The organism is Amycolatopsis sp. lyj-109 (genome assembly GCF_046548995.1).
Classification (GTDB): Bacteria; Actinomycetota; Actinomycetes; order Mycobacteriales; family Pseudonocardiaceae; genus Amycolatopsis.
Window position 1 is genome coordinate 1 of the sequence record NZ_JAJPWR010000020.1, and the last position, 171,720, is coordinate 171,720.

Here is a 171,720-nt window from a genome sequence, read left to right on the forward strand (position 1 = left end):
AATGGAAGCACAGTAATGTGTTGTCGAGTTGACTGGTACTAATAGGCCGAGGACTTGTCTACAAAGATGTTACGCATCCACTCTACGGTTCTGAAACACCACACCAGCACATGGTGTGTGTTGTTTCGGAGTGTTTCGGTGGTTATAGCGTCAGGGAAACGCCCGGTCCCATTCCGAACCCGGAAGCTAAGCCTGACAGCGCCGATGGTACTGCAACCGAAGGGTTGTGGGAGAGTAGGACACCGCCGAACTTACCTTCCGTACGGCCCGTTAGGATAGCCAGTTGGCTGCCCTAACGGGCCGTACGCGTATGTCCAGAACAAGATTTTTTCCACGGCAGGAGGCCAGGTGTCCGAGTTCGGTCGACGAGACTCAAGCGATGATGGGTCCGGCCGGTCGGCACGCCGGGACGAAGGCTCCCGGGGCCGGTCGGACGGATCCGGGGGAGACCGGCGCGGCGCGCGGCAGGACCGCGGTGGCCGCGACAGCACCCACCAGGGCCGCCCGCGCCGCGACGACCAGGGCGTCCGCGGCGGCGGCAAGCCCTTCCGCGGCGGCGACGGTCCCCGCGACCGCGACCAGCGCGGAGGGTACGCAGGTCAGAGCCGCAGCAGCGGCGGCCGCGACGACCGCAAGGGCGGGTACGGCAGCCGCGACTCCGGCGGCCGGCCGGGCGGCAGCCGCTTCTCCGACGGCCCGAGCCGCACCGGTGGCGGCCGCTCCGACGACCGGGGCGCCGGCCGATCGGGCAGCCGGTACGAGGACCGGGGCAACAGCCGCTCCGGGACCCGCAGTGACAGCCCGGGCCGCAGCTACGAGGACCGGGGCGGCCGGCCGCAGGGCAAATCTTCGTACGGCGACCGCAAGCCCCGCTGGGACAACCGCCGCGACGACGACCGCAGCAGCCGCCCGGGTGGCTCCCGCTCGGACGACCGCGGCCGTGGCGACGATTCGCGTGGCGCCCGGACGGGTGGTTTCCGTTCGGATGACCGGGGCCGTGGCGACGATTCGCGTGGCAGCCGCCCGGGTGGTTTCCGCTCCGACGACCGGGGCCGTGGCGGCAGCGACTCGCGCGGCGGTGGCTACCAGCGCCGCGACGACGACCGTGGTCCCCGTGCCGGCGGCTTCCGCTCCGACGACCGCGGCCGTGGTGGCAGCGACCGTCGCGATGACTCGCGCGGTGGTTACCAGCGCCGTGATGACGACCGTGGTGCGCGGACCGGTGGTTTCCGGTCCGACGACCGCAGCCGCGGTGGCAGTGATCGCCGCGACGACTCGCGTGGCGGTGGCTACCAGCGCCGCGATGACGACCGGGGCGCCCGTACCGGCGGCTTCCGCTCCGACGACCGCAGCCGCAGTGGCAGCGATCGCCGCGACGACTCCCGTACCGGTGGCAGCCAGCGCCGCGATGACCGCGGTGGCCGGACCGGTGGTTTCCGTTCGGATGACCGGAGCCGTGGCGGCAGCGACTCGCGCCGCGACGATGACCGTGGTGCGCGGACCGGTGGTTTCCGGTCCGACGACCGCGGCCGCAGTGGCAGCGACCGTCGTGACGATGACCGTGGTGCCCGGACCGGCGGCTTCCGGTCCGACGACCGGGACCGTCGGGACGACTCGCGGGGCGACTCGCGGGGCGAACGCCCCAGCCACCAGCGCCGCGACGACGACCGTGGGGCCCGGACCGGGGGTTTCCGGTCCGACGACCGCGGCCGGGCCGGCGACGACCGTCGGGATGACTCGCGGGGTGACCGTGGCAGCTACCAGCGCCGCGACGACTCCCGCAGCGACAGCCGCGACTCCCGTGACTCCCGCAGCGACAGCCGTGACTCCCGTGAGAACCGCGGCGAGCGCACCGGTGGCGGCTTCCGCGACTCCGGCAAGCGCTACGACCGCGACAACACCAGCCGGCCCCAAGGCGACCGCACGGACCGTCCCCACCGGGAGACGCGGCCCAAGGTCGGCGGCCCGCTCGACGACGAGGCCCTTGCCAAGGAACTCCTCGAGGCGCCCGAACTCCCCGAGGAGATCGAGTTCTCCGACCTCGACGAGGAAGTCCGCCGCGAGCTGCGGACCCTGCCGAAGGGCCTGGCCGAGACCGTCGGGAAGCACCTCGTCGCCGCTGGTGGCCTGCTCGACAGCGATCCCGAGGCCGCCCTCGAGCACGCCAAGTACGCCAAGGCCAAGGCGTCGCGCATCCCGATCGTGCGCGAGGCGCTCGGCCTGGTCGCCTACCACGTCGGCAACTGGTCCGAAGCCCTGTCCGAGCTGCGGGCCGTCCGCCGGATGACCCGGACCGACGACCACATCGCCATCATCGCCGACGCCGAGCGCGCGCTCGGCCGTCCCGAGCGGGCCCTCGACCTCTCGAAGGAGGTCGATTCGACGAAGCTCGCGAAGGCCACCCAGGTCGAGCTCGCGATCGTCGCGGCCGGGGCGCGGCGGGACCTCGGGCAGCTCGACGCCGCCGTCGTCTCGCTGCAGGGTGACGACCTCAAGGCCGAGAAGCGCGACCCGTGGAGCGCTCGCCTCTTCTACGCCTACGCCGACAACCTCGCGGCCGCCGGGCGCAAGGACGAGGCCATCCGGTGGTTCCTCAACGCCGCCGAGGCCGACGCCGAGGACGAGACCGACGCCGCCGAGCGGGCCGCCGACCTGTCGAACGAAGACAGGGACAACGCGGACAAGAGCAGCGCCGCCGAGGACAACCCCACCAAGGAAAAGGACGCCGAAAAAACCGATGAGTGACGCTCTCCTCGCGGCCTACGACGCGGTCCTCTTCGACCTCGACGGCACCGTCTACCACGGCACCCGGGTGATCCCGGGTGCCCCGGAGACGGTGCGGGCCGCGCGGGAGCACGGCACGCCGGTCCGGTTCGTCACGAACAACGCCTCCAAGGCACCCGACGAGGTCGTGGCGCACCTCACCGGGCTCGGCATCCCCACCGAGACCGCCGAGGTGCACACCAGCGCCCAGGCCGGCGTGCAGTTGCTGAAGGAACGGCTCGAGCCCGGCGCCGAGGTCCTCGTCGTCGGTACCGAGTCGCTCGCCGCCGAGGTGACCGGGGCCGGGCTGAAGCCGGTGCGGGAGAACGGCGACGGCGTCCGGGCCGTCGTGCAGGGGCACTCGCCGGACAACACGTGGGCCGCGCTGGCCGAGGCCTGCCTGGCCATCCGCGCCGGCGCGCTGTGGGTGGCCTGCAACGTCGATGCGACGCTGCCCAGCGAGCGCGGGCTGCTGCCCGGCAACGGCTCGATGGTCGCCGCGCTGCGCACCGCCGCCGACGTCGAACCGCTCGTCGCCGGGAAGCCGCAGCCGTTGCTGTTCGACGCCGCCGCGCGGTCGGCCGGCGCGGAACGGCCGCTGGTCGTCGGCGACCGGCTCGACACCGACATCGCCGGGGCGGTCGCCGCGGGCATCGACTCGCTGGTCGTCCTGTCGGGCGTCGCGACGCCGAAGCAGCTGATCGAGGCCGGCCCGGCCGAGCGCGGGACGTACCTCGCGCACGACCTCACCGCGCTCACCGAAGCGGCCGAGGACCTCCGGATCGGGCCGAGGCCGGGCTGGACCGTCACCGTCCGGGACGGCGTCCTCGTCGCGGACGGCGACGGCGACGACCTGGACCTGCTCCGCGCGCTGTGCCACACGGCCTGGGAGACCGGCGTCACCGAACTCGGCGAGCGCGCCGAGGCCCGGCTGCCCTGACTGATACCGTTTGCACTGTGCAGGACCATCCCTACCCCGTCCCGGGCCCGCCGCCCGGTTCGTTCTCGCAGCAGACCGACCCGCGGGCCGGCGTCGACGAAGCCGTCGCCGGGCTGGACGACCTGGACGCGCTGCCGCTCGCGGAGCACGTCGAGCGCTTCGACGCCGTGCACACCGAGTTGACGGTCGCCCTGTCCAGCATCGACAAGGTCTGATCGGCGTGCCCAAGCGGGCCCGCCTCGACGCGGAACTGGTTCGGCGCGGTCTCGCCCGGTCGCGCGAGCAGGCGTCGGCCCTCATCGGCGACGGCAAGGTCACCGTGCGCGGCATGGTCGCGTCCAAGCCCGCCACCGGCGTCGAGTCCGACGCGCCGATCGTGGTCAAGGACGAGGACGACCCCGGCTGGGCCTCGCGCGGGGCGCACAAGCTCCTCGGTGCGCTGGAAGCGTTCACGGAGCTGAGCGTCGAAGGCAAGCGCTGCCTCGACGCCGGCGCGTCCACCGGCGGCTTCACCGACGTCCTGCTGCGCGGCGGCGCCGCGACCGTGATCGCCGCCGATGTCGGCCGCGGGCTGCTCGACTGGCGGATCCGCACCGACGAACGGGTAGTGGTCATGGATCGCACGAACGTCCGCAACCTCACGCCCGACGACCTCGGCGGGCAGGTCGACCTCGTCGTCGGCGACCTCTCGTTCATCTCGCTCAAGCTCGTGCTGCCCGCGCTCGCGGCCTGCGCGCGCGAGGGCGCCGATCTGGTGCCGATGGTGAAGCCGCAGTTCGAGGTGGGCAAGGACCGCCTCGGCAGCGGCGGCGTCGTCCGCGACCCGGAGCTGCGCGCCGAATCCGTGCTCACCGTCATCGGCGAGGCCGCGAAACTCGGGCTCGCCCTGCGCGGGGTGACCGCCAGCCCGCTGCCCGGGCCGTCCGGGAACGTCGAGTACTTCGTGTGGCTCACCAAAGCCGGTGTCACCGGAGAAAACGTGGCCGAGTCCACTGTGGACGCGGTAGACAGGTCTGAGGCCGAGCGGCTCGTCCGAACCGCCGTCGAGGAAGGGCCCGCATGACCACCGAACGTGAAGTGCTCCTCATGGTGCACCCCGATCGCGAAGCGACGGGCGAAGCCGCGCGCGAGGTTTCGGCACGCTTCGCCAAGGCCGGCATCCGGATCCGGGTGACCGAGCACGACGTCTGCGCGCTGATCAACCCCGAACAGCACGGTGTCGGCGCGATCTGCACCGTCGTCGACCCGGACGACAACCCCGCCGCTGGCGTCGAGCTGGTCTTCGTCCTCGGGGGCGACGGCACGCTGCTGCGCGCGGCCGAGCTGGCCCGGCCCGCCGGGGTGCCGGTGCTCGGGGTGAACCTCGGGCGCGTCGGCTTCCTCGCCGAAGCCGACTCCGACGCGCTCGCCGACACCGTCCAGCGCGTGGTCGACGGCGACTACCAGGTCGAAGAGCGGATGACCATCGACGTCACGGTCACCCACGACGGTGAAGAGCTCGCCCGCACCTGGGCACTCAACGAAGCCAGCGTCGAGAAGAGCACCCGGGAGCGGGTGCTGGACGCGCTGATCGAGGTCGACGGCCGTCCGGTGTCCGCCTTCGGCTGCGACGGTGTGCTGTGCGCCACACCCACCGGCTCGACCGCGTACGCGTTCTCGGCGGGCGGCCCGATCATCTGGCCGGACGTCCAGGCGCTGCTGGTGGTGCCGAGCAACGCGCACGCGATGTTCGCGCGGCCGCTGGTCGTCTCCCGCGATTCGGTGATCACCGTCGGGATCGACCCGGACGGCTCGTCGGCGGTGCTGACCTGCGACGGGGCCCGCCCGATCGACCTGCCGCCGGGCGCGCGGGTGCGCGTGACCTGCGGGACGACGCCGGTGCGGCTGGTCCGGCTGTGGGACGGCCCGTTCACCGACCGCCTGGTCCAGAAGTTCTCGCTGCCGGTGAAGAGCTGGCGCGAGCGCCACGCGCGTCCCTGCGAGGATGACCCGCTCGACGCTTAATTCGAACATATCGGCGACGCGCCGGGGTCCCGGGCGCGCAGAGTGTCGGTGGTGGCCGCTACCGTAGGCGGCGTGCTGGCCGAGATGCGCATCCAGGGCCTCGGAGTCATCGAGGACGCCCTGCTGGAACTGCACGCGGGTTTCACCGTGGTGACCGGTGAGACGGGTGCGGGCAAGACCATGGTCGTCACCGGGCTGCACCTGCTGTCCGGGGGCCGCGCCGAGGTGTCCAAGGTCCGGACGGGAATGCTCAAGGCATTCGTGGAAGGGCGGTTCACCTACTCCGGCGTCGAAGGCGCCGAACGGATCGTCGCCGATTCGGGTGCGGACGTGGACGAGGACGGCAGCGTGATCGCGCTGCGCGCGATCGCCGTCGACGGGCGGTCCCGCGCCCACCTCGGCGGCCGGTCCGTGCCGGTCGGCGTGCTCGCGGAGCTGTCCGAACAGCTGATCGCGGTGCACGGGCAGAACGATCAGCTGCGGCTGCTGCGGCCGGCCGAGCAGCGCGCGGTGATCGACCGGTTCGCCGGCGATGCCGTCGCGAAGCCGTTGCGGGCGTACCAGGAAATCCGGTCCGAGTGGCTGGCCGTGATCGCCGAGCTGACCGAACGGTCGACGCGGTCGCGGGAGATGGCCCAGCAGGCCGATCTGCTCAAGCACGGGCTGACCGAGATCGACGCCGTCGCGCCGGAACCGGGCGAGGACGTCGAGCTCACGGCGCAGATCAAGCGGCTCGCGGCGGCCGACGAGCTGCGCGCGGCGGCGACCGAGGCGCACGTCGCGGTATCCGGCTCCCCGGACGGCGACCCGGACGCTCCGGGAGCGGCCGGCCTGGTCTCCGAGGCGCTGCGGCGGCTTTCGACGTCCGAGGACGCCGTGCTGCGCGAGCTGGCGCCGCGGCTGGAGGAGGCGTCGGTGCTGCTCGCCGACGTCGGGTCCGAGCTGGGCAACTACGTCGAGACGCTGGACGCCGACCCGGCGCTGCTGGAGCGGGTGCTGGCGCGCCAGGCCGACCTCAAGCGGCTGACCCGCAAGTACGCGGCGGACGTCGACGGCGTGCTGGCCTGGGCCGACGACGCCCGGCGCCGGCTGGAAACCATGGACACGTCGGAAGAAGCGCTCGCCGAGCTGGCACTGCGGCGCGACCACCTCGCGATCCAGCTGGCCGCGCACGCGGCCGAGGTGTCGGGCGCGCGCGCGACGGCGGCGGCCGATCTGGCGGCGGAGATCACCCGCGAGCTGTCGGGGCTGGCGATGGGCCAGGCGGCGATCGAGGTGACGGTCGAGCAGCGCCCGGCCGAGCACGGCGACACGCACGCGCTGACGATCGACGGCCGCGCGGTGCACGCGGGCACGGACGGCGTCGACGACGTCGAGCTGCTGCTGCGCGCGCACGACGGCGCGCCGCCGCTGCCGGTCCACAAGGCCGCCTCGGGCGGTGAGCTGTCGCGGGTGATGCTGGCGATCGAGGTGGTCCTGGCCCACGCGGACACGGTCCAGACACTGGTGTTCGACGAGGTCGACGCGGGAGTGGGCGGCCGCGCGGCGATCGAGATCGGCCGGCGGCTGGCCCGGCTGGCCCGGACGCACCAGGTTCTGGTGGTGACCCACCTGCCGCAGGTGGCCGCGTTCGCGGATCAGCACCTGGTGGTGGACAAGGGGCACAGCGGCGGGGTCACCCGAAGCGGTGTGAAGAACCTGAGCCAGGCCGAGCGGGTGAGCGAGCTGGCCCGGATGCTCGCGGGCATGGACAACGAGACGGGCCGGGCGCACGCGGAGGAACTGCTGGCGACGGCGGAGAAGGACAAGGCGGAGTTCGAGCCGAAGAAGAAGCGCGCGGTGAAGAAGAAGTAGCCGGGCTGCCGGCTTGGCGGGTGGGGCTCGAGGTGCCCCACCCGACGCGGCTCAGCAGGCGTCCGGGTCCTCGACACCCGGCGGCGGGGTGAACAGCTCCTCGAAGGTCTGGTCGACGAGCTCGAGCACGTTGCCGAACGGGTCTTCGCAGAAGCAGAACCACGACTTCGGCCCCACCTGGTGGATCTTGCTGCGCTGGCGGCCGCCGAAAAGGGCGATGCGGCTGGCCGTCTCCGTCACGTCGAGGCACGTGAAGCAGATGTGGAAGATTCCGGTGCGCCAGTAGTCGAAGTTTTCGGCGCGGCGCTCGGCGACCGGGCCGGTGAATTCGAACAATTCGATTCCGGTGCCGCCCGGCATGACCATGTGCGCGATCCGGGCGCTCTGCCAGCCCTCGCCGTAGATGTCCGACGCGGGCCCGCCGCCGGGCGCGTCGCTGCTGATGGAGAACGGGCCGAGCAGGAGCTTGAGGCCGAAGACCTGCTCGTACCAGGCAACCGCGCGGTCGAGGTCGGTCACCGACAGGGCGGCGTGGTTGAAGCCGGTCCGCACGGCGGGCGGGGCGAGGCGCTCGAGCGCGGCGAGCCGCGGTGCCGGGACGGCGGGCAGGGTGGGCACGCCCGGAACCACACCGGTTCCGGGAACGCCGACATCGCTGGGCTGCGTGGGCAAACTCCTGGGTGGCATGAGAAACGCTCGGTGGCGCAATGCGATCACCCCCCATGAGGATGCATTGCACAGCCGTCGGCTGTGCGACCAAGTATCGGCGGTCCCCGCGCGCGCGTGAGCACCTCGGAGAGCCCTCGGCGGCCACGGAAGGTTCTCGCGGGCGACGGGGTTGGACGCCGTTCTCGAACCGGTCGGCACCCGACCCTGCCGGACACCCTGAACGCCACCCGGGTGCACGGGACCGTCTGCTTCACCGGCATGTTGTCCAACCAGTGGACGATCTCGAACTTCTATCCGATCGGCTACCTTCCCGCCGGGGTGCGGTTGACCGCTTATGGTGGTGAGGCGGACGACCTGCCCGCCCCCGTTCTCCAGCGCCACCTCGACCGGATCGCCGCCGGCGAAACAAGCCTCGGCCCGGTCGAGGTGTACTCGATGGCGGAGATCCGGCAGGCGCACGACGACCTGGAGCACAACCGGACGGCGGGCAAGCTCGTCGTGCTGACCGGCCGATCGGAGGGAGCCGCCCCGTGATGCTGCCGCCGCCCGCCGATGTCGAAGCCCAGCTCGCCGCCGCGCGGCGGGAGAGCGACCTCGATCGCTACCTCGGCCTGCTCGCGGGCGAGGAGCTGTTCGTGCCGATCCGGCGGGTGGACGCCCGGAACATCCTCGACGAGCGGGCGGAAACCTTCCCGAACGTCTACTTCGAGACCGGCGGCGACGAGTTCCTGCAGGTCTTCACCCGGGGCGCGCTGCCGGACTTCGGCCCGGACATCGTGGCCATGAGCGGCGCGCTCGACTGGGCGGTCGACGGCGTCGGGCGGCACGAGCGCGTCGTGTTCAACCGCGGCACCCGCGGCGAGTGGCGGCTGCCGGGGGCGACGCTGCAGCCGTGGCTCGACGCGCACACGGGCGACGTCACGCCCCTGGAGGAGCAGGTCGAGCGGCTGATCACCGCGCCGTACGGGCACCTCGAAGGGCCCATCGCGCACGCGCTGGCCTGCGGCGCGCACCTGGCCGTGCTCAACGCGGCGCCCTGGAACCTCCTCGACGGCCGGTACCACGACTACGTCGCCGAAGTGCGCACCCTGCGGGACTGGTGGGGCGTGCCCGACCCGGCCGGCTGGCGCGCGACCATGACCGGCCTGATCGGTGACGGCTATGCCCTGACACCCGGCAACCTGGTCCTGATGCTGCGCCTGCGGTTCGCCGCCGAGTACGGGCTGCCCGGCGCCGAGTTCGACCCGCTGACCTGGGCGCAGCTGGTGGACCGGTGGTGCACCGAGAACGACGCCGCGGACCAGGCCGGCGAACTGCGCGACACCGTCCGCCGGGTGTCCCGGTACGAACGACGGCTCCGCGCCGACGGCCTGGTCGACCCGGACGGCTGCGTGACGACGGCGCTGTCCTGGGACGTCGGCCGCGCGGTCACCATCGCCCGCGCCGGGCTGGCGGCCGGGTACTGCGACGCGCTGAGCGCCGAGCTGATGGTGCTCGAAGCCGGATCGCTGGCCCGTCGCTACCACCAGTCATGGGCCGACCTGTCGGCGGGGTACGTCATGGGCCGGGTGCTGGATGCCGGCGAGGACGAGTTCGGCGAGTGGTACCCGGCGGCCGTGCGCGTCCACCACCAGCTCCTTCAGGATCCGGCCAGCCCCTGGCTGAACCTCGATTTCGGCTCGCTGTCGGAGGAGTCCGAGGCCTGACCCGCGCGGGGGATGGCGACCGGGCTCACCACAACGAGTCACGGCGGCTACGGCGTGGCGTACGTCGTCCCACGAGCAAATTTGTCACCATCGGCCACATGAAGCTCACGGGTCTGCTCACGCGGAATCAGGAACCCCTGCCGGGGATCACCGGGGTCGCCCGGGTCGACCGCCGCACCCGGGAGCTCCTGCGCCGGATCAGTCCCGGCGACATCGTCGTGCTCGACCAGCTGGACCTCGACCGCGCGACGGCCGACGCCCTGGTCGAGGCCGAGGTCGCGGGCGTGGTCAACGCGTCGCCGTCGATCTCCGGCCGGTTCCCGAACATGGGCCCCGAGATCCTCGTCGCGGCCGGCGTCCCGCTCGTCGATTCGGTCGGCAGCGAGCTGCTGCGCTCGATCAAGGACGGCACGAAGCTGCGGCTGCTCGACGGCGTCGTCTACATCGGCGAGCGGCAGGTCGCCTCCGGCATCGAGCAGACCACCGAGAGCGTCGCCGACCAGATGATCGAGGCCAAGGCCGGGATGTCGACGCAGCTGGAGGCGTTCTCGGCGAACACGATCGAGTTCCTGCGCCGCGAACGCACCCTGATCCTCGACGGCGTCGGCGTCCCCGAGCTGAAGGTGCCGCTGCGGGACCGGCACGTGCTGGTCGTCGCGGGCGGCAACGGGCACGCCGAGGACCTCAAGAAGCTCAAGAAGTACATCGCCGAGCACCGCCCGGTGCTGATCGGCGTCGACGCCGGCGCCGACACCCTGCGCGTGCAGGGCTACCGGCCGGACGTCGTCGTCGGCGACCCCACCGGCATCGGCACCGCGACCCTGCGCGGCGGCGGCGAGGTTGTCGTGCCCGCCGCGCCGGACGGACACGCGCCCGGCGTCGAGCGCATCCAGGACCTCGGCATCGGCGCGGTGACGTTCCCCGCGTCCGGCAACGCCGAAGACCTGGCGCTGCTGCTGGCCGACGCGCACGGCGCCAGCCTGGTCGTGACCGTCGGGTTCCAGGCCACGCTGCGCGAGTTCCTCGACCACGGCCGGTCCGGCTCGAACCCCTCGACGTTCCTGACCCGGCTGAAGCTCGGCACGAAGCTCGTCGACGGCAAAGCGGTGGCGACGCTGCACCGCAACCGGGTGTCCATCGGCGCGGTCGTCCTGCTCGTGCTCGCCGCGGTCGTGGTGGTCGCCGCGGCGCTGCTGGTGTCCGATGTGGGCTCGGTCTACCTGGACTGGCTGAAGGACACCTGGAGTTCGTTCGTCGTCTGGGTCAAGGGATTGTTCACGTGATTTCGCTGCGGTACCACGTAGTTTCCATCGCCGCCTGCTTCCTCGCGCTGGCCGTCGGGGTCGTGCTCGGCTCGACGGCGCTCAACGGCACGCTGCTGTCCGGGCTGGCGGGGGAGAAGAAGGACCTCGGCAGCCAGGTCGCAGACCTGGAGGCGCAGCGCAACGCGCTCAACGCCCGGCTGACCGACGCCGACGCCTTCGCCGGCTCGATGGGCCCGAAGGTCGTCGCCGGCACGCTGGACAAGCGGTCGGTGGTGCTGGTGACCACCGAAGACGCGCGCCCGGCCGACCGGGACGCGCTCAAGCAGCTGATCGGCCAGGCCGGCGCCTCGGTGACCGGCGAGGTGCAGCTGACGGCGGCGTTCGCCGACCCGGACAAGGCCGACCAGCTCCGCGACGTCGTCACGCGGCTGCAGCCGGCCGGCTCGAAGTTCCCGACCGCGGGTGACTCGGGCACGCTCGCCGGCGCGCTGCTCGGTTCGGTGCTGCTGCTGGACAAGACGACGGCGAAACCGCAGTCCTCGCCCGAGGAACTGGCGGCCGCGCTGAGCGGGCTCACCGACGGCGGGTTCGTCAAGGCGGGCCAGGACGTCAAGCCCGCCCAGCTGGCCGTCGTCCTCACCGGCGCCCAGGCGACCGGCGACGGCGCGGGCGACCGGGCGGCGACGATCGCCCGGTTCACGACGCAACTCGACCGCAGCGGCGCCGGCACGGTCCTGGCGGGCGATGCCGGTTCGGCGGACGGCACCGGCGCGCTGGGCGTGGTCCGGGCGGACACCTCGGCGACGTCGATTCTGTCCACAGTGGACAACGCGGACACGTCGGCCGGCCGGGTGAGCACCATCCTGGCGTTGAAGGAACAGCTCGACGGCGGCGCGGGCCGCTACGGCGTGGCGGGCAACGCCCAGGCCCCCGCCCCGGGCGTCACCGCACCGGCCGGCAACTGACGCAGTCTGCCGCGGCTTGTCGTGAGTGGTAATTAGGGTTCTAACCCGAATTACCACTCACGAGGGCCTACCGCAGGGGCGGGTCCAGCGGGAAGCAGGACACCCGCACCGGCCAGGTGTCGCCGCCCGCGGGCAGTGGCATTTGCTTCAACGCCGCCGCCGCGTCGGTGTCGTGCGCCTCGTCGGCCGCCGCGTGGAAGATGTCCGCCGCGATCGACTGGTCGAACACGCCGATCTGCTGGTGGGGCCAGGCTTCCGCGCCGTGCAGCGCGCCCGGGATCAGCTGGTCGACGACCTTCCGCAGCGTCACGCCGTTCGCCGTCCGGTACTTCCAGACGTCGACGCCGAGGTTCTTCCCGACCTCCGCCATCCGGCCCCACGCCGTCAGGTTGAAGTTGACGTAGTGCCACGACATCGTGCGCGACAGTTCCAGGGGCTGGCTGCCGTCGGCGGCGAACTGCACCGGGAAGCGCTTCTGCTCCGCGTCGAGCACGATCTTCTTCGCTTCGGAACGCTTGCCCAGGTACGCCGAGATCGTCGCGTTCTGCATGTCGAGGAAGATGCCGTGGTTGTTGGTGGCGGCCAGTTCCAGCTTCGCCTGCGGGCTCGTCTGCATCCAGTCGAGGTACCGCGTCAGCCAGGCCTTGATCCCCGAGCGGTCCTTCCCGGTCCAGCCCGGCGCGCCGCCGTCGAGCAGGGCGAACGCGTCCATCAGCTGGCTGAACGACTGGGTCGAGTCGATGATCCCGGTGCCGCTGACGGTGTTCCGGCACGGGACGATCTGCGAGTACGTCATGTTGGGGTTCATCCGGGTGGCCGGGTCGAGGAACCACGTCCGGATGTCCAGCGCCGCCCGTTTCGCGTACTTCGCGTCGCCCGTGTAGTACCAGGCCAGCGAGAGGTAGTACATCGCGTCCCACGCCCACATCCGGTACGTGTGATCGGTGATCGCGTCGGCCTCCGGGTTGCGCTGGCCGTCCTTGCTGACGTACGGGCAGCCCTGCGGGTTCTCCGGTGTCTTCGGCTGGCTCGCCCACCAGTAGGGCGCTTGGCTCGTGTAGTCGTGCTTGTCGCCGCTCGGGGGCGCGGACGGCTTGTCCATGACCGACCACGGCCCGGCCGTGAGCGCGGTGTTCGCCTTGTCCAGCACCACTTTCAGCGCCTCGCGCTGGGCGGTGGTGGCGTGCCCGCCGCGGATCGCCTGCCGGATGCCCGCGAGCTTGGCGCCGTCGGTGACGATCGTGTGCGGTGGCGACGCGGCCACCGCCGTCCCGCTCACCGGGACCAGGACCATGCTCGCCGACAACGCCAGTGCGCCCAATGCCCTTCGCACTTCGACCGCCCTTCCGGGGACGTCAAAATCCCCACTCGTCACCGGGCGGCGGTACGGCTGCAGGGATTCTGACCGGGCGAAGCGGCGGATGTCAATCAGGCCAGGTGCGGCGCTTGTCCAACGGCCGCGCGTACGACCCCGCCCGGCTCGTCTTCAACCCCAGCGCCACCAGGGACTCGGCGAGCCGGACCGCGGCCGCGACGCCGTCGATGACGGGAATGTCCAACATCGTTGCGATCTTCCGGTCCAGGCCGGTCATCCCGGCGCAGCCGAGCACCAGCACCTCCGCCCCGGCGTCCCGCGCGCGGCGGCCGGCGGTGAGCAACGCCGACTCCGTGCGGCGGTCGTCGTTCAGCTCCAGGACCCCGAGCCCGGCGCCGGTGACCGTGACGCAGTTCTGCGCGACCCCGGCGGCGTGCAGGCTGTCCTCGATCAGGCCGCACGTCCGGTCCAAAGTGGTCACCACGCCGTAGCGGCGGCCGAGCAGGCACGCCAGGTGCGCGGCGGCCTCGGTGATGTCGACGACCGGGACGTCCAGCAGCTCGCGCGCCCCCTCGCGGCCGTGTTCGCCGAACCCGGCGAGCACGACCGCGTCGAACGGTTCGTCCAGTCCCCGCAACAGGTCCAGCACCGCCGCGGCGGACAGGAAGCTGTCCAGCCAGCCCTCGGCCGACTCCGGGCCCCAGCGCGGCGTCTTCGCGAGGATCTCGGTGCCGGGGCTCGCGGCCGCGCGGGCCCCGGCTGCGATCTCCTTCGTCATCGCCTCGGTGGTGTTGCAGTTGGTGACGACGATCCTCATCGGTGCTTCCTCGACACCACGAAGTAGAGGGCGGCGGACGACGCCGTGCCGATGAACCACGAGTACGGCGCGGCCGGCGCGAAGTACGGCACCAGCGCGATCACCGCGGCCAGCGCGGCGGTCGGGAAGAACGTCACCAGGGCACGCGGGTTCACCCGGGGGTAGATCCCGCCGTCGACGAACAGCTGGGCGACGTCGACCTTGCCGCGCCGGATCAGGTAGTAGTCGACGATCATGATGCCGAACAGCGGGCCGAGGAACGCGCCGAGCCCGCCGAGGAAGTAGTTGACCACGGCCGGCGAGGAGTACAGCTTCCACGGCAGCACGCACAGGGCCGCGACCGCGCTGATCATCCCGCCGACGGTGAAGCTGATCCGCTTCGGCCAGATGTTGGCCAGGTCGTAGGCGGGGGAGACGAAGTTTGCGACGATGTTGACGCCCATGGTGGCGATGGCGAAGGTGAGCGCACCGACGATGAGCACCGGCGTGTTGTGCACCTTGGACAGCAGCTCGGCCGGGTCGGTGATCGCCTCGCCGAACACCTGCATGCTGCCCGCGGTGACGACGACCGACAGCAGCGCGAACGCCGTCGAGTTGATCGGCAGGCCCCAGAAGTTGCCGCGCTTCACGGTCTTCTGGTCCGGGGCGAACCGCGAGAAGTCGCAGAAGTTGAGCATGAGCGTGCCGTAGGTGGCCAGGATGAGCCCGGCCGCGCCGAACCACTGCCGGATCTGCTCCCCGGTGGACAGCTGTTTCGGGCTGCTGGTGAAGGAGATGTTCCAGTTCCCCGCGGCGAGGATCCAGACGGCGAGGGCGATCATCACGACCCAGATCGCCGGGCCGCACCAGTCCTGGAACTTGCGCACCGACTCCATGCCGCGGGTCAGGATCAGCGCCTGGACCGCCCACAGCGCGACGAAGCAGATCCAGCCGAGGGCGTGCAGGCCCAGGAAACCGTGTTCGGTCAGGGGTTTCAGGCCCGGGTCGATGGCGAGCACGAGCAGCGTGATGGCCACGCTCGCGAGGTAGGTCTGGATGCCGTACCAGAAGATCGCGATGACCGCCCGGATCAGCGCGGGCAGGTTCGCGCCGAACGTGCCGAAGCTGATCCGCGCCACGACCGGGAACGGCACGCCGGTGCGCTGGCCGATCCGGCCCATCAGGTTCATGCCGGCGTAGATGATGATGAACCCGAACAGCAGCGCGGTGAACACCTGCCAGGCCGAGAGCCCGAGCACGAACAGGCCGGCCGCGAAGGTGTAGTTGCCGAGGTTGTGCACGTCGGACATCCACAGCGCGAAGATGTCGTAGACCTTCCACCGGCGTTCCTTCGCCGGCGCCAGGTCTTCGTTCCACAGCCGGGGGTCCGGCGGCGGGGTCGTCTCTTGGGACGGTTCGGTGAGCGGGGCGCCGGTCATGCGGGGCCCTCCGATCGACGTGCGGGGACGGCGATTTGGGATACCAAACTTTGGAATCCCAAATATCACCCCGGTGTCGGGCCGAGTCAACCCTCCGGCCGATAAACTCGTGTTACGGCCGGTTACGGCGGTGTTGAAGGAGAGGCGCGGTGAACGAGCGGCAACCCCTCGCGGCCACCCGGCAGCGGGTGCGCGAGGAGCTGCGCGAACGGATCCTGACCGGCCGGCTCCGCCCGGGGGACAGGCTGGTCGAGCGCGAGCTGGCCGAAGACCTCGGCGTCTCCCGGGTGCCGGTGCGCGAGGCCATCCGCAGCCTGGAGGCCGAGGGCTTCCTCGTCGTCCAGTCGCCGCGGCGGGTCGTGGTCCGGCAGCTGGCGCGGGTCGACGTCGAAGAGCTGTTCGACGTCCGCGAGGCGCTCGAAGGCCTGGCTGCGGGGCTGGCGGCCGAGCGTGCGGGCGCGGCCGGGCTCAAGGGGCTCGCCCGCGTCCTCGCCGACGCCGCGCGCGCCACGGCCCGAGGGGACGCTGCCCGGATCACCGAGCTGAACTCGCGCTTCCACGACGAGATCGTCGCCATCGCGGGCAACTCGCTGCTCTCCACCATGCTCCAGCCCCTCGAGGGCAGGCTCCGCTGGCTCACGAGCCAGAACGAGCACTGGATCGAGCTGCTCGACGAGCACCGCCGGCTCTACGAGGCGATCGCTTCGGGCGACGCGGAACGCGCGAAGGCGTCCGCGGTCGAGCACGTGCGCGTCAACCGCGAGGTGACCCTGCGGGCGTTGTTCCCCCAGATCACAGCTTGATGACGAAGGTCACGCTGCGTACCAGACAGCTCACGCGTTAACATGATCGCGGAGCCTTCGCTCTCTGAGCTGAAGTGGCATATCCAACAGCCTGCAAAGCCCCGGCCAACAGGCGCTTCCCAGGGACTTCATGGGAAATTCACAGAATGGGTGGCAAGTCTGACAACGTGAACCACGCCGACGACGGTGCCGGATCGGCGGCACGATGACCACTGCCCAGGCCACGCTCGAGGCCCCCGCCCGCGGTACGAGATCGGGCGGCAAAGCGCCCTACCTCCACCAGATCGACCTGTTCCGGTTGATCACGTTCGCCTGCGTCATCCTCATCCACGTGGTGGGCGCGACGAACTTCGCGCAGGACGTCGGCGCCAACGCCGTCGAGACGCCGCTGCACTTCACCCGTGAGGCCTTCTTCGCGCTCACCGGGTTCGTGCTGGTGTTCCAGAACCGTGGCCGCGAATTCACCGCCGGCGACTTCTGGCGACGGCGGCTCCCGCTGGTCGCGACGCCCTACCTCGCGTGGTCGATGTTCTTCTGGGCGTACGGCCTGGTGACCGGAGAGCAGCAGCCGGGCTCGCTCGAGGCGTCCATGCGCCTGCTGCTCAAGGACCTCGTCACCGGCGGGGCCTGGTACCACCTGTACTTCCTGCTGGTGACGATGCAGGTCTACCTGCTGTTCCCGGTGCTGATGAAGCTGCTGCGGGCGACCGAGGGCAAGCACAAGTGGCTGCTGCTCGGCAGCGGCCTGGTGCAGGTCGGCGTGACGCTGTTCATGACCTACCAGCCGTTCGGCGTCGGCTACGAGACGATCACCCACCTGTACGGCACGATCCTGCCGTACCAGTTCTACACGCTGTTCGGCGCCGTGGTGGCCATGCACTTCGAGACCGTGCACGCCTGGGCGGGGCGGCACCGGCTGCTGCTCGGCGGCGCGTTCGTGGCGGTGCTCGCGGGCACCGAGTGGTACTACTTCCGGACTGTCCACAGCGGAACTTTCCCTCAGGTGGCCAGCGACCCGTTCCAGCCGTACCTGATCCCGTGGTTCCTCACCGTCATCGCGGCGATCTACGCGTTCGCGACGAGGTGGGCGGCACGTCGCCGGGAAGGCAGCCGCGGGGCCCGGGTGGTCTCGTGGGCGGCGAACCGGTCGTTCAGCATCTTCCTCGTGCACCCGCTCGCGCTGGCGCTGCTCGGGCCGGCGATCCCGCACGTCGCCGAGCGGTTCGGCGCGCCGTGGCTCAGTGTGATCATCTACCTGGCGACGATCACCCTGACCATCGTGATCGTGGAGGTCCTGCGGCGGCTGCCGGGCAGCCGGGCGCTCACCGGGCGCCCGCGGCTGCGTGCGGCGAAGGTTGCGGCTTAGGTCACCCAGGTGGGTGGCCGGGGTCATATCCGGCGTCTCGGGCATGTCACAGCGCGCGGATCCGCAGCCGTGGGATATGCTGGCGGCCCGTGGGACTTCAGTCACGGGCAACCAAGTACGTTTTTGTCACCGGAGGCGTTGCCTCCTCTCTGGGTAAGGGACTCACGGCTTCCAGCCTGGGTCAGCTCCTTACCGCACGCGGGCTTCGCGTCACGATGCAGAAGCTCGACCCCTATCTCAACGTCGACCCCGGGACGATGAACCCGTTCCAGCACGGTGAGGTGTTCGTCACCGACGATGGTGCCGAGACCGATCTCGACATCGGGCACTACGAGCGGTTCCTCGACCGCGACCTCGACGGCAAGGCCAACGTCACGACCGGCCAGGTCTACTCCGAGGTGATCGCCAAGGAGCGCCGCGGCGAGTACCTCGGCGACACCGTGCAGGTCATTCCGCACATCACCGACGAGATCAAGGCCCGGATCACCGCGGCCGCCGAGCCCGACGAAACCGGCCAGTCGCCGGACGTCGTCATCACCGAGGTCGGCGGCACGGTCGGCGACATCGAGTCCCTGCCGTTCCTGGAGGCCTGCCGCCAGGTCCGCCACGACGTCGGCCGCGACCACTGCTTCTTCCTGCACGTCTCGCTGGTGCCGTACCTGGCGCCGTCGGGCGAGCTCAAGACGAAGCCGACCCAGCACTCGGTCGCCGCGCTGCGCAACATCGGTATCCAGCCCGACGCGCTGGTCTGCCGGGCCGACCGGGAGATCCCGGAGGACCTCAAGCGCAAGATCGGCCTGATGTGCGACGTCGACACCGAGGCCGTCATCGCCTGTCCGGACGCGCGGTCCATCTACGACATCCCGAAGGTGCTGCACCGTGAGGCGCTCGACGCCTACGTGGTCCGCCGCCTCGGGCTGCCGTTCCGCGATGTCGACTGGACGGTGTGGGGCGACCTGCTCGACCGCGTGCACAACCCGAGCGAGGTCGTGCGGATCGCCGTGGTCGGCAAGTACATCGACCTGCCGGACGCCTACCTCTCGGTTACCGAGGCCCTGCGTGCGGGCGGGTTCGCCCACCGCGCCAAGGTCGAGATCGTCTGGGTGGCCTCCGACGACGCGCAGACCGCGTCCGGGGCCGCGTCCGTGTTGTCCGATGTGGACGGTGTGCTGATCCCGGGCGGGTTCGGCATCCGCGGCATCGAGGGCAAGGTCGGCGCGATCGAGTACGCGCGCACCCGCGGTGTCCCGCTGCTCGGCCTGTGCCTCGGCCTGCAGTGCATGGTCATCGAGGCCGCCCGGCACCTGGCCGGGATCACGGACGCCGGGTCGTCGGAGTTCGACGAGAACACCAAGCACGCGGTGATCTCGACCATGGCCGACCAGCGCGACGTCGTCGCGGGGGAGCGGGACATGGGCGGCACCATGCGGCTCGGCGCCTACCCGGCGAAGCTCAAGGCGGGTTCGCAGGTCGCCAAGGCCTACGGCACCACCGAGGTCTCCGAGCGGCACCGGCACCGCTACGAGGTCAACAACACCTACCGCAAGCAGCTCTCGGACGCGGGCCTGGTCTTCTCCGGCACCTCGCCGGACGACCGCCTGGTCGAGTTCGTCGAACTGCCGGCCGACAAGCACCCGTTCTTCGTCGGCACCCAGGCGCACCCGGAGCTCAAGAGCCGCCCGACCCGGCCGCACCCGCTGTTCAGCGCGTTCGTCAAGGCCGTCGTCGACCGCAAGGTCGCCGAGCGGCTGCCGGTCGAGCTGCCCGAGGCCCCGGTGGCGGCCCGGTGACCGCGCCGGGCGAGCACGAGTTCAGCGTCGCGGCCAGCCGGGACGTCCACATCGGACGTGTCGTCGGCCTGCGGATCGACGACGTCGTGATGCCGGGCGGCGACACCGCGGTCCGCGAGGTGATCGAGCACCTCGGCGCGGTGGCGATCGTCGCGCTGGACGACGAGCAGCAGGTCACGCTCATCCACCAGTACCGGCACCCGATCGGGCACCGGCTGTGGGAGCTGCCCGCGGGCCTGATCGACCACCTCGGCGAGGACCCGGTCGGCACGGCCGAGCGTGAGCTGGTCGAAGAGGTCGGCCTGGCCGCCGACGACTGGGTGACCCTGGTCGACGTCGCGGCGTCGCCCGGTTTCACCGACGAGGTCGTGCGGGTCTTCCTGGCCCGCGGACTGTCCGATGTGGACCGCGAGGTGCTCGGCGAGGAGGAGGCGGACCTGGTCATCCGCAAGTTCCCGCTCACCGAGGCGGTCCGGATGGCCCTGGCGGGCGAGCTGATCAACGGCGCCACGGTGTCCGGGGTGCTGGCCGCGCACGCGGTGCTCACGGGCACGGCGTCGCCGCGGCCGGCCGACGCCCCCTGGGAGGACCGCCCGACAGCGTTCGCCAAGCGCAAGCAACCCTGACCTGCTCCGCTGCGCCCCTGACCTCGGCAAGTTCGTGAAGGCCACCTTGAGGAACTACAAGTTCCTCAAGGTGGCCTTCACGAACTTCGGCTCAGGGGCGGAGGGGGCGGCCTTCGGCGTCCGTGCCTCCGTTGGCCAGGATGACGATGCCGTCGATGATCGGCCACAGCACGCCGACCCCGGTGCAGAAGGTGGCGAAGAGCTGGAGCACCCCGAGGGTGGTCTGGCCGGTGTAGAACCGGCCGATGCCGAAGGGCAGCAGGATCTGCAATACCCCGGCCACCGTCCTCGACCGGTGCGAGTACGGCACGGGCATGGGCATCGACGGCGCGTACGGCACCGGGGCAGGTGGCGGCGCATACGGGTCCGGCCCGTACATCGGCAGCTGTGTGGTGGGTTGCGCGTACGCCGGCGGTGGCCCGAAGAAGCCCGGGTGGGGGTGCGGCAGGTCGCGGAACAGCGGCCGCAGCTCGCCCAGCGTCGCCGCCGCGTAGGCGTCGGTCACCCGCGTCTCGTACTCGTCCGGCGTGATGCGGCCCATGCCGAAGTGATCGGCGAGCAACCTCGCCGCTTCCTCCCGCTCGGCCGTGCCGATGCGGAGCGCATCCGACTCCATGAATCCACGGTAACCGCGTGGAGCCGGGAGCGGGGTTTCTCCCCGGTCACGAGTGTCCGGCGGCCTAAGGTGACGGCGTGGCCTCCAGCCCGCACAGCACCGACGGCGTGATCGCCGCGTACCTCGACCACCTGGTCGTCGAACGCGGGACCGCGCGCAACACCCTGGACAGCTACGCCCGCGACCTGCGCCGGTACGCCGCGCACCTGGACGGCCTGGGCATCGCGAAGATCGCCGACGTCACGTCCGCGCACGTCACGGCCTTCGGTGCCGCCCTGCGCGAGGGCGACGACGAGCACCGGCCCCTGGCCGCGTCGTCGGCCGCCCGGGCCCTGGTCGCCGTGCGGGGCCTGCACAAGTTCGTGCACGCAGAGGGCCTCACCGAGCACAACCCGGCCCGCGAAGTCCGGCCGCCGACGCCGGCGAAGCGGCTGCCCAAGGCGCTGCCGGTCGACGACGTGCTGCGGCTGCTCGAGACGCCGCCGCCGGACGGCGAGCGCCCGCTGCGCGACCGGGCGCTGCTGGAGCTGCTCTACTCGACCGGGGCGCGGATCTCCGAGGCGGTCGGCCTGGACGTCGACGACGTCGACGACGCCGAGCGCACGGTGCTGCTCGACGGCAAGGGCGGCAAGCAGCGGCTGGTGCCGATCGGCCGTCCCGCGCTCGCGGCGCTGCACGCCTACACCGTCCGCGCCCGCCCGGCGCTCGCCGCCCACGGCCGGGGCACCGCGGCGCTGTTCCTCAACGCCCGCGGCAGCCGGCTCTCGCGGCAGAGCGCGTGGCAGGTCCTCAAGGACACCGCCGGACGGGCGGGCATCACCGCCGTCGTGTCGCCGCACACCCTCCGCCACTCCTTCGCCACGCACCTGCTCGAAGGCGGCGCCGATGTCCGGGTCGTCCAAGAACTTCTCGGCCACGCCTCGGTGACGACGACCCAGGTGTACACGCTGGTCACGGTCAACACGCTGCGCGAGGTGTACGCCACGGCGCACCCGCGAGCGTTGGGCTAGACGGCCCTATAAACGGGCAAGGGCCTTCCCAACCTGCACCGAAGGTCGAGTGACATTGCCCCCTCGGGTCCGGCGCGTTGCTTTGCCGGGGCTCCGACTCCGGACATAGGCTGCCGGGGACTTCGCCGACTAAGGAGCCTTCTCGCCATGTCGACACCGAACCAGCCGGCCGACCCGGCCGAGTCCGCCGGGTCGGCGGCGGCGAACCTCAGCCAGGTCACCATCGCCACCCCGGCCCGCCACGAGGGCGACGATCCGAGAGAGCGCAACGGCAAGAAGGTCAAGCTCGAGGGCATCGGGCCGACCGGCCGCCCGATCCGTGAGCACCCCGATCCGGCGCCGCTGGACAAGCACGGCCCGGCCAAGATCATGGCGATGTGCAACCAGAAGGGCGGCGTCGGCAAGACGACGTCGACCATCAACCTGGGCGCCGCGCTCGCCGAGTACGGGCGCAAGGTGCTGCTCGTCGACTTCGACCCGCAGGGCGCGCTCGCCGTCGGTCTCGGCATCCAGCCGCACGAACTGGACCAGACGGTCTACAACGCGATCATGGAGCGGGCGGTCAGTGCCACCGACGTGCTGCTGAAAACCCGCGTCGACGGCGTTGACCTGCTGCCGAGCAACATCGACCTGTCCGCCGCGGAGGTCCAGCTCGTCGCCGAGGTAGGGCGCGAGCACACGTTGTTACGGGTCCTTCGTCCGGTCATGAACGACTACGACTATGTTCTTGTCGACTGCCAGCCCTCGCTCGGCTTGCTCACGGTGAACGCGCTGACTGCCGCGGACGGCGTGATCATCCCGCTGGAGTGCGAGTTCTTCAGTCTCCGAGGCGTCGCGCTCCTGATCGACACGATCGAGAAGGTGCAGGAACGCCTCAACCCCAAACTGGACATAGTCGGGATTCTCGCCACCATGTACGACCCGAGAACCCTGCACTCGAAGGAGGTCATGGCTCGCGTGGTGGAGGCATTCGGCGAGACCGTGTTCGACACGGTCATCAACCGCACGGTGCGGTTCCCCGAGACGACGGTCGTGGGTGAGCCGATCACGACCTGGGCGCCCAAGTCGGCCGGCGCGGCGGCGTACCGCCAGCTGGCCCGCGAGGTGATCGCTCGGTGAGCAGGCGCGCCTCCCTGCCCGGAGCGTCGGAACTCTTCCGCCTTACCTCCAGCCCCAAGCTCGACCTCCCGTCCCAGGCGCCGCCCGAGCCCCCCGAGCCCGTCGAAACGGCCAAGCCCTCGGGCAACGGCCGGGGCGACCAGCTCGCGCGCAGCGCGGCCCCGCACGGCTCGGGCCGGACCAAGCACGACGCGAAGATCACCGTGTACGTCTCCGGCGACGAACTCGTCGCCATGGAGCAGGCGCGGCTGACGCTGCGCGCGAAGCACGACCTGGTCGTCGACCGCGGCCGGCTGGTCCGCGAAGCCGTCGCGGTGCTGCTGGCGGACTTCGACCAGAACGGCGAGGAATCAGTGCTGGTGCAGCGGCTGCGGGTGGTCGGCTCAGACGGCGGCGAAACCGAGGGCTGATGGACGAGCCGGCACCGGCTCCGGAGGAACAGGTACCCGAAGAGCACCAGACGGTGCACGGCGGGATGATCCCCGAAGGCGTCAACACCGAAGAACTGAGCACGTCGAAGTTCAAGGTGCGGCTGGCCAACTTCGAAGGGCCGTTCGACCTGCTGCTGCAGCTGATCTCGCAGCACCAGCTCGACGTCACCGAAGTGGCGCTGCACCGGGTCACCGACGACTTCCTCGCCTACACGCGCGCGCTGGGCACCGACTGGAACCTCGACGAGACGACGGAGTTCCTGGTCATCGCGGCCACGCTCTTGGATTTGAAGGCGGCGCGGCTGCTGCCGTCGGCCGAGGTGGAGAGCGAAGACGACCTCGCGCTGCTCGAAGCCCGCGACCTGCTGTTCGCGCGGATCCTGCAGTACCGCGCGTACAAGCAGGTGGCGGCGCTGTTCGGCGAGCTGGAACAGAACGCCCTGCGGCGCTACCCGCGGTCGGTGGCCCTGGAAGAGCGGTTCATCGGGCTGCTGCCGGAGGTCATGCTGGGCGTGACGCCGCAGAAGTTCGCCGACATCGCGGTGGCGGTGTTCCGCCCGAAGCCGCCGCCGACGGTGTCGATCGCCCACATCCACATGGGCCGCATCTCGGTGCGCGAGCACGCGGCGATCCTGCGGGTGATGCTGGCCGAACGGGGCCAGGCGACGTTCGGCGAGCTGGTCGACGACTGCGAGCACACGGTGGAGATCGTGGCGCGCTTCCTGGCGCTGCTGGAGCTCTACCGCGAGGCGACGGTCCAGTTCGAGCAGAGCGAGGCACTGGCCGAGCTGCACGTCCGCTGGACGGGCGGCTCGAAGGAAGAAGCCTCCGCGGCGGCCGAGCTGGACCGCTCCGCCGGAGACGAAGAGGAGTACGGGTGAGCCCCGAAGAACACGAGCCTGCCGAGTCCGAGGTCCCGGCGGCCACGGCACCGGAGCCCGATGCGGAGCTTTCACGTGAAAGCTCCGCCCACGCGGAACCCGAGATCGAGGTCGACGCGGAGCTTTCACGTGAAAGCGGCGGGGCTGACGAACCCGAGGTCGGTGCTGAGGGGCCCGAGTCGGGCCTGGTCGCCGCCGGGGACGCCGACTCCCTGCCCGACCTCACCTCCGACGAGGCGCTCGAAGCCGCCCTCGAGGCGCTTCTGCTCATCGTCGACTCTCCGGCAGGCGAAGAACTGCTCGCCGACACCCTCGGCCAGCCCAAGGCGCGGATCATCGTCGCCCTCCGCACCATGGCGCAGAAGTTCACCGACCGGACCTCCGGGATCGACCTGCGGCGCGTCGGCGAAGGGTGGCGGTTCTACACTAGGGACGTCTACGCCCCGTTCGTGGAGAAGCTCCTGCTGGACGGCCAGCGGTCGAAGCTGACCAGGGCCGCGCTGGAGAGCCTCGCCGTGATCGCGTACCGGCAGCCGGTGACCCGGGCCAGGGTCGCCGCGGTGCGCGGCGTGAACGTGGACGGCGTGATCCGGACGCTCCTCGCGCGCGGCCTCATCGAAGAGATGGGGACCGATCCCGAGACGACCGGCACGCTGTACGTGACGACCGAGCTGTTCCTGGAGCGACTGGGGCTGTCGTCACTGAACGACTTGCCTGCCATCGCTCCGTTGCTACCCGAAGTGGACACCATCGATGACATCCAGTGAACACCCCGACGGCATCCGGCTGCAGAAGGTCCTTTCGCAGGCCGGGGTCGCCTCGCGGCGCGCGGCGGAGGACCTGATCGTCGCCGGCCGGGTCGAGGTGGACGGCCAGATCGTCACCGAGCTGGGCCGCCGCGTCAACCCCGACGAGGCGGTCATCCACGTCGACGGCACCCGCGTGAACCTGCGCGACGACCTGATCTACCTCGCCCTGAACAAGCCCAAGGGCGTGCACTCGACGATGTCGGACGACCGTGGCCGCCCGTGCGTCGGTGACTACCTGGCCGGCCGCTACGAAGAGACGCCCGGTGTCGTGCACGTCGGCCGGCTCGACGAGAACACCGAGGGCCTGCTGCTGCTGACCAACGACGGCGACCTCGGGCACCGGCTGATGCACCCGTCCTACCAGGTGCTCAAGACCTACCTCGCCGAGGTCGACGGCCTGGTGCCGCGCGGGCTCGGCAAGGAGCTGCGCAAGGGCTGGGAGCTGCCGGACGGCATCGTCAAGGTCGACCAGTTCCGCGTCAAGGACATGCACTCCGGCAAGTCGCTGGTCGAGCTGGTGATCCACGAGGGCAAGAAGCACATCGTGCGCCGCCTGCTCAAGGACACCGGCCACCCGGTGCTCAAGCTGGTCCGCACCGCGGTCGGCGACGTCCAGCTCGGCAGCCAGCGCGTCGGCTCGATCCGGCGGCTGACGAAGACCGAGGTCGGTGCGCTCTACCGCAACGTCGAGCTCTGACACCGGGCGGCGACGCCGACGGCGGTGCGCCGCACGGCCGGGAGGGACTCCGGCACGGCCGCCGAGCTACTCCGATCGAGCGGCCCGCCGGGATCCCCGACTTTCCGCGGTGGCGGGGTGGTTTCGCGCGTCCCTAGCGTGAGCGGCATGCGAACCGGTGTGGTGTGCGGGATCCTCGCGGTGTTCCTGTCCGGCACGGTGGTGGTCCCCGCCGCCGCGGCCACACCGGCGAGCGAACCGGTCTACGACTACGCGAAGGCGGTCCGCGAGACCGTCTGGGTCGACATCGGCCGCGACGGTGACGGTGACGGCCGCTCCGACCGCGTCGCCGCCGACATCGTCCGGCCGGGTGAAGCGCCGTCCCGCGTTCCGGTGATCATGGACGCCAGCCCGTATTACTCGTGCTGCGGCCGCGGCAACGAGAGCGAGCTGAAGTCCTACGACAGCGCCGGGAAGCCGGTGAAGTTCCCGCTGTTCTACGACAACTACTTCGTCCCGCGGGGCTACGCCGTGGTGCTGGTCGACCTGGCCGGGACGAACCGCTCGGCCGGCTGCGCGGACGTCGGCGGCGCCTCCGACGTCGACTCCGCCCGCAAGGTCGTCGACTGGCTGAACGGCCGCGCGACCGGCTACAGCGCGAAGACCGGCGGCAGCGCGGTGACCGCGGGCTGGAGCACCGGGAACGTCGGGATGATTGGCAAGTCCTACGACGGCACGATCGCCAACGGCGTCGCGGCGACCGGCGTCGCGGGCCTGAAGACCATCGTCCCGATCTCGGCGATCAGCTCCTGGTACGACTACTACCGCTCCGACGGCGCGACCTTCGGCTTCAACCCGGCGGGCCTGGCGCAGACGGTCGAAGCCCGCAACAGCGGGCAGAACTGCTCGGCGCAGAACCAGGTCCTGACCCAGGGCGCCACCGCGAACGGCGACTACGGGCCGCTCTGGGCGGACCGGGACTACGTCACGCGGGCGGGCACCGTGCGGGCCAGCGTGCTGCTGTCCCACGGCGTCAACGACCTCAACGTCAAGACCATCCACTTCGGACAGTGGTGGGCCGCGCTGAACGTCGAGAAGAAGATCTGGCTCGCCCAGACCGGGCACGTCGACCCGTTCGACTACCGGCGCGCGGACTGGGTCGACCTGCTGCACCGGTGGTTCGACCACTACCTGCTCGGGATCGACAACGGCGTCCAGAACGGCCCGATGGCCAGCGTCGAGCGGCAGCCGGACCAGTGGGCCGACCAGAGCGCGTACCCGGCGGCCGGTGTGGTGGCGACGACGCTGCGGCCGCACACCTCCGGCACGCTGGGCACTTCTCCGGCGTCCGGGACCGCGTCCTTCACCGACAACCCCGGCCTGGGGGAAGACACCTGGGTGACCAACCCGGGCAGTGCCGCTTTGACGTACTCGACCGGGGCCCTGGCCTCGGACCTGCAGGTCTCCGGCACGACGTCGGTGACCGTGACGGCGACGCCGAGCACGTCGTCGGCGCGGGTGTCGGCGCTGCTCGTGGACCTCGGCCCGGCGACGATCCGCAACTTCGCCGGCAGCGGCGAGGGGATCAAGACGGGGACGTCGGAGACCTGCTGGGGCTCGTCGACGTCCGGCGACGACGCTTGCTACCGGGTGGCGTCGGCGGACGTGAAGAAGGTGAGCTACACGATCCTCAGCCGCGGCTGGGCGGACCTGGCGAACTACGCGTCCCTTTCGCAGGAACGGCCGTTGACGCCGGGAACGGCGTACCCGATGACGTTCCGGCTGGCGTCCACGGACCACATCGTGCCCCGCGGCCACGCACTGGCGCTGATCATCGGCGGCACGGACGGCAGTTTCATCCGCGGACCCGCCCAGCCGGGCCGGGTGACGCTGGACCTGGCCCGGACGTCGGCGTCGGTGCCGCTCGCGGGCGTGGTGCCGGCCGCGACGACCCACCCGGCCTTCGACACAGACGCGTTCGTCGCCTCCTCGGCCCGGGCGGACCTGCGCTAGTCAGCCTCGGCCCGAGCGCCCCAAGGCGGCCTTGGTTGCGTCTGACGCACCGAAGGCCGCCTTGGGTGCGTGAGACGCACCGAAGGCCGCCTTGGGGCGCTCGAGACGGACCGGACCTGCGTCAGTTGGCTTCGGCGGGGGCCGTCCGAGTGGCCGTTTTCCGTTGCAGGGCGCGGGCGATCGGCTCGACGACGCGGGCCGCCGTCGGGCCGAGGATCGCCATCAGCAGGACGTACGCCGTGGCCAAGGCCGCCAGTTCCCCGGTGACCGCGCCCGCCGTCACCGCCAGGCCGGCGATGACGATCGAGAACTCGCCGCGCGCGACCAGCGCCGCCCCGGCCCGGGCCCGGCCCATCTTCCCGATGCCCTGGCGGCGGGCCGCCCACCAGCCGGTGGCGACCTTCGTCAGCGTCGTCACGACCGCCAGCACGATCGCCCAGCCGAGCACCGGCGGGATCGACGCCGGGTTCGTGTTGAGCCCGAAGACCACGAAGAACACCGCGGCGAACAGGTCACGCAGCGGTTCGAGCATGCGCGTCGCGTTCTCCGCCGTCGAGCCCGAGATCGCGATGCCGAGCAGGAACGCGCCGACCGCGGCCGACACCTGCATCGCCGAGGCCAGCCCGGCGACCAGCAGTGCCGCGCCGAGCACCTTGAGCAGGAACACCTCGCGGTCCGGGCTGTCGACGGCGGCCGAGACGTACCGGCCGAACTTGAGCGCGACCACCAGCACCACGGTGATCACCAGCAGCGAGATGCCGACGGCCTCCAGGCCGCCGAGCAGCGAGACACCGCCCAGCACCGCGGTGAGGATCGGCAGGTAGAGCGCCATCGCGAGGTCTTCGAACACGAGGATCGAGAGCACCACCGGCGTCTCGCGGTTGCCGAGCCGGCCGAGGTCGCCGAGGACCTTCGCGACGATCCCGGACGACGAGATGTACGTGACGCCCGCCATCACCATCGCGCCGACCGGACCCCAGCCCAGCAGCAGCGCGACGGCCGCGCCGGGCGCCGCGTTGAGGACGATGTCGAGCAGGCCCGCCGTCCAGGACCGGCGGAGCCCGGTGAACAGCTCGGCCGCGGAGTACTCGAGCCCGAGCAGGAGCAACAGCAGCACGACGCCGATTTCGCCGGCCAGGTGCGTGAAGCCGCCGATGTCGGTCAGCGGGATCAGGCCACCGGAGCCGAAGCAGAGGCCGCCGAGCAGGTAGAGCGGGATGGGGGAGAGGCCGATCTTGCCGGCCAGGCGCCCGAGCACGCCCAGCACGAAGAAGACCGCCCCCAGCTCGATCAGGGACAGCGCGGTGTGGTCCATCGGCCGCTCAGCCGTACTTGAGGATCTTGGCGGCGGCTTCGAGACCCTCGCCCGTGCCGACCGCGACCAGCAGGTCGCCCCCGGTCAACGTGAAGTCCGGCGTCGGCGACGGGTGCACCTGGCCGGCCCGCGCCACCGCGACCACCGAGACGCCGGTGCGGGTGCGCATCGCGGTGTCGCCGAGCGTCCGGCCGTCGAACGGGCCGGACGGCTTGATCGGCAGCTGCCGCGTGCTGATCCCCGGCAGGTCGCGGTGCTCCTCCGTCAGCTGCGCGACCAGCTGCGGCGCACCGAGCAGGTTGGCCAGCGCGCCGGCCTCGTCCGCGGTGAGCGGGATCGAGGCGGCGCAGGCATCGGGATCGTCCGATTTGGACACGATCAGCTCGATGTGACCGTCCCGCTGGGTGACGACGCCGATGCGGCGGCCGGTACGGGTGGCGAAGTCCTTGCGGACCCCGATGCCGGGCAGAGGAGTTACTTCGACGTTCACCCAACCACCGTAACCCAGGTGTCCGATTCGCGGGATTTCAGCCGAGCAGCAGCAGGAGGGCGGCAACGACCATCACCGCGCTCGTGAGGCCGTGGACGCCGAAGGCAATGGCCTTCTTCCCCCGGTGGCGCAGGATGATCAGCATGTCGAAGAAGGGCCAGACGGCTGCCGTGAGCATGACCCAGCCCAGCGCGTGCGGGTCGCCGTAGATCATCAGGGCCAGCGGGATCAGGCCGGCCCCGACGTCGCGGCCGCCCTTGACGTTCAGGAAGCTGGTGGCGTTCTCGGGGACGCCGTCGAAGCCGAAGCCGGCGGCGATCTTCGCCGGTGCGAAGAGGTAGCTGAGGCCGATGTAGATGATTCCGAGCGCGACGATCGCGGTGAGGACGTAGCCGGTGACGAGCATGGGGTTCCCTCCAGAGTTTCTAGCATCGCTAGGATTGCTAGCAACGCTAACTTAGCGGCGCTAGTTTGTCTAGCAGTGCTAGCCTGTGACGTATGACCCAGCGACAACGGCGTGTGCGTGACCGGACCGAGCGGGGGCGGCGGATCGTCGCGGCGGCACGTGAGCTGGCCGAGGCGGAAGGCTGGGACGCGGTCACCACCCGGCGGCTCGCGGCCCTGATCGAGTACAGCCAGCCGGTGCTCTACAGCCACTTCCCCGGCGGCAAGGACGCGATCATGGCGGCGGCCGCGCTGGAAGGCTTCGCCGAGCTGGTCGCGGTGCTGGAAACGGCCCGCCCCGGCGGCCTGGCGGGGGTGGCGGAGGCGTACGTGACGTTCGCCGAGGCGAAGCCGGCGTTGTACGACGCGATGTTCACGCTGGCTTCGGAGCTCCCGTTCGCCCGGGACGACACCCCCGAGGTGATGAAGGCGAACTTCGCCGAGCTCTTGGCGGTCATCGAGCCGGTGGCGGGGACGCAGAACGCCGGTCCGCTGACCGAGGTGTTCTGGAGCACGTTGCACGGGCTGGTGACCCTCGACCGCGGGCAGCGGCTGTCGCCGGAGCACCGTGACGAGCGCCTCGCGCTCGTGGTGGCGCGCTTCGGCACGCGGGGCGACTGATCTCCTCCGCACCGCGACCGGCAGAATGGGGGACGACGCCGAACGGGACGAGAACGCGAGGAGAATGCCGGTGACGGGAGCCCTACGTGGTGTGGTCGCGCTGGACGGCCCGTCGGGGACCGGGAAGACCACCGTCGCCCGCAAGCTCGCCCAGCGCCTCGGGGCCGGCTACCTCGACACCGGTGCCATGTACCGGATGGTCACCCTCGCCGTGCTGCGCGCCGGTGTCGACCCGGCCGACGCGAACGCCGTCGCCGCCGTTGCCGATCGCGCCGAGTTCAGCATCGGCACCAGCCCCGACCGGCCCGAGATCCGCCTGGCCGGCGCGGACGTCGCCGCCGACATCCGCGGGCCCGAGGTCACCAAGGCCGTCTCGCCGGTCTCGGCCGTGCCGCACGTGCGTGAGCTGCTGGTCGCGCGGCAGCGGCAGATCATCGAGGACGTCGTCGGGCACCGCGGCGGGATCGTCGTCGAGGGCCGGGACATCGGCACCGTCGTCACGCCCGACTCGCCGCTCAAGGTCTTCCTGACCGCGTCGGCCGACGTCCGCGCGTCCCGCCGCAGCACCCAGGACACCGCGGCCGGTCGCCGGTCGTCGGTCGCCGACGCCCTGGCCAGCGTCGAGCGCCGCGACCACCTCGACTCGACCCGCGCCGCTTCGCCGCTGCGCGCGGCCGACGACGCCGTGCACGTCGACACCTCCGAGCTGTCGATCGACCAGGTGATCGTCGCCCTCAGCGAGCTCGCCAGCCACCGCGGCCTGCTGGCGGGGTGCAACGCCGAGGTAGCGCGATGACTGATGGGTCTGGGGCCAAGTCCCAGACCCCGGCCGGGGGGCAAGCCCCCCTGGACCCCCCGAAAGCGAGGGTTGACGGACTCCCCGAGGGATCCGTCGGCGCACTCCACGACGCCGGGCGGGTCTTCGCCCGGTACCATCTGCGATCGGCCTTCCGCATCCGCGTGCACGGCCGTGAGCGCGTCCCCGCCACCGGGTCGCTGCTCGTGATCGCCAACCACAGCTCCATGATCGAACCGCAGCTGATCTTCGGAATGCTTCCGCGGCGTTCGGCGTTCCTGGTCAAAGCCGAGATGTTCGGCGGGATCGTCGGCAAGTTCATGCTGGCGATCGGGCAGATCCCGGTCAAGCGCGGCGAGATCGACCGCAAACCGCTGCTGACCGCGGTCGGCGTGCTCAAGGACGGCGGCGTCGTCGGGATCTTCCCCGAAGGCACCCGCGGTGCCGGGGACGTCGGCGCGGCCGAACGCGGCGCGGCCTGGCTGGTCCGGGCCTCCGGCGCGACCGTGCTCCCGGTCGCGACGCGGGGCACGCTCAAGCCGGCCGACGGCAAACGGCGCTGGCGCCCGCGCGTGGACATCCTCGTGGGGGAGCCGTTCACGCCGAAGGTCGGTCCCGGGAAAACCGGGCTCGACCAGGGCACCGAAGAGCTGCGCGGTGAGCTCGCGGCGCTCGTGAAGACTTTGGACGATTGGCGTTCCGAAAACGGATTCGGCTCGCCATAAGGGAAATTGGGTAGTGATGGCAGTGTATGATTCCGCCTCCGCGGGAAAGAGTGCGTCGGCGGAGCTAGACAGCGCTGGCGAAATCGACGGCACCTGGTCGGAAGAGACCGAGTTCGCCGCGCTCGACGCGCAGATCGAGGCGGCCGAGCTGGCCGAGGAGGCCGCGCTGGCGCAGCCGGTGCTCGCCGTCGTCGGCCGGCCCAACGTGGGCAAGTCGACGCTGGTCAACCGCATCCTCGGCCGCCGCGAAGCCGTGGTGCAGGACGTGCCGGGCGTGACCCGCGACCGCGTCGCCTACGACGCCTACTGGGGCGGGCGCAAGTTCACCCTGGTCGACACGGGCGGCTGGGAACCGGACGCGACCGGGCTGCAGGCCTCCGTCGCCGCGCAGGCCGAGCTGGCCATGCAGACCGCGGACGCGGTGCTGCTGGTGATCGACGCCTCGGTCGGCGCCACGGCCACCGACGAAGCCGTCTCCAGGGTGCTGCGCCGCTCGAAGAAGCCGGTCCTGCTGGCCGCGAACAAGGTCGACGACGACCGGCTGCTCGCGGACACCGCGTCGCTGTGGTCGCTCGGCCTCGGCGAGCCGCACCCGGTCAGCGCGCTGCACGGCCGCAGCTCGGGCGACCTGCTCGACGCGATCCTCAAGGCCCTGCCCGAAACGCCGCGCGAAGGCGGTGCCGCGACGTCGGGCCCGCGGCGCGTCGCGCTGGTCGGCAAGCCGAACGTCGGCAAGTCGAGCCTGCTCAACAAGCTTTCGGGCGAGGAGCGCTCGGTCGTCGACTCGGTCGCGGGCACCACTGTCGACCCGGTCGACTCGCTGGTCGAGCTGGACGGCGACACCTGGCGGTTCGTCGACACGGCGGGCCTGCGCAAGCGCGTCAACTTCGCCGCGGGCGCCGAGTATTACGCGTCGCTGCGCACCAAGACCGCGATCGACGCGGCCGAGGTCGCGATCGTGCTGCTGGACGCGGCCGAGCCGCTGTCCGAGCAGGATCTGCGGGTGCTGACCATGGTCGTCGAGGCCGGCCGCGCCTGCGTGCTGGCGTTCAACAAGTGGGACCTGGTCGACGAGGACCGCCGTCACGCGATGGTCCGCGAGCTGGACCGCGGCCTGGTCCGCGTGCCGTGGGCGGAGAAGGTCAACATCTCGGCCCTGACCGGCCGCTCGGTGCGCAAGCTCGCACCGGCCCTGCGGACCGCGCTGAAGTCGTGGGACCAGCGGGTGCCGACCGGCCAGCTCAACGCGTGGCTGTCCGACCTGATCGCGGCCACCCCGCCGCCGGTCCGCTCCGGCAAGCAGCCGAAGGTCCTGTTCGCGACGCAGGCCGGCATCCGCCCGCCGACGCTGGTGTTGTTCACCACCGGCTTCCTCGAGGCGGGCTACCGCCGGTTCATCGAGCGCAAGTTCCGCGAGCAGTTCGGCTTCACCGGCAGCCCCGTCCGGGTGAACGTCCGGGTCCGCGAAAAGAAGGCAAAGCCGAAGGTCGGCGGAAAAGCCGCCCGAACCCGGTGATTTCCCGACCCGTTTCGGACGACACGCGTGATTGAAGGGTCGACACGCGTGATCAGAGGGTCGACACGGCGAATCTACGGCCGTACGTCGTGTCGACCTTTCAATCACGCGTGTCGACCCCTCCGTCACGGTGGTTCGTCCGGCTCGGGGTGAGGTCCGACACCCTTGCGTGATCCGAGGGATATCTTTCGTTCATCTTGCGTTAGAGTGGAAGGTCGTTGCGGGCGCCTCAATCGGAGAGCAAGCCCGGTTAAGGCTCCCGAAAGGTGAGTGGTGGGCTTGCGCGCCCATGGTTTTGTCCTGTCCGGGGTGAGTGGCCGATGACCGTCACGATCGAACCTGCCGGTTCCGCCGCCGAGGTGACGGCCGAGGTGACGCTGGCCCCGGTTGCCGACCGGGCGCTGTTCTGGTCCGGTCTCGGCACCGGCGAGCGCACCCTGCTCGACGTCCTCGCCGCCACCGCCGAGCGCCACCCGAACGCGGCCGCGATCGACGACGGCACCACCACCCTGACCTACCGGCGGCTCCTCGACGAGATCGACGTCTACGGGCGCCGCCTCAAGAACTACGGCGTCGGCCTCGGCGACCGCGTCGGCATCCGGATCTCCTCCGGCACCGCCGAGCTGTACATCGCCATCCTCGCCACGCTGTCCGTCGGCGCCGCGTACGTGCCGGTCGACGCCGACGACCCGGACGAGCGCGCCGAGCTGGTCTTCGAAGAGGCGCAGGTCGCCGCGGTCGCCACCGACGGCAAGATCAACATCCACTCCACGCCCGGTGGCCGTGAGGGCCGGCCCGGCCCGGCCGACGACGCGTGGATCATCTTCACCTCCGGCTCCACCGGCAAGCCCAAGGGCGTCGCGGTCACCCACGCGAGTGCCGCCGCCTTCGTCGACGCCGAGGCCGAGCTCTTCCTCACCGACGAGCCGATCGGTCCCGGCGACCGCGTCCTGGCCGGCCTGAGCGTCGCCTTCGACGCCTCCTGCGAAGAGATGTGGCTGGCCTGGCGGCACGGCGCCTGCCTGGTCCCGGCGCCCCGCGCGCTGGTCCGCACCGGCGTCGACCTCGGCCCGTGGCTGGTCGCGCAGCGCATCACCGTCGTCTCCACCGTGCCGACGCTGGCCGCGCTGTGGCCCGCCGACGCGCTCGAAGACGTCCGCCTGCTCATCTTCGGCGGCGAGGCCTGCCCGCCGGAGCTGGCCGAGCGGGTCGCCGTCGAAGGCCGCGAAGTCTGGAACACCTACGGCCCGACCGAAGCCACCGTCGTCGCCTGCGCCGCGCAGCTGACCGGCGACGGCCCGGTCCGCATCGGCCTGCCGCTCGTCGGCTGGCAGCTCGCCGTGGTCAACGACGACGGGGAGCCGGTCGCCATAGGCGAGACCGGCGAGCTCGTCATCGGCGGCGTCGGCCTGGCCCGCTACCTCGACGCGGCCAAGGACGCCGAAAAGTTCGCGCCGCTGCCGTCGCTGGGCTGGCAGCGCGCCTACCGCTCCGGCGACATGGTCCGCGCCGAAGGGGAAGGCCTGCTGTTCCTCGGCCGCCTCGACGAGCAGGTCAAGCTCGGCGGCCGCCGCATCGAGCTGGGCGAGGTCGACGCCGCGCTGCAGGCTCTGCCGGGTGTGCAGGGCGCCGCCGCCGCGGTCCGCCGCACCAAGGCGGGCAACCAGGTCCTCGTCGGGTACGTCGTCCCGGGCAGCGAACCCTTCGACCACGAGCAGGCCGCGACGCGCCTGCGCGAGCACCTGCCCGCCGCACTGGTGCCGCTGCTGGCCGTCGTCGACGACCTGCCGACCCGCACCTCCGGCAAGGTCGACCGCAACGCCCTCCCGTGGCCACTGTCCACTGTGGAGGCTTCCGGGCTGACCCCGACCGAGACGTGGCTCGCCGAAGGCTGGGCCGAGATCATCGGTGTGTCGGTCGACAGCCCGAAGGCGGACTTCTTCACCCACGGCGGCGGCAGCCTGACCGCCGCCCAGGTGGTCGCCCGCATCCGCACCCGGCACCCGCAGGTGTCGGTCGCCGACGTCTACGCCCACCCCAGGCTGGGCGCGCTGGCCGCGATGCTCGACGCGCTGAGCGGCCAGGCCACCGAGCGCCGGGACATCGCGCCGACGAAGCGTCGCGCCGGCGTCGTCCAGACGCTGCTGATGGTCCCGCTGATGGGCCTGGTCGGGCTGCGCTGGGCGACGCTCGCCGCCGCGCTGTCGAACGTCCTGTCGCTGCTCGGGTTCGCCTGGGCGCCGACGCTGAGCTGGGCCTGGATCGGCCTGGCCTGGGTGGCGCTGTTCAGCCCGGCCGGCCGGATCGCGATCGCCGCGGGCGGCGCGCGCGTGCTGCTGTCGGGCGTGCGTCCCGGCACCTACCCGCGCGGTGGCAGTGTCCACTTGCGACTGTGGACGGCCGAGAAGCTCGCCGAGTTCAGCGGCGCGGACAGCGTCGCCGGCGCGTCCTGGATGACGACGTACGCGAAGGCGCTCGGCGCGCGGATCGGCAAGGACGTCGACCTGCACTCGCCGCCGCCGGTCACCGGCTTCCTCAAGCTGGGCCGCGGTGCCGCGATCGAGCCCGAGGTCGACCTCACCGGCCATTGGGTCGACGGCGACGTCGTGCACATCGGCAAGGTCCACGTCGGCGCGGAGGCCCGCGTCGGCGCGCGCAGCACGCTGTTCCCCGGTGTCCGCATCGGCAAGGGCGCGGAGATCGCGGCCGGGTCGACCGTCCGCGGTGTGGTCAAGGCCGGTCAGCACTTCGCCGGTTCGCCCGCCGCCCCCGTCGGCAAGGACGCGAAGGACGCGCTGAAGTGGCCGTCGAGCCGGCCGCCGCGGTCGCACTTCTGGGCCGCCGTCTTCGGCGTGACCTCCCTGGCCCTCGGCTTCGTGCCCGGCGTGGCCGCGCTGGCCGGCGTCGCCGTGCTCGGCTACGCGATCGCCGGTGCGCCGACGCTGCTCGACGCGTTCGTCCGGGCGCTGATCTTCGTCCCGGCCGCGACGGCCGCGTACTTCCTGGCCTACATGCTGCTGGTGCTGGTCGGCGTCCGGTCGCTGAGCATCGGCATGGTCGAGGGCTACCACCCGGTGCACGGCCGCGTCGCGTGGCAGGTCTGGGCCACCGAACGCCTGATGAGCATGGCCCGCGAAGGCCTGTTCCCGCTGTACGCCAGCCTGTTCACGCCGGTGTGGCTGCGGCTGCTCGGCGCGAAGGTCGGCCGCAACGTCGAGGCGTCGACCGTGCTCGCCCTGCCGAAGATGACCAAGGTCGACAGCGGCGCGTTCCTGGCCGACGACACCATGGTCGCCACCTACGAGCTCGGCCACGGCTGGCTGCACGTCGCCCCGGCCCGGATCGGCAAGCAGGCCTTCCTCGGCAACTCGGGGATGACCGCGCCCGGCCGCTCGGTGCCCAAGCGCGGCCTGGTCGGCGTCCTGTCGTCGACGCCGCTGAAGGCCAAGAAGGGCTCGTCGTACCTGGGCATGCCGCCGCTGCCGGTCCGCCGCGCGATCGGCGACGCCGACACGAGTCGCACCTACACCCCGGCGCTGCACCTCAAGGCGGCGCGGGCGCTGGTCGAGCTGTGCCGGATCGTCCCGGTCATGTGCGGCGTCGCGCTGACCGTCGTGGTCGCCTTCGGCCTGCTGTGGACGGCGACGGCGTTCGGCTTCGGCGTCGCCGCGCTGCTGGCCGGGCCCGCCCTGCTGGCCGCCGGGATCGTCGCGGCGCTGACGGCGACGGCGATGAAGTGGCTGCTGGTCGGCAAGTTCCGCGAGGTCGACCACCCGCTGTGGAGCTCCTTCGTCTGGCGCAACGAGCTGGCCGACACCTTCGTCGAAGCCCTCGCGGTGCCGTGGCTGATCGGCTCGCTCGGCGGCACGCCGCTGCTGAGCGCGTGGCTGCGCACGATGGGCGTCAAGATCGGCCGCGGGGTCTGGCTGGAGACGTACTGGCTGCCCGAGGCCGACCTCGTCGAGCTCGGCGACGGCGCGACGATCAACCGCGGCTGCGTCGTCCAGACGCACCTGTTCCACGACCGGATCATGAGCATGTCCCGGGTGACCCTCGGTGAAGGCGCGACGCTCGGCCCGCACGGCATCGTGCTGCCGGGCGCGGGCATCGGCGCCCGGACGACGGTCGGCCCGGGCTCGCTGGTGACCCGCGGCGACGAGGTGCCGGCCGACACCCGCTGGCTGGGCAACCCGATCTCCGCGTGGCCGGGTAAGTAGGCCGGTAAGTAACGAAAGCAGGGCCAGGCGCGCCGGACTCACCCGTCCGTGCGAGCCTGGTTCCAGCACGCACGACGAAAGGTTCGCCACGGGTGATTTCGAAGGCTCCCGCTCCCGGCGCGGACACCTCCGGCGACCCTTACCTGCCCGCCCACGGCAACGGCGGGTACCGGACCCGGCACTACGACCTGAGCCTCGACTACAAGGTCGCGCCGAACCGGCTCTCGGCCTCCGCGGTGATCACCGCGGAGGCGACGCAGGCGCTTTCCCGCGTCAGCCTCGACTTCGGCGAGTTCCGGATCAACCGGGTGCTCGTCGACGGCAAGCCCGCGAAGTACCTCAAGCGCGGCACCAAGCTGCACGTCAAGCCGGCGAAGTCGATCCCGGCGGGTGGGGCGTTCATCGTCGAGGTCCACTACGTCGGCAACCCGCGCCCGGTGGGGAGCCGCTGGGGTGACGTCGGCTGGGACGAGCTGACCGACGGCGCACTGGTGGCGAGCCAGCCGGTCGGGGCGCCGTCGTGGTTCCCGTGCAACGACCACCCGTCGGACAAGGCGGCGTACCGGGTGAGCGTGACGACGGCGTCGCCGTACCTGGTCGCGGTGACCGGCACCCTGGTCGAGCGCTCGACGTCGGCGAGCACGACGCGCTGGGTCTTCGAGCGGCCCGAGCCGACGGCGACCTACCTGATGAGCGTCCAGATCGGCCGCTACGACGACGTCGAACTGACCGGCCGCGGCTGGGGATCACCCGCCGGCGTGGGCGCGCGCCTGCTGACCCTCGGCTTCGGGCGTGGCGGCGTCGAGTCGGTCGCGTCGGCGGTGCCGCAGCGCGCGGCCGTGCCCCCGCGGCTGCGGCGCGCGTTCGAGCGGGACTTCGGGCGGCAGGGCCGGATGATGGAGTTCCTGCAGAGGCTGTTCGGCTCGTACCCGTTCGGCGAGTACGTCATCGTGATCACCGACGACGACCTCGACGACCCGATCGAGGCCCAGGGCATGGCGATCTTCGGCGCCAACCACGTCGACGGCCGCCGCACCCACGAGCGGCTCGTGCTGCACGAACTGGCCCACCAGTGGTTCGGCAACAGCCTGACGGTGGCGGATTGGCGCCACATCTGGCTGAACGAGGGCTTCGCGACGTACGCGGAGTGGCTGTGGTCGGAGGAGTCGGGCGGCCTGTCCGCTTCGGCGCTGGCCCGCAGCTGGCACGCGCGGATCAAGGCCAAGCCCGCGGACGTGCGGATTGCCGACCCCGGGGTGGCCCGGATGTTCGACGAGCGCGTCTACAAGCGTGGCGGGTTGACGCTGCACGCGCTGCGGGCGGAGATCGGGGACCCGGCCTTCTTCGCGTTGCTGAAGTCGTGGGCCGAGGAGCACCGGCACGGGCTGGTCACGACGGAGCAGTTCGTGGCGGCGGCGGAGGCACACGCCGGGCGCTCGCTGGGCGCGTTCTTCACCCGCTGGCTGCACACCCCGGCGCTCCCCCCGCTTCCCTGAGAGAAGCCGCGGCCCGGAGGGTCGTGAGTGGTAATGAGGGTTCTAACCCGAATTACCACTCACGAGGGCCGCGGCAGACTGGGGGCGGCAGATAGGTCGGATGTCTCTGCCGCTTTCTGAGTGAACTCCTCTGGTCTTTTGGGCATCTCTCTGCAAGTATGACCGGACGCCGCCGCGTGATCTCGCCGAAACGTCGTATGAGTTCGGAGGATGCTTCATGGACGCAGTGTCCCGGCGGACGGTGCTCCGCTCTGCCTCGGTCCTGGCCGGGGCCGCCGCCTTCGGGGGGTTGTGGGCCCGAGCGGCCCCGCCGGCGCTCGCCGGAACCAACCCCCACCGGGACGTCGCCGGAGATGCGCGGATGCGCTGGCGGCGGCTGCCGAAGAACTGGCAGGAAGGTCCCTTCCTCGCCAACGGCTACCTCGGCGCCCAGGTCTACGCCGGGAAGACGCCGAACACGCTCAAGTTCATGCTGAGCCACACCCAGGTCCAGGACCAGCGCATCCAGTGGGAAGCCGGCATCGGGCTCTCCCGCCTGCCCATCGGCTACCTCACCCTCACCCTGGCCGGCGCGATCACCGCCGTCGACTGGACGCTCGACCTCTACAACGCCGAGCTCGGCGGCACCATCACCACCACCCAGGGCTCGGTCGCCTTCTCCGCCGTCGTGCACAATGACCTCGGCGTGCTGCTCGTCTCGCTGACGCCCAGCGCCGGCGAAGCCACCACCGCCTGGGCGTTCCAGCCGTTGGAGTCGGCGACCACCCGGACCGTCCGCAAGCCGCCCGAGTACGTCGCCAACCCGGCGCCCGAAACCGGTGACGGCTACTGCGCGCAGCCCATGCTCGCCGGCGGCGGGTACACCACGGCCTGGCAGGAGCGCACGGTCGGCACGAAACGGCTGCTCGCCGCCGCCGTCGCCTACAGCTTCCCGGGCACCACGCACACCGCGGACGCGCGCAACGCCGTCCGGAAAGCGCTTGCCGCCCGCCCGGACGCGCTGCTCGCCCGGCACCGCCACTGGTGGAACGACTACCACCGGCGCAGTTTCGTTTCGGTGCCCGACAAGCAGGTGCAGCGGTTCTACTGGATCCAGCTGTACAAGATCGCTTCCGCCACCCGCGCGGACGGGCCGGTCGTGTCCGAATGGGGCCCGTGGTTCCCCGAGGTCGGCAACAGCTGGACCGCGGTCTGGTGGAACCTCAACGTCCAGGTCACCTACCCGATCGTCAACAGCACCAACCACCCCGAACTCGACGCCGTCACCGAGACCTTCCGGCGCGACCACGCGAACCTCGAGGTGTCCGTCCCGCCCGCGTACCGCGACGGTGACACGTTCGCCCTCTCGCACCCGGGTGACTGGCGGCTGCGCCCCGGCGGCACGCGCTCGGTGGGCGTCCCCGGGACGACGTCCAAGACCGACCAGACCGGGAACCTGTTGTGGGGCCTGCACAACGTCTGGCTGGCCTACCGGCACCACATGGACAAACGCGTGCTCCGCGATGTCCTGTACCCGACGCTGGCGAAGGCGCTGAACTTCTACCGCCACTTCCTGGTCACCGGCCCGGACGGCTCGCTGCACCTGCCGCTGACCCGGTCGCCGGAGTACGCCGACGCGCCTGACTGTACCTACGACCTGTCGCTGATCCGGTGGGCGGCCCGCACGCTCGTCGACACCGCCCGGATCCTCTGCCTCGACGAACCGCGCGTGCCGACCTGGCGGGAGATCGGCGCGAAACTCGTGCCGTACCACGAAGACCCGGCGAACGGCGTGCTGATCGGCGACGGCGTCCCGCTGGCCGCCTCGCACCGGCACTTCTCGCACCTGCTGTGGCTGTATCCGTTGCGGGAGAAGGTCTGGGACGTCCCGGGCGACCGCGACCTCATGACGCGCACCTTCACGCACTGGGCCGCCGACCAGACGGCCTGGCACGGCTACAGCTACGCGGCCGCGTCGTCGATGAACTCGGTGATGGACGCGCCCGAAGAAGCGTTGCGGTACCTGAAGTTCTTCCTCGACCGGAACGTCGTGGCCGACACCGAGCTGACCGCGAACACGATGTACCGCGAGGGCTCCAACTTCGCGATCGAGAGCCCGATCACCGCCGCGCAGTCCGTGGTGGACATGCTGATGCAGGGCTCCGGCGGCGTGCTCAAGGTCTTCCCGTCGGTGTCGGCGACCTGGCGCGACGCCTCGATCGCCGGGCTGCGCGCGGAAGGCGCGTTCCTCGTGGACGCCTCCCGCCGCGGCGGCCGGACCGAGTTCGTCCGCGTGCACAGCGAAGCCGGCGAGCCCCTGGTCCTGCAGCACGGCGTCGCCGGGGACGTCGACGTCCGCGACGAGCACGGCCGCCGGCTGCCGTGGCGGGCGGCCGGGCCCGGCCGGGTCGCGATCGGGCTGCGCCGCGGCGGCACCGCCGTCGTCACCCCGCGGGGCGGGCGGCCGGACTTCGGGCCGCGGGACGTCCCCGCGCTCGGCCCCGCACCGGCGTGGGGCCTGCCGAGCTGAAATCCGCTTTCGACAAGGAGGTCGAATGGACATCACCCGCAGAACCGTGCTCGGTGGCGCGCTCGCCGGGATCGCCGCCGGTGCGGCGGGCATCACGCCCGCCTTCGCCGACGAGCCCGGCAGTGACGACTTCGGCTGGGCCGGCTTTCTGGCCACCGCGGACCTGTACTGGCGGCGGTTGCCGAAGACCTGGTACGAGGGCCCGTTCCTGGGCAACGGGTTCCTCGGCTCCGGCATCTACGCCGAGCCGGGGCGGAACGCGATCCGGTTCAACGTCCAGCACAGCCAGGTCCAGGACCACCGCCCGGAGTTCGGCTCGCTGTTCGGCCTCGCGAGGCTGCCGATCGGGTACTTCACGCTCGAACCGGTCGGCGCGATCACCGCGATCGACTGGCGGATGGACCTGTGGAACGCCGAGCTGACCGGCACGATCACGACCGCGGCGGGGAGCCTGAGCCTGCGCGCGATCGTCCACACGGGACAGCCGCTGCTCGCCGTGGAAATCCGCGCTTCCGAAGGGGAGCGGGCGTTCAAGTGGGTGTTCCACCCGGCAGCGGCGGTCAGCCCGCGCGCCGACCCGGTGTGGAACAAGCCGCCGCCGGCGGGGTACACGGCGAACCCGCCGGTGCAGCTGTCGGCGAGCGGTGACACGCACCTGGCCGTCCAGCCGCTGCTGGCCGGTGGCGAGCACGTGACGGCCTGGCGTGAGGTCACCCGCGGCGGCGCACGCACGCTGTACACGTCGGTGGCCTGGTCGCACCCGGAGAAGACGTCGGTGGCGCGGGCGCTGGGCACGGTCCGCCGGGTACGGGAGTTCGCCGCGCTCACCCAGGACCACCGGCGCTGGTGGCACGACTACTACCGAGCGAGCTTCCTGTCCATTCCGGACACCCGGCTGCAGAGCTTCTACTGGATCCAGCTGTACAAGGTCGCCTCGGCGGCGCGGCGCGAGGCGCCGGTGATGGCGACGTCCGGGCCGTGGCTGGAGAACACGCCGTGGCCGGCGACCTGGTGGAACCTCAACGTCCAGCTCGAATACTGGCTGATCCAGGGCTCGAACCACCTGGAGCTGGATGCGGTCAGCTTCGCGCTGGACAAGTACCGGGCCAACCTGACGAGCCAGGTCGCGCAGCCGTACCAGGCCGATTCGGCGGGCATCCCGCGAACGACGGACATGACGCTGCTCAACGGCGTCTCGAACGCCACCAGCGGGTTCCCGGTCGGGATCCCGGGGCGGGACACGCCGACGCCGGAGGTCGGCAACCTGACCTGGGCGCTGCACAACGTCTGGCTGTCCTACCGGCACACGATGGACCGATCCCTCCTCCGGAGCACGCTGGTCCCGTTGCTGCGCAAGGCGATCAACTACTACCTGCACTTCCTCGCGCCGGGGCCGGACGGGAAGCTGCACCTCCCGCCGACGTTCTCCCCCGAGTACGGCGTCAACGCCCCGGACTGCAACTACGACCTCTCGCTGATCCGCTGGGGCTGCAAGACGCTGCTGCAGACGGCGCCGTCCGATCCGCTGGCGCCGCGGTGGCGGACCGTCCTGGCGACGCTGGTGGACTACCCGGCCGACGGCAACGGCTACATGATCGGCGCCGGGGTGCCGTTCGCGAAGTCGCACCGGCACTACTCGCACCTGCTGCAGGTCTACCCGCTCTACGACGTCACCTGGGAGCAGCCGGAGCACCGGGCGATCATCGAGACGTCGCTGAACCACTGGGTCGGCTTCGAAGGCGCGCTGCAGGGCTACACGTTCACCGGGGCGGCGTCGATCTCGGCGCAGATGCTGCGCGGCGAGCAGGCCGCGTTCTACCTCGGCGAACTGCAGCGGCGGTACATCCAGCCGAACACGATGTACAAGGAATCCGGGCCGGTCATCGAGACACCGCTGTCGGCGGCGAAGTCCCTGCAGGACATGCTGGTGCAGAGCTGGGGCGGCGTGCTGCGGCTGTTCCCGGCGGTGCCCGCGGCCTGGGGCGACGTCGCGCTGCGGGACTTCCGCACCGAAGGCGCGTTCCTGCTCAGCGCGTCCCGCACCGGTGGGAAGACGCGCTGGCTGAAGGTGCACAGTGAGGCCGGGGCGCCGTGCGTGCTGCGGCCGGGCATCGACGGCGAGCTCGCGGTGACGGACGCGCGGGGCCGGGCGCGGCGCTGGCGGCGGCTGGCCGGCGGGGACGTCCAGGTCGAACTGGGGTGCGGCGAGGACGCGTTCGTCTACCGGAAGGGCGACCGGCCCGACTTCGGCGTCCGGCCGGTCGCGCCGGGCGGGGCGAGCGTGCCGTGGGGGCTGCCGTGATCCGCGTTTTCGCCACGGAGAGGCGGCCCTGACGGCACTATGGTGCTCTCCGACGAAGGGGAGCGTGGATGAGCGAGCCGGACGGCAGACCGGGGCCCGGCCAACCGCCGTACCAGTACCCGCGGTGGCAGCCGCCGGCGCCGCCGAAGCAGACGTCCCCGGCCGCCATGGTGCTGATCACCGGGTCGGCCGGGGTCGTCATCCTGATGGTGCTGGCGTTCCTGGCCTGGGGGTATCCCGGGTTCCTGCGCGAGCCGGACGGCAAGGGGGACGTCGCGCCGGGGCACTGGCCCGCCGCGTCGATGACGGTCGTGCCCTCGACGTCCGCGGCGCCGAGCACCCTGGTGACGCTGCCGGGCGGCCGGGCCCCGATGCCGAAGCGGGCGAAGCCGCTGGCCGACCCGGTGACGTGCGCGTTCACCCCCGACCCGGGCTCACCGGCGCCGAAGAAGGTCGCGCTGCCGCCCGACGGCCCGGCGTCGTCGACCGGGACCGTCGACGTCCGGCTCGCGACGACCGCCGGCGCCATCGGGCTGACCCTGGACCGCGCGCTGGCGCCGTGCACCGTGGTGAACTTCCTGAGCCTGGCTCGGCAAGGCTTCTACGACGGCACGTCGTGCCACCGGCTGTCGGTGACCACCGGGCTGCAGATGCTCCAGTGCGGCGACCCGGTCGGCGACGGCACCGGCGGCCCGGGCTACACGATCCGCGACGAGCTGTTCCCCGGGCTGACGTACGGCCGCGGCGTCCTCGCGATGGCGAAGACGACCGCACCGGACTCCGGCGGCTCCCAGTTCTTCCTGGTCTACGGCGAGAACAACATCCCGCCCGAGTACACGGTCTTCGGCAGCATCGACGACCCGGGCCTGCAAACCCTCGACACGATCGCCCGCCGCGGAATCGACCCGGCAAAACCGGGAATCGGCGACGGCAGCGGCCCCCCGAAGGTCCCCGTCACCCTCACCGGGGTCGACACCCCGTGACGGAACCGCCGACACGCGTGATTGGAGGGTCGACACGCGTGATGGAGAGGTCGACACGAGCTGCCGCGGCCGGTTCGCCGTGTCGTCGCTTCAATCACGCGAGTTGACCCTCTGATCACGCGAGTTGACCCTTCACTCACGGTCGAGGAGGTGGCGGAGGGCGGTGAGGAGGGTTGCCGCGGGGGTGGGGGACGGGGTGGGGTGGCGGAACGCGATGTAGGCGTCGGGGCGGATCAGGAGGCAGCCGTCCTCGGCGATGCCGCTGAGGCGGGACCAGTCGCCGTAGGCGTCGCGGACGCCCGGGTCGCCGATGCGGACCGTCCGCAGGTCGAGGCCCAGCTCGGCGCCGACCTTGGCCGCCGCGTCGCGCCAGGGCGTGCCGGACAGGCCGGTCAGGACCGTCCAGCGGCCGCCGCCCACGAGGTCCAAAGTGGACACGCGACGGCCGTGCGGCCCGACCAGCCACGCGTGCGGCAGCTTCGCCCCCGGTTCGGTGCTCGGCCGGTGGAACAGCTCGGGATCGCGGTCGGGAGCCGATGGGACGCCGTCGGGCAGCACCGCGCCGGAGGAGTACCGCTGGTCCAGCTCGACGCCGTGCGCGTTGAACTCGTAGTGCTTGAGCTCGATCGCTTCCTCCAGTTCACGCCGTTTCCGCGCGCCCTCGGCCGTGGGCGCGAGGCAGGTCTCGAGCCCAGCCGTGATGCCGTCGGCGTCGGTGTCGCCGGAGATGCCGAGCGCGGCGAAGATCGGCCCGAACTGGTCGCGGCTGAGGTTCGCCCGGTCGACGATCTGCTTGCCGACCGGCGCGCGTTCGGCGGTGTAGCTGTCCAGCAGCGCCTCGCCCGCCTCGCCGCGCAGTACCATCGCGAGCTTCCACGCCAGGTTGTAGGAGTCCTGGACGGACGTGTTCGACCCCAGCCCGTTCGACGGCGGGTGCCGGTGCACGGCGTCCCCGGCGCAGAACACCCGGCCGCTGCGGTACTCGGTCGCGTAGTTGTGGTTGACCGTCCACAGTGACGTCGAGGTGATCTCGACGTCCAGCGAAGGGTCGCCGACCAGGTCCCGCACCAGCCGCGTCGCTTCCTCGGCGTCGACCTCCGGAGGCGGCTGGGCGATGTCGTAACCCCAGGTCAGCAGCCACTCGTTCCACGGCCGCACCATCCGCACCAGGCCCATCCCGATCCCGCCGAGGTGCGCGCCCGGCCGCATCACCCAGTACAGCACGCTCGGCCGGTGGGCCACGTACCGCGCGAGGTCGGCGGTGAACGTGATGTTCATGCTGCCCGCCTTGCCGGTCTGCCCGGCGATCGGCAGCCCGGCCTGCTCGGCGACGCGGCTGCGGGCGCCGTCCGCGCCGATGAGGTACCTGGCGCGCAGGGTGAACTCGTCGCCGCGCACCCGGTCGCGGAACCGCACGTCGACCCCGGAATCGTCCTGGGTGAAGGAAAGAAACTCCGTGTCCAGCCGCAGTTTCGCGCCGCGCGCGGCGGCTTCGCTCGCCAGGATCGGCTCCAGGTAGGTCTGCGGCAGGTCGATCATGTGACACGGGCTCGCGGCGGTGTACTCGGACGCCGAGCGGTCGCCGGTGCCCCAGCTGGCGATCCGGCCGATCTCCGGCCCGGTCAGCGACGTGCAGAGCACGGTGTCGCCCATCAGCTCCGGTGGCGTCCCCACGGCGAGGGCCTTGTCCTCGACGCCGAGATCGCGCAGCACCTCCATGGTCCGCTGGTTGGTGATGTGGGCGCGGGGCGTGTTGGCCGTCCAGCCGTACTTGGTGGCCAGCACGGTCGGCACGCCGTAGGTGGCGAGCAGCAGCGCCGCGGAACCACCGGCCGGGCCGCTGCCGACCACGATGACGTCGGTGTCGTAACTCATGCGTCGCTCCCTGAGATGCGGAAGGTGAAGTCGAGTCCTTCGGTGAAGTCGACGATCAGGCCGTCCTTGACGCCGAACACGGTGTCCGAGTCGAGGTACTCCCCGCCGGCGACGAACAGCTGCGTGATCAGCGTGCGGTAGCCGGGTTTGGCGATCATGAAGTGCACGTGCGGCGCCCGGTAGGGATGCCGCCCGACGGCGTCGAGCATCAGCCCGACCGGCCCGTCGGCCGGGATCGGGTACGCGCTCGGCACGATCGTCCGGAAGCGCAGCCGGCCATCGGCGTCGGTGCGGAAGCGGGCCCGCAGCACCGGCCCGTCGACGTCGGGCAGCTGGACGTCGTAGAAACCGTCCTCATTGGACTGCCAGACGTCGACGATCGCGTCCGCGACCGGCACGTCCGAGGTGTCGACCACGCGGATGTCCGCCGACAGCGGAGTCCCGGGCAGGCCGTCCGCGAGGTCGGCGCCCTGCGGCGTCTCCGGCGGGCCGTCGACGTAGAACGGGCCGAGGACGGCCGACGGCGTCGTGTCCGGCGTCCGCGAGTTGGTCAGGACGTCGACGACGCTCGACACGCCGAGGGTGTCCGACAGCAGGATGAACTCCTGGCGCGTGTCGGTGGTGAGGTGCCCGGCGCGGGTCAGGAAGCCGATCGCGTACTCCCACTCGTCCTGGGTGAGGTCGGTGCGGATCGCGTAGCCGTGCAGCGTCTCGACGAGGTCGGTCAGCAGCAGCCGGACCCGGTCCGGCGCCCCGGCGAAGCTGTCGACGACCTGCCGCGTGAGCGCCTTGAGGCTCGGCGGCAAGGCGGGGCGGGTGCCGTGCAAGGCAGTGCGCAACAAGTCGGCTTCCGGCTCGCCCTCGACATCGGCTTCGGTGAGGCCCAGCTCGGCCAGCGAATGCGGGATCGGCAGGGACGCGGCCAGCTCGAACACCGCACCAGCGTCGTCGAGGCCCTGGCGCGCCATGACGTACGGGAGGAGGACGGCGTGGGTTTCGGCGTGCGGCAGCCCGAACTTGCCGCCGAGGTGGTGGCACAGCCGGTGGTGCAGGCCCATCTTCACCGCGTCGAGACACGTCCCCGCGAGCCAGGCGCCGCGCAGCGCGTCGGTGCGGGCGTCCACATCGGACGGATCGGCCGCGATCCGCGGCAGGGCACCGGTGAGCAGCCTGGTCGCCTCCGCGGCGAGCAGGTCGGTCATCGGGTTGGCGTCCGGGGCGTAGCGCGCCTCGACGGCGTGGGCGAGCGCGTTGAGCCCGCTGGCCGCCGAAACGGGCACCGGCAGCTCGAGGGTGAGCCCGACGTCGTAGAGGACGGTTTCCGGCCGGACCTGCGGAGTTCTCTGCGTGGTCTTGCGGCCGTCGGCCGTCTCGCCGAGGACGGACGTCAGCTCGGACCCCGCGTAGGTCGTCGGGACGATCAGCTGCGGCAGGCCGGTCCGCAGCGCGATCGCCTTGGCCAGCCCGGTCGACGAGCCGCCACCGATCGCGACGACACCGTCGACGTCGTTGTCCGCGACGACCTTGAGCGCGCGTTCGGTGACGTCGACCGGCGTGTGCATGGTGGCGTCTTCGAACCGCGCGGCCAGCCGGGGGCCGAGCGCCGCCGCGGCCCGGTCGCCGTGGCGCGGGCGGCCGATCAGCAGGACGCGGCCGAGCCCCAGCCGGTCGGCCTCCGCACCCAGGGTGTCGAGCGAGCCGAAGACCACCCGGACGGGGTTCGCGGCGTAGCTGAACGAGGTCATGCGAGGCAGTATCCGGTCGCCGTGTGGCCCGGTCCTGCACGTTCGTGCTGCACAACGGCACGAAACGCGCGTGTGACATTCGGGGCTTCGCCCCGGCCGGGGGCTCCGCCACCCGGACCCCCGCAAGACAGTGTGTGTCAGCCCGAGCGGCGCAGCGCGGCCGGCGTGGTACCTAGCTGGGCGCGCAGCACCCGCGTCAGGTGCTCCTGGTGGGAGAACCCGCACCGGACGGCGATCTCGGCGATCGGGTCGTCGCCCGTACGCAGCAGCAGCCCGGCCTGTTCGACGCGCAGCCGCAGCAGGTAGCGGTGTGGCGGCAGGCCGGTGCGGGCCTTGAACCGGCGGGAGAACTGGCTGACGCTCAGCCGGGCGAGCGCGGCCAGGTCGGCCAGCGGCACCGGCTCGGCCAGCCGTTCGGCCATCAGGTCGCGGACCCGCGCGAACTGGCGGTCGGACAGGCCGCGGGCCGGCTCGGGCCCGGGAACCCGGCCGGCGCGGTGGTGGCGCACGAGCTGGGCGGCGACGAGCGCGCCGAGCTGGTCGGCGTAGGTGCGGGCGCCCGGCTCCCAGGTGCGGACGACGCCGTCGAGGCCGAGCACGAGCTGTTCGAGCAGGGGATCGCGGCTGCCGAGCTCCTCGGCGAGCCGCACGGGCGCGTGCTCCCCGGCGGCATCCTGCACGGCGTCGTCGGAGAGGTAGACGTGCACGGTGTCGAGCGGGCCGCCGAGCTCGACGGACAGCTCGGCGTGCGACGGCTGCAGGAAGAGCCCGCCGGCGGGCATCCGCCGACTCTGTTCGCGCGCGGTCCCGACCCCGCGCCGGACGGTGACGGGGCCGTCGAGGTGCAGGATCAGCTGGTGGCTGTGGGCGGGCCCGAACTCGGCGCGGTAGGGGCGTTCCCGTTGCCGGGAGACGTAGACGCGGTCCCAGCCGAGGCCGGCGCTGGTCCGGTCGGGACGGACCCAGGGCAGCGCGAGGATGCCGTTGGTGTCGGCCAGTCCGAGTTCGCCCACGCTGCCTCCTCGACGTCGAGGCTGATCGCGATGGTACCCGCCCTACGCTGTTCGGCCGGCCGCCGTCGTGCCGCCGCTGCGATGGCCCGAGCGCAGTGAATGACTCATTCCTGGCGTCGGATGCCAGGAATGAGTCATTCACTGCATCCGGACAGCCGCTGCCGCTGATCAGCCGGCGAATCCGGTCAGAGGTCCAGTACGAGCCGCGCTGACCGCGCGCGTGACACGCACGGGTACATCCGGCCCGGAGCGGCGCCGATGTCGTCGCGGTGCTCGGGTTCGCCCTCGACGACCAGGACCTCGCAGCTGCCGCACACGCCTTCCCGGCACGCGGACGGCACCGGACGCCCGGCGTGGTTCAGCGCGTCCAGCAGGGACTCGTCCGCCGGGACCTGGATCGTGCCCCCGGAGCGGGCGCACACCACCTCGAACGGGGTGTCCGGCCCGAACGTCCGCCGGGTGGGCTCGAAACGCTCGGTGTGCACCCGCGGGAACACCGCCTCGGCCGCGTCCACCATCGACGCCGGGCCGCAGCAGTACACCTCCGCGGCCGGGAACTCCGCCGCCAGGGCCGCGAGATCCGGGCGCCCGAGCCGCACGCGTTCGCCGTACTCCGAAGCGAGTTCCGCGGCGAACGCCCGGCCCGCGTACGCCAGCGTCACCGCCGCGCCGGAAGCGACCGCGGCACGCAGCATCGGCACGATGGGCGTGATCCCGATCCCGCCCGCCACGAACAGGTACTCCGGCGCCGGAAGCAGGGGAAAGTGGTTGCGGGGCAGCGAAACCGTCAGCGTCCGGCCCGGCTGCAGGAACAGGTGGACGTACTCCGAGCCGCCGCGGCTCAGCGGGTCGTGGCGGACCGCGATGCGGTAGGCCGACAGGTCAGCGGGGTCGCCGCACAGCGAGTACTGCCGCGTCAGCCAGTTCGGCAGCTCCAGGTCGATGTGCGCGCCCGGCTCCCACGGGGCCAGCGGACCTTCGTCGCCGCGCAGGACCAGCGAGACGACGTCGTCGGTGACGTGGTCGACGCGCTCCAGGATGGTCTTCTGCATCTCAGTACAGCCTCCGGTAGCCGTCTTCGAGGAGCTGGTCGAGCAGGCCTGGGTCGATGTTCATCTTCTCGGCGGCGATCTCGCCGGCCGACGGCAGTTCGGCGGCCAGCGCCTGGCTCGCCGGGTCCCACAGGCGCGAGCGGATCAGCGCGCGGCCGCAGTGGAAGTACACCTCGGCGACGTCGACGACGATCGCCAGCATCGGGGCCTTCGCCTCGGTGCGCATCCGGGCCAGCACGTCCGGGTCGTCGGTGACGTACGCGCTTCCGTTGACCCGCAACGTCTCCCGCATGCCGGGGACGAAGAACAACAGGCCGACACCGTCGTTCTCGCCGATGTTGCGGAAGGAGTCGGCGATCTTGTTGCCGGGCCGGTCGGGCAGCGCGAGCGTGCGCTCGTCGAGGACCTTGACGAAGCCGGGGTAGTCGCCGCGGGGTGAGCAGTCGGCGCGGCCCGCGGCGTCCGCGGTGGCCAGCGTCAGGAACGGCGAGTGCGCGATGAAGCGGCGGGCGGGCCCGTCGATGCGGTCGCCGATCTTGGCCTTGATCATCTCTTCCGGCTCGCCCAGCCGGGCCCGCACCTCGGCCACGGAGACGTGGCGCAGCGTGTTTGTGCTGGTCATGACACAATTATGAGCAAATATTCAGATCTTGACTACTCGCTTTCCCGGAGGGATCCGTGCCGTCGGACCAGCGCCGCATCCAGCCACGTAAACAGCCGCGTCAGGTACGCGCCGAGCTGACCCGGCAGCGGATCCTGACCGCGGCTGCTCACGTTTTCGCCGACCACGGTTACGCCGCCGGCACCACCAACCGCATCGCCGAGCGCGCCGGCATCTCGATCGGCTCGCTGTACCAGTACTTCCCGAACAAGGACGCGATCCTCGCCGAGCTGCTGACCCGGCACCTCGACGACGGCGTGGCGGCCGCGGCGAAGGTCCTGACCGGCCCGCTGCCCGGTCCGATCGAGGACATCTTCCGCGTCTTCGTCCGGCTCACGGTGGAATCCCACCGCGACGACCCCCACCTGCTGCGCATGCTGCTCGAGCAGGCCCCGCGGTCGGACGAGCTGCTCGAGCGGGTCGGCCGGATGAAGCGGACCATGGTCGGCTACACCCGCGACCTCCTGGCGGGCCACCCCGAAGTCCACGTCGCCGACCTCGGCACGGCGGCCCGCCTGGTCATCGCCACGGTTGAGCTGGTCGTCCACGACCTGCTGGCCGAGCCCGACCCGATCGACGCCCGGCGGCTCGAGGACGAGCTGGTCGCGATGCTGACCCGGTACGTCAGGGGGTGAACTGGTAGGCGCCGGCGTCGATCCGGGTGCCGACCGGGTTGCCGTCGACGTCGACGCTCGCGTACTTCGTGACGCCGAGTCCGATCGCGGGGCTGCCGGTCTTGAGGATCAGGTTCGTCGCGGAGGTGAACTTCGGGTCCGCGACCTTGTCCGTCGCGCCCGGGGTGAACTGCCGCTGGCCGCCGAAGAAGACGTTGTGGTCGGTCGCGGTCCAGCCGGTGTCGGCGTACCCGATCTTCATGGCGGCCTGGATGACGTTCTGGGTCAGCTTCAGCGTCTGGTTGGTGCAGCCGCCGTAGCAGACGAACCCTTCGGATTCCGCGTTGCTCAACCGGACGGAGTTGTTGCGGAAGACCGTGCCGGTCACCGGGCCGTTGCCGTCCTGGGCACCGCGCGTCACGATGCCGCCGCGCGTCTTGGCGCCGAAGACCGCGTTGTACTCGTAGACGTTGTTGCGGGACACGCCGTCCGGGTCCTTCGCGTCGGTGCCGAGCTCGGTGAAGGACTCGTTGTCCTCGGAAATGTTGTGGTGGATGATGTTGTCCGAGCCCCAGAAGACCTCGACCGCGGCGCCGTCGAGGCCGCCGAAGTCGTCGCTCACCGCGATGGACCCGCTGATCCGGTTCCAGCCGATGTCGGAGCCGTTGCCCTGCACCAGGATGGCGAACGCGCCGGAGTCGTCGTTGCCACCCGGCGTCACGACGGTCATGTGGTTGTTGTCGACGAGGTCGTTCTGGGTGACCTCGGTGCCGTCGGCGCTCGGCGCGATGTAGACGCCCGCGCCGGCGCCGGTGATGTAGTTCGAGAGGACTTTGTCGTGGTCGCCGCCGACCTCGACGCCGGCCCACGAGCAGCGCCCGGCATCGGCCGCGACGCCGACCTGCAGGTCCTGCACGGTGATGTAGTCGCCGGGCAGGTTGACGCACGCTTCGCCGTTGCCCTGGACGATCGGGCGCGCGCCGTCACCGTAGGCGCCGATCGTGACGGGCGCGCCGTCCGACCCCTTGCCGAAGACGCTGAGCCCGCCGGACCAGGTCCGGCCGCGGCGCAGCAGCACGGTTTCGCCGGGTTTCAGTTCGGTGGCGGCGACTTTGGCGAGTGACTTCCAGGGCGCGGCCTGGGTTCCGGCGGCGTTGTCGTTGCCGAGGGCCTGGTCGACGTAGTAGGTGTTCGGCACGGCGGCGGCCGCGTCGGTGGCGGTGACCGTGGTGGCGGTGGCGGCCGTGAGGGCGGCGAACACGCCGAGCGAGAGCAGTTTCCACTGGTTCGACATGGCCCGCGACGCTAACCCGGGGACGTACACGGGCCGTACAAGTCAGCCGAGCCGTTTCATGATCGCTTCCGCTTCGGCCGGGCTGAGGGCGAGCACGTCCTCGTGGCGGAGGCCGCGCCAGATGTCGTCCAGCCTGCGGGTCGGCTCCCACCGGCCGTGCCCGGCGTACCGTTTTCCGAACCACTTGTCGCCCGCGTCGGTCGCGACGAGGAGGCGTGTGCCGGCTATGTCGAAGGTCTCCTCGCACGTGTCGTAGATTCCGAAGTACCAGACGTCGCCGCCCCATTCGTGAAGCTGCTTCGATTGACGAACTCGCCGGGCCAGGTGGTAGGCGAGGACGAGTCCCGCGCCCGGGGAGACGTCCCTGACCGTCCGGTGCTCCCTGCCGACCGCTTCGAGCTCACGCCCCAGGGGAACGGGTTCCCACCGGAGGTTCGGCGTGAAGGCCTCGGCGACGCCCGGCATGCGCCGCACCACGGCGACAGGGTGGGACTGTCCGTCCTCGGCCACGAACCAGTGCGACTCCCCTTCGGCTTGGGCCGGGAGGTCGTCGCGGATGACGGTGAACCTCATGACTGCTCCCCCTTCACCAAGTTGGCCGATCATGCGCCCGCCCGGCGGAGACGTCCGGCGGCCTGGCTGCGGACCGCGTCACCGCAGACCGGGCGGTCGCCGTGCAACGCTTCCCAGCGAGCGTTGTGCAGGGCGGGCCACAGGCCGGCCGCCCACGCGATCTCCTGCTCTTCGGGGGAGAACCGGCGCTTCCGGAACTCCTGGTAGGCGGCCAGGAACGCCGCCGAGCTCTCGATCGGCGCCAACGTCGGCGGCGTCGCGTTGGCGAACGCCCCGGATGCCGCGCCCGCCAACGCGGCTTCCGGTTGCCACGCCAGGCTGTCCCAGTCGTCCACCGCCCAGATCTCCCCGTCGCGCCAGCGGAGGTTCTGGGCTTCGAAGTCGGCGTGGCCCAGCACGCACGGCAGGTCCGCGGCCAGCAAACGTTTGCGCGCCCGGACGGCCGTCTCGGTCACCACCGCGGGCACCACGCTCTGGTCGCGCGAGTCCAGGAAACCGAGCGACGGCCACAGTCCCGGGTCCGCGTGGTCCCACCGCGCCCACCGCGGGTTCGGCAGCGGCGGCGGGACCGCCACGCTCGTCAGCTCGGCCATCACCTGGGCGAACACCGCCGCATAGCGCACGGCGACGTCCGGAGTGTCGCCCGGAAACAGGACGCCGCCGGGCCGGAACTCCTCGGCGTGCACCGCCAGCTTGCCGACGGTGGTCGCCGGCGTCAGCGGCCGGGGGCACGGGAACCCGCGCTCCGCCAATGCGGTCTGCGCCGCGACGCACGCCGCGGCCCGGCCGTCGTCCTCGCGGGCCTTGACCACGACCTCCCGCCCGTCGGCCAGCCGCAGCCCGGCGACCTCCGACAGGGACCGCCGCTCGAACAGCACCGCGGCCGGCGCGGCACCCAGGTGGGCCGTGCACCAGGACGGCAGCCAGTCCACTCAGCGGTCCCTGGTCAGCAGCGCCGCCTGGGTGCGGCTCGTCACGCCCAGCTTGGCCAGCACGTTGCCGACGTGCACCTTCACCGTCCGCTCCGCCAGCCGCAGCCGGGTCGCTATGTCGCGATTGGACAGTCCCTCGCCGAGCAGCTCCAGGACGTCCCGCTCCCGCGGCGTCAGCGCACCGCCGCCGCTCAGGGCCGCGGCCGCCGCCGGGCTCAGGGCCGTCACGCCCTGGTGGGCCGCCCTGATGGCCGCCGCGAGTTCGTCGCCCGAAGCGTCCTTGAGCACGAACCCCGCCGCGCCCGCGCCGAGCGCTTCGCGGATCTCCCGGGGCCGGCCGACCGTCGTCAGCATCAGCACCCGTGGCCCCGACGGCCCGAGCCGGCGCAGGACTGCGAGGCCGTCCATCCCGGGCAGGTACAGGTCGAGCAGCACGACATCGGCTTCGACGGACGACTCGAGCAACTCCCGTCCGCTCGCGTACTGCGCCACCACCGCGAGGTCCGGCTGCGCGCCCAGGATCAGCGCGAGGCCCTCGCGCACCAGCGCGTGGTCGTCGACGACCTGAACCCGGATCACGCTCGCACTCTAGTGTCCCGACAGTAGAGTCCCGACAGTACTGTCGGCGCATGCGCCAGTCTCTCGGCACGACGGCGGCGGTGGCCGCGGTGTTCTTCGCCAGCGGCGCGTGGACGCCGCAGCAGGGGTGGCTCGCGGCCGGGCTCAGCGCGGCCCAGCTGATCCCGCTGCTGTGGGCCCGCCGCGCCCCGGCCCTCGTGCTCGCCGTGGTGACCCTTGCGACCGCCGGGCACCTGCTGCTCGACCAGCCGCGCAACACGATGTACGTGCCGGTGCTGCTCGCCCTCTACAGCACGCCCCAGCGGTGGCTCGCGGCCGCCGCGGCGCTGGTGGTCGGGGCCGCCGTCTTCCCGGCGAAGGGTCCGCTCGACGGCACGGTCCTCGCCGTGACGATCGCCGCGGTCGCCTGGCTGCTGGGTGCCGAACGCCGTCGCGCGCTCGCCGAGCGGGCCGAGCGCGCGGCCCGGCGGCTGCACGACACGCTCGCCCAGACCACGGCCGTGATGCTCGTGCAGGCCGAGACGCTGCGCGCGGTCGGCGACCTGACCGACGCCGACCGCGCACGCCTCGACACCCTGCTGGCCGCCGGCCGGGGCGCGCTCACGCTCGTCCGTCGCACGCTGGACGATCTGCGCGACGACGCCGAACGCGCCCCCGACCTCGCCGAGGTGCTGGCCCGGCTCCGCACCGCGGGGCTGGTGCTCGACCGCGACCCGGTGCTGCCCGCGCTGCCGCGGCCGGTGCGGGACCTGGCCGAGCGGTTCATCGCCGAGACGGCGGTGAACGCCTTGCGCCACAACGGTCCCGGCGTCCGGCTCCGGCTCGGCGTCGAAAGCGGGGAGCGGGTGACGATCACCGCGCGGAACACGCTGAAGGGAACGCCGGACACCGGCGGCGGCTACGGGCTGGCCGGGCTCGCGGAACAGGCCGCGGCGGCCGGGGGAGCGCTGACCCACGGCCCGCGCGACGGCGAATGGGTGGTCAGTGTCGTGCTGCCAGCAGCTGCGACACGGTCACGAACCGATAGCCGCGCTGCTTGAGCCCGTCGAGGATCGGCCCGAGCGCGCCGCGGGTCTGCTCGCGCGCCGGGTACATCGCGTGCAGCAGCACGATCGAGCCCGGCCGGACCTGGTCGACGGTCGTCTTCTCGATGGTGGCGGCGTCGGGGGTGCCGGCGGAGTCCGGTTCGACGTCCCAGGTGACCGTCGTGCGGTTGTGCGACGCGAGGTAGCGGGGCAGGGCGAAGAGCTTCTTGCCGTTCGGCGGCCGGAAGAGGATGTCGCCGGTGTAGCCGGTGGTGCGGATGAGGGCGTCGGTGGCTTCGACCTCGTCGGCGACCCACGACGGCGTCACGCCGATCATCCGGTCGTGGCTGAAGCTGTGGTTGCCGATCTCGTGCCCGGCGGCGGCGATGTCGCGGGCGAGGTCCGGGTGCGCGGCGATGTCCCGGCCGATGAGGAAGAAGGTCGCCGGCACCTGACGGCTCTTCAGTGCGTCGAGGATCGGTTTCGTGCCCGCGGGATCGGGTCCGTCGTCGAAGGTGAGGGCGACGAGCTTTTCGCCGGTGTCGACCCGGTTCACGAGGGTGCCGAAGAACTGGAACGTCCGGGAGCCGGCGACCTGCAGCAGTGCGTAGGCGCCGCCGATGACGACGACCAGCGCGCTCGCCACGACGATCGACCACTTCCGGGCGCGGCGGGATTTCAAGATCATGACCGCCACCCTGGCGGGGGTGCCGGGGCCGGGGAAGCCGCAAAGGTACTAGTACCCGTCAGCATATGTTGACGCCCTCCCTTGTGTCAGCATATGCTGACACGGTGAGTTTGACGACCGATCTCGACCACGCCGTGCGCAGTACCGACCCGGACGTCGCGCTGCGGGCCGTCGCGCGGCTGCGGCGGCTGACCGAGCAGCTCGAGGCCGACCAGGTGGCCGCCGCGCGGCGGGCCGGCTGGTCGTGGCAGGACATCGCCGGGCGGCTCGGCGTCACCAAGCAGACCGTGCACCGCAAGCACCGCGGCCGGGAGGGCTGATGTTCCAGGGCGACCATCCCGCGGTGGGGCGGGTGATGCGGCGGGCGTCCGGCCTGGCGCGGGAACTCGGGCACCCCCGGGTCGGGAGCGAACACCTGCTGCTCGCGCTCACCGAAGGGCCGCTGTCCGGCCTCGGCGGCGTCGAGCAGGTCGTGCGCCGGGCCGCCCCGGACGGCGCGGGCGCGGCTGCCGACCGGGAGGCGCTGGCCGCACTCGGCGTCGACCTCGGGCCGCTACCGGGTGTCCTCGCGGACCGGCCGCCGGCCACGGAGCAGCTGTTCCCGCTGGGAGCGGGGAAGACCCGGCGGCGGTGCGCCCGGGCAGTCCCACCGATCGGCCTGGACCTCCAAGCCGCCTACGGCGCGTCCCTGCGGCTGGCGCTCGCCCGCCGGGAACGCGAGCACCGCGTCGAACACCTCGCCTTGGCGCTCGTCGCGCTCGATCCCGGCGCCGAGTGGGTGATGCGCGCCGCCGGGGCCGACCGCCGGGACCTGCTCGCGCGTCTCGCTTCGGCCTTTCCGCCGCCTCGGCGCAACCGGCTGCTGCGGGCCGAACGCCGGGTGGGGTGCCGGTCGAGGTGCCGGGACATCGTGCGCCGCTACCAGCACACGACGGGCCGGACGGTGGTTGCGCCGGCAGCGTTGACAGCCCTGGTGCGCTGACCTCGGCCCCGCTTGTTGTCCGGTCGCCAGCGCCACATTGGGTGCATCTGACGGTGCTGTTGGCGAAGTCGTCGGATGCGGTAGTCGGGTGGTCTGCCGCGGCTGTCGTGAGTGGTATTTAGGGTTCTAACCCGAAATACCACTCACGACAAGCCGCGGCAGGACGGTAAGCCGGACCCTGGCCCGACTTCGCCAACAACTGGCCCGACTTCGCCAACAGCATGGGCCCCCCAAAAAAACGCCACTGGGGCGTTTGGGGTGGGCGTCAGAGCGGGTTGAAGACGCCCAGGGGCGCGGTGCAGAAGGGGCCGCCGAGGTACTCGGCCGCCGGTCCCGTCGGGGCCGGCTTGGACGCCAGCTGGTCCGCGTACACCTCGGCGTCGTCCAGCGACTTGTAGCCCAGCGCCTCGGCCTCCGCCAGCGAGTAGATCCGGCGCGTGTTGTCCGAGACGCCCCAGATCAGCCGGTACCCCGGCGAAGGCGCCGAAAGGCACGCCTCGAACAGTCGCGCGCCGTCGTCCGGCGACAGCCAGGTCGTCAGCCCGCGCGGGCCCAGCGGCAGCGGCGTCTCGAAGCACGAGCCGATCCGGATCACGATCACGTCCATGCCGAACCGGGAGTGGTACAGGCTCCCGAGTGCCTCGATCGCCGCCTTCGAGACGCCGTAGTACGTGTCCGGCCGCGGGGACGAGTCGGCAGGCAGGTCCGAATCCACCCGGCGGAAGCCCACCGCGTGGTTGCTCGACGCCAGGATCACCCGCTGGATCCCCGCGGCCCGCGCCGCCTCCAGAACCTTCTGCGTCCCGTTGATGTTGACGTCGAGCGTCGCCTCCCACGAGTTCTCGCGGCTGTGCCCGCCCAGGTGGATCAGCGCGTCGACGCCTTCGCACGCCGCCGCCATCGCCGACGCGTCGGTGACCGAAGCGGTCACGATCTCCTCGCTGTCGGAAGAAGCCGTCTGCGGGGCCAGGTCGAGCAGGCGCAGCACCCGGCCCGGGCGCCGCAGGCGGGGGCGCATCAGGGTGCCGACGACGCCCGCCGACCCGGTGATGAGCACGCGCTGGTCCGTCATGGGATTCCTTTCAACCAGAAGAGTCAACGGATGCCGGCCCGGCGCAGCTGCTGCCCGAGCTCGGCGGTGGTCTCGGCGAGCAGCTCGCCGACGCGGCGGGCGTCGTCGTCGGTCACCTGGGCGATGGGCATCGAGCAGCTGATCGCGTCGGTGCCCGGGATGCGGTAGGGGATCACCGCGGCGACGCACCGGACGCCCAGCGTGCCTTCCTCGACCTCGGCGGCGTACCCGCGTTCGCGGATCGCGGCGAACTCGGCGTGCAGGCCTTCGAGCGTGATGATGGTGTTCGGCGTCAGCGCGGGCAGCGTCGCCGGCATCAGCGCCTCGATCTCGTCGTGGGTCAGCTCGGCCAGCAGCGCCTTGCCCAGCGCGGTCGCGTGCGCGGGCAGCGTGCGCCCGACGCGGGAGACCAGGTGCGTCGAGCGCTGCGACTCGCGCGTCTCCAGGTAGACGACCTCGGTGCCGTTGCGGCGCGCGAAGTGCGCGGTGAAGCCGGTCTTCTCGCGGATGCGCTCCAGCGCTTCGGTGGCGAACGGGACGACGGCGTCGCGGTCCAGGTACGCCGTGCCGCAGATCAACGCGCGGACGCCGAGGCGGTAGCGGGCCGTGTTCGTGTCCGCCTCCAGCCAGCCGGCTTCCAGCAACGTCCGCAGCAGGCCGTGCAGCGACGAACGCGGGAAGCCGGTGCGCGCGTGCAGGTCCGACAGCGACAGCCAGACGTCGTTCGCCGCGAAGGTCTCGATGAGGTCGACGGCCCGGCGCGCGGACTTGACGCCCGAGGTCTCGGCGGGCGCGCCGTCGGCCGCCGCCGAGTTGTCCACCTTCTGCGGCATTTGTGCGCCTCCGTCCGGCCGTTGACTTGTGACCCCGGCCATATTAGCGTCCCGAACAACGTTCTTATGGATGAACATAATCACTATAACAGACTCCGTTCATAGATGTGAACAGCGACACCACATCGACGTGGACGCGGAAAGGGGCCTGCGGTGCACGCACTCGACTGGGCGATGGTCTGCGCGTATTTCGCGCTGATGATCGTGATCGGCTGGTGGTCACACAAGAGAGTCAGTGACGTCAAGGACTTCTTCACGGCCGGCGGCAAGATGCCGTGGTGGCTGGCGGGCATCTCGCACCACATGTCCGGCTACAGCGCCGTGCTCTTCGTCGCGTACGCGGGCGTGGCGTACACCACCGGCGTCACCGTGTACTTCTGGGGCTTCGCCAGCATCGGCATCGGCGTGGGCATCGGCAGCTGGCTGTTCGCCGCCCGCTGGAACCGGTTGCGCTCGAAGCTCGGCGTCGCCTCGCCGCTGGAGTACCTGGCCAAGCGGTACAACGTGCCGACGCAGCAGGCGCTGGCCTGGAGCGGCAGCCTGCTGAAGATCTTCGACATCGCGGCCAAGTGGTTCGCCGTCGCGACACTGCTGCACGTCTTCGCCGGCCTGGACTACAACCTCGGCATCCTCATCACCGGCGCGGTCACCCTGGTCTACTGCACCATCGGCGGCCTGTGGGCCGACGCGCTCACCGACTTCGGCCAGTTCGTCATCCAGGCCATCGCCGCGATCGTGATGATCGTCGTGGTGCTCGGCAAGCTGGGCGGGATCTCGGCGCTCTGGACGATGTGGGACAAGCTGCCCGAAAGCCACATCGACCCGGTGACGTCCAAGTACACCACCATCTTCCTGCTCGTCTACGTGCTGGTGAAGACGCTGGAGTACAACGGAGGCATGTGGAACCTGGCGCAGCGGTACATGGCCGCGCCGACCACCCAGGAAGCCAAGCGCGGCGCGCGGCTGTCGTCGGCGCTGTACCTGCTGTGGCCGCTGGTGCTGATGTTCCCGATGTTCGCGGCCCCGCTGCTCATCCCGGGCGTCAAGGACCCGACGCAGTCGTACGCGATCATGACCACGACGTTCCTGCCGCCGGGCCTGGTCGGCCTGGTGCTGGCCGGGATCTTCTCGCACACCATGGCGATGGTCTCCTCCGACGCCAACGCGATCTCCGCGGTGATCACCCGCGACATGATCCCGGCGATGTTCCGCCGCACCCGGCAGTGGACCGACGTCCAGGGCCTGAAGGCGGCCCGGATCACCACGGTCGTGTTCGTCGCGCTGACCATGCTCGTGGCCACCCAGGCGCAGAACCTCGGCGGCGTGCTGCAGATCGTCGTCAACTGGGTCGCCGCGCTGATGGGCCCGATCTCCATCCCGCTGCTGCTGGGCATGCTGCCGTGGTTCCGCAAGTGCGGCCCGCGCGCCGCGCTGATCTCCTGGGCGGGCGGCCTGATCGACTACGCGCTGGTGTACTACGTCTTCAAGGCGAACCAGACCGTGCTCGTCGCGACGCCGATCCTGGTTTCGCTCGTGCTCTACATCGGCCTCGGGCGGCTCGCCCCCGAGCACAGCGCTGACGCAGACGAGATCATCGACACCGTGAACGCCGCCGACGACGACGTCGACCGGAAGAAGGAAGGCACGACCGTGCCCGCCTGACGAAGGCCACACCCGGCCGCACCCGAAAAAGGACGAGAGAGCAGAAAACTGATGGCACAGAACGAGATCGAGCTGGACGGCCTGCTGGCGTTCCCCCTCACCCCGTTCACCGAGGACCTCGAGGTCAACCTCGACGCGCTCGCGGAGAACGTGGAGAGCCACATCGCGGCGGGCGCCGGTGCGCTGTTCGTCGCGTGCGGCACCGGCGAGTTCAGCTCGCTCTCGCCTGCCGAGCACGCCTCGGTGCTCGCCCGGACCCGGGAGGTGGCCGACGGCCGCGTCCCGGTCTGGGTGGGTGCCGGTGGCGGCGCGGCGTCGGCGCGGGCCGGCATCGCGGCGGCCCAGGCGGGCGGTGCGGACGGCGTCCTGCTGCTGCCGCCGTACCTGGTCACCGGACCGTCGGCGGGGCTGGTCGACTTCGTCTCCTACGCCGTCGGGGACTCGTCCGTGCCGGTCATCGTCTACCACCGCGGCACCGGCGTGTTCACCGCGCCCGCGGCGGCTTCGCTGCTGGACATCCCGTCGGTCGTGGGCTTGAAGGACGGCTACGGCGACGTCGAGGTGATGACCCGGATCATCACGACGATCCGGTCGCTGGACACCGAGCGGTCGCGGAACTTCCTGTTCTTCAACGGGTTGCCCACCGCGGAGGTCTCGGCCAAGGCCTACGCCGCGATCGGCGTCGCCCGGTACTCCTCGGCGGTGCACTGCTTCGCCCCGGAGATCGCGCACCGCTTCCACCGCGCCCTCGCCGAAGGCGACACGCGGGTGATGGACGCCCTGCTCGCCGGGTTCTACCTGCCGCTGGTGACGCTGCGGGACGAGACGCCCGGCTTCGCCGTCTCGCTGGTGAAGGCCGCCGCCCGGCTGCGCGGCGACAAGGTCGGCCCGGTCCGGCCGCCGCTCGTCGAGCCGACGCCGGAACAGATCCGCCGGCTCGAGAAGGTCGTGGAGGACGGCTTCGTGACGCTGAAGGGGCTCGGCTGATGCAGATCCTCGACGTGGTGCTGACCCCGGTCGCCTTCGCGGACCCGCCGCTGCTCAACGTCATGGGCGTGCACGAGCCGTTCGCACTGCGCAGCGTCGTCCAGGTCAAGTGCGAGGACGGGATCGTCGGGCTCGGCGAGTCCTACGGCGACGACGCCTTCCTCGGCGAGGTGCGCAAGGTGCTGCCGCGGCTGCGCGGCCACGACGTGTTCGACCTGCCCGGCCTGCAGCGGCTGGTCGCGGAGGCGCTGTCGGAGACGGTGCTGACCGACGCGCACGGCCTGATCGGCGGCTTCTCGATCCGCAAGACGATCGCGAGCGTGTACTCGCTGTTCGAGGTCGCCTGCCTGGACGCGCAGGGCCACTTCCTCGGCCGTCCGGTGACCGACCTGCTCGGCGGCAAGGCCCGCGACGCCGTCGAGTTCTCCGCCTACCTGTTCTACAAGTACGGCAAGCACATCGACGGCCGCGAGGACTCCTGGGGCGAGATCACCACGCCCGAGGCGCTGGTCGGGTCGGCGAAGCGGATGTTCGACGAGTACGGCTTCCGCTCGATCAAGCTCAAGGGCGGGGTCTACGAGCCGGCCCAGGAGGTCGACGGCGTCCGTGCGCTGGCCGAGGCCTTCCCCGGGCACCCGCTGCGGATCGACCCGAACGGCGCCTGGACGGTCGAGACGAGCATCCGGGTGGCGTCCGAACTGGACGGTGTGCTCGAGTACCTGGAAGACCCGACGCCCGGCATCGAAGGCATGGCTCGAGTCGCCGCCGAAGCGTCGATGCCGCTGGCCACCAACATGTGCGTGGTCAACTACGGCGACGTCGAGCCGGGCTTCCGGGCGCGCGCGATCGGCGTGCTGCTGTCGGACCACCACTTCTGGGGCGGGCTGCGGGCCACGCAGTCGCTGTCGGTGACGTGCGAGAGCTTCGGCGTCGGCCTGTCGATGCACTCCAACAGCCACCTCGGGATCAGCCTGGCCGCGATGGTGCAGGTCGCCGCGGCGACGCCGCACCTGACCTACGCCTGCGACACGCACTGGCCGTGGAAGGTCGAGGACGTCATCGAACCGGGCGTGCTGGCGTTCACCGACGGCGCCGTCGCGGTGCCCGCCACCCCGGGGCTCGGGATCACGCTCGACGAGGACGCGCTGGCTCGCCTGCACGAAAACTACGTCCGATGTGGACTGACCAAGCGGGACGACGGGACTTACATGCGGAAGTACGTGCCCGGGTTCGAAGCGAACACGGCGAGGTGGTGAGCCGGTGAAGGTGACGGGATACGCCTACCCCTGGGACGTCCTGGAATCCGGGTTCGTTTCGCGGGTGCAGAATCTCGGCGTCGACGAGGTGGCCGTGGCGCTGTCGTACCACAGCGCCCGCGCGGCGACGCCGTGGTCGCCGTCCCGGACGGCCGTCGTGGCGCGCCACGCGGCGTTCTACCGGCCGGTGCCCGAGAGCTGGGGCGGGCTTCAACCGTCCACTCCGGACTGGGTCTCGTCCGGGGATTCCGGGGGTGACGCCGTCCGGCTGCTCAACGAGGCCGGTGTCCCGGCCGCCGGCTGGATCGTGCTGACCCACAACTCCCAGCTCGGCTACGCGCACCCGGACGTCGTGGTCCGCAACTGCTTCGGCGAGGCTTACCCGTGGGCGCTGTGCCCGTCGCAGCCCGCGGTGCGCGAGTACGCGGCGAAGGTGACCGCGGAGGCCGTCGCGGGGCTGGAGCTGGCGACGGTGATCCTCGAGGCGTGCGGCCCGCTCGGTGCGGTGCACCAGCACCAGCACGAGAAGACCGACGGCGTGTGGGCGCCCGCGGTGGCCCGGCTGCTGTCGATCTGCTGCTGCGACGCCTGCGCTTCTTCGTGGGACGTCGATGCGGACACCGTCCGGGCCCAACTTGTCGAGGAGGTCCGGCGGCTGATCGCGACCGGCGACCTCGGCGTTTCCGGTGACCGGTTGCCGCCGGAACTCACCCAGCTGCTGCTGCGGGTCCGGCAGCAGGCGACCGACGAGCTGCGGGCCGCGGTTTTGGCGACGCTGCCTGCGGGCATCCGGATCGTGCTGCACGGCGCGCTCGACCCGTGGGTCACCGGCGCGCTGCCCGGGCTGACGCCGTCGGCGCCCGACGACGTCGACGCGGTCGTAGTGTTCGGGTGGGCCCCCGCCACGGGTGCCGAGGCCGTCGCGGCGGCCCGGGAAGCCCTGCCCGAACGCGTGGCGATCGCGAGTTACATCACGGCGGTCGCCGTCGCGCCGGTGCCGGACATCGCCGCGTACGTCGGCGAGCTGGCCAAGGCCGGTGCCGCCGAGCTGCACCTGTACCACCTCGGCCTGGCCGGTCCGGGTCGCTGGGGCGACCTGGAAACGGCCACCGCCGCCGCCCATGAGAACTGAGACATCCGGGGTCGAACCCCGGACCCCGCCGGGGGCCCGCCCCCGGACCGGAAATGTGATCGAGGAGCTGTTCCACCGATGAGCCAGGCCACCGACGCCGCCACGCTCGAGAAGATCCTGGCGGGAGCCGCCGACGCCGCCCGTCCCGCCGCCGAGGCGACCCCGGCCGAACGCGCCGGCTGGCTGACCGCCGTCGCCGACGCCCTCGACGCCGCCGCGGGCGAACTGGTCCCGCTGGCGCACGCCGAGACGCACCTGCCGGAGACGCCGCGGCTGGCGGGAGAGCTGAAGCGCACGACGTTCCAGCTGCGCCTGTTCGCCGAGGTCCTGTCCGACGGCGAGTACCTCGGCGCCACCGTCGACCACGCCGACCCGGACTGGCCGATGGGCCCGCGCCCGGACATCCGCCGCGTCAAGACCGCGATCGGGCCGGTGCTGGTCTTCGCGGCCAGCAACTTCCCGTTCGCGTTCAGCGTCGCCGGTGGGGACACCGCCTCCGCGCTGGCCGCGGGCTGCCCGGTGGTCCTCAAGGCCCACCCCGGGCACCCGGAGCTGTCCGCGCAGAGCGGCTCGGTCGTGCGGGAGGCGCTGATCAAGGCGGGCGCCCCGGCCGCTCTGTTCAACGTGATCTTCGGCCAGGAGGAAGGCGTCACGGCGCTGAAGGACCCGCGGATCGCGGCGGCGTCCTTCACCGGCTCGATCCCCGGCGGGCGGGCGCTGTTCGACATCGCGAACGCGCGGCCGCGGCCGATCCCGTTCTACGGCGAGCTGGGCAGCGTCAACCCGGTCGTGGTCACCGAGGCCGCGATCGCCGCGCGCGGGGAAGCGGTGGCCAAGGGCTACGCCGGGTCGTTCACCCTCGGCGCCGGCCAGTTCTGCACCAAGCCGGGCCTGCTGTTCCTGCCGGAGGACCACGGCCTGACCGACACGCTGCGCGCGGCGCTTTCCGGGGCGGCCGCCCAGCCGATGCTCAACGACCGGATCGCTTCGGGATACGCGTCGAAGCTTTCGGCGCTGCGGGAGGTGCCGGGCGTGGAGGTCGTGTCTTCGTCGGCATCTTCCTCGCCCGCGTTCACCCCGACCCTGCTGGCGACCACCGGCAAGCAGTTCCTCGAGGGCGGCGCCACGGTGCACGAGGAGTGTTTCGGGCCGGCGTCGCTGATCGTCACCTACGCCGACCAGGCCGAGCTGCTGCGCCTGCTGGAGGTGATCGAACCGGGGCTCACCGCCACGATCCACGGCGAGGAGTCCGATGCGGACTGGCTCCGGCCGGTACTGCCGTCACTGGCCCGCATCGCCGGCCGGCTGCTGTGGAACGACTGGCCCACCGGGGTGACGGTGAGCTGGGCCCAGCAGCACGGCGGCCCGTACCCGGCCACGACGGCCCCGACGACGACGTCCGTCGGCACCGCGGCGATCGAGCGGTTCCTGCGCCCGATCGCCTGGCAGGGCTTCCCGGACGCCCTGCTGCCCGAGCCCCTGCAGGAGGCCAACCCCTGGCAGCTGCCCCGCCGCACCGACGGCTCCCGCCCCTGACCGACCCCGGGCACTTTCACGTGAAAGTGCCCGGGGTGTCCGCCGCCGCACAACTGAATCCCTGTCCCCGCAAGCCAAGGATGTCTTGATCCTGGGAGGCATTGTCATGCCCGTGAACCGGAGAAATGCCCTGCGCGGTGGTGCCCTGGCGGCCGCTTCCACCGTGCTCCTGACCCGCCCGGCCTTCGCCGCGGCCGCGGCGAATCCCGCGGCGATTCCGGTGAAAGCGGCCGGCCCGGTGCCCGCCGCGACCGCGTCGATCGTCGCCGCGTACCGGCAGCTGCAGACCGGTATCAACCGGCCGTCGCCGGAACGCACCGAGGCGCTGGCCAACCTCGGCCGCGTCGCCAAAGCCTACAACGCGAGCCTGTCCGTCGCCGGCGGCGGTGCTCCACTGTGGACGGACCTGCCGCTCGGACCGGGCAGCGACTACACGACGTCGATGTACGCGCGGCTGCGCGCGATCGCCGTCGACTGGGGCACCCCGGGCGGTGCGCTGTCCGGTGACCCGGTGGTGCTCGACCGCATCAAAACCGCACTGGGCCTCATCAACGCCAGCCAGTACCACGAAAACGTCGGCGAAATCGGCAACTGGTACACCTACGAAATCGGCATCCCGTACTACCTGCTGCACACGCTGTCGGTGGTCGCCGACCAGCTCACCGCGGAACAGCTGGCTCGCTACCTCGCGCCGGTCAAGCGGTTCGTCGGCAACCCGAACCTGCGCGCGAACAACCCGTCGGTGGTCGAAACCGGCGCCAACCGTGCGGACAAAGCGCTCATCTCGATCGTCTCGGGTGCGATGCTCGGCGACACGGCGTGGATCAAGACCGGCATCGACGCGCTCACCGACGTCGCGGGCGGGGGCGCTGCGAGCGTCGTCGCAAAACTGGACCGCGCGGCGGGCGACGGCTTTCACGTCGACGGCTCGTTCATCCAGCACGACACCATCCCGTACCCCGGGCACTACGGCATCGTGCTGCTGACCGCGCTCGCCGGGGCCATCCACGTCACGCAGGGCACCGGATACGCGCTCCCGCAGCCGCTGAAGGACAAGATCTACGCGCTCGTCGCGGACAGCTTCGCGCCCTTCGTCTACGCGGGCGCGCTGATGGAGCCGGTGCGCGGGCGGATGCTGTCGCGGCAGGGGGAGACCGGTCACGACATCGGCCACCAGCTCACGGTCGCGACGCTGGTGCTGGCCCGGACGGCGCCGGGCAAGACGAAGACCGACCTCAACGCGCTCGCCGCGAAGTGGATCAAGGAAGGCACGTTCGCGCCGTTCCTGAAGATCCCGGACCCGGAGCGGTTCGCGCCCGGCCCGGACCTGGTGGCGACGCCGGGTATCGAGTTCGCGCAGGACATGCTGGCGTCGGGCGCGCGTCCGACGCGGGTCGAGGCGACGCACCGGATCTTCGGCCAGCAGGACCGGCTGGTCCACGTCACCGAGGGGTGGTCGGCCTCGCTGGGCGTCAGCTCGACGCGGATTTCGCGCTACGAGGCCATCAACGGCCAGAACCTCAAGGGCTACCACGTCGGCGACGGCGTGCTCTACATGTTTCTGCCGAACGCCAAGGGCCACTACACCGACGCCTACTGGCCGACGGTCGACCCGCTGCTGCTGCCGGGCACGACCGAGCACGACGGTCCGGTCGATCCCAAGTTCGGCGGCGTGCCGGTGGGCCCGAACGCCCACACCGGCGGCGTCCGCTGGGACGCGCGGCACGGCGCCCACGCGATCGACTTCAAGAACTGGGACGGCTCGCTGGTCGCGAAGAAGTCGTGGTTCTTCACCCCGGACGGGATCGTCTGCCTCGGCGCCGGGATCACCGGCACGTCCGCCGCCGCGGTCCGCACGACGATCGAGAACCGCAACCTCGGCGAGGGCGGCCGTGGGACGCTGCTGGCCGACGGCCGGCGCGTCGCCACCGACCTCGGGAAAGCTTCCGCGTTGCGGCGGCCGCGCTGGGTGCACCTGGAGAACGTCGGCGGGTACGTGGTCCTCGACGACGCTTCGGTGACGGCGGTGCGCGAGGATCGGACGGGCGCGTGGCGCGACATCGACACGGGCGCCAACACCAAGGGCACCACGACGCCGAACACCCGCCGGTACCAGAAGCTGGTGCTCGAACACGGCGTCAAGCCGACGGACGCGAAGTACGCGTACGCGGTGCTGCCGGGCGCTTCGGTGATCGACACGCTGACGGCGTCCTGGGCATGGCGCGTGCTGGCGAACACCCCGGTGGTGCAGGCGATCCGGCTGGCCGGCGGCACGGTGCTGGCGAACTTCTTCGCGGCGGGCTCGGTCGGCGACCTCACCGTGTCGGGCCCGGCGTCGGTCGCGATCGGGCGGTGCGGGGCCCGGACCCAGCTGGCGGTGTCGGATCCGACGCAGCTTCAGGACAGCGTGACGGTGACGGTGCGCGGCCGGGCCGTTGTGGTGCCGGTGAAGGGCGCATTCGGTGCCACCAAGGTGGTCCTGGCGTAAGACCTCCCCGCCGGGCCGGTGCCCCGACCCGGTCCGGCGGGGTCCCCACCTCGGTTGGGCTGCCGTCAGTGACCGAGCACGTGGACGTCCTGATCGTGGGCGCCGGCCTGTCCGGCATCGGCGCGGCCTGCCGGCTGCAGGAACGGTTGCCGGGCAAGACGTACGCGGTGCTGGAAGCGCGTGACACGATCGGCGGCACCTGGGACCTGTTCCTGTACCTGTGCAGCGGTTACTACTCGTACGAGTCCGGGCCGTCGTCGACTTCCCGGGCCGCGAGGAGTTCGCCGGGGAGATCGTGCACCCACAGCACTGGCCGGATTCGCCGGACTACACGGGCAAGCGGATCGTGGTGATCGGCAGCGGCGCGACGGCGGTGACGCTGGTCCCGGCGCTCGCGCTGCAGCGCTCGCCGTCGTCCGCGGCCGATCGTGGACCTGCAGTCGGGGTACATCAAGAGGGCCGCCTCCGGCCTGCCGAAGCAGGGCGGGCGACGGCCCTGGATGATGCGCCAGAACTTTCTGCTGGACCTGGCCGACATGCGGTTCGGTCGCGTGGACGACGGGGTGCTGCGCTTCGGCCGCGCCGCCGCGATGCGCTGAGGTCCTTCATTTTCGGGCAGCGGAAGGACCGCCTCTGCGGGTGGTGTTCCGTGTCCGCCGGCTCCTGGTGATCGATTTTCCGCCGTGTCACGGTGGTGAACACACGCCATCACGTGATCAGGGAGGAAACACTGATGCGACTTGTTCTCCTGGCGAAATCGGCGGCCGTCGCGCTCGCCGTGCTGAGCGGCGGCCTCGCCGTCACCGCGCCGGCTTCGGCCGCGACCGCGGGGGTGGTCGGCCCGGCGTCGACGCAAGCCGGCCTCGCCTTCACCGCGCCCAACGACCTGCATTCGGGCGACTGCACGCTGTTCCACGGGGCGACCTGGGTCCTGAACCCGGACGGCACGGCCTCGTTCGACGGCACGGTCACCAGCAGCGACGACCACGACGCCTGGCTGATGTGGGTCCACGTGCTGGACCGCAACGGCGCCGAGCTCGGCCTGGTGGGCAACAGCTTCCCGAACACGCCGGACCCGAACGAGTTCGCCCGGAACCTGCCGGACAGCAGCCTCCAGTACCGGTTCCTGGCAACGGGCCACTTCCCGTCGTCCTGGTACGGCCTGATCGGCTACCTGCGGCTCGAGTACCGCTGCTGACGGTGTGCGCCGAGGGGCATCTCGCGTGATTGGGGAGTCATCTCGCGTGATTGGGGAGTCATCTCGCGTGATTGGAGGGGCATCACGGGTGATGCCCGGCCAGTCACGCGTGATGCCCCTTGGCACATGGCCGGGCCCCGGCGGTGTTGTGTTCCGGCGTCAGCCTTGGCGGGCCTTCGAGCGGGGGTTGTCCTTGTTGATCACCAGCACCTTTGTCCCCCGGCGGATGACCTGGGCGCCCGGCTGGCGGGCGAGCGAGCGGAGCGAGCTGCGGACCTTCATGGCGAGCCGTCCTTCCTGCGGGAGTTGTCGTCCCGCACTCCGGTCAACCGCCTGGTCGTCAGTTTCATTCCGCAACTCAGCTGGTCTCCCGGGCGACCCACCCTTGCAGGTCGTCGCCGCGGATGGCCGCGGCCATCAGCTCCGGGAACTGGTCCGGGGTGCACGCGAAGGCCGGAATGCCCAGCTCGGCCAGGGCCGCCGCGTTCTCGTGGTCGTACGACGGTGCGCCCGAGTCCGACAGCGCCAGCAGCGTCACCACCTGGACGCCCGCGCCGGCCAGTTCGGTGATGCGGTGCAGCAGCTCGTCGGAGTCGCCGCCCTCGTAGAGGTCGCTGATCAGCACCAGCAACGTCCGCTCCGGGCGCTCGACCAGGCCCTGGCAGTACGCGATCGCCCGGTTGATGTCCGTGCCGCCGCCCAGCTGGGTGCCGAACAGGACGTCGACCGGGTCGGCGAGGTGCTCGGTCAGGTCCGCGACCTCCGTGTCGAACGCGACGAACGACGTCTTCAACGCCCGCATCGACGCCAGCACCGCGCCGAACAGCCCCGAATACACGACTGACTCCGCCATCGACCCCGACTGGTCGACGGCCAGGATCACGTCCCGCTGCACCGCCTGCTGCCGCCGGCCGAAGCCGATCAGCTTCTCCGGGACGATCGTGCGCAGGTCGGGGGAGTAGTGCTTGAGGTTCGCGTGGATCGTGCGCGCCCAGTCGACGTCGCCGGGACGCGGCCGGTGCGTCTGCGACGCCTTGTCCAGCGCGCCCCGGATCGCCGCGCGGGTGCGTTCGGCGAGCCGCTCCTCGAGCTCGGTGACGACCTTGCGGACCACCTCCCGCGCGGTTTCCTTGGTCTCCTCAGGCAGCACGCCGTTCAGCGACAGCAGGGTGCCGACCAGGTGCACGTCCGGCTCGACCGCCGCCAGCAGCTCCTTCTCCAGCAGCATCCGGGTGAGCCCGAGCCGGTCGACCGCGTCGCGCTGCATGACCTGCACGACGGTGCTCGGGAAGTAGCGCCGGATGTCGCCCAGCCAGCGCGCGACCCGCGGCGCCGACGCGCCCAGGTTCGCGCTGCGCGGCCCGCCCGTGGCCTCTTCGTCGGGCTTGTCGTAGAGGGCGGCCAGCACCGCGTCCACCCCACTGTCCTCATCGGACAGTTGAGCGTCCTCCAGCCCGGACCCCGGCCCGGCGCCGTCCCCGCCCAGCACCAGCCGCCAGCGCCGCACCCGGTCCGTGTCCGCGGTACTCATGCCCCCACCCCCAAGAGCGTCGCCAGGACCGGCAGCACGCGCTCGGCCCGGCCCTCGTCCAGTTCGCCGGCCACGGCCACCGTGCGCCCGGAGCCGGTGAGCCCGGCCGCGCGCTGCCCGATCGCCCGCTTTTCGGGCCCGCTGAACGCGCCGAAAGTGCGACGCAACAACGGAAGCACCTCGGTGAAGACGTCGGCGTGGATGCCGGCCAGCCACGCGTCGATCACCCGCAGCAGGCCTTCGTCGTGCACCAGCAGCAGCGCGCCGCCGTCGAAGAACCCTTCGACGTACGCCGCGCCCGCCGACGGTGTGACGCCCGGCGTGAGGGCCCGGCCCAGCCGCAGTTCGATGTCGAGCGCGTCGAACAGCCCGGCGTCGTGCAGGATCCGGCTGAGCCGTCCGGCCAGCAGCGGCGGCAGCGACGGCCGCTCCGCCAGCCGGGCCAGCGCCGCCAGCCAGCGCTCCTTCGCCTCGTCACCCAGCAGGGAGGTCGCGTCGTGCACCCCGTCGACCAGCTGGGCCAGCCGGGCCGCGGCGTCGTCGTCGATGCCGTGGGCCGCCGGCGGCAGGCCGGCGCAGATCCGGTCCAGCATCCGGTCGGCGACCGTCCGCAGCGCGCCGGTGTCGGTGCCGCGGACGTTGCCGTACCGGGTCGCCCTGGCCAGCGCGGGCAGGGCCGACATCAGCCGGGCGACGTCCGCGTCCGCCGCCGCCCGGGCGTCGAGCGCCGCGAGGGCTTCGGGCAGTGCCTCCGGCAGGTCGGCGAGCAGGCAGTTCTCGACGGCCGTGGTGACCTCGTCCAGCGGCGGCGTGCCTTCGACGGTGCCGCGGACCACGGCGGTGGCCGCCGACGGCACGGTGGTGCCGTACACCGCGGCCGCGACCAGGTCGACCTCGAACGACGGCTCCCAGCACAGCACCCACGTCTCACGGAAGGTGCCTCGGTTCCGCCGCGCCGACGCCTCCCGGCTGCCCCACTCGATGCCGAGGATCCGCAGCCGGTGCAGCAGCTTCGAGCGGTCGAGCCCGCCCGGCGTCCGCAGGTCGAGGTCGAGCTCCTTGACCTCCGGGTCCTTCTTGAGCCGCAGGCGTTTCGCGGTCGCGGTCAGGTCCGCGGCCAGCGGCGGCTGCGGGACGCGGTCGGGCACTTCGCCGAGCCGCTCGCCGACCACCAGCCGCCGGGTGACCAGCTCGACCTGCACCTCGTCCCCGCCGCACAGCACGGACCGGGTGGCTTCGGTGACCTCGGCGAGCCCGGCCGACGACCGGCCCCGCAGCGTGGCCAGCGTCTCGGCGAGCCGGACCGCCTCGATGACGTGCGCGGTCGAGACGGGCAGGTCCTCCTCCCGCAGCACCGCGGCCACCCCGGCCAGCCAGCGCGCGGTGACGTCGCCGGCCGTGGTGAAGAGGTGGTGGTACCAGCCCGGCGACCGCACGCCCGCGCCGTAACCGCTGGCCGTGGCGAGGCGCCCGTGCGTCCACGGCACCCAGGTGCAGGCGACCTTCCGCTTCGGGAGTCCTTTGAGGACGGCCTGGTCGTGGGACGCCGGCGGCAGCGGGTCGGCCAGCGCGGGCACGTGCCAGGCGCCGCAGACGACGGCGATGTTCTCGAAGCCGTCCTTGCGGGTGCGGCGCAGCACCGAGCGCATGTAGGCCTCGCGGCGGGCTTCGTTGCCCTGCGGGGGTTCTTCGTCCTCCCGCACGGCGCTCATCGCCTCGGCGATCACCTCGAACGGGCTTTCGGTGTCCCGCCGTGACTCGACGACGTCGTCCCACCAGCGTTCCGGGTCGTCGTAACCGCCGGCCGAGGCCAGCAGGGCGAGGGGATCGACCGGCGGGCCGGTGTGCTCGTCCGGCGCCGCGGCGAAGGTGTGCGCGGCCGGGAGGTCGCAGAACCGCACCGGGATCCCGGCCTCGCGGGCGTAGGCGAGCGCCTGCCACTCGGGGCTGAAGACGGCGAACGGCCAGAACGCGGCGCGCGAGACGTCGTCGGCGGCGTAGGCGAGCAGCGCCACCGGCGGCTGCATGGCCGGGTCTTCGGTGAGCTCGACCAGCGCGTCGGCTTCTGGTGGGCCCTCGATGAGGACGACGTCGGGTTCGAGTTCGGCGAGCCGGGTCGCCACGGCCCGGGCGGATCCCGGGCCGTGGTGGCGGATGCCGAGCAGGTGGGTGGCCGTCACGAAAGCTCCTGGCCGGCCCGGTAGAAGTCGGCCCAGCCGTCGCGCTCGCGGACCACGGTCTCCAGGTATTCGATCCAGATCGCGCGGTCGGCCACCGGGTCCTTGACGACGGCGCCGTGGATGCCCGCCGCGACGTCGTGCGGGCGCAGGACTCCGTCGCCGAAGTGGGTGGCCAGGGCGAGCCCGCCGGTGAGCACGCTGATCGCCTCCGCGGTCGACAGCGTGCCGGACGGCGACTTCACCGCGGTGCGGCCGTCTTCGGTGCGGCCCGAGCGCAGCTCGCGGAAGATCGTGACGACCCGGCGGATCTCGGAGAGCTCGGCGGCTTCGGCGGGCAGCTGCAGCGAGGTGCCCAGCTCGGCGACCCGCCTACTGACGATCTCCACTTCGGCCTCGGCGCTGTCCGGCAGCGGCAGGACGACCGTGTTGAACCGCCGCCGCAACGCGCTGGAGAGCTCGTTGACGCCCTTGTCGCGGTTGTTCGCCGTCGCGATCAGGTTGAAGCCCGGCCGCGCCTGCACCTCGGTGGCCAGCTCCGGGACCGGCAGCGTCTTCTCGGACAGGATGGTGATCAGCGAGTCCTGGACGTCCGCGGGGAGGCGCGTCAGCTCTTCGAGCCGGGCCAGTTTGCCGTCCCGCATCGCGCGCAGCACCGGGCTTTCGACCAGCGCGGCCGCGCTCGGGCCCTCGGCGATCAGCCGGGCGTAGTTCCAGCCGTAGCGGATCGACTCCTCGGACGTGCCCGCGGTGCCCTGGACCAGCAGCGTCGAGTCGCCGCTGATGGCGGCGGAGAGGTGTTCGGACACCCACGTCTTCGCCGTGCCGGGGACGCCGAGCAGCAGCAGCGCGCGATCGGTGGCGAGGGTGGCGACGGCGACCTCGATCAGCCGCCGCGGGCCGACGTACTTCGGGGTGATCACGGTGCCGTCCGGCAGGGTGCCGCCGAGCAGGTACTCGACGACGGCCCACGGTGAGAGGTTCCAATTGGGCGGCTTGGCCCGGTCGTCGGCGGCGGCCAGCGCGGCCAGCTCGGCGGCGTGGTCCTGTTCGGCGTGCGGCCGGAGGACGGTGGGGGCGGTCATGCGAGCTCCTCGTACATTTCGCGGCGGAAGTTCAGCGTTTCGGTGAGCGCCCGGCGCCAGGGCCCGGCGTCCATGGTCAGGCGGGTGGTGGCCAGCGGGTGGCGCAGGCACGGCGGCGGGACGGCGCGCGCGATCACGACGGCGGCGTGCGAGACCAGGCGGTGGTCGTCCTGGCGGGCGATCCAGTCGAGCAGCGCGGTGCCGAGTTCCTTCGTCCACGGCCGGGGCAGTTCGTGCACCAGCCGCGCGAACGATTCGACGGGCAGCCGGCTCACCAGGTGCCCGATGGTGGCGGCCTGGCCGACCGGGCTCAGCACGCCGAGAAGCGGCGGCGTGGTGCGCCCGCCGGGGTCGGCGCCGATGAGCGCCTGTGCCCAGGTTTCGTCACGCTGGCGCAGGGCGGCGGTGGCCCAGGAGTCCCGCAGCACGGCGGCCGGGCAGCCCTCGACGGTCATCCGCACGACCTCCGCGGGCGGGCCGAATTCGGTCCAGAAGGCGAGGGGCGCGGCCGCGACGAGGGTGCGCAGCCGGACGGTGCCGTCGCCGCGTTCGCCGTGGGGGAGGGCGACGGTGAGCACCCGGTTCCGGCGGTGGACCAGGGGGCGCAGCCGTTCGGCCATGCTTTCGCCGTAGCGGGTGCCGGGCAGCCGCCCGAGCAGATCGGCGGCCTGTTCCCGGACGGCGGCGGCCCGATCGGTGAGGGCAGCTTCGAGGAAGGCTTCGTCGCCGGCTCGGACGTGCCCGGCGAGGACGCCGAGGAAGTCGGCCCGGACGTCGGCAGGTTCGGTTTTCCAGGAGGTGGTGAGGGCTTCGCGCGCGGCGTCCGGGTCTTGGGCGAGGTGCGTGGCGAGCCACCGGCGGCGCTGGGCCAGGCTGCCGTACTGCCAGACGTCGGCTTGGGCTTCCGCGGGCGCGGAAAGGAAAGCCCAGTCGGGGTTCCGCTGCCCGAGCCAGGCGCCGGTCGGCCCGGCGACCGCGACCAGGGGGCCCCGGAGGGCGGCTTTGGTGCGGGCGGCCTCAGCCAGCAGCGGCAGGATTTCGGGTGGGACGCGGTGGCCGGTGCCGGCGACGATGCCGAGCCACTCGAGCAGGAGGTCGGGGTGACTGGCGGCGAGGAGGCGGCCGAGCCGTTCCCGGGCGAGCGGCGGAACGAAGGGGCGCTCGTCTTCGAGGGCGACGGGGAGCGGCCGGACGTCGCGCAGCGGCTGCCGCCCGGCCCGCCGGTAGACGGTGAGCACGGCCGCGGCGGCGAGCAGCTGCTCGGCGGGGTCGCCGCGGTCGGCGACGAGGTCCTGGACGGCCGCCGGCTGGGCGGAGGCGTCCAGGGTGCGCCGCCGGGTGCCGAGGAGGGCGGTGCCGACGAGATCTTCCCAGGCTTTCACGGGCGGACCTCCGATTTTCCGACGCGGTGCGGGAAATGGACGTTCACAGCCGCACCGCCCGGCCGTCGTGCCAGCACGTCAGCGGCCTCAACCCCGACTGACTCCACTCGCCCGCCACCGTCAGCGGGCGGCCCGCCGACAAGGCCAGCAATGACCACGGGAACGCGTACGGCACCAGCGGCATCGCCGTTCCGTCCTTTTCGGACAGACACCAGCCGCCGGCGTGCTCGGCCGGGGTGACGCCCGACAGCAGCACCGGCCAGCGTTCCAGCCACGGGTCCGCCGCCATCGCCTGTGCGTGCGCCGCCAGGGCGTCCGGGATCGAACCGCCGTCGGCCGTGGGGGCCGCGAGGGGGATTCCGCGCTCCGCCACCAACGCCCGCAGCGGCGCCGCGCCCGGGTGGAACGCCAGCTCCGCCGTCAGGTGGTGGCCCGGTGGCAGCGATGCGTCGAGGGGACGGCCCGGTGGCGCGAACGACAACACCAGCGCGTCCCGGCCGGTGCCGAGACCGCGCAACCACGTCCGGCGGGTGAGCAGCCGGTCGTTCTCCTCGTCCGCCGCGCCGGTGATCAGCCATTCGTCCGCGACGCGCTCGCCGCTTTCCAGGACCCGGGCCGTCTCCACCGAAAAGCCGAGCCGCGTGCGGACCGTTTCCGCCAACGCGGGTGGCAGCGACTCAAGGCGCGTGGCCGCGTCGGCGAGCAGGTACAGCTGGGACAGCTCGGCCAGCAGCGCCTCCGGCCAGTCCCGGCGGCCGACGATCCCCGCCGCCCGGCGCAGGCCGCCCGCGAGGCCCGAAGCCTGGGCGTCGACCATGCGGGCCGCGACCGTGCGCAGCTCTTCGCCCCCGCTGCGCTCGAAGCCCGCGAAACCGGCTCCGATCCGGTCGGTGAGCCAGACCTTCAGCTCCGCGACGCCGCCTTCGACGCGTGCCGCCCGGTCGGCAGCACGGCGGGCGGCAGCCTCTTCGTCCTTCGGGCCCGCCGTCTCCGCGCGTTTCTCCGCCCGGCGGGCCCGGTCGGCGCGTTCGGCCAGCCACGTGTGCACCCACTCCGGCGGCTCCGCGGCGTCGACGCGCCCGGCGGCCCAGAGCAGCAGCAGCCCCAGCGTGTGCTTGCACGGGAACTTCCGGCTGGGACAGGAACACCGGAACGCGGGCTCGGCCAGCTCGACGCACGTCTGGTACGGCTTCTTGCCACTGCCTTGGCAGAAGCCCCACACGGCGTCTTCGGACGCGCCCGCGCCCGACCACCGCGCCGGCGTGGCGAGCACCCGGCCCGCCTTCTCCGACGCGGGATCCGGTGCCAGCCCGGCCACGTGTTCCGCGGTCCACGGCACTGCCGTCACCACCTGTCCCCCCACTGTTCGCCCCTCGCTTTCCGGTCCTTGCTGAAGCATGCCAGCAGCCACCGACATTTTTCGGGGGCTCGGGTGGCGGAGCCCCCGACCTGGGGCGGAGCCCCAGATGTCACCGACAATTTCCGGAAGTCGAGTATTCTAGTGCTAGAGTATGGCCGTGCTGACCGACGCGGAACTCACGGTGCTCGGCCTGGTGGCCGAGCGGCCGAGACACGGCTACGAGCTGGACGAGGTCGTCTCCGAACGCGGCATGCGCGACTGGACGGCGCTCGGCTTCAGCTCGATCTACTACGTCCTGGGCAAACTCCGCGACCGCGGCCTGGTCACCGAGGTCGAAGGGGAACGCGCACACGCCAAGGCCAAGAAGACGTTCACGGTCACCGAAGCGGGCCGGACGGCGTGCGCGTCGGCCGCCGAAGCCGCCATCGCGGAGCTGCGACCGGTGCACCCGCCGGTGCTCGTCGGCCTGGCGAACAGCCCGGCCGTCCCGCCCGAACGGCTCGCGGCGGCGCTGGTCCGGCGCGCGGAGGCGATCGGGGAGCGGCTGGCCGAGGTGCGGCGCGCGGCCGCGGCCCAGGACCACGCTCCGCCGTTCGTCCGGGCGATCTTCGACTACTCCGTTGCGCAACTCGAGGCGGAAGCCCGGTGGCTGGAAGGAATGATCTGATGCCGTACGACCTCAAGAAGGACCTCAAGCAGCTCTACGCGCCCAAGAACACCGACTGGGCCCTGGTGGACGTGCCCGAGCAGCAGTTCCTCGCGATCGACGGCCGCGGCAACCCGAACACGGCGGAGAGCTACCGGAAGGCCGTCGAGGCGCTCTACACCTTCGCGTACACGATCAAGATGGCGGCGAAGCAGCGTGGTGAGGACTTCGTCGTGGGGCCGTTGGAAGGCCTGTGGTGGGCTGCCGACTATGCGGCGTTCACCGTGCGCGCCAAGGACTCCTGGCAGTGGACGATGCTCATCGCGCAGCCTTCGCGGATCGGGGAGGACGCCGTCGAGGACGCCCGGGAAACGGTGCGGCGCAAGAAGAAGCTGGACGCGCCGGTCCGGCTGGAGAAGCTGCACGAAGGCCGGTGCGCGCAGGTGCTCCACGTCGGGGCGTACGACGACGAAGGCCCGTTGCTGGCCCGCCTGCACGACGAATACCTGGCGGAGCAAGGGCTGAAGCCGACCGGGTTGCACCACGAGGTGTACCTCAGCGACCCGCGGCGCGTCGAACCCGCGAAGCTGAGAACGGTCCTGCGTCAGCCGGTCGGCTGACCTCAGTACTCGCTGGTCGCCGGCCAGGTGTCGTCGTGGAGGAGGCGCTTGAGGATCTTGCCCGTCGCGTTGCGCGGCAGGTCCGCCACGAAATACACGTCCCGCGGCACCGCGAACCGGGCCAGGCGGTGGTGGATGTACTGCCGGATGTCCTCCGCGTGCAGCGACGCGCCCCGCCGCGGGACGACGTACGCCGCCAGGCGCTGGCCCCACTCGGCGTCGGCCACGCCGACCACCGCCGCGTCGTGGACGCCCGGGAGCGCCACCAAAGCCTCTTCCACCGGACGCGGGAACACGTTCTCGCCGCCCGAGACGATCATCTCGTCGGCGCGGCCGGTGACGAACAGGCGGCCCGCCGCGTCCAGGTAGCCGACGTCGCCGCTGGCCATCATGTCCGCCGCGCGGGCCGGGTCGGTTCCGCTCGTGTAGCCCTCGAACAGCATGTCGTTGCCGACGAAGATCTGGCCCTCGCCGCCCGGGGGCACCGGCTTGCGCTCCTCGTCCAGGATCGCCAGCCGCGTGCCGAGCGGGCAGCGGCCGGCCGTCGTCGGGGCCGCGCGCAGGTCGGCCGGGTCGGCGATGCTGGCCCAGGACACTTCGGTGGAGCCGTAGAAGTTGTAGAGGACTTCGCCGAAGGTGTCCATGAACGACGTCACGAAGGCGCCGGACATCGCCGAGCCGCTGCTGGCCACGATCCGCAGCGACGACAGGTCGTAGCGCGCGCGGACCCGCTCGGGCAGGTCCATGATCCGCTGCAGCATGATCGGCACGGCGAACAGCGCGTCGCACTTCTGCTCGGCGATCGTCCGCAACGTCTCTTCGGCGTCGAACTTGCGGGTCAGCGCGAGCGACGCCCGCAGCGCCATGCCGATCTGCATCGCCGCGAGGCCCCACGTGTGGAACAGCGGCGCCGCCACGAGCAGCCGGTCGCCGGCGCGCAGCGGAATCCGGTCGAGGATCGCCGCGGCGGTGCCCAGCCCCTTCGGGGTGGGACGCCGCGCGCCCTTCGGCGTCCCGGTGGTGCCGGAGGTGAGCACGATCAGCCGGCCCGGTCGTTCGACCGGCTTCGGGCGGTCGGCGGGCGCGGCCTGGATCAGCTCGTCGACGGTGGGGTAGCCGGCGTCGGCGTCCGGCCAGGTGCTGATCCGGGCGAAGTCGCCGGGCACGTTCGCGATGGTCTGCGCGAACTCGTCGTCGGCCAGCACGGCGGACGGCTGGTGCTCGGCGAGGACGTCCTTCACCGAGGCGGCGGACAGTCCGGTGTTCAGCAGGATGACGTCGGCGCCGAGCTTGCTGGCGGCGACGAACGACTCGATCATCGCGGCGTGGTTGCGGCACATCAGCGCGATCCGGTCGCGCTCGACGACGCCGAGTTCGCTCAGCGCGTTGGCGAGCCGGTCGCTGCGCTCCTGGACCTGGCGGAAGGTGCGGAAGCTGCGCTCGTCGTGCAGGGCGGGCTCGTCGGGGACGCGGGCCGCCGCGGCCTGGTAGCCGCCCGCGACCGTGGCGCCCCACTGCGCGAGGGAGTTCAGCTGGCGCGCCAGCTTGTCCGGCCGCCCGGCGCTGAGCACGCCGGCCCGCAGCAGGATGCTCGTCGTGCGCAGCTTGGTGGCCTTGTTGGTCTCGCCGTCGGTCTCGGGGTCGGCTTCCCCGGCCAGGTGCAGGTCGAGGCGACGGCCGAGGGCGCGGACGTCCTTCTTGATCGAGGAGACCAGCTCCAGGTGCGACGGCGGCAGCATCATCCGCACGAACAGCTCGGTCTTGCCGCCGGCCAGTGGTCTCAGCTCCAGCGACACCCAGGTGCCCTCGTCGGGGACCCCGCACCACACGACGTGCTCGCCCGGCCGGTAGACGACCGCCTGCATCTGCGTCTCGAGCATCGGTCCCCGCGTGGGGACGATCCGGATCGCGCCCTTCGGGCCGCGCCCGCGCCCGGCCGGCTCCTGGATCTCGCACCAGCTGATCTCCGGCACGAACCGCGAGTACCACTCCGGCGATCCGACGATCTGCCACACCACATCGGGGGAGTGCCCCACAACCGCACTCGCCTCGACCACATCGTCACGCATTGTCTGCCCTCACCGAAGTGTCACCGAACGCACGTTCAGGTCACGGAGGCGTCACAGTAGCAGCAAACGGGTGATCAGGGATACTCCGAACGGCCAGATACCGGCGGGTAACGGACACTCGGAGTATGTCCTCCGGGTGTCCATTGTAGATCGATTAACGGCGTTTACCAAGCATGGTCGCGAATGGACCGTTCGACGTGATCGACGGGGAAGGTGCGGAGATCGCGCATGCTTTTCCGGGAGGCGCGGACGCCGGAGGGGGTATTTGCGACATCGAGGCACATAGCGGGCAGCAGGCTTGCCGTCACGTTCCGTAGCGGGCGACCAACTCCGCGCCGAGCCGGGCCAGTTCGGCCTTCACCGACTCCGGGCTCTCCACCTCGACCAGCGCACCCCACCCGGCCAGCTCCTGCGCGATCATCACCGGCGCCGGCGCGGCGACCCGGGCGCGAACCCGCTCCCCGGGCAACTCCGCGACCAGCTCGCAGTGCCGTCCGAACCGGTCCCGCAGTACCCGGAAGTGCCGCCGGTCGAGCACCACGTCCGCGCTGAGCAGGGAACGGCGCTTCTCCACCTCCTCGACGACCTCCTGCCACACCGTTGTCAGCTCCAGGTCCGACGGACGGTCCGCGGGCTCGCCGGTCGAAACGGCCGAGACGATCCGGTCGACGCGGAACGTGCGGCGGCCCTTCGCCGTCCCCGCGACCAGGTACCAGACGTCGTCCTTGTCGACCAGGCCCCACGGGTCCACGAGCCGCTCCGGCTTCTCGCGGCCGCCGTAGGTGAGAAGGACCCGGCGGCGGGCGATGACGGCGTCGCGCAGCAGCGAGACCATCGGCGGCCGCTCCTTCGGGTGCTCGCCCCAGCCCGCCTGGTCGACGACGATCGCGTCCGCCGCCGCCTCGGCGTCCGCCCGGAACGTGCCCGGCAGCGCGCCCATCAGCTTCCGCAGCGCCGACTTGACCTCGGGGGCTCCCGCCGCGGCCGGTCCGGCCAGCAGGAACAGCGCCTGCGCCTCGCCGGCGCTCAGGCCCGAGAGATCGGTGCGCGCGCCGCCGACGAGCTGCCAACCGCCGCCGCGGCCGGGCTGCGGGTAGACCGGTACGCCGGCCGCCGAAAGGGCTTCGAGGTCGCGGCGGGCGGTGGCGACGGAGATCTCCAGCTCCGTCGCCAGCTCGGCGGCCGTGACGCGGCCGCGTGTCTGCATCAGCAGCAAGGTGGCCACGAGGCGGTCGGCGCGCATGGACGCAGTGTCGCATCCGGCCGGGGCCCCGCTCCTTTCCGGCGGACCTGACAATTAGTTGTCAGTACTGGGTCAATAGCGGAAACCGGGGCTCCGTCGGCCTAGGCTTGGCCGCCCGCGTGATCGCCAGGCGCGGGGTATTCGCGCGAACCAAAGGAAACTCGGTGACGAACGACCCCCATTCCCGGCAACACGTTCACAACAGCGACGGTGGGACGGTGTTCGCCAATCAAGGCGGCGACCAGACCATATACACGGAGTCCGTCAAGGACCACCTCCAGAACGGTCTGATGGCCCTCAAAGGCCGCATGTACGCCAAGGCGGTCAGCGAGTTCGAGGAATTCCTCAGCGACGCGCGGAAAGCCGGTGCGCAGAAGCTGCCCGAGGCCCAGCGGGACCTCGCCACCGGGCACTTCTGCGCGGCGCTGGCCATGTTGGACGGCCGCCCGCCCAACGACCGCTCACCCGAACAGATCGACCGCGTCGAAGCCCACATCGAGCAGGCCGCCGGCTACGGCGACGTCGTGGTGACCCACCAGGCCAACGTGTTGTGGGCCCTGGTGAAGGACGACTACTACACGGCGATCGGCATGCAGCCCAAGCCGCCGGCTGCGGCCGACCTGGCCGCCAGTATCGGGCAGCTGCAGCCCGCGCAGCTCGAACCGCTGGTCACGCACGTGAAGCGGGCGCAGGGCCGGACCTTCAAGCTGCTGCAGGAGCGAGCGGGCGAGTTCGGCATGGTCGCGGCGGCGGAACCCGAGCAGGCGCCCGTGGTCCGCGACTTCGACCCGGCCCGCGGGGAAGCGGTCCGGCGCTACTTCGTGCGCACGCCGCGCCACCGCAGCGCGGCACCCGGCGCCATCGCGCTCACGGTCGCGGGGCTCAGCGTGATCCTGGCCGCGGCGGCGCACAACGCCGGCAGTCTCCTGCTGCTCGCCATCACCTACTTCGCCGGGAAGTGGGGCTGGCAGAAGGTACAGCAGTACCGCACCTACCTGAAGCGGTACGCGGCCGCGGAACCCAAGCCGAGCGACGCGCAGATGGACGCTTGGCTGTCGGGGGACATCGCTGCGCTGCAGGCCAAGGCGAGCCGGCAGGTCCGGCTGGTGGCGACGACCAAGCACGAAGGCGGCGACCTCGTCTACCCGATCCAGGCCGTGGTCGGCGTGGCGTCGCCGTCGGGGCCCATCGCGGACTCGTTGCGCGTCCGGCGCGGCGACGACCACCGGTGGCGCGCCAACCACTACGACATCCTGATCCTGTTCCTGACCAACGACCTGATCAGCCTCTACCGGTGCGCCCTCGACTTCCACACCGGTGAGCCCGTCTACGAGCAGATCACCGAATGGCACTACCGCGACATCGTGGGCGTCTCCACCGACCGGATCGCCATGCCCGCGTCGATCACCGCGCTGTTCCGCAAGGTCGACGAGCTGTTCGAGCACGACGTCGACGGCGAGTACGAGAAGTACGCCGACATCCCCTACGCCCAGGAGTTCACGATCTCGATCGTCAACGGCCAGCGGGTCAACCTGAACACCGGCTTCGGTGAAACGCTCGGTTCCGACAACGAAATCGCCTGGCGGAACAACGAACGCGCGCTCACCATCATCAAGAAGATGGTCCGGGCGCGGCACACCTCCGCCTAGCGGGGGCCGGCCTGCCGGTGGCGCGGGGCCACCGGCAGGCCGTCACATCGAGATGTTCTGGTCGCCGCCCTGGTTGACGATCGTGAGGCCCCCGTGGGAAACGACGTTCTGGTCGAGGCCGCGCGCGGGCCGGGACGCGGAACGCGGGGGCAGTTCGGGCGTCCGGCCCCGGACGGGCTTGACGTACGGCGCCTGGCCGGTCAGCACCCGGATCAGGGACTCGCCGCCGGCGACGGTGAAATCGGTGACGTCGTAGTGGTCGGCCGTCTGCGGCTGCAGGAATGCCGGGATCTCGGCCGGGGTGTGGCCCGGCAGCACCACCGGAAGGATCTTGCGCGTCCACGTCGGCCGGTCGCTGTGCAGTTTTTCGCGCAGCAATGCCGCTTCCGACTGCAGGCCGCGGTTGTCTCCGGCCGAAGCGTAACCGTCCGCGACTTCGCGGTACCGTTCCGAGGCGACGACAATGACGTAATCGGCGTTTTCGATGCTGCCGATGGCCCACGTGTACCAGTCCCGGCGATGGGCCAGTTTCCACTGGTCCAGGGTCACGTCGACACCGTTTCGCTCAAGGAACTCGCTGAAGGCGAGCACGTGATCTTTGTGCTCGGGTGAATCGTGGGTGTACGACACGAAGACCCGCGCCGGGTCGCTTCTCGGCATGCCTCGAACAATAGCATTTCCGGCCGGAAAGAATGGGGAAGAAGACGGTCGCGCAAAGTGCTCACTTGGTGAGCACTTTGCTCCTGCATGATGGCACCACACCGCTTGAGAGGAGCAGGACATGCTGCGAGGGATGGCCACCGTCACCTACTACGCCGAAGACCACGAGGCCGCGAAGGCCTGGTACGCGGAGTTCCTGGGGATCGAGCCGTACTTCAACGTCCCGGGGTACTCGGAGTTCCGGATCGGCGACTACCAGCACGAACTCGGCATCATCGACCGCAAGTACGCCCCCTTCACGCACACCGAGCCGGGCGGCGAGATCGTCCGCTGGCACGTCGACAACCTCGAAGCGACGTTCGCGCGCCTGCTGGAGCTGGGCGCGAAGGAGTACGAGCCGATCATCGAACGCGGGCCCGGCTTCGTGACGGCGTCCGTCGTCGACCCGTTCGGCAACATCCTGGGGATCATGACGAACGTGCACTACCTCGCGGTGCTGGCGGAACGGTCATGAGCCCATGTGGGCCCGCACCACTGGATCTTGCCGAGGTGTAGCTCCCGCGCACATGGCTGGCGACCGGCGTCACGCTTACCGTTCCGGTCCATGACCAGCGATCTGGACGGGCGCACCGCCCTCGTCACCGGCGGTGCCGGCGGTATCGGCCTCGCCTGCGTCCGCGCCCTCGCCGCGGCCGGGGCCAAGGTGCACGTCGTCGACTTGGACCTCGGCCGGGCCGAGGCCGCCGCCGGCGAGGTCGGGGGGTGGGCGCACGCCGCCGACCTCACCGACCCCGCCGCGATCGGCGGCCTGCCCGCCGAGGTCGACGTGCTGGTCAACAACGCCGGCGTCCAGCACGTCGCGCCGATCCAGGACTTCCCGCCCGAGGCGTTCACCCACATCCAGAGCCTGATGGTGACCGCTCCCTTCCTGCTGATCCGCCGGACGCTGCCGTCGATGTACGCCCGCGGCTGGGGCCGGATCGTCAACATGTCGAGCGTCCACGGCCTGCGCGCCTCCGCGTACAAGTCCGCCTACGTCGCCGCCAAGCACGGGCTCGAAGGACTCTCGAAGGTCGCCGCGCTCGAAGGTGCCGAACACGGCGTCACCAGCAACTGCGTGAACCCCGGGTACGTCCGCACGCCGCTCGTCGACGGCCAGATCGACGCCCAGGCCGCCGAGCACGACATCCCGCGCGCGGACGTCGTCGCCGAGGTCCTCCTCAAGCGGGCCGCGATCAAGAAGCTCATCGAGCCCGAGGACGTCGCTTCCCTGGTGGTGTGGCTGTGCTCGCCGCACGCCGGTCACCTCACCGGGGCGTCCATCCCCCTCGACGGCGGCTGGACCGCCGCTTGACCACCAGACCGCCGCTCAACCACAAGGAAGTGGAGCCCGCAGTGAGCCAACCCCACCGGTCGGCGATCGCCAAGATCGTCGGCGCGAGCCTGATCGGCACCACCATCGAGTGGTACGACTTCTTCCTCTACACCTCGGCCGCCGCCCTCGTCTTCAACAAGCTGTTCTTCCCGACGGCGAGCCCGCTCACCGGCACGCTGCTGGCGTTCCTGACCTACGCCGTCGGATTCCTCGCCCGCCCGATCGGCGGCCTGGTCTTCGGCCACTTCGGCGACCGCCTCGGCCGGAAGAAACTGCTGATCCTCAGCCTCGTCCTGATGGGCGGCTCGACCTGCCTGATGGGTGTCCTGCCGACGTACGCGACCGCGGGCGTCGCGGCTCCGCTGCTGCTCACGCTGCTTCGGCTCGTCCAGGGCTTCGCGCTCGGCGGCGAGTGGGGCGGTGCCGTCCTGATCGTCTCCGAACACGGTGACGACCGCCGCCGCGGGTTCTGGGCGAGCTGGCCGCAGTGCGGTGCGCCCGGCGGAAACCTGCTGGCCACCGCCGTCCTGGCGATCCTGTCCGCGACGCAGTCCGACGCGACGTTCATGTCCTGGGGCTGGCGCGTCCCGTTCCTGCTCTCGGGCGTGCTGCTGCTGATCGGCCTGTGGATCCGGCTGGCCGTCTCCGAGTCCCCGGTGTTCCTCGCCGCCCAGCGGCAGGCCGAAGCGCGCGCCGACAAGCACGTGCCGGTCGTCGACGTCTTCCGCAACAACCGGCGGCAGGTGCTGATCACCATCGGCGCCCGGATGGCGGAGAACGTCTCGTACTACGTGATCACCGCGTTCATCCTGGTGTACGTCACGACCGGGCTGCACCTGCCGAAGGGCGTCGGCCTGACCGCGGTGCTCATCGGCTCGGCCGTGCACTTCGTGACGATCCCGCTGTGGGGTGCGCTGTCGGACCGCGTCGGACGCCGTCCGGTCTACCTGTTCGGCGCGATCGGGATGGCGTTGTGGGGCTTCGCGTTCTTCGCGCTGCTCGACACGAAGTCGACGGCGATGATCGTGCTGGCCACGACGATCGGGCTGGTGCTGCACGGCGCGATGTACGGCCCGCAGGCCGCGTTCTTCGCCGAGCAGTTCCCGACCCGGGTGCGCTACACCGGCCTTTCGGTCGGCGGGCAGCTGTCGTCGATCGCCGCCGGGGCCGTCGCCCCGCTGATCGCCGTCGCGCTGTTCTCCAGCTGGGGCAGCACCGTGCCGGTGTCGCTGTACGTCGCGGCGATGTGCGTGATCACGGTGATCGCGCTGCTCGCGGCCCGCGAAACCCGCGGCGAATCGCTGCACGACGATGTCGAAGCGGAGAAGGCGGCCGTTTCGCCCTAGCATGACGGCCGTGACCGCACCCTCGGACGCGCTGCGCCGGCTGCTCGACCTGCTCGCCTCCGGGGCGAGCACCGAGCAGCTGGCGCACGTCGTCGTGGCCGCCCGCGCCGGGGGCGCCCTCGACGCGGCCGACCTGGCCGCGCTGGCCAGCGCGGGCGAGCTGGCCCTGCGGATCCGCGAGACCCTGGCCGAGCACCGGCGGCGCGAAGCCCAGCTCACCGCGCTGTTCGAGACCGCGAGCGAGCTCGCCGCACTGTCCGATCCGGACACCGTGCTGCGCTCGATCGTCCGGCGGGCGCGGGCACTGCTCGGCGTCGACGTCTCCTACCTGAGCCTCAACAACGAAGCCGAGGGCAAGACCTACATCCGGGTCAGCGACGGCTCGGTGTCGGCCGAATTCCAGCAGATCGTGCTGGGCTTGGGGGAGGGGCTCGGCGGGCTGGTCGCGCAGACCGCGCGGCCGTATGCGACGTCGGACTACTTCACCGACGACCGGTTCAAGCACACGCGCCACATCGACTCCGGCGTCGAAGACGAGGGCCTGACCGCCATCCTCGGCGTCCCGCTCGCCATCGGCCCGAAGGTGCTGGGCGTGCTCTTCGCGTCCGACCGCGCCGTTCGCGAGTTCTCCGCCGACGAGGTGGCGCTGCTGTCGTCGCTCGCCGACCACGCGGCGATCGCCCTGGACAGCGCGAACCTCCTGGACCAGACCCGCCGCGCGGTCGCCGAGCTCAACGAGGCCAACGCGACGATGGAACGCGCCGAGGACGCGCACGACCGGCTGACCGACCTCGTCCTGCGTGGCGGCGACCTGCCGGACGTCGCCGACGCCGTCGCGGCCGTGCTGCACGGAGACCTCACGGTCTACGACGCCGACGGCACGCTCCTGGCCAGTTCGGCGGCTGCGGTGGCGCTCGACCCGGCTCCGTTCGACCAAGACGTGCTGGCCGTGGCCCGCACCACCGGGCGGGCGGTGTCCACAAAAGACAGTTGGGTGTGCGCGGTGCAGGCTGGCCCCGAACTGCTCGGCAGCCTGGTGCTGGCCGGCCGGGCCGGGCTGAGCGACCCCGACCGGCGGCTGTTCGAACGCGCCGGCGTCGTGACGGCGTTGCTGCTGATGCTGCGGCGGTCGGTGGTGCGCGCCGAAGACGAGGTCCGCGGCGAACTGCTGACCGACCTGCTCACCGCGCCCGGCCGCAATCCCCGGGCGTTGCTGGCCCGCGGCCGCCGCCTGGGCATCGACCTGTCGGCCCCGCACGCGGTGCTGGTCGCGCACGCGGACGGCGGCTCGCGGCGGCGCGTGGCGAGCGCGGCCGCCCGGCACGCGACGCTGGTCGGGGTGCACGCCGAAGAGGTCGTCCTGCTCGCGACCGGCGACCCGGACGAGTTGGCCCGCCGCGTCGCGGCCGACCTCGGCTCGGCCACCGGCCGTCCGGTCACGGTGGGCGCGGCGGGGCCGGCGAGCGGCCTGTCGGCGATCGCGGACGCGCACGCGGAGGCGGCCCGCTGTGTCCGGGCACTGCTGGCACTGGGCCGGACGGGCGAGGGCGCGGCGATGGCCGGACTGGGGTTCCTCGGCCAGCTCCTCGGCGACCGCGCGGACCTGGACGCGTTCGTCCGCCAGACACTGGGCCCGGTCCTGGACTACGACGAGCGTCGCGGCACCGAGCTGGTCGCGACGCTGCGGGCGTACTTCGCGAACGGCTCGCAGCTGGCGCGGACGAAGGATGTGCTGCACGTCCACGTGAACACGGTGGTGCAGCGGCTGGAGCGGGTGGCGTCGCTGCTGGGCGAGGATTGGCAGGCGCCGGACCGGGCGCTGGAGATCCAGCTGGCGTTGCGGCTGCACCGGCTGCAGAATTGACCGTCCGTGTGCGGCCTACCTGGGCAGCAGCTCCGGGAATGTCCCCGGAAGCTGAGCCAGTCTGTCGGCCGCGCAGGTGATCCGGTAGTGATCGGTGGTCCGCAAGGCCGTGCGGACTCGCTCGGGTTGCTGCTCCGCGGACTGTGTCCCCAGCGCCGTCATCGCCAATCGGACGAGATCGGGACCGTACGCCGCGGACAAACCGAGATCGGCGGCGGTGAACCACTCCGCGGTCGAGCTGCGGGCCACCGCGAGCACTCCGGGCTCGGCGGTCTTTTCGTAGCTCACCAGCAGTTTCGCGGCTGTGTGGCCCGAACACCGCGTTCCGCTCGCCTCGGCCACGGACTGGACCGTGTACTGAGCTCGTGGTTGGCCGTCCTGACGGTCGGTGGTTTCGGACAACGGCCGGTCCGGCAACGGGCAGCCGGCCGGCGACCATCCGGCACGCACCGCCACGAGTGCCGGAAAGCCGATGGCGCGGAGCGACTCACCCGGCAGAAGCATGCACTGGTCGTTCGCCACGACCGTCAAGCCGGACGCGGCGCAGACCCGGACGACCGTCGTCTTTCCCGCTCCCCTTGCGCCGGTGACGAGAATGCCATGTCCGTCGCTGTCCACTACGCCCGCGTGGCAGTTGACGCCGCCCAAACCCACCAAGGCGACCTTGAAAACGGCCCGGACCACGTTGATCACGCGTAGTACGGTCGTCGTCGCGGTATCGCCGCGGCGGATGAGCACCCGCCGTCCGTCGAGGCGCCGATATCCCGCTTCGGTGTCATCTGTGGCGGCTTCTCGGCGTCCCACGACTTCGAGGCGAGGGAACCGGTCCGGGACGGTGTCCGCTTCCACTGCCCAATACGGCTCGACGAAGGCAGACAGCAGCGGCTGCTCCTCCGCCTGCAACCCGTGGACCTCGACGGTCGGGGAGCCCGATTCCGCCAAGGCGCGGATGCGCAGGCAACTGCCCATGGCTACAGTGAAACGCAGTCACCGTCCGCGGGCAACCGGACACCCGGCCACTCGCGTTCGCGGACCTCATCGCTCAGGTGGGTCGCAATGATCCGGGTGGCCGGGTATTGTCCGGCGAGCTCCACCAGATCCGACATTCCCATGTGACCACCGCGAGGCCCGGCGAACGAGCCGTCGAGTACGGCGGTAGCCGCCTTGGAGACAATGTGGTGGACGCCTTCACACAATTCCGAGTCGCCGGAGAAGCCGGCCGCGACAACGCCGTCGTGGACGAGGTAGCCGAAGGCCGGCGCGATGGAATGGGTGACGGGCACGGCTTGGACGGTGTACCTGTCCACCTTCAGCTCGCCGCCATCATTCGGCCACTCGTGGAAGGCGACCCGCGAATTTTCCCGTACTTTGGCCCATGATTCCGGATAAGCCAGTTTGAAGAGGGTTTCGACGCGCTCTTCGAGGCCGTTCGGGCCCGCCAGGTGGAAGTCCTGCTCCTGCACCTGCCGCAAGCCCAGTTCGAGGAGGAGGAAGACGACATCGAAGTAGTGGTCCGCGTGGAAGTGACTGATCAGGCACCCGCGGAGTGATCCAGGGCTCACCGAGCATCGGCGAATGGCTTTCACGGATCCGTTCGGGACGTCGACGAGGAGCCGATCGTCGATCAACGTGCACGCGCTGAGGTGCGGCGTGAGGATCGAACCGGTTCCGACCAGGCGCAACTTCATTCGTGGGGCAGCCTTCCGATAGCGATCACGGGAAGAAGATGAAGAACACTTGCTGAACCGCCAGCGTGGCGACGAACATCATGATCGCCGCTGTGAGCCACCGGTGGGCCTTCCCCAGGGCGTCGTACCTGGAGCGAAGGTTGCGGGAGAGTTCGACGGCCTGCACGGCGAGTTCGTGGATGTATTGCTCTTCGGTGATTTCAACGAACTTGCTGTGCGCCTCGTCGGGCTGCAGGTTCACGAAAGTCCCGAAGAACAGGATGTGCTTTCGGCTGCGCTTCGACCTTGTGCGCTTCGACAATTTCTTGATCACGTTGAGGTCTTCGATCAGGGCCAGCGCGGCACAGATCAGCGCGGCAAGACCGAGCAGGCGCACCGGAACGCGAGTGGACGGGCTGACCAGGAAGATCTGGATCACCAGAACGATGACGCCGGACGCGGCCGTGGCGCAGATCGTCGACTTGGTCGTCAGCTGGTTTCGTCGGTGCTCGAAGGTCTGGAGTACCAGCTGCCCCACTTGCACCGGCAGCGTTTCCGGAGCCGCCGGCTGTTCGGCCGGAAGCTCCGGCTGACGCCGCTTGAACAACACCACGTCACCCACTCGTTCGATCACCGCCGCGGCCCGCCGGCGACCACGAGCTCCGCCAGCAGGACCTCCACCAGGTCCGCCACCCTTCGTGCACTTGAGCACCACTCGTCATCCGCCTGGTCGGCGAGTGCTGCTCGTGTGTCCGGTGAGCTCTTGGCGACGCGGTAGCGTACCAAGGCCTTCAAACAGACACTCAACAGGAACACGGGCCAGGATGCCACCCCGCCCCGACTTGCGAAATCTCGTTCGATTCGCTCGGCCACGTCGGCCAGCCCGAGCCCCAGCGCGTCCGCGTAGAGGGACGCGAGCTCGGTGAAGCCGGGTGCACTGCGCGCTCTCCGCTCCGAGAAAACCGGGTCGATCAGGACCACCCGTTCGGGCAGCACGAAGATATTCGCGGCATGCAAATCGCCGTGAATGACCGGCCGCCAGCCGGCGCCGGACGGTTTCGACAGCAGCCGGCGACCGACAGCGAGGAGCCGTTCGGCAAGCGCGGCAAGCGTGTCCCCGCGAAGAAGTGCTGCCTGCTTGCCGACGTTCTCGATCAATTCCACGCCGGAAAGCGCGGCCGGGAGCGGTGCTGCGTTCGAAACCGACTGCAGATACGTGACACGGGCGATGACGCGATCGAGCTGGGCGAGGTCGAACGGGTTGGCGTCGAACAGGTCCAATAACCGCTTCTCGCCGGGGAGCCGCTCCATGGCCAAGATCCCCCGGTCCGCCGAAGCCAGTTCGGCTGCGTGGTACCGGCATTCGAGGTTACCGCATCGAGCGAGCCAATCGTGGCGGCGCCGGGTTCGTTCCAGCGGTTCGCGGGTGAACATCTTGAAGACGCGGGTTCTGGTGAACGCGAGGACGCTCGCAGACCGGTCGACGAGTTCCTCGACGTGCTCGCCCGACAGCGTGGCCACGTGTTTCTCGAAGGCGGCCCGCAGTTCCTCAGACATGGAGGTACGCCCTGGACTGGGCTTCGAACAAGCGTGAAGCGATGCCGATCAAGTCGGGTGGGTGGAAGACGCTGCCGCGCCGGACGATCCCCGTCGGCTCGCCGCTGAAGAACTCGCCATTGCCCTTGACGATGCACAGCGTGGTGTCGGATACGGTCTTCAGCTCGCGGACGTCGATGCCGAGCTCTTCGCCCACGGCCACCTCCTCCGCCAGTACGGCTTCGACGGTGTCGGCTGGCACGCTCAGCTTCTCCCAGGTGACCTTGGCCTGGCCGCGCCGGACGAGCCGCTGCAACCGCACGTGGTGCACACCCATTGCGGCGAGCCGGCGCACGGTGCGGTCGACCGAATCGAGGTTGCGTGCCGTGATGAGCACGCTCACCCGCACCCGGGCGCCTGTTTCGACCAGACCGAGCAGGTTGTCGACCAGCACGTCATGCGGGACACCCGGTCGGCACCGCCGGAAGACGTCCGCGTCGACGGAGTCGAAAGACAGGTCGAACCAGTCGAAGGCCGCGGACAGGGCGGGGATGTCCATGGGGAACATGCCACTGGTCCGGAGCAGTGCGCCCGCGCCTCGTTCCCTGACGAGCAGGCCGAGTTCACGCAGGTCCTCGCGCAGCAAGGGCTCGCCGCCGCCGAATCCGAATCGCGCGGTGCCGTGATCGAGTAGCGCTTCGATGACGGCCTTGAGCGAATTCGTCGGCCAGTCCCGGTCATGCTCTTCGATGAGGCAGTACGGGCACTTGCCCGGGCACCGGTTCGTGGGCTCGAAGCACACACTGAGCAGACGTGGTCGGACATCGCCGCCGAGAACCACCCGGTCGAGGTCCGGGAGGTACTGCAGCCTAAGCCGTTCGGTCTCGCCGGCACACGCTTTGCCCCCCATGCGCTTCTCCGTCCCGGGTGAGCTCACAAAGCGTTCGATCCTATCCGGGGGGAGAGCGGTGACGCCAGGACTGACGGGCGAAGTCCGGGATATGTCAGGAAATTGGCCAGAAACCGACCGCAGGCGACCGAGCATTCCGGTCCGAATCCTCTAGCACTGCCCGTCGGCGAGGACCCAGTAACCCGGGGACGTCTCCCGCAGCGCGTGGACGGTGAAGGTGTTCCACAGCCCCATCGCCTGGTTCGAGCCGTTCGCGTACGTCTGCCCGGCGCTCTGGTGCGCGCGGCCCGCCTGCGTGTGGGCGTAGTTGCTGGCGCTCACGCAGGTACCCGCCGGAGCGGTCGTGGAGGTCGACGGCGGCGTCGTCGGGGTGTCCGATCCGCCGTCCAGCCCGAAGAAGACGCCTGTGTAGTAGCTGGAACAGATGCCGGCGAGGAAGTACGCGCCGGTGCTGCCGCACTGCGTGGTGCCGGTGCCGGGGTCGACCGCGGTGCCGTGCCCCATCCCGGCGATCGAGTACAGCTGCACCTTGCCGCCGTAGTTCGTCAGGGTCGTGCCGCCGGGCAGGGACTGCGTGCTCGTCGGGGTCTGGGAGACGCCGTGCACCGCGGTCCACTGGTCGCGCAGTTCGGTGCCGTTGACCGGGTAGACGGTGTAGTCGCCGGTGCCCTGCCAGATCGCCACGCGCGGCCACGGCCCGCGGTAGCCGGGGTTCTGCGCCGTGACCTTCGCCGCCCACTGCGCCGGCGTCAGGTGCTGGTCGTTCTGCTGGCAGCTCGACGTCTGCGCGATGCCGGTGGCGCACTGCGCGGGCAGGCCGGCGTTGATGCCGCCGCCGGCGAAGACGTCCGGGTAGGCGGCGAGCAGGTCGGCCGCCATCCCGCCGCCGGCCGACAAGCCGGTCACGAACACGCGCGAGGCGTCCGAGCCGTGGTCGGAGACCGCCTTGTCCACCATGGACCTGATCGACGCCGCTTCGCCCTTACCGCGCGTGTCGTCGGCGGGATCGAACCAGGTGAAGCACTTCAGCGAGTTGTTCGCCGTCGACGTCTGCGGGAACACCACCTCGAACCGCCACCGGTCGGCCAGCTCGGGCCAGCCGGAGTGGGCGTAGTAGTCCGTGGCGCTCTGCGTGCAGCCGTGCAGCGCGACGACCACCGGACGGCCGGCCTCGAGCCCGGTGGGGGTGAAGGTGTACATCGCCAGTGCGCCGGGATTGGCGCCGAAGGACGGGATCTGGACGAGGGACGACGGCGGCGGATCGGCGGCGGCCACCCCGACGGTGGTGAGGACGGCGGCGGTGATCGCGGCGAGTCCGGCGAAGGCGAGCTTGCGCATGGTGGGTTCCTTCTCGTCGTTGAGAGGGGCTCCAGCGACGCTAAGGCGGCCGTGCGGTGGGAGACCATGTGGCCGTCCACCACATCGGCTCGCCCGTTCATGGTGGCCGGCGGGATGGCTCTCGCGTGCCGCACGCGGTTGGGTTCCGGGTATCGCTACGAGGCGGAGGTGGACCGTGCGGGGTTGGCTGGTTGGGGTTCTGGCGGGTGCGCTCGCGGTGGCGCTGCCCGCGCCGGCGTCGGCTTCGGCCGGGCGCGGTTGCCCGGTGGACGTGCCGGGCGCTGAAGTGGCCGTGTCCGGATGCCTGGACGACCTGACGACGACCGGCACGCTCGCGTCCGGCCACACCGTCGAGGCGGACTGGGCCGGGCTGACTTCGGCGGGACTGCCCACCTTCGGCGCGGTGCCCGGCGTGCAGGTCGACGGCTACTTCCCGGACACGTCCACGGCGAACACCAACCACGGCTGGAACCACGACGCGCAGTTCGTGCTGCGCCTGCCGGACCGGTGGAACGGCGGCCTGGTGGTCTCCGGCTCGCCCGGCGTCCGGCGGCAGTACGCGAACGACCGCGCGCTCGGCGACCAGGCGCTCGCGGAAGGCTACGCGTTCGCCGCGACCGACAAGGGCAACACCGGCGCGGCGTTCTTCACCGACGGCGTCCGCCCCGGAGACGCCCTGGCGGAGTGGAACGCGCGCGTCACGCAGTTGACGCTCGCCGCCCGGTCCGCCGCGGCCCGGCACTACGGCCGTCCGGTCTCGAAGACCCTCGCCGCCGGGCTCTCCAACGGCGGGTACCTCGTGCGGTGGCAGCTGGAGAACCGGCCGTGGCTCTACGACGGCGGTGTCGACTGGGAGGGGACGCTGTGGCGTGCCGATGGGCCGAACCTGCTCACGTTCCTGCCGCCGGCGCTGCGGGCGTACCCGGCGTACGCGGCGGGGTCGGCGGCGGCGCACCAGTCCATTGTGGACGCCGGGTTCGCGCCGGGGTCGGAGTTCCTGTGGGACTACCACTACCGCGTCTACTGGGACCTGACCCAGCGGATCTACCGCGAAGAGGTCGACCCGTCGTTCGACGGCTCGCTTCAGGCCGGTACCCCGTTCTGCGCATCGGGAACGCCGGCCTGTGACGCCGACTACGCGTATGCGTCCCGGCCGCCTTCCGTGGCGCGGGCGGTCGAGCGGATCTCGCTGACCGGGCGGATCGGCAAGCCGCTGCTGACGCTGCACGGCACGCTCGACACGCTGCTGCCGATCACCCGCGACTCCGACGTGTACGACCGGATGATCACCGCGGCCGGGCGCGGGGCGCTGCACCGGTACTACCGGATCGAGGGCGGCAACCACGTCGACGGGCTCGTCGACGCCTTCCCGGACCGGCTGCGCCCGCTGGGCCCGTGCTTCCGGACGGCGTTCGACGCGCTCGGCGGGTGGCTGCGCGGCGTGCGTCCGCCGGTGTCGGCGACGATCGCCCGCCCCGCCGGGGCGACCCCGGCGGAGCTGGCCCGCACCTGCTCCCTGGGCTGACCAAGCGCCCCAATGTGGCCTTGGTTGCGTCAGACGCACCCAAGGCGGCCTTCGGTGCGTCTGACGCACCGAAGGCCGCCTTGGGGCGCTTGGTCAGTCGCCCTTGATGAGGTGGTTGGCCAGTGCTGGGCTGAACGTGCCCGCCGGGATGCCCGCGCCGTGGCCGCAGCTGCCGTCGGAGTCGCCGGGGACCTTGATCCACAGCTGCATCTCCGGGCCGCCGCCGAGCTGGGACGTCGCGCCGAGCTTGCGCTTCGGCGGGTTGCACCACAGCTTGTCGTCGGGGTTGCCGTGGCCGGCGCCGTTGCGGCTGCTGTCCACCACGAACGGGGCCGCATAGCCCAGCGCCGAGCCGACGGCCTTGCCGTAGGTCGTCGACTCGGCCGTGGTGTAGAAGTTGGACACGTTCAGCACGAACCCGTGGATGGACTGCACGCCCACCGACTTCAGCCGCGAGGCCATCGTCGCGGCCGGGATCCAGGTCGCGTTGCCGCCGTCCAGGTACGCCCACGTGTTCGGCGCCTTCTGCGCGAACTGCGTCGCGGCGAACTTCAGCAGGTCGAGGCGGGTTTGGCGGGCGTCGCCGGGCAGGCAGTCGAGCTGGGCGAGCGCGTCCGGCTCGATGATCACGATCGCCGGCTTGCCGCCGATTCCGTCGGCGAACGCGGAGATCCAGTCGCGGTAGGCCTGCGGGCTGCCGGCGCCGCCGGTCGACTCGCCGCCGCAGTCGCGGCCGGGGATGTTGTAGGCGACCAGGACGGGCAGCTTGTCGGCGACGTCGGCGGCGTAGGTGTAGGAGTCGACAGTGGCGCGGATGTCGCCGCTCCAGTTGCCGAACCAGCGGGCGCCGGGCTTGGTCGCGACGGAGGACTTGATCGGCCCGGCGAGGCTGTCGTCCGGGTGGTCGCGGACCCATACCGCCGGGTTGGAGTCCGGGTCGACGTAGAAGCCGTTCGTCTTCTCGAGTGGATTGCCGTCCGCGGCGAAGGCGGGGGACGTGGGGGCGAGCCCGGTGAGCGCCAGCGTGGCGGCCACGAGCCAGGTCTGGATGCGCATTTCCGCAGTTTGCCGCCGGGGTGTACACGAATCGTACAAAGAAGCGGTGAACCGGATCGAACCAGCGTCCGTACTACTGAGTGAGAGGCGCGGTCTACCCGCCGCGAAACCCGTGCTGAGCTGCAGTTTTACCGTCCGGACGGTCGACCCCGTTCGGCCGCTTGCGGGAACGTCGACCGTCATTCATGATGTCTCCGGGGTCCGCGAAAATTCGTTAATGTCGAATATCCAGGTGTCGGCCATGCTGCGGAAGAACCGTCCGTCCGGAAGTGAACGTCATGCTCCTACCTGTGCCCGGGGCCGCCTGATGGCCGTCGACCTGCCGGGTCTCGCGATCGTCGCCGGGCTGCTGTTGCCGGCCTTCGCCGCGGCGGCCTGGGCGCTCACCCTGGAACGGCGGCGGCCGCGCCGTCAGCCTGCCGCCGCGGAGCCGGAGCCGGAACCGGACTTCACCGTGGCCGGGATCCGGTCGCGCCTCCTCCGCGAGGTGGCCGCGCGGAAGCTGGCCGACGCGGGCACGGTCGCCCTGCCGACGCTGCCGATCCCGGCCCAGACCCGCCGTGAACCGGCACAGACACAGACTCGCCGTGAACCGGCACAGGCACAGACCCGCCGTGAACCGCTCTCGCCCCGGCTGCCGTTGCGTGTGGTGGGGGTCCTCCCCCCACCGGCCCCGGCGACGGCCGGGTTCGCGGCGCCGAGGTTCGCATTCGCACCTCCGGACACGGACCTGCTGCGCCGCATCCTCGACGGGCTGCGCAGACTGGACTAGCCGCGGCCGCAGGCGATCACGAACCGAGCGCCGCCGGTGACTCGGCGTCCGGGATCAGCAGCCGGGGCGCGCCCGAGCCGCCGGCCGGGACCGACCAGACGTCCGCGTGGCCCGGGCCGCGGGGCAGGCCGTAGCCGATCGTGTGGTCGTCGAGCCAGGCGGGCTGGTCGTCGACGCTGCGGGTTTCCGCCAGCGGCGTCACCTTCGAGGCCGCCAGATCCAGCACCGACAGTCGCCAGCCCTTGGCCGGGTCGCCGTCCACGGCGGACTTGAACGCCACCCGCGTCCCGTCCGGGGACAGCGAGGGGCACTCGACGTTCTCGTGCAGCGTGCGGATCGTGTGCGCGGCGAAGTCGCCGGCGACCAGGTAGCGGTGACCGGCCGTCGACATCGTCGCGTAGAAGTGGCGGTCGTCGCGGGTGAACGTCACGCCCCAGAAGTTGAGGTCGGCGGCCTGGTACGGCTTGCCGTCGAGCGTCACCGCGTAGTCCTCGAGGGTCCCGGCCAGGTCGCCGGTCGCCGTGTCGAGGATGCCGGCGCGGGTGGAGAACAGGCCGCCGTTGTACGAATCGCCGGTGACGAACACGGTCCACGCGAGCATCCGGCCGCTCGCCGACACCCGTGCCCGGTTCGGCAGCCCGACCAGCGGGATCTCCCGCCGCACCGCCAGCCCCCGGTCGAGCACCGCCAGCTGGTAGGTGGTCAGGTCGCCGTCCTGGCGCAGGCAGAGCCCGGTGCCGCCGGCGGCGTACACCCGCGCGCACGACAGCGGTGACACCGTCCGCGGGCCGCCGGGGTCGCCCGCGGCCACCGTGGCGACGTGCCCGCGGTCGGCGTCGGCGGTGCTGCGGAACAGCAGCCGCGGGCCGGGGTCGAGGCTGACCGCGCCGGTCGGGGTGACGTCGTGGCTGCGCGCGCTCGCGAACCCGACGTAGGCGACCGCGGCCCCGGCGAGCACGAGCACGCCGATGACCGCGATGAGGATCCGGGTCTTCACGCCGGCACCTTCCGTGGGCCGAGGACCGCGAATGTCACGGCGATCGCGACCACGGCACCGCCCGCCGCGACGGCGATGGCGAGGTCCGCGCCCCAGAACTGCCAGGCGAGTCCGAACAGGACGGACGAGGCGAAGTAGGCAAGCGCTTGCGCGGTCTGGATGAGCGAAATCCCCGTGGTGCGCAGCGACTCCGGCAGCAGGGGGCCGGCCAGCGCCATGAGGACGCCGTCGGTCGCCGCGTAGAACGCGCCGTACAACGCGAGCGACGCCGCGAACAGCGGCCAGCCGGACACCGGCCCGGCCAGCAGCAGGTAGACCAGCGCCAGCGCGCCGTACCCGCCGAGTACCACCGGCAGCCGCCCGACCCGGTCGGCGAGCGCACCCAGGGGCGCGGCGAGCAGCAGGTAGCTGAGGTTCGTGCCGACGGCGAGCAGCGGGAACCAGCCGGTGGCGATGTCCTCCTTGTGCTGCAGCAGCAGGTAGACGAAGCCGTCGCCGACCGTGGCCAGCCCGAGCACGCACGCGGCCACGAGTAGCCGCCGCACCCCGCTGCCGCGCAGCAACGCGGCCGCCGCCCGCGGCGAGACCGGGGTCGCGGCCTCTTTCGGCGTCCGGCGGTCGCGGACGAACAGCACCAGCAGCAGCACACCGATCGCGGCGATGCAGAAGCTGACGACGAACACCGCGTCGAAGGCCTCGGGGTCGGTGGCGCCGACGGCGGCCAGCACGGCGAGCGCGACCAGTGGCCCGGCGAACGCGCCCACGCTGTCCATCGCGCGGTGCACGCCGAAGGCCCGCCCGAGCAGCGGTTCGGGGGCCGACAGCGTGATCAGCGCATCCCGCGGCGCCGTCCGCAGGCCCTTGCCGGCGCGGTCGAGCGTGATCACCGCGCCGATCGCGGTCGCCGACGCCCCGGCCGCGAGCAGGCCGAGCTTCGCCACGGCGGACAGTGCGTAGCCGGCACCGGCCACGACCTTGCGCCGCCGGACCCGGTCGGCGACGTACCCGCCGGCGACCCGCAGCAACGCCGTCGCGCCGGTGTAGAGGCCGTCGAACAGCCCGTACGCGGCGGGACTCAGGTGCAGGCCGAGGACCAGGTACACCGGCAGGACCGCGGTCACCATCTCCGAGGAGACGTCGGTGACCAGGCTGACGGCACCCAGCGCGAAGACGTTCGCGCCGACCGCCGAGAGCTTGCCCTTCGCGGCGTGCTTCGGAGCGACCCTGCTGGTGGCGAGGTACACGCGGTTACTGCCAGACGTCGAGGATCGGCGACTTGCTCGCGGCGTTGCCGATGCCGGGCAGGCCGTAGGCCGCCTCGATGGTGCGCAGCACGGTGTAGTGGTTGATCGATTCGCTGTAGCTGCCGACCTTGACGCCGGCGCCGGTGAAGCTCGTGAAGATCTGGTTGACCGACGTGCCGCTGTCCTCGTCGAAGGTGGTGATCAGCAGGCTGTTGTGCGTCTTGGCCCACTGGGCGTAGGTGTCGAGGTTCTTCTTCAGCCAGGTGTCGCCGGTGCCGATGCCGCAGTCGTGCATGTCGTTGCACATATCGGGCGTAACGAACGAAACGGTCGGCAGCTGGGTGAAGTCGGACGGGAAGCTCGAGAACCGGACGTTGCTCGCGGCGGGGACGTTCGAGAAGTCGACCCAGCTGTTGTGCTTGCGGCGGTAGGTGCCGCTGGAGCAGCCGGTGTAGCCGTCCGAGGGCATGGCTTCGGAGTAGCCCTTGAAGGTCTTGCCCGCGTCGAGCACCTGGCGGCCGAGGTTGGCCTTCGCGCCGAGGTTGGCGGGGCAGCTGTCGTCGGTGACGCCCTGCGTCGCGCCGGAGAAGAGGGCGACGTAGTTGGGCTGGCTCGGGTGGGTGATCGCGAAGGAGTTCGTGAACTTCGCGCTCTGCGAGGCGAGGGTGGTGAAGTAGGGCGCGCTGGAACTGCCGTTGATCGAGGAGTACTTCTTGTTCTCGAACATGACGAGGACGATGTGGTCGAACGCCGGAACCGCCGCGGCGGTCGGCCGGATGGCGGTGGGCTCGTCCGTTCCGGTGACGGCGGCCGCGGTGACCGCACCGGCGGTGACCAGGGTGGCCGCGGCGAACGCGGCGAAGATCCGCTTGCGGATCATGGGTCCTCCAGCACTGAGGGGGTGGGCGCCTCATGGTGCCCACGGCAGGGGGCCGGTTCGTGAGGTGCTGTGGTCCGGCTCGTGAACACCAGGAAACCTCCGGCGGACAACGGAAAGAGTGAGTGAATGGCTGTCCGGTGTCAACCTCCTTTGGTTGGAGCGTCAGGGCTTTGACAGGTCGTTCCCAGCTCGTTCAAAGGATCGGCGCCGACACTCGGTGCCATGGAACCCACCACCCCGGCCGGACCCGCCCGCCGCGAGCAGGGACGCCGCAAGGCCGCGCTGGCCACGGCGGCCGCCGCGGTACTGGGCGCGGCAGCAGTCGGCGCCATCGGCTTCGGCCTCTCGACGGCGTCGGCCTCGACTGACACGACGCAGAACTCCACGACTTCGACGGACACCCAGGATCAGCTCCAAGCGCCGGACAGCGGCTTGAGCAGCGGATCCGGCCAGGCACACACCGGTTCGGGTGCGTCGTGACCACGGCTTTCCCGGCACTGGGCACGACGGCTGAGCTCGTGGTGACGGACCCGGCCCGTCTGGAGGCGGCGGTCGCGGTGCTGCGGGAGGAACTGGCGGCCATCGACATGGCGTGCAGCCGGTTCCGGACGGACTCGGAGATCTCGCTGCTGCACGAGGCGGCCGGGCGGCAGGTCCGGGTCGGGCCGTTGCTGGCGGAAGCGCTGGGGGTGGCGTTGCGAGCGGCTCGGCTGACCGAGGGGCTGGTCGACCCCACGGTGGGGGCGGCGGTGCGGGCGCTGGGCTACGACCGTGACTTCGCTTCGGTTGCCGCTGACCGGAACACCGCGGTTTCGCAGCTCGTCGTGAGTGAGAAACAGTGTTCTAACGCTGTTTCTCACTCACGACCGGGCGCGTGCCCCGCCCCTGGCTGGCACCGGATCCTCTTCGACCCGGCCCGGCGGCTCGTCGTCCTTCCGCGGGACGTGCACCTCGATCTCGGCGCGACCGCCAAGGCCCTCGCCGCCGACCGGGCCGCCCGGCGGATCCACGCCACTGTCGGCTGCGGAGCCCTCGTCAACCTCGGGGGCGATCTGCGGGCCGCCGGCCCCCTGCCGCCCGGCGGCTGGCAGATCGCCCTCGGCGACGACCACGCCGAAGCCGTCAGCCGGCCGGACGCCACCGTCGCCCTCCACCGTGACGGTGCGCTCGCCACCTCCGGTACCACCCGGCGGCGCTGGCGCCACGGCGGCCGGACCGTGCACCACATCGTCGACCCGCGCACCGGCGACGTCCCCGAAGCGCGCTGGCGCACCGTCACCGTCGCCGCGAAGTCCACTGTGGACGCCAACACCGCGAGCACCGCGGCGATCGTCCTCGGTGCCGGCGCACCCGGCTGGCTCGAGCGAAGACGGCTCCCCGCCCGGCTGGTCGGTGTCGACGGCGACGTCGTCACGACGCCCGGCTGGCCCGGCGAACGGGAAGCGGCATGAGCTCCGCGGTGTGGTACTTCAGCCGCGCGACCGGACTCGTTTCGCTGGTGCTCTTCACCGGCGTCGTCGTCCTCGGCGCGCTCGGCGCCGGGCGGTTCGCCACGCGCGAATGGCCGCGGTTCGCCGTCGCCGCCGTCCACCGGAACCTCGCGCTGACCAGCCTGGCCTTCCTCGCGGCGCACATCGCGTCGGCCGTCCTCGACGGGTACGTCCCGCTCGGCTGGCTCGACGTCGTCGTCCCGTTCGGCGCGGGCTACCGGCCGCTGTGGGTCGGGCTCGGGGCCGTCGCGATCGACCTGCTGCTCGCGATCGTCGTCACCAGCCTCGTGCGCACCCGGCTGCCGGCGCGGGCCTGGCGCGCCGTGCACTGGCTGGCCTACCTGTGCTGGCCGGTCGCGCTGGTGCACGGCTTCGGCATGGCCGAAGACGACGCCGCCTACGGCTGGATCGTCGCCCTCGACGTGCTGTGCGCGCTGGCCGTGCTCGGCGCCGCCGGTTACCGCGCGACCCACGTCCGCACGTTCGCTGCCCTGGGAGGCACCCGATGAGCATCCTGCCCCCGCACCGGCTGGACCTGGCCGGCCACCGGCGCCGCAACGGCGTCGTGCCGTGGGTCGCCTACCACGATGACGCCGGCCGCGACCGGCTGATCGCCGCCGTCGAGTCGGCGGACCTGCGCGGCCGCGGCGGCGCGGGCTTCCCGACGGCGGTGAAGCTGCGCGCGGCCCGGTCCAAGCGCTCGATCGTCGTCGCGAACGGGTGCGAAGGCGATCCGCTCAGCCGGAAGGACGGTGCGCTGCTCACGCTTTCGCCACACCTCGTCCTCGACGGCCTGCAGCTCGCCGCGCACGCCATCGGCGCCGCCGAGGCCGTCCTCTGCGTGCACACCGGCAGCCCGGTGCTGCCGAGCGTGGCCGCGGCCCTCGCCGAGCGCGAAGACCGGGTGCCGGTGCGGGTCGCGGAGGTCCCGCGCCGGTACGTCGCCAGCGAGGAGACCGCGCTCGTGCGGTACCTGACGTCGGGGGACGCGCGGCCGCTCGGCAAGCTGCCGCGGCCCGCCGAACGCGGGGTGCGCGGGCGCCCGACCCTGGTGTCCAATGTGGAGACACTGGCGCAGCTGGCGTCGGTGGTCCTGCTGGGGCCGCACCACTATCGCGCGTCCCGGACCGAACTCGTCACGGTGACCGGCGCGGTCCGGCAGCCCGGCGTCGTCGAGGTGGCCGCGGGGACGTCCCTGGCCGGCGTGCTGGCCGCGGCGGGCGGCGAGGCGGAGCCGGTGCAGGCGGTGCTCGCGGGCGGGTACGGCGGGACGTGGACGGCGGAGCTCGGCGGCGGGGTGCCGGGGATTCCGGCGGTCCACCTGCTGCCGGTGCGGGCGTGCGGGCTGGAGTACACGGCGAAGGTACTGGCGTTCCTGGCGGCGGAGTCGGCCCGGCAGTGCGGGCCGTGCACGTTCGGCCTGCCCTCGATCGCGGCGGACTTCGCGGAGCTGATCCACGGCGGTCCCGCGACGGCCCGGCTGGCCCGCCGCCTTCCGCTGCTGGCCGGCCGAGGGGCGTGCGCCCACCCGGACGGCGCGGCCCGGCTCGCGGCGAGTGCGTTGCGCGTGTTCGACGCGGACGTCCGCGCGCACCAGGCCGGCGGCCGGTGCCGGGTCCCGGCGGGTGTCGCGTGAAGGTGACGGTGGCTCCGATCGAGTGTCGCGCGCACGGGTTGTGCGCGGACCTGCTGCCGGAGCTGGTGCGGCTCGACGAGTGGGGCTACCCGGTCGTGGCGTCCGGCCCGGTACCCGCGGAACTGGTGGCGGACGCCCGTCGGGCGGCGGCGGCGTGCCCGGCGCTGGCGTTGCGGCTGCGGAAGGACCCCAGTGATGGGTAATCCGGTCGTGCGGCCGCGGGAGAGCCGTTAGCCTTCGCCACCATGGACGGCAAGCTCATCGACCGGCTCCGCGGCGCCCGGCGGGTCGCCGCGCTGACCGGGGCGGGCATCTCCACCGCCTCCGGGATTCCCGACTACCGCGGCCCCGAAGGCGTCTGGACGCGCACGCCGAGCGCGGTGAACGCCTTCACGCTCGAGAACTTCATGGCCGGCGCCGACGTGCGCCGCGAGTTCTGGCGCGCGTACGCAGGGCACGCCGCCTGGCGCGCCGAACCGAACGCGGCCCATCGCGCGCTGGCGGAGCTCGACAGCGCGGGCGTCGCCGTCCGGGTGCTCACCCAGAACGTCGACGGCCTGCACCAGCGGGCCGGCCTCGCCGCGCGCAAGGTCCTCGAGCTGCACGGAAGCATGCACACCACGCGGTGCACCGCGTGCGCGGCCGGGTTCCCGACCAAAGAGATCCTCGAGGCGGGCGACGACGACCCGGCGTGCCCGCGCTGCGGCGGCATCCTCAAGCTCGACGTCGTCCTCTTCGGACAGCTGCTGGATGGCGAAGTCCTCGGCCAGGCAAGGAACATCGCGGCGGCGAGCGGGCTCTTCCTGGCCATCGGCAGCACGCTGCAGGTCGAGCCGGCGGCGTCGCTGTGCACGGTCGCCGTCCGGGCCGGAGCGACGCTGGTCGTCGTCAACCGCGACCCGACGCCGTACGACGACGACGCCGCATTCGTGCTGCGGGACGACATCGAGGCCGTCGTTCCGGAACTCTGTGCCGCGGTGAGCGGGTGATCCGCGAAGCCCGCGACGACGACTGGCCCGCGATCTGGCCGATCATCCACGACGTCGTCACCGAGCGGCGCACGTTTCCGTACGACCCGGCGATGACCGAGCCCGACGCGCGGCAGGTGTGGCTGCGCGACCCGCCGGCCCGCGTGGTCGTCGCCTTGGACGGCGACCGGGTGACGGGCACGGCGAACATGTACGCCAACCGGCCGGGGCCCGGCAGTCACATCGCATCGGGCAGCGTGATGGTGGCGAAGGAGGCACGCGGCGCGGGTGTGGGGCGGGCGCTCACGACGGACATGATCGGCTGGGCCCGGCGGACCGGCTTCGCGGCGATCCAGTTCAACGCGGTCGTCGACGTGAACGTGGCCGCCGTCCGCCTGTACGAGAGCCTGGGGTTCGTGACCCTCGGAACGGCGCCCGGCGCCTTCCGCCACCCGGTCGCCGGGGACGTCGGGCTGCGCATCATGTGGCTGGACTTGCGCTGACCCGCCCGCCGAACCGCCAGGTGTGAACTTCGACGGCGGCGTACCGATCCCCGGTGAGGATGGTCCTGGCCTCGCTCGGGCTAGCCGCTCTGGTCAGCGCGGCGGTGCCGAGCCAGGCGGTGCCGTCGTCGGACAGGAGCGGTCCGTGGGCGATCATGCGGGTCGCGTACCGGTCCATGTAGGACCAATTCGCTTCCAGCGTTTCTTGCCGCAGTGCCAATGACCCGGGGCGGTCGCGGTGGTAGCAGAAGAACTCCACGGACTACGCGCTCGCCTGATCAGTCGGGTAACCGGAAACGTCCGACAGTTCTTCGGCGAAGATCGTGTCGATCTTCCGGCTCGCGGTCCGCAGTTTCGCCACGCTCGCGAGGAGCAGCGCGAACGCGGCGGCGGGCACCGCCAGCAGCACGGGAGGCCACCCGAAGCCGAGGACGGCGACGGCGCAGATCACCGCGGTGACCAGGAAGACTGCCCGGCCGGCGACCCGCGGCCACGCGGGACGGGGCTTGGCGTGCCGGCCGCTCGATGTGCGGAAAACCGGCCGCGCGAGGACAGCGTGGACAATCATCCAGACCTCCGGAAGTGATCGCCTGGCCGGTCGGGAGGGGATTCCCGGCGGCGGCACCGTGAAGTGAGTCGGGCCGGAGCGGGCTCCGGTTACCTGTCGTTATTGCTTCGAGTCCCAATTCACGAAATCGAATTACCGGCCATTCCGGACCCTTTTTCGCACTAGGGCCGTTGGACCCGGATTCGCGCGCCGGAGGTCCCGCTCAGGAGTCGTGGCCCTTGCCTTTGCCCTTGCCGGGGTTGTCCGTCTTCTCGGTCTTCTCGGGCTTGCCGGTTTTCGACGGCTCAGCGGTGGTCGCCGGGGTTGCGGAGGTGACGGCGGCGGGCTCGAGCGAGGCCGGTGCGCTGGGACCCGGCCGCGGATCCGTGCTCCCGGGGCCGGAGTGCGGAACCGGTGTGCCGGATTCCCCAAGGGGAGCCGACGACGCAGGCGTGCCGGATGCGGCGGGAGAGTTCGCGACGGGTGCCTGGGCGGGCGAGCCGGTCCCGGTCTCCTGCTCGAACAACAGCATCGCGGCCACGGCCGCCACGGCGGCGGCGGTCAGGCCCGCCGCAGCCGCCAGCCGGCGGCGCCGGGAACTGCCGGCCGGAGGTGAGGTGACGGCCGCGACGTCGTGGAGGCGGGTCGGAGCCTCGGCCGCGGCGATGTCGAACTCGCCTCGGTGTACCGGCGCCGCGCCGACGGCGGCCTCCTTGGGGGGAACCGGGCTCGGGACAGAGGTTGCGTCCGCAGCACCCGGAACCGCTGCCGGGCGGCGGCGCGGGCTGAGCTGCGTTCTGCTCCACGGCAACGTCGGCGGCGGCGCGTGCATCATGTCCAGCACCTTCGCGGCCGTCGGCCGGTCGGCGGGCTCGCGCTGCGTCATCCGGCGCAACGTGTACGCCAACGCCGCCGGTGCGTCCTCCGGGATCCGCGGTGGTCTCGTCAGCCGGGCCATGGCCGCCTCGACCATGGTGCCCGGGTACTCCCGTTGTCCCGTCAGGCATTCCAGCAGGATCAGGCCCAGCGCGTACACGTCCGCCGGTGGGCCCGCCGGCTCGCCCGACACCTGCTCCGGCGCCAGGTACGCCGCCGTACCCGGGATCAGGCCGGTGCCGGTGATGTGGGTGGCGTCGAGGGCGTGGGCGATGCCGAAGTCGCCGATCAGGGGACCGTCCGCGGACAGGAACACGTTGGCCGGCTTCAGATCGCGGTGCACGATGCGCCGCGCGTGGACGTGGGCCAGCGCCTCGGCGAGCCCGTCGGCCAGCGCCGTCACGTCCGCCGCCGGCAGCGGGCCGCCCAGCAGGCGCTCCGCGAGGTTCTCGCCTTCGACGAGCTGCATCACCAGGTACGTCCGGCCGTTCTCGGTGCCGCTGTCCAGCAACGTCACCACGCCCGGATGGCTGATGCTGCCCTGGATCGTCATCTCGCGCAGCCGGCGCCGCTGGTCGAGCGCCACCGCGTCGCGGTCGTAGATCTTGACGGCGACCTCGCGGGTCAGCCGCACGTCGTGGGCGCGGTAGACGCGGGCCGTGGCGCCGCTGCCGATCAGCCTGCCGACCTCGTAGCGGCCGCCGAGCAGCCCTGGCGGCCGCTCGTCGTCGAGGGCACTGCGCGGGGTGATGGTGAATTCGCCGAGCGCGTAGTGGCCGCGAGTGACCTCTGCCCCGTCGTCAGTCGGCGGGCGCCCCGTTCTCCCGGCTTCGTCGGCCACGGGCGGCAAGTACCCCGGTCCCGCGAACGGCAAACGTCGGAAGATCACGAAGAAAGTATCGTCCGGGGACCCGCCGACGTGACAGTCAGGCTCGAGCGAACGCGTCCACGCCGGTGAGCTGGGCCGACAGCGTCCACAGGCGCGCGGCCTGCTCGCGGTCGACGGCGTACCGGCGGACCCCGGAGGCGGCGAGGCCCTCGGCGTCGTCCGGCGCGAGCTCGGCGACGTCGCAGTCCTCCAGGTACAGCCCGCCGAGCCCGGCCAGCTGCGGCGAGGTCGCGGCCCAGACCGTGGTCGCGGCGCCCTGCTCGGGGGTCTTGAACTCGACCAGGTGGTTGCCGGCTTCGTCGATCCAGCCGCGTTCGATCATTTCTTCCCGCGGCAGGTGGCGCTGCAGGGGTGTCATGATGCCGCCGGGGTGGAGCGCGAACGCGTGGACGTCCTTCTCGGCGCCCAGCCGGTCGAGCTGGACGGCGAAGAGCACGTTCGCCGTCTTGGCCTGCCCGTAGGCCTGCCACTTCTCGTAGCCGCTCTCGAACTGGACGTCGTCCCAGCGGATCGGCGAGTAGTGGTGGCCGCGCGAGGACAGCGAAACCACGCGGGCACCCTCGGCGATCGCCGGCCACAGCCGGTTGACCAGCGCGAAGTGGCCGAGGTGGTTGGTGGCGAACTGGGCCTCCCAGCCGGGGCCGACGCGGGTCTCCGGGCAGGCCATGATGCCGGCGTTGGCGATGACGAGGTCGATCCGCCGTCCGGTCGCGAGGAACCGGTCGGCGAAGGCCCGCACGCTGTCGAGGTCGCCCAGGTCCAGCTCGTCGATCTCGACGTTCTCGAAGCCGGCGAGCGCTTCCTCGGCGGTCTCGCGGCGGCGGGCCGGGACGACGACGTGGGCGCCTGCGCCGGTCAGCGCGCGGGTGGTTTCGAGGCCGATCCCGGAGTACCCGCCGGTGACGACGGCGAGCTTCCCGGTGAGGTCGACGCCTGCGATGGCTTCGGCGGCCGTGGTGGTGGCGCCGAAGCCCGAACCGATCTTGTGCTGTGCGATGGTCATGGATCCGACGTTACGAGCTGGAGTGCACTCCAGCGCAAATCGCGGCCGGGGCCGAAACGGGGGACAATCTCCGGTGAGAGGCGCAGCCGACCCAGGAAGGCTCTGATGTCCGACTACTACGGGAACCAGCCCCAGGACGTCCGCCCGGGGATCGATGCGCGCCGCCTGTGGGCGGGCGGCGTGGCGACGGCGGTGGTCGCGGCCCTGCTCGCGGTCGTCGGGCTGCTGATCGCACGCGGGATCTTCGAGGTCGAAGTGCTCGCCCCAAAAGGCGAAGGCGTCTGGGGCAACGCGAGCACCACGACGTACGCGCTGGTCGCCGCCGCGGTGGCCCTGCTCGCCACCGGGCTGATGCACCTGCTGAGCGTGGCGACGCCGGCGCCGTCGCAGTTCTTCGGCTGGATCATGGTGCTGGTGACGCTGATCGCCGTGGTACTGCCGCTGACGCTGACGGTGGCGCCGAGCGCGAAGATCGCCACGGCGGCGATCAACCTGGTGATCGGCCTGGTCATCGCCGCGGTGGTGAACAGCATGGCGGCCAGCGCCCGCACGCTGCACCGGCGCCGCAGTCAGCAGAGCGCCGCGCCGCCGCCGCCGACCCGGCAGCAGTGGACCCAGGAGGACCCGCCGACCCGGTACTACGACCGGTGACCGCCGTGGACATCCGGGAGACCAACCGCCGGGTGATCGCGCAGTTCCGCACGGGCGGCGAGGTCGAGGGCATGCACCGCGAGCGCCTGGCGCTGCTGACGACGACGGGCCGGACCTCGGGGGAGCCCCGCACGGTCCCGATGATGGTCCACCGCGCCGGCGACCGGTGGCTGGTGGTGGCGTCCAACGTCGGCGCGTCCCGGCACCCGGACTGGTACCTGAACCTGGAGGCCGACCCGCGGGTGCGGGTCGAGGTGGACGGCCGCGAGTTCGACGCCGAGGCGCTGCCGCTGCTCGGCGCCGACTACGTGCGGACGTGGACGGCGCTGGAGAAGGAGTACCCGTTCCTGGCCGACCACCAGGCCAAGGCCCGGCAGGCCAGGCGGGTGATCCCGATCGTGGAACTGTCCGAAGAGGACTGACGCGCCGCCGGCTTCGTGAAGGCCACCTTGAGGAACTTAAAGTTCGTGAAGGTGGCCTTCACGAATTGTGGGGCTACTTGCTCGCCACCCGGCGGTACCGCGCCGTCGCCAGCGGGGCGAAGATCGCGATGATCGCCACGCAGCACAGGATCGAGTACAGCGCCGCGTTCTCCGCCGGCCAGCCCGTCGGCGGGGTGCCGAAGCGGTTGCCGAACAAATCGCGAGTCGCGTTGATCACCGCTGTGAACGGGTTCCAGTCCGCGATCGCCTTCAGGAACGCCGGGAGCGTGTCGGTCGGGACGAACGCCGAGGAGATGAAGCTCAGCGGGAACATCCAGATCAGGCCCGCGCTCTGCGCGACCTCCACACTGCGCGCCGCCAGGCCGATCAGGGCGCCGACCCAGGACAGGGCCCACGCGAACATCAGTATCACCAGGTAGCCGAGCAGCGCGTCCCAGAAGCTGCCGCGGATGCGCCAGCCCACCAGCAGGCCGCACGCCGACATCACGACCAGCGCCACCACGCTGACCACCAGGTCCGACGTCGTGCGGCCGAGGACCACCGCGATGCGGGACATCGGCAGCGAGCGGAACCGGTCGATGATGCCCTTCTGCAGGTCGTTGGCGAAGCCGATGACCGTGAACGCCGAGTTGAACGCCACCGTCTGGGCGAAGATCCCGGCGATGAGGAACTCGCGGTACGCCGCGCCGCCCGCTTCGCCGCCGATCGCGTTGCCGAAGACGTAGGCGAACAGCAGGACGAACATGATCGGCTGCAGCGTCGCCGCCATCAGCCAGTCGGGGTTGCGGCGGACGTTCATCAGGTTGCGCCACGTGACGATGCCGCCGTCGGAGATGCCCTTCGCGAACGCGTTCACTTCGCCACCTCCCCGGCGGACTCGGCGGATTCGGCCGGCGAGGCGCCGTGGCCGGTCAGGGACAGGAAGACGTCGTCCAGCGTCGGCCGGTGCAGGCCGACGTCCTGGACCGTGATGCCGTGGGAGTCGAGCCGCCGCAACGCCTCGATCAGCGCCTTCGGCCCGGTGTCGACGAGGATTTCGGCCCGCCGCGTGTGGTCGTCCCCGGACGGTTCGCCGGTGCCCACCTCGCGCAGCACGGCCAACGTCGCCGGCAGGTCCGCGGCGGAGGCGACGACCAGCTCCAGGCGCTCGCCGCCGGTCTGGGCCTTCAGCTCGTCCGCCGTGCCGCGCGCGATCACCCGGCCGTGGTCGATCACCACGATCGAGTCGGCGAGCTGGTCGGCCTCTTCGAGGTACTGCGTGGTCAGCAGCACGGTCGTGCCGTCGGCCACGAGCTCCTTGATGACCTCCCAGGTGTCGAGCCGCCCGCCCGGGTCGAGGCCGGTGGTGGGCTCGTCCAGCACGACGACGGTCGGCTCCGCGACCAGCGCACCGGCCAGGTCCAGCCGGCGGCGCATGCCGCCGGAATAGCCCTTCGCGGGGCGGTCGGCGGCCTCCTCGAGCCGGAACCGGGTGAGCAGCTCCCGGGCGCGCGTGCGGGCCGCGGCCTTCTTCCGGCCGTAGAGCCGCCCGACCATGTAGAGGTTCTCGAACCCGGTGAGGTTTTCGTCGACGGCCGCGTACTGGCCGGACAGCCCGATCCGCCGCCGCACCTCGTCCGGCTCGGCGAGCACGTCGTACCCGGCCACGTGCGCCGACCCCGAGTCCGGGCGCAGCAGCGTGGTCAGGATGCGCACGGTGGTGGTCTTGCCGGCGCCGTTCGGGCCGAGCAGGCCGAGCACCTGCCCGGCCGGGATGTCGAGGTCGACGCCGTCCAGCGCGCGCGTCGAACCGTAGGTCTTCACGAGCCCGCGTACCCGGACGGCGGTGTCCGGTTCCGGCTGTGGCATGGCGGCTCCCCCCTTCAGGTGACCCCGACAAGCTAGGCCAACCTGCCCGGTTTGTCCTCCGGGTTTATCCCTGAGCCGCCGAAAGCGTGACGGCGAACTCCGGCGGCGTCCGCAGCGACTGGAACACGACGCAGTAGCGCTCGGTCAGCTTCTTCAGGGTGGCGAGCTCTTCGTCGGAAGCGTCGGTGTCCAGGTCGAACGACAGCCGGATGGCGCGGAAGCCCACCGGCGCGTCCTTCGCGACGGCGAGGGTGCCGCGGAAGTCGAGGTCGCCCTCGGCCCGGACGCGTCCGCCGCGGACGGCGAGCCCGAGCGACGTCGCGACGGCCCGCAGCGTCACCCCCGCGCACGCGACGAGCGCTTCGAGCAGCATGTCGCCCGAACAGGCGAGGGTGCCGTCCCCGCCGGTGGCCGGGTGCAACCCGGCTTCGACGACCGCGCGGCCGGTTTCGACCTTGCAGGAGATGCCGAGGCCGTCCAGTTCGGCGTCGGCGTGCAGGGTGACGAGCGCGCTTTCCGGGGCCTCGCGGTACTTGTCCTTCAGCGGTGCTTGGGTCGCGCGCAGCTCTTCGGTGTCCATGCGCCGATTCTGCTCCGGAAAACGCCGGGGCGGGGAGACCGCAGTCTCCCCGCCCCGGCGGTTCAGCGATTCAGTTTCAGCTCAGGGTGACGGCCACGTCGTCGATGACGAACGAGGTCTGCAGCGAGCTGTCTTCGGTGCCGGTGAACTTCAGCGCGAGGGTGCCGCCGGCCGCCGACGAGACGTCGATGGTCTTGAGCGCGTACCCGGACGCCTTGTTCAGGTTGGAGTAGCTGCCCAGCGTCGCGCTGCCGTTGGTCACGGTCAGCTTGTCGTAGGCGGTGGAGGTGGTCGTCTCCGCGGTGTCGATGTGCAGGTAGAACGTCAGGCTGGCGTGGCAGCCCGCCGGGATGCTCACCGACTGCGCGATCGACTCGGTGTGCGTCGTGCCGTAGCCGTCCAGCCAGGACGAGTACGTGCCACCGTGCGCGGCCTGGCCCTGCGAGCCCCACTGGCCGATGGAGGCGGTGGTGCCGGTCCAGCTGCCGCTGCCCGACTCGAAGCCGCCGTTGGTGATCTTCTGGCCGGAGCAGCCGCCGGTGGTGCCGACGGTCCAGCTGAACGACGCCGTGCCGGAGTGGCTGGCGCTGTCGGTCGCCGTCACCGTGACGTTCGAGGTGCCCGCGGTGGTCGCGGTGCCCGAGATCGTGCCGGTGGAGGAGTTGATCGACAGGCCGGCCGGCAGGCCGGAGGCCGACCAGGTGTACGGCGCCGTGCCGCCGGAAGCCGACAGCGGCAGGTTCACCGAAGCGCCGGTCACGGTGGACTGGTTGCCCGGGCTGGACACGGTGACCGTGCCGGTCGCCGAGCACGTCGGGTCGGCCGACTGCGCCGGCACGCTGATCGCGTCCCACGCCGCCTTGACGGTGTTGAACTCGGCGCAGCTGCCCGGGAACAGGTTCTTCGCCGCGGTCAGCGTCCAGGTGCGGTACTTCAGGTACGAGCTGCTGGTGGTCTTGAGCAGCATCGCGTTGTAGAAGATCTTCACCGCGGTCTGGACGCCGAGGCCGGTGATGGTGGAGCTGTTGCACGTGGTGCTGGTGGGCTGCCCGTTGGTCGGGTTCGTGCCCTCGGCCAGCAGGTAGAACCAGTGGTTGCCGGGGCCGGCGGCCGCGTGCACCTCACCGTTGGGAACGCTGCTGTCGTAGCAGTTCTTGTCGCCCAGCGCCGACGGGTTGTACATGTTGCGGATCGGGCCGGAACCGACCAGGTTGACCTGCTCGCCGACGAGGAAGTCGGGCTGGTCGTAGGGAGCCGGCTCGTTCGCGAACCACTCGGTCGCCGCGCCGAAGACGTCCGCGACGAACTCCTGGGTGCCCGAGCCCGAGATGCCGCCCGGGGTGTGGTCGTCGATGCCGTGGCCGTGCTCGTGCGCCACGACGTCGATCGAGCCGATCCAGCCGCCGGCGGTGTTCTTGCCGATCTGGACCTGGCTGCCGTCGTAGTAGGCGTTCTGGTCGTTCAGGCCGACGCGGATCGGCCAGCCGCCGCCGCTGCCGTCGAAGCCGTTGCGGCCCAGCCACTGCGAGAGCATCTTGTTCTCGGTCTGGGCGGCGAACAGCGCGTCGACGCAGCCGGTCTCCTTGTTCGACGCGGTGCCGTTGCCCCAGAGGTCGTCCGTCCCGCTGAAGGTGGTGTTGTTGGCCGCGTCCTGGCAGGACGTGTTGGTGATGGCCGGGTCCTTCAGCGAGTACGTGCTGCCCGAGTGCGTGGTGTCGAGGTGCACCGGGTTCGGCCCGTTCCACGCGCTGGTGCCGTCACCGTTGAGAACGTGCTCCTGGGTCTTGAGCACCTTGCCGGTGGCGGCGTCGACGATGACGTCGAGCCGGCTCGGGCCCTCGGCGTCGCGGCCGACGACGGTGCTCTTCCACGCCAGCGTCGGCGTGCCGAGCGCGTAGACGACCTGCTGCGCGGGGCTGACGCTGTCCACCGCGGACAGCTGCTGCCGCGCGGTCGCCTCGGCCGCGGCCTTCGAGACCTTCGCCGTGGTGGTGGCCAGGTTGATGGTCTGGTCCTGCGCGACGGAGGTGCCGAGCACCTGGCCCGTCGAGTCGGTGGCGACGACGAAGTCGCCACCCACCACGGCCAGGCCCTTGTAGCTGCGCTCGTAGGGGATGTACTTCAGCCCGTTGGTGGCGGCGATCGCCTTCTGGGCCACGAAAACGTCGTCCGCGCTTGCGTGCAGCGCGGCGGGCCTGCTCGCCACGAGCCCGGCCGCCGCCGACACGGCCAGGGTCTGGGCATCCGGGACGGCGTTCGGGGTGACGGGCTGGGCCTGGGCGGTGGTGGTCGTGCACACCGCGGCGATCAGCGCGCCGCTCGCGGCCAAGACGAATGGACGTCTCAGTTGCATCGAAGGATCTCCTCCGGGCAGGGCGAACCGGCCCGGGGTCGAGCCGGGCCGAGAACGGGGACGATGGGGAAAAACGGTGCGGCTTAGCGGAAATCAGCATCCGGTGCCGAAGCCTCGTGAACAAGCGACGAACGTACGGTCTTATCTGCATGTCGCAATACATCCCAAATAGGACATTTGACACCATTGGGATGCGCGACCTTGACTGTCCACTGAGGACTTGAAAAGGATCACCGCCGTTCGGACGATCTTCACTGCGCTCTCGGGGGTCCGGGTGGCGGAGTCCCCGGCTCGGGGCGAAGCCCGGATGTCACTGCGTCCGAGATGATGAAGGCCCCTTCGCCGATCCGGCGAAGGGGCCTTCGGTGGTGCTGGTGTCAGGCGGTCTTCTCACGCTTCGGGAGCTTCCAGCCCGGGCGCACGAAGTGGCACGTGTACCCGTTCGGGATGCGCTGCAGGTAGTCCTGGTGCTCCGGCTCGGCCTCCCAGAAGTCACCCACCGGGCTGACCTCGGTGACGACCTTGCCCGGCCACAGTCCCGACGCCTCGACGTCGGCGATCGTGTCCTCGGCGACCCGCTTCTGCTCGTCGTTCTCGAAGAAGATCGCCGAGCGGTAGCTCAGGCCGATGTCGTTGCCCTGGCGGTCCTTCGTCGTCGGGTCGTGCACCTGGAAGAAGAACTCGAGCAGGTCGCGGAACGTGGTCTGCGCGGGGTCGTAGCTCACCTCGATGGCCTCGGCGTGCGTGCCGTGGTTGCGGTAGGTGGCGTTCGGGACGTCGCCGCCGCTGTAACCGACCCGGGTCGAGATCACCCCGGGCTGACGGCGGAACAGCTCCTGCATGCCCCAGAAGCAGCCGCCGGCCAGGACGGCCCTTTCGGTTGACGTGGTCACGGCGTCACTCCTTCTTCTCGTGCGGTGCTACCGCCCGTTACAACTGCCCCGGCCCTCTGATGATTCCACGCGGGTATTACGGAAGCCTGACGTGACGTGGGACGATGGTCCCGGACGGGATGACTCCCGGGAGGCGCGATGATGCGCGACGACGACATCGCCTCGGAACGCGACGGCGGCGTGCTGGTCGTCGAGATGCGTGGCGAGCCGAGCATCGCGACGGTGCTGCGCTGGGCGACGGTGCTCGACACCGCCCTGTGCGAACTGCCGTGGCCACGGCTGCTGGTGATCGACCTCGGCCCGCTGGACTTCCTCTCCGAGCGCGGGGGGCGCGGCCTGCTCGGGGCCCTGGATCGCTGCCGCGACCGGGGGCAGCCGGGGTGCCTGGTCGCGGCGCCTGGTACCGGGGTGGAGCGGGTGGTCCGCCGAATGCGCCTGGGGGAGCGGGTCCCGGTGTTCCCGGACCGGCTGGCGACGATCGTCGCCTACCAGCCGGTCGAGGTGCGCTGGCTGCTCTGCTGAGCGTCAGCCGAGGCCGTAGGTCTGCGGGTAGTCCACCGTGCAGACGAGGGCGTCGCGGCGGGCGCGGCCACCGGCCGGGGCGATCAGCGGGCTGGCGGTGTGCAGGAACCGCGCGTCCTCGAACACGATGAGCTGCCCCGGCTCCAGCCGCTGGCGGTGAACCGCCGTGTCCGGGGCCTCGGGGCGGAAGAGCGTCGTCTCCGCCCCGGTTCCGGCGCGGTCCACGACGTAGACGAAGACGAACTCCTCGCCGTCGGCGTGCGGGCGCGTCACGACGTTGGTGAACGTCCGGAAGAGGTTGACGCCGAACGTCCCGCGCGGCCGGCGGCGGCCTTCCGGGATGAGGCCCAGCGCGGCGCGGATCCAGGCCGCGAACAGCACGTCGTGCGCCACCGGGGTGCGGGCGTACTCGCGCCGCTCCGGGCGGCCGCCGCGGTCCTCGATGGCGATCTCGGGGTGCTCGGCCAGCTCCGGCGTCTCACCGTGCCACGTGTATTCGACGACGTCCCGGGCCCGCTCGCGGTCGGCGGGGATGTCGCCGGGGTAGCAGCGCAGGACGTCCGGGGTGAAGTACGTGCGCAGGAGGTGGTCTCGCAGGCACGCGCCGGGCAGGCCGAGCTCGTCGTCGGACACGACGAGGTAGCCGTCGGTGTCGAGCCGCTTCCGGTACAGGTGGAGTTCTTCGCCTGCGGGAACGGGAAAATCGAAAGCCATGCGTGGGTCCCAACGTGAAGGGAAGGGGATCAGCCGAACTGCGCGGACTGAATTTCGCGGATCAGCGCGCGGCTTTCGTCGGGCTCCAGGGAGGCCGCCACGAGGGCGTCGTGGTAACCGCGGTAGTGCTCGACCGTCTTGGCGATCTCGATGTGCCGGAACCCGGCGTGGGTTTCGATGTGCACGATGTCGCGGTCGAGCTCGTTCTCGAACTCGAAGTAGGCGTACATGCAGCTCATCGAGAACAGCGGGGGATGGGCGAAGGGGAAGACGCGCAGTTCGATGTTCGGCGCCGTCGACCGCTCGACCAGGTGGTCCAGCTGGGCGTGCATGATCTCGCGGGAGCCGACGACCTGGCGCAGGGCGGACTCGTGGGTCACCGCGACCAGCCGCAGCGGTCCCATGTCCTCGCGCTCGGCGAGGACGTGCTTGCGGTGTTCCCGCAGTTCGACGAGCCGGTCGACCTCCTCGGCCGACCACCACGGCTCGTGCGTCGAATACTGGGCTCTGGCGTAGTCGGGGGTCTGCAGGAGCACCGGCAGGAGCGGGATCGTGTAGATCCGGGCGACCGTCGCTTCGGACTCGTACGCGAGGTGGGCGTCGAGTCCGGGGGTCGCCGTGGTCTGCGAGTAGTCGGTCCACCAGCCCTGCCGCCCGGACGCCCGCACCCAGCGCATCAGCTGATCGGCCAGCTTCGTGTTCTCGATGCCGTAGAAGCGGATCAGGTCGCGGACGTCCCTGGCCTGCGGGCTGCCCTGCGCGTTCTCGAGCCGGGACAGCTTCGACGTCGAGATCAGCAGCGCTTCGGCGACCTCTTCGAGGGTCCGGCCGGACTCGTCACGCAGGTTCTTGAGCGTGTCCGCGATCCGGCGGCGCGGCACGATCGGACCTTGCGTGGGGGCCATGGAACCTTCGTTCTCGCGGTGGGCCGTTCGCGGTGGGACCCAACTTGTGGGTTTCCCACCGCGCCGCGACCATACTCCCTCCGGCCGGCTATGGGTGGAAGCCACCCCCTGGGCGCGTCAATTGGTGGATTTTTGCTGGTCAGATGCAGGCTGGGCCGAACGGGTGTTCCACCATGGGATTCCTCCGTGGGAATTGCAAAGCAGGCCATCCCGGAGTGACACTTGCAAGACAGGCCGAAGCCAGGTCGGGACCCTGCACAGTGAGGACGCACCAGGACGACGACAGAGGACCGGACCGGCCGGCGGACGGCGCCGAGGGGAAGGGAATTGCCATGTTGTTCGTGCTGAGACCGGGTGTGTTCGTCCGGGTGCTGGCCGCCACCGCCTTCGTGGCCGTCCTGCTCTTCCTGCTGCTCGGCGGCCTCGGTTCGGGCCCGTCCGGCTCGTCCGGCACGCCGCCCGCGGATCCCACCGGCGGGAGCAGCGACCTGCTCGCGCGCACCGCGCCCACGCCGTACGTCGTGGCCGGGACGGGCAAGAACGGCCTCAACGTCCGCTCCTGCGCGGCCGCGACGTGCCGGCGGGTCGGCTGGGTCGCGGAGCGCGCCACGTTCGAGGCGGAGTGCTGGACGCACGGCACGCCCGCGTCCGGGGACGACCGGTGGCTGCGCGGCACCGTCGCCGGGCGCACCGGCTACGCGGCCGCACACTTCCTCAGCGGCAACGGGGCGCCGGAGTGCGGGACGAACTCCGCGCGCCGGACGTAAGGGCGCGACAGTGCTTTGATCGTGACGGTGCCTTGATCGTGACAGCGCGGCCGGGCGAGCGGGGCTTACTCGCCGCGCATCGAGCGGCGGATCTCGGCCAGCCTGTCCTTGGCCGCCTGGTCGCGGTCGGCGATCTTCTTGTCGAGGGTCTCGGCGGTGTTCTCGGTGCCGAGACCGGCGACGTCGACCGAGCCGAGCGACGTGCTGTACCGGTTCTCGATCTTGTCGCGGACGAAGTCGAAGCTCGGCACCCCGCCCTCGCTGTAGTCCGGGTCCGGCAGCGGCGGCGACGGGATCGCCAGCGCCGCGGTGGGGGTGTCGTCGACGATTTCGCCCTCGACCACGTTCGGGTCGCCGTCGGGAGTGCTCATCTCCCGACCTTAGCGCCGGTGTGGGCAGTCCTGCCGCGACCAGTGGGTAATTCGGCCGTGGGCCCGGCTGTCGCGGTGGGGAATTCTCGACGCGCACAGCCGGTGTCCGGAGGGAGCAGACCATGAGTGCCGGGGCCTACCGCGCCGAAACGGCCGAGATGGGGGCAGTCGTCAGGGCGGTCGAAGACGTCGGGTCGTCCTTCCTGTCGGCCACCCGCGACCTGGAAGGCCTGGTGCTGGACGCGTTGTCGTTCGCCGGCATCGGCAGCGGTGTCGCGGCCGCCAACTCGGCGCTGCACTCGACGCTGGGCAGTGCCCTGCAGAAACTCCTGCATCTCCTGACGAACGTGAACCAGAACGTCCAGAAGGTCGCGGACGGTTACCGCGCCGCCGACTCCGACGTCGCCCAGGCCTACGGCGGTGGCGGGCAGGGCGGGGGTGGCGGGGGTGGCGCTGCCGCCGCGGCACCGCCGCCGCAGCTCGACGCCCGGGTCGTCGACTCGATCATGCGGTCCGAAGGCGCGACCGGGGAACAGGGCGGCGTGCCCGAGGCCTACGGTTTCCGGCAGAACATGCACAACGGCTACGACCGGATCATCGCCGCGCGCGAGCAGTACGGGATCGGCAGCGCCGAGGAACGCGCCGTCGTCGCGGACCTGATGACCGCGAACGCGCGCACCGCCGGCGCGCTGAACTTCACCGATCCCGGCACCCAGGCCGCGATCATGTCCGGGGCGCACATGCGCGGCGCCGGCGGCGTCCGCGCGATCCTCAACCACATGGCGGGCGACGACATCGTGCGCAGCTCGCGCACGCTGAGCGACGCCGCCGTCCAGCACGTCCAGGGGCTGACACCGGAGCAGTTCCAGCAGGAGTTCCGCGACGCCCGCGTCGAATACGACCGCCAGGTCTACGGCGCGACGACGACCACCCAAGGCGGGCACACGCAGAACTGGTGGGACCGCTACGGCACCGGCCTGACCCGCCGCTACGACCGTGAGCAGGCCGAGTTCCTCGGGCTTTCGCAGCCGCAGAACTGATTCTCCGGTTCTCCGGGCTCTCCGGATTCGAAGATCGCCCGAATGGGCACTCTCGTTGGGTAGCCGAACGACAACGGGAGGCACACGATGAACCGGAGGATGATCGCACTTCTGGGCGGGGTCGCCGCAATGGCGGGGACCGTGGCGTTCGCGGGAACGGCCGAGGCGGCGTCGACGCCGTGCAGTGCCGAAGCGAAGGCCTGCGTCCAGCGCAGTTCGAATACGGCGTGGTTGACCGACGGCGCCGGGAACGTCACCTACGGCGGCGTCCCGATCACCGTGGGGCTGCCGAAGTACCCGACCCCGCTGGGGAAGTTCCACGTGCAGTACAAGGACATCGACCACTACAGCAAGCAGTACAACGGGCCGATGCCGTACTCGGTGTTCTTCACCACCACCGGGGTCGCGTTCCACCAGGGCAGCCTGAAGGTCAAGTCCCATGGGTGCGTGCACCTTTCGCACGCTGCCGCGGTGAAGTTCTACAGCTCGCTGCACCCGGGTGACGTCGTCGAGGTCGTGCCCTGATCCGCCCGTCCCGGACGGTCGAGGAGCGCGCCGGTGACGGCGCCGAACACCAGATGATCCAGGATTTGCGGCCCGCGCGGCAAACCCCGTACGGCGGGGTGGGCGCGGGCCGCGATCCCGAGGTCCAGTGCCGCGATGGCCAGCCCCGCGACCGCGCCGCCGCCGGCCCCGAGCCGGCGGTGCCGCGCGATCGTGGCGAGCACGCCGGTCCAGAAGGCGGAGACTGCGACGTGCGCGATCAGCCCGGCGGCGACGCCGGGCCGGTCGCGTCGTCCCGGTAGTAGGGTGCCCGCCGCGCGGGTGGCTGCCAGGACGTCACCGCCGGTGAAGAGCGCGTGCGCGGTCGACGGTATACCGCTGACGACCGCGGCGACGGCACCCGCACGGGTCGGCTTCATCCGGCCAGGTACGCCGCCACCCGGATCCGCAGGCCGCGGACGCGGGGGAGGGCGATGGTGAACGTCCGCGCCGGCCGGTAGCCGGGCCACGGGTCGCCGTGGGTGCAGGGGCCGGCGAAGTACACGAAGCCGTCTTCGTCGTCGTAGTGGCCTGGAGACCAGACGGCCGCGTCGCCCGCATGACGGTCCGGGCAGGTGGCTCGGGCGATCCAGTAGGCATCGTGCTTCATGACGCGGCGCAACTGCGCGGCAAACCCCGCCAGCTCGGCCTCCGGCAGGCCGAGACCGCGTCCGCTCCACACCCGCGGCGTGCGTTCCGACGTGCGCGCGGGGCAGCCGAAGATGACCGCGGCGGCGGTGTACTGCCGGGTCCAGCGGGCGTTTTTCGGGGCCTGCGCGGCGAAATCGGGTCCGCCGGTGAGTTCCAGCGTCATGGGGGAACGATAGTCGATCAAGCGGCGACGGGTACCGCCGCGCGGGTGCCGATCTCTGCCCACATAGTGTATACAGTATCCAGTAGCCTGGCGAAGGAGGCCGTTTTGTATACAGTCACCAATCCGGCGACGGGTGAGCTGGTCGACGAAATCCCGAACGCGGCCGACGAGGAGGTCCGCGTCGCGATCGACCGGGTGCACCGCGGGTACGCGGCCTGGCGGGCCCGGCCGGTCGCCGAACGCGCCGCGATCGTGCTGCGCGCGGCGGAGTTGTTCGCCGAGCGCGCGGACGAGCTCGCTGCGGTCATGACCTTGGAGATGGGCAAGCGGATCAACGAAGGCCGCGGCGAGGTCGGCGTCGTCGCGGACATCTTCCGGTACTACGGAGAGCGCGGCCCGGACCTGCTGGCGGACGAGCCCCTGGCGATCCGCGGCGGCGAGGCGGTGCTGACGAAGGAGCCGATCGGGGCGCTGCTGGGCGTGATGCCGTGGAACTTCCCGTGCTACCAGGTCGCGCGGTTCGTGGCGCCGAACCTGGTGCTGGGCAACACGATCCTGCTGAAGCACGCGTCGATCTGCCCACGCTCGGCGGCCGGGATCGAGTCGGTGCTGCGGGACGCCGGCGTGCCTGCGGATGCGTACGTGAACGTGTTCGCGTCGAGCCGCCAGGTCCCGTGGATGCTCGCGGACCCGCGTCTGGTCGGAGTATCGCTCACGGGCAGTGAGCAGGCGGGCATCTCGGTGGCGGCCGAAGCCGGCCGCAACCTCAAGAAGTGCGTTCTCGAGCTGGGCGGCTCGGACCCGCTGATCGTGCTGGACACCGACGACCTGGACGAAACGGTCAGGACCATCGCGACGGCCCGGATGCGCAACTGCGGCCAGTCGTGCAACGCACCGAAGCGCATCATCGTGCTGGGCGAGCTGTACGAGGAGTTCACCGACCGGTTCGCCAAGCGCGTGACGGAGTACTACGTCCCAGGCGACCCCGCGGACCCGTCGACAACCCTGCCCCCACTGGCTTCCGCAGCGGCGGCCGACGAGGTGGCGGCCCAGATAGCGACGGCAATCCGCGAAGGAGCAACGCTGCGCGCGGGCGGTCACCGCGTTCCAGGCCCGGGGGCGTACGTGGAGGCCACGGTCCTGACGGACGTGACACCGGAAATGGCGGCGTACCACGAGGAGATCTTCGGCCCGGTGGCCTTGGTGTTCCGGGCGTCGTCGGAGACGGAGGCGTTGTCACTGGCGAACGACACGCCATTCGGGTTGGGGGCAAGTGTGTTCGCTGCCGACCGGGCACGGGCGGCCCGCGTGGCGCGGGGGATCGAGGCGGGGATGGTGTACGTGAACAAGTCGGGCGGCTCGGAGGCGGATTTGCCGTTCGGCGGGATCAAGCGGTCGGGCATCGGGCGGGAGCTGGGGGCGTTGGGGATCGAGGAGTTCATGAACAAGAAACCGATCCGCCTCTGACCTGCTGTTTTGTTGCGTTTGGCCCCGTCAGGCCGTCACGGAATCCTGGGCCGTCTGCTGCGGTCGGCGGGGCTTCCGGGCGCAGACCGCCCACCGGGCCCACCAGGAGCGCAGGAACCGCCAGCACCACTGGTCGAACGAGACCGAGTCGATCGCCCACCACACCGCCAAGACGATCACGAGACTGCCGAGAATGATCGCCAGAGAGAGCCAGCCGACCAATTCGCACCAGGCGTACACAGCGACCACGGCAAAGCTGGTCCGCCACCGCGTCACCACCTGCGCGAGCATCCAGACCACGGCCTTGCACAGCCACCACAGGGCCACGAACACCACGGCCGCCGCAGCCAAGGCTTCCAGGATCGACGCCAGGGCAAGACCGATCTTGTGCAGCACCCACACACCGAGTCCCAGACCAGCCAGGGCCACTGCCGCGAAGCCGGGATTCATCACCGACCACCCCGCTTCACGTCGATGCCCAGCGGCAGCATCCCCGAGCAGGGAGCGCACTTGGTATCACCGGGCAGCAGCTCGCGAATCGTTTGCAGGAGGCGCAACGCGTTCGGGTGCCCCCCGTTACCTTTTTCGCCCGTTGTCATCGTTTAGCGTTGTCATTGTTCACTTCCGCTGGTTGTGGACAGCGCAGGAGCGGCGAGGTTGGTAGCCAGGTTCCGCTTCTGCGCCTTGACGGATCACACGCACTCAAAACAGGACATGCTTCATCGCCGCACGTCATAGCGTGCGCTTTTTCCGATACTGTTGACTTTCCGGTCGTCTACATGCGACTAATCAGTGGCCTTGCCTTTCGCTTGCAGTTCGGCCGAGATCTCACCCGCTTGCCGCTCCTCGTACCCGGCCCAGTACAACGCCTCATGGTGATGTCCTCGGTCGACGTCGGCGACGGCCTTGTACAGCCGTGCGTTGCCGAGGCGGAACGCCAGCCACACCGACGAGTTCGCGTCGCTCGGTGGCCGGCGGTCCATCACGACCTCGTGGGCGTCCCGCAGTGTCTTCGGCTCAGCCTTGCGCACGGTCACGCCTCCCCGCGCGGGCTTCCAGCAGCGTCGCCAGGTCCTCGGCGTGGTCGCGGAGCCGGCGAAGGAACACCGTGCATCCCGTCCAGGCGGTCTGGTCCTCCGGCGGCACCAGCGTCACCACGCACAGCCCACCCGACAGCACCAGGACCGGCGGATGTGACACGCCCGTCCCGGTCTCCTCCACCGTCACCTCGGTACCCGCGCCCACGGTCCAGCGCAGCCCCAGCCCGTCCCACGTTGCCGTCATGTTGTTCCCATTCCCGGGCCAGGTCGGCGAACCCCTCGGCCGCCGACTCCAACGCCGCCACACACCACCACGGCAACCCGCGCACCTGCGCCAGCTCGTGCCACGCCCGCGACACCCGCCTCGCAGCGTTCGCCGTGTTCGTCGCACTCATCGGCGACAGCACCGCACGGCCGTGCTCCCACGCGGCCATGTAGTCCCGATACGCCTGCTCCCACGCTTCGACCCGCTCGCGGAAGCCCATGCCTGTCACGCCGCCTTCGCCGTCTCACCGGACCCACCGGACCGAGACGGCTTCGCATTGCTGGTGGCCTGCTTGAACCCGGTCGCGCGGAACACGTAGGACTGGTACTTGAACTCGCCCTGCCCAGCCACGCGCGGTTCCGCCGTCAGGCCGTCCAGCTCGATCGGCCGCATCCCGGGCAGTGCCTCCGAGGTGGTCGGCACGGGCTGGACGTCGGCGAGAAGAGTGATCTCGAATGAGGCCCGCTTCGCGCGCGTCTCCGCCGGGTCGGTGACCATCACCTTCCACTGCCGCTTACCCGTGATCTCGTCGACCCGCTGCCGCACCGGGCGATTGGCGGCCCGGTCCTCACGCGACTGGTATTCGTTGTCCGGCGACACCTCGCCCACCATCACCAAGCCCTGCGGAAACGCGTCGTCGAAGTCGATACCGAACCGGTGTCCCTTGTCGATAGCCATGCTGAATCCCTTATGTCGTCTGTTAGTCGGTTACTTCGGGCGGCTCGCCGCCTCGTGCCGCTGCGGCTTCCAGTACCGCGCTCACCTCGTCCAGTTCCCTCCGCAGTACGGCAATAGCGTCGGAGTCCACGAGCAGGACCACCGGGAACGCCTTGCCGAACCGGACCTCCGCGCGGTTTGCGTACGTCAGCGCCCGGACACGAATCGGCAGATCAGCCGTGACGTGGATCTGAACCGTGTCGCGCATGCCACGCCGCGCCTACGCCGCACGTCGGCGAGGTACCGCCCGCTTGTCCAAGCCAGCCGGCCGGACAGTGGTTTCAATGGTCACGCCTACCTCCTCGGTGTCCTGGCACCGGGCCTGCCCCGGCAACCTGACACCCAGACTCCGCCAAAAGGCGGGACGTGATCACCACGTGGCAGGACATCTCGGGACGTCCCTGGTACTGTCGAAGACGTCCCTACACGTCCCAAGGGGTGGCGATGCCGAACGAACGCCTGCGTGACGCGCTACTACGCAACGGCCTGACCTTGGAGCAGGTCGCCAAGGCCGTCGGGGTGGATCAGAAGACTGTCGAGCGCTGGATCACCAAGAACCGGACGCCCTACCCCAAGCACCGGCACAAGATCGCCGCCATGGCGCGCGAGTCAGAGACCTACCTGTGGCCGGACTCCGTGGACCCGGAGCGCAAGGCCGAGACGGCCGCCGCCGAGCTTGTGCAGGTCTTCCCCCACCGCAACGCCGTCCCCGTTGAGCTGTGGGACCGGCTGATCAAGGACACATCCGAGACCGTCGAGATCCTGGTACACGCGGCTCTGTTCCTGGTCGAACGTCCGCGGTTCATCAAGGACCTGGCCACCAAGGCAGCGGCCGACGCGAAGATCCGGCTCGTGTTCGGAGACCCCGAGGGGGACAGCGTCGCCCTGCGCGGCGAGGAAGAGCAGCTCGGAGACGGGACGCTTGGGGCGCGCATCCGCAACGCCCTGGCGTTCTACCGACCGCTGGTTGGCATTGACGGTGTGGAGATGCGGTTTCACAACACGACGCTCTATAACTCGATCTTCCGGTTCGACGACGAGATGATCATCAACACGCACGTCTACGGGTTCCAGGGAGCCCACGCCCCATCCCTCCACCTGCGGCGACTGTCAGCCGGCGATCTCTTCGAGACCTACTCGGAGAGCTTCGAGTCAGTCTGGAACCTCGCCAAGCCGGCCACCTTCTAGGAGGCAGCATGACCCGAGTCGACTACTACAACGACCCGAACGCGCCAAAGGCGAACAGCATCGCAGTGGCGGTGTCGGCGTTCATCCAGGACGACGAAGGCCGAATCTTAATGATCAGGCGTACCGACAACAATTTGTACTCGATCCCCGGCGGCCAACTCGAACTCGGCGAAACACTGTCGCAAGCCGCCGTACGTGAGGTGCGCGAAGAAACCGGTATCGAATGCGAAGTCACGGGGGTCGTCGGCCTGTACTCCGATCCAAACCACGTCATTGCGTACGACGATGGCGAGGTGCGACAGGAGTTCTCCATATGCTTCGCAGCAATTGCCCTAAGCGGCCAGCCTCGCACCAGTTCAGAAAGCAAAGAAGTTCTATGGGTGCTACCCGAAACCCTTGAACAACTTTCGATCCATCCATCTATACGACTTCGAATTGATCACGCTCAATCTGGAACTAAAGTCCACTTCGGCTAGGAGTAGTTTGCAATTTTCCAATCGTGGAGTTTGCGTGAAATATTCACGCATGTAACAACTTGCCTCCGGGAATCGATTTAGATCTAAACACGACGGAGGCGCACTCAATATGGACCTAGTCGCATTCTCGCTTGAAGGTTACAAGAGATTTGTCCAGAAGACATCCGTCAAACTTCAGGGCAAGTTGATCGCTATTGTTGGACCAAATGAAGCCGGCAAGAGTTCACTGCTCGGAGCCATGGCACACCTTCACAACAGGGACTCCTTTGAGGTTCGGGAGCGACCAAGGCGGAGTTCGCATTTACCGGAGGCTACCTGGCATTTTCTCTTGGATCAGGAAGATAAAAGCAAGCTAGCATCCGTTCATGATACTGCACACATTGAGAGACTTGTAATAAGCAAACGAACAGATGGAAGTCCAGTTTGGCACTTCATGCCACGCAATCCATCGCGCGATATCTCACGCCGAAAGGTCTGCGCAAAACTGCTCGGCAAATTCGAGGAAATGAGATTTTTTCGGGAAACCCATACGACCATCGGCGACGGCAGTGATCTGTCAGTCTACGACTTCACACTTGAAATACTGCAGTCAAATCGAGAAACCTTAACAGTGCAAGAGATTGACCATTTGCAAAATGTGTTGGGAGTAATTCGACAGGTCTCAAAAAGCCGTCAAGACGATGCCCTACAAGCAGCAGAATCGATTGACCAGGTCGATGACCACGCTGCAGAACTTGTTCAGGTGCTAACGCAGCAGATTAGAATCGAACAAGAACCTGAGCCGTGGCAGCTTGCCTGCGATGCGCTAGAGTCGTCAATTCCGCGGGTGATCATATTTGCCGCATCAGATCGAGAACTGGCGTCAGAATACGACTTAGAGCAAGTCGCAGCCAACCCTCCTCCTGCTTTGAAGCATCTCGCAAAAATGGCCGACCTGGACCTCGGTGCACTCTACACTGAATCTTCGTCGAGAGCTGTGGCAGATGTTGGGACCAGGAGGAATGCGGCCAATCAAAGGCTACTTGAGATATTTAGCCAGAGCTGGAACCAGCAAGGAATCGCCATCCAGTTCGAAGTGCAAGGGAACATCCTTCATGTCCAGGTCACAACACCGGAAGACTCCGGGTTGTCAGACATCCAAGACCGGAGTGACGGTATTCGATGGTTTGCGGCGCTTCTTGCATTTACGTATGGCGTCACGAACAAGCCAATTCTACTAGTCGACGAGATCGAGACTCATCTACATTACGACGCTCAAGCGGACTTGATATCTGTGCTCGCCAGACAAAAGTTTGCATCAAAGGTTATTTACACCACCCACTCCTTTGGCTGCCTTCCATACGATCTTGGCACGGGCGTTAGAGTCGTTCAGCCCCTGGATGCGGCCACTTCAAAATTAGAGAACGGATTCTGGAGGGGAGGCGCCGGGTTTTCGCCTTTGCTTGCAAGCATGGGTGCAGCGGCGATGTCATTCACCCCCACCAGACGAGCGGTGATCGCGGAAGGGGCCGCCGACGCCATCTTGTTACCCGTCCTTCTGCGTCAATCCAGCAAGAAAGATTACCTTGGATTTCAGGTCGCCCCAGGTCTGTCTAGCGTTGCCTCTTCAGGGGTCGGAGAATTAAATCTCGAAGCAGCGCGAGTCGGGTTTGTTGTTGACGGCGATAATGGCGGCAAAGCCATCGCAAAGATGCTCCAAGATGCGGGAGTAGACAAGAGTCTGATCGCACTACTGCAGGATATTTCCTCCGAACCGACGACGGGCCTGGAAGTCGAAGACTTCATTAATCCCAAAATATACGCGACTGCGATAAACGAAGAGTTGCGCTGCTGGAATGAAATAGGTGAGCAGATAACAGAAGCGGAGCTTGGCGACGCACTGCGCACCAAGCTTCTCAAGCAGTGGTGCGACTTGCATTCATATTCGGTACCAGACAAGGTTGCTGTAGCTCAACGCATCGCAGATATGTCCGCGGACCACTTGGTCTACCAGGAAGACCGCGCAGGGATCCTGCAAGAGCTGCTGGCCAGACTGAATTCGATAGTGCAGGTTTCATCGGACTAGACCTCGAACATCTGCCGAACTTCGCTCTATGGGATCAAGGCACGTCACCACCCGTGCGGCGGGCTCGCCCTCATGCGACACGGACGGCCTGCCGCTCCGCTTCGGCCGCCGGTCGCCGGGCGGCCCGCCGAAGGGCCGGCCGCGCACGCGCGCCGCCGCGAGCTGGTTGATCCAGTCGTCCTCATACGGCCAGAGACGTCGGCGAGTCGATCAGTGGCACGCGGACCAGGCACAACCTGGTGGCCGCTCCCTCGCCAGCGATCGTTTAACACCGGCTGACCGCCATCAAGGGCGCCTACGGCGTCGCTGCGCGATGGACGCAAGCGCCCACCCTTGACACCGGTCCTCCGGCGCTAACAGCGGCGGGGACGAGGAAGACGGGGAAGGGCTGCCACCTGGCCAGATAGGCACAGCGGCGGCACGGAGCCAGGCCGTCTACAGGCCGTCAGACGTCCAGACAGGCCCGGACGCGACCGGACCCAACAGACACAAAAGAGCAGGTCAGAGGCGGTGTGCCCAAGAACGTCCCCAGGCCCGTCGACCGCCTGGATAGTTCATGAACAAAAAACCGATACGCCTCTGACCGGCCCGGCGGCGGGGTCATCCCCCGGGCTCCCCGAGCAGGACACGCACCTCCACTGCCCGCGCAACTCCGTATACGCGACCAAAGCCGCGTCCAAGTGCGTCACCGCTCCCAGTAGGAGCTCGCCGCCGCCCGGCGGCGGCAGCTGGCCCGCGCTCGGCGGCGGGGAAGCCGGCGGAGTTGTCAGAACACTGATAATCCTGCTGGATGACCTTCCTCCCCCGGGGTGGTGTCGTTCAACGGCGCCCTCCCGACCTGCAGTTTACCGTCCGTTAGCCTGTTCGGTCGATTGCGGTGGAGTCGATCACGGTGTCGAATAATCGCCTAGAAGGATTAATCGCCGTGAGGAGTTGGCTGTGCACTGGGGGACCGCGCTCGAAGACGGAGGGGCGGCGGGGCTTGTTCGGCCGTACTTCCGCACCCACGGCCGAACGCGTCCGACGCGTGACCTTCCCGTCGAGACGCTCGTCTCGACCACCGCGCGCGGACGGGCCATGACGCGCGGGAGCACGCCGGAAGAGTCGGAAATTTGCGTGTTGTGCCGCACTTCGCAGTCGGTGGCCGAGGTCGCCGCCCGGCGGCGGCTGCCGCTCGGCGTGGCGCGGGTCCTGCTCTCCGATCTCGCCGACCGCGGTCTCGTCGCCGTGCACACCGCGAAGCGGGGCAACGGCAACCGGCCGAACATGGACCTGATGAAGCGCATCCTGCACGGCCTCAGCCGGCTGTGAACTCGAGCGGCGGCAACGGGTAGTTGCGGCCACCTCGATGAGCTTTCCCGGGGCAGCAGGGCGGTCAGCCGGGGCCGGCGGGCCGAACGGGATCGGGGGTCGGCGCACCGCGCGCAGCCGCAGCGCTGCATGAACGCACCGAACAGGCGTGGCGAGAGATTGGCGATGAGGCCGGGCGGGAAGTTGTCGAACCCGTCGCACGACGCGGGTGTCGACGCCGGCCAGAGTGACGTCACGCAGGTCGAGACGCTTCAGGAACTCCGTGAGCAGCCGCGCGAAGCCGGGGCGGCGTCGGGACGATGCCTCCTGCATTCCGTGGCCGACCGCCGGTACCCGGCCCGAGCCGGTTCGTCGGTAGCGTTGTCCACGACGGACAGCTTGGCACGGGGAGGGTGCGGCGATGCGGGTACTGGTGACCGGCGGCAACGCGGGGATCGGCTACTTCGCCGCCGAGCAGCTGGCTTCGGCGGGCGCGGAGGTGGTGATCGGCAGCCGCGACCCGGCCAAGGCGCAGGCCGCGACCGAGTCGATCCGCTCGCGGGTTGCCGGCGCGAAGGTCGAGCACGTCCGGCTGGACCTGGCGGACCTCGGGTCGCTCAAACCGGACGTGGGAGTGCTGGAGGCCGTCCTGTGCAACGCCGGTGTCGCGCTCGACGAGCCGCCGCGGCGGGAAACCCCGGACGGGCACGAGCTGATGTTCGGCACCAACCACCTCGGCCACTTCGCGCTGGTCGCGCGGCTGATGCCGGTGTTGGCCCCGGCCGCGCGGATCGTCACCACGGGCAGCTTCGCGGCGAAGTCGTCTCGCCTCGACTTTCTCGATCTCCAGAGTGAGCGCGACTACCAGCCGAAGCGCGCTTACGAGCGGTCGAAACTGGCCCAGATGCTGTTCGCGCTCGAACTCGACCGGCGGCTGCGGGCGGCGGGCTCCGCGCGGGGTCAGCGTCCTCGCCCACCCCGGCGGCGCGCTCGACGCGCTGACGCCGTCACGGCCACCGGTGCACACCCGCACGGCCGGCGCGTGGCTGCGCGGGCTGCCGGCCCGGGTGTTGTTGCACGGCAAGGATGCCGGGGCGCGGCCCGCCGTGCGCGCGGTCCTCGATCCGGACGTCGAGGGCGGCCAGCTGTGGGGCCCGCGCGTGCTCGGCCTGCGCGGCCGGCCGCGGCTCGAACGTCGGTGGGTCACCCTGACCGACGACGCCGCCGCGGCGCGGTTGTGGACGGAGAGCGTGGCGCTGACCGGGCTGGACCCGCTCGGCTAGGTGTCGTCGTCCCCGCCGGTGACGTTGCCGACGCTGGCGGGCACACCCTTGATCATGTCGACGACGGTCTTGCCGGCCAGGCCCGACTTGCCGAACCACGGGTCGGTCATGACCTTGATGGCCGACTCGAACTTTTCGGCGCCTTCCTTGCCGAAAAGCTTGCCGAGCTCGTGCACGGAGAAGTTGCTGATCTTGTCGAACTTCTGCATGATCCCGGGCGTCACACCGTCCATTTGGGACAGCTTGGTCTTGATGACGTCGGTCATCTGGTCGGTGAACGGCTTGTGCGGCTTGGGGTCGGGGGTGAGCGAGGAGGACGAAGGTGCGGGCTCGGGCTTCGGTTCCCGGACCTGCCGTTCGAGCAGGAGGTGGAAGTCTTCGCCTGGCCCCAGGTTCGGTTGCACGAATCGACTCCTCGACGCGCCGGCCCGCGCGGCCGGATCCCATGAGCGGCAGGTTAGCGCACAGCTGATGGTCATCGGGTGTTAGCCGGGAGTGTGCCTGGTTGTCTCCTGGATGGTGCCCCCGGACACCCGATCGTCGGCGAGTTCCTCCGCGACGTCGTGCTCGCCACGAAGTACTCCGGGCCCGGCTTCGGCGGCGGCGTCCCGCGCTCGGACCCGCGCCGCCGCAGCAACGGCCGCAAGAACATGATCGCCTCGCTGGAGGCGTCGCTGCGGCGGCTGAGCGTCGACCACGTCGAACTGTGCTGGCTGCACATCTGAGACGGCTGAACCCCGGCCGAAGAGGCGCTGGCGGCGTTCGGCGACCCGCGCCGCTGATCGGCGCGCACACCGGAGCAGCTCACCGAAACCCTGGACGCGCTCGCGCTCGCGCTGACCGACGCCCAGCTCGAGCGGCTGACCGAGGTGAGCGTGCCCGCACTGCCGTTCCCGCACGGCATCCTGGCCCGGCTCAACGCAGGTCTGCCGCGCTGAGAACCGGCTCGGCGAACGTCTTGAATGACTCATTCAAGACGTCCGACGCCAGGAATGAGTCATTCAAGACGTCCGGCCGGCGGTAGTCTACAGTGGACGGTCGGCGGCCCGGGCGGCCCGCTCGACCTCCGCGTGCCGGGCGGCCCAGAATTCCGCGTCGCGGTGGCCGTCGGTGGCGAGCGAGCCGTCGAGCTGCTCTCGCAGGATGTCGGCGTGCCCGGCGTGCCGACTGGTCTCGGTGAGCACGTGCACCAGGATGTTGAACAGCAGCACGTCGGGGCGGGGCCACCAGGGCACGTGACCGGGCGTGTCGACGGCGAGCGCGGCGATCGTCGCGTCGGAGTGGGCCGACACCCGCCGGTAGCGGTCGATGATCTCCGCGCGGGTCTCGTGCTCGGTCGCCCACATGTCCGTCCCGCGCGCCTCGAGGTCGTCCCACCGGGGCATCGGCTCGGGGAACGGCCGGCCGAAGATGTCGCCGAAGTACCGCGCCTCGGTCAGGGTCAGGTGCTTGACGAGACCGAGCAGGTTGGTGCCGGTCGTGGTGAGGGGACGGCGGACGTCGTACTCGCCGAGCCCGTCGAGTTTCCCGACCAGCTCTTCGCGGACCTCGCGCAGGTCGCCGTGCAGGTAGTCCTTCGCGAACTCGTCGATCATGGTTCCAGCCTGCCAGATCAGCCCACCGGCACGCCGCGCACCGCGACCGGCCCGAGGGTCGGGTCCAGCTCGGCCTTCTGGTCCACGCCGGACGGTGTCAGCACGTCGAACGCCTTCGGGGCGGTCGCCGGGTCCGCGGCGCAGACCGGTGCCGTCCCGCCGGCCGCGCAGAGGCCGAACGTGTACTGACCCGCCGTCGGCGTGAACGGCCGGGCCTGGTCGGGGGAGTTGCCGTCCTGCCCGGTGAGCACCACGGCGAACGTCCAGCCCGGCCCCGGCGTCCCGAAGGCCGCCTTCGCCACGCTGACCGTGATGTACCGCGTTGCCTGCGAAGCCTGCACGGACGGCGTGGCGAGCGAAGCGCCCGAAGCGTCGACGAGCGCCGGCTCGGCGAAGCCCTGGACCTCGATGCGCCGGCTCCACGCGTCCTGCGCCGCGATCGTGTACGCCCGGCTCGGGAACGGTGGCGCGGTCGACGTCGCCGTCGCGGCCGGGTCGTGCCCGTAGATCGTCAGCAGCTGGGCGCCCAGCGGCGAGCCGAAGGTCGGCGACAGGTCGCGGACCTGCGCCCGGAAGACCAGGGTGGGGCCCGAATCGATGACCTGGAACCGCTGCAGGTCGAACGCGCCCGCGTGGAAGTCGCCCGCCGTCGGGTAGGTGTACGTGCCCGGGCCGTTGTCGTCGCCGTCCGGGTCGGTCGTGTCGAGCAGGACCGTGCCGGTGACGAAGTCCGAGCTGATCGTCTTCTGCGCGTACCCGGTGCCCGCGCCGGTCGCGGCCGCGGTGACGACGTTCGCGCCCAGCGGGGTCGGGACGGAAGCGCGGAACGTCCCCGCCGCCGAAGCCCGGGTCGACAGCACCGAAGTCGTCCCGGCGTCCGTGGCCGAAACCGCCAGGTCGACGCGGCTGCCCGCGGGCGCGGTACCGGTGACCTCGGCGGTCGCGGTGGACACCGACGCGGGCGCGTCGAGCGTCACCGCCAGTGCGGCGGGCGGCGCGTGCGAGACGTACCGCGAGCGGACCTCGGCGGGCTGCTCAGGCAGCCGGCCGTCGTCGAGGGCCCGGGCCAGCCGCACCGACTGCGACTGCGCCCAGCTTAGCGGCGCCACCGAGCCGACCGACTGCCCCGGCGTGAAGCCGATCGACGCCGTCTTCGGGTCCGACCCGTACGGCGACGCGGGCAGGGCCGGGTTCTCCCAGATCTGCTCGGGGATCAGGCCGGTGCCGCCGGTCTGGGCCCGCATCGCGCGCAGCAGCGCCGCCGCGCCGGCCCGGTCGCCGGTCTGCACGGCCTGCTCGCCGCGTTCGCCGGCGAGCACCGGCCACAGGTGCCCGGACCCGCTGTTCGTCGACGGCCAGGGAGCGCCGGTCGGGCCGCAGTTCGTCGGATCCGGCTCGTAGCAGTCGCCGTAGCCGTCCTCGCTGCCCGGCGCCGACGTCCCGTAGCGGTACCAGCCCGGCCCGGCCGGGGTGTCCCGCTTGATCACGCGGTCCACGACGCCGAGTGACGCGGCGACGTCCGGGTCGTTCGCGGGCAGCACGCCCAGGCGCGTCAGTTCGAGGAACCCGGCGTCGACGACCGCGCGCTGGTCGGCGTCGACGGAACCGTTGCCCAGGTTGTAGAACCACTCCGAGTTCGGGTCGCCGTTCTTGGTCAGCCGCAGGAAGTACCGGCCGCCGTACGGCCCGTTCTGCGTCACCGTCCAGCCCTTGATGCTGCGCTGGAAGTGGTCGGCGGTGGCGCGGTAGACGTTCGCGCGCGCACTGTCGCCGTTGCGGTCCGCGATCACGCCCGCGGCGACGAGCCCGGCGATCTCCGCGGCGATCGTCGAGGGGGAGTAGCCGCCCTGTTCTTCCCACCGCTCCGAGCCGAACGCCGGCCCGTGCGCGACGACGAAGTCCGCGGCCGCCCGGATGTGGTCGGTGTAGAGCGTGCGGTCGCGGTCGAGGCCGGCCTGCAGCGCCATCAGGATCGGGTACGCGCTCTCGTCGAGCTGGTCACCGCCGGAGTCGGGCGCCTTCGTGCCGTTGAGCAGGGAGTTGCGCGGGAACCGGCCGTCCGGCTGCTGCTGGCGCGTGAACAGCCAGCGCACGCTCGCCCGCGCCGTCTCGCGATCGCCGGCCGCAAGCAGACCGGAGAAGCTTTCGTAGAGGTCGCGGGCGAAGATCTCGCGGTAGGAGCCGAAGTAGACCGGCTTGCCACCGGGTGCGTCGCCCGCCGACACGGCCTGGCCCCACGGGCTGCCGAGCGAAGCGACGACCGCGCCCGGGAAAGTCTTGTCCTCACTGGCTTTGAGCACGTTGACGGACTGGTAGTAAGCGTCAGAGTCCTTGCCCCGCACCGGGATCAGCCCGTTGTCGTAGTCACGCCACTCGCGCGCGTACTGGCGGTAGCTCGCCTCGAACGGCGTGCGCAGGCTCGCGCCGGCCGTGGCGACGGCGGCCCGCGCGTCCGCGCCGAAGCCGAGCGCCAGCACGGCCGGGCGACGGGGCTGGAGGTCCAGCTGCGCGGTCTGCACGACGTTGCCGTTCACCGCCGACGGCGTCGTGTCGGTGAGCCGGCGATCCCGGTCCAGCTGGGCCAGCCCGTCGCCCGCGGTGCCCGCGAACCCGCTGGCGGTCGCCAGGAACCGGCGGTCGGCGCGCAACGCCGCGGCCAGCGGGGTGCCGTAGTCGCGGGCCGGCGCGCTGGACACCGTGTTCGGGTCGGCGCTGACCAGCGCGGACGTCGCCGCTTCGACAGTTGCCGTGTCGCCGCCGCCGTTCGCCGGCCCACCCCCGCCGTTGCCGTTGACGCTCGCGTCGAACCGCACGTAGACCTTGAGGTCCCGCCCGGAGTCCCGCAGCGGCTCCAGCCGGGTCCGGATGAGCACGCCGGTCCGGGCCGGGTCGGCCAGGTACTCGGTGACCAGCCGGTACCGCCCGCTGCGCGCGGTCGACGTCACCTCGCAGGCCATCCCGCCCGCGCTCGTGCGGACCGTGTAGGTCATGTCGCGCGCCTGCAGGTCGGTGAAGCTGCGTCCGTCGGTGACGGCGAACTGCAGCGTTTCGACGTTCGTGTTGTCGATCACCGGCGCGTAGACGTCCGACAGCACGCCGCCCGCCACGGTGAACCACGCCTTGCTCGCGGTGTTCCGCGCGGTGCCCAGGCAGTCCTTGCGAGCCAGGCCGAAGTGGGAGACGGCGCCCGGTCCCGGCGCCGCGGTGGCCGCGTTGGACACAGCGGGCAGGAGGGTCGCGGCCAGCACCGCGCACAGCACCACGGACGACGTCGACCGAATCATCCGCCCATCCGATCACGGCGGCCCGGGGGCGCACCAGGTCCGAACGGCGCCAGGGAAGCCATTACCGGTGATTGAGAATCCGAACTCGTGGGTAGCAAACCTGGTGTCCCCCGAGGAGGTGAACGTGGAAGAGCTGGGATCGGACGGATGGCGGTACCGCGGCACGATTTCGCCGCGGACCTTGCCGAGCCTGCGCCGGCACCTGGTGTCCTGGTTGCGGCGGCGGGCCGGTGACGAGGTCGGGCGGCAGGCGGACGACGTCGTGCTGGCCTGCTGGGAAGCGATGGCCAATGTGCTCGGCCACGCTTACCACGGCCGGCCGGGCCTGATCGACGTCCGGGCCCGGATCGATCAGGACGTGCTGATCGTCACCGTCGCCGACCAGGGCCGCTGGGAGTCGGTGGCCGAGCGGGCGGACGGCGGCCGCGGGTTGCGCCTGATCCAGGCCCTGGTCGACGGGCTCGACGTCCGCTCGACCGACGGTGGCACGGTCATCACGCTCACCTGGCCGTTCCCGGCCCGCCACACCGCTTGAGGTTCAGAGTGACTTCGTCGAAGACAGGTCCTCGACGAACCGGGTCGCGATGTCCCGCAGCTTCACGTTGGTCCGCTGCGACTCCGTGACCAGCCGTTTCATGGCGTCCTCGGCGCTGATCCGGTGCACGGCCATCAGGATGCCCTTGGCCTGCTCGATCACCGCCCGCGTCCGCATCGCCGATTCGAGCTCGACGGCCCGCTGCCGGGCCTGGTGGTAGCGCCGCGTGGTGCGCAGCCCGAACGAGACGACCGTGGTGTAGAGCTGCAGGAGCCGCGAGTCGGTCTCCGCGAAGCCGTGCTCGCCGTAGCCGAAGAGGTTGAGCGCGCCGGAAAGGCGTTCGTCGACGCGCAGCGGCGCGGCCAGGTAGCTGCCGACCCCGAGTTCCTGGGCCCGCGCGGTGAACTCGGGCCACGCCGTCCCGGCCGTGGCGAGCGGCACCCGGACGATCTCGCCGGTCTCCGCGGCCTGCAGGCATGGACCCGCGCCCGCCGCGTACTGGGCCCGGTCGATCTCGACGGCGCGCTCGTCCGTGCGGGCCGCCGTCGTCGGCTCGCCGTCCCGGATCGCGGTGATGCTCGCCATGTCGGCGCCCGGGATGGCCCGGACGGCTTCGGTGCAGACGGCGTCGAGGATCTCCGCTTCGGCGGGTTCGGTTTCCAGGGCCCCCGTGAGGTCCGCCATCGCGGCGGTCAGCTCGTCGAGGTGCTCGGGCAGGATCGGTTCACCGGTCACTCGATCATCTCCGTTCCGGACGGCTGCGGCAGGTGCCGGACCGCTGCTGCTTCAACGGAACGGCAAAACCTTACTCGCGTCCGCGGCGCGGACCGCAACACCGCGACCGGAAGAGAGCGGTGGCTCCGGCCCGGCACTCAACCGTTCAGCAGATCATGACCTTCACTACCTGGGCGAGCCCGGACACGCGCAGTACCCGGTCGAGCAGCCGTGGTGCGACCAGCCGCAGGTCGTGGTCGCCGATGCGGTCGAACAGCACCGCGACGCCGGCGCTGTCGAGGTAGGCGACCTTGGTGAGGTCCACCGTGACGGGGGCGCCCGCCGCCAGCTCGCGGTCCAGCGCCGCGCCGAACTCCGCGGCGTTGCTCATGTCGATCTCCCCGGTGGCGGACAGGACCCGGTCCCCGTCGTCGCCCGGGCCGCCGACCAGCGTGAGTGCCGTCGTCACGAACCGATCCTCCATTCCAGCGTGACGGTGGTCCCGGTGGCGTCGTGCCGGAAAGCGACCGCGTCGGCCAGCGCTTCCATCATCGGCACGCCGCGTCCGCGCAGCAGGTGGTTGTCCGGCGGCGGTTGCTTCCAGTGGCCCCGGTCGGTCACCGTGACGACCAGGTGCGCGCCGGTGAGCCGGGCGGTGAGGTGCGCGGTCGCCCCGGTGCCGTCGTCGCGGTAGGCGTGCTCGACGGCGTTGGCGCAGGCCTCGCCCGCCGCGACGAGCACGTCCTGGGCGAGGTCCGGTTCGAGGGCCGCGTTGTGCAGCCACGCGCGCATCCAGTGGCGGGTCGAGGCGAGGTGGTCCGGGTGCGCCGTGAACTCGAAGTCCAGCGCGGGGACCGACCGGCGGTAGAGCAGCAGGGCGACGTCGTCCTCGTAGCCGTCGGCCGGGCGGAGCCGGTCCATCAGGGTGGTCGCCAGGTCGCCGAGCTCCGCGTCGCGCGTGTCGTGGGCGACCTGGGTGGCGCGGTCCATGCCGTCGTCGAGCGACTCGCGACGGCGTTCCACCAGCCCGTCGGTGTAGAGCATCAGCAGCGAACCGATCGGCACCACCGCGGTGGCTTCCGGGCGCGACACCGCGACGCGGACGGCCAGCGGCAGGCTGGCGCCCTGGTCGAGGAACTCCGCCGTGCCGTCGCGGTGCACGAGGGTGGCGGGCGGGTGCCCGGCGCTGCTGTAGGTGAGCGTGCCGGTCGCCGGGTCGAGCACCCCGCAGAAGACGGTGGTGCACAGGGCGCCGGGCAGCCGCCCGGCGAAGCGGTCGAGCGCGCCGAGCGTGTGCGCCGGGCTGCGGGCTTCCAGCAGCAGCGCGCGGCAGGCGCTGCGCAGCTGGCCCATCACCGCGGCCGCGGCGAGCCCCCGGCCGACGCAGTCGCCGACGACGATGCCGATCCGGTCGCCGGCCAGCGGGACGACGTCGTACCAGTCGCCGCCGACCTCCAGAGGCGGGTTCGCCGGCTCGTAGCGCACCGTGAAGCCGCCGGGCAGCCGGGCCGGGCCGAGGATCGAGCGCTGCAGCGCGAGGGCGACTTCCCGCTGCCGGTCGTCGCGGTGGGCGCGGCGCAGGGCGTGCGCGAGCGTTCCGGCCAGCAGCGCCAGCAGCGTCCGGTCCTCGGTGCCGAGCGGGCGGCCCGGTGCGGGGTCGACCCAGAGCGTCAGCCGGCCGCCGGGGTGGTCGACGGTGGTGCCCGCGCCGCTGTCGGCCGGGGTCGCGTGCAACGCCGGGAGCGACCGGACGTGGCCGAGCGTCGCGCGCAGCGGCGCGGCGAGGTCCGCCCAGTCCCGGTCGGCGGGGTCGGTGGACGCGAGCTCCGGCTCGCCGTCCCGCGGCCAGGTCACCGCGAGGACGCGCTGGGCGTCCCACAGCTCGCGCAGCAGGTCCAGCGCGGTGCGGAGCACCTCCGGTGCCCCGCTGATCCCGGCGAGGCGCTGGTTCATCGAGGCGAGCGCGCTTTCGCGCTGCACGGCGTAGCGCTCGGCCGTGACGTCGCGGATCGTGCCGACCAGCCGGCGGCGGCCCTCGTCGTCCTCCAACCGGTTGCAGGTGATCGCGACCCACAACCGGTGCCCCTCCCGGTGCCGCATCGGCAGCACGAAGCTGCCGCCCGGCTCGTCCCACGCGCCGCCGAAGGCCTCGGCGACCTGGCGGTGGGCGGCCGGATCGGTGCCCGAGTCCGGCCACCAGGGGAACGGCGGGGCGTAGGGCAGCTCGCCGGTGCCGAAGCCCAGCAGCTCGGTGAACGCCGCGTTGATCTCGACGACCCGCCCTTCGTCGTCGCAGACGAAGAAGCCCTCCTGCAGCGAGTCGATCATCGCCGCGCGCCACCGGGCGTGCTGTGTGCGCAGCCGCGCCAGCTGGACGGTCGTGCGAACCCGGGCGAGCAGCTCACGCGCCGAAAACGGTTTCACGAGGTAGTCGTCGGCCCCGGCGGCCAGCCCGTCGACGGCGGCTTCCTGACCGGCTCGTGCCGACAGCAGCAGCACGGGCACCGCCGCGGTGCGCGGGTCGCCGCGCAGCTCGGCGAGCAGGCCGAGGCCGTCCAGCCGCGGCATCATGACGTCGCTGATGATCAGCTCGGGCGGCTCGGCGCGGGCGGCGGCGAACGCCTCGACGCCGTCGCGCACCGCGGTCACCGCGTAGTCGTCGCGCAGCAGCCGCATGAGGTAGTCGCGCATGTCGGCGTTGTCGTCGGCGACCAGCACGCGGGCACCCGGGGGCGCCGTCCGGGTGGGCGGGTCACCGTCCGGGAGCCAGCGCAGGGCTTCCTGCACGTACGGTTCCGCGGCCTGGGCGGTGAGCCCGCCGGTCGTGGGCTCGCCGGCGACGTGCTCGGCGGGCAGGTGCGCGGTGCCCAGCGGCAGCCGGACCCGGAACGTCGTCCCGGCGCCCGGCGTGCTTTCCACGGCGACGCTGCCGCCGTGCATGCCGACGAGCTCGCGCACGAGCGCCAGGCCGATCCCGCTGCCCTCGTTGGACCGCGCCCGCGCCGACGGGATCCGGTGGAACCGCTCGAACAGGCGCGGCAGCTCGGCGGCGTCGATCCCGATCCCGGTGTCGGACACCGCGACCACGGTGTGCCCGGCCGCCACCGTGCTGGTCACCCGGATCGCGCCGTCGAAGGTGAACTTGACCGCGTTGGACAGCAGGTTGAAGACGACCTTCTCCCACATCCCGCGGTCGACGTGCACCGGCTCGTCCGACGGGGGACAGCCGACCTCGAACACCAGCCCGGCCCGCTCGACGGCGGCGCGGAAGACGCTCGCCAGCTCCGCGGTGAACGTCCCGAGGTCCACCGGTTCGAAGCGCGCCTGCATCCGGCCGGCTTCGATCCGGGAGAAGTCGAGCAGGTTGTTCACCAGCCGCCCGAGCCGCAACGCGTTGCGCTGGATGACGTCGATCTCTTCCAACACCCGCTCGCCGGCGCCGTCCAGGGCCTCCCGCAGTTCGGCGGCCGGGCCCAGGATCAGCGTGAGCGGGGTCCGGAACTCGTGGCTGATGTTGGCGAAGAACGTCGTCTTCGCGGCGTCCAGCGCGGTCAGCTCCTCGGCACGCCGCTGCTGGACCTGGTAGGCGATCGCGCCGTTGACCAGTGCCGCCGTCTGCTGGGCGACCAGCCCGAGGAACGTCCGGTAGGACTCGTCGAGCGCGCGCCCGGCGCTCGCCGCCAGCACGATCACCCCGGTCGCGGTGTTCCCGGCGTCGCCGGGCAGCGGCAGCACCACCGCCTCGGTCGGCGGGGTGGACCAGGCACCCGGTGGCAGCTCGCCGAACGCCCCGCCCGACACCGTCCGCGGGATCCCGTCGGCGAGCACGTCCGTCAGCGGCCAGGCCGCCGCGTCACCCGCGCCTTCGCCGCCGGGGGTGACGGCCGCGTGCGCGAGGCCGCCGTCGCCGTCCCGGATGTGGATCGCGGCGTAGGGGACGTCGGCGCCGGCCCGGCCCAGCACGCCGGCGACCAGCTCGCAGGCCTCGCCCACGCTGCGGGCGAGACCGGCCTGGGCGCTGAGTTCGCGCAGCGTCGCCAGCCGCCGGGCACCGATCACCCGCTCGGTCGTGTCCGAGACCGCGGTGAACACCGCCCGCACGGCGCCTTCGTCGTCGTGGACCGGGCTGTAGGAGTACGTCCAGTAGGTCTCTTCCCAGTAGCCGTGCCGGTTCATCGGCAGCAGCAGGTCTTCCGACCAGGTCGCCTCGCCGGTGGTCATCACGCTGTCCAGCATCGGCCCGACGATGTGCCAGATCTCGGTCCAGACCGCCGCGCCCGCCTTGCCCAGCGCCGGGTGCTTGGTGCCCAGCAGCGGCAGGTACGCGTCGTTGTACAGGAACCGCAGCTCCGGTCCCCACCAGACGATCATCGGGAAGCGGGAGGTGAGGCAGATCCGGACCGCCGTCGTCAGGCTGGGCGGCCAGTCCCGCGGTTCGCCGAGCGGGGACGTTGCCCAGTCGAAGTCCCGCATCCGGGCGGCCATCCGGCTGGTCCCGGGAAACACGGCACGGTGGCCGGCCTCTTCCCCGACGCTCATCACACTCCATGTTCACGCGGCCCCGGACGAGCGTACTTGACCGGCCACCACCCTGCCGGGTGTGCGGAACGTCGGCGTCTTGAATGACTCATTCCTGGCGTCAGACGCCAGGAATGAGTCATTCAAGACATCGGTCAGCCGGTCAGCCAGGTCATGGTGACCGTGGTGCCGTCGTCGCGGTGCACCTGCGTGCTCTCGTCGGCCAGGGTGTCGATGAGCAGCAGGCCGCGGCCCCGCAGCCCGTTCGAGGCGGCCGGCGGGCGCCAGGTGCCGTAGTCGGTGACTGTCACGATCACCCGCCCTGGCAACGCTTCGGCCCGGACGTCGACCGGGCCCGCCGCCCCTTCGGGGTAGGCGTGCTCGGCCGAGTTGGCCATCGCCTCGTAGCAGGCGAGGACGATGTCGTCGCGTCGTTCGAGGCTCAGCTGCAGTGTGGCCAGCCAGCGGGCCAGTGCCTCGCGCAGTTCCGGCAGCCGTTCGGCGATCGCGGCCGTGCGCCGGTGGAACGAAACCGGGGGAGCGGACTGGCCCGGCGGCCGGCGTGAGTCCGTCATGGGGTGTCCTCTCCGCGGTGGCGCACGTGGATCACGGCGATGTCGTCGTCGTGCCGTCCACGAGTCAGTTCGTCGACGAGCTTGTCCCACGCCGGTTCGAGGTCGGTCGCGGTCAGCAGTCCCGGGATACCCGCCAGCAGCCATTCGACGCCCAGGGTGAGGTCGCGGGTGCGGCTTTCGACCAGCCCGTCGGTGTAGAGCACCAGGTCCGCGCCCACCGGGAAGCCCGCGGTGCGCTGCGGGAAGACCGAGCCGACGCCCAGCGGCTGCGCCAGCGCCTCGCCGATCTGCTCGGGCGGCTCGCCCGGGCGGATCAGGATGGCGGGCAGGTGGCCGGCGTTCGCGTAGGCGAGCGTCCCGTCGGCGGGCCGGTGGACCGCGTAGAAGCAGGTCACGAAGCTTTCCCCGAATAGCCCGACGATCAGCTCCGAGACGTTGCGCAGGACCTCCGACGGCGGCAGTTCCAGCAGGGCGTAGCTGCGGATGGCCGTGCGGACCTGGCCCATCACCGTCGCGGCGGTGACGCCGTGGCCGACGACGTCACCGATGACGAACGCGGTGGCGCCCGACGGCAGCCGGATCACGTCGAACCAGTCACCGCCGACCTTGCTCCCGGTGGCCGCGGGCAGGTACCGGGTGAAAACGTCGAGGCCCGGCGTGGGCGGGGCGACCGGCAGCATGCTGCGGGAAAGTTCCGAGGCGAGGGTGCGCTCGCGTTCGTAGAGCCGCGCGTTGTCCAGCGCGATGGCCGCGTAGGCGGCGATGCCCTCGGCCAGGTACTCGTGCCGCGCGGTGAACCGGTCCGGTTCGGGATGACCGAAGAAGAACCCGCCCAGCACCTCCCCGGAGGTCGGGCTGAGCACCGAAACGGCCAGGTAGCTGCACACGGGCAGGTGCCCCGCCGGCATCCCGTGGTGCGGCGGGTTCTTCCCGAACCGCGGGTCCCGCGTGATGTCGGGGCTGCGCACGGTGCCGGCGCCGTCGAACGTCGGCGCGAACACGTCGGTGTTGCGTGGCATGGGGAACCGGGTGAAGGCCTCCCGGGGCACGCCCGAGATCGTGTACAGCGTGTACGACTCGCCGAGCTCGTCGATCAGGTTGTAGAAGAACGCGCCGAAGCCGGCTCCGGTCGCCTTCGTGGCCGCGTCCGTCGCGTCCTGCACGATCCGGTCGATGTCGAGCTGCGCGGTCAGTTCGCGGCCGGTGGAATGCAGCGCGTCCAGCACCGAAGCTTCGCTCTGCAGCCGCCGGACGGTGGCGGCCAGGCCGGCGGTCGCGGCATCGATGGCGGCGGCGACGGCCGAAGGTGCCCCGCCGATTCCCGTTGTGGTATAGACCAATGCGCCAGGTTCGCTGCCGTCGGCCGCGACGGCGATCGCGCCGGTGATCTCTTCGCCCGGCACCAGGTCCGCCAGGATCGCGCGGTCGGTCACCGCCCGCGCGACGTGGTCGCCGAGCACCGCGCGCACCTCGTCGGGGTCGAGGGCGCGGACTTCGGTGGCCGCGGCACCGCCGGCGAAGGCCTCGCGCACGGCGTCGAGGACTGCGTCGAATTCCGGCCGCGACGTCATCAAGGAGCCAGCGCGTCGGACAGCGACGGGTAGATGGCGAACTCGTCGGTCAGCCGGGTCAGTTCCAGCGGGCGCAGGGTGATCCGGCCGTTGGCCACCACGCGCAGCGGTGCCGATGCCGTGGGCCCGCGGTGCGCCCGGACGAGCTCGGCCATGCCCGCCGAGGCCAGGAACGTGACGTCGGTGAGGTCGATCACGAGCACCGACGGGCAAAGGCGCGCCGCCCGTTCGGCCAATCGGCGCAATTTCGGGGCCAGCGCGAGGTCGAGAGCTCCGTCCACACGCAGCACCGCCGCGCCGTCCCGGATCTCCAACGACACCGATCCGGCGGAACTGATGGCATCGTCGAGTGAGTCGCCGGTCACGTCCCGTTCACCCATGGCGCCATCCTGCCTGTTCGGAGCCGCGACCGAAAGCCGAACGGGTGCTGACACGGCGGCGTGTCGCCCGGGCAGGCATGATGGGGAGCGGTTGAGCAAACAGCCTTCGTGGACATGCACGCCCGCCGGTTGCCGGGGGGTGCTGCCGAAGGCGAGGAGAAAACCGCCATGACCGAGCACACCCACTTCGAAAGCTCGGCCACCGCTGTGCCGTTCGGCGAATTCCGGATCGCCCGGACGAAGTATGAAGACGCGGTCGTCGTCGAGGTCGCCGGAGACGTGGACACGACCACCGCACCGGCGCTCGTGCAGGCCGCCGGGGAAGCACTGGCGGAGCGGCCGCCGGTGCTGGTGGTCGACCTGACCCGGGTCGAGTTCCTCGCCTCGCCCGGCCTGACCGCGCTGCTGACCATCCACCGCGACGCCGGAACCGGCACCGCCGTGCGGATCGTCGCGTCCGGCCGGGCCACCCTGCGCCCGATCCAGCTGACCGGCCTCGAGGAGAGCCTCTCGCTCTTCCCGACCCGGGAAGCGGCCCTCGCCGGGTCCTGACCCGGATCGTCCCGGCCGGGTTACCGATCCGACCGCCGGCTCAGTAGCCGCCGGCCGGGACGGCACCGCGCCGGATGGCCAGCACGGCGACGTCGTCCTGGGCCGGCCGGTTGCCGATCATCACGGCCATCACCCGCGCGCAGACCCGTTCGGGATCCCCGGCGCGCACGGCCTGCGCCAGCTGGTGCATGCCGACGTCCACCGGGCGGTCCCGCCGCTCGACCAGCCCGTCGGTGTAGAGCACCAGCACGCCGTCCGACGGTAGTTCGAGGACGGTGGTGCGCCGTTCGGGTTCGCCGATGGTCAGCCCGATCGGGGGATCCGGCGGAGCGTCGATCAGCCGGCCCGCTTCGCCGGCCAGGGCGAGCACCGGGGGCAGGTGCCCGGCGAGCGACAGGGTCAGCGTCTCGCGGTCCGGGCCGATGATCCCGTAGGCCACCGTGGCCATCGCCCCGTGTTCGAAGTGGTTGGCCTTGCGGTCGAGCTTGGCGAGCACCTCGGCCGGGCTTTCGCAGTCGAGGGCGTAGGCGCGCAGGGCACTGCGCAGCCGCCCCATGATCACGGCCGCGTCGAGGCCGTGGCCGGAGACGTCGCCCATCACCACGCCGAGCCGATCGCCCGGCAGCGTGAACAGGTCGTACCAGTCCCCGCCGAGCCCGGTCTCCGCGCCGGGCACGTACCGGGCGCCGAAGTCCAGGCCGGGCACCACGGGCAGGCTGCTCGGCAGCAGGCTGCGCTGCAGCGCCATCGTCGCGGTGCGGTTCTCCTCCAGCGCCTCCATCTGGATCGCCATCGCCAGGCGGTCGGCGAGCAGCTGCATGGTGGCCACTTCGGACGCACCGAACTGCCGGGGCGCCACGGAACCGATGTGCAGCACGCCGACGAGCTCGTTCCCGGCGACCATGGGCACACCGAGCAGGGAGTGCAGCCCGCGTTCCCACAGCAGGGAGTTCACGACGGTCGTTTCGTCGACGTGGTCGAGGATGACGGGGGCGCGATCGAGCGCGACCCGCCCGGCGAACCCGCTGCCGACCGGCACCCGGACGCCCTGGTGGACCTCTTCCTCGATCCCGGCCGCCGCGAAGGCCACCAGCTGGCGGCCGCTGGGCTGGTACCGCAGCACGGTCGCGGTGTCGACCGCCATGACCTCACGCAGACGCTGGAGGGTCATGGCGAGCATCTCGGCCAGGCCGAGGTGACCGGCCGGAGCGCCGATGATCGCCTCCAGCTGCTGCAGCCGGTTCTGGGCGTCGAGACTTCGCGACATGGAACGACCCTAGCCGTAACTCCTTTGCGGGCCTAACCATCCCGGGTTTCGACGGCGGGTCTCCCGGGGTATCCAGGTCGGCGTGAACGTCGACTTGGACTGGGTGGGTGTGCTGCGGCACGGTCAGAGCACCGGGAACGTGGCCAGGGAAGAGGCGGAGTCGGCCGGCGCGGACGTGATCGACGTCGCCGAACGCGACGCCGACGTGCCGCTGACGGACCTGGGGCGGCAACAGGCTTCTGCGGCGGGGAAGTTCCTCGCCGAGCGCCCGCCGGACGTCGTGATCACCTCCACCTACCGCCGCGCCTGGGACACCGCACGGCTGGCCACGCCCGACGGCGTCCCGATCGTCCCGGACGAACGGCTGCGCGACCGGGAGCTCGGCGTGCTGGACCTGCTGACCTCGCACGGCGTCCGCGAGCGGTGGCCCGACGAGCTGCGGCGCAAGCGGCGGCTCGGCAAGTTCTACTACCGGCCGCCGGGCGGGGAGTCCTGGGCGGATGTCGTGCTGCGCCTGCGGTCCCTGCTCACCGAGCTGGGCGTGGAGCACGCCGGAAAGCGCGTTCTGCTGGCCGCGCACGAAATGACCGTCTTCGCCCTGCGCTACCTGCTCGAAGGGCTGCCCGAGCCCGATCTGCTGCGCGCCGCCGACGCCACCGAGGTCCCGAACGGCTCGGTGACGGCCTGGGAACGCGACGCCGACGGCGGGTTCACGATGGTGCTGGCCCAGGAGGTCGGCCACCTGCACGCCACCGATACCCCACCGACGGCGGACGACGATGCCGCGCAGCAGCTCTCCTGACCCGGCGCCGATCAGCCCGGCCCTGCTGCGGGACTGGCGGATCGGCGCGGACGACCGCGGCACCGTGCTCGTCGTCGGCGGCGCCCGGACCGTGCCGGGCGCGCCGGCGCTGTCCGGGACCGCTGCCCTGCGCGCCGGGGCCGGCACGCTGCAGCTGGCGGTCGCCGAACGGCACGCGACGGCGACCGGCGTCTCGGTGCCCGAGTCGTCGGTGTTCGGGCTGCCGGAGACCGGGACCGGGGCGGTCGCCGCCGACGCCGTCGACCGGCTGGCCGAGGTTCTGCCCGACGCCGGCACCGTCGTCGTCGGCCCGGGCCTGACCGGCGTTTCGGAGACCGAAGAGCTGCTGCGGCGCCTGGTGCCCGCCATCGCCCCGGACGCGCGGGTGGTGCTCGACGCGTTCGCGCTCGGCGCGCTGAGCCGGGACCCGGCGCTCGCGGAACGCCTGGCGGGCCGGCTCCTCCTCACGCCGAACCGGGTCGAAGCCGCCTTCCTCGACGGCTGCGAGGAGAAGGACGTCGACGACCTGGAGACGGCGGTCCGGATCGCCGGGCGCTACGGCGGCGTGGTGCTGCTCATGGGCGTGGTCGCCTCGCCGGACGGCCGGGTCTGGCGCGACGGCAGCGGCCACGTCGGCCTCGCGACCTCCGGCAGCGGCGACGTCCTGGCCGGGCTGACCGGCGGTTTCCTCGCTCGCGGCGCGGCCGTCGAGCAGGCGGCCTGCTGGGCGACGCACGTCCACGCCGTGGCCGGCCAGCGGCTGATCCCGGACACCGGCAGCACCGGCCTGCTGGCGCGGGAACTCGTCGCCCAGATCCCGCGGGTCATCGCCGAGCTGGAGCGCTGAGCGTCACCGCTGCACGGTCGGCCGCACGACGATCTCGTTGACGTCGACGCCGTCCGGCTGCCCGATCGCGTAGGAGACGGCCCCGGCGATGGCGTCCGCCGGGAGGGTCACCGCCCGGTAGGCGCGCATCGCCGCCTGCGCGCCCGGCTCGGTGATGGTGCCGGCCAGCTCGGACTCGGTGACGCCGGGGGAGATCGTCGTCACGCGGACGCCGGGGTCGGCCTCCAGGCGCAGGCCCTCGGTGATCGCCCGGGCCGCGTACTTGGTGCCGCAGTAGACCGCGGCCGTCGGCACCACCTCGTGCGCGCCGGTGGAGGCGATCGTCACGAAGTGCCCGCCGCCTGCGCGCCGGAAGTGCGGCAGGGCGGCCGCGATCCCGTGCAGCAGGCCGCGGACGTTGACGTCGATCATCCGGTCCCACTCGTCGACGTGCAGCGAATCCAGGCGTGACAACGGCATGACGCCCGCGTTGGCGACGAAGGCGTCGAGCCGTCCGTGCGCCTCGACGGCGGCGTCGGCGAACGCGGCGACGTCCGCGCGGTCGGTGACGTCGAGGCGGCGCACGTCCGCGGTGCCGCCGGTGTCGTGGATTTCCTTGGCCAGCGCGGTCAGCCGGTCTTCGCGCCGGGCGCCGAGCACGACGTGGTGGCCTTCGCGGGCGAGACGCAGCGCGGTGGCGCGGCCGATGCCGCTGCTGGCGCCGGTGATGAGAACGGTCTTCACAAGGGTCCTTCCGGGAAGTCGGCGGCGAGGGTCGTCTCGCGCCAGGTGTCGAACGTCGAGCGGAGGATGCCGAGCCGGGCCGTGGCGATGTCGTAGGCGGCGCGGCCGAGGAGCAGGCGCAGCGGCGGTTCGTCGCTGCCGACGGCGGTGAGGATCGCTTCGGCCGCGCGGGCCGGGTCGCCCGGCTGCCGTCCGTACGTCGCGAGGGTCGCCTCCCGGCGGGTGCCCGCGGTCTCGCCGTAGTCGTCGATGCGGATGGCCGACTGCCGCATCGACGGGCCGGACCAGTTGGTGCGGAACGCGGCGGGCTCCACGATGGTCACCTTGATGCCCAGCGGCGCCACTTCCGCGGCGAGGGACTCCGAAAGTCCTTCCACCGCGAACTTCGTCGCGTGGTAGTAGCCGGTGGCGCCGAACGCCGCCAAGCCGCCGAGGGAGGACACGGTGACGATGTGGCCGCTGCGGCGCGCCCGCATGCCCGGCAGGACCGCACGGGTGACGTCGGCGAGGCCGAAGACGTTGGTGTCGAACAGTTTCCGGATCTCGTCGTCCTCGCCCTCCTCGACGGCGGCGAGGTAGCCGTAGCCGGCGTTGTTCACCAGGACGTCGATCCGGCCGAACGCCGCTTCGGCCCGCTTCACCGCGTCGACGACCTGGGCGTGGTCGGTCACGTCGAGGGGCAGGGCCAGCGCGCGGTCGCCGTGCGCTTCGGCGAGGTCGGCGACCCGCGCCGGATCGCGGGCGGTGACGACCGCGCGCATTCCGAGGTCGAGCACGGCTTCGGCCAGTGCGCGGCCGAGGCCGGTGGAACAACCGGTGATGAACCAGACTGTGTCTTCGGGTATTTCGGGCACGACGAAGTACTCCGTCCATTGTGGATGGATAGGAAAGGTGATTCAGGAAGCGGCGAGGCTGCCCAGCAGGGCCAGCGCGGCTTCCGACGGGCTGCCCGGCTCGGCTTGGTAGACGATCAGCTGCTGACCGGGGGCACTGTTGACGGTCAGCGCCTCGTAGCTCAGTTCCAGCTCGCCGACCAGCCGGTGGCGGAACCGCTTGGTTTCGTGGGTTTTCTGCCGGATGTCGTGGCGCGCCCACAGCCGGCGGAAGTCCGCGCTCTTGACCGACAGCTCGCCGACGGTGTCGATGAGCTGCGGGTCGTCCGGGTCGATCCCGGCGGCCGCCCGCAGGCCGCCGACCGTGTTGACGGCCACGCGCTCCCAGTCCGGGTAGAACTCGCGGGCGTCCGGGTCGAGGAACACCAGGCGGACCAGGTCACCGCTGTGGGTGTGCCCGTCGAACAGCGCCTGGCCCAGCGCGTTGTGCGCAAGCACGTCGAGGCAGCGGCCGAGCACCAGCGCGGGCGTGTCCGGCCAGCCGTCCATCAGGCGCAGCAGGTTCGGGCTGACCCGTTCCGGCGGCCGGGCGCGCCGCCGGCGTTTCGGTGCCGGCTGGGCGAGCCGGTGCAGGTGGGCGACGGCGTCGTCGTCCAGCGCCAGCCCGCGGGCGAGCGCGTCGACGACCTGCGCCGACGGGTTCCGCTCCCGGCCCTGCTCGAGCCGGACGTAGTAGTCGGTGCTGACGCCGGCCAGCAGCGCCACCTCCTCGCGGCGCAGGCCCGCCACCCGGCGCGACCCGCCCGGAGGCAGGCCGAGTTCTTCCGGGCCCACCTGTGCACGGCGGGCCCGGAGGAACTCCCCGAGTGAGTTTTCCTGAGCCATGATCCGAGGCTAACCCGGAATCGCCGCCCAAGGGTGGCCGCGCCACACCCACCCTCAGGCCAGCCGGATCGGCTCCTCGTCGTCGCCCGGGTCGGCTCGCGGCAGCCTCGCGGTGGCCGTGCGCCCGTCGACGTCCAGTTCCATCACCGCGTTCCCGAAGTGCGGCCCGGACACGCAGTGCCACGACAGCGGCGCGGGCGGGACCCCGGTGCGGCGCGCCAGCCCCTCGCTCGCCCTGGTCAGCGACCGCGCCCAGCCGGCCCGGAACAGCCGGTTCATGTACCACGGCACGGTGTTGTGCACCGGCGAGCAGGTCAGCTGGTGGACCGGTGCCGCGGTGCCGCCGGGGAACTCCGCCTGGGCCACGTAGGCGTGGTGGACGTCGCCCGAAAGCACGCTGACCGACGCCGGCCCGTCGTCCGCGACGCGGGCGATGAGCTTCGCCAGCCGTTCGAACGACGTGCGGAAGGCCGGCCAGTGCTCCAGGTCCACCAGCTGCCGGAACCATTCACTGGCTCGTCCCACGAGGCCGGGCCGGGCGCAGAGCTGCTCGTTGACCGACTGCGCGGCCGACAGCGCGGTGGGCAGCAGCCACGGCAGCGACGTGCCGATCAGCAGGTGGTCGAACTCGCCGGACGCCTGCTCCTCGATCCAGCGGAACTCCTCGTCGCCGATCATCGAGCGCTGCCCGCCCTCGAGGATCCGCCCGGCCCGCGAGTCGATCACCAGCAGCCGGACCGGGCCGAAGTCACGCCGGTAGGACCACCGGGTGCCCTTGGCGCCGTCGGCCTCCCGGTCGGCCCGGTCGGCGAACTCGCGCAGCAGCTCGGCGTTGTCCACGCCGGACTTGCGCACTCGCTGGTAGAGATCGTCTTCGGCCAGCCCACGGGGCCCGAGGTTGCCGAGGTGCTGGTAGACCCAGTACGACACCAGGGCGCCGCGGATCCGCTCCGGCCACCACGACGTCCGGGCCATCTTTTCGCGCCAGGCCTGCGAGGTGTTCCAGTCGTCGCGGACGTCGTGGTCGTCGAAGATCATCGACGTCGGCACGGTGGAGAGCAGCCAGCGGACCGCCGGGTCGCACCAGGCCTCGACGTACAGGTGGCAGTACTCCTCGAAGTCGGCGATCTCGTTGCCGGGCGACGCCTTGGTGTCCCGCCGGGTGGCGAGCCACTCCTGCGTCGCGTCGGTGGTCTCGTCGGCGTAGACCTGATCGCCCAGCAGCAGCAGCGATTCCGGCCATTCCGCCTCGTCGAGGGCGGCCATCCGGTGGGCGTAGGCGGCGAGCGCGTCCGGGCCCAGCGCGTCCTGCTCCCGCGGCTTGCGGCAGGAGCCGAACACCAGCCGGAACCGCGGGTCGCCGGGTTCGAGCGTCCGGATCCGGCTGGGCGGCAGGTCACCGTCCGGTTCGGGCCAGACGACGTCGCCGTCCAGCCGCACTTCGTACGGTGTGCTCCGCCCGGGCTCGAGCCCGGTGAGCACGACCAGCGCGTAGTGGTGGCCGGCGACCTCGAACGTCCGGGCGTGCGCGTCGCCGACACGCACTTCGCACGGGCCGCCGGTCTCGACCCAGATCGTCGCCGAAGTGGCGTCGACGTGCCGCAGCAGCGGGCCCAGCAGCAGCTCGGTCATCCCGGAATCCTGCCAGAACTCCGGCGGGGCGGCCGATCGGTGACTTCCTCGAAAGTTCCCGAAACATTTCGATAATCGTTGACCGGCCGGGCCCGGCGACGAACCATCGTCGCAGCTGCGTTCCCGCCCCCGGAAAGGATTTCCTCGAGTGCGAAGACTCCTCACCGCCCTTTCCGCCGCCGTGCTGGCGATCGCCGCGTCGATCGTGCTGGTCGTGGCGGCGCAGCCGGCATCCGCGGCCACGCTGACCCGGGTCACCGACTTCGGCAGCAATCCCAGCAACCTGAACATGTACACCTACGTCCCGGACCACGTCGCCGCCCGCCCGGCGCTGCTGGTGGCCGTCCACTACTGCACCGGCTCGGCGTCGGCGATCTTCAACGGCTACGCCCGCGACTACGTCACCGCGGCCGACCAGTACGGGTACGTCGTCGTGTTCCCGGAAGCCACCCGCAGCGGGCAGTGCTTCGACGTTTCCTCGCCGCAGGCCCTCACCCGCGGCGGCGGCAGCGACCCCGTCGGCATCCTCTCGATGGTCAACTGGGCCAAGCAGCGCTACAACGTCGACTCCGCCCGCGTGTACGTCACCGGGTTCTCCTCGGGCGCGATGATGACCAACGTGCTCGCGGCGGAGTACCCGGACGTGTTCGCCGCCGGTTCGGCGTTCATGGGCGTGCCGGCCGGCTGCTTCGCGACCACCGACGGGTCCGGCTGGAACAGCCAGTGCTCGGGCGGCCAGCTCATCAAGACCGCGCAGCAGTGGGGCGACCAGGCCCGCCAGATGAGCGGCGGCCGCACCGGCCCGTTCCCGCGGATGCAGCTGTGGCACGGCACGGCCGACGACACCCTGCGCTATCCCAACTTCGGGGAGGAGATCAAGCAGTGGACCAACCTGCAGGGGCTCTCGCAGACGCCGTCGTCGAGTGATGCGCCGCAGTCCGGCTGGACGCGCACCCGGTACGGCGCCACCGGCACGCAGGCACCGGTCGAGGGCATCAGCGTCCAGGGCGCCGGGCATTCGCTGCCGCAGAACGGGATGATCCAGTACGCGATCGCGTTCCTGGGTCTCACCAGCGGTGGGCCGGCCACGACCACCCCGACCACACCGACCACCACGACGTCCTCGACGCCACCCGCCGGGACCACGTTGGGCAGCGCGGCGGCCCGGACCGGGCGGTACTTCGGCACGGCGGTCTCGGCGAGCAAGCTGTCGGACAGCGTCTACACCGGCATTCTCGGTCGCGAGTTCTCCATGATCACGCCGGAGAACGAGATGAAGATCGACGCGACCGAGCCGTCGCAGAACCAGTTCTCGTACGCCAACGCGGACCGGATCGTGAACCAGGCGACGAGTCAGGGCGCCCGGATGCGCGGGCACACGCTGGCCTGGCACCAGCAGCAGCCGGGCTGGATGCAGGGCATGGAGGGTTCGGCGCTGCGGCAGGCGATACTCAACCACGTCACCCAGGTCGCGACCCACTACCGCGGCAAGATCTACGCCTGGGACGTGGTGAACGAGGCGTTCGAGGACGGCGGTTCCGGCGCCCGGCGCAATTCGAACCTGCAGCGCACGGGCGACGACTGGATCGAGGCGGCGTTCCGCGCGGCCCGGGCGGCCGACCCGGACGCGAAGCTCTGTTACAACGACTACAACACCGACGACTGGAGCCAAGCGAAGACCCAGGCCGTGTACCGCATGGTCCAGGACTTCAAGACCCGCGGCGTACCGATCGACTGCGTCGGCTTCCAGGCGCACTTCAACCCCAACAGCCCGGTACCGTCGAACTACCAGACGACGTTGCAGAACTTCGCGAACCTCGGGGTGGACGTCCAGCTCACCGAACTGGACATCGAGGGGTCGGGAACGGCGCAGGCGACCAACTTCCGCACGGTGACGTCGGCGTGCCTCGCGGTCGCGCGCTGCACCGGGATCACGGTGTGGGGCATCCGCGACACGGACTCGTGGCGGGCGTCGGGAACACCGTTGCTGTTCGACGGCAACGGCCAGAAGAAGGTGGCCTACACGGCGGTGCTCGAAGCGTTGAACGGCGGAGCACCCCCGGACGGCGGCACGACCACCCCCACGCCCACCACTACCACCACCACTCCTGCCCCGGGTGGGTGCTCGGCGGCCTACCTCAAGACGGCGGAGTGGAACGTGGGATTCAATGGCCAGGTGACGGTGTCGGGCACGAACAACTGGGTGCTGACGATCACGTTCCACGCGCCGCAGAAGGTGATCGGCAGCTGGAACTACACGGGAACTTGGGACAGCACGGGCTACGTCCTGACGGCCAGGCCCAACGGAAGCGGAAACGTGATCGGCTTCACGGTCCAGCACGGCGGCAACCTGACGGCCCCGACGGTCACCTGCGCCGGTCCCTAGTACTACAGGGACACTTGTGCGCGCGACCTGGCAAAACCCGGCGGGCCGGTCTGCCGCAGCTGGTCGTGAGCGGTAAGGCGCGTTAGGGCCAACGGTCACTCGGGGAGTCCGCAGCGGCCAACTCAGCAACCGCAGCGGCCAACTCACCAACCGCAGCGGCCAACTCACCCGCGTGCCCGGTGAGTTGGCCGTTTCGGTGCGTGAGTTGGCTGCTGCGAGCGGTGAGTTGGCCGTTCCTGTCCCGGCAGACCAGCCACCACTGCCACGCCGACCGAAGAACTGTCCCTGTAGTACTAGTGGTCGTGATCACAGGTTCGAGGTGCTGCGAAAACTGTCGGTGGTGACGGATAGCCTCAGCACATGAAAACGGACGACGCGACAGTCCCGGCGCACCAGCTCACCAAGGGCCAGTGGTTCTGGCACGAGCCGGCGCCGGGACTGCCCGCGTGGCAGCTGCAGGTGAATTCGGCGGAGGTGCTGGAGGATTCCGTCGAGATCTTCACTACGGACGGGGAGCGGGAGCTGGTTTCGTACCCGAGGAACAGGCTGGTCCGCCTGGCCGAGGCGGCTTGAGGTAGTTCGGGGGGAGGGGGGAACAAGGTCACCGTTTGCCGTGGCTGGTGGTCGTGAGTGGTAATTCGGGTTCTAACCCGAATTACCACTCACGACGGCGGTGTGGGCCCCGGGGCGGCGACCTGGGGAATGCGCCGCCCCGGGGTGTCCTGTGTGGAGGGTCAGCTCAGCGAGCCGTCCCCGGTCTGCGGCGCCCCGGCCGGCTTGACCGCGACCTGCGGTTTCGCCGGTTTCGGCGCCTTCGACGACGTCGGCGGCTTCGGCTTGGTCGTCGGTGGCTTCGGCTTGGGCTTCGTCGTCGTGTCCGGGGGCGGGGTGCCCAGGATCGTGAACGTGAGGGTCGGCGACCGGCCCTCCGAGCACGGGTAGGAGGCGGTGTACTTGCCGGGTCGGCCGATCGCCGTCGTGCTGCCGCCCATGTGCCCCCAGTTGCCCATGCCGACCATCTTGATCGGAGCGGTGAAGCCCGCCGACGTGACCGGTCCGGTCGGTGTGCACGCCGAGTGGCCCAGCCCCGTGTAGACGTCCGCGTCGATCCGGCCGCCCGGCTCGACCTTCGAAGTCAGGCTCCACCCGCCTTCGTCGGCCGCACTCGCCGGGGCCGACAGCGCGAGCGTCACGGCGCTCGCCGCCATTAGGCCGATCAGGGTTTTCTTGACCATGGCTCGTCCCCTCTCGTTGGTGCTCCTCCCACGCTTGAGCCGGGGAAATGGTTGAGTCCACTTCTCGTTCAAGTACATGAACGCATGTCGAGTCTATGTTTCCGTGTCACATATGGGTTAGCTTGGCCGCCGTTGGTCCCGTCAGCGGCGAGGGAGACTCGATGCGCACCGGCCCGTTCGTTCTCACCCTGGTCCTGGCGTTGTCATTGACGACGCCGGCGGCCGCGGCCGCGCAATCCTGGCGCGACGCCCGGCAGTCACCCGACCGCCGGGCCGCCGAGCTGATCGCGGCGATGACCCTGGACGAGAAGATCTCCCAGCTGCACCTGCAGCCCGACGCCGAGCACCAGCGGTTCGTGCCGCCGATCCCGCGGCTGGGCGTGCCCGGGTTCCGGATCGCCAACGGCCCGGCGGGCATGGGCCCGGCCGACGACAAGCCGCAGAAACCGGCGACCGCGCTGCCGGCCACCATGGCGCTGGCGTCGACGTTCGACACCGGCCTGGCGCGCCGGTACGGCCGGCTGATCGGCAGCGAAACCCGGGCGCTCGCGCACCACGTGTCCGAGGCGCCCGACATCAACATCGCCCGCGTCCCGCGCAACGGCCGGACGTTCGAAGGCATGGGGGAGGACCCGGTCCTCGCCGGCGCGCTGGCGGCCGCCGACATCCGCGGTATCCAGGAGAACGGCACCATCGCCGAGGTCAAGCACTACGCGGCGAACAACCAGGAGACCGACCGCCACAGCGTCGACGAGCACATCGACGAGCGCACGCTCAACGAGATCTACCTGCCGCACTTCGAACAGGCGGTCACTGAGGGCCGTGCGGGCTCGGTGATGTGCGCCTTCCCCAAGATCAACGGCGTCTTCGTGTGCGAGAATCCGGCGCTGTTGCAGGGCAAGCTGCGCGACGACTGGGGCTTCAAGGGGTTCGTCCAGTCGGACTGGGGTGCCGCGCACAGCACCGTGGGGTCGGCGAACGCGGGCATGAACCTCGAAATGATCGACGGCACCTGGTACGGCGACAAACTGAAGCAGGCCGTACTGGCCGGGCAGGTCACCGAGCAGCGGGTCGACGAACTGCTGCTGCCGCGGTTCCGCACGATGTTCGCCTTCGGGCAGTTCGACCACCCGCCGGTGCTTTCGCCGCTGCCGACGGCACAGCACGACGCCGCCGCGAAGGAGTTCGCCGAACGCGGCATGGTGCTGCTGCGCAACGAGCACGCGCAGCTCCCGCTCGACGCGGGAGTGCGGTCGATCGCCCTCGTCGGGCCGTTCGCGACCAAGGCCAAGACCGGCGGTGGCGGCAGCTCGGCCGTCATCCCGACGTCCACAGTGGACCCGCTGCCGGGCCTGCGGCAGCGCGTCCCGGGCGCCGTGGTGACCCTCGACGACGGCAGTGACGTGGCGCGCGCGGCGGCGCTGGCCCGGACCGCCGACGTCAGCGTGGTGATGGTCGGGGACAACGAGACCGAAGGCAAGGACCGGCCGAGCCTGGCCCTCGACGGCAACCAGGACGCCCTGGTGACCGCCGTCGCCGAAGCCAACCCGCACACGGTCGTCGTGGTGAAGAGCGGCGGCCCGGTGCTCATGCCGTGGGCCGCGCGCGTGCCCGCGATCCTCCAGGCCTGGTACCCGGGGCAGCAGGACGGCGCGGCGGTGGCGGGCGTGCTCTTCGGCGACGTCAACCCGTCGGCGAAGCTGCCGATCACCTTCCCGGCGGCGGACGCCGACACGCCGGCGAACACCCCGGCGCAGTTCCCCGGCGTCGGCGGCGTCGCGACGTACTCCGAGGGTCTGCAGGTCGGCTACCGGTGGTTCGACGCGCAGGGCCGCGCCCCGCTGTTCCCGTTCGGCCACGGCCTGTCGTACACGTCGTTCGCCTACTCCGGGTTGTCGGTGCGCACCATCGGCGACGGCGCCACGGCGACGTTCACGGTGCGGAACACCGGGCAGCGGGCGGGCGCCGAGGTCGCCCAGCTGTACCTGGGCTTCCCCACGGCCGCGGGCGAGCCGCCGCGGCAGCTGAAGGGCTTCGAGCGCGTCTCGCTGGCGCCGGGCCAGTCCCGGCGCGTGACGATCCGGCTGGACGCGCGCGCCTTCTCCGTCTGGGACACGGTGAGCCACGCGTGGCAGCCCGTGCGCGGCGCCTTCACCGTGTCCGTCGGCGGCTCGTCGCGGTCCCTGCCGCTGCAGGCCCCGCTCGTGCGACGCTGAGGTCTCAGGCCTTGCAGCCGGGCGCGGTGGCGGCGGCGAGTATCAGCTCCGGGGACGTCGTCACGGCGCCGACCGGGTCGTAGGTGCCGTCGAGGTCCTTCTGCGCCTGTTCGACGGCCTTTATGGCCGGGTCCTGGGACGCTTGGTTGCCCGGCTTCGCGCGGTCGAGCGTGGTCTTCGCCTCGGCGGCGCGGTCGCGGGCCTTCGTGAACTTCGCGACGAAGGCCTGGCGCACGGTGTCGCCGAGCGGCACCGGCGCGGGCGGCAGCCCGGTGAGCTTGTCGACCGCCTCGCCGGTGCGGGCCGCGATACCGCCCAGCGCCGCGCTGATCGCCTTCTGCGCCTCGGCGATCGACTTGGGTGTCGGCGGGGCGGAGCCGGTTTCCCGGTTGGTGCGCTCCCGGTAGCCGTTCACGGCGGAGCAGAAGCCGTCCATCCAGCGCACGGCGGCCGGATCGGCCGTCGGTGCGGACGTGCTGGTCTCGACCGGGCTCGGGTTCTGGGGCGGCGGAGCCGCGGCCGGCGTGTTCCCGCACGCGGTCAGCAGCAGGCAGGCGCCCAGCAGAGCGGCGGCAATCTTCATGGTCCCCCCTCACGGTTGCCTCGTACACGCGCGAGCGGGCGGGAAGGTTGCGTCACGCGGCGGCGAGAGTACCGCCCAATGCCCGCCGGCCCTCGGCGGTGAGCTCGGCCCGCGTCCACTGCCCGACGGCGACGACCCGCACGGGCCGGATCAGCCCGGCCCGCGCCAGCTGGTGCGCGGTCGCCTGGTCGCAGCAGGGCAGGCCGTCGACCCGCAGGTCGGGTTCGCAGCTGCAGGTGAGTTCGGCCCGGCCGGCCCCGACGGCCCGCAGCATCGCCATCGCCCGGCGATTCAGTTCGGTGTGCATGGTGGTCATCCCCCTCGTGGTGGTGCTGACTATGAGGAGACGTGGCCGCCGTCACCGAATACGCGACTTCTCGCAGGGTCACCCGAACGGCTCAGGTGCGCTTGCCCCAGCGCTGGTCGTCCGGGTCCTCGCCCCGCTGGAGCGCGTCGAGGTAGGCCCGGTCGACGGCGAACCGGGCCGCGATCTCCTGGTTTCGCGCGACCGCGCCGTGGCCGGGGATCAGGACCTCGGCGTGCTCGGCGGCCTTTTCCAGCCGGTCGAGAACGGCCCGGTAGGCGGCGGGCTGCTCGTCACGGCGGGGGTCGAGGAGCGGGATCAGGACGTCGGAGAGCAGGTCGCCGGCGATCAGGACGCCCCGATCGGCGAGCAGGAGTGCGGCGTGGCCCACGGCGTGGGCGTCGTGCTCGATGACTTCGCCGGGGATCGGGCCGTGGTCTTCGGGCAGCGGCGTGAGGAGCGCGATCGGTTCAAGGGGGACGTCCGGCGCGGTTTCCTTCGCCATGGCCTGGGCGCGTTCCCGGGCTTCCCCGGCGATGCGGGCGTTGGCGGCGGTGGCGTAGCGGGGGACGTCGCCGAAGCGCGGGTGCCAGAGCAGGTGGTCCCAGTGCGGGTGGGTGGAGAACCCGGCGACGACGGGGGCGCCGAGGCGGTCGAGGTCGTCGGCGAGCCGGTCGAGTTCGTGACCGTGGATGCCGGGGTCGACGAGGATGAGCCCGTCGTCGGTTTTCACGACGGTGGTGTTGCTCCAGACCCATTCGCTCTGCCGCACCCAGACACCGTCGGCCACCTGATCCAGCATCGGGTCAGAGCCTTTCCTGCAAGGCATCCGCCGCGGCCAGCAGATCCGCCGCCCACCGCGCACCCGGCTTCCGGCCGATCCGCTCGATCGGCCCCGACACCGAAACCGCCGCCACGACCGTTCCCGCCGAATCCCGCACCGGCGCCGAAATGCTCGCCACTCCCGGCTCGCGCTCCGCCACGCTCTGCGCCCAGCCCCGCCGCCGGACCTCCAGCAGCGTCCGCTCGCCGAAGACCGCGTCCGCCAGGATCGTGCGCTGCGTGTGCGGGTCCGCCCAGGCCGCGAGCACCTTCGCGCCCGAGCCCGCCGTCATCGGCAGGCGCGAACCCACCGGAACCGTGTCGCGCAGGCCACTCGGCGGCTCGGCGGTCGAGACGCACACGCGCTGGACGCCGTCGCGCCGGTACAGCTGGACGCTTTCGCCGGTGACGTCGCGCAGTTTCGGCAGCACCACGCCCGCCGCGTCGAGCAGCGGGTCCGTCGAACCGCCCGCGAGCTCGGCCAGCGCCGTACCGGGGCGCCAGCGCCCGTCCGGACCGCGGCGCAGCAGCCGGTGCACCTCCAGGCCGACCGCGAGCCGGTGCGCGGTGGCCCGGGGGAGGCCGGTCCGCGTGCACAGTTCCGCGAGGCCGCAGGGGTCGTCCGCGACCGCCTGGAGGACGGCCACTGCTTTGTCCAGTACTCCGATACCGCTATGCTGTCCCACGACCCGATACTAGCGTCCCGCACTTTGGGAAGTCCAGTATCTGGGAAAACCCTGAACTCGAGCTGCGCCCTCCTTCGCGGCTCGCACCCGATTTCGCAGGTGCGCGCCCGAGTTCGTCGACGAACCGTGGAAGGAGCCGGAGATGACCAGCCCGACCGGCAAGGCCCGCACGCTGGCGGAGAAGGTGTGGGAAAGCCACCTCGTGCGCCGAGGCGAAGGCGCCGAACCGGACCTCCTCTACATCGACCTCCACCTGCTGCACGAAGTCACCAGCCCGCAGGCCTTCGACGGCCTCCGCCTGGCCGGGCGGCCGCTGCGCCGCCCCGACCTGACCATCGCGACCGAGGACCACAACGTCCCGACCGTCGACATCGAGCTCCCCATCGCCGATCCGGTCTCGCGCACCCAGGTCGACACCCTTCGCCGCAACTGCAAGGAGTTCGGTGTCCGGCTGCACCCGATGGGTGACGCCGAGCAGGGCATCGTGCACGTCATCGGGCCGCAGCTCGGCCTGACCCAGCCCGGCATGACGGTGGTCTGCGGCGACAGCCACACCTCGACGCACGGCGCGTTCGGCGCCATCGCCTTCGGCATCGGCACGTCCGAGGTCGAGCACGTCATGGCCACCCAGACGCTGCCGCTGCGTCCCTTCAAGACGATGGCGATCACGGTCGACGGTGAGCTGCGTCCCGGCGTCACCGCGAAGGACGTCATCCTCGCGGTGATCGCCAAGATCGGCACCGGCGGCGGCCAGGGCTACATCCTGGAATACCGCGGCAAGGCCATCGAGGCGTTGTCCATGGAGGCCCGGATGACCGTCTGCAACATGTCGATCGAGGCCGGCGCCCGCGCCGGGATGATCGCGCCGGACGACACGACGTTCGAGTACCTGAAGGGCCGCCCGCACGCTCCGCAGGGCGCGGACTGGGACGCGGCGGTCGAGAACTGGCGGCAGCTGCGCACCGACGACGGCGCCGAGTTCGACGCCGAGGTGCACCTCGACGCGAGCGAGCTGACGCCGTTCGTGACCTGGGGCACCAACCCCGGCCAGGGCCTCCCGCTGGGCGCCGAGGTGCCCGACCCGGAGGCGATCCCGGACGAGAACGACCGCATCGCCGCTGAAAAGGCCCTGTCCTACATGGATTTGAAGCCCGGCACGCCGCTGCGCGAGATCGCCGTCGACACCGTCTTCCTCGGCTCCTGCACCAACGGCCGGATCGAGGACCTGCGGGCCGCGGCCGAGGTGCTGCGCGGCCGGAAAGTGGCGGAGTCGGTCCGGATGCTGGTGGTTCCCGGCTCGATGCGCGTCCGCAAGGCCGCCGAGGCCGAGGGGCTCGACCAGGTCTTCACCGAGGCGGGTGCCGAGTGGCGCCAGGCCGGCTGCTCGATGTGCCTGGGCATGAACCCGGACCAGCTGAAGCCGGGCGAGCGCAGCGCGTCGACGTCGAACCGCAACTTCGAGGGCCGGCAGGGCAAGGGCGGCCGGACGCACCTGGTCTCGCCGCTCGTGGCGGCGGCCACGGCCGTCCGGGGCACGCTGTCGTCGCCGGAAGACCTGCTGACCGCCGCCCGCTGACCCACCCGAGGAGCTACAGCCATGGAACCGTTCACCCAGCACACCGGCGTCGGCGTCCCGCTGCGCCGGTCCAACGTGGACACCGACCAGATCATCCCGGCGGTCTACCTCAAGCGGGTGACCCGGACGGGCTTCGAGGACGGCCTGTTCGCCGCCTGGCGCGGCGACGAGGACTTCATCCTCAACCAGGAGCCGTTCAAGAACGGGAGCGTGCTCGTCGCGGGGCCGGACTTCGGAACCGGTTCCTCCCGCGAGCACGCCGTCTGGGCGCTGATGGACTACGGCTTCAAGGCCGTCATCTCCGCCCGGTTCGCCGACATCTTCCGCGGCAACTCCGGCAAGGGCGGCCTGGTGGCCGCCCAGTGCGAGCAGCACGACGTCGAGCTGCTCTGGAAGCTGCTGGAGAACGAGCCCGGCACCGAGGTCACGGTCGACCTCGAGACCAAGACCGTGCGGGCCAAGGACTTCACCGCGCCCTTCCAGATCGACGACTACGTCCGCTGGCGGCTGCTGGAAGGTCTCGACGACATCGCTCTCACGTTGCGCCATGCCGGTGAGATCGACAGCTTCGAGTCGAGCCGCCCGTCCTGGAAGCCGACGACGACGCCGGTGGCCGCCGGCTAGCCCGCTCGTGGGGCGGAATCGCTTGTCCGGCAAGTGATTCCGCCCCTGCTCGAACTTTGCCGAACGGCCCTCCGCGAGCCCCGTTACCGGGGTTCGGCGCGAGGCGGAACCCTGCCCGGGGCAAGGGAAAGTTCCGCATGCCGTTTGGAATTTGTGCTGCGTTGGTAATACCGTGTCGCTAGCCGGCCGACGCGGCCGTGGATCCTTCCTGGAGGACTGGCATGGCCAACAAGGCCCAGCTGATCGAGGCGCTGACCGAGCGCCTGGGCGACAAGAAGGCCGCTTCCGAGGCGGTCGACGGTCTGGTCGACATCATCATCCGGACGGTCAACAAGGGCGAAAAGGTCAACATCACCGGCTTCGGGGTGTTCGAAAAGCGCGCCCGCGCGGCACGGACGGCCCGCAACCCGCGCACGGGCGAAGCGGTGCGGGTCAAGAAGACGAACGTGCCCGCCTTCCGCGCCGGAACCACGTTCAAGGACGTCATTTCCGGAGCGAAGAAGCTGCCGAAGGCGGCACCGGTGAAGCGCGCAGCGACGGCCACCCGAGCGGCGGCAACCACGTCTCGCACGGCGCCGAAGCCGGCCACCACCCGTGCGACGACGACGCGGACTCGCGCGACAACGGCGCCCACGAGGACGACGGCGACCAAGGCCGCGCCGAAGCCGGCGGCTACGCGGGCGAAGACGACGACGGCGAAGCCGGCCACGGCTGCGAGGACGACGGCCACCAGGGCGACGGCGGCCAAGCCGGCTGCTGCCCGGACTGCCGCTGCGAAGGCGCCGGCTGCCAGGACCACCGCCGCGAAGCCGACGGCTGCGAGGACCGCCGCTGCGAAGCCGACGGCTGCCAGGACTGCCGCTGCGAAGGCGCCGGCCGCAAAGGCCGCCGCCGCAACAACGACAGCTGCGAAGACCACCGCTGCGAAGGCGACCTCGGCTGCGAAGGCGACCTCGGCTGCGAAGGCCCCGGTCGCGAAGAGCACTGCTGCCGCCAAGCCGACCGCGGCCCGCAAGACCGCGGCGGCCAAGCCCGCCACGGCCAAGACCACCGCGGCGGCGAAGACCCCGGCCAGGCGGACCTCGGCCGCGGCGAAGACGGACTGACCGCCCGAAACTGTCGTACCCCTGCGGTAACGTGAAATCCGGGGGACCCCCAGGGGGCGACCCCCTGCTAGACGAGCAGCTTTCCGGCAGGGCCCCGAGCGCGACGCGCTCGGGGCCCTGCCGCATGTCCAGGCCTGCCCGCGAAAGATCGCCGGAGCAAGTGATCCGCCCCTCCCGACACGCCAACCGACCCTGGGCACACCAGCCGATCCCGGCACGCCAACCGACCCCGGGAACGCCAACCCGCCCCCAGGTCCGACAGCCGAACCCCGCGCACACCGACCGAACCCCCGCGCACACCGACCGAACCTCCGCGCACACCGACCGAACCCCCGCGCACGCCAACGGACCCGCCGCGCACGCCAAGCCAAGCAAGACCGAAAGTCACCCACCGCCGCCACCAGCGTCCCGAACGGACACCTCACATCACCCGCTCGGCCCAACCACGCCCCCGGGACCGGTTCCGCCCAATTTCGCCAAGTCGCTTGAGCGCCCGGCCGAGTGATGCCACGCTGCCTTCCTCGGGGCCCGCGTCCGGCGGGGCCGGCCGTGCGCAAGGCGAACCTGGGGGCGACCACCATCGACATCCGGCTGCTCGGCCCGTTCCAGGTGCTCGTCGGCGGTTCCCCGGTCGTGCTGACCAGTTCCCGCCAGCGCGCGCTGCTCGCCACGCTCGCGCTCGCCGCCGGCCGGCTCGTGTCGATCGATGCCCTTGCCCGCGGTGTCTGGGGCGAGGCGCCGCCCGCGCACATCCGGGGCAGCCTGCAAACCTACGTGATGCGCCTGCGCCGGCTCTGCGGCGAAGACATCGTCGCCACCGAACCGGACGGGTACCGGCTGGTCGTCGACCCGTCCCGGGTGGACGTCCTGCGCTTCCTCCAGACCCTCGACCAGGCCGCCGCCGCGACGGAACCCGCCCGTCGCCGGGAGCTGCTCACCGCCGCGGTCGACGGCTGGGGTGGTGTCCCGCTCGAAGGCGTCGGGTCTCCCGCGCTGGCCGCCGAATGGGGGCCGCTGCTGACCGAGCGGTACCTCTTCGCCGTGGAACAGCGCATCGACCTCGACGCCGGGCTCGTCCCCGATGCTCGGCTCGTCGCCGAACTCACCGATCTCGTCGCCCAGCACCCGCTGCGGGAGTCGTTGTGGGAACGGCTGGTGCGCGCCCTCGCCCGGTCCGGGCGCCGCGCCGAAGCACTCGCGCGCTACGCCGGGTTGCGGGCGTTGCTGGCCGACGAACTGGGCGTCGAACCGGGCGAAGACCTCCGCCGCCTGCACGCCGAACTGCTCGCCGCCGACGCCGATCCGGCCGTCCACACCGTCCCCCGGCAGCTGCCCTTCGACGTCGCCGGCTTCACCGGCCGCGGCCCCGAACTCGCCGAACTCGACCGGCTGCCGCCCGGTGGGGCGTCCGGCATCGTCGTCATCGAAGGCACCGCCGGCGTCGGGAAGACGTCGCTGGCCGTGCACTGGTCCCACCGCGTCCGCGAGCGCTTCCCCGGTGGCCAGCTGTTCCTCGACCTGCGCGGCCACTCCGCGGACACCCCGGTCACGCCCGGCGCCGCGCTGGCCGGCTTCCTGCGCGCCCTCGGCGTCCCGGCCGAGAGCCTGCCCTCCACTGTGGAGGAACGGTCGGCGCTGCTGCGCAGCAGGCTGGCGGGCAGCCGCACCCTCATGCTGCTCGACAACGCCCGCGACGCCGACCAGGTCCGCCCGCTGCTGCCCGGGCCCGGCAACCTGGTCGTGGTGACCAGCCGCAACCAGCTGCGCGGCCTCGTCGCCCGCGACGGCGCCCGCCGCATCGCCCTGCGTTCCTTCGACGACCGCGACGCGACCGCACTGCTCGCCGGCAGCGTCGGGTCGCAGCGCCTCGCCGCCGAACCGGACGCCGTCGCCGAGCTCGTCCAACTCTGCGGCCGGCTGCCGCTGGCGCTGGCGCTGGCCGGGGAACGCGCTTCCCGGTTTTCCGGCGTTTCGCTGGCCGGCATCGTCGAAGAACTCCGCGACCAGCGGCTGCGGCTCGACACCCTCCGCGACCCCGAGGACGCCGGCACCGACCTGCGGGCCGCGTTCTCCTGGTCGTACAAGGCCCTGCGCCCGGCCGCGGCGCGGTTCTTCCGGCTGCTCGGCCTGCACCCCGGCCACGGGTTCAGCCTGTCCTCGGCCGCCGCGCTCGCCGGCGCCCCGCTGCGCGAGGCGCGGGAACTCGCGGACCAGCTCGCCGCCGCCCACCTGCTCAACCAGCCCGGCACCGACCGCTACCAGTTCCACGACCTGCTGCGTGTCTACGCGGGCGAACTCGTCGAAGCCGAAACGACGGAGGCCGAACGCGCGGCGGCGCTGCGCCGGCTCGTCGACTGGTACCTCGCCGGCGTCGCCGAAGCGAACAAACTGGTCCGTCCCGACCTGCTGACCGAGGACATCACGCTCGACCCGCCGCCGCTGCCCGCCGTCCGCTTCGCACAGCACGAGCAGACGATCGCCTGGTACACCACCGAACGGCAGGCCCTCACGGCGCTCGTCGGCATCGCCGCCGGGCACGGCTGGACCGCGCACGCCTGGAAACTCGCGTGGCTCCTGCGCGGGTTCTTCGCCGAACGCCACGACCGCGACGACTGGATCACCACCGCGCGCGCGGCCGTCGCCGCCACCCGCGACGCCGGCGACGGGACGGGCCTGCAGTACAGCGCCAACAACCTCGGCTCGGCCTACCTGCGCACCCTCCAGCCCGACAAGGCGATCGAAGCGCTGGAGGAAGCGCGCGCGGTGTCCGAGGGCGGCGACGGCACCGCGCTGACGGTGGCGATCCTGTCCAACCTCGCCGGCGCCTACTACGTCCGTGCCGAATACGCGGAAGCCGAACGCTACGCCCTCAAAGCCGTCCACCTCGCGCGCGACCACGGCCAGCGCACGTTCGTGCCGCACGCGCTGCTCAACGTCAGCGCCAGCCGCATCGGCCTCCGCGACTACGACCACGCCGCCGAAGCCGCCCAGGCGGCCCACGAAGCCTTCGCGGAACTCGGCGACCGCTACCACGCGGCGCTCGCGCTGGGGAACGTCGCCGAGGCCCTCGAAGGAGCTGGCAGACACGACGAAGCGGAGCAGGCCGGCCTCGACGCTCTCGCCGAGCTGAAGCAGCTGAACGCCGACTACGGCACGATCGACGTCCAGATCACCCTCGGCCGGCTGAAGCACCGCACCGGCCGCGCGCGCGAGGCCGGCGGCCACTGGGCCGAGGCGCTGACCGTCAGCCAGCGCCTCGGCGACCCCCGCGTCGCGGAGGTCCAGGCCCTGCTGGCCACAGTGCCGGCAGAAACCCCCTCGCCCGGGGATGCGCCGTACCCCTAGCCCGGCGCAGCCCAACGGGACCCTGGACAAGTACACCAAGATCGACTGTCACGGCGCTGTCTTGTGGTGACAGCGGCTCTCACCGCACTCCGGACGCCGGTGTCGCGAATGACTCATTCGGGACCTCGGCCGTCCCGAATGAGTCATTCGCGACATGAGCCGGGCTGCCGCGGCACAGAGCCGGCCGACACAGCGTTCGCGGGCACAGTGCTCGCCCTCCCCGGGGCGCCCCCCGGGTCCAGTCTATCGGCGCCTGCCGACAAAACCGGCGGATCAGCCACCGTCGGGCCGAGCTGTCCACAGCCCCCTCCGGATGTGGACACCGCACTCCGGACGGATGTGGACAGCCGGCTCAGGAATGACTGGGGGAAGGCACCGGGAGCGCACTCGGGTGGTAGTCCGCCGCCAGCAGCACCGGGCCTTCCGAGGCCGTCGGCGGGCGGAACGACAACACCCAGAACGAGCCCTTCTTGCTCGGCACCACCCCGCCGCGTGCCGCCGAAAGCTCCACGCCGTCGCGGTCCGCCAGCGCGCTCACCAGGTCCGGGATCACGCCGCCCTGGCTGCAGACCACCGGCGTGCCGCCGTCCCCGGCCACCGCCAGGAGCCGCGCCACGCCCAGGACCGGGTCCGGCCAGTAGCCCTCTTCCGAGAACAACGGCTCGTGGCGGACCTCCGCCGCGACGTCCTCCGCCACCCCATGGACCGTCTGCACGCACCGCAGCCGCGGCGCCGACAACACCCGGTCCGGGCCGAACAACGACAGCGCCCGGCGCAGCGCCGCCGCCTGGCGCAGGCCCGCCTCGGACAGCGGCCGGAGGTCGTCGTCGCCGGACCACTCGTCGCGCTTGCCCGCCTTGGCGTGCCGCACCAGCAACAGCGTCGTCAGCCCCACCGGGAGCTCGCAGAACGCCCGCAGCACCCGGATGTCTTCCGGCCGCGAAAGCAGTTTTTCCGCCGCCGTCGGGTCGAGCCAGCGCAGCTCGTCGACCTCGTCGTTCGCCTCGAACTCGCCGGAGACCGCTTCCGCCGCGAAGTAGTCGACCGTCTTCGGCACCGTCCCGGAGCCGGTGCGCGCCGGCACCGGGTACGCCGTCCGGGCCAGGTAGCGGCCCAGTACCGCCGTGAATCCCGTTTCCTCCCGGACTTCCCGCACCGCGGCCTGGGCGATCGTCTCGCCCGGGTCGAGTTTCCCCTTCGGGAACGACCAGTCGTCGTACCGCGGGCGGTGCACCAGCGCGACTTCCGTCGCGCTCCCGGCGCCGCGCCACAGCACCGCGCCGGCCGCCCGTACCTCCTGGGTCATCCGGCGGCCCCGTGCAGCTTCGCCAGCTCCAGCTGGTGGTCACGCACCCGCGAGCCGTCGGAGGGGGACGGCGACCACTCGCCGCTCTCGGTCAGCACCCAGCAGCGCGTCGCCGGGTCCAGCGCGGAGTCGAAGATGTTGTCGAGCTGCGCGGTCAGCTTCGGATCCTTGACGCGCACCAGCGCCTCGATCCGCCGGTCCAGGTTGCGGTGCATCATGTCCGCGCTGCCGAGCCAGTGCGTCCCGCCCGCCCGGAAGTGGAAGACCCGCGAGTGCTCGAGGAACCGGCCGAGGATCGACCGGACGTGGATGTTTTCCGACAACCCCTCGACGCCCGGCTTCAGCGTGCAGATCCCGCGGACCACGATCTCGACCGGCACCCCGGCCTGGGACGCGTGGTACAGCGCGTCGATCACCTGCTCGTCGACCAGCGAGTTGCACTTGATCCGGATCCCGGCCTGCTGCCCGGCCCGCGCCAGCTCGATCTCCTCGCCGATCGCGCGCACGATGCCGCGGCGGATGCCGTGCGGCGAGGTCAGGATCGTCCGGTAGGTGTCCTGCCGCGAGTAGCCGGTCAGCACGTTGAACAGGTCCGTGACGTCCGCGCCGATGCTCGGGTCGGCGGTGAACAGGCCGATGTCCTCGTAGAGCCGCGCGGTCTTCGGGTTGTAGTTGCCGGTGCCGATGTGGCAGTAGCGCCGGATCGTCGAGCCCTCCTGGCGCACGATCATCGACACCTTGCAGTGCGTCTTCAGCCCGACCAGGCCGTACACGACGTGCACGCCCGCGCGCTCCAGCGTCCGCGCCCAGGTGATGTTCGCCTGCTCGTCGAAGCGCGCCTTGATCTCGACCAGCGCGACGACCTGCTTGCCCGCCTCCGCGGCGTCGATCAGCGCGTCGACGATCGGGGAGTCACCGGACGTCCGGTACAGGGTCTGCTTGATCGCGAGGACCTTCGAGTCGGCCGCCGCCTGCTCGATGAACCGCTGCACGCTCGTCGAGAACGAGTCGTACGGGTGGTGCACCAGCACGTCGCCCTCGCGCAGCGTCGCGAACACGCTCTTCGGCGTCTCGCGCTCGCCGAACGCCGGGTGCGTCGCCGGGACGAACGGCCGGTCCTTCAGCTCCTTGCGGTCCACGGCGGACAGCTGGTGCAGGCAGGTCAGGTCGAGCAGGCCGGGCACCTCGACGACGTCCGCCGGGTCGACGTCCAGCTCGCGCAGCAGCAGCTCGAGCATGTGCTCGCTCATGTCCTGCGCGACCTCGAGGCGCACCGGCGGGCCGAAGCGGCGCTGCGCCAGCTCGCGCTCGAGGGCCTGGAGGAGGTCCTCGTCGCGGTCCTCGTCGACCTCGAAGTCGGCGTTGCGGGTGACGCGGAAGACGTGGTGCTCGGTGACGTCCATGCCGGTGAACAGCTCACCCAGGTGGGCGGCGATGAGCTCTTCGAGGGGGAGGAACGTCGCCGTGCGGCTGGTTCGCTCGGACTCGACGCGCATCAGGCGCGGCACGTTGCTCGGCACCTTCACCCTGGCGAAGCGCTCGGTGCCGCCTTCCGGGTCGCGGACCGTCACCGCGAGGTTGAGCGAAAGGCCGGAAATGTAGGGGAACGGGTGCGCCGGGTCGACGGCCAGCGGCGTCAGGACCGGGAAGATCTGCTCGGAGAAGTAGCTGGACAGCCGGAGCTGGTCGGCGCCGGCCAGGTCGGCCCAGCCGACGATGTGGATGTCCTGCTCGGCCAGCTGCGGGCGCAGGTGCTTCTCGAACGCGCCGGTCTGCCGCTCGACCAGGTCCTGGTTGCGCTTGGCGATGTAGCCGAGCTGCTCGCGCGGGGTGAGCCCGTCCGCGCTGCGCACCAGGAGGCCGGTCTCGTCGCGGCGCTTCAGGCCGGCGACGCGGACCATGTAGAACTCGTCCAGATTGGACGCGAAGATGGCGAGGAACTTCGCCCGCTCCAGCAGCGGCTGCGACTCGTCCTCGGCCAGCGCGAGCACGCGGGCGTTGAAGTCCTGCCACGAGAGCTCGCGGTTGAAGTACCGGTCGTCGGGCAGCGTCTCGACGGCGGTCGGCGCGGCGGTGACGGCGGGCGGCGCCGACGGGACGGCCCGGAACTCCTCGGCGCCACGCGGGTTGCCCTGCGTGGAGCTGCGGCGACGCGGGGCGGCCGCGGGCGAGGTGGTCTTGCGGGTTCTGGCCTTGCCCGCGGTGGCACGGGCGGCGGTGTCGCGCGCGGTGGACTTCGACGGGACCTTCTTGGCGGTCACCGGTTTGGCGGGGGTGGCCTTCTTCGCCGTCTCCGAAGATCCGCTGGCCGGGTTCCGTCGCCTCCGCGGTGCGGGCGTGCCGCCGTCGTCTGTGCTCACGGCCCCCATTCTTCACTACGTCACGCGGATTTGCGCAGACCACGGTGAAGGTCGGATGAACAGCTCAGCGCGATACCGGGCATGGATCGCCGAGGTGGGCGGCGGTGTGTTTTCCGACACCGAGGGCGCGGACGTGGGCGAGATCATCGGGGGTGTCGACGTCGCTGCGGAGGGTCGGCAGCGCCTGGGACAGGGAGACGGCCCCGGACGCGGCGTGCCGCCGCGCCGAGCCGGCCCCGAAGCGGGGATCGAGGGGCTCGCCGGCGGCGGCCAGCAGCAGGGTGGTGCCGGTGCCCTGCCGATCGGCGACGAAGGCCCGGTTTCCGGCGGCCTCGGCGAGGGCGGCCGTGAGATCGCCGGCGCGGAGGGCGGGGAGGTCGGCCTGCAGCGCGCCGACGACGGCGCCCGGATCGTCGGCTTTGAGCAGGGCTTCGCCGTGGCGGAAGGCGGCATTGAGGGTCTGTTCGGCAGGTTCGGCGACGATCTCCACACCGAGCTCGCCCAGCTCGGCGACGGCTTCCGGATCGGCGGCGACGAGCAGCACGCGCCTGATCCGCCCACTGGAGACGACGGCGGCGAGCGTGTCGGCGGCGAGCGCCAGTACCAGCCCGGGGTGGCGGTCCGCCTCGACGGCACCACGCAGCCGCGACTTGCCGTCGCGGGGGTGTTTCATCGGCACGACCAGGTCCACGTCCACGTGTCCATCTTTACCCGAAAGCCGCGGAGGCCGGTGGCGGGTGCGGCAGGGGGTTTCGAACGTCTTGAATGACTCATTCAGGACGTCTGACCCGGATCCACCGATTTGATTTTTGGTGATCTTGAGGCTGGGTTGTTGATCTTGTTGTGGGTGGTGGGCGTGCTGGGTCGTGCTGGCTGGTCCAGCACGTCCACGGTGAGGTCTCCGGTCGTCGG

At 71.2% G+C, this 171,720-nt stretch carries 161 protein-coding genes, 1 rRNA gene and 2 pseudogenes; 84 read left to right on the forward strand and 80 right to left on the reverse strand.

The window, feature by feature from the left end:
• The first annotated feature begins 134 nt into the window (after positions 1 to 134).
• The 7 genes from rrf to recN all read left to right on the forward strand — a co-directional run bounded on the left by rrf (position 135) and on the right by recN (position 7,561).
• Positions 135 to 251 (forward strand): 5S ribosomal RNA (gene rrf / locus ACLJQF_RS35390).
• A gap of 97 nt (positions 252 to 348) precedes the next feature.
• Positions 349 to 2,745 (forward strand): hypothetical protein, encoded by a 2,397-nt coding sequence (locus ACLJQF_RS35395; protein WP_410614623.1) that lies wholly within the window; start codon positions 349 to 351, stop codon positions 2,743 to 2,745.
• Entirely contained in the window at positions 2,738 to 3,703 is a 966-nt protein-coding gene (locus ACLJQF_RS35400) for an HAD-IIA family hydrolase (protein WP_410614624.1), read from the forward strand. The genes ACLJQF_RS35395 and ACLJQF_RS35400 overlap by 8 nt, the downstream gene beginning before the upstream one ends.
• A 17-nt stretch (positions 3,704 to 3,720) precedes the next feature.
• Complete coding sequence (locus tag ACLJQF_RS35405; RefSeq protein ID WP_410614625.1) at positions 3,721 to 3,918, forward strand: hypothetical protein; 198 nt, start codon at positions 3,721 to 3,723, stop codon at positions 3,916 to 3,918.
• Positions 3,919 to 3,923: 5 nt separating this feature from the next.
• A complete protein-coding gene (locus ACLJQF_RS35410; RefSeq protein WP_410614626.1) occupies positions 3,924 to 4,766 on the forward strand; it encodes a TlyA family RNA methyltransferase in 843 nt (280 codons plus the stop codon).
• Positions 4,763 to 5,707: an NAD kinase gene (locus ACLJQF_RS35415; RefSeq protein WP_410614627.1), complete on the forward strand. Its 945-nt coding sequence runs from the start codon at positions 4,763 to 4,765 to the stop codon at positions 5,705 to 5,707. Before ACLJQF_RS35410 ends, ACLJQF_RS35415 begins: the two co-directional genes overlap by 4 nt.
• A gap of 72 nt (positions 5,708 to 5,779) precedes the next feature.
• Positions 5,780 to 7,561: a DNA repair protein RecN gene (gene recN, locus ACLJQF_RS35420; protein WP_410614775.1), complete on the forward strand. Its 1,782-nt coding sequence runs from the start codon at positions 5,780 to 5,782 to the stop codon at positions 7,559 to 7,561.
• A gap of 51 nt (positions 7,562 to 7,612) precedes the next feature.
• On the opposite strand, the gene ACLJQF_RS35425 is transcribed toward recN, so the two are convergent.
• Positions 7,613 to 8,179, reverse strand: a complete 567-nt coding sequence (locus ACLJQF_RS35425; protein WP_410614628.1) for a VOC family protein — start codon at positions 8,177 to 8,179, stop codon at positions 7,613 to 7,615.
• Positions 8,180 to 8,461: 282 nt separating this feature from the next.
• Between ACLJQF_RS35425 and ACLJQF_RS35430 the strand changes: the two genes are divergently transcribed.
• From ACLJQF_RS35430 to ACLJQF_RS35445, 4 genes are all read left to right on the forward strand, one after another.
• Complete coding sequence (locus ACLJQF_RS35430) at positions 8,462 to 8,764, forward strand: zinc-binding dehydrogenase (RefSeq protein WP_410614629.1); 303 nt, start codon at positions 8,462 to 8,464, stop codon at positions 8,762 to 8,764.
• The gene (locus tag ACLJQF_RS35435) at positions 8,764 to 9,936 is read left to right on the forward strand and encodes a DUF1266 domain-containing protein (protein ID WP_410614776.1); all 1,173 of its coding nucleotides are present in this window, start codon (positions 8,764 to 8,766) and stop codon (positions 9,934 to 9,936) included. The genes ACLJQF_RS35430 and ACLJQF_RS35435 overlap by 1 nt, the downstream gene beginning before the upstream one ends.
• 98 nt (positions 9,937 to 10,034) lie before the next feature.
• Positions 10,035 to 11,219 (forward strand): putative cytokinetic ring protein SteA, encoded by a 1,185-nt coding sequence (gene steA, locus ACLJQF_RS35440; protein ID WP_410614630.1) that lies wholly within the window; start codon positions 10,035 to 10,037, stop codon positions 11,217 to 11,219.
• Complete coding sequence (locus tag ACLJQF_RS35445) at positions 11,216 to 12,166, forward strand: copper transporter (RefSeq protein ID WP_410614631.1); 951 nt, start codon at positions 11,216 to 11,218, stop codon at positions 12,164 to 12,166. Before steA ends, ACLJQF_RS35445 begins: the two co-directional genes overlap by 4 nt.
• Positions 12,167 to 12,233: 67 nt before the next feature.
• On the opposite strand, the gene ACLJQF_RS35450 is transcribed toward ACLJQF_RS35445, so the two are convergent.
• The 3 genes from ACLJQF_RS35450 to ACLJQF_RS35460 form a co-directional block, all read right to left on the reverse strand.
• Positions 12,234 to 13,499: an alginate lyase family protein gene (locus tag ACLJQF_RS35450; RefSeq protein ID WP_410614632.1), complete on the reverse strand. Its 1,266-nt coding sequence runs from the start codon at positions 13,497 to 13,499 to the stop codon at positions 12,234 to 12,236.
• A 91-nt stretch (positions 13,500 to 13,590) separates the two neighbouring features.
• Complete coding sequence (locus ACLJQF_RS35455) at positions 13,591 to 14,298, reverse strand: aspartate/glutamate racemase family protein (RefSeq protein WP_410614633.1); 708 nt, start codon at positions 14,296 to 14,298, stop codon at positions 13,591 to 13,593.
• Positions 14,295 to 15,716, reverse strand: coding sequence for an NCS1 family nucleobase:cation symporter-1 (locus ACLJQF_RS35460; protein WP_410614634.1), 1,422 nt, complete (start codon positions 15,714 to 15,716; stop codon positions 14,295 to 14,297). The genes ACLJQF_RS35455 and ACLJQF_RS35460 overlap by 4 nt, the downstream gene beginning before the upstream one ends.
• A 149-nt stretch (positions 15,717 to 15,865) precedes the next feature.
• Here ACLJQF_RS35460 and ACLJQF_RS35465 point away from each other — a divergent pair, with 149 nt between their 5' ends.
• The 4 genes from ACLJQF_RS35465 to ACLJQF_RS35480 all read left to right on the forward strand — a co-directional run bounded on the left by ACLJQF_RS35465 (position 15,866) and on the right by ACLJQF_RS35480 (position 20,301).
• Positions 15,866 to 16,519, forward strand: coding sequence for a GntR family transcriptional regulator (locus ACLJQF_RS35465; RefSeq protein ID WP_410614635.1), 654 nt, complete (start codon positions 15,866 to 15,868; stop codon positions 16,517 to 16,519).
• 205 nt (positions 16,520 to 16,724) lie between these two features.
• A complete protein-coding gene (locus ACLJQF_RS35470; protein ID WP_410614636.1) occupies positions 16,725 to 17,885 on the forward strand; it encodes an acyltransferase in 1,161 nt (386 codons plus the stop codon).
• Between the two features lie 89 nt (positions 17,886 to 17,974).
• Positions 17,975 to 19,675, forward strand: a complete 1,701-nt coding sequence (locus tag ACLJQF_RS35475) for a CTP synthase (protein ID WP_410614637.1) — start codon at positions 17,975 to 17,977, stop codon at positions 19,673 to 19,675.
• The gene (locus ACLJQF_RS35480; protein ID WP_410614638.1) at positions 19,672 to 20,301 is read left to right on the forward strand and encodes an NUDIX domain-containing protein; all 630 of its coding nucleotides are present in this window, start codon (positions 19,672 to 19,674) and stop codon (positions 20,299 to 20,301) included. Before ACLJQF_RS35475 ends, ACLJQF_RS35480 begins: the two co-directional genes overlap by 4 nt.
• A gap of 91 nt (positions 20,302 to 20,392) precedes the next feature.
• Here the strand turns inward: ACLJQF_RS35480 and ACLJQF_RS35485 are convergent, their stop codons facing one another.
• Positions 20,393 to 20,917 (reverse strand): DUF1707 domain-containing protein, encoded by a 525-nt coding sequence (locus ACLJQF_RS35485; protein WP_410614639.1) that lies wholly within the window; start codon positions 20,915 to 20,917, stop codon positions 20,393 to 20,395.
• 107 nt (positions 20,918 to 21,024) lie between these two features.
• Here ACLJQF_RS35485 and xerD point away from each other — a divergent pair, with 107 nt between their 5' ends.
• From xerD to ACLJQF_RS35520, 7 genes are all read left to right on the forward strand, one after another.
• Positions 21,025 to 21,927 (forward strand): site-specific tyrosine recombinase XerD, encoded by a 903-nt coding sequence (gene xerD, locus ACLJQF_RS35490; RefSeq protein WP_410614777.1) that lies wholly within the window; start codon positions 21,025 to 21,027, stop codon positions 21,925 to 21,927.
• A gap of 147 nt (positions 21,928 to 22,074) precedes the next feature.
• Positions 22,075 to 23,046 carry a ParA family protein gene (locus ACLJQF_RS35495; protein WP_410614640.1) on the forward strand — a complete coding sequence of 324 codons (972 nt, stop codon included), beginning with the start codon at positions 22,075 to 22,077 and terminating at the stop codon, positions 23,044 to 23,046.
• Positions 23,043 to 23,456 (forward strand): cobyrinic acid a,c-diamide synthase, encoded by a 414-nt coding sequence (locus ACLJQF_RS35500; protein ID WP_410614641.1) that lies wholly within the window; start codon positions 23,043 to 23,045, stop codon positions 23,454 to 23,456. Before ACLJQF_RS35495 ends, ACLJQF_RS35500 begins: the two co-directional genes overlap by 4 nt.
• Positions 23,456 to 24,358, forward strand: coding sequence for a segregation and condensation protein A (locus ACLJQF_RS35505; RefSeq protein ID WP_410614642.1), 903 nt, complete (start codon positions 23,456 to 23,458; stop codon positions 24,356 to 24,358). Before ACLJQF_RS35500 ends, ACLJQF_RS35505 begins: the two co-directional genes overlap by 1 nt.
• Positions 24,355 to 25,125 (forward strand): SMC-Scp complex subunit ScpB, encoded by a 771-nt coding sequence (gene scpB, locus ACLJQF_RS35510; protein WP_410614643.1) that lies wholly within the window; start codon positions 24,355 to 24,357, stop codon positions 25,123 to 25,125. Before ACLJQF_RS35505 ends, scpB begins: the two co-directional genes overlap by 4 nt.
• Entirely contained in the window at positions 25,112 to 25,864 is a 753-nt protein-coding gene (locus ACLJQF_RS35515; RefSeq protein ID WP_410614644.1) for a pseudouridine synthase, read from the forward strand. Before scpB ends, ACLJQF_RS35515 begins: the two co-directional genes overlap by 14 nt.
• 147 nt (positions 25,865 to 26,011) lie before the next feature.
• Positions 26,012 to 27,856, forward strand: coding sequence for a Xaa-Pro dipeptidyl-peptidase (locus tag ACLJQF_RS35520; protein ID WP_410614645.1), 1,845 nt, complete (start codon positions 26,012 to 26,014; stop codon positions 27,854 to 27,856).
• Positions 27,857 to 27,977: 121 nt separating this feature from the next.
• Here ACLJQF_RS35520 and ACLJQF_RS35525 read toward each other — a convergent pair whose 3' ends face one another.
• Genes ACLJQF_RS35525 through ACLJQF_RS35535 form a run of 3 tightly spaced genes read right to left on the reverse strand, consistent with a single transcriptional unit; the run spans position 27,978 to position 30,067 of the window.
• Positions 27,978 to 29,171 carry a cation:proton antiporter gene (locus ACLJQF_RS35525; protein ID WP_410614646.1) on the reverse strand — a complete coding sequence of 398 codons (1,194 nt, stop codon included), beginning with the start codon at positions 29,169 to 29,171 and terminating at the stop codon, positions 27,978 to 27,980.
• Between the two features lie 7 nt (positions 29,172 to 29,178).
• Positions 29,179 to 29,661 (reverse strand): cation:proton antiporter regulatory subunit, encoded by a 483-nt coding sequence (locus ACLJQF_RS35530; protein ID WP_410614647.1) that lies wholly within the window; start codon positions 29,659 to 29,661, stop codon positions 29,179 to 29,181.
• A gap of 37 nt (positions 29,662 to 29,698) precedes the next feature.
• A complete protein-coding gene (locus tag ACLJQF_RS35535; RefSeq protein WP_410614648.1) occupies positions 29,699 to 30,067 on the reverse strand; it encodes a DUF4267 domain-containing protein in 369 nt (122 codons plus the stop codon).
• Positions 30,068 to 30,159: 92 nt separating this feature from the next.
• Between ACLJQF_RS35535 and ACLJQF_RS35540 the strand changes: the two genes are divergently transcribed.
• The 9 genes from ACLJQF_RS35540 (at position 30,160) to ACLJQF_RS35580 (ending at position 45,270) form a co-directional block, all read left to right on the forward strand.
• Positions 30,160 to 30,726, forward strand: a complete 567-nt coding sequence (locus ACLJQF_RS35540; protein ID WP_410614649.1) for a TetR/AcrR family transcriptional regulator — start codon at positions 30,160 to 30,162, stop codon at positions 30,724 to 30,726.
• A gap of 91 nt (positions 30,727 to 30,817) precedes the next feature.
• A complete protein-coding gene (gene cmk / locus ACLJQF_RS35545; protein WP_410614778.1) occupies positions 30,818 to 31,522 on the forward strand; it encodes a (d)CMP kinase in 705 nt (234 codons plus the stop codon).
• Between the two features lie 164 nt (positions 31,523 to 31,686).
• Positions 31,687 to 32,247 (forward strand): lysophospholipid acyltransferase family protein, encoded by a 561-nt coding sequence (locus tag ACLJQF_RS35550; protein ID WP_410614650.1) that lies wholly within the window; start codon positions 31,687 to 31,689, stop codon positions 32,245 to 32,247.
• A 16-nt stretch (positions 32,248 to 32,263) separates the two neighbouring features.
• Positions 32,264 to 33,763 (forward strand): ribosome biogenesis GTPase Der, encoded by a 1,500-nt coding sequence (der, locus tag ACLJQF_RS35555; RefSeq protein ID WP_410614651.1) that lies wholly within the window; start codon positions 32,264 to 32,266, stop codon positions 33,761 to 33,763.
• Positions 33,764 to 34,083: 320 nt separating this feature from the next.
• Positions 34,084 to 37,980: a Pls/PosA family non-ribosomal peptide synthetase gene (locus tag ACLJQF_RS35560; protein WP_410614652.1), complete on the forward strand. Its 3,897-nt coding sequence runs from the start codon at positions 34,084 to 34,086 to the stop codon at positions 37,978 to 37,980.
• A 92-nt stretch (positions 37,981 to 38,072) separates the two neighbouring features.
• Positions 38,073 to 39,476 (forward strand): M1 family metallopeptidase, encoded by a 1,404-nt coding sequence (locus ACLJQF_RS35565; RefSeq protein ID WP_410614653.1) that lies wholly within the window; start codon positions 38,073 to 38,075, stop codon positions 39,474 to 39,476.
• A 217-nt stretch (positions 39,477 to 39,693) separates the two neighbouring features.
• Entirely contained in the window at positions 39,694 to 41,985 is a 2,292-nt protein-coding gene (locus ACLJQF_RS35570) for a glycosyl hydrolase family 95 catalytic domain-containing protein (protein WP_410614654.1), read from the forward strand.
• 25 nt (positions 41,986 to 42,010) lie between these two features.
• Positions 42,011 to 44,287 carry a glycosyl hydrolase family 95 catalytic domain-containing protein gene (locus ACLJQF_RS35575; RefSeq protein ID WP_410614655.1) on the forward strand — a complete coding sequence of 759 codons (2,277 nt, stop codon included), beginning with the start codon at positions 42,011 to 42,013 and terminating at the stop codon, positions 44,285 to 44,287.
• A 68-nt stretch (positions 44,288 to 44,355) separates the two neighbouring features.
• Entirely contained in the window at positions 44,356 to 45,270 is a 915-nt protein-coding gene (locus ACLJQF_RS35580; RefSeq protein WP_410614656.1) for a peptidylprolyl isomerase, read from the forward strand.
• A gap of 132 nt (positions 45,271 to 45,402) precedes the next feature.
• Here ACLJQF_RS35580 and ACLJQF_RS35585 read toward each other — a convergent pair whose 3' ends face one another.
• The 5 genes from ACLJQF_RS35585 to ACLJQF_RS35605 all read right to left on the reverse strand — a co-directional run bounded on the left by ACLJQF_RS35585 (position 45,403) and on the right by ACLJQF_RS35605 (position 51,577).
• On the reverse strand, positions 45,403 to 47,145 hold the full coding sequence (locus tag ACLJQF_RS35585; protein ID WP_410614657.1) for an FAD-dependent oxidoreductase: 1,743 nt from the start codon (positions 47,143 to 47,145) through the stop codon (positions 45,403 to 45,405).
• Positions 47,142 to 48,890 carry a maleylacetate reductase and hydroxyquinol 1,2-dioxygenase domain-containing protein gene (locus ACLJQF_RS35590; protein WP_410614658.1) on the reverse strand — a complete coding sequence of 583 codons (1,749 nt, stop codon included), beginning with the start codon at positions 48,888 to 48,890 and terminating at the stop codon, positions 47,142 to 47,144. The genes ACLJQF_RS35585 and ACLJQF_RS35590 overlap by 4 nt, the downstream gene beginning before the upstream one ends.
• Before the next feature lie 137 nt (positions 48,891 to 49,027).
• Complete coding sequence (locus ACLJQF_RS35595; protein ID WP_410614659.1) at positions 49,028 to 49,903, reverse strand: helix-turn-helix domain-containing protein; 876 nt, start codon at positions 49,901 to 49,903, stop codon at positions 49,028 to 49,030.
• A 185-nt stretch (positions 49,904 to 50,088) separates the two neighbouring features.
• Positions 50,089 to 50,955, reverse strand: a complete 867-nt coding sequence (locus ACLJQF_RS35600) for a PDR/VanB family oxidoreductase (protein WP_410614660.1) — start codon at positions 50,953 to 50,955, stop codon at positions 50,089 to 50,091.
• A 1-nt stretch (position 50,956) separates the two neighbouring features.
• Positions 50,957 to 51,577, reverse strand: coding sequence for an MSMEG_1061 family FMN-dependent PPOX-type flavoprotein (locus tag ACLJQF_RS35605; RefSeq protein ID WP_410614661.1), 621 nt, complete (start codon positions 51,575 to 51,577; stop codon positions 50,957 to 50,959).
• Positions 51,578 to 51,633: 56 nt separating this feature from the next.
• On the opposite strand from ACLJQF_RS35605, the gene ACLJQF_RS35610 reads away from it, so the two are divergent.
• Positions 51,634 to 52,251, forward strand: a complete 618-nt coding sequence (locus ACLJQF_RS35610) for a TetR/AcrR family transcriptional regulator (protein WP_410614662.1) — start codon at positions 51,634 to 51,636, stop codon at positions 52,249 to 52,251.
• Here ACLJQF_RS35610 and ACLJQF_RS35615 read toward each other — a convergent pair.
• Genes ACLJQF_RS35615 through ACLJQF_RS35630 form a run of 4 tightly spaced genes read right to left on the reverse strand, consistent with a single transcriptional unit; the run spans position 52,241 to position 55,608 of the window.
• The gene (locus ACLJQF_RS35615; RefSeq protein ID WP_410614663.1) at positions 52,241 to 53,524 is read right to left on the reverse strand and encodes a right-handed parallel beta-helix repeat-containing protein; all 1,284 of its coding nucleotides are present in this window, start codon (positions 53,522 to 53,524) and stop codon (positions 52,241 to 52,243) included. The two genes, ACLJQF_RS35610 and ACLJQF_RS35615, sit on opposite strands and share 11 nt — an antisense overlap.
• Before the next feature lie 42 nt (positions 53,525 to 53,566).
• Entirely contained in the window at positions 53,567 to 54,097 is a 531-nt protein-coding gene (locus tag ACLJQF_RS35620; protein WP_410614664.1) for a hypothetical protein, read from the reverse strand.
• Positions 54,098 to 54,126: 29 nt separating this feature from the next.
• Positions 54,127 to 55,029: a phosphotransferase gene (locus ACLJQF_RS35625; RefSeq protein ID WP_410614665.1), complete on the reverse strand. Its 903-nt coding sequence runs from the start codon at positions 55,027 to 55,029 to the stop codon at positions 54,127 to 54,129.
• Positions 55,030 to 55,608 carry a LuxR C-terminal-related transcriptional regulator gene (locus tag ACLJQF_RS35630; protein WP_410614666.1) on the reverse strand — a complete coding sequence of 193 codons (579 nt, stop codon included), beginning with the start codon at positions 55,606 to 55,608 and terminating at the stop codon, positions 55,030 to 55,032.
• A 50-nt stretch (positions 55,609 to 55,658) separates the two neighbouring features.
• Between ACLJQF_RS35630 and ACLJQF_RS35635 the strand changes: the two genes are divergently transcribed.
• Positions 55,659 to 56,648 carry a histidine kinase gene (locus tag ACLJQF_RS35635; RefSeq protein ID WP_410614667.1) on the forward strand — a complete coding sequence of 330 codons (990 nt, stop codon included), beginning with the start codon at positions 55,659 to 55,661 and terminating at the stop codon, positions 56,646 to 56,648.
• On the opposite strand, the gene ACLJQF_RS35640 is transcribed toward ACLJQF_RS35635, so the two are convergent.
• Positions 56,590 to 57,321, reverse strand: coding sequence for a polysaccharide deacetylase family protein (locus ACLJQF_RS35640; protein ID WP_410614668.1), 732 nt, complete (start codon positions 57,319 to 57,321; stop codon positions 56,590 to 56,592). The genes ACLJQF_RS35635 and ACLJQF_RS35640 overlap by 59 nt on opposite strands.
• Positions 57,322 to 57,431: 110 nt before the next feature.
• On the opposite strand from ACLJQF_RS35640, the gene ACLJQF_RS35645 reads away from it, so the two are divergent.
• Complete coding sequence (locus tag ACLJQF_RS35645; RefSeq protein WP_410614779.1) at positions 57,432 to 57,641, forward strand: helix-turn-helix domain-containing protein; 210 nt, start codon at positions 57,432 to 57,434, stop codon at positions 57,639 to 57,641.
• On the forward strand, positions 57,641 to 58,303 hold the full coding sequence (locus ACLJQF_RS35650; protein WP_410614669.1) for a Clp protease N-terminal domain-containing protein: 663 nt from the start codon (positions 57,641 to 57,643) through the stop codon (positions 58,301 to 58,303). The genes ACLJQF_RS35645 and ACLJQF_RS35650 overlap by 1 nt, the downstream gene beginning before the upstream one ends.
• 265 nt (positions 58,304 to 58,568) lie before the next feature.
• Here ACLJQF_RS35650 and ACLJQF_RS35655 read toward each other — a convergent pair whose 3' ends face one another.
• Both ACLJQF_RS35655 and ACLJQF_RS35660 read right to left on the reverse strand, forming a co-directional pair.
• On the reverse strand, positions 58,569 to 59,375 hold the full coding sequence (locus tag ACLJQF_RS35655; RefSeq protein ID WP_410614670.1) for an NAD-dependent epimerase/dehydratase family protein: 807 nt from the start codon (positions 59,373 to 59,375) through the stop codon (positions 58,569 to 58,571).
• A 23-nt stretch (positions 59,376 to 59,398) separates the two neighbouring features.
• Positions 59,399 to 60,208 (reverse strand): IclR family transcriptional regulator, encoded by an 810-nt coding sequence (locus ACLJQF_RS35660; protein WP_410614671.1) that lies wholly within the window; start codon positions 60,206 to 60,208, stop codon positions 59,399 to 59,401.
• Positions 60,209 to 60,361: 153 nt separating this feature from the next.
• Here ACLJQF_RS35660 and ACLJQF_RS35665 point away from each other — a divergent pair, with 153 nt between their 5' ends.
• The 9 genes and pseudogenes from ACLJQF_RS35665 to ACLJQF_RS35705 all read left to right on the forward strand — a co-directional run bounded on the left by ACLJQF_RS35665 (position 60,362) and on the right by ACLJQF_RS35705 (position 70,467).
• On the forward strand, positions 60,362 to 61,870 hold the full coding sequence (locus ACLJQF_RS35665) for a sodium:solute symporter family protein (protein WP_410614672.1): 1,509 nt from the start codon (positions 60,362 to 60,364) through the stop codon (positions 61,868 to 61,870).
• A gap of 51 nt (positions 61,871 to 61,921) precedes the next feature.
• Positions 61,922 to 62,857, forward strand: coding sequence for a 5-dehydro-4-deoxyglucarate dehydratase (locus ACLJQF_RS35670; protein ID WP_410614673.1), 936 nt, complete (start codon positions 61,922 to 61,924; stop codon positions 62,855 to 62,857).
• Positions 62,857 to 64,113, forward strand: a complete 1,257-nt coding sequence (locus ACLJQF_RS35675) for a glucarate dehydratase family protein (protein WP_410614674.1) — start codon at positions 62,857 to 62,859, stop codon at positions 64,111 to 64,113. Before ACLJQF_RS35670 ends, ACLJQF_RS35675 begins: the two co-directional genes overlap by 1 nt.
• A gap of 4 nt (positions 64,114 to 64,117) precedes the next feature.
• Complete coding sequence (locus tag ACLJQF_RS35680) at positions 64,118 to 65,245, forward strand: hypothetical protein (protein ID WP_410614675.1); 1,128 nt, start codon at positions 64,118 to 64,120, stop codon at positions 65,243 to 65,245.
• 78 nt (positions 65,246 to 65,323) lie between these two features.
• Entirely contained in the window at positions 65,324 to 66,781 is a 1,458-nt protein-coding gene (locus ACLJQF_RS35685; RefSeq protein ID WP_410614676.1) for an aldehyde dehydrogenase (NADP(+)), read from the forward strand.
• A gap of 106 nt (positions 66,782 to 66,887) precedes the next feature.
• Entirely contained in the window at positions 66,888 to 69,269 is a 2,382-nt protein-coding gene (locus tag ACLJQF_RS35690; RefSeq protein WP_410614677.1) for a polysaccharide lyase 8 family protein, read from the forward strand.
• 68 nt (positions 69,270 to 69,337) lie between these two features.
• A pseudogene (locus tag ACLJQF_RS35695) lies at positions 69,338 to 69,684 on the forward strand (NAD(P)-binding protein); the annotation flags it as partial.
• A gap of 13 nt (positions 69,685 to 69,697) precedes the next feature.
• Positions 69,698 to 69,868: a hypothetical protein gene (locus ACLJQF_RS35700; protein ID WP_410614781.1), complete on the forward strand. Its 171-nt coding sequence runs from the start codon at positions 69,698 to 69,700 to the stop codon at positions 69,866 to 69,868.
• 134 nt (positions 69,869 to 70,002) lie between these two features.
• The gene (locus tag ACLJQF_RS35705) at positions 70,003 to 70,467 is read left to right on the forward strand and encodes a DUF6294 family protein (protein WP_410614678.1); all 465 of its coding nucleotides are present in this window, start codon (positions 70,003 to 70,005) and stop codon (positions 70,465 to 70,467) included.
• A 159-nt stretch (positions 70,468 to 70,626) separates the two neighbouring features.
• Here ACLJQF_RS35705 and ACLJQF_RS35710 read toward each other — a convergent pair whose 3' ends face one another.
• From ACLJQF_RS35710 to ACLJQF_RS35735, 6 genes are all read right to left on the reverse strand, one after another.
• Positions 70,627 to 70,749, reverse strand: a complete 123-nt coding sequence (locus ACLJQF_RS35710; RefSeq protein WP_410614679.1) for a ribosomal protein bL36 — start codon at positions 70,747 to 70,749, stop codon at positions 70,627 to 70,629.
• A 76-nt stretch (positions 70,750 to 70,825) separates the two neighbouring features.
• Positions 70,826 to 71,998 (reverse strand): VWA domain-containing protein, encoded by a 1,173-nt coding sequence (locus ACLJQF_RS35715; protein WP_410614680.1) that lies wholly within the window; start codon positions 71,996 to 71,998, stop codon positions 70,826 to 70,828.
• The gene (locus ACLJQF_RS35720; RefSeq protein WP_410614681.1) at positions 71,995 to 74,178 is read right to left on the reverse strand and encodes a DUF5682 family protein; all 2,184 of its coding nucleotides are present in this window, start codon (positions 74,176 to 74,178) and stop codon (positions 71,995 to 71,997) included. The genes ACLJQF_RS35715 and ACLJQF_RS35720 overlap by 4 nt, the downstream gene beginning before the upstream one ends.
• Positions 74,175 to 75,260, reverse strand: coding sequence for an ATP-binding protein (locus ACLJQF_RS35725; RefSeq protein ID WP_410614682.1), 1,086 nt, complete (start codon positions 75,258 to 75,260; stop codon positions 74,175 to 74,177). The genes ACLJQF_RS35720 and ACLJQF_RS35725 overlap by 4 nt, the downstream gene beginning before the upstream one ends.
• Positions 75,257 to 76,642 carry a DUF5691 domain-containing protein gene (locus ACLJQF_RS35730; RefSeq protein WP_410614683.1) on the reverse strand — a complete coding sequence of 462 codons (1,386 nt, stop codon included), beginning with the start codon at positions 76,640 to 76,642 and terminating at the stop codon, positions 75,257 to 75,259. Before ACLJQF_RS35730 ends, ACLJQF_RS35725 begins: the two co-directional genes overlap by 4 nt.
• Positions 76,643 to 76,685: 43 nt before the next feature.
• A complete protein-coding gene (locus ACLJQF_RS35735) occupies positions 76,686 to 77,993 on the reverse strand; it encodes an SWIM zinc finger family protein (RefSeq protein WP_410614684.1) in 1,308 nt (435 codons plus the stop codon).
• A 166-nt stretch (positions 77,994 to 78,159) separates the two neighbouring features.
• On the opposite strand from ACLJQF_RS35735, the gene ACLJQF_RS35740 reads away from it, so the two are divergent.
• Together ACLJQF_RS35740 and ACLJQF_RS35745 are read left to right on the forward strand one after the other, a co-directional pair.
• Positions 78,160 to 78,669, forward strand: a complete 510-nt coding sequence (locus tag ACLJQF_RS35740; protein ID WP_410614685.1) for a PadR family transcriptional regulator — start codon at positions 78,160 to 78,162, stop codon at positions 78,667 to 78,669.
• Positions 78,669 to 79,268, forward strand: coding sequence for a GyrI-like domain-containing protein (locus tag ACLJQF_RS35745; RefSeq protein ID WP_410614686.1), 600 nt, complete (start codon positions 78,669 to 78,671; stop codon positions 79,266 to 79,268). Before ACLJQF_RS35740 ends, ACLJQF_RS35745 begins: the two co-directional genes overlap by 1 nt.
• Before the next feature lie 2 nt (positions 79,269 to 79,270).
• On the opposite strand, the gene ACLJQF_RS35750 is transcribed toward ACLJQF_RS35745, so the two are convergent.
• Together ACLJQF_RS35750 and ACLJQF_RS35755 are read right to left on the reverse strand one after the other, a co-directional pair.
• Positions 79,271 to 81,337 carry an AMP-binding protein gene (locus ACLJQF_RS35750; protein ID WP_410614687.1) on the reverse strand — a complete coding sequence of 689 codons (2,067 nt, stop codon included), beginning with the start codon at positions 81,335 to 81,337 and terminating at the stop codon, positions 79,271 to 79,273.
• 304 nt (positions 81,338 to 81,641) lie between these two features.
• Complete coding sequence (locus ACLJQF_RS35755) at positions 81,642 to 82,580, reverse strand: helix-turn-helix transcriptional regulator (protein WP_410614688.1); 939 nt, start codon at positions 82,578 to 82,580, stop codon at positions 81,642 to 81,644.
• Between the two features lie 218 nt (positions 82,581 to 82,798).
• On the opposite strand from ACLJQF_RS35755, the gene ACLJQF_RS35760 reads away from it, so the two are divergent.
• Positions 82,799 to 84,229, forward strand: a complete 1,431-nt coding sequence (locus ACLJQF_RS35760) for a hypothetical protein (RefSeq protein WP_410614689.1) — start codon at positions 82,799 to 82,801, stop codon at positions 84,227 to 84,229.
• Between the two features lie 42 nt (positions 84,230 to 84,271).
• Here the strand turns inward: ACLJQF_RS35760 and ACLJQF_RS35765 are convergent, their stop codons facing one another.
• Positions 84,272 to 84,889 carry an SEFIR domain-containing protein gene (locus tag ACLJQF_RS35765; RefSeq protein ID WP_410614690.1) on the reverse strand — a complete coding sequence of 206 codons (618 nt, stop codon included), beginning with the start codon at positions 84,887 to 84,889 and terminating at the stop codon, positions 84,272 to 84,274.
• 121 nt (positions 84,890 to 85,010) lie between these two features.
• Between ACLJQF_RS35765 and ACLJQF_RS35770 the strand changes: the two genes are divergently transcribed.
• The 4 genes from ACLJQF_RS35770 to ACLJQF_RS35785 all read left to right on the forward strand — a co-directional run bounded on the left by ACLJQF_RS35770 (position 85,011) and on the right by ACLJQF_RS35785 (position 89,474).
• The gene (locus ACLJQF_RS35770; protein WP_410614691.1) at positions 85,011 to 85,403 is read left to right on the forward strand and encodes a VOC family protein; all 393 of its coding nucleotides are present in this window, start codon (positions 85,011 to 85,013) and stop codon (positions 85,401 to 85,403) included.
• Positions 85,404 to 85,493: 90 nt separating this feature from the next.
• Positions 85,494 to 86,243, forward strand: coding sequence for a 3-hydroxybutyrate dehydrogenase (locus tag ACLJQF_RS35775; RefSeq protein ID WP_410614692.1), 750 nt, complete (start codon positions 85,494 to 85,496; stop codon positions 86,241 to 86,243).
• 41 nt (positions 86,244 to 86,284) lie between these two features.
• Positions 86,285 to 87,610: an MFS transporter gene (locus ACLJQF_RS35780; protein ID WP_410614693.1), complete on the forward strand. Its 1,326-nt coding sequence runs from the start codon at positions 86,285 to 86,287 to the stop codon at positions 87,608 to 87,610.
• Position 87,611: 1 nt separating this feature from the next.
• A complete protein-coding gene (locus ACLJQF_RS35785; RefSeq protein ID WP_410614694.1) occupies positions 87,612 to 89,474 on the forward strand; it encodes a helix-turn-helix domain-containing protein in 1,863 nt (620 codons plus the stop codon).
• A 15-nt stretch (positions 89,475 to 89,489) separates the two neighbouring features.
• On the opposite strand, the gene ACLJQF_RS35790 is transcribed toward ACLJQF_RS35785, so the two are convergent.
• The 6 genes from ACLJQF_RS35790 to ACLJQF_RS35815 all read right to left on the reverse strand — a co-directional run bounded on the left by ACLJQF_RS35790 (position 89,490) and on the right by ACLJQF_RS35815 (position 94,925).
• On the reverse strand, positions 89,490 to 90,443 hold the full coding sequence (locus tag ACLJQF_RS35790; protein WP_410614695.1) for a hypothetical protein: 954 nt from the start codon (positions 90,441 to 90,443) through the stop codon (positions 89,490 to 89,492).
• A gap of 2 nt (positions 90,444 to 90,445) precedes the next feature.
• On the reverse strand, positions 90,446 to 91,162 hold the full coding sequence (locus tag ACLJQF_RS35795) for an MBL fold metallo-hydrolase (RefSeq protein WP_410614696.1): 717 nt from the start codon (positions 91,160 to 91,162) through the stop codon (positions 90,446 to 90,448).
• Between the two features lie 25 nt (positions 91,163 to 91,187).
• Complete coding sequence (locus ACLJQF_RS35800) at positions 91,188 to 91,754, reverse strand: Pycsar system effector family protein (protein ID WP_410614697.1); 567 nt, start codon at positions 91,752 to 91,754, stop codon at positions 91,188 to 91,190.
• 17 nt (positions 91,755 to 91,771) lie between these two features.
• Positions 91,772 to 92,698 (reverse strand): phosphotransferase, encoded by a 927-nt coding sequence (locus ACLJQF_RS35805; protein ID WP_410614698.1) that lies wholly within the window; start codon positions 92,696 to 92,698, stop codon positions 91,772 to 91,774.
• The gene (locus ACLJQF_RS35810; protein ID WP_410614699.1) at positions 92,691 to 93,518 is read right to left on the reverse strand and encodes a radical SAM protein; all 828 of its coding nucleotides are present in this window, start codon (positions 93,516 to 93,518) and stop codon (positions 92,691 to 92,693) included. The genes ACLJQF_RS35805 and ACLJQF_RS35810 overlap by 8 nt, the downstream gene beginning before the upstream one ends.
• A 219-nt stretch (positions 93,519 to 93,737) precedes the next feature.
• Positions 93,738 to 94,925, reverse strand: a complete 1,188-nt coding sequence (locus ACLJQF_RS35815; protein ID WP_410614700.1) for an alpha/beta hydrolase family esterase — start codon at positions 94,923 to 94,925, stop codon at positions 93,738 to 93,740.
• A gap of 217 nt (positions 94,926 to 95,142) precedes the next feature.
• Here ACLJQF_RS35815 and ACLJQF_RS35820 point away from each other — a divergent pair, with 217 nt between their 5' ends.
• Complete coding sequence (locus tag ACLJQF_RS35820) at positions 95,143 to 96,450, forward strand: tannase/feruloyl esterase family alpha/beta hydrolase (RefSeq protein ID WP_410614780.1); 1,308 nt, start codon at positions 95,143 to 95,145, stop codon at positions 96,448 to 96,450.
• Positions 96,451 to 96,543: 93 nt separating this feature from the next.
• Here the strand turns inward: ACLJQF_RS35820 and ACLJQF_RS35825 are convergent, their stop codons facing one another.
• Complete coding sequence (locus ACLJQF_RS35825) at positions 96,544 to 97,506, reverse strand: glycoside hydrolase family 6 protein (protein WP_410614701.1); 963 nt, start codon at positions 97,504 to 97,506, stop codon at positions 96,544 to 96,546.
• A gap of 307 nt (positions 97,507 to 97,813) precedes the next feature.
• Here ACLJQF_RS35825 and ACLJQF_RS35830 point away from each other — a divergent pair, with 307 nt between their 5' ends.
• On the forward strand, positions 97,814 to 98,278 hold the full coding sequence (locus tag ACLJQF_RS35830; protein WP_410614702.1) for a hypothetical protein: 465 nt from the start codon (positions 97,814 to 97,816) through the stop codon (positions 98,276 to 98,278).
• 16 nt (positions 98,279 to 98,294) lie between these two features.
• On the opposite strand, the gene ACLJQF_RS35835 is transcribed toward ACLJQF_RS35830, so the two are convergent.
• From ACLJQF_RS35835 to ACLJQF_RS35845, 3 genes are read right to left on the reverse strand one after another with little or no spacing between them, the layout of a single operon-like run.
• A complete protein-coding gene (locus tag ACLJQF_RS35835; RefSeq protein WP_410614703.1) occupies positions 98,295 to 99,275 on the reverse strand; it encodes a TolB family protein in 981 nt (326 codons plus the stop codon).
• Complete coding sequence (locus ACLJQF_RS35840) at positions 99,272 to 100,519, reverse strand: MFS transporter (protein WP_410614704.1); 1,248 nt, start codon at positions 100,517 to 100,519, stop codon at positions 99,272 to 99,274. Before ACLJQF_RS35840 ends, ACLJQF_RS35835 begins: the two co-directional genes overlap by 4 nt.
• 4 nt (positions 100,520 to 100,523) lie before the next feature.
• A complete protein-coding gene (locus ACLJQF_RS35845; RefSeq protein ID WP_410614705.1) occupies positions 100,524 to 101,399 on the reverse strand; it encodes an alkaline phosphatase family protein in 876 nt (291 codons plus the stop codon).
• Positions 101,400 to 101,621: 222 nt separating this feature from the next.
• On the opposite strand from ACLJQF_RS35845, the gene ACLJQF_RS35850 reads away from it, so the two are divergent.
• From ACLJQF_RS35850 to ACLJQF_RS35880, 7 genes are read left to right on the forward strand one after another with little or no spacing between them, the layout of a single operon-like run.
• Positions 101,622 to 101,879 (forward strand): hypothetical protein, encoded by a 258-nt coding sequence (locus ACLJQF_RS35850; protein ID WP_410614706.1) that lies wholly within the window; start codon positions 101,622 to 101,624, stop codon positions 101,877 to 101,879.
• Positions 101,876 to 102,850: an FAD:protein FMN transferase gene (locus ACLJQF_RS35855; protein WP_410614707.1), complete on the forward strand. Its 975-nt coding sequence runs from the start codon at positions 101,876 to 101,878 to the stop codon at positions 102,848 to 102,850. The genes ACLJQF_RS35850 and ACLJQF_RS35855 overlap by 4 nt, the downstream gene beginning before the upstream one ends.
• Entirely contained in the window at positions 102,847 to 103,398 is a 552-nt protein-coding gene (locus tag ACLJQF_RS35860; protein ID WP_410614708.1) for a ferric reductase-like transmembrane domain-containing protein, read from the forward strand. The genes ACLJQF_RS35855 and ACLJQF_RS35860 overlap by 4 nt, the downstream gene beginning before the upstream one ends.
• On the forward strand, positions 103,395 to 104,525 hold the full coding sequence (locus ACLJQF_RS35865; RefSeq protein ID WP_410614709.1) for an NADH-ubiquinone oxidoreductase-F iron-sulfur binding region domain-containing protein: 1,131 nt from the start codon (positions 103,395 to 103,397) through the stop codon (positions 104,523 to 104,525). The genes ACLJQF_RS35860 and ACLJQF_RS35865 overlap by 4 nt, the downstream gene beginning before the upstream one ends.
• An 8-nt stretch (positions 104,526 to 104,533) precedes the next feature.
• Positions 104,534 to 104,728, forward strand: coding sequence for a ferredoxin (locus ACLJQF_RS35870; RefSeq protein WP_410614710.1), 195 nt, complete (start codon positions 104,534 to 104,536; stop codon positions 104,726 to 104,728).
• A gap of 42 nt (positions 104,729 to 104,770) precedes the next feature.
• Entirely contained in the window at positions 104,771 to 105,514 is a 744-nt protein-coding gene (locus ACLJQF_RS35875) for an SIR2 family NAD-dependent protein deacylase (RefSeq protein ID WP_410614711.1), read from the forward strand.
• A complete protein-coding gene (locus tag ACLJQF_RS35880) occupies positions 105,511 to 105,996 on the forward strand; it encodes a GNAT family N-acetyltransferase (RefSeq protein ID WP_410614712.1) in 486 nt (161 codons plus the stop codon). The genes ACLJQF_RS35875 and ACLJQF_RS35880 overlap by 4 nt, the downstream gene beginning before the upstream one ends.
• On the opposite strand, the gene ACLJQF_RS35885 is transcribed toward ACLJQF_RS35880, so the two are convergent.
• From ACLJQF_RS35885 to ACLJQF_RS35900, 4 genes are all read right to left on the reverse strand, one after another.
• A complete protein-coding gene (locus ACLJQF_RS35885) occupies positions 105,974 to 106,255 on the reverse strand; it encodes a YciI family protein (protein WP_410614713.1) in 282 nt (93 codons plus the stop codon). The genes ACLJQF_RS35880 and ACLJQF_RS35885 overlap by 23 nt on opposite strands.
• Before the next feature lie 3 nt (positions 106,256 to 106,258).
• Entirely contained in the window at positions 106,259 to 106,564 is a 306-nt protein-coding gene (locus tag ACLJQF_RS35890) for a hypothetical protein (RefSeq protein ID WP_410614714.1), read from the reverse strand.
• Between the two features lie 202 nt (positions 106,565 to 106,766).
• The gene (locus ACLJQF_RS35895) at positions 106,767 to 108,308 is read right to left on the reverse strand and encodes a protein kinase domain-containing protein (protein ID WP_410614715.1); all 1,542 of its coding nucleotides are present in this window, start codon (positions 108,306 to 108,308) and stop codon (positions 106,767 to 106,769) included.
• Positions 108,309 to 108,345: 37 nt separating this feature from the next.
• Complete coding sequence (locus tag ACLJQF_RS35900; RefSeq protein WP_410614716.1) at positions 108,346 to 109,311, reverse strand: SDR family NAD(P)-dependent oxidoreductase; 966 nt, start codon at positions 109,309 to 109,311, stop codon at positions 108,346 to 108,348.
• 105 nt (positions 109,312 to 109,416) lie between these two features.
• On the opposite strand from ACLJQF_RS35900, the gene ACLJQF_RS35905 reads away from it, so the two are divergent.
• Both ACLJQF_RS35905 and ACLJQF_RS35910 read left to right on the forward strand, forming a co-directional pair.
• The gene (locus ACLJQF_RS35905) at positions 109,417 to 109,962 is read left to right on the forward strand and encodes a DUF6069 family protein (protein ID WP_410614717.1); all 546 of its coding nucleotides are present in this window, start codon (positions 109,417 to 109,419) and stop codon (positions 109,960 to 109,962) included.
• Positions 109,959 to 110,384 (forward strand): nitroreductase/quinone reductase family protein, encoded by a 426-nt coding sequence (locus ACLJQF_RS35910; protein WP_410614718.1) that lies wholly within the window; start codon positions 109,959 to 109,961, stop codon positions 110,382 to 110,384. The genes ACLJQF_RS35905 and ACLJQF_RS35910 overlap by 4 nt, the downstream gene beginning before the upstream one ends.
• A gap of 73 nt (positions 110,385 to 110,457) precedes the next feature.
• On the opposite strand, the gene ACLJQF_RS35915 is transcribed toward ACLJQF_RS35910, so the two are convergent.
• The 5 genes from ACLJQF_RS35915 to msrA form a co-directional block, all read right to left on the reverse strand.
• Positions 110,458 to 111,261, reverse strand: a complete 804-nt coding sequence (locus ACLJQF_RS35915) for an ABC transporter permease (protein WP_410614719.1) — start codon at positions 111,259 to 111,261, stop codon at positions 110,458 to 110,460.
• The gene (locus tag ACLJQF_RS35920; RefSeq protein WP_410614720.1) at positions 111,258 to 112,253 is read right to left on the reverse strand and encodes an ATP-binding cassette domain-containing protein; all 996 of its coding nucleotides are present in this window, start codon (positions 112,251 to 112,253) and stop codon (positions 111,258 to 111,260) included. Before ACLJQF_RS35920 ends, ACLJQF_RS35915 begins: the two co-directional genes overlap by 4 nt.
• A 64-nt stretch (positions 112,254 to 112,317) precedes the next feature.
• Complete coding sequence (locus ACLJQF_RS35925; protein WP_410614721.1) at positions 112,318 to 112,833, reverse strand: OsmC family protein; 516 nt, start codon at positions 112,831 to 112,833, stop codon at positions 112,318 to 112,320.
• A gap of 76 nt (positions 112,834 to 112,909) precedes the next feature.
• Entirely contained in the window at positions 112,910 to 115,186 is a 2,277-nt protein-coding gene (locus ACLJQF_RS35930) for a M4 family metallopeptidase (RefSeq protein ID WP_410614722.1), read from the reverse strand.
• Between the two features lie 377 nt (positions 115,187 to 115,563).
• Positions 115,564 to 116,079 (reverse strand): peptide-methionine (S)-S-oxide reductase MsrA, encoded by a 516-nt coding sequence (gene msrA, locus ACLJQF_RS35935; RefSeq protein WP_410614723.1) that lies wholly within the window; start codon positions 116,077 to 116,079, stop codon positions 115,564 to 115,566.
• Positions 116,080 to 116,217: 138 nt separating this feature from the next.
• On the opposite strand from msrA, the gene ACLJQF_RS35940 reads away from it, so the two are divergent.
• Positions 116,218 to 116,601 (forward strand): STAS domain-containing protein, encoded by a 384-nt coding sequence (locus ACLJQF_RS35940; protein WP_410614724.1) that lies wholly within the window; start codon positions 116,218 to 116,220, stop codon positions 116,599 to 116,601.
• Between the two features lie 3 nt (positions 116,602 to 116,604).
• Here ACLJQF_RS35940 and ACLJQF_RS35945 read toward each other — a convergent pair whose 3' ends face one another.
• Together ACLJQF_RS35945 and ACLJQF_RS35950 are read right to left on the reverse strand one after the other, a co-directional pair.
• Positions 116,605 to 117,315 carry a 2OG-Fe dioxygenase family protein gene (locus ACLJQF_RS35945; RefSeq protein WP_410614725.1) on the reverse strand — a complete coding sequence of 237 codons (711 nt, stop codon included), beginning with the start codon at positions 117,313 to 117,315 and terminating at the stop codon, positions 116,605 to 116,607.
• Between the two features lie 29 nt (positions 117,316 to 117,344).
• Positions 117,345 to 118,220, reverse strand: coding sequence for a helix-turn-helix domain-containing protein (locus ACLJQF_RS35950; RefSeq protein WP_410614726.1), 876 nt, complete (start codon positions 118,218 to 118,220; stop codon positions 117,345 to 117,347).
• 332 nt (positions 118,221 to 118,552) lie between these two features.
• Here ACLJQF_RS35950 and ACLJQF_RS35955 point away from each other — a divergent pair, with 332 nt between their 5' ends.
• Complete coding sequence (locus ACLJQF_RS35955) at positions 118,553 to 118,987, forward strand: hypothetical protein (protein ID WP_410614727.1); 435 nt, start codon at positions 118,553 to 118,555, stop codon at positions 118,985 to 118,987.
• A gap of 65 nt (positions 118,988 to 119,052) precedes the next feature.
• Here the strand turns inward: ACLJQF_RS35955 and ACLJQF_RS35960 are convergent, their stop codons facing one another.
• Positions 119,053 to 119,358: a hypothetical protein gene (locus ACLJQF_RS35960; protein WP_410614728.1), complete on the reverse strand. Its 306-nt coding sequence runs from the start codon at positions 119,356 to 119,358 to the stop codon at positions 119,053 to 119,055.
• 122 nt (positions 119,359 to 119,480) lie between these two features.
• Between ACLJQF_RS35960 and ACLJQF_RS35965 the strand changes: the two genes are divergently transcribed.
• Both ACLJQF_RS35965 and ACLJQF_RS35970 read left to right on the forward strand, forming a co-directional pair.
• Positions 119,481 to 120,398: a hypothetical protein gene (locus tag ACLJQF_RS35965; RefSeq protein ID WP_410614729.1), complete on the forward strand. Its 918-nt coding sequence runs from the start codon at positions 119,481 to 119,483 to the stop codon at positions 120,396 to 120,398.
• A gap of 87 nt (positions 120,399 to 120,485) precedes the next feature.
• On the forward strand, positions 120,486 to 120,923 hold the full coding sequence (locus ACLJQF_RS35970) for a L,D-transpeptidase (RefSeq protein WP_410614730.1): 438 nt from the start codon (positions 120,486 to 120,488) through the stop codon (positions 120,921 to 120,923).
• On the opposite strand, the gene ACLJQF_RS35975 is transcribed toward ACLJQF_RS35970, so the two are convergent.
• The gene (locus tag ACLJQF_RS35975; RefSeq protein WP_410614731.1) at positions 120,878 to 121,321 is read right to left on the reverse strand and encodes a hypothetical protein; all 444 of its coding nucleotides are present in this window, start codon (positions 121,319 to 121,321) and stop codon (positions 120,878 to 120,880) included. The genes ACLJQF_RS35970 and ACLJQF_RS35975 overlap by 46 nt on opposite strands.
• The gene (locus ACLJQF_RS35980; protein ID WP_410614732.1) at positions 121,318 to 121,755 is read right to left on the reverse strand and encodes a hypothetical protein; all 438 of its coding nucleotides are present in this window, start codon (positions 121,753 to 121,755) and stop codon (positions 121,318 to 121,320) included. Before ACLJQF_RS35980 ends, ACLJQF_RS35975 begins: the two co-directional genes overlap by 4 nt.
• A 105-nt stretch (positions 121,756 to 121,860) precedes the next feature.
• On the opposite strand from ACLJQF_RS35980, the gene ACLJQF_RS35985 reads away from it, so the two are divergent.
• The gene (locus tag ACLJQF_RS35985; RefSeq protein WP_410614733.1) at positions 121,861 to 123,222 is read left to right on the forward strand and encodes an NAD-dependent succinate-semialdehyde dehydrogenase; all 1,362 of its coding nucleotides are present in this window, start codon (positions 121,861 to 121,863) and stop codon (positions 123,220 to 123,222) included.
• Between the two features lie 27 nt (positions 123,223 to 123,249).
• Here ACLJQF_RS35985 and ACLJQF_RS35990 read toward each other — a convergent pair whose 3' ends face one another.
• The 5 genes from ACLJQF_RS35990 to ACLJQF_RS36010 all read right to left on the reverse strand — a co-directional run bounded on the left by ACLJQF_RS35990 (position 123,250) and on the right by ACLJQF_RS36010 (position 125,452).
• The gene (locus tag ACLJQF_RS35990; RefSeq protein ID WP_410614734.1) at positions 123,250 to 123,672 is read right to left on the reverse strand and encodes a hypothetical protein; all 423 of its coding nucleotides are present in this window, start codon (positions 123,670 to 123,672) and stop codon (positions 123,250 to 123,252) included.
• Between the two features lie 335 nt (positions 123,673 to 124,007).
• Positions 124,008 to 124,253 carry an AMED_5909 family protein gene (locus ACLJQF_RS35995; RefSeq protein ID WP_410614735.1) on the reverse strand — a complete coding sequence of 82 codons (246 nt, stop codon included), beginning with the start codon at positions 124,251 to 124,253 and terminating at the stop codon, positions 124,008 to 124,010.
• Positions 124,240 to 124,506, reverse strand: coding sequence for a hypothetical protein (locus ACLJQF_RS36000; RefSeq protein WP_410614736.1), 267 nt, complete (start codon positions 124,504 to 124,506; stop codon positions 124,240 to 124,242). Before ACLJQF_RS36000 ends, ACLJQF_RS35995 begins: the two co-directional genes overlap by 14 nt.
• A 246-nt stretch (positions 124,507 to 124,752) precedes the next feature.
• On the reverse strand, positions 124,753 to 125,205 hold the full coding sequence (locus ACLJQF_RS36005; protein ID WP_410614737.1) for a hypothetical protein: 453 nt from the start codon (positions 125,203 to 125,205) through the stop codon (positions 124,753 to 124,755).
• Positions 125,206 to 125,227: 22 nt separating this feature from the next.
• Positions 125,228 to 125,452 carry a hypothetical protein gene (locus ACLJQF_RS36010; protein WP_410614738.1) on the reverse strand — a complete coding sequence of 75 codons (225 nt, stop codon included), beginning with the start codon at positions 125,450 to 125,452 and terminating at the stop codon, positions 125,228 to 125,230.
• 236 nt (positions 125,453 to 125,688) lie between these two features.
• Here ACLJQF_RS36010 and ACLJQF_RS36015 point away from each other — a divergent pair, with 236 nt between their 5' ends.
• The 5 genes and pseudogenes from ACLJQF_RS36015 to ACLJQF_RS36035 all read left to right on the forward strand — a co-directional run bounded on the left by ACLJQF_RS36015 (position 125,689) and on the right by ACLJQF_RS36035 (position 131,546).
• Positions 125,689 to 126,432: an XRE family transcriptional regulator gene (locus tag ACLJQF_RS36015; RefSeq protein WP_410614739.1), complete on the forward strand. Its 744-nt coding sequence runs from the start codon at positions 125,689 to 125,691 to the stop codon at positions 126,430 to 126,432.
• An 8-nt stretch (positions 126,433 to 126,440) separates the two neighbouring features.
• Positions 126,441 to 126,908, forward strand: coding sequence for an NUDIX hydrolase (locus ACLJQF_RS36020; protein ID WP_410614740.1), 468 nt, complete (start codon positions 126,441 to 126,443; stop codon positions 126,906 to 126,908).
• Positions 126,909 to 127,017: 109 nt separating this feature from the next.
• A complete protein-coding gene (locus ACLJQF_RS36025) occupies positions 127,018 to 128,973 on the forward strand; it encodes an AAA family ATPase (RefSeq protein WP_410614741.1) in 1,956 nt (651 codons plus the stop codon).
• Between the two features lie 939 nt (positions 128,974 to 129,912).
• Positions 129,913 to 130,284, forward strand: coding sequence for a DUF742 domain-containing protein (locus ACLJQF_RS36030; protein WP_364255254.1), 372 nt, complete (start codon positions 129,913 to 129,915; stop codon positions 130,282 to 130,284).
• 400 nt (positions 130,285 to 130,684) lie between these two features.
• Positions 130,685 to 131,546: pseudogene (locus ACLJQF_RS36035) on the forward strand (SDR family NAD(P)-dependent oxidoreductase).
• Here ACLJQF_RS36035 and ACLJQF_RS36040 read toward each other — a convergent pair.
• Positions 131,543 to 131,950 (reverse strand): hypothetical protein, encoded by a 408-nt coding sequence (locus tag ACLJQF_RS36040; protein WP_410614742.1) that lies wholly within the window; start codon positions 131,948 to 131,950, stop codon positions 131,543 to 131,545. The pseudogene ACLJQF_RS36035 and the gene ACLJQF_RS36040 overlap by 4 nt on opposite strands.
• 78 nt (positions 131,951 to 132,028) lie before the next feature.
• On the opposite strand from ACLJQF_RS36040, the gene ACLJQF_RS36045 reads away from it, so the two are divergent.
• The gene (locus ACLJQF_RS36045; RefSeq protein ID WP_410614743.1) at positions 132,029 to 132,271 is read left to right on the forward strand and encodes a hypothetical protein; all 243 of its coding nucleotides are present in this window, start codon (positions 132,029 to 132,031) and stop codon (positions 132,269 to 132,271) included.
• Positions 132,272 to 132,571: 300 nt separating this feature from the next.
• On the opposite strand, the gene ACLJQF_RS36050 is transcribed toward ACLJQF_RS36045, so the two are convergent.
• Together ACLJQF_RS36050 and ACLJQF_RS36055 are read right to left on the reverse strand one after the other, a co-directional pair.
• Positions 132,572 to 133,141, reverse strand: coding sequence for a DinB family protein (locus ACLJQF_RS36050; protein WP_410614744.1), 570 nt, complete (start codon positions 133,139 to 133,141; stop codon positions 132,572 to 132,574).
• A 17-nt stretch (positions 133,142 to 133,158) separates the two neighbouring features.
• Entirely contained in the window at positions 133,159 to 136,425 is a 3,267-nt protein-coding gene (locus tag ACLJQF_RS36055; protein WP_410614745.1) for a glucodextranase DOMON-like domain-containing protein, read from the reverse strand.
• Positions 136,426 to 136,549: 124 nt separating this feature from the next.
• Between ACLJQF_RS36055 and ACLJQF_RS36060 the strand changes: the two genes are divergently transcribed.
• Positions 136,550 to 136,960, forward strand: coding sequence for an ATP-binding protein (locus tag ACLJQF_RS36060; RefSeq protein ID WP_410614746.1), 411 nt, complete (start codon positions 136,550 to 136,552; stop codon positions 136,958 to 136,960).
• Between the two features lie 3 nt (positions 136,961 to 136,963).
• On the opposite strand, the gene ACLJQF_RS36065 is transcribed toward ACLJQF_RS36060, so the two are convergent.
• The 6 genes from ACLJQF_RS36065 to ACLJQF_RS36090 form a co-directional block, all read right to left on the reverse strand.
• Entirely contained in the window at positions 136,964 to 137,695 is a 732-nt protein-coding gene (locus ACLJQF_RS36065; protein WP_410614747.1) for an ANTAR domain-containing protein, read from the reverse strand.
• 145 nt (positions 137,696 to 137,840) lie between these two features.
• Positions 137,841 to 138,143 (reverse strand): STAS domain-containing protein, encoded by a 303-nt coding sequence (locus ACLJQF_RS36070; protein WP_410614748.1) that lies wholly within the window; start codon positions 138,141 to 138,143, stop codon positions 137,841 to 137,843.
• Positions 138,140 to 142,213, reverse strand: a complete 4,074-nt coding sequence (locus ACLJQF_RS36075; protein ID WP_410614749.1) for a SpoIIE family protein phosphatase — start codon at positions 142,211 to 142,213, stop codon at positions 138,140 to 138,142. The genes ACLJQF_RS36070 and ACLJQF_RS36075 overlap by 4 nt, the downstream gene beginning before the upstream one ends.
• A gap of 134 nt (positions 142,214 to 142,347) precedes the next feature.
• Entirely contained in the window at positions 142,348 to 142,767 is a 420-nt protein-coding gene (locus ACLJQF_RS36080) for an ATP-binding protein (protein WP_410614750.1), read from the reverse strand.
• Complete coding sequence (locus tag ACLJQF_RS36085; RefSeq protein WP_410614751.1) at positions 142,764 to 144,338, reverse strand: PP2C family protein-serine/threonine phosphatase; 1,575 nt, start codon at positions 144,336 to 144,338, stop codon at positions 142,764 to 142,766. The genes ACLJQF_RS36080 and ACLJQF_RS36085 overlap by 4 nt, the downstream gene beginning before the upstream one ends.
• Complete coding sequence (locus ACLJQF_RS36090) at positions 144,338 to 144,718, reverse strand: STAS domain-containing protein (RefSeq protein WP_410614752.1); 381 nt, start codon at positions 144,716 to 144,718, stop codon at positions 144,338 to 144,340. The genes ACLJQF_RS36085 and ACLJQF_RS36090 overlap by 1 nt, the downstream gene beginning before the upstream one ends.
• A 168-nt stretch (positions 144,719 to 144,886) precedes the next feature.
• Between ACLJQF_RS36090 and ACLJQF_RS36095 the strand changes: the two genes are divergently transcribed.
• On the forward strand, positions 144,887 to 145,270 hold the full coding sequence (locus ACLJQF_RS36095; RefSeq protein WP_410614753.1) for an STAS domain-containing protein: 384 nt from the start codon (positions 144,887 to 144,889) through the stop codon (positions 145,268 to 145,270).
• A 40-nt stretch (positions 145,271 to 145,310) separates the two neighbouring features.
• Here the strand turns inward: ACLJQF_RS36095 and ACLJQF_RS36100 are convergent, their stop codons facing one another.
• On the reverse strand, positions 145,311 to 146,537 hold the full coding sequence (locus ACLJQF_RS36100; RefSeq protein WP_410614754.1) for a PP2C family protein-serine/threonine phosphatase: 1,227 nt from the start codon (positions 146,535 to 146,537) through the stop codon (positions 145,311 to 145,313).
• Positions 146,538 to 146,619: 82 nt separating this feature from the next.
• Here ACLJQF_RS36100 and ACLJQF_RS36105 point away from each other — a divergent pair, with 82 nt between their 5' ends.
• Positions 146,620 to 147,339 (forward strand): histidine phosphatase family protein, encoded by a 720-nt coding sequence (locus ACLJQF_RS36105; RefSeq protein WP_410614755.1) that lies wholly within the window; start codon positions 146,620 to 146,622, stop codon positions 147,337 to 147,339.
• The gene (locus tag ACLJQF_RS36110) at positions 147,317 to 148,186 is read left to right on the forward strand and encodes an NAD(P)H-hydrate dehydratase (RefSeq protein WP_410614756.1); all 870 of its coding nucleotides are present in this window, start codon (positions 147,317 to 147,319) and stop codon (positions 148,184 to 148,186) included. The genes ACLJQF_RS36105 and ACLJQF_RS36110 overlap by 23 nt, the downstream gene beginning before the upstream one ends.
• A 3-nt stretch (positions 148,187 to 148,189) precedes the next feature.
• On the opposite strand, the gene ACLJQF_RS36115 is transcribed toward ACLJQF_RS36110, so the two are convergent.
• The 4 genes from ACLJQF_RS36115 to ACLJQF_RS36130 are packed head-to-tail and all read right to left on the reverse strand — an operon-like array spanning position 148,190 to position 152,259.
• Positions 148,190 to 148,909: an SDR family oxidoreductase gene (locus tag ACLJQF_RS36115; protein WP_410614757.1), complete on the reverse strand. Its 720-nt coding sequence runs from the start codon at positions 148,907 to 148,909 to the stop codon at positions 148,190 to 148,192.
• Positions 148,906 to 149,763, reverse strand: coding sequence for an oxidoreductase (locus ACLJQF_RS36120; protein WP_410614758.1), 858 nt, complete (start codon positions 149,761 to 149,763; stop codon positions 148,906 to 148,908). The genes ACLJQF_RS36115 and ACLJQF_RS36120 overlap by 4 nt, the downstream gene beginning before the upstream one ends.
• Positions 149,764 to 149,805: 42 nt before the next feature.
• Positions 149,806 to 150,627, reverse strand: coding sequence for a helix-turn-helix transcriptional regulator (locus ACLJQF_RS36125; protein ID WP_410614759.1), 822 nt, complete (start codon positions 150,625 to 150,627; stop codon positions 149,806 to 149,808).
• A 54-nt stretch (positions 150,628 to 150,681) separates the two neighbouring features.
• Positions 150,682 to 152,259, reverse strand: a complete 1,578-nt coding sequence (locus tag ACLJQF_RS36130; protein ID WP_410614760.1) for an alkaline phosphatase D family protein — start codon at positions 152,257 to 152,259, stop codon at positions 150,682 to 150,684.
• Positions 152,260 to 152,407: 148 nt separating this feature from the next.
• Between ACLJQF_RS36130 and ACLJQF_RS36135 the strand changes: the two genes are divergently transcribed.
• Both ACLJQF_RS36135 and ACLJQF_RS36140 read left to right on the forward strand, forming a co-directional pair.
• Positions 152,408 to 154,645: a PHB depolymerase family esterase gene (locus ACLJQF_RS36135; RefSeq protein ID WP_410614761.1), complete on the forward strand. Its 2,238-nt coding sequence runs from the start codon at positions 152,408 to 152,410 to the stop codon at positions 154,643 to 154,645.
• A 360-nt stretch (positions 154,646 to 155,005) separates the two neighbouring features.
• Complete coding sequence (locus tag ACLJQF_RS36140; protein WP_410614762.1) at positions 155,006 to 155,218, forward strand: hypothetical protein; 213 nt, start codon at positions 155,006 to 155,008, stop codon at positions 155,216 to 155,218.
• Positions 155,219 to 155,379: 161 nt separating this feature from the next.
• Here the strand turns inward: ACLJQF_RS36140 and ACLJQF_RS36145 are convergent, their stop codons facing one another.
• A complete protein-coding gene (locus ACLJQF_RS36145) occupies positions 155,380 to 155,880 on the reverse strand; it encodes a hypothetical protein (RefSeq protein WP_410614763.1) in 501 nt (166 codons plus the stop codon).
• A 161-nt stretch (positions 155,881 to 156,041) separates the two neighbouring features.
• Between ACLJQF_RS36145 and ACLJQF_RS36150 the strand changes: the two genes are divergently transcribed.
• Positions 156,042 to 158,096: a glycoside hydrolase family 3 C-terminal domain-containing protein gene (locus tag ACLJQF_RS36150; protein WP_410614764.1), complete on the forward strand. Its 2,055-nt coding sequence runs from the start codon at positions 156,042 to 156,044 to the stop codon at positions 158,094 to 158,096.
• A gap of 4 nt (positions 158,097 to 158,100) precedes the next feature.
• On the opposite strand, the gene ACLJQF_RS36155 is transcribed toward ACLJQF_RS36150, so the two are convergent.
• The 4 genes from ACLJQF_RS36155 to ACLJQF_RS36170 form a co-directional block, all read right to left on the reverse strand.
• A complete protein-coding gene (locus tag ACLJQF_RS36155; protein ID WP_410614765.1) occupies positions 158,101 to 158,679 on the reverse strand; it encodes a hypothetical protein in 579 nt (192 codons plus the stop codon).
• Positions 158,680 to 158,731: 52 nt separating this feature from the next.
• The gene (locus ACLJQF_RS36160; protein WP_410614766.1) at positions 158,732 to 158,986 is read right to left on the reverse strand and encodes a hypothetical protein; all 255 of its coding nucleotides are present in this window, start codon (positions 158,984 to 158,986) and stop codon (positions 158,732 to 158,734) included.
• Between the two features lie 91 nt (positions 158,987 to 159,077).
• Positions 159,078 to 159,785: an MBL fold metallo-hydrolase gene (locus tag ACLJQF_RS36165; RefSeq protein ID WP_410614767.1), complete on the reverse strand. Its 708-nt coding sequence runs from the start codon at positions 159,783 to 159,785 to the stop codon at positions 159,078 to 159,080.
• Positions 159,786 to 159,789: 4 nt separating this feature from the next.
• Entirely contained in the window at positions 159,790 to 160,491 is a 702-nt protein-coding gene (locus ACLJQF_RS36170) for an IclR family transcriptional regulator (protein ID WP_004560682.1), read from the reverse strand.
• Positions 160,492 to 160,633: 142 nt separating this feature from the next.
• On the opposite strand from ACLJQF_RS36170, the gene leuC reads away from it, so the two are divergent.
• The 4 genes from leuC to ACLJQF_RS36190 all read left to right on the forward strand — a co-directional run bounded on the left by leuC (position 160,634) and on the right by ACLJQF_RS36190 (position 167,142).
• Entirely contained in the window at positions 160,634 to 162,067 is a 1,434-nt protein-coding gene (gene leuC / locus ACLJQF_RS36175; RefSeq protein ID WP_410614768.1) for a 3-isopropylmalate dehydratase large subunit, read from the forward strand.
• A 21-nt stretch (positions 162,068 to 162,088) separates the two neighbouring features.
• Positions 162,089 to 162,691 carry a 3-isopropylmalate dehydratase small subunit gene (leuD, locus tag ACLJQF_RS36180; protein WP_410614769.1) on the forward strand — a complete coding sequence of 201 codons (603 nt, stop codon included), beginning with the start codon at positions 162,089 to 162,091 and terminating at the stop codon, positions 162,689 to 162,691.
• 221 nt (positions 162,692 to 162,912) lie between these two features.
• Positions 162,913 to 163,797, forward strand: coding sequence for an HU family DNA-binding protein (locus ACLJQF_RS36185; RefSeq protein WP_410614770.1), 885 nt, complete (start codon positions 162,913 to 162,915; stop codon positions 163,795 to 163,797).
• A 549-nt stretch (positions 163,798 to 164,346) separates the two neighbouring features.
• Positions 164,347 to 167,142 (forward strand): BTAD domain-containing putative transcriptional regulator, encoded by a 2,796-nt coding sequence (locus ACLJQF_RS36190; RefSeq protein WP_410614771.1) that lies wholly within the window; start codon positions 164,347 to 164,349, stop codon positions 167,140 to 167,142.
• 352 nt (positions 167,143 to 167,494) lie between these two features.
• On the opposite strand, the gene ACLJQF_RS36195 is transcribed toward ACLJQF_RS36190, so the two are convergent.
• The 3 genes from ACLJQF_RS36195 to cofC are packed head-to-tail and all read right to left on the reverse strand — an operon-like array spanning position 167,495 to position 171,505.
• Positions 167,495 to 168,448 (reverse strand): NUDIX hydrolase, encoded by a 954-nt coding sequence (locus tag ACLJQF_RS36195; protein ID WP_410614772.1) that lies wholly within the window; start codon positions 168,446 to 168,448, stop codon positions 167,495 to 167,497.
• Positions 168,445 to 170,817 (reverse strand): RNA degradosome polyphosphate kinase, encoded by a 2,373-nt coding sequence (locus ACLJQF_RS36200; protein WP_410614773.1) that lies wholly within the window; start codon positions 170,815 to 170,817, stop codon positions 168,445 to 168,447. Before ACLJQF_RS36200 ends, ACLJQF_RS36195 begins: the two co-directional genes overlap by 4 nt.
• A gap of 55 nt (positions 170,818 to 170,872) precedes the next feature.
• Complete coding sequence (gene cofC / locus ACLJQF_RS36205; protein ID WP_410614774.1) at positions 170,873 to 171,505, reverse strand: 2-phospho-L-lactate guanylyltransferase; 633 nt, start codon at positions 171,503 to 171,505, stop codon at positions 170,873 to 170,875.
• Positions 171,506 to 171,720: the final 215 nt, after the last annotated feature.

Coding starts and splice junctions, on each gene's coding strand:
- ACLJQF_RS35400 (WP_410614624.1), top strand. CDS start 2,738: ATGAGTGACGCTCTCCTCGCGGCCTACGACGCGGTCCTCTTCGACCTC.
- ACLJQF_RS35415 (WP_410614627.1), top strand. CDS start 4,763: ATGACCACCGAACGTGAAGTGCTCCTCATGGTGCACCCCGATCGCGAA.
- ACLJQF_RS35435 (WP_410614776.1), top strand. CDS start 8,764: ATGCTGCCGCCGCCCGCCGATGTCGAAGCCCAGCTCGCCGCCGCGCGG.
- steA (WP_410614630.1), top strand. CDS start 10,035: ATGAAGCTCACGGGTCTGCTCACGCGGAATCAGGAACCCCTGCCGGGG.
- ACLJQF_RS35455 (WP_410614633.1), bottom strand. CDS start 14,298: ATGAGGATCGTCGTCACCAACTGCAACACCACCGAGGCGATGACGAAG.
- ACLJQF_RS35460 (WP_410614634.1), bottom strand. CDS start 15,716: ATGACCGGCGCCCCGCTCACCGAACCGTCCCAAGAGACGACCCCGCCG.
- ACLJQF_RS35470 (WP_410614636.1), top strand. CDS start 16,725: ATGACCACTGCCCAGGCCACGCTCGAGGCCCCCGCCCGCGGTACGAGA.
- ACLJQF_RS35485 (WP_410614639.1), bottom strand. CDS start 20,917: ATGGAGTCGGATGCGCTCCGCATCGGCACGGCCGAGCGGGAGGAAGCG.
- ACLJQF_RS35495 (WP_410614640.1), top strand. CDS start 22,075: ATGTCGACACCGAACCAGCCGGCCGACCCGGCCGAGTCCGCCGGGTCG.
- ACLJQF_RS35505 (WP_410614642.1), top strand. CDS start 23,456: ATGGACGAGCCGGCACCGGCTCCGGAGGAACAGGTACCCGAAGAGCAC.
- ACLJQF_RS35515 (WP_410614644.1), top strand. CDS start 25,112: ATGACATCCAGTGAACACCCCGACGGCATCCGGCTGCAGAAGGTCCTT.
- ACLJQF_RS35520 (WP_410614645.1), top strand. CDS start 26,012: ATGCGAACCGGTGTGGTGTGCGGGATCCTCGCGGTGTTCCTGTCCGGC.
- ACLJQF_RS35525 (WP_410614646.1), bottom strand. CDS start 29,171: ATGGACCACACCGCGCTGTCCCTGATCGAGCTGGGGGCGGTCTTCTTC.
- ACLJQF_RS35535 (WP_410614648.1), bottom strand. CDS start 30,067: ATGCTCGTCACCGGCTACGTCCTCACCGCGATCGTCGCGCTCGGAATC.
- ACLJQF_RS35540 (WP_410614649.1), top strand. CDS start 30,160: ATGACCCAGCGACAACGGCGTGTGCGTGACCGGACCGAGCGGGGGCGG.
- der (WP_410614651.1), top strand. CDS start 32,264: ATGGCAGTGTATGATTCCGCCTCCGCGGGAAAGAGTGCGTCGGCGGAG.
- ACLJQF_RS35560 (WP_410614652.1), top strand. CDS start 34,084: ATGACCGTCACGATCGAACCTGCCGGTTCCGCCGCCGAGGTGACGGCC.
- ACLJQF_RS35570 (WP_410614654.1), top strand. CDS start 39,694: ATGGACGCAGTGTCCCGGCGGACGGTGCTCCGCTCTGCCTCGGTCCTG.
- ACLJQF_RS35575 (WP_410614655.1), top strand. CDS start 42,011: ATGGACATCACCCGCAGAACCGTGCTCGGTGGCGCGCTCGCCGGGATC.
- ACLJQF_RS35580 (WP_410614656.1), top strand. CDS start 44,356: ATGAGCGAGCCGGACGGCAGACCGGGGCCCGGCCAACCGCCGTACCAG.
- ACLJQF_RS35585 (WP_410614657.1), bottom strand. CDS start 47,145: ATGAGTTACGACACCGACGTCATCGTGGTCGGCAGCGGCCCGGCCGGT.
- ACLJQF_RS35590 (WP_410614658.1), bottom strand. CDS start 48,890: ATGACCTCGTTCAGCTACGCCGCGAACCCCGTCCGGGTGGTCTTCGGC.
- ACLJQF_RS35600 (WP_410614660.1), bottom strand. CDS start 50,955: ATGCAGAAGACCATCCTGGAGCGCGTCGACCACGTCACCGACGACGTC.
- ACLJQF_RS35605 (WP_410614661.1), bottom strand. CDS start 51,577: ATGACCAGCACAAACACGCTGCGCCACGTCTCCGTGGCCGAGGTGCGG.
- ACLJQF_RS35615 (WP_410614663.1), bottom strand. CDS start 53,524: ATGTCGAACCAGTGGAAACTGCTCTCGCTCGGCGTGTTCGCCGCCCTC.
- ACLJQF_RS35620 (WP_410614664.1), bottom strand. CDS start 54,097: ATGAGGTTCACCGTCATCCGCGACGACCTCCCGGCCCAAGCCGAAGGG.
- ACLJQF_RS35635 (WP_410614667.1), top strand. CDS start 55,659: ATGCGCCAGTCTCTCGGCACGACGGCGGCGGTGGCCGCGGTGTTCTTC.
- ACLJQF_RS35640 (WP_410614668.1), bottom strand. CDS start 57,321: ATGATCTTGAAATCCCGCCGCGCCCGGAAGTGGTCGATCGTCGTGGCG.
- ACLJQF_RS35650 (WP_410614669.1), top strand. CDS start 57,641: ATGTTCCAGGGCGACCATCCCGCGGTGGGGCGGGTGATGCGGCGGGCG.
- ACLJQF_RS35655 (WP_410614670.1), bottom strand. CDS start 59,375: ATGACGGACCAGCGCGTGCTCATCACCGGGTCGGCGGGCGTCGTCGGC.
- ACLJQF_RS35660 (WP_410614671.1), bottom strand. CDS start 60,208: ATGCCGCAGAAGGTGGACAACTCGGCGGCGGCCGACGGCGCGCCCGCC.
- ACLJQF_RS35670 (WP_410614673.1), top strand. CDS start 61,922: ATGGCACAGAACGAGATCGAGCTGGACGGCCTGCTGGCGTTCCCCCTC.
- ACLJQF_RS35675 (WP_410614674.1), top strand. CDS start 62,857: ATGCAGATCCTCGACGTGGTGCTGACCCCGGTCGCCTTCGCGGACCCG.
- ACLJQF_RS35685 (WP_410614676.1), top strand. CDS start 65,324: ATGAGCCAGGCCACCGACGCCGCCACGCTCGAGAAGATCCTGGCGGGA.
- ACLJQF_RS35690 (WP_410614677.1), top strand. CDS start 66,888: ATGCCCGTGAACCGGAGAAATGCCCTGCGCGGTGGTGCCCTGGCGGCC.
- ACLJQF_RS35705 (WP_410614678.1), top strand. CDS start 70,003: ATGCGACTTGTTCTCCTGGCGAAATCGGCGGCCGTCGCGCTCGCCGTG.
- ACLJQF_RS35710 (WP_410614679.1), bottom strand. CDS start 70,749: ATGAAGGTCCGCAGCTCGCTCCGCTCGCTCGCCCGCCAGCCGGGCGCC.
- ACLJQF_RS35715 (WP_410614680.1), bottom strand. CDS start 71,998: ATGAGTACCGCGGACACGGACCGGGTGCGGCGCTGGCGGCTGGTGCTG.
- ACLJQF_RS35725 (WP_410614682.1), bottom strand. CDS start 75,260: ATGACCGCCCCCACCGTCCTCCGGCCGCACGCCGAACAGGACCACGCC.
- ACLJQF_RS35745 (WP_410614686.1), top strand. CDS start 78,669: ATGCCGTACGACCTCAAGAAGGACCTCAAGCAGCTCTACGCGCCCAAG.
- ACLJQF_RS35750 (WP_410614687.1), bottom strand. CDS start 81,337: ATGCGTGACGATGTGGTCGAGGCGAGTGCGGTTGTGGGGCACTCCCCC.
- ACLJQF_RS35755 (WP_410614688.1), bottom strand. CDS start 82,580: ATGCGCGCCGACCGCCTCGTGGCCACCTTGCTGCTGATGCAGACACGC.
- ACLJQF_RS35765 (WP_410614690.1), bottom strand. CDS start 84,889: ATGCCGAGAAGCGACCCGGCGCGGGTCTTCGTGTCGTACACCCACGAT.
- ACLJQF_RS35770 (WP_410614691.1), top strand. CDS start 85,011: ATGCTGCGAGGGATGGCCACCGTCACCTACTACGCCGAAGACCACGAG.
- ACLJQF_RS35775 (WP_410614692.1), top strand. CDS start 85,494: ATGACCAGCGATCTGGACGGGCGCACCGCCCTCGTCACCGGCGGTGCC.
- ACLJQF_RS35785 (WP_410614694.1), top strand. CDS start 87,612: ATGACGGCCGTGACCGCACCCTCGGACGCGCTGCGCCGGCTGCTCGAC.
- ACLJQF_RS35790 (WP_410614695.1), bottom strand. CDS start 90,443: ATGGGCAGTTGCCTGCGCATCCGCGCCTTGGCGGAATCGGGCTCCCCG.
- ACLJQF_RS35795 (WP_410614696.1), bottom strand. CDS start 91,162: ATGAAGTTGCGCCTGGTCGGAACCGGTTCGATCCTCACGCCGCACCTC.
- ACLJQF_RS35805 (WP_410614698.1), bottom strand. CDS start 92,698: ATGTCTGAGGAACTGCGGGCCGCCTTCGAGAAACACGTGGCCACGCTG.
- ACLJQF_RS35815 (WP_410614700.1), bottom strand. CDS start 94,925: ATGCGCAAGCTCGCCTTCGCCGGACTCGCCGCGATCACCGCCGCCGTC.
- ACLJQF_RS35825 (WP_410614701.1), bottom strand. CDS start 97,506: ATGCGCATCCAGACCTGGCTCGTGGCCGCCACGCTGGCGCTCACCGGG.
- ACLJQF_RS35830 (WP_410614702.1), top strand. CDS start 97,814: ATGGCCGTCGACCTGCCGGGTCTCGCGATCGTCGCCGGGCTGCTGTTG.
- ACLJQF_RS35845 (WP_410614705.1), bottom strand. CDS start 101,399: ATGATCCGCAAGCGGATCTTCGCCGCGTTCGCCGCGGCCACCCTGGTC.
- ACLJQF_RS35850 (WP_410614706.1), top strand. CDS start 101,622: ATGGAACCCACCACCCCGGCCGGACCCGCCCGCCGCGAGCAGGGACGC.
- ACLJQF_RS35860 (WP_410614708.1), top strand. CDS start 102,847: ATGAGCTCCGCGGTGTGGTACTTCAGCCGCGCGACCGGACTCGTTTCG.
- ACLJQF_RS35865 (WP_410614709.1), top strand. CDS start 103,395: ATGAGCATCCTGCCCCCGCACCGGCTGGACCTGGCCGGCCACCGGCGC.
- ACLJQF_RS35875 (WP_410614711.1), top strand. CDS start 104,771: ATGGACGGCAAGCTCATCGACCGGCTCCGCGGCGCCCGGCGGGTCGCC.
- ACLJQF_RS35890 (WP_410614714.1), bottom strand. CDS start 106,564: ATGATTGTCCACGCTGTCCTCGCGCGGCCGGTTTTCCGCACATCGAGC.
- ACLJQF_RS35900 (WP_410614716.1), bottom strand. CDS start 109,311: ATGACCATCGCACAGCACAAGATCGGTTCGGGCTTCGGCGCCACCACC.
- ACLJQF_RS35905 (WP_410614717.1), top strand. CDS start 109,417: ATGTCCGACTACTACGGGAACCAGCCCCAGGACGTCCGCCCGGGGATC.
- ACLJQF_RS35920 (WP_410614720.1), bottom strand. CDS start 112,253: ATGCCACAGCCGGAACCGGACACCGCCGTCCGGGTACGCGGGCTCGTG.
- ACLJQF_RS35925 (WP_410614721.1), bottom strand. CDS start 112,833: ATGGACACCGAAGAGCTGCGCGCGACCCAAGCACCGCTGAAGGACAAG.
- ACLJQF_RS35930 (WP_410614722.1), bottom strand. CDS start 115,186: ATGCAACTGAGACGTCCATTCGTCTTGGCCGCGAGCGGCGCGCTGATC.
- ACLJQF_RS35940 (WP_410614724.1), top strand. CDS start 116,218: ATGATGCGCGACGACGACATCGCCTCGGAACGCGACGGCGGCGTGCTG.
- ACLJQF_RS35945 (WP_410614725.1), bottom strand. CDS start 117,315: ATGGCTTTCGATTTTCCCGTTCCCGCAGGCGAAGAACTCCACCTGTAC.
- ACLJQF_RS35950 (WP_410614726.1), bottom strand. CDS start 118,220: ATGGCCCCCACGCAAGGTCCGATCGTGCCGCGCCGCCGGATCGCGGAC.
- ACLJQF_RS35955 (WP_410614727.1), top strand. CDS start 118,553: ATGTTGTTCGTGCTGAGACCGGGTGTGTTCGTCCGGGTGCTGGCCGCC.
- ACLJQF_RS35960 (WP_410614728.1), bottom strand. CDS start 119,358: ATGAGCACTCCCGACGGCGACCCGAACGTGGTCGAGGGCGAAATCGTC.
- ACLJQF_RS35965 (WP_410614729.1), top strand. CDS start 119,481: ATGAGTGCCGGGGCCTACCGCGCCGAAACGGCCGAGATGGGGGCAGTC.
- ACLJQF_RS35970 (WP_410614730.1), top strand. CDS start 120,486: ATGAACCGGAGGATGATCGCACTTCTGGGCGGGGTCGCCGCAATGGCG.
- ACLJQF_RS35975 (WP_410614731.1), bottom strand. CDS start 121,321: ATGAAGCCGACCCGTGCGGGTGCCGTCGCCGCGGTCGTCAGCGGTATA.
- ACLJQF_RS35980 (WP_410614732.1), bottom strand. CDS start 121,755: ATGACGCTGGAACTCACCGGCGGACCCGATTTCGCCGCGCAGGCCCCG.
- ACLJQF_RS35990 (WP_410614734.1), bottom strand. CDS start 123,672: ATGAATCCCGGCTTCGCGGCAGTGGCCCTGGCTGGTCTGGGACTCGGT.
- ACLJQF_RS36000 (WP_410614736.1), bottom strand. CDS start 124,506: ATGACGGCAACGTGGGACGGGCTGGGGCTGCGCTGGACCGTGGGCGCG.
- ACLJQF_RS36005 (WP_410614737.1), bottom strand. CDS start 125,205: ATGGCTATCGACAAGGGACACCGGTTCGGTATCGACTTCGACGACGCG.
- ACLJQF_RS36010 (WP_410614738.1), bottom strand. CDS start 125,452: ATGCGCGACACGGTTCAGATCCACGTCACGGCTGATCTGCCGATTCGT.
- ACLJQF_RS36015 (WP_410614739.1), top strand. CDS start 125,689: ATGCCGAACGAACGCCTGCGTGACGCGCTACTACGCAACGGCCTGACC.
- ACLJQF_RS36020 (WP_410614740.1), top strand. CDS start 126,441: ATGACCCGAGTCGACTACTACAACGACCCGAACGCGCCAAAGGCGAAC.
- ACLJQF_RS36025 (WP_410614741.1), top strand. CDS start 127,018: ATGGACCTAGTCGCATTCTCGCTTGAAGGTTACAAGAGATTTGTCCAG.
- ACLJQF_RS36050 (WP_410614744.1), bottom strand. CDS start 133,141: ATGATCGACGAGTTCGCGAAGGACTACCTGCACGGCGACCTGCGCGAG.
- ACLJQF_RS36055 (WP_410614745.1), bottom strand. CDS start 136,425: ATGATTCGGTCGACGTCGTCCGTGGTGCTGTGCGCGGTGCTGGCCGCG.
- ACLJQF_RS36075 (WP_410614749.1), bottom strand. CDS start 142,213: ATGAGCGTCGGGGAAGAGGCCGGCCACCGTGCCGTGTTTCCCGGGACC.
- ACLJQF_RS36080 (WP_410614750.1), bottom strand. CDS start 142,767: ATGACGGACTCACGCCGGCCGCCGGGCCAGTCCGCTCCCCCGGTTTCG.
- ACLJQF_RS36085 (WP_410614751.1), bottom strand. CDS start 144,338: ATGACGTCGCGGCCGGAATTCGACGCAGTCCTCGACGCCGTGCGCGAG.
- ACLJQF_RS36090 (WP_410614752.1), bottom strand. CDS start 144,718: ATGGGTGAACGGGACGTGACCGGCGACTCACTCGACGATGCCATCAGT.
- ACLJQF_RS36095 (WP_410614753.1), top strand. CDS start 144,887: ATGACCGAGCACACCCACTTCGAAAGCTCGGCCACCGCTGTGCCGTTC.
- ACLJQF_RS36100 (WP_410614754.1), bottom strand. CDS start 146,537: ATGTCGCGAAGTCTCGACGCCCAGAACCGGCTGCAGCAGCTGGAGGCG.
- ACLJQF_RS36110 (WP_410614756.1), top strand. CDS start 147,317: ATGCCGCGCAGCAGCTCTCCTGACCCGGCGCCGATCAGCCCGGCCCTG.
- ACLJQF_RS36125 (WP_410614759.1), bottom strand. CDS start 150,627: ATGGCTCAGGAAAACTCACTCGGGGAGTTCCTCCGGGCCCGCCGTGCA.
- ACLJQF_RS36130 (WP_410614760.1), bottom strand. CDS start 152,259: ATGACCGAGCTGCTGCTGGGCCCGCTGCTGCGGCACGTCGACGCCACT.
- ACLJQF_RS36140 (WP_410614762.1), top strand. CDS start 155,006: ATGAAAACGGACGACGCGACAGTCCCGGCGCACCAGCTCACCAAGGGC.
- ACLJQF_RS36145 (WP_410614763.1), bottom strand. CDS start 155,880: ATGGTCAAGAAAACCCTGATCGGCCTAATGGCGGCGAGCGCCGTGACG.
- ACLJQF_RS36150 (WP_410614764.1), top strand. CDS start 156,042: ATGCGCACCGGCCCGTTCGTTCTCACCCTGGTCCTGGCGTTGTCATTG.
- ACLJQF_RS36155 (WP_410614765.1), bottom strand. CDS start 158,679: ATGAAGATTGCCGCCGCTCTGCTGGGCGCCTGCCTGCTGCTGACCGCG.
- ACLJQF_RS36160 (WP_410614766.1), bottom strand. CDS start 158,986: ATGCACACCGAACTGAATCGCCGGGCGATGGCGATGCTGCGGGCCGTC.
- ACLJQF_RS36165 (WP_410614767.1), bottom strand. CDS start 159,785: ATGCTGGATCAGGTGGCCGACGGTGTCTGGGTGCGGCAGAGCGAATGG.
- leuC (WP_410614768.1), top strand. CDS start 160,634: ATGACCAGCCCGACCGGCAAGGCCCGCACGCTGGCGGAGAAGGTGTGG.
- leuD (WP_410614769.1), top strand. CDS start 162,089: ATGGAACCGTTCACCCAGCACACCGGCGTCGGCGTCCCGCTGCGCCGG.
- ACLJQF_RS36185 (WP_410614770.1), top strand. CDS start 162,913: ATGGCCAACAAGGCCCAGCTGATCGAGGCGCTGACCGAGCGCCTGGGC.
- ACLJQF_RS36195 (WP_410614772.1), bottom strand. CDS start 168,448: ATGACCCAGGAGGTACGGGCGGCCGGCGCGGTGCTGTGGCGCGGCGCC.
- ACLJQF_RS36200 (WP_410614773.1), bottom strand. CDS start 170,817: ATGGGGGCCGTGAGCACAGACGACGGCGGCACGCCCGCACCGCGGAGG.